Here is a 230,686-nt window from a genome sequence, read left to right as displayed (position 1 = left end):
CGAAGCGATGAAGGAGCTGAAGAACGCCGAGGAGCGCTTCGATGTGGTCATCACCGACCCACCGGCGTTCATCAAGCGCAAGAAGGACATCAAGAACGGGGAAGGTGCTTACCGCCGCCTCAATGAAGCCGCCATGCGTCTACTGAACAAGGACGGCATTCTGGTCAGCGCCAGCTGCTCGATGCACCTGGAAGAAGACAACTTGCAGAACATCCTGCTCGGCAGCGCGCGTCATCTGGACCGCAACATCCAACTGCTCGAACGCGGAAGCCAGGGCCCGGACCATCCAGTTCACCCCGCTATCCCGGAGACCCGGTATATCAAGAGCATTACCTGCCGGATCCTTCCCAACAGCTGATAACCACGGCAGACGAACCCCCACACCACTCCGCGTGCGGGGGTTCGGTGCAACGCTTACTCGATGCCCTTGCGCTGCTCGGTCCACAAGGTGCTGCTACACAAGCCGCAGAAGCGACCATAGAAGGTGCCGCGAGCCGTCTGATCCTCCATCAGGTGGTACCGGAACCAGGCTGTGGACGGTCCGCGATAGGCCCCGCCGTCACCGACAGGCTCGAAGTGGCTGACGAAGCGTCGCTCACCCCAGAACACCGGCACGTTGGCTCGCGAATAGACCGGTTGTGCGTTGAGGTAAGGGATGGCGATTGTGTCGCCCCCGCCTGACATCAAAAACATCGGCCCTTTCTGATTTCTTTGGGAGGCCGAATTGTGGCCCAGGCCAATGGTGTAGGGCTGTATCGGCGCAGTAACTCTCACGCGATCATCCTGCCCGGCCATGATCGAACCGCCGCCGCCCTGGGAATGCCCGGACGTGCCGACCCTGCCCGTATTGAGCACGCCCACGTAGGTGCCGAAGGTACGGTTGCTTTCCTGTACCAGATAGTCGAGGCACGCCAGCATGTCCCGACCGGTCCCGGCGTTGGATGTCTCCGCTGCCGCAACGACAAAGCCGTGGCTCGCCCAGTGCGACAACAGGCCGGAATAGGCGGTCGGCCCCGTTCCGGTTCCGTTACCCCAGAGAATTACAGGATGCCGGACGCCGTTCTGACCCAGGTTACTGGGACGATAGACGCGGCAGTTGGGGCCTTCGCTGCGGCTGGTGGTGGCATAGGGGCCGGAGCGCTCGAAGTTCGACACGCCTGGAAATGGCGTGCCGGGTGTGTCCGGCAGTGGTGCAGCCATGGCAGATCCGCAAATCGCCAAGCTCAGCGCAGCGGCGATGCCGCCGAGTTTGATGTCCAGCATGTGCATTCCTCTTGTTGTTCTGATCATATGTATGGACGTTCGCGCCAGCCCGTCATGCGAGTCGAGCGCACTGCACCTTCTATGTCGCCCGCCTGTCAGTAACGCGGGTGGCCAGTCGGCCCGAATCAACCCTAGCCAGCTGAAACCACAGCGCCACTGGAAGCGCGCCTGCAGCGGACGAACGGCCGCGCTTCGCCCCGGCTGAATAATTCATCATTAGCTTGGGTGTTGATGCACCTGACTCAATGTAGGATGAGCGCCAGTAATCGTGCCGTTTGGCTCGCCAGAGAGAACGCGCGTAGAATCGGCTCATTCCTCGCCACCATCCCCCGGCGGGCCATGAGCCCAGGCCGCCCGAGCGATACCCCGCCTCGAGCCGGCCCCTCCGCACGCACGGTCACCTGCCGTTGCACGCGGCACAGGTGACGCTCACCATAAGCACTATTCGAACCGCTGATTAGCCGCAGGAACCGTCATGCCCGATTACCGCTCGAAAACCTCCACGCATGGCCGCAACATGGCCGGCGCCCGCGCGCTGTGGCGCGCCACCGGCATGAAGGACGAAGACTTCAAGAAGCCGATCATCGCCATCGCCAACTCGTTCACCCAGTTCGTGCCCGGTCACGTGCACCTCAAGGACCTCGGTCAGCTGGTCGCCCGTGAGATCGAAAAACACGGCGGCGTCGCCAAGGAGTTCAACACCATCGCGGTCGATGACGGCATCGCCATGGGCCACGACGGGATGCTCTATTCGCTGCCGTCGCGCGAAATCATCGCCGACTCGGTGGAGTACATGGTCAACGCGCATTGCGCCGACGCCATCGTCTGCATCTCCAACTGCGACAAGATCACCCCCGGCATGCTGATGGCCGCGCTGCGCCTGAACATTCCGGTAGTGTTCGTCTCCGGCGGCCCGATGGAAGCCGGCAAGACCAAGCTGGCCAGCCACGGCCTGGATCTGGTCGACGCCATGGTCATCGCTGCCGATGAAAGCGCGTCTGACGAAAAAGTCGCCGAATACGAGCGTAGCGCCTGCCCGACGTGCGGCAGTTGCTCCGGTATGTTCACCGCCAACTCGATGAACTGCCTGGCCGAAGCCTTGGGGCTAGCCCTGCCCGGCAATGGCTCGACCCTGGCGACCCACAGCGACCGTGAGCAGCTGTTCCTGCGCGCCGGCCGCACCGTCGTCGAGCTTTGCCAGCGCTATTACGGCGAAGGCGACGAATCGGTCCTGCCGCGCAACATCGCCAGCCGCCGTGCGTTCGAGAACGCCATGACGCTCGATATCGCCATGGGTGGTTCGACCAACACCATCCTGCATCTCTTGGCAGCGGCTCAGGAAGCCGAGGTCGATTTCGACCTGCGCGCCATCGACGCGCTGTCGCGCAAGGTGCCGCAGCTGTGCAAGGTCGCGCCGAACATCCAGAAATACCACATGGAAGACGTGCACCGTGCCGGCGGGATCTTCTCCATTCTGGGTGAACTGGCCCGTGGCGGCCTGTTGCACACCGACGTGCCCACCGTGCATAGCCGCACCCTGGCTGAAGGCATCGCGCAGTGGGACATCACCCAGACCCAGGATGAAGCGGTACACACCTTCTTCAAGGCCGGCCCGGCCGGCATTCCAACGCAGACGGCATTCAGCCAGTCGACCCGCTGGGACAGCCTGGATGACGACCGCGAAAACGGCTGCATCCGCAGCGTCGAGCACGCCTACTCGCAGGAAGGCGGCCTCGCCGTGCTGTACGGCAACATCGCACTGGATGGCTGCGTGGTGAAAACCGCAGGCGTGGACGAATCCATCCATGTGTTCGAAGGCACGGCAAAGATCTTCGAAAGCCAGGACAGCGCCGTGAAGGGCATCCTCAATGACGAAGTGAAGGCTGGCGACATCGTCATCATTCGCTACGAAGGCCCGAAAGGCGGCCCGGGCATGCAGGAAATGCTTTACCCGACCTCGTACCTGAAGTCCAAAGGACTGGGCAAGGATTGCGCGCTGCTCACCGATGGCCGCTTCTCCGGCGGTACTTCGGGCCTGTCCATCGGCCACGCATCGCCGGAAGCGGCTGCCGGTGGCGCCATCGGCCTGGTGCAGGACGGCGACAAGGTGCTGATCGACATTCCTAACCGCAGCATCCAGCTGCAGGTCAGCGATGAAGAACTGTCCCACCGCCGCATAGAGCAAGATAAGAAAGGTTGGAAGCCCGTAGCCCCGCGCCCGCGCAAGGTGACCACGGCGCTAAAGGCTTACGCTCTGCTCGCCACCAGTGCCGACAAGGGCGCGGTGCGTAACAAGGCGATGCTGGACGGCTGATCGTTCGGGTTACTGCGGCAAAGAAAGCCCGACCATCGCGTCGGGCTTTTCATTGGTCGATGGCCGGTTCCAGGCGAACGCCATCGATCTCGATCGCATCGAATCGTGGCGCGACCAATTCGAACTCTCTGCGCTGCAAGAGCTCGCTGAGTACGTCGCCGTCCGGGAGCACGCCTGCAGTGATGCGTAGCTGGCCAATCCTCTGCCAGCCCCCCGCAGCAGCCTGGCCGAACACAGGCACCGCCCATGGCTCTGCCCGAAGTAACAGCACCTCGGGTTGGCCGTCCCGGTCCAGATCTACAGCGAACAAGCGGCACTTGTCTAAGCACCCCAGATAATTGACCGCACGCGCCAGTGATCCGTCGTCATCCGCCACTGGCTCCCCAATCCAGGGCACTGGCGGCGCGGCAGCCACTTCCTGCTCGCGCTTCCAGGCCCAGTAGTGCTCTGCGCCATCCAGTCGCTGCAGATCGTCCTGCAGTCGCATGCGCAGCGCTTCGTCCCCCCAAGGCTCGACCAGCGCCTTACGCAGCGCTTGCAGATATCGCCGCCCCGGCTCACCCAGTTGAAAGCGCAGCGCGCCGAGATCAGTGCGTTCAGCAGACAGTGTCGAATCGAGCAGCCGCTGGTACTGATTGGCCGCGCTCAGTTGCAATGGGCTCAGCATAGGTACATGCATCAATATCAGCAGAAATGCGGCGAACAGCGCCAGAGGCGGGTTGCTCTGCCTAAGCCCGCTCAGCCAGGCGGGATCACGCCGGAGCACCGCCCTCACCAGCGCAAGACCGTGGATCAGCGCAACCAGCGCCAAGAGCGCAGCCAACACGCGATCCGGTGTCAGTCCGTACTGGTCGATACGCAGCCATAGCGCATGCATCGCGAGCCCGGCCAGCAGCGGCAGGCACAGCGAGCTGGCATCCGCCAGCAGTCGCAGAAGCCGGGGGTAATGGGCGGTCTGCAGGCCGTCCTGTACGACCCCATTGAGCAATGCGATATGCGCGAACACCAGCGCCAGCAGAATCGGCGTCGCGTGACGTGTCGCCCAGAGCGGGGTCAGGCCAGTGAACGGCAGGAAGACCACGAACAGCAGCAGGATCACCACCGTCAACGGCAGTAAGAATCGGCACATGGCTTGTAGCACGTTGCGAAGCGCATCGATGACTTGGCCACGCTCCAACCCGATCCGCAGCCCGGCGGCAATTACGGTAGCGCTGGCAACCCAGATGAAGCCGGGCGAATCGAAGAACCGCTTGAACTGATCGATCCCAAGCATGCTGAACAGGCCCGACCAGAGCCAGATCAGCAACCAGAAAACCCCGAGCATCACCAATGCCATGAACAGCAGCAATCCGTTGTTCCAGGCGTGACGGTAGAGCGCGCTGTAGTCGAAGCGCCACCGATACGCTGGGTTCTGCGCCTGGATAAATGGCGTGAGGATGTAGGCCAGTGCCAACTGACTCCACAGCAGCAGCGTGCCGGTCGCTTCATCGAAGTGATACCAGCGGGGCTGATCGAACTGCACCGCAAGCCACGCCGCCAGCGCCGCGGGCAACAGAATTGCCGGGAGTAGCAGCTTCCAGCGACCCGCCTCGCGCAACTGCCCCCACAGCATCTGCAGCTGCCAGCCGCCCACTACGACCAGGACGATAAGGGCCGAGCAAAGGGATCTCCAGACCGTTCCCTGCGGCCAAACCTCACTCGCCATCCACAGCGTCAGGCCCTGCAACAGCCCCACCGCCAGATAAACCGCCAGGGGTCGCTGCTCAGTCACTGGTTGCATGGTTGCTCCTTCAGGAAGTCATGACAGCGGTGTTGGGCGCAGATGATGCGGTTGGAGCATCTGAATCTCAACATGCCGCGCTGCGACCTTGAGGCTGGCAGCTAATTCAGCCGTGGGCGAGCGACCGTCTCGCTCTTCGTAGGAGCGAGCTTGCTCGATATCAAGCGCTGAAATTCGTGCTGCGGGAGAGCCCGGATCGCCAGCAAGCTTGCTCCTACAGGGCTGGCGATCTGAGTACAGCCGTTGGCGACCGGCCGTCCCGCTTTTCGTAGGATCGAGTTCGCTCGCGATCAGCGCCCCACGGGTTCGGCTGTGCGTCATCGTCGACGCGACGTAGAATCGCGCTCTTTTTTCTGGAGCATGCCATGAGCGCGCAGAAGTCCTCTCCTGATGAGCTTCGTAACGACCTGGTCTACGCACTCGATGACCGGCCCCGGCCATGGATTGCCTTTCTCGCCGCGCTGCAGCACCTGCTCGCGATCATCGTTCCGATCGTCACGCCTGGGTTGCTGATCTGTCAGGCGATCGGCGTAACGCCACGCGACACCAATATCATCGTGTCCATGTCATTGGTGATCTCCGGCATCGCCACCTTTGTCCAGTGCAAGCGCTTCGGCCCGCTCGGTGCGGGGCTGCTGATCGTGCAGGGCACGAGCTTCAACTTCGTCGGCCCGCTGATCGCGGGCGGCGTATTGATGGTAGGGCAAGGCACGCCGGTGGAATCGGTTATGGCGGCGATCTTCGGCGTGGTCATTGCCGGTTCCTTCATCGAGATGGGCGTCTCACGCGTGCTGCCGTTCATCAAACGGCTGATCACGCCGCTGGTGACCGGCATCGTCGTGCTGATGATTGGCCTGACGCTGATCAAGGTCGGACTTATCAGCATGGGCGGCGGTTACGCGGCCATGGGTGACGGCACCTTCGCCAGCCGCGAAAACCTCTTGCTGTCGGGCGTGGTGCTGGCCGCTATCGTCGTACTCAACCGGCTGCCGGTGCAGTGGATGCGTAGCTGCGCGATCATCATCGCGCTTGCCATCGGCTATGCACTGTCCGCCTACCTGGGCCGACTGGACTTCACGGGCATGCGCGAAGCCGAACTGTTCGAGGTGCCCTTGCCGTTGCACTTCGGCCTTGGCTTTTCCTGGAGCCTGTTCATTCCCATGGTGGTGATCTACCTGGTCACCTCGCTCGAAGCCATCGGCGATATCACCGCCACCAGCAAGCTTTCACGCCAACCTGTCGAAGGCCCGACGTGGATGCAGCGCATCAAGGGCGGTGTATTGGTCAATGGCGCCAACTCACTGCTGGCGGGTTTCTTCAATACTTTCCCCAGTTCGGTGTTCGCACAGAACAACGGCATCATCCAGCTCACCGGAATCGCCAGTCGCTATGTCGGCATGTGGATCGCCGTCATGCTGGTGATTCTCGGTCTGTTCCCGGCGGTCGCCGGCGTTCTGCAGGCCGTACCGGAGCCGGTTCTTGGCGGGGCCGCGCTGGTGATGTTCGGCGCGGTGGCTGCCGCAGGCATCAACATTCTCGCCGGCGTTCAGCTGGATCGTCGCGCGCTGCTGATCATCTCCGTCTCGCTGGCACTGGGCCTGGGCTTTTCCCAAGTGCCGGAGTTTCTCGCCAACCTGCCGGTCGAACTGCGCAACGTGCTTGAATCAGGCGTGGCAACCGGCGGCATCTGCGCATTGGTGATGAATTGGTTCCTGCCGGAATCGCCAGCCGCTGCGAAGCAGGACCCGCTCTGATCGGACCGTTCAAGCACTCTTGGCGAGCCGCTGACGGACCTCATCGGCAATCGCCAGGGCCGCGGTCAATCCAGGCGATTCGATGCCGAACAGGTTCACCAGCCCAGCGATGCCGTGCTCGGCTGGCCCATCGATGCGAAAGTCCGCTGCCGCCTCGCCGGGCCCGCTGATTTTCGGGCGGATGCCGGTATAGGCCGGCCGCAGCGCATCGTCGGGCAGTGCCGGCCAGTAACGCCGGATCGCGGCGTAGAAACGGTCAGCGCGGCTTTCGTCCATTGTGTAATCGAGCTTGTCGACCCACTCCACGTCCGGGCCGAAACGCGCCTGACCGCCGAGATCCAGCGTCAGATGCACGCCAAGGCCACCGGGCTCGGGAAGCGGATAGACCAGATGGCGGAACGGCGTCGCAGCCGCCAGGCTGAAGTAGCTGCCCTTGGCAAAAAACCGGGAAGGTACGGAACCGACGGGCAGGCCCGCCGTTCGCGCGGCAAGTTCTGGCGCGACGTGTCCAGCACAGTTGATGACGCTGCGTGCCAGCAGTGTCATGGGCGTTTGACCCACCACCTCGACACGCAGCCCCGCATGGGTCACCGCAATGGACGCAACCGGCGCATGCAACGCCAGCAGCGCACCCGCGGCCTCGGCATCGCCTTGCAACGCCAGCATCAGCCCATGGCTATCGACGATACCGGTGCTCGGGGATAGCAATCCGGCGACGGCATTGAGTTGCGGCTCCAGTTTCTTAACTTCATCGCCAGCGAGCCGCTGCAGATCGTCGACGCCATTGGCCCGGGCGTGTGCCTGTAGCGCGTCGAGCCCCGCCAACTGGGATTCATCGGTGGCGACGACCAGCTTGCCGCAACGTCTATAAGCCACGCCGTGACTGTCACAGAACGCATAGAGCGCATCCCGTCCGGCCACGCACAACCGTGCCTTCAACGAGCCTTGCGGATAGTAGATGCCGGCATGAATGACCTCGCTGTTGCGCGAACTGGTGCCCGTCCCAATGGCCGCGTCGGCTTCCAAAATCAACACCTCACGGCCGGCCAGCGCGAGTGCGCGCGCGACCGCAAGCCCCACCACACCCGCACCGATCACGACGCAATCGACCTGCTCCATTTCGTTCCCCATCAGATAAGGCTGGCGTCAGACTGCCGCAAGATCGAACCGCGGCCAAGTCTCGCTTGCCCAATGTTCAGGCACTCGGCAAACACAGGAGCGCACCATGCGCATCGGCATCATCTCCGACACCCACGGCTTGCTGCGCCCTGAAGCGCTCGCCGCGCTGCAGGGTTGCGAGCGGCTCATCCATGCCGGCGACATCGGCAAACCCCAGGTGCTGGAAGCGCTAGAGGAACTGGCGACGCTGGACGCCATTCGCGGCAACGTCGACAGCGGCGACTGGGCCGTCGCAATCCCCGAGACCCTTGACCTGAGGATCGGCGGGCTTCGCGTATACATCATTCATGACGTCAAGACGATGGAGATCGACCCGGTCGCCGAGGGCATCGACGTGGTGATTTCCGGGCACTCGCATCAGCCCAAGATCGAACAGGTCAACGACGTGCTCTACCTCAACCCTGGCAGCGCCGGTCGTCGCCGGTTCAAGCTACCTATAAGCCTTGCACTGCTGGATATCGAGGATGGGCAACCGCGGGCGCAGCTGGTGACGCTGGGCTGAGGTTTAGCTGACGCCCATGTAGCGGTCACTGCGGTGATTGATCGCCAGGACGAGGTTCAGCGCTACCGCGCCAAGTACTGAAAGTGCAACCTTATCCAGCGGCACGATGAACACCGCCGCCAGCACGATCAGCGCGTCGATACCCATCTGAAAGGTCCCGGCGCGCACACCGAAGCGCTCCTGCAGGAACAGCGCGAGGATGTTCACGCCACCTAGGCTGGCGCGGTGGCGGAACAGCATCAACAGCCCGACGCCCATGGCGAAACCGCCGAATAGCGCGGCGTAGTAGATATTCAGCTCAGCGAAACGGATCCAGCTGGGTGTCAGCTCTGCCAGCAGCGACACCAATCCCACTGCGATGACGGTGCGCAGCGTGAAGCTCCAGCCCATGCGCCAGATGGCCAACGCGTAGAAGGGGATATTCAGGGTGAAGAACACCAGCCCGAACGGCCAGCCGGCGAAGTACTTGAGCAAGAACGCCAAGCCCACCGTGCCACCGGTCAATAGCCCTGCGTGGCTGTAGAATGCAATGCCCAGCGCCACCATGGCTGTGCCCAGCAACAACGCCAGTGCATCCTCCCAGAGTGGATGGCGAACGAATATCGCGGCGATGGTTTCCGCCTGCTCGGCATCCGCACGCTCGACGCCAGTTTGCTCGTTTTGCATGTAAGCGGTCTCGGGGAGAAGGGAAGCAAAGCATAAGACCAGACGCCAGATAGCGACTTGGCGTCGGTCAAGGAAGGCGCATCGCGGAGAGTTCAGCGCCGCAGCCAGGTCTCGAAGCGGTAGCCGGGCGTCTGACCTTCAGCGGGGTGCGCCTGGGCATCGGTGCGCTGCCACTCGGACTCGTCGAAGGCTGGAAAGAACGCATCGCCCTCAGGTGCCGCATCGATTCGGGTGAGATACAGACGCTGCGCTTGCGGCAAGGCCTGGGCATAGAGTTGCGCGCCACCAATCAGCATCAGCTCGTCGACACCTTGTTCGCGCGCCCACTGTTCAGCGCGAACCAGCGCAGCGTCGAGCGTTTTGAAGGTCTCGGCACCTTCGAGCTGCAGCTCAGGTTGACGGCTGACCACCAGATTCAATCGGCCCGGCAATGGGCGGCCAAGCGAATCCCAGGTCTTGCGGCCCATGATGATCGGCTTGCCCAAGGTCATGGCCTTGAAGTGTTTCAGGTCGGCTGGCAGGTGCCAGGGCATGGCGTTATCGAGTCCGATGACGCGGTTGTCGGCGAGCGCCGCAATCATGGCGAGGGGAAGAGAGGTCTGATTCATGGCGGCGAGGATAGCAGAGCGCCAAGAGCGCAGTCAGCGGCGGCGAATACACGTCAGCATCATCAAACGGTCATATCTGATTTACCAAAGCGTCAAGCCGCCGTCATTGATAGGCTTCAGGCTAATCGCTCCCCTTCCCCGGAGATGCCCATGATGGCCCGCCATAGCCGCCCAACCCTGCGCCACTTGTTCACCGCCTGCAGCCTGCTGCTGCCGATCGCTGCATTTGCCGCTGCGCCCGACGCCTCGATTGCGGCCAAGAACGGCCGAGACGAGCCCAGCCCGCTGGTCATCGCCCACCGTGGCGCCAGCGGTTATGTGCCCGAGCACACCCTTGCGGCCTACGCACTGGCAATCTTGCAAGGTGCCGACTATGTCGAGCCGGACCTGGTCATGACCCGCGATGGCCAGCTGGTCGCCCGCCATGACAATGAGCTGGGACTGACCACCGACGTGTCACAGCACCCGGAATTCGCCGACCGCAAGCGCACGCAGACGGTCGATGGCGTGAAGCTGACCGGCTGGTTCAGCGAAGACTTCACCCTGGCCGAACTGAAGACCCTGCGTGCCATCGAGCGCATCCCGGCGATTCGCCCCGGTAACGCGCGCATGGACGGCAGCCTGGAAATCCCGACACTGCAGGAGATCATCGATCTGGTGAAAACCATGCAGCTGAGCGAACGTCGTCGCATCGGCCTTTACCCGGAAACCAAGCACCCCACTCATTTCCAGCAGCTCGGCCTGGCAATGGAAAAGCCGCTGGTGCAGGTCCTCCACCGCAACGGCTACGCCGGCCGCAACGCGCCGGTGTATATCCAGTCGTTCGAAGTCGAGAACCTGAAAACCCTGAGCCGAATGACTGAAGTGCGCCTGGTGCAGTTGTTCAGCGGCGGCCAGCCGTACGACCAGAAGGTTCGCGGCAGTGAGCTGACCTACGCGCAGATGGCCACCGCCGAAGGCCTGAAGGCTATCTCGCGCTACGCCGCCGGCGTTGGCCCTGAAAAAAGCTACATCATTCCGCGTGACGCCAATGGCAACCTGGGCCAGCCCACCGACTTTGTGCCGAACGCTCACGCCGCAGGCCTGAAAGTGCACCCGTACACTTTCCGCGCCGAGAACGCTTTCCTGCCGACCAACTTGCGCAAAGGCACATCCCCTGCTGATCGTGGCGATATCGAGGCAGATATTCGCGCGTATCTCGCCACCGGCATCGACGGCCTATTTATCGATCAGCCCGATATTGCGGTGAAGGTTCGCGCCCAGAAGTAATAACCGCTCCCCGGCCGAAGGCGAAAGCCCAAGGAAAGAAAGCCAGCCGGTGTCAGAGGATGACACCGGCTTCGCGTAGAGAAGCCAGCTCTGCTTCATCCTTACCGAGCACTCGTCCGAGCACCTCATCGGTGTGCTGGCCATGCAGCGGCGGCGCCTTAGCCGCAACCGTTGGCGTTCGCGAGAAACGCAGCGGGCTACGCACCATCCGCACCTCCCCCGCAACCGGATGCTCGACACTCATCACCAGCTGGCGATAGCGAGCAGTCTCCGACTCCAATGCTTGCGCCACATCCTTCACCTCACCCACCGGAATCGCCTGGGCACGTAGCGCATCGATCAAGGCATCGCTGGGCCACGCCCGGAAGACCGCCTGCAACAAAGGAATCAGCAACGTGCGATGCTCGGTGCGGCTTTTGTTCTGTGTGAAGCGCGGGTCGTTATAAAGGTCCGGCCGTTCAAGCACATCCAGGCACAGCCGCCGGTACTGCTCGTCGTTACCCACGGCCAGGGCGATGCTGCCGTCTGCGGTGTCGAACAGCTGATAGGGGACGATGCTGGCGTGGGCATTGCCGTAGCGTTGCGGCACCTTGCCGGTGTTGAGATAGCCCGAAGCGATATTGGCCAGGAAATGCAGGGCGCTGTCGGACAGCGCGATGTCGATGGACTGGCCGAGCCCGGACTTCTCCCGTTCGAACAGAGCAGCGAGGATGCCCTGCACCGCATTCATTCCAGTGACCAGATCGATGAAGGCCACGCCCAGCCGCATGGGCTCGCCATCCTTCTCTCCCGTGATCGACATGAAGCCGCTTTCGGCCTGAATGATGAAATCGTACCCCGGCCGGTTCTCCATTGGGTTGCCGCGCCCGTAACCGGTGATCGAGCAGTGGATGAGTCGTGGATTGACGGCTGACAACGCCTCGTAGTCGAGCCCCAGGCGCTTGAGGCTGGCGGGCAGGAAGTTCTCCACCACCACGTCGGCCTGGGCGGCGAGATCCAGAATGAGTTGGCGCCCTTCCGGCTTGCGCAGGTCAACCGCCAGGCTCTGCTTGCTGCGATTGGCACTGAGGTAGTAGGTGGAGATCCCCGCCGTGGCGGGCGGCATCCAGCTGCGGGTGTCGTCACCCTCCAGGCTCTCGATCTTCCAGACTTCGGCACCGAGATCAGCCAGGGCCATGGTCGACCAGGGCCCTGCCATGATGCGAGTCAGGTCCAGGACCTTGATGCCACTTAGAGCGCTCATCACGAGCTCCTTCTTGTTATTGCAAATGGGCGGTGTAATCGAACTTGACCCAAGCGCGCTCAAATCACAACCGTAGCCACATGTACAACCGTTCGATTATCGAACGCTTTTTTAGGCGCCACTGGTCCCGGTACAGAAACCATCGTTAAGGTGACTACGTCTGTTTCTAGAGCGAATCAACCGAAGCGCCCGTACGGGCTTTCGTTCGCTGATCGGCCCCTACAACAACTACAACGGGAAGCTCCTATGACACCTATTCTCAAGCGCGCCGTGCGCCTGTGCATGCTGAGTATTGCCCTGCCACTTTTCTCCGTCTCTGCCAACGCGGCCGACTGGCCCACCGATACCGTTCGCCTGGTGGTGCCTTACGCACCCGGCGGGACGACGGATGTGCTTTCGCGCAAGGTCGCCGACCTGTTGCAGAAGGAAATCGGCACGGTGGTGGTCGAGAACCGTCCGGGCGCCGGATCGACCATGGCCACCGGGCAGCTGGCTCGAGGAGGCCGCGGCGCCGATCACAACATCCTGATGGCTTCGCCTGGCCACACCATTGGCCCGGTGCTGTACAAAAAGCTGCCGTACGATCCGGTGAAGGACTTTCGCTTCATCCGCAACGTGATCGAGATTCCCAACGTCATGGTGGTGCCGGCGAACAGCCCCTATCAGAACGTCGAGGAATTCATCAAAGCTGCAAAGGACAAGGAGATGACCTTCAGCTCCGCCGGTGTGGGCAGCTCGATCCATATGTCCGGCGAGCTGTTCAAGACCATGACCGGCACCAAGATGACCCATGTGCCCTTCCGCGGTAGCGGCGAAGCCTTGCCTGCTCTGCTGAGCGGTGACGTCGACGTGTCCTTCGAAAACATGCCGACCGTTCTGTCTCACATCAAGTCCGGCAAGTTGCGAGCGTTGGCGGTCACCTCAGCTGAACCTTCACCCTACCTGCCAGGTGTCGAGCCGCTCTCCAAACTCGGAGCCGATCTGGGTCTCGCTGACTTCGTCACCACTGCCTGGTTCGGCCTGATCGCCGACGACAGCATGCCGGATGCGGCCGTGGAGCGACTGCAAAGCGCGCTGGACAAGGTCATTGGCGATCAGGGTTTCCAGGATTTCGTCGCGCAGATCGGTGGCGAAGTTGCCAGCCAGGAAGGCGACGCTTTCCGCGATTATGTCGTGGCAGACGTGGAGCGCTGGCAGGGCGTCGCCGGTCAGGCCGAACTTCAGTAAGGGGTCGCCATGACGCATCCGGAGCGACGCCAGCGGTGGGCCAACGTCAACACGATGCTCGGCGCTTTCTGGCTGCTCGCGGCACTGGTTTTTCTGTTCTATCTGGTGCCGAACCATATCGACGAGGCACCGATGGTCGAGAACCCAATGCAGTCGCCACGCTGGCTGCCGACGGTAGCCGGTTGGCTTATCGCCGCGCTGTCGCTGGCGCTGATTCTTGAAGGATATTTTCGCCCACCGGCGAGACAGGGGACCACCGCCGCGCGCGCTCCGGCACGGCGATGGATACTGATGCTGGCCGGGCTCGCCGCGTATTGGCTGCTGTTCGAGCCGCTGGGTGCAATCCTGGCGGGCATCCTCGGCACGCTGTTGATGTTTGTCGCGCACCCGGTCCGCAAACCCTGGCTTTACCTCCTCGCCATTGGCCTGCCATGGCTGGTGAGCGTTCTCTTCATCCATGTGCTGAACGTCCCGCTGCCCTCGGGCACGCTCTGGGACTGATCACCCCTCATCCGCGAGTGACCGAATGGAAGGTTTTTCCGAAGTTCTGAACCTGTTCCTGAGCGTCGACAACTTCATCGCGATCGGCATTGGGGTATTGATCGGCGTCGTGGTTGGCGCCATTCCCGGGCTGACCGCCACCATGGCGGTAGCTCTGGCGCTTCCCTTCACGTTCAGCCTTGCACCGATAACGGCCATCCTGCTGCTGGTGGGGATCTACAAGGGGGGCATGTACGGCGGCTCGATCACGGCCATTCTGATTCACACACCAGGTTCACCTGCATCGGCGTGCACACTGCTCGACGGGTATCCGCTGACCCAGCAGGGTAAAGGCAAGAAGGCGCTGCAGATGGCCCTGTATTCGTCATGCATCGCCGATGTGCTGTCGAATCTGGCGTTGATCCTGTTCGCGTCATACCTGGCGAAGATCGCTCTCAATTTCGGCCCGCCAGAGTTCTTCTGGCTGATCTGCTTTTCGCTCACCGTAATCGTCTCGATCGCGGGTGACTCGGCCATCAAGGGCCTGATCGCAGCCAGCCTCGGGGTGATCGTCTCGTCCATCGGCATGGATGTGGTGTACGGCAGTCAGCGACTGACCTTCGATAACTACAACCTGATGGACAGGATCTCCTTCGTGCCGCTGCTGATCGGCCTGTTCGCTATACCGGAGGTGCTCGACTTCTACCTGAAAAAGGCCGAGCCGCACATACGCGCGGCCACCAGCGGCGCTGGCCTGACCTTCAAGGAGCTCAAAACCAGCTTGAAGACCATCGTTCGTGGCTCGGTAATTGGCGTGATTATTGGAGCTATTCCCGGTACGGGAGCCACCGCAGCGACCTTCATCTCCTACGGCGAGGCCAAGCGGCGTTCGCCGAATGGGGCCAACTTCGGCAAGGGCGAACTTGAAGGCGTTGCGGCCGCCGAATCGGGCAACAACGGTGTCGCGGGCGCCACGCTGATTCCTCTGTTGTCGCTCGGTATTCCCGGCGACGTGATCACCGCGATCATTCTCGGCGCTTTCATGATCCACGGGCTGACGCCAGGCCCGGTGCTGTTTCAGGAAAACCTCACGCTGATCTATGCGCTGTTCTGCGGAATCATGCTGAGTTCGGCAGTGCTGCTGGTGGTTGGGCAAGGCGTGATCAAGTATTTCTCGCTGGTGGCCGACATCCCGAAGGCGATTCTGCTGCCCATCGTGCTGATGTTCTGCGTTTACGGCGCGTTTGCGGTGAACAACAGCGTGTTCGACATTGGCCTGATGCTGTTCTTCGGTGTGGTGGGTTACGTGTTCAATCGCACTGGATTCGCCACTGCGCCCTTCCTGCTCGGCTTCATCCTCGGACCAATGTTCGAGGACAACCTGCGGCGCACCCTGCTGATCGGCCGCGGCGATCCAATGATCTTTTTCCGCGGGCCGATCACCTGGATCTTCATTGTGCTTACCGCGCTTTCGCTGTTCTTCGCAATTCGGCGCTACTGGCAGGAGCGCATCAAGGTCAATTGAGTTGCGCGGATCAGACCGAACAGCGCGGGACAACGGGCGACAGCGCGCCGCCCTGGCCAATCACTGACGGTTGGCGATTTTCTGCAGGTTCTCATTGATCTTGAACAGCACGATCAGCAGCTCGCACCAGATTCGCGTGCCGATCAGGCCGAACACCAGGATGCCAAGCCCTGACCAGAACCCGCCATACCCGCTGAACATGGAGCCGAGCGCGCCAATGATCACGCTGATCAAGCCTAGCCAGTAAATGAAGATAATGATCTTCGGCGTCAGCATGGAGTCGAAGAAAAAGATGTCTTTCATTGCAAAGTCCTTTTGAGGTGCGCAGGGCAGCGGAAAAGCGCTGCTTGGCGAGTCGGCCTGTCCCTGGCGGATGATGCGGCGAACCGCGGAACGATCAGCTGATCGGCCGCGGATACTAGCAAAATCGGCTCTGTGCGAGCGCACGCGGTTCACCGTTCCGGCCGACACCAGTTATCCTCAGGACCAAGCCCTTCTACGAGAAACCGTGTGTCCGCGCCCCCCAACCCATCACCGAACAATGCCCTTGACCGCCTCTGGCTGACCGAAGCCGTGCGCCTGCGCGAAGAACACGCCGGGCCCCTGGATGATGCCGAAGCCAATCGCCAGGCGCGTGCGCAGGGTGGCGAACTCGCTCAGCTGATCGAACATCGGGCGCTGTGGTTGGCGCGCCGTGACGGGTTGATCGAAGCGCTGCGTCACTGGCGCCAGGGCGCGCGTTTGGCCGGGTTCGCCCTGGTACTGATCGCATTGCTGACCGGTACCGGGCTGGCACTGGCAGCACTGGGCGATGGCGTCAGGCCGGTGAATGTGTTCTGGGCACTGGGCAGCCTGCTCGGCCTGAACCTGTTGACGCTCCTGGGCTGGCTGTTGGGGTTCTTCTTCGCGGGCGATGCCGGCGGTGCGCTGGGGCGGCTGTGGCTCTGGCTCAGTGAAAAGCTCGCCCGGGATGCGCGCGCCGTGCAGTTGGCGCCTGCGCTACTCGCGGTACTCGAGCAACGCCGCCTCGGACGCTGGCTGCTGGGGCTGGGCGTGCACGGCTTATGGCTGGTGGCGATGAGCAGCGCGCTGTTGACCCTGCTGGCGCTGCTCGCAACGCGGCGCTACGGCTTTGTATGGGAAACCACCATTCTTGGCGAAAGCACCTTCATCAGCCTGACCCAGTCGCTCGGCGTGCTGCCGTCGCTGCTGGGCTTCAGCGTGCCGGACATCGAGCAGATCCGCTCCAGCGGGGATCTGGCAAATGGCGTAGAAAGCGCTCGCCAAAGCTGGGCTGGTTGGCTGGTGGGCGTAGTGCTGGTCTACGGGCTGCTGCCACGCTTGCTGCTGGCTTTGTTCTGCTACTTGCGTTGGCAACGCGGACGGGCGCAGCTACGCCTCGATCTTCAACTACCCGCCTACCGCCTGCTACGCGAACGTCTGCAGCCGCCCAGTGAACGCCTCGGCATCAGTGACGCGGCACCGGAACGGCTCCATGCGCCAAGCGCCGGCGCTCAATTGGACGGCAGCGAGGGCGCGGTTCTGGTTGGCATCGAGCTGGACCAGAGTCACCCCTGGCCGCCGAAAGTGCCGAAGGCCGTCGCTGATGCAGGTGTGCTGGACGATCGCGAGCAGCGCCGCCGCCTGTTGGAACAGCTGACCCGTTTTCCGCCGCAGCGCCTGGCAATCGCTTGTGATCCGCGCCGGTCGCCGGACCGCGGTACTTTGGCGTTGATCGGCGAGCTGAGCCGGTGCGCCACTGCAACCCGCGTCTGGCTGCTGCAGCCAACGGCCGGCGAGCCACTGGACAGTTACCGCTTGCAGGACTGGAAGCAGGCACTGGACAGCCTTGGCCTGCTCCACTCCACCAGCGCCCCGCTGACCTGGCTGGAGACCGGCCATGACTGATACGTGCTCTTTATTTCCCGCACGAGCCAACTTGCCGGCGATCAATTCAGCGCGCTTCCACGGCGGATGGCCAGCAAGCTGGCTCCTATACGGCGGACACAGCGGAGAAATAAGCCATGAGCGCGCCCATGAGCTCGCCTTGGTCGGCCACGCCAATGTCGCCAAGACTTCGCTGCTGCGCGCACCTGCTCGGGATGGCTGGCATGACTGAGCACAGGACCTTGCCGGTAGGAGCCAGCTTGCTGGCGATCAAAACCAATGCTTCGCAGCGGGCATCGCCTGCAGGAACTAAGCGTTCCCCTGACTCCAACAAAAAGCAGGTGTTGCTCGCGAGCAACCTGCAGTGCGCCCTGAACCTCGCTAGTCCCCAGACGGAGTCTCGGCAATGAGCGCCCCCCTCAAACTCGCCTTGGTCGGCCACACCAACGTCGGCAAGACCTCGCTTCTACGCACCCTGACCCGGGATGTCAGCTTTGGCGAGGTCTCGCACCGGCCGAGCACTACCCGCCATGTCGAAGGCGCGCGGCTTTCGGTGGACGGCGAACCGCTCCTGGAACTCTACGACACACCCGGCCTGGAGGACGCCATCGCCCTGCTCGATCATCTCGAGCGGATCGAACGGCCCGGCGAGCGCCTTGACGGCCCAGCCCGCACCACCCGCTTTCTCGAAGGCAGCGAGGCGCGACAGCGTTTCGAGCAGGAAGCCAAGGTGCTGCGCCAGCTGCTGGCCAGTGACGCCGGGCTTTATGTGATCGATGCGCGCGAGCCAGTGTTGGCCAAATACAAGGATGAGCTGGCGGTGCTGGCCGGCTGTGGAAAACCATTGCTGCCGGTACTCAACTTCGTCGCCCAGCCAGGCCATCGCGAAGAACAGTGGCGTGAAGCCCTTGCACGCCTCGGCCTGCACGCGTTGGTGCGTTTCGACAGTGTGGCGCCACCGATCGATGGCGAGCGCCGTCTGTATGAAAGCTTGGCGCTGCTGCTGGAACAGTCGCGCCCCAAACTGCAACGTCTGATCGACGATCATGAAGCCCAAGCCTTGGCCCGGCTCAGCGAAGGCAATCGTTTGATCGCCGAACTGCTGGTGGATGTAGCGGCCTGTCGGCGTAGCGTCGCCGCTCAGCCGGAGCTGGAGCGCGGCGCCATTCGTGAACTGCACGACGCCGTCCGTGCCCGTGAGCAGGGCTGTGTCGAAGCCATGCTTCGCGTCTACGGCTTCCGCCCGCAGGACGCCGCTGCTGCCGATTTACCATTGCTCAACGGCCGCTGGGGCGACGACCTGTTCAATCCTGAAACGCTCAAGGAGCTAGGTGTGAAGATCGGCGGCGGGATGGCCGCCGGGGCAGCGGCAGGTGCTGGTGTTGATCTGATGGTCGGCGGTATTACCCTGGGCGCCGCGGCATTGCTCGGCGCCATTGCCGGAGGCGGCGCGCAGACCGCTCGCCACTACGGCAACCGTTTGCTCGGGAAGCTCAAAGGCCAACGGGAACTGACTGTGGATGACGCCGTGCTGCGCTTGCTCGCCGTGCGCCAGCGACAACTGCTGATCGCATTGGCCGCGCGCGGGCACGCCGCGATGGAAGCGATCCGTCTGGATGCGCCCGATGACAAGGCTTGGCGCGAAGGCAAACTGCCTGAAGCACTGCACCGTTGCCGCGCGCATCCTGAATGGTCCTCCTTGAACCCCGGCTCGCGCCTGGAGCAGGCCGAACGGCACCAGCAACTGGCCGAGCTGGTGGCAAGCCTGCAGCGCAGCTAAGCCGTTGCACAGGCGTGACGTACGGAGGGGTGTCGGAACTATCTGGTGGACTCACGCCCACCCTAGCGCTACCGCAAAGTGTTTCCTCCCCTAATTCACGGACGCGCCTGGATGGGCGGTCTGCGCTCTGCTCTCGCCCACGGTCGGCGCCATCGCCCGGCCGAAACGCAAGGTGCCCAGCGTCGCCACCACTATCAACAGGCCGCCGGACCATTGCGTCAGCGTCAATCGCTCCTCCAGCCAGAGCCCGGCGATAAGCGCGCCGAAAAGCGGCTCGGAACCCATCAATAAAGACACCCGCGTTGCGCTGGTGCGGCCGAGCGCCAGATTTTGCACGTAGAGCGCGAACAAGGTCGCGAAGCCCACCAGATAAAGCGCTGCAGCCCAGAACGCCGGACTCTGCGGCAAGGCCGGTAAGCCGCCCGGCAGCGAGAGGCCCAGTACCAGACAACCAGCCGCCACCACCCCACTCTGCACCGCCGTCAGTGCCAATGGTGGAACCTCGCGATCGGCTGTCAGCCGCCGCGTCAGGCAGACCAGAATGGCACGCAGCACTGCTGCGACAATCATCAGCCCGTCGCCGAGGTTGAGTGATATGGCCATCCCACCTGTCAGCAACCAGACGCCAGCAAGCGACATCAAGCATGCGGCGAACAACAGATTGCTCGGGCGCTGGCGCAACATGGCCCACTCCACGAAAGGCGTGAACACTACGCAGAGGCTGATGAGAAAGGCAGCATTGCTGGCCGTCGTGAGCATCACGCCCCAGGTCTCGCAGAGAAAGATGCACAACATCACCAGCCCCAGTGGCAAACCGGGTCGAATCGCCCGCCGCCCATCTCCTCGCAGCTGCGGCACGAGCAGGACGAAGGTCAGGCCAAATCGAATCGCCAGAAAGCCCAGCACCGGATAGAACCATAGCGCCTGCTTGGCCACCGCATAACTGCTACCCCATATGATCGCCACCATCAACAGCATGGCATCGGCCAGCCAGAGGTTGCGTTGTGCCGCATCGCGCCAGTTCTGCATACCTATCACCAACTCGTTAGAGAGCTGATTGTCCGTTGATACCTTGAGGTTGATAATCCGCTGATTAGGCAAAGGACTTGTTCGCTATGAGAACAAATGAAAAGCTCGCCTTGCTGCCTGGCATGGCGGTATTCGTACGCGTAGTGGAGGCTGGAAGTTTTTCCGCCGCCGCCCGGCAGCTCGGTACTACCGCGTCGGCGGTAAGCCGCCAGGTGGCGAGGCTGGAGCAGGAGCTGTCGTTACGCCTGCTGGAGCGCACCACGCGGCAGCTGCGCCTGAACGAAGCCGGCAGTGAGTTCTACGACCATTGCCGAACAATGCTCGATGCGGCCGATCAAGCGCTGGCCATTGGCGAACGTCTGATGAGCCGACCGAGCGGCCTGGTTCGCCTGAGCGTGCCCAAGGCCTATGGCAAGTTCGTCATCAGTCCGCTGATACCGGATTTCCTGCGCCGTTATGCCGATGTCGACGTGCAACTGCACATCAGCGATCAGAGCCCTGACCTGATAGAGGATGGCTTCGACCTGCTGGTGAAGGTCACCGATCAACCGCCTGAAGGCCTCGCCGGCAAACCGCTTGGGCCGGTACGCCAGCTGCTCTGCGCGAGCCCCCAATATCTGCAACAGCACGGCATGCCGCAGCACCCGCAGGAATTGCTTAGGCACAGCTGCATCTTTCTGGGTGAACACAGTGGCGACAACCGCTGGCATTTCAGCAACGGTGATCAGCACGAAGTAGTGACGGTGCGCGGTCGCTATATCTGCAACCACAGCGAAGCGCGACTGGAAGCGGCGCTGGGGGATGTCGGTATCACGGTGCTGCCGCAATTCACCTCGGCGCAAGCGCTGGCGGAGGGACGCTTGCGCGAAGTGCTGCCGCAGTGGCGCTACACCGGCTCGTATCAGGGTGCGGCCTGGCTGTTGTGGCGACAGAACCAGCACCTGCCGCCCAAGAAGCGGGTGCTGATCGATTACCTCAGCGAGGCGTTGCCAACGAGCTAAGCGCCACGCGTCCTGGGAAGACTAATGCGGCGTTCAGCCTCTAGCGGTACGGTAAGCAGAGCGCCGAGCAGCGATTAATGGTGGGCTTCAGCCCACCAAGGGCAGTATCAGGACCCACCGTTTCCGCAAGAACGATCAGTCGCGCTTGGCGACTTCTTCAGCCATGCGCTTGAGGCCGAGGTGGCGTACGTCGGTCCCGCGCACCAGGTAGATCACCATTTCGGCGATATTGCGTGCGTGATCACCGATACGCTCCAGCGAACGCAGCACCCAGATCACGCTCAGGACGCGGGAAATAGAGCGAGGGTCTTCCATCATGTAGGTAACCAGCTCGCGCAGAGCGGTCTTGTACTCGCGGTCCACGGTCTTGTCGTACTGCGCCACCGACAATGCCAGATCGGCGTCGAAGCGAGCAAAGGCGTCGAGCGCCTCCTGCACCATGCGGCGCACCTGATCACCGATATGACGAACCTCGACGTAGCCGCGTGGCGACTCGCCGTCCTCGCACAGCTCGATGGCACGGCGGGCGATCTTGGTCGCCTCATCACCGATGCGCTCCAGGTCGATGACCGACTTGGAGATGCTGATGATCAAGCGCAAGTCTGATGCAGCCGGCTGACGGCGCGCGAGGATGCGGATGCACTCCTCGTCGATATCGCGCTCCATGTGGTTGATCTGGTCATCCACGTCTCGCACTTGCTGCGCCAGTCCTGAATCGGCCTCGATCAGCGCGGTGACCGCATCGTTGACCTGCTTCTCCACCAGGCCGCCCATGGCCAGGAGGTGACTGCGTACCTCTTCCAGCTCGGCGTTGAACTGTTGAGAGATGTGTTGGGTATGGCTGTCTTTGCTGATCATCGTGTTCGCTCCGAGGAGACTGCCGCTACGCGGCACTGGTGCGCAGCGCACCTGAAAAAAATGGATACCACGCCAACCCGTCTGGGCTTGGGCAGAGTGTGCCAGGCAAGGAGGCGGAACGCAGACAGTACGATTTGTACGGCAAGTTCCGCCGACGCCGCCTGGCGCGCTCTGACATGGCCAGACTAGCCGTAGCGGCCGGTGATGTAGTCTTCCGTCTGCTTCTTGTCCGGATTGGTGAACAGCGTATCGGTATCGCCATACTCGATAAGCTTGCCCATGTACATGAACGCGGTGTAATCGGACACGCGCGCGGCCTGCTGCATGTTGTGGGTCACGATGACGATGGTGTACTTGGCCTTGAGCTCGTAGATCAGCTCCTCGACCTTGAGGGAAGAAATCGGGTCGAGAGCCGAGCTGGGTTCATCGAGCAGCAGAACTTCAGGCTGCACGGCGATGGTCCGGGCGATTACCAGGCGCTGCTGCTGACCACCGGAAAGACCCAGTGCCGACTCGTGCAGACGATCCTTCACTTCCTCCCACAGTGCCGCACCCTTGAGTGCCCATTCGACGGTCTCATCGAGCACGCGCTTTTGCTTGATTCCCTGTATGCGCAGACCGTAAACCACGTTTTCGTAGATGCTCTTTGGAAACGGGTTGGGCTTCTGGAACACCATGCCAACACGACGGCGCAGGTCGGCAACATCCTCGCCCTTGCGGTAGATGTTGGTGCCGTCGAGGTTGATGGCACCTTCGATGCGGCAGCCGTCCACCAGGTCGTTCATGCGGTTGAAGCAGCGCAGCAGGGTCGACTTGCCGCAGCCGGACGGGCCGATGAATGCAGTCACGCGCTGGCGCGGGATGTTCATGCTGACGTTGTAAAGCGCCTGTTTCTCGCCGTAGTAAAGGCTCAGGTCGGGTACTTCGATGGCGACGGGTTCGTTAGCCAGGTTCAGCGCGCGTTTGTCACGACCCAGCGCCGAAATGTCGATGGTATGCGTCTTTGCTTGTGACATGAGATGTCTCCGTATCGCTGGAGGCTAGAAGCCCGGGCTGCGATGGGCTGCCCCGGCCTCCAACGGTGTCTGTCGGCTATTAGTGGTCGAGCGCTTTGTATTTTTCGCGCAGATGGTTACGAATGACGACTGCACTGAGGTTGAGTGTCGCGATGACGATCACCAGCAGCAAAGCGGTCGCATAGACCAGCGGCCGCGCCGCCTCGACGTTGGGGCTCTGGAAGCCGACGTCGAAGATGTGAAAGCCAAGGTGCATGATCTTCTGATCCAGGTGCAGGTAAGGATAGTTACCGTTGAGCGGCAGGCTCGGTGCCAGCTTGACCACGCCGACCAGCATCAGCGGTGCTACTTCGCCAGCGGCCCGTGCCACGGCCAGGATCAGGCCGGTCATCATGGCTGGGCTGGCCATGGGCAATACCACTTTCCACAACGTCTCGGACTTGGTCGCACCGAGCGCCAGCGAACCTTCACGCAGAATCCGCGGAATCCGCGCCAGACCTTCCTCGGTGGCGACGATGACCACCGGCAGGGTCAGAATGGCTAGAGTCAACGATGCCCACATCAGGCCCGGTGTACCGAATACCGGCGCTGGCGCCGCTTCAGGATAAAAGATGCGGTCGAGCGAGCCACCCAGCACGTAGACGAAGAAGCCCAGGCCGAACACACCGTAGACGATCGAGGGGACGCCAGCGAGGTTGTTGACGGCAATGCGGATGATGCGGGTGAGCACGCCCTGTTTGGCGTATTCGCGCAGGTATACCGCCGCAATGACGCCAAACGGGGTGACGATGATCGCCATGATGATGGTCATCAAGACGGTACCGAAGATCGCCGGAAAAATACCGCCTTCGGTATTCGCCTCACGCGGCTCGTCGCTGACGAACTCCCATACCTTGGCGAAATAAAAGCCCATCTTGTCCATTGTCGACATGGCATTAGGACGGTAGGCACGCACGATCTTGCCGAGGGTGATTTCCTTTTCCTGGCCATCCATGGTGCGCATGGTGATGCTGTCGCGATTGACGCTTTGATAAAGCGACGTCAGCTCGCCCTCCAGCGCCTTGTATTCGGCGTCCCACTGGGCACGCTCGGCGTCCAGATCGGCCTGAGCTGCGGCATCGAGCTGGTCGTTCAGTTCCAGTTTGCGAGTCTTCAAACGCAACCGTTCGAGACCATGGTTGATCCGGCCAATGTCGACCTTTTCCAAGCGCGACAGCTGTGCATGCAATTGGTCGATACGGCTGATTCGTTTCTGCAGTTCATCCCAGGCAGCATCACCCTCGGCGACCAGTTGCCCGTTTTCCTTGACGTTCAGCAGCTCGCCATAGAAGTTGCCCCACTCGCGACGCTCCAGCGCGACCAGATCAACCGGCCTGCGAGGGTTGCTCAGCCATTCGCCGATCACCCAGGAGAAGTCCGCGCCATAGACCTCGCGGTTACCCACCTTGAGCAGCTCGCGGGTCATGAACTCGCCGCCTTCGACGTCCACCGGCAACCCACTGGCTGCCAGACGCGCACGCGGCACCTCTTCGGCTTGCACGATCTCGCCAGCCATCACCCGCGGCTCGGCACCGGGAATCCGGTAGTCGCTGACGATCACATCAGCCGGCCAGAAGTGTTCGAGGCCGCGTACGGCGATCACCGCCAGCAGGCCGAGGGTCATGATGACGGCGATGGACACGGCGCCGGCGTTCATCCAGATCCAGGGTGTGCCGCTCTTGATCCAGGTTTTCAGCGAATCCTTTTTCACGGATCGATACCTTTGTCGAAATCTTTCTTAGCCACAATCGGCTGCGTCGGTGCCCTAAGGCGTGGCTCGTGTTACAGGCTGGCGTACTTGCGACGCAGGCGCTGGCGGATCAGCTCGGCCAGGGTGTTCATGACGAAGGTGAATATCAGTAGCACCATCGCCGCCAGGAACAGGACGCGGTAGTGCGTGCTGCCCACTTCTGACTCAGGCATTTCAACCGCTACGTTGGCCGCCAGGGTGCGCATGCCTTCGAAGATGTTGGCTTCCATGATCGGCGTGTTACCGGTGGCCATCAGCACGATCATGGTCTCGCCCACGGCGCGGCCCATGCCGATCATCAGCGCGGAGAAAATGCCCGGACTGGCCGTCAGCAGCACCACGCGCGTCAGCGTCTGCCATGGCGTAGCACCAAGGGCAAGCGAACCCAGTGTCAGGCTGCGCGGCACGCTGAATACGGCGTCTTCTGCAATCGAGTAGATGGTCGGGATCACGGCGAAGCCCATCGCCAGCCCGATGACCAGGGCATTGCGCTGATCGAAGGGGATACCCATTTCATTGGATAGCCACAGACGCATGTCGCCGCCAAAGAACCAGTTCTCCAGGTAGCCGCTGACTGCCAGCGAGCCCCAGCCCACGAACAGGATCACAGGGATCAGCAACACCGCTTCCCAGCCATCCGGGACGCTCAGGCGCAAACCTTCGGGCAGTCGGCTCCAGATCCAGCTGGCCAGCAGAATGCCTACCGGCATCAGCAGCAAGAGGCTGAAAATGCCCGGCAGGTGGTTCTCCAGATAAGGAGCGAGGAACAGTCCGGCGAAGAAGCCCAGGATTACCGTCGGCAGGGCTTCCATCAGTTCGATGACCGGTTTGACCTTGCGGCGCAGCGCCGGAGCCATGAAATACGCGGTGTAGAACGCAGCGCAGATGGCCAGCGGGGCCGCCAGCAGCATCGCGTAGAAGGCGGCTTTCAGCGTACCGAACGCCAGTGGCGAAAGGCTCAGCTTGGGTTCGAAGTCACCGGTCGCAGAAGTCGACTGCCAGATGTAGTCAGGCTCTGGATAGCTTTCGTACCAGACCTTGCCCCAGAGTGCGCTCCAGGAAATCTCCGGGTGCGGGTTGTCGATGACGAAGCGTTGCAGCTGATCGCCCGCTTCAACCAGCAGACGGGTCGCTCGCGGCGACATGGCGGCGACCGCCGCGCCCTCTGCGACCTGCTCGGTCAGCAGTGTGCGATGCGCGGTGCTGTGGAAAATGCCCAAGGTGCCGGCGCTATCGAGGGCGAGAAAGCCCTTGCGACGCTCTTCCGGAATGATCTGGCTGATCGCTTGGCCGTCGAGCTTGAAGTTACGCACATTTTTCAGCTCGGCCTGGCCGTCGTTGCCGCGAACCATGAACCACTGGCCAATGCCGCCGGCCGAGTCGCCGACCATCAGCGAGATGCCGCCAAGCAACGAGGCAACCGTGGTGATTTCGCCTTTGCCTGCGAGCAGTTTGTAGCGACCGTTGAGCTGCTTGCGACGCAGGTCGAAGACATCGACGCTGGCACGGCCACTCACCGCGAACATCCACATGTGGCGTGGATCGATGCGCAGCGCCTTGATCGGCTCGGAGAGCTGCGGAAGCTCCATGCGCTCCTCTTCCAGAGTGACTTCGCCGGTCAGCAGGTTCTCGCTCGACGCGATCTTCAAGGCATGCAGCGCGCCGTCGGTTGCGCCGGCGACCATCAGGGTCTTGCCGTTGAGGCTGATGGCTGCGTGCTGAACGGGACGCCCTTGCGGGTCCAGGTTCAGCGGCTGTTCGCCGAACGGGTAGTCCAGCTGCGGCGTGATGGTTTTCTTGCCTTCGGGGTAGGTGACCTTGTAGTTGTGCTCCAGGACCATAACCTGGCCATTGTCCAGGCCGATAACGATTCTGCGGTTGCCGGGCGTGTCCTGCCCCACCGATACGATGCGGCTATCGGCCGGCAATGGCAGCTCTACGGTGCGCAGAGACTCTCCCGTCCTGAGGCTGAAGAAGCGAACCATGCCGTCATCGCCGAGGCGCAAGGCGACTTGGTTCTGCTCTTCCACCGCTAGTAACAGCGGCTCACCGGAAGTGGCTAACCAGGCTGGCTGCTGGGCTTCACGCGCTTCCAGTTCGGCGCCCTGGAACATGGGCGTAACGACTTGGGCGAGATAGAAGAAAATCAGGCAGATCGCGCCTAGCACGGCGAGGCCGCCGATGGAGACGTACCAACGCGCCAGGTTGTCTTTCAGCGCGCGGATGCGGCGCTTGCGTTGCAGCGCCGGGGTATTGAAGTCCAGCCGTTGCACATCGGAATTCGCGCTCATGGTCTCGATATCGTTCATGCGAAGGTCCTGGCCGCTCAGGCCGTTTAAAACCGAACTGCTGCGCCGTAGTGGCGCGAGTCGTTTCCAGGCTTGATGGCCGGTCGGGCGCCTAATTTAATGCAGCTGTGTGACAGAAAAATTACAGAGGGGTGACACGACGACGCCCACCAGCGCGCATGGCGTGGCGGGCGTCTCTAGTCAGCTCGCGGCAGGCGCCGCGAGGCTGCCATTAAGGTCTTAGTTCAGACCCAGCTCTTGCATGGTCTTGTCGACCACTTTCTTCGGCAGCGGGATGTAGCCGTCCTTGACCACGACTTCCTGACCCTGCTTGGAAAGCACCAGCTTCATGAACTCGGCGTCGATGGGGCTCAGCGGCTTGTTCGGCGCCTTGTTGACGTAGACGTAGAAGAAGCGCGACAGCGGGAACTTGCCAGCCAGAGCGTTCTCTTCGTTGGCTTCGAAGGCTTCGCCGCCTTTCGACAGAGGAACGGCGCGTACGCTGGAAGTCTTGTAACCGATACCCGAGTAACCGATAGCGTTCAGGGTGCTGGAGATCGACTGCACCACCGACGCGGAGCCTGGCTGCTCGTTCACGTTGGACTTGAAGTCACCTTTACACAGGGCTTCTTCCTTGAAGTAACCGTAGGTGCCGGACACCGAGTTACGACCGAACAGCTGAATCGGCTTGCCAGCCCACTCGCCAGTCAGACCAACGTCACCCCAGGTCTTGATGTCCTGCTCGCCGCCACACAGACGGGTGCTGGAGAAGATTGCGTCAACCTGTTCGATGTCCAGGCTCTTGATCGGGTTGTCCTTGTGCACGAACACGGCCAGGGCGTCGATGGCAACCGGGACCGCAGTCGGCTTATAGCCATACTTTTCTTCGAAGGCCTGGATTTCGTTGTCCTTCATCGGGCGGCTCATTGGGCCCATGTTGGACGTGCCTTCAGTCAGAGCCGGCGGTGCGGTCGAAGAACCGGCTGCCTGGATCTGAATATTGACGTTGGGGTAGCTACGCTTGAAGTCTTCGGCCCACAGGGTCATCAGGTTGGCCAGGGAGTCGGAACCGACACTGGACAGGTTGCCGGAAACGCCGGAGGTCTTCTCATAGCTCGGCAGAGCCGGGTCAACCGCGGCAACTGCGTTAGCAGCGCCAACACCAGCGGCAACAAAGGTCAGGGCCGCCATCAAACGATTCAGTTTCATTCCATGCTCCTAGCAAGGGGTGTGTCAGTGTTTGGAACGGGGGCCATTGTCTGCAGGCCGTGTGAATACTCTATGAAGGGAATATGACAATAAGGTGACGATGCTGACTTTAGGCCAGCTTTGTCGCTGACAGCCCATACAGCCGCTATACTCGGCCCGCCCCGCACTACTGCGGGCTTTTCGCGCCAAAACAACAAACGCGCCGCGGGTCCAACCAATGAAAGAATTTGAACAGGAAGATCCAATCCCCCAGGGCGACCTGGCTTTGCAGCTGACCGCGCTGCCGCGCGAGACCAACGGTTTCGGCGACATTTTCGGGGGTTGGCTGGTCTCGCAGATGGATTTGGCTGGCACTGCTATGGCCAGTCGTGTGGCTGCCGGTCGAGTCGCTACCGTGTCCATCGATCGAATGGCCTTCATGGTCCCGGTGCCGGTGGGGGCGCAGCTTTCCTTCTATACGCAGACATTGGATGTCGGGCGCAGCTCGATCCGGATGCTGGTAGAAGTGTGGAGCGATGAGCCATTGACCAGTGAGTGGCGAAAGGTCACCGAAGCAGTGTTCGTCTTCGTCGCCATCGACGGCAGCGGTCGCACACGCCCGGTGACGCCTCGCCGCTAGGAGTGGCCCTGCTGCGCCGAATCAGCTCATCAGATAGCGATTCTTGCCAGCCTGCTTGGCGCCGTACAAGGCAGCATCAGCGGCTTGATATAGCTGCTCTGCAGTCTGTCCTGGCTTCCAGACCGCAATACCAATACTCGTTGTGGCGAACGCACCCTGGGGAGACGCTGGATGCGGCATGGCTCGCTCGGCCAGCGCCGACAAGATCTGCCCCGCTATCGCCTGCGCCGACCTGGCATCGCAGTTATGCAATAGCAAGGCGAACTCCTCTCCGCCAACGCGCGCAGCCAGATCCATCGGCCGCCGGGAAAAGCTGCCCAGCAAGTCGCTGAAATTGCGGATCAGTGCATCGCCAGCCGGGTGGCCAAGGTTGTCGTTGTAAGCCTTGAAGTTGTCGAGATCGAGCAACAAAAGAGCCAGCGGCTGATGGTCCCGACGCGCCTGCAACATGACCTGTTTCAGCGCGGTGTCGAAGCTGCGCCGGTTGGCCAGCCCCGTCATCGAGTCGTGCTGCGCAACCCAACCGAGTAGCTTGCGCACAAGGAACTGCTCGCGTTGCGAGTATTCATGGATGTAGCGACTGATCGCTCCGATAACCAGCAACAGCACGTAGTAGCTGACCGAAATCCAGTGAACCTGCATTTCATTGGAAGGCAGGATCAAAGCGGCCATCATAACGTCGAAGAGCACGATCGCCGCCGCGCTCGCCAGCGCTCGCCAGAAGGTTATCCCGAGAAAAAAGAACGAGCATACGATCAACAGCCCGGCGCCGTAGCGGAAGGCCAGTTCCGGCTGCAGGATCTCGTATTGGATGTCTATCCGCGCTGCGATGGTCCCCACCAGCACCAGTAAGACTGGAAACAACCGGTTGGCGATCAGCCGGATCCGGCGGTGAAAGAGCGTCATGATCAGTATTGCGACGCCTGGGGCCATCTGCAGCACGCGCAATAGCGTCAATTCACGCAGCCACTGCGGCTCGGAGTGGGCGAACAGCCGGCGTTCAACGTACAGATAGCCACCGACCACTAGCAACAGCAGGCATGCGCCCATCAACTGCGCCAGCCTTGCCTGATAACCCAGATAGCGCCGAAACTCGCGCTCCAGCTCAGGGGCAAAGAGCAATCGGCGAAACCCCGCGAGCAGCTGCCTGCCATAGGGCGTGTCCCGAAAATCTTCGGCAGACTGGTGTTCTAGGGAAAGCATCGCAATAGCTCATGTTCGGGCGGGACGATGATATCACTTGGACATCATTGCGCTTGACTTCCCGATGAACGTGCTCTTCCCATCCGCGCCAAGCTAAATAGGCAACCTGCAACCCTTGCCGCCGTCGATTGGACGCTCCACTATCTGAAAACCTGCACTGTTGGATGTATCCGCGTGACTGCCCTTCTTCTTGCCCTGTGGCCGCTGTTCGCACTCATTGTCGCGGGTTACTTCCTGCGCCTGCGCGCTTTTCCCAGCGAGGAATTCTGGCCGGGCGCAGAACGCATCAACTATTTCGTGTTGTTTCCGGCACTGCTGTTCAGCAGTCTCGCTACCGCACCGCTGGACAATCCAGCCCTCCCCCGCCTGGCTGCCGCGGTGATGATGGGGCTCGGCGTCGCCTGGGGCGTGTTGTTGATCATGAAGCGGCTACGCGGCTGGCCTGCCGCCCGTTTTGGCGCCTTCGCCCAAGGCGGGCTGCGGTTCAACACCTATCTGGGGCTCGCTGCGGTTGGCAGCCTGTTCGGCAAGGAGGGATTGGCGCTGGCTGCACTGATGCTCGCGTTGATGGTGCCCACGGTTAATGTGATGTCCGTATGGGCGCTGACAGCCGAGCGCGGCGTCAGCGTACGCTCTTTGCTACTGCCGATATTGAAGAACCCTCTGATCCTCGCGTGCCTGACCGGCGCCCTGGTCAATTTCTCGGGTCTGGGTCTGCCCGGCGGTACGGATCGCCTGTTGAACCTGCTCGCGGCTGCGAGCCTGCCGCTGGGCCTGCTCTGTGTCGGCGCCGCGTTGAAGCCAAAGCAGCTCGGTGGAGAAATCCCTGCACTCGGCTGGAACAGCGCGCTGCGCCTGCTGGCGGTTCCGCTACTGGCCTATGCGGTGGCTCGACTGCTCCACTTGCCGTCGATGGAAACGACCATCATCGTGCTGTTCTTCGCCCTGCCCACCGCGCCCACTGCTTATGTGCTGACCCGTCAGCTCGGCGGCGACAGCCATCTCATGGCCGGCATCATCACCCTGCAAACACTGCTCGCCGCCGCCAGCCTGCCGCTGGTACTCACGCTGCTCAACGGCTGATCAGCGCGCGACCTGACCGCGAAGCAGGCGCAGCAGCACAACGGCCATACCCAGTCCGAACGCGCCAAGCGCCAACAGTGGGCCGAGGTATCCAATGGCATCCTGCAGCCATCCGAGCACCTGTTGCAGCACAGCGGTACGTCGTGAGGTCTGGGCTGCAACGTAAGCGCCGCGCACCCAGACCTCGTAGGCTGAATGCAGCGGGATCAATGTCATCGGCAGCAGGATGAGACAAAGCCAGTAACCTGCCCGACGATACGACCCAAGCAACCCCCACGGCATATAGGCAGCAAGGATGAGCTTGAAAAAGCAAAAGCTGTAATACCCGGCCATCCCTAGCGCGAAAACGCTGGCGAATGAGGGGTCGACCCACAGCTCACGCAGTACGAGGCCAATCAGCAACAGGCTCAGCAGGGCCCAGCTCACCAGAAAGGTTTTCTTCATCACGTGTTCCGTATCGCCTCGACGAGCGATCATCGGACCAGAAAACCGCCGCTCGTACATGCAACCGCGTCACGAAACACCCCGTGATGAGCCGCGATCATGTCGGCTTCGCGCAGCAGTGCACGATCAGAACAAGCTGAGCTGATCACCCGCCGGCTCGCTCGCCGGCTTTGGCATGGTGCGGACTTCGACGCTGCCCTTTGCTTCGTCCGCGCCCAGCCGCTCGGCCAGCCCAGCCGCCCGTTCGGCACGAGTAACGACCGCCTCGGCCAGCCGCGCCGGCAAAGCCCATATCTCGACCTTGCGCTTGGCGCGGGTGATGCCGGTATAGAACAGCGAGCGCGTCAACAGGGGGCTGGGCTGTTCGGGGAGCGCCAGCAGCACCTCGGTGAATTCCGAGCCCTGGCTCTTGTGCACAGTCATGGCGAAGGCGCTGTCGTGGCTCGGCAATCGCGCCGGTGCGAAGCCGCGATAACCGTCGTCGCCCTCGAAGAACACGCGCAGTCCCTGCTCGGTTTTCAGGCACAGGCCGATGTCACCGTTGAACAGGCCCAGCGCGTAGTCATTCTGCCGGACCATCACCGCGCGGCCGGGATACCAGCGCTCGCGGGCCGGCACGCCGAGGCGGCGCTTGAAACGTGCCTCCAGCGCTTCGTTGATGCCGGTGAGCCCAAAGGCGCCTTCGCGCTGGGCAGTCAGCGCGCGAAAGCCGTTGAAAGCCTCGAAGGCAGCGGATGGATCAGCCTGGCGTGCGGCCTGCAGATAGGGCGAATAGCCCTGCTCCAGTCGCTCGATCAGTGCGGCGGGGCTGGGCGTCTCATTCCAGGCGAGATCCGCACGGCCTTCCTGCAGCAACGCGACGGTGCCCTTGGCATCGCCGGCGTTGATCCGCCGCGCCAGCTCGCCGATGCCGCTGTCACCGGCGAATCGGTGGCTGTGGGTCAGGAGCACCACCGCATCACCCAGGCGCGAACGGGGCGTCTCGACCGGTACATGCTGCCCGGTAATGCGTTGCAGATCGGCCGCTGCCTGGGTATCGAAACCGCGACCCTCACAAAGCTCGGCGAAGACCGCTCCTGCTTCAACCGCCGCCAATTGGTCCTTGTCGCCTAGCAGAATCAACCTCGCCTTCGGCGGCAGCGCTGCGACCAGCTTGGCCATCAACGCCAAATCGACCATCGACGCCTCGTCTACCACCAGCACGTCCAGCGCCAGGGGTTTGGCTGCATCGTGGCGCACCTTGGGACTGTCGCCGCGACTGCCAAGCAGGCGGTGCAGTGTGCGCGCCTCGTCGGGCAGGGCTGCTTTTACTGCATCGCTGACCGGCAGCTCGGCCTTGGCGTTGCGGATCGCTTCGGCCATGCGCGCGGCGGCCTTGCCGGTGGGCGCGGCGAGGCCGATGGCCAGGCGCTCGCCGCCTGGCTGTTCCAGCAGCGCTGCCAGCAGGCGCACCACGGTGGTGGTTTTACCGGTACCGGGGCCGCCGGAAATCACCGCCAGGCGCCGGCGTACCGCCTGCGCGGCGGCCAACCGCTGCCAATCGGGGCTTTGCCGGTTGAAAGCGAATAGCCGGGCCAGGCTGTCGCTCAATTGTCTTTCGTCCACGGCTGGCGCATCCGCCGCGCGCGCAAGCAGCTGTTCGGCCAGCTGCTCTTCGTACGCCTGGTATCGGGCGAGGTAGAGCCGGTCGCCATCCAGGATCAAGGGTGCGTATTCGCCGCGTGCGCCGATCAGGGGCGACGCCTCCAGTTGTGCGCGCCAGGTTGCGAGCGCTGGCAGGCTGAGGTCGACCTCAGCCCAGGGGCGCTTGCCGGCCAGGCGTTCGAGCGGCAGACAGACGTCTCCGGACGCCAGGGCTTCACAGCAAAGCGCGGCGGCCAGCAGGACCATATCAGGCGTCTCAGGCTCGAGGCGCTGCAGGCTGGCGATGAAGGCACGCTCCAGTGGCCCTAACGGAAGCTCGAATAGATCCGTCATAGTTGCGACCTCGATCCAGCAGAAACCCGCTTGCTGGCAGTACTTATTCCGGCGCCCTGGATCGCCAGCATGCTGGCTCCTATAAGAGCAGCAGGTCGCAGCGAATGAACTGGCAGAAGCGCTGGCGACTGCCTCTGAAGATATGGCGACAACACTTGTACGGCCGTAGGAGCCAGCTTGCTGGCGATGCTTTTATAACGCGCCCGGATCGCCAGCAAGCTGACTCCTACACAAGCGGGTAATCGCCCTTCGCGAGATAGGGCTCCTGCAAATATGAGGCGCATCATCGTTCCTCCTCGAACAACCGATCCAGCGCATCGAGAAGCGCGTCGCGCGGGCGGGCGAAGTAGACGCCGGCGTCGGGCATGCCTCGCAGGAACAGGTAGAAGGCGCCGCCCAGCTGATCGTCGCGGAAATCAGCCAGACGCTGACGCAGAAAGCGGCGCAGCGCTACCAGATAGATCAGGTATTGCAGGTAATAGTGCTCGCCCGCCAATGCTTGCAGCAGCCGCTCACCGCCGTAGTAGCTCGCATCAGGCCCTAGCCAATTGGACTTGTAGTCCGCGATGTACCAACGGCCATCGTGCTCGAAGGTCAGGTCGATAAAACCCTTGAGAAAGCCCTTGAGGCTGTCGAATTCAAGCCGCGACGCTGCCTCGCGCAGCGGAGCGGCGAGGCCGTAGTCAGGGTCTGTCAGCAGAGTACGCAACCGCGTCACATCGAGTTCCTGCACCGGGAAGGTGAAGCCCAGCTCGGGCAGCCGCCGTGCAGATTGCAGGCGGGCAAGCGTCAGGCCGGCGCCGTCCAGGTCAGTCTCCAGCACGCCCTGTAAATGGGTCGTGGCGATGTCCTTCCATTCCAGCGGCAAGCCATAAGCCTGCAGTGCCGGCTCGACCAGCTCCGGCAGATCGCCTTTTCCCCGTGCCCAATCTTCAAGAATCGCGTGCAGGCAAGTTCCGGCCCGTGCGCCGCGGGGAAAGGCGAAGAACCCGCTGCCCGGCTCGCCGGCATCGGGGATCGCCAGAGCGTCACGGTCCGGCGCCTCCATGTGCATGCCGGCGGCGAGCCCCGAAAAGCTGCCGATTCGCCAGGCGCTGTAAAGGGTTCGATTGAGCTGTGACAATGATCCCGGCGGCGCCGCGCGACCGGGTCCCTGAGCGTTGGCTTCGCGGGTCTCCAGCGGCAGGCAGGCGATGCTCCCCTTGCCTTCCTCGACCAGACGCTCGACGGCAAGGCGCAGGCTTGCGCCATTGAGGTCAGCCAGATGATTGCCCAGTTCGGTAAGCGGTTGCTCGCCTGGAAGTCCACGACCGTGCAGCAGCCAGGCCAGGGCGCTGCTGTGCAGGCCTTCATCGGCCAGACTGCCATCTTTCTTTGGTTTGCACAGATTGACCGGCCCCCAGTGCAGCCAGAGCCGGTCACGTGCGCGGGTCAGTGCGACGTAGGCCAGGCGCAGTTGCTCGGCGAAAACTTCCTCCCGGGCGCGTTCGAGGTTGTCTTGCAGCGCGTCGCTGCCCAGGTCCAGCAGCGGCTGGCCATCGGCGTCGTGGCAACGGGCGCTGTCGCGGTTCTTGCCGAGCAGTTTGCCGTCCCACAGGAAGGGGCAGAACACCAGCGGATATTCCAGGCCCTTGCTGGTGTGGATGGTGACGATCTGCACCCGTTCGGCATCGCTTTCCAGGCGCAGCAGCGCTTCCTCGCCCGCGCCTTCGCTGCCGCGCTGGGCATTGAACCAGGCCAGCAGCGGCTCCAGCCCCGGGCGCAGCAGGCTTTCAGCTTGCAGCAATTCGCCAAGGTGCAGCAGATTGGTCAGCCGACGCTCCCCGTCGACACGCGCCAGCAGCCGCTCGGCTACGGCCTGCTCGTCTAGCCAGGCACGGAATACACGCATGAAGCCCTGCTGCTGCCAGAGTTGGTGATAGCGCTCTGCGGCTTCGCGCTCGGCATCCCACTGCTGCTGATCGTCCTGACAGCGGGCAAGATCGGCGGCGCTGCGGCCCAGCAGGCGCGTGGCCAGGGCGTAACGCAGCAGCCCTTCGCGCCCCGGCTCGGCGTAGGCGGCGAGCACCGCCGCGAGCTCCGTGGCCTCCTCGCTGCGCCATACACTGTCGCGCCCACGGCGAACGCTGGGCACGCCGCGGGCAGACAGCTCATCAGCGATCATTCCGGCCTGGCGATGGTTGGCCACCAGCACGGCGATATCGCCACCTTTCAGCGCGGTAAACGCGCCGTCCTTGTCGAAGCCTGCACGCCCTTCACCGGCGCCCGCCAGTTGCAGGGCAATGCGCCGTGCGGTGTCGCTCACCGCCAGCTGCGCGGCCTCGCCTTTGCCCAGCGGATCGTCGCCCAGCCACACGAGCGACAGTGGCGCGGCTTCGCCCTCCTCCACCAGGCGCAGCTTGGCCCGCGGCTTCTCGGCGGCGCCCACCGGCGGGTACTGCAGATCGCGTTGCGCAAACGGCTGCGGATGCTTGAACAGCTGGTTGAGCGCGGCGATCAGCTCAGGCGTGGAGCGGTAGTTGGTCGGCAGGTTGAAGGGTTCGCGATCAGCCTGCTGCTTGGCGGTCATGTAGGTCGCCAAATCCGCGCCACGGAAGGCATAGATCGCCTGCTTGGGGTCACCTACGAAGCACAGCGAAGCCTCGCTTGTCTTGGCATAGATGCGGTTGAAGATGGCGTACTGGATCGGGTCGGTGTCCTGAAACTCGTCGATCAGCGCCAGCGGATAGGTCGCGCGCAACGAGGCCGCCAGGTCATCGCCGACTGGGCCCTGCAAAGCCAGATCCAGGCGATTGAGCAGATCGTCGAAGGCAAGCAGCCGCTGCGCCGCCTTGCGCTCCGGCAGCTCGCGGTTGAGCCTCTCGAGCAGCGCCACCTGAAGGGCGATCAGCCGCTGCTTGCCGGCGGGCAGTGCGTCGGCCACCTGATCGGCCAGCTCGTCCAGTGCATGGGCCAGCTCGCACACGGGCGCGTCGAAGCCTTTTTTGCAAGCCTTGCTCAGGGCGCGCACGCCGAACTTGGCCGCACCCTCGGGCAGGTCGAACATCACCGCCGGGTCGGCAAAGTAGGCGTCCAGTTCAACCTGCCATGGTGTGAACTTGATGCCCTTGTGAGTGCTCTGGTTCAGCCCGCCATGGGCTACCAGCTCAGCGACCCAGGCCTTGCCGGCCTCTTGCCAGAGCGCCGCGGCGCGCTGCCAGGCTGCCTCGACAGAGCGCAGGTCCGTTGGCACCGGCAAGTCCTGAGGTTCCACGCGCAAGTAAGGCTTGCCCAAGTGACTGCGCAACCGCTGGCGCAGCCACACCGGCGTGATCCGGCTCTTGGCGAGGAAACGCGCCCAGGCCGGATCGGCATCGGCCAGTTCGCTGCGCCAGGCATCAGCAAGCAGCGCGTCGATGATCTCGCGGTCATCGGCGGTCAGCTCGCTGTCGAAGTCGCCGCCGGCCTCGAAGGCCGCGTCCTGCAGGGCACGCTGGCAGAAGCCGTGGATGGTGAAGATCGCCGCCTCGTCGAACCCGTGCACCGCCAGCAACAGGCGCCGCCGCGAGGCGTCGTCCGGATAGCGGGCGTGCAGGCGATTGAGGAAGTCATCGCTGCTCGGCGTGCCCTCATAAACCGCCAGCAGATCGGCCAGCCGCGCGCGGATGCGCTCGCGCAGCTCGGCGGTGGCGGCGGTGGTGTAGGTGACCACCAGAATCTGCCCCACCGAGAGCTGGCGCTCCAGCAGCAGACGCGCATAGAGCGCGGTGAGCGTCCAGGTCTTGCCGGTGCCGGCGCTGGCTTCGATCAGCGAGCGGCCGTCGAAGGGGGAGTCGAGGAGGTCGAGTTTCATTCTTCCTGCTCCTCATCGGCCAGGGCATCCAGGGCCGGGCCGATCAGCTGTTCCGCCAGAATTTCGAACCGCTCGTCCAGCGGATCGCGATCACGGAAGGCCAAGGCGTTCCAGGGGTCTTCAGCTTCGGCGGCAATGGGGCTGAACTCGGCACCAAGCCAAGCTTCGCGGGCACGCTTGCGGGCGCAGTCGAGCGGCTCGCTACCACGGGCCGGCTTGCGGTAGCCCTTGGCAAACGCATGGCTGCTACGCGGCAACAACGGCAGCGGCTCCCGAATCGCACAGCGATAGGCCGCCAGCCAGGGCTCCAGCAGCTCGGCGGCGTTGGCCAGCGGTCCAAGCTGCCAGTCGCCGGCTGGCGAAAGCATCAGGCTGTTGCGCTCGATTCCGGGCGTGGCGGACAGATTGAGCAGCAGATGGCGCAGCCAGAACGGCGGCAGGTCCCACTCCCCCAAGCGGCCGAGCTTCCAGCCGAACAGGCCGGCCGGGGTCACGCCGTCGAGCCAGCCATGCACGCGTACACCGGCCAGGGTGATATCCACCGGCAGCGGCTCGGGCACCGCGTCCGGGCGCAGTTCGAACAGGCGCGGCGCAAAGGCACGGACCGGGCCGCGCAACTTGCCCCACAGCGCCTGGCCCAGCTCACCGGTGGGGAGCCAACCCGCTGCACAGGCCATGCGGCGCTCTTCTTCGTCACTCCAGCCATGTTCCATGGCCTGCAGCGACAGGCGGCGCAGGCCGTTCCAGGCCGGCATCTCCAGATCGAACGGCTCGTCACTGGCGAGCGTTTCCTGATCATCGGCCAGCCGCAGGCCCAGGCGCTGTTCAAGCAGGAAGCGCGCCGGGTGCCGGAAGCATTGCAATAGCTGCGAGGGCTCAATGGTCAGCCAGGCCTCGTCGGGTTCGGCGAGCAGGCTTGCGAAGGGTTGCGCCTGTGTATGGGGTGGCTCGGCGAGGCGCTGGGCGGCGCGGAACCAGGGCAGCGAAAAGCCGGCGCAGGGCGCTTCGCCGAAATTACGCGGCGAGAACGGCTGCAGCGGGTGGGCAATGAGGATCTTCTGGCTGACCGGCCGCGCGCCATCGGCCAGCACGGCGGTCATGTCCACCGCCTCGAGCACCTCGCTGAGCAGCACCGACGGTGGCAGCACGGCATTGTCCCGCGGGTCGCGGCCGACATAGGACAGGTACAACGCCTCGCGCGCAGAGAGCAGCGTCTCCAGCAGCAGGTAGCGGTCGTCGAGGCGCCGCGCACGGTCGCCACGGCGCGGGTGGCGGCCGATCAGATCGAAGCCCGACGGCGGTGTGCGCCGCGGGAAGGCGCCATCGTCCAGCCCTAGCAGACAGACCACTCGGAACGGCAGGCTGCGCATCGGCACCATGGTGCAGAAGGTCACCGCACCGGTGAGAAAGCCCGAGGCGCCGCTGCCCTGCTGCAGCGCGGCGCTGAGCTGCTGGTGCACCAGCTCCAGCTCGATGGGGCGGGTGAGATCGGCGGCCTGGGCCTGATCGCGCAGCGAGGCACAGGCCTGGGAGAGCAGTAGCAGCGTCTCGCCGGCCTCGCGCTCGTCGAACAGCGTATCGATCAGCACTTGCAGGTCGTCCGCCCATTCGCCCAACGGACGCGGCCGCGCCAGCTGGTCGGCCAGTGTGCCGAGACGTTCGACGAACTCCACAAGTCGTCCCAGCAATTGCCCACGGGCCCCTTCCAGAGCATCCAGAGGCCAGTAGTCGCCGAGCAGCGGCGCGTTGTCCCCGGCCAACTGCGGCGGTGCAGCAAACCCCAGCATCAGCCGATCCAGCCCCTGGCGCCAGGTAAAGGCCGATTCGTCCGGCAGCCCCAGGCGAACGCGCTGGCTACCGTCGCGCCCCCAACGCACGCCGGCCTCGCGCAGCCAGTCGCGTAGCAGCGGCAGGTCTTCGCTTTCGATACCGGCGCGACGGGCGATAGCTGGCTGCTCCAGCCAGGCGAGGATTTCCTCGGCGGCGAAACGGCTCTGCGCCAACATCAGCAACTCAAGGAAAGCCTCGATCAATGGCATTTCGGCCCGCAGGCTGCGGTCTGCGAGGCTGTAGGGAATCCGCGGGCTGCCCTCGCGCTGGGCGAACACCGCCTCGATGAAGGGCGCGTAACGTTCGATGTCGGGTGTCAGCACCACCACCTGATCGGGCGACAGCGCCGGATTAGCAGCGAAGCGCGCCAGCAGCTGATCGTGGAGGATTTCCACCTCGCGCAGCGGCGAATGGGCGATGTGCACTTCCAGAGAACGGTCGCCCTCGGCCAGCGTGATGCGCTCATCGGGTAGCCGCGTGCGCAGGCGCAGGATGTCGTTCTGCAGGGCGTGCAGGAGGCTGTCGTCGCTGAGGTCGTCATCTTCGGAATACAGGCCGAACTCCTGGCTGCCTTCGCTGGCGGTGAGGCTGAACAGGGAATCGAAGAAATCGCGACCCTGCTTGCCGAGACTTGCCAGCAGCGGATGGCCCACGTCCAGATACCAGTCATCGATACCGCTCTCCGGTTGCCTGGCCAGCTCGCGGATATCGCGAATCTCCCCCCAGGCTTCGCGGCTCGGGTTGAGCGCGCAGACCACCACGTCGATATGCCGCGACAGCCCGTCGAGCACGCGCAGGTGGTGTGGCGGCAGGCTGCTGATGCCGAACACCAGCAGCCGCTCGGGCAGGCCCGGCAAGGGCTCGTCGCTGTAGAGGCGCTGCAGCAGGTCGCCAAGCAGCCGTGCGCGGTGCGGGTGGCCGTCTTTTGTCAGCTCGCGCCAGAGCAGCGCCTGCCAGGCTTCGTCAGGACCCAGTTCCTGCATTTCGCCCCGCTCCCACGCCGCCAGCCAGTCGTCGCGATAGAGCAGGTACTGGTCGAAAACGTCTGCGATCTTCGCGGCAAGCGACAATCGACGGCGCTCGTCACCACCGTCAAGGTACTGCGCCAGGCGCGGCGCGAGTTCGAGATTGGCCGGCTCGCAGAGCCAACCGTAGAGGCGCCAGGTCAGGGTCGTCGGGGAGAACGCCGACTGCTCGGGCAGGCTGCCCAGAACGGTGCGGCTCAGGTCCCAGACGAACTTGGCCGGCAGCTGCATCTCCAGCTGCATGGCGATACCTTGCTTGCGCGCCAGCTCCAGGGTCAGCCAGCGGCCCATGCCCTGGCTCGGCACCACCACTAATGCCGGGGCGAAGGGGTCGCTGAGCGGCTGGGCAAGCAGGCGTGTAGCCAGTTCGCCAAGGGTTTCGAGGTCGGGAGCGTGGTAAAGGCTGAGCATGGTGGCGGCTTCGACTGGATCAGCGGGCAAGGGTAGCAAGTTCCGGTTGCGCAGCGGTGGTGCGAAGGTATACCCAGTTGGTCGGCGAGGCGCTCTGTTTTGCAGTGCCGTTTAGGCGGCGCTGGAGTCGTAGCCCAGGCCCGCAGCCGTGAGGGCCGTAAAGCGAATCGCGAAGTTAGGCAACGGCGCAATACCCGGGACGGACGCTTGGCCTGGACAGGCAAGCTTCATGTCATCAAACAAAAAGCCCCGGCGGTGCGAGGCACCGTCGGGGCTTTGGTCAGGCTGGAGGATCAGTTATCTACGCGGCGACGTCGCTGCATCCAGTAGATCAGACCGAACAGCAGGAAGCCGGGAATCCACATGTATTCCTTCGGCCAGCGATCGGTGGGCGCGCGGACCGTCAAGATCTCCTGATCGAACTCCAGACCTGCTTCGGCGGCTGGGCTGCCGAAGGTCACGCTGTCAACCAGGAGCTTGCCGCCATCCTCGAATGTAACCAAGCCGATTTTGTCGAGCTTTTCCTGGCCTGTTGCTCCGTCAGGGATGGCCAGTAGCACCACGAATTCGCGTGGGTCACCGACGTCGTTTTCACCCATGACGCGCAAGCGCAACTGGCTGTCTTCCTCGACATCATCGAGGGCCTGGACCAACTCGGACGGCGCGATATCACGATACGGGTCGTGAATCATGTCCATCCAGAAACCCGGCCGGAACAACGTGAAGGCCACCAGCAGCAGCAGCAGGCTCTCGTACCAGCGGCTGCGCACCAGGAAATAGCCTTGAGTGCCCGCCGCGAACACCAACATGGCGATGGTCGCCACTATGAAGATCAGAACCCCATGCCAGAAGTCGACGTTGATCAGCAGCAGGTCGGTATTGAAGATGAACAGGAAAGGCAGCGCCGCTGTTCGAAGGCTGTAGTAGAACGCCGTGATACCGGTCTTGATCGGATCGCCCTTGGACACCGCAGCAGCAGCGAAAGAAGCCAGGCCCACAGGCGGCGTGACGTCAGCCATGATGCCGAAGTAGAAGACAAACAGGTGCACTGCGATCAACGGCACGATCAGGCCGTTCTGCTGGCCCAGCGCAACCACCACCGGCGCCAGCAGGCTGGAGACGACGATGTAGTTGGCAGTCGTCGGCAGGCCCATCCCCAGGATGAGGCTGAGGAATGCTGTGAGCAGCAGCATCAGCAGCAGATTGCCCATCGACAGCAGCTCGACCAGGTCCGCAAGCACCAGGCCAACACCCGTCTGTGAAACTGCACCGACGATGATGCCCGCAGCCGCCGTGGCGATGCCGATGCCGATCATGTTGCGCGCGCCGGCGATCAGGCCTTCACGCAAGTCGATAACGCCATCCATGAAGCTGCCGTGCTGATGAGTACCGTCCTTGCGCAGCATCGACAGCAACGGACGCTGCGTAAGCAGGATGATGACCAGCATCACCGAGCCCCAGAAAGCGGACAGGCCGGGCGACAGGCGCTCGATCATCAGGCACCAGACCAGCACCACCACAGGCAGAAGGAAATGCAGGCCCGACAGCAGCACCGGGCGCGTTTCCGGCAATTTTTCCAGCGGCGCATCAGGGTCTTCGTGCGGCAACGGTGGATTGCTTGCGGCGATCTTCAGCAAGCCCAGATAGACCAGTGCCAGCAACGCGCCGATGACCCACAGCGCGGCATCACCGAGCACCGGTTTCAGCCAGCCAAGCCCGTAATAGACACCCAGCGAGAGGCCGGAAATCAGCGCAGCACCGAATGCGAAGCCGATCAGCCTCTGCATCCAGGGTTTGGCAACGTTAGCGCGCGGCAACGCGGTCAGGCCCAGTTTGAGCGACTCAAGGTGAACGATATAGACCAGCGCGATGTAGGAGATCAGCGCTGGAAGAAAGGCGTGCTTGATTACTTCGACGTAGGGAATCCCCACGTACTCGACCATCAGAAACGCCGCTGCGCCCATCACGGGGGGCATGATCTGTCCGTTGACCGACGAGGCGACTTCCACGGCTCCAGCCTTTTCCGCGGAAAACCCGGTGCGCTTCATCATGGGGATGGTGAATGTGCCGGTGGTCACAACGTTGGCAATCGACGAACCGGAAATCAGGCCGGTCATCCCCGATGCCACGACCGCCGCCTTGGCAGGGCCGCCGCGGAAATGGCCGAGCATGCTGAAGGCCAGCTGAATGAAATAGTGCCCGGCACCTGCGCGCTCAAGCAGCGCACCGAACAGAACAAACAGGAAAACGAAGCTGGTGGAGACACCCAGCGCAATGCCGAATACGCCCTCAGTAGTGATCCACTGGTGGTTCGCCAACGCGGTGAAACTGACGCCACGGTGTGCCAGCAGCCCAGGCATCCAGGGGCCGGCAACGCTGTACACCAGGAAAACCAGAGCAATGATTGCCAGTGGCGGGCCCAACGCGCGACGCGTGGCCTCGAGCAGCAGCGGAATACCGATACAGGCGGTAACCAGATCCATGGTGGTCAGGTTGCCGGGACGCTGTGCCAGTTGTTCATAGGCGATAAATAGATAGGCCGCCGTGGCAGCAGCGACCAGACCCAGGGCGATATCGACCAGGGGGACGCGGTCTCGCGGCGATTTCTTGAACGCCGGGTAAGCCAGAAACGCCAGCAGCAGCGCAAAAGCCAGGTGAATCGAGCGAGTCTCGGTGTCATTTAGTACGCCAAAACCCAATACGAAAGGCAGCGGCGAGGCGATCCACAGCTGAAACAGCGACCAGAGCAGCGCGAGTCCGGCAATCACCGCGGACATAAGCCCGACGGGCGAGCGTGCGCCGACGTCCTGGGCGATCAGCTCTTCAGTGGACAGTTCTTTGTCTTGCATGAAATGGGGCCTGTTTTTTCAGGTATCGGAAACCGCGAAAACCCGTGGCACGAAGCGCACGGGTTTTCAGACGAGAGCCGCGGACGGCAAGCCTGCCGATGCAGACAGCAGGCTAGCGGACCGTTACATCCAGCCGCGTTCCTTGTAGTAACGCTCGGCACCTTCATGCAGGGGAGCGGACAGGCCGACCTTGATCATGTCTTCCGGCTTCAGGTCCTTGAATGCCGGGTGCAGACGCTGGAAGCGCTCGATGTTCTCGAACACCGACTTGACCAGCTGATAAACCACTTCGGCGTCGACCTTGGAAGTGGTAGAGAGCACCGCCTTGCCGCCGATGGACTGAGTGGCGCTGTCATTGCCCTTGTAGATACCGCCTGGGATTTCAGCTTTCGTGTAGTAGCTCTTGTCAGCCAGCAGCTTGTCGATTTCAGGTCCGGTGATCGGCACCAGTACGGCATCAACAGTGGTAGTGGCTTCCTGGATCGCGCCATTGGGATGACCGACGAAGTAGGTCATGGCATCGATGTTGTTGTCGCCCAGAGCGCTGGCCTGCTCGGCCGGCTTGAGCTCAGCGGCGAGGCTGAAGGCTGATTTGTCCCAGCCCTTTTCCTTCATGATCTCTTCAAGGGTGTCGCGCTGACCGGAACCTGGGTTGCCGATGTTGACGCGCTTGCCTTTCAGATCGTCGAGACCTTTGATGTTGGCGTCACGACGTGCCAGTACGGTGAAGACTTCGCTCTGCAGCGAGAAGACGGCACGGATGTCGTCCATCTTGCCTTCACTCTCGAATGGCGCCACACCTTCCATCGCCTTGTACTGATGGTCGGACTGCATGATGCCGAAGTTGAACTCGCCGCTACGCAGACCGTTCACGTTTGCCACGCCGCCACCGCTGGCCGGAGCGTTGCATTTGAGGTTTTCGGCATTACGGTTGACGAAACGGCAGATCGACTGGCCAGCCACGTAATAGACGCCAGTCTGACCACCGGTACCGATGGTCACGAATTTCTCTTGCGCCTGAGCCACTCCACTCAGACCGGTCCCCGCCAACGCGGCGGAAAATATCCATGCCAAGGATTTGCCTTTCATGGATTCACTCCTTTATTGGTTGTTTTGGAATTTGCCCCGCCGACCTCGTGAGCCTGGCGAGAAGTCCGGAGTCTAGCAGGCCACTGCGTCGGTAACAGCACGACCGCCATCCGAAATCCTATCTTCATCTCCCGACTCCCTGAATGGGACCCACCAACTGACTCAGGGTTGCTCGCATTTGAGCAATAAACAACGATACCTATACAAATATCTGTACAGGTAAATTTATCCGTATAAGATACATGCATGTCATAGCGCCATTACCCGACCAATGGGGTGGGACATTGCCGGAGCTACTCGATAGACTCAGCGATATCAATATGACATCACGCAAAGCAAAGGCGGCTGCCTAACAAACACAGCGATGTGCGAGCTAAAGCGCCAACAGTGGCTATCCAAAGGATGGATCAATGCTGGCGCTTTTTTGTGTGCGCTTGCCAAGGCAAAGAAGACAGGAACCGTTTGGTAGTCCGGGGAACTCACCGAAAGGTGGAGATGGCAGGGAATGCGCGATGCGCCAGTCTGGGTATCGATCAAGACGACTGTGGCGGAACATTTAAGCAGACCCGAGAATTCCACCATGCGCTTGAACCTCCCGATTACCGGACGCGACGTATCATTCAGTGAGACGGCCAACATCCTGTCCACTACCGACCTCAACGGCGACATCACCTACGTAAACCCCGACTTCATACAAATCAGCGGTTTCGATGAAGACGAAGTGCTCGGCCAGCACCACAACATAGTCCGACACCCAGACATGCCGCCCGAAGCGTTCAGCGACCTGTGGTCCAGCGTTCGGGCTGGCAAGTCGTGGATGGGCATGGTTAAAAACCGCTGCAAGAATGGCGATCACTATTGGGTCAGCGCCTTTGTCACGCCCATTAGCCGCAATGGAAAGGTCGTCGAATATCAATCGGTGCGGACCAAGCCACAGGCTGCCCAGGTAGCAGCGGCCGAAAAGTTGTACGCACAACTGCGCGACAAGCGTGCCCCGGCTGCGTTGCGACGAGCTCCTCTGAGTGTGCGCTGCCGCGTGGCGCTGCTGGCGGCGCTCGGTACCGTGCCTTTTGTGATTGGAGGCTCGCTGCTGGGTGGCGCACATATGGTGGCCGCGATAGCGACTACTGCGGCAGCCGCTTTAAGCGCCGGTAGCCTGGCGTGGATGGCGCTGGCGCCATTGCAGCGTCTTGCGGAACAAGCTCGCGCAGTGGGAGACAACGCGGTCGGTCAACTGGTCTACACGGGCCGCCGCGATGAATTCGGGCAGATCAGCTTTGCGATGAAACTGCTCGAAACCGAAGCGGGCGCCATGGTCGGACGAATCGGTGACGCCTCTCGCCAGCTGAGCCAGCATGCCCGCGAGCTTGTAGGAGCAATGGATAGCAGCGCGCAGAGCGCATCCCGGCAGCAGAGCGAAACCGATCAGGTAGCCACGGCAATCAATCAGATGGCGATGAGCGTGCAGGAAGTCGCCAACAACGCCCAGCGTACTGCCGAGGCGGCGAGCCGAGCCAATAGCGAAGCGGCGACTGGCACTGATGTAGTCAACCGAACTGGCGCGGCTATCGGCCGCCTGGCTCAGGACATCCAGCAGGCCGGCGATGTCATTCACGAGCTGGAAGCGCACAGCAATGACATCACCAAGGTGCTGGATGTGATTCGCGGCATCGCCGAGCAGACCAACCTGCTGGCGCTCAACGCCGCCATTGAAGCGGCTCGTGCCGGCGAACAAGGCCGTGGTTTCGCCGTGGTCGCCGATGAAGTTCGCAGCCTGGCCTCGCGGACCCAGCACTCTACCCAGGAAATCAACACCATGATCGCGGCCCTCCAGGGCGGTGCACGGCAAGCGGTGCAAGTAATGCAGCGCAGCCGCGAACAGGCGATGGAAAGTGTCGAGCAGGCCGAGCAAGCGGCACGTTCACTTCAAGGTATCAACAATCGGGTAAATGAGATCAGCGACATGAGCATGCAGATTGCCTCGGCAGTCGAGGAGCAGAGTGCTGTAAGCGAGAACATCAATCAGAACATCGTCAGCATCCGCAGCGGCTCGGACCAGCATGTAGCGAGCGGCCTGCGTAGCCGGGAAACCGCTTCGGGCGTCGCTCAATTGGCGGACAGCATGGAAATGCTGGTCCAGCAGTTCTGGACACGTCGACGCGGATAGGCGGGCTATAGTTCTTGCGTCCGTTCCGATAGGTGGACAAGCCTTTGGCAGGTCCGGCGGTGGTATCAAAGCGACATTAGCCGTATCTTTTGAAGGCCATTACCACTGCTAGACCCTCACGCCCGCCTAGCGTAGCGGCGGGGTCGCAAAATGAGACTTTGCGCTTGATGCGATCACGCCTGCTCCTGCTCTTTTGCCTGCTCAGCGCACTTATCGTCTCGATCTCCAATCAGGCGATCGCGGCAATCTCGCCCGGCGTGGTCCATGAGGGACGCGCAGCCCTCAAGGCTGGCACCATCGAATGGGTGCCCGGCCACCGTGACGCCGATTTCGAGACGGCGCACTACGCCAACTGGTCATGGCAACCCTTGCAAAAACCGAATCTGGGAAAGCAGAAGGAAGGCGTGTGGTTGCGCTTCGCTGTCGATCGCGATAGCGATAGCGCCAGTGATGAACGCTGGTTCCTGAGCCTGAAGTGGCCTGTCCTTGACGAGGTGCAGGTACGACTGTTCTTCCCTGCCGAGAATGAATGGGGGCCATTGATGCGCGCCGGAGATCACGTGCCGATGCGTGAACAGCCCGTAGCGGATCTGAATCTGGTGTTCCCGCTGGAGGTGAAGGCTGGCGAACACGCAGTGGTGTACATGCACCTGCAGACCTGGGGCATGATGGCGGTGCCGCTGGTCATATCCGACGAACCAGGCTTCGTTGCCGGCAAGATCAAGGATGTGGCGATGATCAGCCTGTTCTTCGGCGGCATGCTGGTGATCCTGCTCTATAACAGCAGCCTCTTCGTTTTTACCCGCGACCTGAGCTATCTGCTCTACGTTGTCTATCTACTCAGCGCCCTGTTTTATGTTGTGGCGATCACCGGGTTCGGCCAGTTGTTCTTGTGGCCGGAGACACCCATCGCCCGGCGCTTCTATGGCCTTTCCGCGGCGCTGTGCTTCTTCACGCCGCTGGTGTTCGCAACACGCTTCCTGAGCATCCGTCGTTATGGTGGCTGGGTCTGGCTGGTGACCTGGGTGCTGATGGTGTACTGGGCGACGGCGATCATGCTCATCCTGCTCGCCCCGACACTCACGCGTTATCTTGCCAGCGAAGCGATGGCGCTGGTTCATTGCGTTCTGACCATGGCGGCGGTCATCAGCCTGTGGATAAGGGGCAACCCCTCGGCGCGCTTGTTCGCTATCGCCTGGTCGACGCTGCTGATCGCAACCATCGCACATCTGCTTGCACTTGAAGGCGTGCTGCCGCTCAATACCTTGACTTTGTATGGCCAGCTGATTGGCATGTTTGCCGAGTTCGTGCTGCTTTCCATGGCGCTGGCCCAGCGCATCAACGTGGAGCGCGAACGCCGCATCCTCGCGCAGCAAAGCGTGCTGCACGCCTCCGAGGCGTTAGCCATCGAACGTGAGTCGCGACTGCAGGCGCAGCAGCAGGCCCTCGATGTGCAGATGCGGGCCAATGAGGCGCTCGAAGCGCGCGTGTACGAACGCACCCGGGCGCTGGAGGATGCCAAGCGAGGGCTGGAGATGGTCAATGAGCAGCTCACCCGCCTCAGCATTACCGACGCCCTGACCCAGCTGTCGAACCGGGGCCATTTCGACGTGATGATCGATGAGGAGATCCGCCGCGCACGGCGCATCGAGATGCCGCTGTCGGTGCTGTTGCTGGACATCGATCACTTCAAGCGCGTCAACGACACCTACGGCCATCCGTTCGGCGACGAATGCCTGCGGCTAGTCGCCGATACCCTCAAGCAACACGGCCAGCGCGCCGGTGATGTGGTGGCCCGCTACGGCGGTGAAGAATTCGTCATCGCGCTGCCGGGGATGGACGCTACCCAGGCCGCAGAACAGGCCGAGCGCATTCGCGCTGCAGTGGCGGCCCTTGAACCGCGCTGTGGTGAAGACCGGCTTCAGCTGACCATCAGCATCGGGGTGGCAACGCTTGACCCTGCGGCGCAAAGCACACCGGCGCAGCTACTGGCGGCTGCCGACGCGGCGCTTTACCGCGCCAAACATAACGGACGCAATCAGGTGGTGGTTGCCGAGCCGCTCCAGGTGATCGAGCGGTCAGACGATTGAGTTTGCAGCTGGTGCCGGAAAGCGCACCTTGACCAGCAGGCCGCCCGACGCCCCCTGATCCAGCTCGATGGCGGCTCGGTGGGCACGGCTGATTTCACCGACGATGGCCAGGCCGAGCCCCGCGCCCTGCCCCTGTTGCTGTACCCGATAGAAGCGCGCAAAGACTCTTTCACGTTCCTCAGGCGCGATGCCCGGCCCGTCGTCTTCGACTTCCAGCACGCCCTCCTGCTTCACCCTGAGCACCACGTTGCCGCCACTTGGGGTGTGAGCCAGTGCATTGTCCAGCAGGTTACTCAGCAGCTCACTGAGCAAGGTCGGCTCGCCGTCGATCCACACCGGGTCGTCTGCCTCCAGCGCCAGCGCAACGCCGCGTTTATGAGCCAGTGCCGCCATCGCCAGGCCCAGCTCCCGGGCCAGCTGGCTGAGATCCAGGCGCTGCGCACCGCCTTCGGCAATGGACTGCGCGCCGCTTTCGATACGGGCCAGGGACAACAACTGGTTGGCAAGATGGATCACCCGATCGGTATGGGCCTCGGCCTCCTCAAGGGTCTCCTGCCAGCGCTGCGGTTGTTGCTCGCGTCTCCCCAGCTCGATTCGAGCCTTGAGCGCTGCCAAGGGGGTTCGCAACTCGTGCGCGGCGTCGGCGATGAATTGCGCCTGACGCTCGAACTGCACGCGCAATCGCTCGGTGAAATGGTTGAGCGCCGCCACCAGCGGCCTGAGTTCGCGCTGCACGGCGACCAGAGGCAGCGGGCGTAGATCGTCAGGCTGGCGCAGTTCGACCGCCTCGCTGAGCTTGCCCAGCGGCCGCAGTGCGGCGCTGACTGCCAGCCACACCAGAACCAGCGCAGCAATTGCCAGCAGACCGACCCGCCACAGCGTATCCACCAGCAGACTGCGCGCCATGCGTTCGCGCGCCCCCAGAGTTTCAGCCACGCGGATTTCGGCAATGCCGGTGAGCTCCGGCTCGCTGACCGGCTGCAGCAGACTGACCAGCCGCACGCCCTCTCCCTTGAACTGCCCGTCATAGAAACGTGCCAGTGCCGGGTAGTCGTCGGTACGCCGGACCTTGGGCCCAGGCGCCGGCAGATTCTCATAGCCACTGGCCAGGCGCCCTTCGGTGTCGAGCACCTGATAATAGATACGCCCTGCGCTGTCATAGGCAAAGGTGTCCAGCGCCACATAGGGCACGTTAGCGCGCAGCTGGCCGTCATTGGCGACCAGCCCATCGGCAATGGCCCGCGCAGAGGCCAGCAAGGTGCGGTCGTAGGCGGTATCAGCGGCGGCCCGCCCGTTCCAGTAGGCGCTCCAACCGCTGAACAGAAGTAGCAGCGCCAGCAGGACGGCTAGCCGGCGCAGCAGCCCGGCGCGCAGACTTCCGGCACGCGCCACCGCATCAGGCATCCATGCTCTCCAGCAGATAACCGAGCCCGCGGAAGGTCACGATACGCACCGCGCGGCCTTCGAGCTTCTTGCGCAGCCGATGCACGTAGATCTCGATGGCGTCGGCACTCGCGTCCTCGTCCAGTCCGAACACCTGCGCTGCCAGCTGATCCTTGCTCATGACCCGCCCGGGCCGCGTGATAAGCGCCTCGAGCACGGCCTGCTCGCGGGAGGTCAGACTCAGGGGCTGGCGATCGAGACTGAACCGCCGTGCGTCCAGGTCATAAACCAGCGGGCCGCAGCTCTGCTGGCGCTCGCCCGCCGCCACGCTGCGCCGCAGCAATGCCTTGACCCGCGCCTCCAGCTCGGAGAGTTCGAAAGGTTTTGCCAGGTAGTCATCCGCGCCCAAATTCAGGCCATGTACCCGATCCGTGACATCGCTGCGGGCGGTGAGCATGAGTACCGGCAGCGTCTTGCCTCGTTCGCGCAGCCGCGCCAGCACCTGAAAGCCGTCGAGCCTGGGCAACCCCACATCGAGGATTGCCAGCGCGTAGTCCTCGGTTGAGAGTGCCAGATCGGCCGCGATGCCATCACCGAGCAGGTCCACGGTCCAGCCGCCAGCGCGCAACGCTTGCGCCACGCTTTCGGCTAACTGGGGGTGGTCCTCGACAAGAAGAATCCGCATTGCTGTCCTCTGCCACACACGGAACGGGCCGCCAGTGTAGCGGCAAGGCACGCCATACGCTGCTTTCACGCCTGAAAGCCTGCTGAAAGTTTCGCCGCCTAGGATCGGTTCAGGTGGCTAGATCCACCATTCGGCCCATGGCCGTCACAACAAGAACAATAGTGGAGATTCAAGGATGCTGACTGCCGTCAGAACCAAACCCGCGCGTGCCCGCCTTGCACTCGCCGTCGCAGTTGCCTCGCTGGTGCCAATGGCCCAAGCGGACTTCATTGAAGACAGCCGCGCGACCCTGCAAACCCAGAACATCTATCTCAATCGCGATTTCCGCGAAGGCACCGGCCAGTCCAAGCGCGAAGAGTGGTCCCAGGGCTTCTTGCTCAATATCGAATCAGGCTTCACCGAAGGCACTGTTGGCTTCGGTGTAGACGCCATGGGCATGCTTGGCATCAAGCTCGACTCCGGTGGCGGCCGCGCTGGCACTGACCTGCTGCCGGTACAGGATGACGGCGGCACGCCCGATGAGTTCAGCCGTCTCGGGCTGACCGCCAAAGCCAGACTCTCCGAAACCGAGCTACGCTACGGTAGCCACATCCCTGAAACGCCCGTGGTCAAGGCCAGCGACAGCCGCACCCTGCCACAGGTTTTCGAAGGCGCCATGCTGGTATCCCAGGACGTAACGGGGCTGACCTTGAGCGGTGGACGTCTGAACAAGGTCATCGACCGCGCCTCGACCAACTCCCAGGAGCTGCAGCTGAACAACAAGAACAGCCGCTTCTCCAGCGCCGCCGAAGCCGATCATCTGACGTTCGCGGGTGCCCGGTACGACTTCAGCGAAACGTTCACTGGCACTTACTACGCGGCCGAGCTCGATGACATCTATCGCCAGCATTTCTTCAACCTGCAGGTGGTGCGCCCGCTTGGTGAAGACGCGGCACTGACTGCCGATCTGCGGCTGATGATCAGCGACGACACCGGTGCGGCGAACGCTGGCAAGATCGACAACCAGGCCTGGAACGGCACGGTGGGCTACAGCCTTGGCGGGCATAAGGTCAGCCTCGCCTTTCAGCAAATGAACGGCGACACCGGTTACGCCTACATCGATGGCGGCGACCCCTACCTGGTCAACTTCGTCCAGATCAACGATTTCGCCAACGCCGATGAGCGCTCCTGGCAAGCCCGTTACGACTACAACTTCGCCTCCATCGGGGTCCCTGGGCTGACCTTTCTGACCCGCTACGTTTCCGGCGACAACGCTGAGTACGCCGGTGGCAGCAACGGCAGCGAGTGGGAGCGCGATATCGAACTCAAATATGTGGTGCAGACCGGCCCGCTGAAGAACGTTGCCGTGCGCATGCGCAACGCCATGTTCCGCTCCGACTTCGCCCGCGATGCCGATGAAAATCGCCTGATCGTCAGTTACAGCCTGCCGATCTGGTAAAGCCGTCAACAACAAGAAACAGAAGGAGACACTCATGAAAACTGCAATGCGTCGTTTCGCCCTGCTCTCGTCCTGCCTGGTACTTTCGACCCAGCTGATGGCCGAGCCCAAGCGCCCTGAATGTATAGCCCCCGCCAAGCCCGGCGGCGGCTTCGACCTGACCTGCAAACTGGCCCAGAGCGGGCTGAAGGACGGCGGCCTGCTCAAGTCGCCCATGCGCGTCACTTACATGCCCGGCGGCGTGGGTGCGGTGGCCTACAACGCGGTGATCGCGCAACGCGCGTCGGACCCTGCGACCATTACTGCGTTCTCCAGCGGATCGCTATTGAACCTGGCCCAAGGCAAGTTCGGCCGCTATGACGAAACCAACGTGCGCTGGCTGGCAGGAATCGGCACCGATTACGGCGCCATTTCTGTCCGAGCCGATGCGCCCTATCAGGACCTCGACGACCTGATCGACGCAGTCAAGAAGGACCCAAGCAGTGTGGTATTCGGTGCCGGCGCCACCATCGGCGGCCAGGACTGGATGCAGACTGCACTGATCGCGCGCGCCGCTGGCGTGGACCCGCAGAAGCTCCGCTATGTCGCCTTCGAAGGCGGCGGCGAAACCCTCACCGCCATGCTCGGCGGCCACGTACAGGTCACCAGCAGCGGTCTGGGCGAAGTCGCTCCACAGCTTGAAGCCGGCAAGATCCGCATTCTGGCTGTGCTGTCCGATGAGCGGCTGCCAGGCAAGATGTCTGAAGTGCCGACCGCCAAGGAGCAGGGCTATGACATCAGTTGGCCGGTGATCCGCGGCTTCTACATGGGCCCGGAAGTCAGCGATGAAGACTTCAACTGGTGGAAGACCCAGTTCGACACGCTGCTGGCCGATGACGATTTCGCCAAGCTGCGTGAGCAACGCGACCTCTTCCCGTTGTCGATGACGGGCGACGAGCTCAAGGCATTCGTCAATCAGCAAGTCGCAGACTACAAGGAACTCGCAGCCGAGTTCGGCCTGGTCAAGTAACACCCTGTCCGCTGCGGCTCGCTTGAGTGAGCCACAGCGGGCCTCCTTCCGAGGTAACCACCATGTACGTTCGTGTCTTTGCCGCGGCTTGGCTGCTCGCGTGCGCCGGCCTCGCACTGCTCGCCTGGGGTTTCGAGGCACCGTTTGCCTACGACCCGGTCGGCCCGCGTGCCTATCCGCTTCTGCTGTTGTTTCTCATGGCCTGCGGTTCGCTCTGGCTGTTGTGCAAACCGCACGGCGATCCAACTCCTGCTTTCGACTGGGCGATCGCCCGCCGCGCCGCGCTCTGCGTATTGGTACTGCTGGCTTACTCGCTGCTGTTCGAGGTGCTCGGCTTCGTGATCACCACCGCGCTGGCCACGTTTGCCCTGGGCCTGTTGTTCAACGGACGCCTGCTGCCCTGCCTCATCAGTGGCGTATTGATGGGGGTGCTGCTCTACGGCCTGTTTGACCTGTCGCTCGACGTACCACTGCCACTCGGCGTGCTGCGCTTGCTGGAGAGCTGAAAATGGAAACCTTGAATTTCTTGTGGCAGGGCTTCGATGTCGCAACGCGACCGACCAACCTGCTGGTGGCGCTGTTCGGCGCATTCGTCGGCACCATCGTCGGCTTGCTGCCGGGCCTGGGGCCAATCAACGGCGTAGCCCTGCTGCTGCCGCTTGCCTTCGCTCTTGGTCTGCCGCCGGAAACCGCGCTGATCCTTCTGGCTGCGGTCTATCTGGGCTGCGAGTACGGCGGGCGTATCTCGGCAATCCTGCTCAACGTACCCGGCGATGCGGCAGCGGTCATGACGACGCTGGACGGCTACCCGCTGGCGCGTCAGGGCAAGGCGGGCATCGCCCTGTCGCTGTCTGCAGTCAGCTCTTTCATGGGCAGCATCATCGCTACCTGTGGAGTGGTGCTATTCGCCCCGCTGCTGGCGAAATGGGCAGTGGCGTTCGGCCCAGCGGAATATTTCGTCTTGATGATTTTCGCCATCGCCTGCCTTGGAGGGATGGTCGGCGATAAGCCAGTCAAAACCCTGATGGCGGCACTTATCGGCCTTGGCCTCGCGACTGTGGGCGTGGACTCGACCACTGGCGTCTACCGCTTCACCTTTGGCAGCGTGAGCCTGTCCGATGGCATTCAGTTCGTGATCGTGGTGATTGGTTTCTTCAGCGTCAGCGAGGTCCTGCTGATGCTGGAGAAGACTCACAGCGGGCAGAAAGCGGTCAAGGCCAGCGGGCGTCTGCTGTTCAACTTCAAGGAGTTCTGCTTCACCTTCTGGACCATGGTGCGCAGTGCCCTGGCCGGCTTCGTCATCGGCACCCTGCCGGGTGCGGGTGCGACCATCGCCAGCGCCATGACCTACATGAGCGAGAAGCGCATGGCTGGCGAAAGCGGCAAGTTCGGCGAGGGCGACCTGCGCGGCCTGGCCGCGCCTGAAGCTGCCAACAATGCTTCCGCCTGCGGCTCGCTGATCCCCATGCTGACGCTCGGCGTGCCGGGCTCTGGCACTACCGCAGTGATGATCGGGGCGCTGACGCTCTACAACATCACGCCGGGCCCGCTGTTGTTCGAACAGCAGCCGGACGTGGTCTGGGGCCTGATCGCCTCGCTGTTCATCGGCAACGTCATCCTGCTGGTCATGAATATCCCGCTGGTCGGGCTGTTCTCCAAGATGCTCAGCGTGCCCAACTGGGTGCTGGTGCCGGCGATTACCGCGATCAGCGTGGTCGGCGTGTACTCGGTTCACAGCACGACGTTCGATCTGGTGCTGATGGTGGGCCTCGGAGTGTTCGGGTATCTGCTGCGCAAGCTGGAGTTTCCCCTCTCCTCGCTGATTCTCGGCTTCGTGCTGGGCGAGATGATGGAAGACAACCTGCGTCGTGCCCTTTCGATCTCTGCGGGAGAGCTAGGCATTCTCTGGGGAAGCCCGATCACGCTGGTCCTCTGGGCGATGGCTGCCCTGATGCTGGCGATGCCTGGGCTGCGCTGGTGGCGTCAGCGCCGTCGCGCCAAGCTGAACGAAGCCCAGGTCTGATATGCCACGCGAGCTGCCGGGATGGTGGGCGACTCCGCTGGTGGGAGCGCTCGGCGGCTGGCTGGCAAGCCTGGCGAACTGGCCGCTGCCCTGGATGGTCGGTTCGCTCTTGGCGGTGATTGCGGTGCGCTGCAGCGGCTGGCTGGTCAAGGAGGTCCCCCGAGGGCGCCAAACAGGCCAGTGGTTGATCGCCAGCGCCATCGGCCTGCACTTCACGACTGAGGTGATGCAACAGGTACTCGAGCATTTCGGCGTGATTCTCGCCGGTGCGCTGGGTACCCTGCTGCTGAGCCTGATCGGTATCTTCATTCTGCTGCGCAGTGGCACTGACCGCGCCACTGCGTTCTTCTCCAGCATGCCCGGCGGTGCCAGCGAGATGGTCAACCTGGCCAAACGTCATGACGCGCAACCGGCGATGGTGGCTGCAGCCCATAGCATGCGCCTGCTGCTGGTGGTGCTGATCATCCCAGCCGTGTTCACCTGGAGCCTGCCTCCGGTAAGCCCTCCGCCCCCCGCGCCAGTCAGCTGGCCATGGCTTGCGTTCTTGCTCCCCGCCGGTGCTCTGCTGGCGATGCTCTGGAAGAAGCTTGGCCAGCCTAACCCCTGGATGCTCGGACCGCTGACAGTATGCGCCGCCGCCAGTGCCCTGTTCGATCTCCACCTGGGCATGCCTCAGGGCATCGGCCAGCTCGGCCAGTGGTTGATTGGCTGCTCGCTGGGCTGCCACTTTGATCGCGCCTTCTTTCGCAGCGCGCCGCGGTTCATGCTGCGAATTCTGCTGTTCACCTTGTTGGCAATGCTCGCCGCAGCCGGCCTTGCGGAGATCCTGGGATGGGCAGCCACGCTGAACCAGACCTCCTTGATGCTGGGCATGATGCCAGGAGGCATCACAGAGCTTTGCCTGACGGCCGAAGCGCTGCAGCTGTCGGTGGCACTGGTGACCGCACTGCAGGTGCTTCGGCTGTTCATGGTGATGTTTCTCGCTGAGCCGATATATCGACTCTGGCAACGAGCCACGCTTTAACCCGCCGCTTCGCTTTATCCGAAGAACCAGTAGCACACCAGAATTGCCGCGACGATTCCGGCAAAGTCTGCCGCCAGAGCGCATCCAACTGCGTGCCGTGCTCTCTGAATTCCCACCGCGCCGAAATAAACGGCCAGCACATAGAAGGTGGTTTCAGTGCTGCCTTGCACTGTCGCGGCAATCAATGCCGGAAAACTGTCCACGCCCTGGCTTTGCATGGTCTCGATCAGCATCGCGCGCGCCGCGCTTCCCGAAAACGGCTTGACCAATGCCGTTGGTAGCGCGTCGACGAATCGGGTGTCCAACCCTAGCGTATCGACCAGCCAGCGGATGCCATCCAGACCGAAGTCCAGCGCGCCGGAGGCGCGGAATACACCGATGGCGCAGAGCATGGCGATCAGGTAAGGCAGCAGACTCTTGGCTACGTCAAAGCCCTCCTGAGCACCTTCGACGAAGCTTTCATACACCGGCACCTTGCGCAGCGCCCCGACGACCAGAAAAGTGATAATCAGGCCGAACAGCGTGAGATTGCCAAGTAATGATGACAGCGATGAAAGGGCGGTGGCCGACAGCCCTGCGAGCAATGCCATGAAACCACCCAGAAGCAGCGCACCGGGTATCAGATAAGCAAGGACCACCGGATCCCAAAGACGCAGGCGTTGCACCAGCGCCACGGCAAGCAGCCCCGCAAGCGATGACGCACTGGTCGCCAGCAAGATCGGTAGGAACACCAGGGTTGGATCATCGGCGCCTTGTTGCACCCTGTACATGAAGATCGAAACGGGCAGCAGCGTCAACGATGACGTATTGAGCACCAGGAACAGAATCTGGGCATTGCTGGCGATATGCGGCGTGGGATTAAGCTCTTGCAGCGCCCTCATCGCACGTAGACCGATCGGCGTGGCGGCATTGTCCAGGCCCAGTCCGTTGGCTGCGAAATTGAGAGTAATCAGGCCCAGCGCCGGATGCCCGGCGGGCACCTCAGGCATCAGGCGGCTGAACAACGGTCCCAACAGGCGCGCCAGTTTTTCGATCATCCCTGCTTTTTCAGCTATGCGTAGGAAGCCGAGCCACAGGGTAAGCGTGCCGAACAGCACGATCATGATTTCCACGGCGAGCTTGGCCATGGCAAATAGGCTCTCGACCAGCGCGGCGAACACCGCGGGATCGCCACCCAGCAACCAACGCGCCAGCGCAGCTACCGCCGCAACCAGGAAAAAGCCTAGCCAAAGGCCGTTAAGCATGTGTGTCTCCAACTAAAGTCTGCGGCGCGATGATAACGGCGCAGTTGGAGGACGGCCACGAACAGACAGTGGTGATTGTAGGTAGAGGAAACTAATCAGACCGGCGACAGCTTATAAGCAAGAGGCGAAGCTTCGCCGCAGGAGAAAGTGCATTTTCAAGAAGAGTGAGGGCTGAGAGTAACCCTGAATGAAGACCGCATACCGAAGGTGGGAATCCCCACCTTCGGTTGCCTTTCGCCGAACCCGGTCCTTGACGGAGGTACTCCGATGTACCCCTAGGTCGCTCCGTACATCAGAGCATCCCGACCCCTTGGTTCCCCCGCTGCTGGGGGCTGATGAGTACTCGTAGGAAACGAATCATCCCAGTCCTGCATGCCTCCGCCGAGTGGGCGTAGGCTTCGAATAATGGCGTCCAGTCCGTGTTACTTCCGTGGGTGTTGCAGCCGCCCTCGCGGGCGGCACCACTTGCGTCAAACGCGCGGACCGCGGCCTCGCCCAAAGATCAGCGATGCAACGAACAGCACCAGGAACACAACGAACAGGATCTTCGCGATACCGGTCGCAGTGCCAGCAATTCCACCGAAGCCCAATACAGCAGCGATGATGGCAATGATCAGGAATGTAATAGCCCAACTCAGCATGGTGTAACTCCTCTTCGGTTCAAGACATCTTCAGCGGGACCGATGGCTGCATCAGCTCGCGGATATACCACTAGAAAACCCAACGTTGCTCAGACCGCACCTGCACGTAATCAATCGTCTTCGGGGTAGGTCCGGTTTGCACGATCCCTACTGGTTGAGCGTCATACATGCGGATTCGTTCCGCTGACTCGTGTTGTGTTTGGCTGAGCGGCTCCGACATCGGCTGCTCGGCACCCACAATCAGCGTTACTACAGCGGCTGTAAGAAACCCTTTGCCAACCAGTGAGAAACGTGTCTGACGATTCATCCTCAACTCCTTCTAAGCATGCAGTGCATGTCTGTCTTGCAAGTAATATTGCAGGCCCCGTGCCAGCCTTTGATAATTCATTTTTCCTTTATTTATCAATTACTTATTAAACACAGCCAACGTTCCGCCAATTTATATTGCACGATGCCTGCAATTGCGCCGGGCGATTTGCACGACCAACTAATCCCCGCGCTTGGCGCCCCCGTGATTCAGCTTGTGAATACGCTCATGGCAGGCTCGTATTTTCGGCAATTCAATCGCCAGCAAAGCCCTGACATCCGGCTCTGCCGTACTCAGCGCATCTTCGAATGCAGCCAGGATGCGCTCCTCGGTCTGGTCCAACTGATCGATATAAACTGCGTCGGCATTACCTAGCCGGGCTTTGATGTCGGCATAAACCTCACGCAGCTTGCCGGTCGCAGTGCCGCCCTGCGCTGGCTGCTCCTGATTGGCTGCAACCTTCACCGAAAGCGCCTGAATGATGTGGGTCTTGGACTGCGCCATATCTCTGAACAGATGCTGCAGCTCAACGTCCTTCACAACCTCAAGCGCATGCTGATAAAAATGCTGACCGTCGCGGGTGATCTCGATGAGCTCGTTGAGATGAGTCACTTTCTGATTCATGGGTCCTCCGAAAAAGCAGATGCGATGCGCCGTGAGCGGCGGATCGCGCGTTTGGCCCTCATACATTCGCAAGCCCCATGCCAGCCCCCGGATCTGTCTCATACCTTATCTTTCAATCACTTGCAGGGCCGTTACGCTTGACGTGTGATTGCATGGTGCGCGAATGCCTTTCACAGACCGTGCAACTTGCATGGGTTTGCGTAGACTAATGCAGGCGCTGCCGCTTACTGACCGAGGCGTAGCGCACTGAAACAACTCTCGATTCACTCGCCATACACTTAAAACGCCTTTGCCTGATGGAGCCTTCATGGATCAAACGACCGACACCGGTGGCCGCATTCTCCTGGTGGATGACGAGGCCGCGATCCTGCGAACCTTCCGCTACTGCCTCGAAGACCGCGGCTATACGGTAGTCACCGCGGCCAGCGCCTCGCAGGCCGAAGCGATCCTGCAGCGCCAGGTATTCGATCTGTGTTTTCTCGACTTGCGTCTAGGCGAAGACAACGGCCTCGATGTATTGCAACAGATGCGCGTGCTGGCCCCTTGGATGCGCGTCGTGATCGTCACCGCACACTCGGCAGTGGATACGGCAGTAGATGCAATGCAGGCGGGAGCGGCGGATTATCTCGTCAAGCCTTGCAGCCCTGAGCAGCTGCGCCTGTCGGCGGCCAAGCAACTTGAAGTGCGCCAGATGGCCGCCCGACTTGAAGCATTGGAAGGCGAAGTCCAGAAGCGCAGCGATGCCCTCGGCTCCCATAGCCCGGCCATGATGAACGTCCTCGAGACTGCACGGCAGGTAGCCGATACCGATGCCAATATCCTGATCCTCGGCGAGTCGGGCACCGGTAAGGGCGAGTTGTCTCGGGCGATTCACAACTGGAGCCGTCGCGCGAAGAAGGCGTTCATCACCATTAACTGTCCTTCGCTGTCAGCAGACCTGATGGAAAGCGAGCTCTTCGGTCACAACCGTGGTGCCTTCACCGGGGCCACCGAAAGCACCCTGGGCCGCGTCAACCAAGCAGATGGCGGCACGCTGTTTCTTGACGAGATTGGCGATTTCCCCATGGCTTTGCAGCCAAAGTTGCTCCGTTTCATTCAGGACAAGGAATACGAACGCGTCGGCGATCCGGTCACGCGCCGCGCCGATGTGCGCATTCTTGCCGCAACCAACCTGAATCTCGAAGAGATGGTTCGGGAAGGCAAATTCCGCGAAGACCTGCTCTACCGCCTTAACGTCATCACTCTCAACCTGCCACCGATGCGTGAGCGCCCGGAAGACGTGCTGACCCTCGCCGAGCGCTTCCTTGCGTTCTTCGTAAAAAGCTATGGTCGCCCGGCGCGCGGTTTCAGTGATAACGCCATCGCTGCGCTGAAAGCCTACCGCTGGCCTGGCAACGTGCGTGAGCTGCGCAACGTTGTGGAGCGCGCCAGCATCATCTGTCCACAGCCGATGATCGAGGTGACCCACTTGGGCCTTGCCGATCACAGCATCAGTAACGCGCCTCGCATAGGCGAGGCCCTGAGCCTGGAAGAGTTGGAAAAAGTGCATATTTCCGGCGTGTTGAGCACAAGCGATACCCTTGAGCAGGCCGCCAGAATCCTCGGCATCGACGCCTCGACGCTCTACCGAAAACGTAAGCAATACGGCCTATGAAACTGCAAATGAAGCTGAGAACCCGCCTATTTCTTGGCTTCTCGGCCCTGATGACCGTAGCGCTGCTTGGCCTGTTACTGGCACTGGTCAGCGTGGTGCAGATGGCCAAGAGTCAGGAAAAACTCATTCGCGATAACTTCGGCGTCATCGAGGTCAACCAGCAACTGCGGCATGCGCTCAATAATCATCTTCTACTGCTGGTACGGAACCAGAATGACCCCGCAGGCTTCGCCAAGAACCGCGACGCCTTCCAGGACGCACTGGCTAGAGGGATGGCGCAGGCACCACGCCCGACAGACCGCGACGCCTATCAGGTGATCGCCGACGCTTATTCAGAGTTTCTGACTGAGCTGGAAACGCCTACCACCGACAACTCCACACTGCTGGAAGACAATCCCCTTGGTCAGTCTTTCAGCCGTGTACGCGAGCTCATGGTCGAGATGCAACAGAGCGCCTACGACCAGATTCGCGATACCGAAATCCGTAGCCGTGAACGCGCCCAATTGTTGGCTGGATTGCTCGGTCTGACGGGGATTGCAGTCCTGTTGATCGGCTTTGTCACCGCACACAGTTTTGCCCGGCGTTTCGGTGATCCAATCGAACAGCTTTCCAGCGTCGCTGATCAGATAGGCCGAGGCGACTTCAACATCAACCTGCCCTCATCGCCCATTGCCGAGCTGTCGTCGCTGATACACCGCTTCGGCCTGATGGCGCAGGCGCTGCATGACTTCAAGCAAACCAATGTCGAGGCGCTGGTCGACGGCCAACAGCGCCTGCAGGCCTTGCTCGACAGCATCGACGATGGTCTTCTGATCGTCGACCGGCAGGGCCGCCTGGAGCATGCGAACCCCGTTGCGCAGCGCCAGCTGGCCTGGGAAACCGAGCATCTTGGCTCGACCCTTGGCCAAGCGCTCGGCTATCCGGAACTGGACGAAGCAGCGCAACAGGTACTGGATGACAAGTCGTTGTCCGGCCCGCCAGAAGACCTGGTCATCGAAGCAGACGGTGAACGCCGACTTCTGTCATGGCGAATGAGCCCAGTAAACCATCACGATGGACGTATCAGCGGCGCTGTTATGGTGCTCCACGACGTCACCGATCAGCGCACCTTCGAGCGCGTGCGCAATGAATTCGTCCTGCGCGCTTCCCACGAGCTGCGCACGCCTGTTACCGGAATGCAGATGGCATTCAGTCTGCTGCGCGAGCGCACCAAGTACCCCGACAACAGCCGCGAGGCGGACCTGTTCAACACCGTTCACGAAGAAATGCAGCGTCTGGTCACCCTGATCAACGACCTGCTCAACTTCTCGCGCTACCAGAGCGGCCAACAGAAACTCGAACGCGAGCCGTGCGATCCGTCGCAGCTGCTGGAGCAGGCCCGGCAGCGTTTCCAGGCGGCTGCGATGCAGAACGACATCGACATCAAGCTGGAATTGCAGACACCGCTGCCTAACTTGTTGCTGGACCGGCAACAGATGGAGCGGGTGCTGGACAACCTGCTCAGCAATGCCCTACGTCACACCCCCGATGGCGGCGAGATACGCCTGCTCGCGCGGCATCACGGCGAGCGGGTCATCCTCAGCGTCGAAGACAATGGCGAAGGCATTCCCTATAGCCAGCAGGCCAGGATATTCGAGCCATTCGTACAGATCGGCCGGCGCCGCGGCGGCGCCGGACTGGGCCTGGCCTTATGCAAGGAAATCGCCCAGCTGCATGGTGGTCGTATCGGCGTGCATTCACGGATCGGCCACGGCACCATCTTCTACATCGCCCTGCCAATCTGAGCCTGGCAGGGCTGGAAGAACAAAGGAGCCGCCATGCCCAGCCTCAATCCAAGCGCCGATCAGCTTAAAAGGTTCGCCGAGCATATGCCTGCTGGCGAGCCGATCGTCATGCTCAACTTGCTGCGTTTCAATGCCGATGCCGTCTATCCAGCCGGGAGCGGCGAGCAACCATGCTCGGGCAAAGAGGCGTATGCGCGTTACAGCCGCACGGCTCTGCTCAAGGTACGCACGGCCGGAGGCGCCGTGGAAAGCATGGCTCAAGCGCGAGTGGCATTGATCGCACCGGACCAGGAGAGCTGGGACGAAGTGCTTCTTGTCCGCTATCCATCACCCCAGGCGTTCCTGACAATGTTGAGTGATGCGGAGTATCAGGCCGCCGCGATACACCGCACCGCCGCCCTGGCTGACTCGAGGTTGATTGCATGCACGCCGCGCAGCTGACGCAGTTTTTCAACCAGCAGCATTGAGCACTGCCAGCAGCGCCGCGGTTTCGACGTCCGGCTCACCGTCAAAACGGCCCGGCCGATATTTCATCTGAAACGCAGCGATGACGTTACGTGTTTCAAGATCAAGATACCCATGCTCCGGGACCTTGTAGCCCTGACGGGCCAGCTGCGCCTGGAACCAGCCCACGTCCGGCATAGCGGTCGCAAGCAGATCGCGCTGCCGGGCTACCGCTGTAGCGTCAGGCCAGGGTACCAGACCCGCGTCGGCCAGGCGCTTCCATGGAAAAAGCGGGCCCGGATCGACCTTGCGCTGCGGAGCGATGTCGCTGTGGCCGACGATGGCTCCAGGCTTCAACCCATTGCGCTGCATGATGTCCTTGAGCAGCACGATCAACGCGTCGATCTGCTCCTCGGAATAGGGATACCACAACCGACCCTGCGCACCCTCGACGTAACCACGGTTGACCAGCTCGATGCCAATGGAGCTGGAGTTGAGCCAAGTGCGACCATTCCATTGGCTATCGCCGGCATGCCAGGCGCGGCGGTTCTCGTCCACCAGTCGGTAGATGGTCGCGGGCGACTCTCCGATCAGATAATGGCTGCTGACATCGTTGCCCTTGAGAATGTCGAGCGAACGCTGCAAGTCGCTGGAGGTGTAGTGGATGACGATGAACTGGGCTCGACTGTCCTGGCCCAGAGACGTGTAACTGGTATCGATACGCGGGCCACTGGAGCAACCAGCGAGCAACAACAGGATCGCAGCGGAAATCAGGGCTTTCATTCGGCACCTCTGGTCGACAACAAGATGACGCAGACTTTGCGCAGTTGAATCGGGCGAGCCGCCCGGACGGCCACGTCTGGAGCGCGGCGCAGGTGTTGAAGGTCGGATTATAGCGAGGCGGCCAGCATGCTCCCAGAGCGACTGGTCAGCCCGTCTCTATCCGATTGCGCCCGGCCCCTTTGGCCCGGTAGAGCGCCTGATCGGCGCGCTCGAAAACCTTCTCCGCCACATCCTTCTCTGCGAAGTTGGCGAGACCGCCGGACAGCGTGACTTCGATACGCTCTCCCTTGAAGTGGAAAGGGCATTCCTGGATACCCGAGCGCAGGCCATCGAGAAGTTTCAAGCCGGCGTCGGCGGGTGTCTCCGGCAGCAGCAGTGCGAACTCTTCTCCCCCGAAACGGGCGATGAAATCAGTTTTGCGCAGCCGTCTGCGCAATTCACCGGCGATGATCTTCAGCACCCGATCACCGGCCAGATGACCGAAACTGTCATTGATCCGCTTGAAGTAATCGACATCAAGCACGGCCAGCAGCAACTGTCCGCCGTAGCGCTGCTGGCGCGCCACTTCCAACTCCAGCCGCTCATTCCACGCAGCTCGGTTCGGCAAACCGGTAAGCGGGTCCTGCAGTGCTTTCTGGCGTTGTTCTTCGAGATGCTCGCGCATTCCTGTCGCTGCCTGCTCCAGGCTGGCGACACGCTCGACCAGAGTACTCAGACGCTCGCTCAGCTGCTGCTCCTGCTCACCGCGCTGACGCTGGTAGGCGTCGACGGTTTCCAGCAGTCCGTCGAGACGCACCTGCACCGCCTGCTTCAGCGTTGGCAGGTCCTTGGCTCCGAGCATGCTGTCCTGCAAACCACCCACTTGCTGGCGCAGCTCTTCGTCCAGCGCCTGCGCAGACTCCTGGCTCTGCACGTGTCCCTCACGAGCAGCACTGAGGCTGTCCTGCATGGTGGCCAGCCGCTCGTTGAGAAGCTTCAGGTAGCTTTCAAACTCTCGCTGCCCCAGATCGGCGACGGAGATCAGTAACTGAGCTAGATCATCCAAAACAGGGACCAGCTCATACCAGTTCAGGCCATGCTGAATTCGTTCACGCAACGCCTGCGCCTGCGGCTGTTGGTGCTCGGGCAGCTGTAGGTCATCGAGAAGTGCGAAGAGCGTTGACTCGACTCGCTCGGCAATTGCGCTGTAGGCCTGCTCCGGCGAAGGCGGTAACTGATAGGGGTCAGCTTTAGTCGTTTCAGACGTAACAAGGACAGGGGAGGCTTCGCTGGCGGGCACCAGAAAAGCCGCGTCAGCGGATACGTGTGGTGGCTCCGGCTGAACTGGGGCAGAAACTGATTCGTCGGCAGGCGCTGCCTGTTCCGCCGGTTCGCTCCCGCGCCCCGTTGGCTGCACTGCGGGTTGATCCGCCGGATTAGCCTGTGGCGGCGGCTCCGTTTGCGAAGCCGTCAACATCTCAGCAGGCCGGTCGCGCTGACCGAACAAACGACCTAGCAAACCAACCGAGTTCGAGCCACCCGCCTGCTGAGCAGAAAGCGCCTGACTTTGAAACTCACCGAGTTCGCTCAACAGGCCCGGCAATTCACGTGACTGGGCGGCACGCTCGCCGAGTCCCCGGGTGAATTTCTTCAAGGGTTTGCGAATTTCGCTGGGCAGCGGCAGGTCGAGCAGTTGTGACGCCAGTCGATCAAGCGCCTCAGTCAGGCGCTGGAGACGCTCCTGCTTGCTGCGCTCGGTATCCAGAACCGCTCGCTCAAGGCGCGGTACAAGCGCACCCAGGCGGTCATCCTGGACGTCGTCGCGGAGCACATCGCGAAGTTCGCGCATGCACTGCTCGACAGCCGGATCAGCGCCATCGACGGCAAAGCTGCTGCGAACCAGGCTGCGGCGCAGCAGGTCCAGGCGCGTATTCCAGCGCCCTTCCAGCTGCTCGTGCTGCTCCAGCGAATGCAGGTATTTCTCTTTCCAGCGTTGCGCGTCGTCGCTCATCAGATCCCATCCATAGGTACAGGCAATGCGCTGGTATGCAGCGCGTCGGGCAAACGGATCTCGACACCCACTGGAAGGTGGTCCGAGCTGGCTTGGCCCAACACGTCGACACGCTCGAGCGTGAGACTCGGGCTCAACAGAATATGGTCAAGACAGCGTTGTGGACGCCAGCTAGGAAAAGTCGCCTCGATCTGCGGCGCCTGAAGGCCGAGGTCACGTAACGGGGAGTGCTCCAGTAGGTCGCTGGCATGGGTATTCATGTCCCCCATCAGGATCTGATGCCGGTAGCCGCCGATCAGCTCGCGGATATACGCCAGTTGGCGAGTACGCGTGCCGCCGCCGAGCGCCAGATGCATCACCACTACTATCAGCGCATCATCGCCTTCACCGAAGCGCAGCAGAATCGCGCCGCGGCCCGATGGGCCAGGTAGTGGATGATCCTCCAGCCCATGCGGCTCCAATCTGCTGAGCACGCCATTGCTGTGTTGGGCGAAGCGGCCGAGGTTGCGGTTTAGCTGCTGATACCAGTAGGGAAATGCACCGAGCTGAGCGAGATGTTCGACTTGATTGACATAGCCCGAGCGCATGCTACCGCCGTCCGCCTCCTGCAATGCCACCAGGTCATAGTTCTCGAGCAGCTCGCCGATGCGCTGCAGATTTCGGGCGCGGCCGGGATGCGGCAGCAAATGCTGCCAGCTCCGCGTTAGATAGTGGTGATAGCGTTCAGTACTGATGCCAACCTGAATATTGAAACTCAGCAGGCGCAAGCGGCCGTTACAAGGAAGGCCGCTAGCGTCCAGGCATTGCGGGTTGACCCTGGTTTGCCCAGGGCCTGCCAAGCGAGGCGAACTCCAGCGGCGAAGCATCCGCGCTTACCGGGCGGCGCGTTCTTTTTCGATCAGGAAGTCGGCCACTTCCAGTGCTCGCTCCGGACCGCCAGCTGAACCGATGTCAAAGCGATATTTGCCATTGACGACCATTACCGGCACGCCTGTGATCTGATAAGCCATCCCCAGCTTCTTCGCCTGCTCGGCACGGCTTTTCACGCCGAAAGAGTTATAGGCTTTCAGAAAGGCCGCTTTATCCACGCCATGGCCTTCTACAAGCTCAGCCATCTTTTCCGGGGTCTCGAGCTTATTGCCGTCGCGGTGATAGGCATTGAACACAGCGTCATGAACGTCCTGCTCGACGTTCATGGACTCAAGGGCGAGAAACATCTGCCCGTGAACATTCCAGGCGCCGCCAAACATGGCCGGTACGCGCTTGAAGTCGACATCATCCGGCAGCTGCTTGACCCATGGATTGATGATCGGCTCGAACTGGTAGCAATGCGGGCAGCCATACCAGAATAGCTCCACCACCTCGATCTTCTCCGGCTCTGCTACAGGGACAGGATTCTTGAGCTCGACATACTCTTTGCCGGCCTGGAATTCAGCCGCGTGAGCTGCCATACCGAACAGGCTGGCGGTAGCGAGGACGGCGCTAAGAACGAGTTTACGCATGGTGACTCCCTTGTGAGGTACGGCTGAGCGTTAGCGCCACAGGCTGCAACAAATAATGCGTGCTCGCCAGCGCTTTCCAACGCTTTTCAATATCTTGACAATCATTATAGCGACGCCATAAACAAAAAAAGGGCGTTCAGGCTAACGCCATGAACGCCCTCATTCAGGCTGACCGCTCAGGCGATCAGTGCAGGCCCTGGATGTAGCTCGACAGGGCTTCGATGTCCTTGTTGGTCAGCTTCGACGCAATGGTGCGCATGATCATCGTGTCACCGTCATTGGTACGGTTGCCTTCGCGGAAGTCGGTCAACTGCTTGGCCGTGTAGGCTGCATGCTGGCCTCCCAGATGAGGGAACCCCGCCAGCTCGTTACCGACACCATTGGGTGCGTGGCAACCCGTGCAGGCTGGCATTCCTTCTTCAACCTTGCCGCCACGGAACAGTTTTTCGCCCTGAGCAACCAGCGCCGGGTCAGCCATACCGATAGTGGTCTTCTGACTGGCGAAATACGCCGCGATATCGGCCAGGTCCTGATCGCTGTACGGATCGAGCATGCCGGTCATTTCCAACACCTTGCGCCCTTCGCCTTCCGGTGCGCCCGGCTTGCTGCCGACCTTGATGTCCTGCAACTGCTTGAACAGATAGTTCTCGCCTTGACCTGCCAGTTTGGGGAAGTTTGGTGCGGCACTGTTGCCATCGGCACCGTGGCATGCACCACAGACTGCAACCTTTTCCTGACCGGCTTCGGCGTTTCCAGCCGCGTGGGCGATACCGGTGATGCCAAGGGTCAACAGCAGACTCACGAGTACTTTGTTCATCAGCTCATCCAACTACGGCTAAGGGTTAAAAAGGAATCTCTTATTCGGCAGCCATGCCCGCTGGGACAGTGACAATGCTCGTTAGAAGGCGACGTTTGGCCTGCCGTACCAACGGTGAGAACGACCGCTTTGGCAGCCATTGAAACCGTTTCAGGCGGCTCGTTGAAGACCAAAGCGCACACAAAATCTGCGGCATTATATACTGGCGCTACTGAAACGGAAATGAACCATTGCCGCACCCCGCGCACTCACCGGAAAGCCCATGCTCCCCAAAAACCCGATTCTCGGCCTCTGCCAGCAAGCCACCTTCATGACCAGCGCCGCCAAGGTCGATCAATGCCCGGCAGACGAGGGACTCGAAGTCGCGTTTGCCGGCCGGTCGAATGCGGGAAAATCCAGCGCGATGAACACCCTGACTCACGCCAGTCTCGCGCGCACATCCAAGACACCGGGTCGCACCCAGCTGCTCAATTTCTTTCGTCTGGATGACAACCATCGCCTGGTGGACCTGCCCGGTTACGGCTATGCGAAGGTGCCCATCCCGCTCAAACAGCATTGGCAGCGTCACCTGGAAGCCTATCTGAGCAGCAGAGAAAGCTTGGCTGGGGTATTTCTGATGATGGACATTCGTCATCCGCTGACCGAGTTCGACCGGATGATGCTCGACTGGTCCAATGCCAGCGAGATGCCGCTGCACATCCTGCTTACCAAGTCGGACAAACTGGCCTTTGGCGCGGCAAAAAACGCGTTGCTGGCGATCCAGCGCGACATCCGCAAAGGCTGGGGAGATGGCGTCAGCGTGCAGCTGTTCTCTGCCCCGAAACGTCAGGGTGTCGAAGAAGCACAGCTGGTACTGGCGCAACTGCTGGGAATGATTGGCGACGACGAAGACGCCAGAGAGCAGTCTGAGGGTTAGCCCGCGCTAGCGAAAAGGCCCGCTCTGCCATCAGGCGCAGAGCGGGCCTTTTTTTTACTCGCGATAATCGTCGACCGGCACGCACGCGCAGAACAGGTTGCGGTCGCCAAAGACGTTATCGACCCGATTCACCGCCGGCCAGTATTTATGGGCCTGGGTGTGAGCACTGGGCGTTACGCCTTCGGCAATGCTGTAAGGGCGATCCCAGGCATGCGTTACATCGGCCAGGGTGTGCGGCGCACGGACCAACGGGTTGTCTTCTGCCGGCCAACCGCCGTCCTGCACCTTGGCGATCTCGGCACGAATGCTCAGCATCGCCTCGACGAATCGGTCCAGCTCAGCTTTCGATTCGCTTTCGGTTGGTTCGATCATCAGCGTACCGGGCACTGGAAACGACATGGTTGGCGCGTGGAAGCCGTAGTCGATCAGGCGCTTGGCGACGTCCTCTTCTGTTATCCCTGTCTGCGCCTTCAATGGACGCAAATCGATGATGCACTCGTGAGCGACGCGTCCGTTGCGGCCGCTGTAGAGAACCGGGAAGGCACCGTCCAGACGCATCGCCAGGTAGTTTGCACTGAGGATCGCAACCTCGGTGGCGTCACGCAGCTGCGGGCCCATCATCGCGATGTACATCCAGCTGATCGGCAGGATGCTGGCGCTACCCCAAGGCGCAGCACTGACCGCACCGTTTTCTGGGTTCGGCCCTTGCAGCTCAATCACCGGATGGTTGGCGACGAACGGCGCCAGATGCGCCTTGATACCGATCGGCCCCATGCCTGGACCACCGCCGCCGTGCGGTATGCAGAAGGTCTTGTGCAAGTTCATGTGTGAGACATCGGCGCCGATGTCAGCCGGGCGCGCCAGCCCCACCTGGGCATTGAGGTTGGCGCCGTCCATATAAACCTGGCCGCCCTGAGCATGAATGGCCTCGCAGATCTCGCGAATCCCTTCCTCGTATACGCCGTGGGTCGACGGATAGGTGATCATCAGGCAAGACAGCTTGTTGCCCGCTTCAGCAGCCTTGCGCTTGAGATCTTCCAGATCGACATTGCCGGCCTTGTCGCACTCGACGATGACGACACGCATGCTGACCATCTGTGCCGATGCCGGGTTGGTACCGTGTGCCGAGGACGGAATCAGACAGATATCGCGCTGACCCTCACCGCGGCTTTCGTGGTATTTGCGAATCGCGACCAGGCCTGCGTACTCGCCCTGCGCACCGGAATTGGGCTGCATGGAGATCGCGTCGAAGCCCGTGATCGCGCAGAGCCAGGCTTCCAGCTCCTCGATCATCAACTTGTATCCCTGCGCCTGTTCCTGCGGTGCAAAAGGATGCAGATTGGCGAATTCCGGCCAGGTGATAGGAATCATTTCACTGGTAGCGTTGAGCTTCATGGTGCATGAGCCAAGGGGAATCATTGCCTGGTTCAATGCCAGGTCCTTGTTCTCCAGCTGCTTGAGGTAGCGCAGCATCTCGGTCTCGCTGTGGTGAGTGTTGAACACCGGATGAGTGAGATAGCCGCTGCTGCGCTGCAGCTCAGCAGGGATGCCGCTAGCGATCTCGCCAGCATCGAGCGTGGCGATATCGAGACCATTGTCTGCACCGAGGAACACTGCCAGCAGCTGCTCGACCGTTGCCTCGTTGCAGGTCTCATCAAGGCTGACGCCCAGTTTGCCCCGACCGAGGATACGCAGATTGATACGCGCCGCCCGGGCGCTTTCCAGAATGGCCGTCTGCGCACCGCCGACGTCGAGCGTCAGGGTGTCGAAGAAATTCCGGTTGATGCGCTTGATGCCACGTTGCTCGAGCGCGGTTGCCAGGATCGCTGTCAGCCGGTGCGTGCGCTGCGCGATGCGCTTGAGCCCTTCGGGACCGTGGTAGACCGCGTAGCAGCTGGCGATATTTGCCAGCAGGACCTGCGCCGTGCAGATGTTGGAGTTGGCCTTTTCGCGACGGATATGTTGCTCACGGGTCTGCAGCGCCATACGCAGCGCAGTGTTGCCGCGAGCATCCTTTGAAACGCCGATGATGCGGCCTGGCATTGCCCGCTTATAGGCATCGCGTGTCGCGAAATAGGCAGCATGGGGGCCGCCGTAGCCCATCGGCACGCCAAATCGCTGAGTGGAGCCAAGTACCACATCCGCACCCAGCTCGCCAGGCGGGGTCAGCAGCAGCAGGCTGAGCAGGTCGGCGGCAACGCAAGCAAGCGCCTGTTTTCCATGCAGCGCCTCGATGACCGGGCGCAGGTCCCGAATTTCGCCATGGGTGTCGGGGTATTGCAGCAACGCACCGAAGACATCCTGAGACGCTGCATCTTCCAGCGTGCCTAAGACCAGCTCGAAGCCGAACGCTTCAGCACGGGTCTGCACGACCGACAGTGTCTGCGGATGGCAGTTTTCATCAACGAAGAAGCGGTTGCTTTTGCTCTTCGCCATGCGCCGCGCCAGCGTCATGGCCTCTGCAGCTGCGGTTGCCTCATCGAGCAGCGAGGCGTTGGCTAGATCAAGGCCCGTGAGATCGATGGTCAACTGCTGGAAGTTGAGCAGCGCTTCGAGGCGACCCTGGGCAATTTCAGGCTGATAGGGTGTGTAGGCGGTATACCAGCCCGGGTTTTCCAACACGTTGCGCAGGATCACCGGCGGCGTGATGGTACCGTGGTATCCCATGCCGATCAGGCTGGTCCAGAGCTGATTCTGTTCAGCGTAACCGCGCAGTCGAGCGAGCGCTCCCTGCTCATCCAGCGCAGGCGGCAACTCGAGCGGCCCTTGCAGACGGATCGCTGGCGGCACGGTCTGCTCGACCAGCTGCTCGCGACTGGATAGCCCCAGCGCGTCAAGCATGGCTTGCTGTTCAGCCGCATCTGGGCCGAGGTGACGACGCAAGAATGCGTCAGGCTGCTGAAGCTGGGAAAGGCGCGGTACCTGTGACATCACTGCTCTCTCGCGAAAGGAAAAAGCCCTGGAACACAGGGCGGATAAAACGAGCACATCGTTTTTCCGCGTCCTGCATTACAGGGCTTTCAAGATGGAAAATGCTTAGGCGTCGGCGTCGCAGGAGGCTTTGTAGCCTTCTGCGTCAAGCAACTTGTCGAGCTCAGAGGCATCGTTCGGCTGAATACGGAAGAACCAGCTTCCGTAAGGCTCGCCGTTGACCATCTCAGGCGAGTCGGTGAGCTGCTCGTTGATCGCGACAACCTCGCCGGAAATCGGCGCGTAGATATCCGAAGCAGCCTTGACCGACTCCACAACACCGGCCTGCTGCCCGGCCGTGAGCTGTTGCCCGACCTCGGGCAGCTCCACGAACACCACGTCACCCAGGGCTTCCTGTGCGTGATCGGAGATACCGACGGTCACACTGCCGTCCGTTTCGAGGCGGGCCCACTCGTGGCTGGCGGCGTAACGCAGATCGCTGGGGATGTCGCTCATCAGTAAGTCCTCAAAAAGCTGTCAGTTTGCGCACAAGCGGGCTAGGCCACCCGCTGACGTGAAGCAGTCGGCCGAATTTACACCAGTACTTTGCCGTGACGCACGAAAGTCGGCTGCACCACGCGCACGGGATACCATTTGCCACGGATCTCCACTTCGGCGCGGTCGCCGGTACTCGCCGGGACCCGCGCGAGCGCAATGGCTTTGCCAAGGGTAGGCGAAAAACTGCCGCTGGTGATCTCGCCATCGCCGACGCCATTGACGCGTACGGGCTGGTGAGCACGCAGCACACCGCGCTCTTCGAGTACCAAACCTACCAGCTTGGGCAGATCGCTCTGAGCCTTTTGCGCTTCCAGAGCGGTGCGGCCGACGAAATCGCGCTCGGCTGGATCCCAAGCAACAGTCCAACCCATGTTCGCCTGCAGCGGCGACACATCTTCGTTCATGTCCTGGCCGTAGAGATTGAGCCCGGCCTCCAGGCGCAGCGTGTCACGCGCCCCCAGCCCGATCGGAGGAATACCTGCACCGACCAGCTCGCTGAGAAAATCGGGAGCCTGCTCGGCCGGCAGGATGATCTCCAGGCCATCTTCGCCGGTATAGCCGGTGCGACCGATGAACCAATCTCCTGCCGCCCGCCCGTTGAATGGTTTCAATTCCTGGATGAGTGCGGCGCGCCCCTGATCCACCAGCTCGGCGGTCTTGGCGCGCGCATGCGGCCCCTGAATGGCAAGCATGGCCAGCTCAGGGCGCTCCTTAACTTCGACGGTGAAGCCTTCGGTCAACGCCTGCATCCAGGCAATGTCCTTGTCTCGAGTGCTGGCGTTGACGACCAGTCGATAGCCCCACTCGGTGAGATAGACGATCAGGTCGTCCACCACGCCGCCCCGCTCATTGAGCATTGCCGTATAGAGCGCTTTGCCCACCTGCACCAGCCGGCTCACGTCATTGGCCAGAAGGCGTTGGAGATAGGCGGTGGCGTCCGGGCCCGCCACGTCGACGACCGTCATGTGGGATACGTCGAACACCCCACAATCACGCCGCACCTGGTGATGTTCTTCTACCTGAGAGCCGTAATGCAGCGGCATGTCCCAGCCACCGAAGTCGACCATCTTGGCGCCAAGTGCGAGGTGCTGATCATAAAGGGGAGTACGCTGACCCATGGGTTTCTCCTTCCGGGCAGGTCGCCGAAGCGGCGGGGGCAAAGCTTATTAGAGTCGAGCGGCTGGCCCGACGATTTTTGGATGGCGCGCATTGTAGCCCCAAGGTTGTGACAGGTCACGGTGAGACGATGGAGCGTATTTAACCGACCCGTCTTGCCGAACGGCGGATAAGCAGAATGACAGGCAACAGCCCTACCAGCACCAGCGTCAACGCGGGCAGCGCGGCACGCGCCCACTCGCCCTCACTGGTCATCTCGAAGATCCGCACCGACAGCGTGTCCCAACCGAACGGGCGCATCAGCAGCGTGGCCGGCATCTCTTTCAGTACGTCGACGAATACCAGCAACGCGGCACTCAGCGTGCCCGGCAGCAACAGCGGCAGGTAGACGCGGAAGAACAGCGCAGCACCTCCGACACCGAGGCTTCGCGAAGCCTGCGGCAGCGACGGCCGAATCCGCGCCAGGGCACTCTCCAGCGGACCGAACGCCACTGCCATGAAGCGAATCAGGTAGGCCAGCAGCAACGCACCCAGGCTGCCGAGCAAAATCGGCTTGGCGCTGCCGCCAAGCCAGGCCGATAGCGGAATGACCAGTTCGCGGTCGAGATAGCTGAACGCAAGCATGATCGAAACCGCCAGGACCGAACCCGGTAGCGCATAGCCCAGATTCGACAAGCCGACCGCCGCCTTGACCGAGCGCACGGGCGCCTGACGCCGGGCGAAAGCCAATAGCAAGGCAACCGCAACGGTGATGAACGCAGCCATGCCGCCCAGATAGAGGGTGTGCAGGATAAGCCCGGCGTAGCGTTCGTCGAGGTCGAACCGCCCGCGTTGCCAGAGCCACACCAACAACTGCAACATCGGTATCACGAAAGCGCAGAGAAATACCAGACCACACCAACCGCTAGCCGCCAGAGCCTTGAGTCCGGTCAGCCGATACAGCGCCCCCGAGCGTGCCCGGTCGTTGGCAGGCCTCGCTGCACCGCGCGCGCGACGCTCGCCATAGAGCACCAGCATCACCGCGAGCAACAACAGACTGGCCAGCTGGGTTGCGCTGGTCAGGCTGAAAAAGCCGTACCAGGTCTTGTAGATCGCAGTGGTGAAGGTATCGAAATTGAACACCGCCACGGCACCGAAATCGGCCAGCGTCTCCATCAGCGCAAGCGCCAGCCCTGCACCGATCGCCGGCCGCGCCATCGGCAGCGCGACACTCCAGAATGCCTTCCAAGGCGAATGGCCGAGCACCCGCGCAGCTTCCATCAGCCCTTTGCCCTGAGCAAGGAATGCAGAGCGGGCTAGCAGGTAGACGTAGGGATAGAACACCAGCACCAGCACGGTAATCACCCCGCCAGTGGAACGCACCCGAGGGAAGCGCACACCGCTGCCGAACCACTCCCGCGCAAGGGTTTGCACCGGCCCTGAGAAATCCAGCAGGCCGATGAACACGAACGCCAGGACATAGGCAGGAATCGCGAACGGCAGCATGAGCGCCCAGTCCAGCCAGCGCCGACCTGGGAATTCGCACAGAGCCGTCAACCAGGCCAGGCTGACGCCCAACACCGTTACGCCCACCGACACCCCCACGACCAGCGTCAGAGTGTTGCTCAGCAAGCGCGGCATCTGGGTTTGCCAGAGGTGCGACCAGATGCTGGTGTCGACGTCACCCCAACTGAAAAGCAGGACACTCAGCGGCAGCAATACCAGCGCGGCAACTGCAAAGGTGATGGGGTACCAGCGGCGCTCAACGGGGTGGGACACGCAAGCCTCGGAAGCAGAAAGACAACGCCCCCGGCAGGCCGGGGGCGTCGAGTATAACGGCAGTGCAGCCTATCGACTGCAGGCGGCTGTCAATTCCAGCCAGCACGGTCCATCAGCATGATGGCTTCAGCCTGGCGCTTACCAGCGACCTCGACAGGAATGGTGTCCGCCTTGAAATCACCCCATGCAGCGACTTCCGAAGAAGGCTCGACATTCGGATTGGCCGGGAACTCCATGTTGATGTCAGCGAAGATCTTCTGCGCTTCCGGCGTGGTCATCCACTCGACCAGCTTCAGCGCCGCTTCGCGATTGGGCGCATGCTTGGTCAGACCGATGCCTGAAAGATTGACGTGAACGCCGCGGTCATTCTGGTTCGGCCAGAAGAGCTTGGCTTTAAGATCCGGATTCTGCGCATGCAGCCGGCCGAAGTAGTAGGTATTGACGATTCCAACGTCGCACTGCCCGGCATCGACCGCCTGGACCAGCGCAGTGTCGTCGGCGAAGACGTCGGTTGCGAGATTGTTGACCCAGCCCTTGATGATCTCTTCGGTCTTCTTGGCACCGTGGGTCTCGATCATGGTGGCAGTCAGCGACTGGTTATAGACCTTCTTGCTGGTACGCAGGCACAGACGGCCTTCCCAGTTCTTGTCCGCAAGCGCCTCGTAGGTCGACATTTCGTTCTGCTCGACACGGTCGGGCGAATAGACAATCGTCCGGGCGCGCAAGGACAGACCCGTCCAGGCATCGGCGGAAGAGCGGTACTGTGCAGGAATGTTGTCCTTGACCACCTGGGAATTCAGCGGCTGGAGGATGCCCATTTCCTCGGCTTGCCAGAGGTTGCCACCATCTACGGTCAACAGCAGGTCGGCAGGGGTGTTCGCGCCTTCGGCCTTGATGCGGGCCATCAGCGGGGCTTCTTTATCGGTAATGAACTTGACGTTGACACCGGTCTTGGCTTTATACGCATCGAAGACCGGCTTGATCAGCTCATCGATTCGCGAGGAGTAAACCACTACTTCATCGGCAGCTTGTACAGCGCTCGACAGCGCGGAGAGCGCCAGAGCGGCGAGTAAACCTTTGCTTGCCTGCATGGATCAGCCTCTTATCAGTTCGTGAAAGATGCTGAATAGTAGTGAATGTCATTTACTTTCTCAACGCGACAATTCGCGCTGGCTGACTGCTGAACGATCAGACTTTCGCCAGCCCTGGCAGGTCGCCGCTCAGGCCCAACGCCTGCCGGACGAACAGAGCCTTGGCTTCGGGCAGCGCCTGAATGCCTTTCAGGCCAGCATTACGCAACCAGCGCAACGGCAATGGGTCTGCCTGGAACAGACGTTCGAAGCCCTCCATAGCCGCCATCATGGCCAGGTTATGCGGCATCCGGCGGCGCTCGAATCGACTTAGCACACGCGGGTCGCCAAGTTGCTCCCCCCTCGCGATTGCAGCGATCAGAACCTCCGCAAGCACCGCGGCATCCAGCAGACCGAGATTGACGCCTTGCCCCGCCAAAGGGTGAATGGTGTGTGCCGCATCGCCAATCAGCGCCAGGCCGTGCTGGACGTAACGCTTGGCATGTCGCTGGCGCAGCGGGATGCAGAGCCTAGGGTCAGCGTCCAACACATCACCCAGACGAAACTCGAACGCCCGCCCCAGCGCGTGACGAAAGGCCGCGTCATCCAACGCCATCAGACGCTGCGCTTCGGTCTCTGTAACGGACCAGACGATCGAGCACCAGTGCGAATCGCCTTCTTTCTGCAGCGGTAGAAACGCCAACGGCCCCTCATCCGTGAACCGCTGCCAGGCGGTCTGCTGGTTGGAATTGGCACAACGCACGCTGGTCACGATGGCCTGATGCAGGTAATCCCATTCGCGCGTCTCGCAACCGGCCAGGCGCCGCACGGCTGAATTGGCACCGTCGGCTGCCACCACCAGCGTGGCCTCCACCTGTTTGCCGTCGGAGAGGGTCAAGCTCCAGCCCCGCTCGCTACGTTGCAGTTGCTCCAGGCGTGCATTGGGCAGCAGTTCAACGGAGCCGTCATCTTTCAGCACATCCAACAGAGAATCCTGCACTACGCGGTTCTCGACGATATGACCGAGGACGTCGGCATGCACGGAGGCTGCAGAGAAATGAATCTGCCCGGTACCGGAGCCATCCCAGACGTGCATGTCGGTGTACGGGCTGGCGCGACGATGGGTGATCCCGGCCCACGCACCGACGCGCTCGAGAATCCGCTGACTGGCAGCAGACAGCGCACTGACACGTGGCTCGAATGTATCGGACGGCGCGCAGGGCTGAATCTCCAACGGACCTGCATCAATCAACTTGATGCTGAGACCGGCATCCCTGAGCGCGAGCGCCAAGGTGCTGCCAACCATCCCGGCTCCGACAATGATGAGGTCCGTTTGCATCTGTGCTCTCCTGCACGCCGAGCTCCGGCGTGCCTAATAGGGTCTGCTTGCCCGCACCAGCGTGTGCGTGGCGTGTGTCGCTGGTTTCAGCTTGCTGGATCAGCCATTTGCTCGCATGCAGAGTCGATGGAGCTGTCCGGTCAACGCTCGCGCACGCCGAGCCCCATGGCCTGCCTGGCAAACCATGTCTTGGCAGGTGGCAACAGATCCAGCCCAATCAACCCCAGGTTCCGAGCAGCAGCCGACAGCCGCGAGGTATCGCTGAAGAGCTGCGTCAGCTGGTCAGAAAATCCAACCGTCAGCCACTGGTCTGCGCGCTGGCGCCGATGGTAGTTCTGTAGCACCGCAAGATCGCCAATTCCTGACGAGCTGCTCAACAACGCAGCCGCAAGGGCCTCGGTATCTCTCAGTGACAGGTTGTAGCCCTGCCCTGCGATCGGGTGCAAGCTGTGCGCCGCATTACCGAGCACCACAAGACCGGAGCGAACCTGCTCCTCGGCCTCGATCAGTACGAGCGGATAGAGGTGCCGCGCGCCAACTTGCTGAAATCCACCTAGGCGGTAACCGAAAGCCTGCTGCAACTCTCTGAGGAAATCGGCCTCAGGCAGCGCCGCCAGCCGCGCGGCATCCTTATCGGGTCGGGTCCAGACCAGTGCACAACGATTCTCCGCCAACGGCAGCAAAGCCATCGGGCCTTCATCGGTGAAGCGCTCGAACGCCTGCCCACCGTGCGGCTTGCCAGGCGTGACATTGGCGATAAGGGCAGTCTGATCGTAAGGCGTGCGCTTGATGCCTATACCGAGCTGTTCACGCAATGCCGAGCGCCCTCCATCGGCCAGCACCGCAAGTTCACAGCCCAGAGAGTCGCCGTTGGTCAGGGTCAGCCGATAGCCGTCGGCATGCGGCTGCATGCGCTCGACTTCGGCAGGGCAATGGCGGGTAACGACTCGGTCATCCAGAGCCTGCCACAGACAATGCCCGATCCAGGCGTTCTCCACTACATAGCCCAGCGCCGGTACTTTCTGGTTTTCGGCATCGAGTCGAGTGGCGCCGGCACGCCCGCGATCAGATACATGAATACGAGTGATCGGCTGAGCTCGCTGCGCAATCTGCTCCCACACGCCAAGGCGCTGATAGATCAGCCGGGTTCCATAGGACAGTGCGGTGGAACGTGCGTCGTAGCTTGGCTGATACTCGTTGCCCGGCTCGAACGGCTCGATCAGCTCAATCTTCCAGCCACGCGCCCAGGCGCCTTCTTGCAGTGCCAGAGCCAGGCTTGCACCGACCAGCCCACCGCCCACAATGGCCAGGCTGCTCATGCTTATGCGCCCTCGGCCGTAGCCGCCATCAGCGCTTCGATTTCCTCAACGGATTTGGGTACGCCGCCGGTCAGGATCTCGCAGCCTGTCTTGGTCACTACAACGTCGTCTTCGATGCGGACACCGATACCGCGCCACTTCTTAGGCACATCCTGATTGTCTGCCGCAATGTAGATACCCGGTTCGACTGTCATCGACATGCCAGGCTCAAGCACCCGCCACTCTCCGCCTACCTTGTAGTCACCGACATCATGGACATCCATGCCAAGCCAGTGGCCGGCGCGATGCATATAGAAGGGCTTGTAGGCTTCGGCTGCGATCAGTTCTTGCACGTCACCCTGAAGCAGTCCGAGCTCGACCAGCCCTGTGGTGATGACCTGCACGGTCGCCTCGTGAGCTTCGTTCCAGTGTTTGCCAGGCGCGATGTGGCTGAACGCTTCTTCGTTTGCCTTCAGTACCAGTTCGTAGATGGATTTCTGCTCGGGCGAGAAGCGCCCATTGACAGGAAATGTGCGCGTGATGTCGCTGGCGTAGCAATCGATTTCACAGCCCGCATCGATCAGCACCAGATCACCATCCCGGAGCACCGCATCGTTCTCCCGATAATGCAGGATGCAGGCATTCTTGCCTGCTGCAACGATAGAACCGTAGGCCGGCATCTTCGAACCGGCCTTGCGGAACTCGTAGTCCAGCTCCGCTTCGAGGTGGTACTCGTAAAGCCCAGCGCGGCTGGCTTGCATGGCACGGATGTGGGCACGCGCGGATATCTCCGCCGCGTGCTTCATCACCTTTACTTCATTGGCCGACTTGTAAAGGCGCAGGTCGTGCAGGAGATGGTCGAGGGCGACGAACTCATTCGGCGGCTGCGCGCCCTGGCGAGCCTTGGAGCGGATCGTATTGATCCACTCCATCAGGCGATGATCGAACTCCTGATTGCTGCCGATGGCATAATAGACACGCGAACGCCCCTCGATCAGCCCGGGAAGAATGTCGTCGATATCCCCGACGGGGAACGCGTCGTCGGCGCCATATTCGGCGATGGCACCGTCCTGCCCGGCGCGCAGCCCGTCCCACAATTCACGTGCGGGATCACGCTCACGGCAGAACAGCACGTACTCCCCATGCTCGCGGCCAGGGATCAGAGCAATCACCGCTTCGGGCTCCGGAAAACCCGACAGGTATTGGAAATCGCTGTCCTGACGGTAGATATGCTCGACGTCGCGGTTACGGATGTACATCGGCGCCGCCGGAAGGATGGCGATGCTGTTGGGCTCCATCTCTGCCATCAGCGCCTTGCGCCTACGGGCGTATTCCGATCTGGGAATTCGAGTCATGGGCTGACGGTCCTCAATGCAAGGAGGGCTTCGGCGTCGCCGCTACCGGCTTGGCGCACTCGGTGAACAACAACAGCGGCGCAACTCGCAAGTATTCCATGACTTCCATGTAGTCGTTCTCGCCGTCTTCGGATTCTTCCAGCGAATCCTGTATCTGCGCGATTGCTGCAAGGTCTTGCAGGACCTCCACGGCCTCACCGCTTAGCGCTCGATCACCTGCAATCAGACCAAAACCGGTCAGGAAACTCTGGCACCACTGGCCCAGCGCCTGGGCGCGCTCGGTAAGCGGCGCATCATCGGAGGGAAGCAGCAGAACGATGGCGATATCTTCTCCGGCGAGCTCGCCCTTGACCATCTCCTGAAGACCCAGAAGTGCCTGGCGTACTGACTCTTCGGGCTCGGCGCCGAGCAACTCGACGGCATCGATGAGCCACGATTCGGCATCGAAACCAGCCCCGGCGCAGCTTCGCCCGAGCAATAGCCCATGCAGCTCGGCGGGGGTGACAGGTTGGGCACTGTTGGCTAGCAAGGTGGCAAAGGCGGCATACGGCGAGTTTTGAATGGGCATTGGCAGCTAGGCGCACGAAGGCGCTAATGTCTAGAATGAAGGCCTTGTATCCTAGCATCGGCATACGAGCCAAGACCATCGAAGCCGGACTAGCCAACGCTCGCGCCATTACCCGGGAATCCCATGGAAGACGCCGACTTGCAGCTGCTGACCACCAAACTGGAACAGCTGATACAACGCATCGAGCAACTTAAGGTGCAGAATTGTCTGTTGCTCAACAGTGAGAAGAGCTGGCGCGAGGAACGCGCTCATCTGATCGAAAAGAACGAAATGGCACGGGTGAAGGTCGAATCAATGATTTCGCGCCTGAAAGCCCTGGAGCAGGACTCATGACCCAGCCGAACACCGTCACCGTGCACATCATGGACAAGGAATATTGTATTTCCTGTCCACCCGAAGAACGCAGCAACCTCGAAGGCGCCGCTCATTATCTTGACCGCAAGATGCGTGAGATCCGTAGCAGCGGCAAAGTCATCGGCGCAGATCGAGTCGCGGTGATGGCCGCACTGAACATTACCCATGAGCTGTTGCACAAGCATGACCGTCTTGATGCAGAAGCCAACAGCGCTCGTGAACACGTGCGTACTTTGCTGGAGCGAGTGGACAGCGCTCTGGCCGCCGATCCAAACCCAACCGGCAACTGATGAACGGCAGACAGATTGCGTTATAATCCCGCCCACTCCCTGGCATGTTCGCCAGTCGGCGATGACCCTCTCCCGATAAGCAACACCATGGAGGCTACACGTAGTGCCGGTGTGCATGTCCGCCTGACGGAAAGCCTTAAGGTACTCTGTAGTCGCCACCTTGAACTCTCGGGTTCAAGGGCCTACGCGGGCAGCGGCATGCTGGGGAGCCTCAATTCATGATCGCAGCCGAAGGACTTTCGCGTCCGGCGCTGCGACGGCAATTGCGTCAAGCACGCCGCAAAATGTCTCCCGCCCAACAGCGCCAAGCAGCCAAGCTGCTCTATCGGCAGCTGGCGCAACACCCGCTGTTCCGCAGAAGTCGCCACGTCGCCCTCTATTTGCCCAATGACGGTGAAATCGACCCGCGCCCGCTGCTCCATGAGGCCCAACGGCGAGGAAAGGCAACCTATCTTCCGGTCCTGAACGCCTGGCCCCGTACGCGCATGGTGTTCCAACGGATCAAACCCAACGAAAGACTGAAGCCAAACCGCTTCGGCATCGCCGAGCCAGCATTTCGCCCCGGCCAGCAGAGACGCATGTGGGCGCTTGACCTGGTATTGATGCCTTTGGTGGGATTCGATGAGCGCGGCGGCCGACTGGGCATGGGCGGAGGCTTCTATGACCGAAGCCTGGCCTATCGCAAAAGGCGCAAAAATGGTCACAAACCGACACTTTTAGGTCTAGCTCATGAATGTCAGAAGGTCGACCTTATTCCCGTCGCAAGCTGGGATGTGAGCTTGCAGGCAACGGTGACTGATCGCGGATGGTATGGAAAATAGGGAAAGCCAGGTGTTCAGCCGCGTCCATGCGGCGCTTCAGGCTAGCGCTGAAGTTGCTGCGAGTGGCTGATAGGAACCATGGACGAGGAATTGTCCGACGCTTCCCATAGCCCTTGGGTATAGCCCGTCGTCACTACACCGAGACCGAAAATCAGTACCAGGACCCAAAGAATATCTGGCTTACGTTTCATAGTTTTTCGCCTCCCCCTGCCAGGCGAATAGTCTTACGACGAGTCAATATCGTTTTGGTTTTGGAGACTCGACACCACCTACCTCAAGCGCGGCATTCTCCGCCATGCCTCGGTGCAGCGCAAACCAGCGTAGCAACCGACTGTCGGGGACTTCGCATCTGAGACTCTTAAAGCAAAAGAAAGAGAGCAAAGACCATGCCGTGCTGGCTGATGAAGTCTGAACCGGACGAATTTTCCATTCGGAATCTAGAGGAACTCGGGTACAGCCGCTGGGACGGTGTACGCAATTATCAGGCTCGAAACTTTCTGCGAGCGATGGCAGAGGGCGACTTGTTCTTTTTCTATCATTCAAGTTGCGCGACACCCGGTATCGCCGGGATCGGCCGCATTACGCGCGCCGCCTATCCTGACCCAACCGCAATCGACCCGAACTCTGCTTACTTCGATATGAAGGCTAAGGCCGAGAAAAACCCGTGGAGCGCGGTCGACGTCGGGTTCGTGGAGCGCTTTGACACCGTATTGACGCTGCCGCAGCTGAAAAGCCATCCAGCGCTGTCGCAGCTGCCCCTCGTCCAGAAAGGCAGCCGGCTCTCGGTGATGCCCGTGGGTGAAGCCGAGTGGCACGTGATCTTGGCGATGCGCTGAACCCGCTTTAGTCAGAATGACCGCAGCTACTGGACGATGAGATTGTTGAACAGCAAATCGTCGACCAGGGGGGCACCCTCCTCCTGGGTCAACACCGCCTGCACCTGCTTGAGCGCTTCCTGCCTGAGCGCCTCCTTGGCCTGGACGGTGCCTATGGTGGCGTCCGTCTGCTGGGAGAAAAGCGTCACCAACTGATTGCGGATCAAAGGCTCGTGGTGTTTCACCTTTGCCTCCGCTTCGGCGCCGCTTACCCGTAACGCGATGTCCGCCTTGTAGTACTTGAGCTTGCCATCGGAACCATAGTTGCCAACCAGCGCGGGCACTAGCGCGTAATAGATGGCCTTCGGCGCAGCCGCATCGCCTTCCGCGCTCTCAGCGAGCGCTGCCTGTGCCACACAAAGAGCAAACAGAAAAACAAGAATACGGTTCACGGCGATACTCCGGGGGATATGCAGATCAGCATAACCAGTGACGGCCGCAGACCCAAGCCCGGCCTTATGTGTCGCCATCAGGCCAGACCATGCTCGTTGCGCCAACGGAGCAGGCTTCTAGACTGACCCGATCCCTACCCGGTCATAGCCTCATCTCAAACGATAAAAGGAATCCTGATGAAAGCTGTCCTGTGCAAAGAGTTCGGCCCGGCAGAAAAGCTGGTAATAGAAGAGATCGACGGGCCCCAGATCAAGAAGGGCGAGGTATTACTCGACGTTCATGCCGCCGGCGTGAATTTCCCGGATACGCTCATGATCGAAGGCAAATATCAGTTCAAGCCACCGTTCCCTTTCTCTCCAGGCGGTGAAGCAGCTGGCGTCGTGGCTGCAGTAGGCGAAAAAGTCACCCATTTGAAGGTGGGCGATCGCGTGATGGGGTTGACTGGCTGGGGCAGCTTTGCCGAACAGGTAGCTGTGCCTGGAGATAACGTGCTGCCGATACCGCCAGCCATGGATTTTTCGACGGCCGCCGCGTTCAGCATGACCTACGGAACCTCGATGCATGCGCTGAAACAGCGCGCCAACCTTCAACCTGGAGAAACCTTGCTGGTACTTGGCGCCTCCGGCGGCGTAGGTCTGGCCGCGGTTGAAATCGGCAAAGCAATGGGCGCCAAGGTCATAGCTGCCGCATCGACGGCTGAAAAGCTTGAAGTTGCCAAGAATGCAGGCGCTGATGAGCTGATCAACTACACCGAAACCAGCCTCAAGGAACGCTTGAAAGAACTCACTGGCGGCGAGGGCGTAGACGTGATCTATGATCCGGTCGGCGGGAAACTGTTCGAAGAAGCCTTTCGCAGCATCGCCTGGAACGGCCGGATGCTGGTGGTCGGCTTCGCAGCGGGAGATATCCCGTCACTGCCGGCCAATCTCCCGCTGCTCAAGGGCGCCTCGCTGATCGGGGTGTTCTGGGGCAGCTTCGCTCGGCGTCAGCCACATGACAACGCGGCGAACTTCAAGCAACTGTTCGCCTGGCATGCCGAGGGCAAGCTCAAGCCTTTGGTGTCACAAACTTTCGCGCTGGAGCAGACGGCTGAGGCGATCAATACCCTGGCCCAGCGTAGAGCGGTCGGCAAGCTGGTCGTCAAGGTACGTTGAAATCTGAGTCGCTACCGCAGAGCGCTTGGCGCCCTGCGGCAGGCTTGAAGCGAGGAGTAATCAGTGAGCGGTAGCAGGCGCTTCGCCGCCCTGCTGCATGCGCGCCATTTCCTGGGCATAAAGCGCATCGAAATTCACCGGTGCCAGCATAAGCGCGGGGAACGACCCACGGGTGACCAGGCTGTCGAGGGCTTCACGCGCATAAGGGAAAAGAATATTCGGGCAAAACGCGCCGAGCGTATGGCTCATTGCCTGCGGCTCAAGCCCCTTGATCAGGAAGATGCCGGCCTGCTGAACTTCAGCGATGAAGGCTACTTCCTCGCCTGTCTTGACTGTCACTGAAAGCGTCAGAACCACTTCGTGGAAATCGCCCTCTAGCGACTTCTGCTTCGTGTTCAAGTCCAGCGCGACGCTTGGATTCCACTCCTGACGGAAGATCTCCGGGCTTTTAGGAGCCTCGAAAGAGACGTCACGTACGTAGATGCGCTGCAGGGAGAACTGTGCACCTTGCTCTTCCTGAGCAGCGGCGCCGTTGTTTGCTTGTTCAGTCATGTGAAGCCTTCTTGTTGTGCATGTCGTATTTGATTGCCCTGCCAGCACCAGCATTTAGCCAACTGCAGACAGGCCGCTTGTTAGGGTTACGCCGAGAGCATCGCATCCAGCTTGCCAGCCCGCTCGAGTGCATGCAGCTCATCGCATCCGCCGACGTGCTCGTCACCGATCCATATCTGGGGGACAGAAGTACGTCCTGCCTTTGTCGCCATTTCCGAGCGCAACGCAGGCTTCCCATCGACGGGAATCTCCTCATAGCTGACGCCTTTGCGATCGAGCAGGCTCTTGGCCCGAATGCAGAACGGGCACCAGGCGGTGGTGTACATGACGACTTTTGACATAGTTATTTGACCACTGGCAGATTTTCGCCGCGCCAGCTGGAAATCCCTCCGGACAGCTTCGCGGCTGTGAAGCCCGCCTTCTGCAACTCACGGCAGGCCGTTCCGGCGTGCTGGCCCATGGCGTCGACGACGACGATCATCTTGGCCTTGTGCTTCTCCAGCTCACCTAGTCGGCTGACCAGCTTTTCGTGTGGAATGTTCAACGCGTCGACGATGTGACCGGCGTCGAACTCCTTCTTCGCACGCACGTCCAACACCACGCCTTCGTCGCGGTTGACCAAGTTGGTCAACTCGCGGTTGCTCAGGCTTTTTCCGCCCTTGCGCGCCTCGGTGACGGCGAGAAGAACCAGCAACACCAAAAAGATGCTGACCAGCAGATAGTGGTTAGAGACAAATTCAATCAGGTTAGCGACCATCAAAAGGGTACCCGGGGGATAAAATGCGGGCCAGTATACACAGCCCCCCCACCAGGCTGAACCCTGCGAATCGTGACGCCCAACCGGCCAACATTTAGACTGGCCGCCATTTATTTCGCGACCTCGTGCAAGGAGCCAGACACATGCCCGCCGCGCCAAAACCCCTGGTACTGATAATCCTCGACGGCTTCGGACACAGTGACAGTCCTGAATTCAATGCCATTCATGCCGCCCACAAGCCAGTTCTTGACCGGCTTCTGGCCAGCCAGCCGCATGGGCTGATCTCCGGAAGCGGAATGGACGTCGGTCTTCCGGACGGGCAGATGGGCAACTCCGAGGTGGGGCACATGAATCTTGGTGCCGGTCGCGTGGTGTACCAGGACTTTACCCGGGTGACCAAGTCCATCCGCGATGGCGACTTCTTCGAGAACCCCACCATCTGTGCTGCAGTGGACAAGGCCGCCGGTGCAGGCAAGGCCGTGCATATTCTCGGGCTGCTCTCGGATGGCGGTGTGCACAGCCATCAGGATCATCTGGTCGCCATGGCTGAACTGGCCGCAAAGCGCGGCGCCGAGAAGATCTACCTGCACGCATTCCTGGACGGTCGCGACACCCCGCCCAAGAGCGCACAGCACTCCATTGAACTGATGCAAGCCACCTTTACCCGCCTTGGCAAGGGGCGCGTCGCCAGCCTGATCGGTCGCTACTTCGCCATGGACCGCGACAACCGCTGGGACCGCGTCGAGCAGGCGTACAGCCTGATCGTCGAGGGCAAGGCCGAGCACCAAGCAGAGTACGCGGTGGACGGCCTCATCGCGGCTTACGAGCGCGGGGAAAGTGACGAGTTCGTCAAGGCCACCAGTATCGGCGAACCGGTTCGTGTGGAAGACGGCGACGCAGTTGTGTTCATGAATTTCCGCGCTGACCGCGCCCGCGAGCTGACGCGCTGTTTCGTCGAGCCGGGCTTCAACGAGTTCGAGCGCGCTCGTGTACCGCAATTGGCCGGCTTCGTCATGTTGACTCAGTATGCAGCGAGCATTCCAGCACCCAGCGCCTACGCCCCTGAGGCGCTGACCAATGTGCTGGGCGAATACCTGGCTAACAACGGCAAGACCCAGCTACGCATCGCCGAGACTGAAAAATATGCCCATGTGACCTTCTTCTTTTCAGGCGGCCGCGAAGAGCCTTTCGCCGGCGAAGAGCGCATCCTGATTCCGTCACCGCAAGTGGCGACCTACGACATGCAGCCGGAAATGAGCGCACCCGAGGTGACGGATCGCATCGTCGATGCCATCGAGAATCAGCGATTCGACGTGATCATCGTGAATTACGCCAACGGCGACATGGTCGGTCACACCGGCGTATTCGACGCAGCCGTAAAAGCTGTTGAATGCCTGGACAAATGCGTAGGCCGAATCGTTGAAGCCTTGGAGAAGGTCGGCGGTGAAGCGCTGGTGACGGCTGACCATGGCAACGTCGAGCAAATGGAGGACGCCATGACCGGGCAGGCTCATACCGCTCACACCTGTGAGCCGGTGCCATTCATTTATGTCGGCAAGCGCAACCTGACCATCCGCGAAGGTGGCGTGCTTGCCGATGTGGCTCCGACCATGCTGACGATGCTCGGCATGCCAGTACCCGTCGAGATGACCGGACGCTCCATCGTCGAGCTGAAATAAAAGGCTAAAAAGTCAGGTCTGCACGCTATAGAGCCGGTGCGCCCGTACGGACGCACCGGTGATCGCAACTCGCACTCGCGAGGGACGGGATGCAGCTTGACGATGCTTTTTTAGGCATACTACGGCCGTCGTTGAACTCTCGGTTACGCCCTCCCATGCCCCGTTTACCTCTCATCCTGATGCTGTTCTGTCTGTTCGGCCCTGCAGTCGCTGACGAGCGCACCGATGCGCGCAAGCAGATCGAAGCTGCACGTAAGGATGTCGCCGAGCTTCAGAAACTGCTCAAACAGATCGAGCAGGAGAAGTCCGCAGTCCAGAAACAGCTGCAGACCACCGAAAGCGAGATGGGCCAGCTTGAAAAGCAGGTTGACTCCTTGCAGCAGGAAATCGACCGCAGCGAGTCGGAGCTGGACCGCCTCAATGACGAAAAAACCACGTTGGAAGGGGCTCGACTCGAACAGCAGCGCTTGATCGGAATCCAGGCGCGAGCCGCCTACCAGAGCGGGCGCCAGGAATACCTTAAACTGCTGCTCAATCAGCAGAATCCCGAAAAATTCAGCCGCACCCTGACCTACTACGATTACCTCAGCAGGGCTCGTTTCGAGCAAGTCTCAGATTTCAATGAAACGCTCACGCAGCTCGCCAATGTCGAGGCTGGCATCCAGGCGCAGCAGGAAGAGCTCGCCCAGCAGCAGGACGGGCTTCAGGCGCGACGCGCTCAATTGGCCGAAGTCCGCAAGGAACGGCAGCTGGCCCTGGCCAAGCTCGATAAGGATCTATCCAGCCGCGATCAGAAGCTAAAGGCTCGAAAACAGGAGCAGGCTCAGCTTGAGCGCGTTCTCAAGACCATCGAGGAAACACTTGCGCGCCAAGCCCGCGAAGCTGAGCAGGAGCGCCAGCGAGCATTGGCCTTGGCGCGAGCAGAACAGGTACGCCAGCAACAGGCCGGACGCGAGCCCGCGGCACCAGCACCGGCAGGCCCCACAGTTTCCAGTGCCGGCGGGAATTTCGGCGGCCCCTTCGCCAACGCCAAAGGTAAGCTGCCCTGGCCTGTTGATGGAAGATTGGTCGCACGCTACGGCACTCCGCGCGGCGGTGATGCTCGAACCAAGTGGGACGGCGTGTTGATCGGTGCCAATGTAGGCACTCAGGTACGCGCTGTTCACGGCGGCCGAGTAGTATTCGCCGACTGGCTTCGAGGCGCCGGTTTGCTGGTAATACTCGACCATGGCAATGGCTATCTGAGCCTGTACGGGCACAACCAGAGCCTGCTGCGCGACGCCGGTGATATCGTCAAGGCCGGCGATCCGATCGCCACCGTAGGAACCAGTGGCGGGCAGGAAGCTGCCGCACTGTATTTCGCCATTCGCCAACAGGGTCGCCCGAGCGATCCGGCACAATGGTGTCGTGCGCAAGGATAGGCCAGCTCGGCTGAAGCGCCCCTCATAACTGGAGTCAGACATGCTGCACCTGCGCCGTTTCGCCCAACCCTCCACCCTGGCCCTGACCATCATGCTGGGGATGTACGGTAGCGCCTGGGCGCAGCAACCGCCCCCGGAAATCGCGACGGAGTCGATCCAGCTGGACCCGGCTGCCCGCAAGGCACCGCTGCCGCTGGACGAGCTGCGCACCTTTGCCGAGGTGCTGGACCGAATCAAGGCGGCTTATGTCGAGCCGGTGGACGACAAGACGCTGCTGGAAAATGCCATCAAGGGCATGCTGAGCAACCTCGACCCCCACTCGGCCTATCTTGAGCCAGAAGCATTTGCCGAGTTGCAGGAAAGCACCAGCGGCGAGTTCGGCGGTCTCGGAATCGAAGTCGGCATCGAAGACGGCTTCATCAAGGTGGTTTCGCCCATCGACGACACGCCAGCGTCAAAGGCGGGCATCGAGGCGGGTGACCTTATCGTCAAGATCGACGGCAAGCCCACCAAGGGCATGTCCATGATGGATGCCGTGGGAATGATGCGCGGCAAGCCGGGCAGCGACATTTCACTGTCGCTGGTACGTGAGGGTGGCAAGCCTTTTTCAGTGAAACTCACTCGGGCGGTGATCAAGGTAACCAGCGTCAAGAGCCAGATGCTCGAACCCGGTTACGGCTATCTGCGCGTAACGCAGTTCCAGATAAATACCGGCGAAGAAGTCGGTAAGGCGCTGGCAAAAATGCGCAAGGAAAACGGCAAGAAGCTCAATGGCCTTGTACTCGACCTGCGCAACAATCCGGGCGGCGTACTGCAGGCTGCGGTCGAAGTTTCCGATCATTTCCTCACTGACGGTTTGATCGTTTACACCAAAGGGCGTATTCCCAACTCCGAGCTTCGCTTCAATGCCGACGCGGCCGATGCCAGCGAAGGCGTTCAGCTGGTAGTGCTGATCAACGGTGGCAGCGCCTCTGCCTCTGAAATCGTTGCCGGCGCCCTGCAAGACCAGAAGCGCGGCGTTGTGATGGGCACCGACAGCTTCGGCAAGGGTTCGGTGCAGACGGTATTGCCGCTGAACAACGACAGAGCGTTGAAGCTCACCACCGCGCTCTACTACACGCCAAATGGTCGCTCGATCCAGGCTCAGGGCATTGAGCCGGACATCACCGTGACCCGCGCCAAACTTACCCGCGAACAGGCAGCCGAAGGCGTGCGCGAAGCTGATCTTGCCGGGCATCTTGGCAATGGCAACGGTGGCCCGGAACGCCCGACCATGGCGCCGATTGCAAGCGACTCGCCTCGCCCCCAGGATGATGACTATCAGCTTGGCCAGGCGCTTAACCTTCTCAAGGGGTTGAACCTTACCCGCGGCAAGTAGCAATGCGCAGGCGCTGGCTTCTGCTATTGGGTGTAGTCGCGCCGTTGTTGGGGATTGGCGCGCCGGACACAGGTGCTGATACCGGGAACCCGGCACAGCACCTGGCTGCTGTTTCGCAGATGCCGAAGCTGGCGCTGGTGATCGATGATCTGGGCCAGAACGCCTCGCGTGACGGTCGGGTTCTGGCGCTACCCGGCCCTGTCGCAATGGCTATCCTGCCGGACACCCGATACGCCACAGCCCTGTCACAGCGGGCGCAAGCGGCAGGCAAAACGGTCATGCTACACCTGCCCATGGCGCCAGCAGGCGGCCCATATGCCTGGCAACCGCAGCTGCCTCCCGAAGAATTGACCAACAGACTGGAACGCGCACTGAAAAAGGTGCCGCACGCCAGCGGTGTGAACAACCATATGGGCAGTCAGATGACCGACCGGCAACCGCCCATGGTTGCTCTGATGAGCGAGCTGCAGCGGCGCCATTTGTTCTTTCTCGACAGCCGCACCAACGCCAGAACCGTCGCCGCCGCGACCGCCCAACGGATCGGGCTGGCCAGCCTTTCACGCGACATCTTTCTCGACGATGACCCGTCGCCGGAGGCTGTTGCAGTGCAGTTTCGACAGGCTCTACAGCTGGCGCGAAAGCAGGGTTCGGTCGTGATCATTGGGCACCCGCATCAAAGCACGCTGGCCCTGCTGGAAAGGGAATTGCCGAAGCTGCGCGAACAGGGCATCGACTGGGTGGACATCGGGCAGATGATCGCTACCCGCAGCAATCGCGCCATGCTCGCCCATGGAGCGAAGGGAATCTATCGCTGACCACTGGGCTCATAGGTAGCGGCGCAGGATCGCATCGATGGCGCCGTCACTCTTCATCTCGTTGAGAGCGTTCTGCAGCTTGTTCACAACCTCATCTGGTGTCTGCTTGTTCAGCGCCAGGAACAGTTGAGCATCATTGAAACGCAGCACCGTAGTCAGGCCGCTCACTCCTTCCTGCTTGGCCAGATAAGGGCCGACTGGATCGGTCGTGGCCCAGAGATCGATCTGGCCCTTGAGCAGCTTGGCGACGTTCTCTTGGTCACGCAGTGAATTGACCGGCTCGAAGCCCTTGCTTTCGAGGTGCTGGCTTACCGCATCGTTCTTGTAAGCACCGACCCGGTACTGCTTTGCTTGCTCAAGCGAGGTCAAACGCACGGTGCTATCGGGCTTGGCCAGCAGCACCCAGCCAGTGCTTGCGAGGGGGCCGACCCACTTGAACAGGGGCTCGCGCTCCGGAGTGTAAGTGGTGGAAAAGAGACCCTGATTCGGCTGTTCCAGAACCTGGTTATAGATACGTTCCCACGGGAAGCGCAGCGTCAGGCTGTAACTGACTCCAGCACGCTTGAACATTTCGCGAACGATGTCGGCGTTGATGCCGCTGATGTTGTGGTCCGCCGCATAATTCTTGCTGTCCGCCGCCATGTTGAAGGGCGGGAAATTTTCGGTCAGCAATACCACCTTGTAGTCGTCAGGCAATGCGGCTCTGGTCGATACGGCCAGCATCATCAGCAGCCCAACTGCAATCAATCGCTTCATGACATTCCCCTGCTTGCTAAAACCCAAGCGGCAACCGTCAGCGACTTCTCGTGAGTGCCATAGGTGTGCCGCTTGCTAGGTTTAGCAACTTGCGAACCACGCATATGAATTGCAGAAGGGAAATGAGACCAATCGCACAAGAAAATATGCCAAATGGCCATCTATCCATGGCTATGCATTGCTCATGCTCGTCGCGCATGGATTCGCGAAGCGGCACGCGCACCCAAACGGTGCGCTGGCGGGCTGAGATCAATTGGCTCGCGCGATTTTGAAGCAGCTGGATCGAATCAGAGGTAACGGGCGTTGATGGTCTCGATAGTGCCATCAGCACGCATTTGCTCGAGGGCATCCTGTAACTTGCTGAGCGTTTCGTCCGATGTCTGCTTGTTCAACGCCAGGTAAAGCTCGGCACTGTCGAAGCGCAGGACCCGCTTGAAGCCCGTAATACCTTCCTGTTTGGCCAGGAAGCGTCCCGCCGGATCGCCCGTTGCCCATAGATCGATGGAGCCATTCTGGAGCTTTTCCACATTGGCTTGATCGCGAAGCGCCAATGACGGCTCGAGCCCCTGAGCCAGTAGATGTTCACCGATGGCGTCACCCTTGTACGCCCCGATACGGTACTGCCTGGCATCATCCAGACTGCTGACCTCAATGGAGCTGTCACCTCGCGCCAGCAATACCCAATCATCCGGGCCGATAGGACCGACCCACTTGAACAATTCTTCGCGCTCTGGCAACCGCGCGGTCACGAACACCCCATACCCGGGGTTTTCGAGGGCCATCTTGTAAATTCGCTCCCACGGAAAGCGCAGTGTCAGGGAGTAATCCACTCCGGCGCGCTTGAACATCTCGCGGATGATGTCGGTGGCGATCCCATGGATATTTTCATCGCGCGCGAAGTTCTTCCCGTCGACAGCCATGTTGTACGGCGGGAAATTCTCGGTGAGCAGCTCGATCCTTTCAGGCGCCGCCTGGGCGGTAACTGTTCCGAGCATCAGACTGGTCGTCAGGGCCAGAAGCGTGGACTTGAACATTGCTAGAGCTCCTTGAAACTGGACGCAAACCGCCCGACTACTTCCTTGAATGTACTGCTGCGCAATCAATGTTCAACGCATCACGATGCCGCAGCTGGCCATGTATGCCTTGGCTTCTGGCACGGTGTATTCGCCGAAGTGGAAGATGCTCGCCGCAAGTACCGCATCGGCCTTGCCTTCGAGAATTCCATCAGCCAGATGCTGAAGATTGCCTACCCCACCCGAAGCAATCACCGGGATGTTCACAGCTTCGCTGATGGCGCGCGTCACGCCGAGGTCGTAGCCGCTTTTCACGCCGTCCTGGTCCATGCTGGTCAGTAGTATTTCGCCAGCGCCCAAGGCTTCCATCTTCTGTGCCCAGAGCACGGCATCCAAACCGGTGGGCTTGCGGCCACCATGGGTGAATATTTCCCAGCGCGGGGTTTCGCCTGGCTTGGATACCCGCTTGGCGTCGATGGCTACGACGATGCATTGCGAGCCGAACCGATCAGCCGCCTCGCCGACGAATTCAGGGGTGAAAACCGCAGCGGTGTTGATCGACACCTTGTCGGCCCCGGCGTTGAGCAGGTTGCGGATGTCCTGCACGCTGCGCACGCCGCCGCCCACGGTCAGTGGGATGAACACCTGGCTGGCCATGCGTTCCACGGTGTGCAGGGTGGTATCGCGGTTGTCGACGCTCGCGGTGATGTCGAGAAAGGTGATCTCGTCAGCGCCTTGCTCATCGTAGCGACGGGCGATTTCCACAGGATCACCGGCGTCACGGATGTTCTCGAACTGGACGCCCTTGACCACGCGGCCATTGTCCACGTCGAGGCAGGGGATGATACGTTTGGCCAATGCCATGGGGCTCTCTCCGGAAGCAGCTCGAGGCTGCGCACAAACCGATCGGCGCGAATCGAGCGGGCTACCTTGCTGCAGCCCACACGTATCAGCGATTCACTCGTCCTTGAACTTCAGGTCGCAGAGCGCCTGGGCCTCGGCGACATCAAGGGTGCCTTCGTAGATCGCGCGACCGGTAATGGCGCCGACGATTCCACGGGCGTTGGTGTCGAGCAACTTCTGAATATCGCCAATATTGTGGATGCCGCCGGAGGCGATTACCGGGATGCGGCTGGCATTGGCCAGTGCCACGGTCGCCTCGACGTTGCAGCCCTGCATCATGCCGTCCTTGGCGATATCGGTGTAGACGATTGCCGAGACGCCATCGGCCTCGAAGCGGCGAGCCAGATCCACGGCTTGCACGCTGCTGACCTCGGCCCAGCCATCGGTCGCGACAAAGCCATCCTTAGCGTCCAGGCCAACGATGACCTTGCCCGGAAAGGCGCGGCAGGCTTCGCCGACGAACTCCGGCTGCTTGACCGCTTTGGTGCCGATGATCACGTAGCTGACGCCAGCGCGAACGTAATGCTCTATGGTTTCCAGTGAGCGGATGCCGCCACCGATCTGGATCGGCAGCTCCGGGTAGCGCTTGGCGATGGCGGTGACCACTTCACCGTTGACCGGCTGCCCCTCGAATGCGCCGTTGAGGTCGACAAGGTGCAGACGACGGCAGCCAGCCTCGACCCACTTGGCGGCCATGGCCACCGGGTCATCGGAAAACACCGTGGCGTCTTCCATCAGCCCCTGACGCAGACGCACGCAGGCGCCGTCCTTGAGATCGATCGCGGGAATAATCAGCATGGCTTGAACCTGTCTAAATCAAATTGGATGAGGTCAGCTCTTTTCGAGTGCCCATAAATCGCTTTCGATGCTCTCGAACCGTTCCTTCAAGTGCGTCTGCACGTCGAAAATCGCTTTGTTGTAGTAGAGCGGAGCAATTTCGCGAGCGAAAAGATCAAGCACTTCCTGCGCCTCGAACGAGCCCAGCTCCAGCTCGAAGCGATCTTCCAGAAAGCGCTTGATGACCTGCTGCGCGGCCTGTTCCTGAGAGGAGTCAAGCGTCAGGACGGGTGCCTTTAGCTTCGCCCGGCTCATTACCACCGGCCATCCCAGGCGGCGAAGTTCTGCAGCAACTGCAGGCCGTGGGTGTGGCTCTTCTCGGGGTGGAACTGCACCGCGAAGCGCGAGCCATCGGCCAGCGCCGCCGCGAAGTCCCGACCATAATGGCCGCGACCGACGACCTGACGGGGGTTGCCCGCTTCGATGTAATAGCTGTGCACGAAGTAGAATCGGCCGTCAGCGGGAATGTTGTGCCAAAGCGGATGGCTTACGGCCTGCTCCACATGGTTCCAACCCATGTGCGGCACCTTGAGGCGCTCACCGTCTTCCTCCAGATCCTTGCCGAAGAAGCGAACCTGACCAGGAAACAGGCCAATGCAGTCGACGCCGCCGTTTTCTTCGCTGCGCTCCATCAGTGCCTGCATGCCAACGCAAACACCTAGAAATGGTCGATCAACGCTGACCTCACGCACCAGCTCGTCGAAGCCCAAACGGCGAATCTCGGCCATGCAATCGCGGATCGCACCTACGCCTGGGAACACTACACGATCAGCTTCGCGTATGACCTGCGCGTCACTGGTGATCAGTACCCGACCGGCACCGACGTGCTCGAGCGCCTTGGCTACCGAATGCAGGTTGCCCATGCCGTAATCGATGACTGCAACGGTCTGCATTACAGGCAACCCTTGGTCGAGGGCATCTGGCCGGCCATGCGCTCGTCCAGCGTCACCGCCATGCGCAGCGCGCGGCCGAAGGCCTTGAATACGGTTTCGATCTGATGATGGGTGTTGTGCCCGCGCAGGTTGTCGATGTGCAGGGTAACCAAGGCGTGGTTGACGAAGCCCTGGAAGAATTCCTGGAACAGATCCACATCGAAGCCACCGACGGTGGCGCGGGTGTAAGGGACATGCATCTGCAGACCCGGACGCCCCGAAAAGTCGATCACGACACGCGATAACGCTTCGTCCAGTGGCACGTAGGAATGCCCGTAGCGGGTCATGCCCTTTTTGTCGCCAACGGCCTTGGCAAAGGCCTGACCGAGGGTAATGCCGACGTCCTCCACAGTGTGGTGATCGTCGATATGCAGATCGCCCTGGCATTCGATGTCCAGATCGATCAGGCCATGACGGGCAATCTGGTCAAGCATGTGCTCAAGAAAAGGCACACCAATGGCGAAGCGGCTCTTGCCGGTGCCATCCAGGTTGATGGTGACCTTCACCTGGGTTTCCAGGGTATTGCGCTCTACGTAAGCCGTACGTTCGGACATCAACAGCTCCGCTGATCGTGGGGCGAAAAAGAGCCGCATTATAGGCCAAACCCGCAGGTCGGGATACGCGGAGCATGCTCGAACCTGCGCCGTACGCCCGAGGATCCGAGCGTGTCGCCGCCCTCGCTGCATTTGTCGTGCAGACCAGCGGCTTCCCCGCCGCAGTCCGAGCGCCACCGGCTACCGCTGATACAGCGGCCTTTGGCCTACCGTGCGCATGCACGCCTGCACGGTTATGCTTGAACCATTACCACCCAGCACGCCAGGTCAGCATGCCCGTATTCGTCGAAACCGTAACCGACCCAAGCCAGCAGGATCGAATCGATCTGGCGAAGATATTCGCCGATGCCCCGGCATGGCTATTGGCACCGCACGCCGATGCAGCAGCGTTGATCGAGGCGGGACTGGCCGATCACAGCCTGATCGCCGGGCGCTTCAATGATCGCCTGCTGGGCGCAGGGCTTCTGCAACGGGGTGAACCGCATTGGCGCCTTTCACATCTGTGCGTGCGCAAAATCACCCGCCGTCGCGGCGTCGGCAAGCGCATTCTCGAGGAGAGCCTGCGTCTGGCTGGCGAAGCCGGGAAGGAGCTGCATCTTGCCGCGCCACGCGATCACCTCGAAGCACAGGCGCTGGCGGCCCGGACGCATCTACCGCTCGATTCACTCTAGGGCCGCCGTCTCAACACGCCGGATAGGTCAGCGCTGCCGGTCATCCCGGAACCCGGGCGCAGGCAACCACTCCAACATGCGCTGCGACTAAAGCCACCTGCTTGGGGCGCTATACTCGCTGCCTTTGAAAACGCCAAACACAAAGGACCTGTTCATGAAAGCGCTCGGCAAAATCCTGGGCCTGGTAATCCTCGGGTTGCTGCTGCTCATCGTCGCACTGGGCTTTGCCCTGACCCATCTGTTCGACCCCAACGACTACAAGGACGAGATTCGCGCCCTGGCCCGCGACAAGGCCGGCCTTGAACTCAATATTGCCGGCGACATCGGCTGGAGCCTGTTCCCCTGGCTTGGCCTGGAACTCCACGACACCACCCTGGCCAGCGTGCGCACACCGCAGCAGCCTTTCGCCGATCTACGCATGCTGGGCCTGTCTGTTCGCGTCATGCCGCTGCTCAATCGTGAGGTGCAAATGAGCGACATAACGCTCAACGGCCTCAACCTGATGCTGGCACGTGACGAGAACGGTAAAGGCAATTGGGAAGGTGTCGGCCAGCCGGAGACCAATGAAGCGCAGCCCGAGCAGTCGCAGTCAGCGGATCAGACCCAGACGCCAGCCGATGAGCAGGCAGCCGAGAAACCCAGACGCCCTCTGCAGCTCGATATCGACAGCCTGACCGTCAGCGATGCGCGCGTCACCTACCACGACGCAAAAACCGGCCAGCAATTCAGCGCCGAGGGCATCGAGCTGACCACGGGCGCCATCCGCGAAGCCACGTCGATCCCGCTCAAGCTCAACGCCTTTTTTGGCAGCAACAAACCTGTGATGCGTGCCCGTACCGAGCTACAGGGGGCGCTGCGTTTCGATACCAAACTGCAGCGCTACCAACTCGAGGACCTGCGCCTGAGTGGCGAAGCGTCCGGTGAGCCGCTGCAGGGCAAGACTCTTTCCTTCAGCGCGCAGGGACAACTGCTGGCTGACCTGGCCGCCGACGTTGCCGAATGGACAAGCCTGAAATTCACCGCCAACCAATTGCGCGGCCTTGGTGAGCTGAAGCTGCGTAACCTGCAGAATCAGCCGAAAGTCGCTGGCACCCTGTCCATCGCCGAATTCAATCTGCGTGAATTCCTCGACAGCGCCGGGCAGCAACTACCGCCCATGGCTGACAGCACCGCCCTGACCAAGGCCGAGCTGGTCACCCGCCTTGCCGGTACCGCGACGAGCCTGACCTTCGAAGAACTCAATCTGAAACTGGATGGCAGCACCTTTACCGGAAACGTCGGTGTCAGCGATTTCGCCAAGCAGGCACTGCGAGTGGATCTCAAGGGCGATCGGCTGAATCTTGACCGCTATCTGCCGCCGCCGGAAAAGGAAAACGCCGCCGGGGCCGCGCGCCGATCCGAGGTCGACGCCACTGAAGCTGCCGTGATCGGTAGCGGCACCACACCTCTGCCAGATAAGCCGACCCAGCACGCCTGGAGCGAAGAATCGGTCCTTCCGATCAGCACCCTGCGCATCCTGGACACCCGCATCAAGCTGGACATCGGCAGCTTTACAGCCATTCAGCTGCCACTCGAAAACTTCGCCCTTAGGGCACGCACCGCAGGTGGGCTGCTGACCCTAGAAGAGCTGCGCAGTGGCCTCTATAACGGGCGCCTCGAAGCTTCAGCGAGCGTTGACGTGCGCCCAGAGGCACCGTTGATGACGGCACAGACGCGCCTGGTGCGCGTCCCGGTTGAGCGCCTGATGCGAAGCCAGGGCGAAAAGGAAGTAATCAAGGGCCTGATTAATCTGGACAGCGACATCCAGACTCGGGGCAACAGCCAGAAGGCCTGGATCGACAACCTCAACGGCAAGATCGGCTTCATCATCGACAATGGCATCCTCGTCGATGCAAACCTTGAGCAGCAGCTATGCCGGGCCATTTCGACGCTCAACCGCAAACCGCTGGCCAGCGAGCCGCGTGGCAAGGACACACCTTTCCGCGAACTCAAAGGCAACCTGACCCTGCGTAACGGCGTCGCCAGTAACCCGGACCTGAAAGCGAGTATTCCGGGCCTTACCGTCAACGGCGAAGGCGACGTCGATCTGCGCGTTTTGGGCATGGATTATCGCGTCGGCATCTTGGTCGAGGGCGACAAGGGTGAAATGCCCGACCCGGCCTGCGAGGTCAATGAGCGTTACGTCGGCATCGAATGGCCGCTGCGCTGTCGCGGTCCGTTGGAGCTGGGTGCGAAGGCATGCCGCTTCGATAACGACCGCCTCGGCAAGATCGCCGCCAGGCTGGCCGGTGAAAAGCTCAACAAGACCATCGAAGAGAAGCTCGGAGACAAGGTCAGCCCCGAACTCAAGGACGCCCTCAAAGGCTTGTTCAATCGATGATCGCCGAGCCCATGAGCCCCGAGCAGTTCGGGGCTGCCGTGCTGGACTGGTATGACCGTCACGGTCGCAAGGATCTGCCGTGGCAGCAGCGCATTACTCCGTACCGGGTCTGGGTGTCGGAGATCATGCTGCAGCAGACGCAGGTCAGCACAGTTCTCGGATACTTTGACCGGTTCATGGAAGCACTTCCCACCGTGGAAGCCCTGGCCAGTGCCGACGAGGACGAGGTGCTGCACCTTTGGACCGGCCTCGGCTACTACAGCCGCGCCCGCAATCTGCACAAGACCGCCAAACGGATAGTTGCCGACCACGGCGGCGAGTTTCCACGTTGCGTCGAGCAGCTCGCCGAGCTTCCCGGAATTGGTCGCTCCACCGCGGGGGCCATTGCCAGCCTGAGCATGGGCCTGCGCGCGCCGATCCTCGATGGCAACGTGAAGCGCGTCCTTGCGCGCTATGTGGCACAGCAGGGTTATCCCGGCGAGCCGAAGGTGGCCAAGCAATTGTGGGAAGCTGCCGAGCGCTTCACGCCGCAGCAACGCGTCAATCATTACACCCAGGCGATGATGGACCTGGGCGCCACGCTCTGCACCCGCAGCAAGCCCACCTGCCTGCTCTGTCCGTTGCGCTCGGGCTGTCGTGCTCATCTGCTGGGTCGCGAAACGGAATTCCCCGTGCCGAAACCCCGCAAAGCGCTGCCACAGAAGCGCACCCTGATGCCGCTGCTGGCTAACCCGGAGGGCGCAATCCTGCTCTATCGCCGCCCTTCGACGGGGCTATGGGGCGGCCTCTGGAGCCTTCCGGAACTAGAAGATCTTGCGGCGCTGGATATCCTCGCCCAGCGCCATTCTCTGCAGATGCAGGATCGTCGTGAGCTGCCCGGCCTGACCCACACCTTCAGTCACTTCCAGCTCGCCATCGAGCCCTGGCTCATCAGAGTGCGGACCCCCGCCGGGGTCGTGGCCGAGGCTGACTGGCTCTGGTATAACCTCGCCACCCCGCCGCGACTGGGGCTCGCCGCCCCGGTGAAGACGCTGCTCAAGCGCGCCGCTGCCGAATTGAACGCAGGAGAGATGCCATGACCCGCACCGTGAATTGCCGCAAGTACAAAGAAGAACTTCCTGGCCTGGAGCGCCCGCCATATCCGGGAGCCAAGGGTGAGGACATCTACAACAACGTATCGAAGAGAGCCTGGGACGACTGGCAAAAGCACCAGACCATGCTGATCAACGAGCGGCGGTTGAACATGATGAATGCCGAAGATCGCAAATTCCTCCAGACAGAGATGGACAAGTTCCTCTCCGGCGAGGAGTACGCACAGGCTGAAGGCTACGTTCCGCCAAGCGAGTAAATGATGGGCTGGCGGTGCTGCTCCGGCCGCCCTGACGGCTTCGATTACGCTAAACGCCCGTTCTGGCTAAATATTTTCCTGAGCGCGCTTGACAGGCAAAAGCCAAATCCGTCTAATAGCGCCCCGTTGCCCAGGTAGCTCAGTCGGTAGAGCAGGGGATTGAAAATCCCCGTGTCGGCGGTTCGATTCCGTCCCTGGGCACCATCTATTAATTTCAGGTGGTGCGAAAACCACCCGAAAGCACAAGAAGCCCGCCCAGTGCGGGCTTTTTGTTGTTCGCGGTTTCTTCCCTTGGATGAGCTGGCAGATCCCGCGCCTAGGCGCCCATATCAGTTCACGGTTTGCTATTACAGGGCAAATCCGGCTTTACCCATGAGACCTGGCGCCGGTTCGGCGGCTAAACAGCCTGTTAATCTCGCCGCCCAGATTCTGCATGGAAGCCTTCATGTTGCGCGCTCTAGCCACCTTCTTGCTCATCTTTACCCTTCCTGCATCTGCCGAGTCGCTCGACTGTCGGGTGACCGGTATCGCAGACGGCGACAGCTTCAGCTGCGTTGGTGCTACAGGTGAGCAAATCCGGGTCAGATTAGCGGAGATCGATAGCCCCGAACTTCGGCAGCCCTATGGCAGCCAGGCGAGACAGGCACTTGCCAGCAACATTTTCGGCAAAACGGTGACCTTGACAATAAAGGGCCGCGACGGCCGTGGACGGACATTGGCGCAGGTCAAGCTTGGCGACCGCGACATCAATTCAGAGCTGGTGCGGACCGGATGCGCATGGGCCAATCGCGGCCATTTGGACGATCGCACCCTTCTCAATATGGAAGCAGTAGCACGCGAGCTTGGTCGTGGCTTGTGGTCATTACCCAAAGCCGATCAGCAACCACCGTGGGAGTGGCGTCAGCAGCAACGCGGCAGCCGCTAGGCGACTCCTATCCGTTCGCAGCCAGCGGTGTTGGCCAGTGAACGGGAGCCCGTAGCAAAATCTTAATGAAAGTAATTTTCATTTAGTTTACTTTCTCGCTCCCACAAAAAAGTCCAACACTGGGAGCCTCGCGTGTTTCGCAAAACCTGTCTGTGCCTTTCCGTATCCCTCGCTACCCTCTCGCTTACCTCCATGCCGACCCAGGCTGATGAAGCGACCGAACTTGAAGCCGTTACCATCAGTGCGACACGAGCCAGAAGCGAAGCGGGCAAAACACCGCAGAAGATCACAGTGATCAGTCGTGAGCAGATCGAACAGCAACTGTCGATCACTTCAGATCACGGTGCGGTGCTGAGCAATCTGATCCCGTCCTACTCGCCAAGCCGGCAGAAGATGAGCAGTGCAGGTGAGACCTTTCGCGGTCGTTCCGCGCTGATTCTCATCGATGGCGTGCCACAATCCACGCCTTTGCGAGATAGCCAGCGCGACGGGTACGTGATTGATCTGTCGATGGTCGAGCGCATCGAGGTGATCCATGGCGCCAGTGCCGAGCACGGCTTGGGTGCCACGGGCGGCATCATCAATTACGTCACCCGCCGTCCAGAAAGCGGGACGCTGCGTCAGCACGCTGGGATTAGCTTCACCGCTCCCACCGATTACGAGTCCGAAGGGCTTGGCTACAAGCTGGACTACAGAGTCGAAGGTACTCAAGGCAACTTCGACTACCTGGTCGGCACCAGCTGGCAGACTCAGGGCATGTTCTATGACGCCAAGGGCAACCTGATCGGTGTCGATGACACCCAGGGCGATGTCATGGACTCAACCAGCACTGATCTGCTGCTCAAGCTCGGTTACTGGCTGGACGACAATCAGAACATCGGTCTGATGGTCAATCGTTACCAGGTCGAGGGCGAGCACGAATACGTCAACGTACCCGGCGATGCGGATGCCGACATCCCGGCGACCTCACGCAAAGGCGACCCACTGGGCAAAGCGCCCCAAAACGAAGTGTTGGCGACGAGCCTGTCCTACAAACACGCAGACCTGTACGGCAACGAGCTGGGGCTGCAGCTCTACACTCAGCGCTTCCGCGGGCGATTCGGTGGCGGCAATAACGGGACATTTCAGGATGCGGGCATTGCACCAGTCGGCACGTTGTTCGATCAATCGCAGAACGAGTCGGACAAGATAGGTGGCAAGCTGACCCTCAGCCGTGACGGCATGTTCAATGACCGTCTGATGCTGACCGGCGGTCTCGACGTGTTGCAGGACACAACCAGCCAACAGTTGATCCTCACTGACCGCGAGTGGGTGCCGGAAACCGTGTTCCGAAACTATGCGCCTTTTCTCCAGGCCGAAATCCGCGCGCTTGAGGACCTGACGCTCTTCGTCGGCGCACGACACGAGTTCGCCGATTTGAACGTTGACGGCTTCAGGACCATCGCCTCGACCAATCCTGCGCTAGGCGGTGTCGACGTCGAGGGTGGCAACCCAAACTTCGAAGAAACGCTCTACAACGCCGGACTAGTCTGGCAGATGACCGACTGGATACAACTGTTCGCCAATTACTCCGAAGGGTTCGGCATGCCTGATGTGGGCCGCGTACTGCGGGGCATCGGGACGCCCGGTACTAGTGTCGACAACTTCCTGGACTTGCAGCCAGTGGTCACCGAGAACCGGGAGATCGGTTTTCGTCTGAACCATGGCCCATTCGATGCGGAGATCAGCTATTACGAGTCCGATGCTGATCTGGGATCGCGCCTGGACAGCGTGGGCGGCGTTTACCAGATCCGCCGTGAACGCACGGAGATCGATGGGGTGGAGTTCACCGGCGGCTGGAAAGTTAATGACATGCACCGGTTGAAGCTGATGTATGCGCAGGTCAATGGCCGCTCCGACACAGACGGCGACGGCAAGGTGGATACCGACTTGAACGGCGCGAACATCTCGCCGGATCGCTACGGTGTCAGCTGGCAGGCGAACTGGAGCGATAACCTGCACAGTCTGCTGCAGGCCAATCATTATGCCAGCCGGGATTTCGACACCCCCGGTCTGGAGTTCGATGGCTATACGCTGGTGGATGCTTTTGTGGGTTATCGCCTGCCAGTTGGCGAAGTGAGCGTTGGGATCGAGAACTTGATGAACAAGGACTACCTGACCTATTACTCGCAAGCCGCCAACACCGGAACGAAACTCACGCGAGACGGCCGGGTATTCAACGGTCGAGGACGCACGCTGATGCTGGGATATCAGGTGAGTTTCTGATCGATACTGCAGCCGCGATCCAGGGTACGGCATCTTAAGTCTCGGATAGTTTTAGCCGCTCTGACTTAATTCTGGGCTAGGCTGGTAGCAGCTAGACGAAGCCGCATCGGGCAGCGTCTGGCTGCGTCATGTCGCCATGGAATGCAGCCAACACCCAAGGAGCCAAGCAGTGCAGTGGGTAACTACCATCCTGATGATCGGATTGATCTCTGCTGCCGCTCAGGCCAATGCGCAACAGTGGCATTTCGTAACCGAGGATTTTCCACCCTTCACCTACCCCGCCGATCCCACCTTTGATACCACGCCGAGTGCCGGCGTCAGCGCGGGCGGCCCATTGGTGGAAGTGGTGCAGGCGATTTGCGCGCGCCTGCATCAACCCTGCACGATTACGCTGTATCCGTGGCGTCGGTCCCTGCAAATGGCAGAGCAGGGCCTCGCCGATGGCATCTTCACCCTTGTCCGTTCTCCGCAGCGCGAAGAAATCTTCCACATCAGCCGAATGCTGGTCACTACGCGCTACAGCGTCTTCGCTCGAACCGACAGCACCTTTGTCTTCAACAAACCGAGCGACCTCGCTGGCCGACTGATTGGCGTGTACGGCCCATCCGGAACGTCCTACATACTGTCCGAACGCCTCAAGTCGGTGCCCGACGTACGCCTGCACCTGACGGCTGACAATCGTCGCCTGTTGCGCATGCTGCACTCCGGCCGGTTCGGCAAGGAAGGGTTGGCCGTGCTCAACCAGGACGTCGCCTGGCATCTGATCGACGAGGAAGGCATCGCGGGCCTTCGGGAAGCAGGTGAAATGGGCCCTATCACCTATGGCATAGGGCTGTCCCGCAAGACCGTGAGCGAGGCACAGTTCGAGGCATTCCAGCAGGCGATGGACCAGGCCATTGCCGACGGTACAGTGCCGGCGATCCTGCGTCGTCATCAGCTCGAAGCAGCCTACTGAGCACGAACTTTCCGCGAGCTGGAGGGGCGTACCGGGCCTTCAACCCGAACATCGATGACAATTCTGGGGAGTAATCCGCGGCGAAACACCGTCTACCCTTCCGATAGCACTTTCACTTCGGGAGCCACCGCGCGTTTTCCGTCCCACTCTCCAACCAGAGACCAGAACGACATATGGAAGCAGAAAAGAAGCTACCCAAGGCCGTGATCCTCTTCCCAGTATTCATACCCGCCGTAGTCGTCACCCTGCTTCTGGTAGTTGGCACCATCAGTAACCCTGAGCTGGCTGGAGAGGTCTTCAGTTCGACGCTGGCCTTTATCACCACCAATTTCGGCTGGTTCTACATGCTGTCGGTGGCGTTCTTCCTGGTCTTCATCGTCGGTATCGCGATGACGCCGTGGGGCAGCATCAAGCTGGGGCCGGACCACGCCGAGCCTCAGTACAGTTTTCCTGCGTGGTTTGCCATGCTCTTCTCGGCCGGTTATGGCATCGCACTGCTGTTCTTCGGAGTGGCCGAACCTGTCCTGCATTATGCCGCGCCCCCCGCAGGCGCCGCGGAAACTGTCGATGCCGCGAAGCAAGCAATGCAGATCGCCTTTTTCCACTGGGGCTTCCACATCTGGGCCATCTACGGCCTGACCGGTCTGGTGCTGGCTTACTTCTCGTTCCGACACGGCCTACCGCTGTCCATGCGCTCGGCGCTCTACCCGATCATCGGCGAGCGCATATACGGACCCATCGGGCATGTGGTGGACATCTTCGCCATTCTCGGCACGTTGTTCGGTATCGCGACGACGCTTGGCCTATCTGTCACCCAGATCAATGCCGGGATCAACTACCTGTGGCCGTCGATCCCGATCAGCATAAACGTGCAACTGATCGCGATCGCCATCATTACGGGCCTGGCAATCTGTTCGGTAGTCGCCGGCCTCGACAAGGGCGTGAAGAATCTTTCGCTGCTGAACATGGTTCTGGCGATCGGCCTGATGGTTTTCGTGTTTCTGGTCGGCCCGACGATTTTCATTCTCGAAACCTTTCTGCAGAACACGGGCAGCTACCTGAACAACATCATCGAGCGAACCTTCAATCTCCAGGCTTACAGTCGCAGTGACTGGATCGGCAACTGGACACTGTTCATCTTCGGCTGGACCATTGCCTGGTCGCCCTTCGTCGGTCTGTTCATTGCCAAGATCAGCCGCGGCAGGACCATTCGCCAATTCGTCTTCGGCGTCATGTTCGTGCCCACCATCTTTACTTTTCTCTGGTTCTCGGTATTCGGCGACACGGCCCTGCATCTGATCATGGTCGAGGGCTACACCTCGCTGATCTCCGATGTTCAGGCGGACAACGCCATCGCGCTGTTCAAGCTGTTCGAACTGCTACCAATGACGTCCATCGCCTCGTTTCTCGCGGTAGTGCTGATCATCACCTTCTTCGTGACCTCGTCGGACTCCGGCTCACTGGTGATCGACTCGCTTGCCGCAGGTGGCGCCCTCCGCACACCGGTCTGGCAACGGGTTTTCTGGGCCAGCATCGAAGGATTAGTCGCCGGAACGTTACTCCTGGCTGGCGGCCTCAGCGCCCTGCAAACCATGACCATCGCCAGCGCCCTGCCCTTCGCCATCATCATGATGATCGCCGCGCTGGGCATGTGGCGCGCGCTGGTCATCGAAGGCCACCACGAAACCAGCCTGCAGAGCCATATGCAAGGCAGCCGCCTGGCGAGCAATGCAGGTCCCGGGTTGTGGAAGAAACGCCTCGCGGGCATGGTCAGTTTCCCAAGCAGGGAAGACGTGGACGGATTCATGAGCAGCACGGTGCTGAAAGCCATGCGCCGGGTGCAGCGCGAACTCAGCGGCCAGGAATGGAACGCCGAGGTGCACACGGATGAGGCCCATTCACGGCTCTATCTGGAAGTAATCAAAGAGGACCAGGTCGATTTCATCTACGAGATCCGCGCAGTGGGTTACGCCATGCCGGCATTCGCACTGTCCGACGGGCCGGAGGCCGATGAACAGTACTATCGCGCTGAAGTCTTCCTGCGCCGGGGCGGGCAGCATTACGACATCTACGGGTATGACCAGGCCGACATCATCAGCGACATACTCGACCAGTTCGAGAAATACCTGCACTTCCTGCACATCTCGCCGGGAAGCCTGCCGTGGAAAATGGCAGAGCATGACGAGATGCTTACGGACGACCCGGAATTGCCCAAGACCAACCCGTCGTCCTGAAAACAAACAGCAGGCGGGCGACATGCGGTCTGGCCTGCTTTACTTCCTGTCTGGAGGTAACTCTATAGGTCAGGGCCCGGCAAGGGTGACCGAGCGGTCACGTCGCTCTGCGCCGCATCGCGCTTGGCGCATGCCCCCGCCCATGCTAGGTTTGCGCCTCGCCAGGATGGCGAGCAGTTGGCCGGAGCGCAATTTACATAGAAACGGAGCAGGAACAGCCCCCTGTTCCGAGAAGAGGAAGCTCAATGGCCGAGGCCATACCCGCACTGGAAATCCGCAATCTGCACAAGCGCTACGGCGATCTGGAAGTTCTCAAAGGCATCTCGCTGACCGCTCGCGATGGTGACGTGATTTCCATCCTCGGCTCTTCAGGGTCCGGAAAATCCACATTTCTGCGCTGCATCAACCTGCTGGAAAACCCCAACGAGGGCGAAATCCTCGTGGCCGGCGAGCAGCTGCGACTCAAGCGCGCCAAAGACGGCGACCTGGTTGCCGCGGACGCCAAGCAGATCAACCTGATGCGCAGCAAACTGGGCTTCGTGTTCCAGAACTTCAATCTCTGGCCGCACATGAGCGTGCTCGACAACATCATCGAGGCGCCTCGTCGCGTGCTGGGCCAGAGCAAAGCCGAGGCGACAGAGATAGCGGAGGCGTTGCTCGCCAAAGTCGGTATCGCCGACAAGCGCCACGTTTATCCGAACCAGCTATCGGGTGGCCAGCAGCAACGCGCCGCGATTGCGCGCACCCTGGCCATGCAGCCCAAGGTGATCCTGTTCGACGAGCCGACCTCGGCTCTCGACCCGGAAATGGTACAAGAAGTGCTTACGGTGATCAGGTCGCTGGCCGATGAGGGTCGCACCATGCTGCTGGTCACTCATGAAATGAACTTCGCCAAGCAGGTTTCCAGTGAGGTGGTCTTCCTCCACCAGGGCCTGGTCGAAGAGCAGGGAACGCCGGAGCAGGTGTTCGACAATCCCCAATCGGCACGCTGTAAACAGTTCATGTCCAGCCATCGCTAATGGAGCAACACCGCATGAAAAGCTATAAGAAGATTCTGCTGACTGCCGCCGCCACTCTGATGCTCGGCGCCAATGCCTTTGCCGCTGACAAGTTGCGCATCGGTACCGAAGGCGCGTACCCACCCTTCAACCTCATCGATGCCAGCGGCCAAGTCGTCGGCTTCGATCTGGACGTCGCGCACGCCCTCTGCGCCAAGATGGAAGTCGAGTGTGAAGTGGTAACGTCCGACTGGGACGGCATCATTCCCGCGCTGAACGCCGGCAAGTTCGACTTCCTCGCCGCCTCGATGTCGGTCACCGAAGAGCGCAAGAACGCTGTCGACTTCACCGATCATTACTACACCAACAAATTGCAGTTCGTGGCGCCCAAATCGGTCGACTTCAAGACTGACGAGAGCTATCTGAAAGGCAAGACCATCGGCGCCCAGCGGGCAACGATTGCCGGGACGTGGCTCGAGGACAACATGGACAAGGTCGTGGACATCAAGCTCTACGACACCCAGGAAAACGCCTACCTCGACCTGGCCTCGGGCCGGGTTGATGGCATCCTTGCCGACTCCTTCGTACAGTGGGAATGGCTCAAGAGCGATGCAGGCAAGAACTTCGAGTTCAAGGGCGAGCCGGTGTTCGACAACGACAAGATCGCCATTGCGGTGCGCAAGGGTAATGACGAGTTGCGCCAGAAGCTGAACAAGGCCCTGGCGGAAATCAGAGCCGATGGCACTTACGAGAAACTGAACGCCAAGTACTTCCCTTTCGACATTTACTGATCCGTCTGAATCAAAGCCCGGCCGCCAATAATGGTAGGCCGGGCTTTGGTGTTTGAGCCCTTATGATTCCTGACCTTCATGGATTCGGTCCGGCGTTGCTCGCCGGCACCTGGATGACCATTCAACTGGCTGTCGCGGCCCTCGCTCTGGGCTTGGTGCTCGGGCTGCTGGGTGCGCTGGCCAAAACTTCGCCATACGCAGCTCTGCGCTGGGTCGGCGGCACCTATTCGACCATCGTCCGTGGCGTGCCCGAATTGCTCTGGGTACTGCTGATCTATTTCGGCACCATCAGCCTGGTGCGCGGAGTTGGCGAAGTGTTCGGCATCGCCAATCTGGCGCTCAGCCCCTTCGTCGCGGGCACCATCGCCCTCGGGCTGTGCTTCGGAGCCTATGCGACCGAAGTGTTTCGTGGCGCGCTGCTGGCCATCCCCAAGGGCCATCGTGAAGCCGGTCTCGCACTGGGGCTGGGCAAGCGGCGGATCTTTCTCAAGTTGATCCTCCCACAGATGTGGCGCCTGGCGCTGCCAGGTCTGGGCAACCTGTTCATGATCCTGATGAAGGACACCGCGCTGGTCTCGGTGATCGGCCTGGAAGAGATCATGCGCAGCTCGCAAATCGCCGTGACGGCCAGCAAAGAGCCGTTCACCTTCTTCGTCGTTGCCGCCCTCATCTATTTGGGCCTGACGGTAATCGCGATGACCGGTATGCACTTTCTTGAAAAACGCGCTGGCCGCGGCTTCGTCAGGAGTGCCGCATGAGCTGGGAATTGTTCATCAAGTGGCTACCAAGCTTTCTAGAGGGCGCCTGGCTGACGTTGCAACTGGTCGGCGTTTCGGTGGTTGCAGGGTTGATCCTTGCGCTGCCGCTGGGCATTGCGCGTTCCTCGCGCCTGCTTGCGGTGCGTGCATTGCCCTATGGCTACATCTTCTTTTTCCGCGGCACGCCGTTGCTGGTCCAGCTGTTCCTTGTCTACTACGGCATGGCCCAGTTCGAGGTGGTTCGCCAGAGCTGGATGTGGCCATTCCTGCGCGATCCGTACTGGTGCGCCATCATCACCATGACATTGCACACGGCCGCTTACATCGCCGAGATCCTGCGCGGCGCGATCCAGAACGTGCCCGCCGGTGAAGTCGAAGCGGCCCGCGCGCTGGGCATGTCCCGTTCCCAGGCGCTGCGACACATCATCCTGCCGCGCGCCACGCGAATCGGCCTGCCGGCCTACAGTAACGAAGTGATTCTGATGCTCAAGGCCAGCGCCCTGGCGAGCACCATCACCCTGCTGGAGCTGACCGGCATGGCACGCAAGATCGCGGCGCGCACGTACCAGCACGAGGAAATGTTCCTCACTGCCGGCCTGATCTACCTGATCATCGCGTTCGTCCTGATGCAGGGGTTCAAACTGCTGGAACGCTGGCTGCGCGTGGACGCCTGTCAGGGCCGCTAGCCACCGAGCAGCAGCAATGAAGGGCCGCGCCTGATGCCGGCCCTTTTTTACGCCTGCCAGTTTTACCGCCGCGGCGTTGACCTCGGAATCCTGCAGCGACCTAGCAGTCAGACGCTCTACTCACCCACGACCAAGAGACCGCCCATGCCCGTCGATATCCAGCGCATCGAAATGGACCAACTCGCCTGCTGGCGCATCCGCCACGACGACGCCGAGCTGGTGGTCGCCGAACAGGGTGCACAGGTTCTCAGCTACACCCGCGGGCCAGGCCTGCCGATCATCTGGCTGAGCGAAGAAGCCTCGTTCGTCCGTGGCCAGCCGGTACGTGGTGGCGTTCCGGTCTGCTGGCCATGGTTCGGCGACCTCGCGCGCAATCCTCAGGCCATACAGGATGGTTTCGAGGGCAGCCAGCCGCCCGCCCATGGCCTGGTGCGGGGCATCGACTGGACGCTTAAGAATTCCTACAGCGACGTCGATGGGGGAACACTGGAATTCGTCTGTGCGGACCCGAACGCCTTGCCCGATTGGCCGCATGCCGTCGAGCCTACCCTGACAATTCGACTCGATCAGCGGCTGCACCTGTCGCTTGCCAGTCATAACAGAGGCGACACGCCGGTGGCGTTGTCACAGGCGCTGCATAGCTACTTCGCCATCAGCGACATTCATCAGGTCACGGTCGAGGGCCTCGATGGTCGTCCGTACATCGAGACACTCGAGGGCTGGGAACAGCGCAAACAGGAAGGGAACCTGCTGTTTACAGGCGAGACCGACCGCATCTATTTGGACCTGCCGCCTACGCTGTCCCTCTGCGATACGGGCGCAGGTCGGCGCATCACTCTCGAAACTCGCGGCTCGCAATCCGCAGTGCTTTGGAATCCCTGGATCGAGAAGGCGAAGCGGCTATCCCAATTCGCCGACGACGCCTGGCAGCGCATGCTTTGCATCGAAACCGCGAACGTGATGAGCGATATGGTTTGCCTTGAGCCGGGGGCAAGCCACACGCTCAGCGTCTCGATAGGGGTCGAGCCGCTATAGGGGAGCAGGATCAGCACCTGCAACACGAACACCGTGAAGAGCTGGCTGCCGCGCAGCGTCTATACTGGCGACAACACCTTGCCGTAGCGCGGCGCGCCTGTCCGGTGCGCCGTCCGGAGGTGGACCGTAACGCTCGAAGGACGCTTGCCATGGATGCAGCCCAGCTGTTTGGTAGTTTGCGTACGCCCGTCTCCAGCCGCATCAGCCTTTTTCTGATGCACCATGAACACTGACTTCGATCTGCTCCTTGCCGGCGCCGGACACAGTCACCTCGGCGTGATTCGACAGTGGGCCAGCCGTGACCGCCCCATGGGCCGGATCGGGCTTGTGTCGGCAGAGCCTCATGCCTGGTATTCCGGAATGATGCCCGGCGTGGTAGCCGAACGTTATCAACCTCGTCAGTGCCGCGTGGCGCTGCCCAAGCTATGCGCGGCGGCTGACGTGGAGTTCGTCCAGGGCACCATCGTCGCGCTGCAACCCGAAACACCCGAACTGTTGCTGGCAACGGGCGTCAGCCTGCGCAGCACCTGGCTGTCGCTCAACCTCGGATCGTTGCCTTGGGTACCAGAGCAGACCGGTGACGGCATGGAGATGCTCTCGGTAAAGCCCTTCGCAGATTTCATCCGTCGCTGGCAGCAGTGGGAAGAAGCGCCTGAACCGGTCGCCGTTCTTGGCGGCGGGGCGGCAGGTGTCGAGCTGGCGCTGGCCATGTCGGGGCGCGTACCCGCAATCAGCCTGTTCACCGCGGGCGAGCTGCTGATCGACCATGCGCCGCGCCTTCGCCGCCTGGCGCTGCGCCATCTCGGCGCAGCTGGCGTCACGGTCAGCGAACATACGCCAATCCATAGTGTGGACGGCAACACGCTGATCGGGAACGGTGAACAGTGCTGGCGCGGCCGACGGCTGGTCGTCGCAACCGGACCCAGTCCATTGGAATGGCTGCGCGAATCAGGTTTGCGGCTCGATGGGCAGGGATTCGTCGAGGTTTCACCTTCGCTGCAGAGCCGTTCACATCCCCATGTATTCGCCAGCGGCGACTGCGCGAGTATGCCCGGCGTTGCGCGGAACGGTGTGCATGCCGTACGCCAGGCACGGGTGCTGGCAACCAACCTCTCTCTGGTTGCCATCGGCCAACCGCTGCGCCGCTATCACCCGCAGGCACACACCCTCGCTCTGCTGGCTGATGGCCAAGGAGGTGCGATGTTGAGCTGGGCTGGGCTGGCAGCCGAAGGCGACGTGTTTGGCGTCTGGAAGAACCATCTCGATCTGAGTTTCATGCGCCGTCACGGCGCCGATATTTGAAGTTATCGGCCAAGCAGCTGTTGCAGTCGCGCTTCCAGCAGTGCCGGAAAGCGCTTGAACCAGATCACGTTGAGCGGTGAGGGATGTGGCAGCGGATGCAGACGAAACTGACGCGAACTGCCTTGTTCTGAAGCCAGTTCGATATCGCAGTGAGCGGAGAAGCGGTCGTCTCGTTGCCAGAATCCTTCGAGCCGCTGCCTTTCCACCCGTGGCTGGTCCAGCCCAAACCAGAGGAAGGCTTCACGCCCCAGCGTGACGATGTCGCGACCGTGCCAGTTGTCGATTAACAGCTGGCGCATCAATGGATGGAAGCGGCGCTTGACCGCCATCGACCAGGCGCGATTGCCGACCGGCTTGTAGGGCACGGTGTTGATCCAGAAGTAGCCATCACCCACCGACCGGCTCGCCTCGAAGTCGGGCATGTCCGCGCCATACAAGTGTCGATACAGGCCACGTCGCACCAGTTGGCCGCCGCTGCCGATGAAGGGCTCCGCGTAGCGAACCTCCTCGCGACCGGGATCGCGCCCGAAAAAAGCGAGGGGCGCGTCAGCCGGCCCGAGCCCGATGATCGGCTCCAGCGGATCTTTTCCCAGCGCCTGATACACCGCCTGGTCGATCCCCTCGGTGTGGGATGCCAACTCTCGAAACGCTCGGCGCTGAGATGCTGCAAGTCGCATGGGAGCGCTCACTAGAAATCGCTTTCGTCCACAAGAATCACTTCAGCGTCGGAAATAGCGTAGGCCGCTTCAGCCAGATCGTTGTTGACCGGTTCGATCTTCAGCGTTCCGTCCACCCAAAGCGGCGCATAGATGTCGTCCAGCATGACGCCGGCCGGATAGCGAACCATGACGATCTGATTAGGCGGCGGTGGCGGAACATGGATGCAGGCCCCTGGATAAGGGACAAGGAAGAACTCCGTACTGCGGCCTTTGTTGTCGGTTTCCAGCGGAACTGGATAACCGCCCAGGCGGATACGCTTGCCGTCCAGCGCCGATACGGTCTTGGCCGAATACATCACCTCCGGCAAACCGGCGCCTTGCTTGAGCCCGCCCTGATCACTGAAACCATCCGATTCGGGTGAATCATGTTCGATTTCAGGCATTTCCTCCAAAGCCTTGCGGTCTTCGGGAGGCATCAGTTCAAGCCAATCGAGCTCGGCTGGAGCCGCGTAAGCAAAGGAATGTATGAGAAGCAGGAGGGAAAGGGCTATCTGGCGCATGGCAACCAAGCGGTGGTAGAACGGGGCCGCAGGGCGCGGCCCTGGGCGTATCAGTGTTTACGGCCGCTAACCATGCCGTAGATTACCAGCAGGATGATCGCACCGACCACTGCGCCGATAAAGCCCGCACCTTCACCCGCCTCATAAAGACCCAGCGCTTGACCGCCATAGGTGGCCAGCAGCGAACCGCCGATACCCAGCAGGATGGTCATGATCCAGCCCATGCTGTCGTTACCCGGCTTCAGGAAGCGTGCGATGAGACCTACGATCAGGCCGATGATGATAGTTCCGATGATGCCCATTGGCAGTCTCCTTAAGGTCCGAGAATTTACGTCACGTACTCTCGGACATGAGGAGCGCTTGCCAGTTCGCCGGAGGATGAAACAAGCCAGACGGCCGGAGGGCTAGTCCCGGGCGATCAACGACTCGACAGCGGTGATCTGGCGGTCAAGTGTGGCTCGGTCCGGGCAGCGCAGCGTGGCGTGCCCGACCTTGCGCCCGACCTTGAACGCCTTGCCGTAATGGTGCAAATGGCAGTCTTCGACGGCGATGACTTTTGCCACGTCAGGCACTTCGCCGATGAAGTTGAGCATGGCGCTCTCGCCCAGCTTCGCCGTCGATCCCAGCGGCAGACCGCTAACGGCACGCAGATGATTTTCGAACTGGCTGCACTCGGCGCCCTCGATGGTCCAGTGACCTGAATTGTGCACACGGGGCGCAATTTCATTGGCTTTGAGCCCGCCGTCGACCTCAAAGAATTCGAAGGCCAGCACACCGACATAATTCAGCTCGTTCAGCACTCGCCCGACGTAATCTTCAGCCAAGATCTGCAGAGGGTGATTGCTGCTGGCAACCGACAACCGCAGGATCCCCTCTTCATGGGTGTTGTGAACCAGCGGGTAGAAACAGGTTTCGCCGTCACGCCCACGCACGGCAATCAGCGACACCTCACCGGTGAAAGGCACGAAACCTTCGAGAATGCAGGGCACGCTGCCAAGCTCGGCAAAGGCGCCGGTGACGTCAGCGGGCTTGCGCAGCACCTTCTGGCCTTTGCCGTCGTAGCCGAGCGTACGGGTCTTGAGCACGGCTGGCAGACCGATGTTGGCCGCGGCAGCATCGAGATCGGCCTGGGACTGGATATCGGCAAACTCGGGCGTGGGAATACCGAGGTCCTTGAACATCGACTTCTCGAACCAACGATCGCGGGCGATGCGCAGCGCCTCGGCGCTTGGATAAACTGGTACGAACTGCGAGAGAAATGCGACCGTTTCAGCCGGCACGCTCTCGAACTCGAAGGTCACCAGGTCGACTTCGTCAGCCAGCTGGCGCAGATGGTCCTGATCGCCATAATCGGCGCGAAGATGCTCCCCCAGGGCCGCCGCACAAGCGTCCGGCGCAGGATCGAGGAATGCGAAATTCATACCCAGCGGAGTTCCTGCCAGGGCCAGCATGCGACCGAGCTGGCCGCCACCGATCACGCCAATTTTCATTACGCGTTCCTCGGATCCGGATTGTCGAGCACGGTTTGAGTCTGTTCGTCGCGAAACGTCTTCAGCGCGGCGTGATATTCGGGAAACTCATGGCCAATGATGCTGGCTGACAACAGCGCGGCGTTGATCGCCCCTGCCTTGCCGATTGCCAAAGTGGCAACCGGTACGCCGGCAGGCATCTGCACGATCGACAACAGCGAATCCACTCCCGAGAGCATCGAGGACTGCACCGGCACGCCGAGCACCGGCAGATGAGTCTTGGCTGCGCACATGCCCGGCAGATGCGCAGCACCGCCTGCGCCGGCGATGATCACACGTAACCCACGTGACTCGGCCTGTTCGGCATATTGGAACAGCAGATCGGGCGTGCGGTGCGCAGACACCACGGTGACTTCGTGCGGAATGCCGAGCTTTTCCAGCATATCTGCGGTGTGGCTCAAGGTGGACCAGTCGGACTTGGAGCCCATGATCACGCCTACCAGTGCGGTCATCGTCGTGCCTCGCTTCGGCGCCCTAAGGCGCATCAGGAACAACGGCCGCGCTGATAGCAGCGCGGCCGTGCAGGTACAGGGTCGGAAACCGTCCGACCAAAAGGCCGCGCAGTATATCGCAAGCCCAGACCGCCCGGCACCCGTGACCGCGCGTCTGGCAAAGCAGTGAATGAGCGCTAACCTTGCCTGAGGTCAATGTTGGCTTGGATCAGACATGGAGACTGCCAGTTCCGACGCACAGGAGACGCATCATGAACCAGACGATGAAAGCCGCCGTGGCGCATACCTACGGTGAACCGCTGCGTATCGAAGAGGTGAAAGTCCCATTGCCCGGCCCGGGCCAGATACTGGTCAAGATCGAAGCCTGTGGCGTCTGCCATACAGACCTGCATGCCGTGGAGGGCGATTGGCCCGTGCGCCCGCCGCTGCCCTTCATTCCCGGCCACGAAGGCGTAGGTTACGTTGCCGCGGTAGGTGGCGGTGTCAGCCGGGTCAAGGAAGGTGACCGCGTCGGAGTGCCCTGGCTGTACAGCGCCTGCGGCTGCTGCGAACACTGCCTGACTGGCTGGGAAACGCTCTGTGCCGAGCAGCAAAATACCGGCTATTCGGTGAATGGCGGTTATGCGGAGTACGTCCTGGCTGACCCCAATTACGTCGGCATCCTGCCCAAAGAAGTCGCCTTCGACGAGATCGCTCCGATCCTCTGCGCCGGCGTGACGGTGTACAAGGGCCTGAAGGTAACCAACGCCCGACCCGGCCAGTGGGTGGTCATCTCAGGCGTCGGCGGACTGGGTCATGTGGCCGTGCAATACGCCAAGGCAATGGGCCTGCACGTAGCGGCGGTGGACGTCGACGATGCCAAGCTGGAACTGGCGAAAAAGCTCGGTGCCAGCCTGACCATCAATGCGCGCAAGGAGGATCCGGTCGAAGTCATTCAACGCGATATAGGCGGTGCGCATGGGGTGCTGGTCACGGCGGTGTCCAACAGCGCCTTCGGCCAGGCCATCGGCATGGCACGACGGCACGGCACGGTGGCCCTGGTCGGGCTGCCACCGGGAGATTTCCCGACACCGATATTCGATGTCGTGCTCAAGGCAATCAGCATTACCGGCTCCATTGTCGGCACCCGCGCAGATTTGCAGGAAGCGCTGGACTTCGCCGCAGAGGGTCTGGTCAAGGCCACCATCCACAGCGGCAAGCTTGACGACATCAATCAGATATTCGACCAGATGCGCGCCGGGACCATCGAAGGCCGGATCGTGATGAGCATGTAACAACGCGCTAGGCCCGCACGGCCCTAGCACCAGCCTGTAGGAGCCCAGCTTGCTGGCGATCGGTGCAACCGGGCCGACAGCAAGCAAGCTGCGTAGTCGCCGCAACCATGACGCTGCCAGCGGACGGCGGCTCACTCCACCAATAACCCCTCTACGCCCTGCCCCGCTCCCGCTTCCAGCTTGCGCCAAAGCAAGCGCACCGGCGCCTTGCGTACCAGTGCGCAGCGGTACAGGCGAATCTCCAGCGGCACCCGCCAGTGCTCGCCACCACAAACTACCAGCTCGCCGCGCTCCAGCTCGGCAGTTACGCTCAGCCGAGGCACCCAGGCCAGGCCCAGGCGCTGCATCGCCATGCTTTTCAAGCTGTCGGCCATGGCTGTCTCGTAGACCGTCGATGAACGCAGACCGCGCTGGCGCAGGAGCAGGTTGACCGAACGCCCCAGCGAAGCGCCGGCGCTATAGGCCAACAATGGGACGGTCTGGCCGCTGTCCGGATCGAATAGAGGCTCGCCCGCTGCATCGACTCCGCAGACGGGCACGATTTCGGTACGCCCAAGCGAGAGTGACGGGAATAGCTCCGGGTCCATTTGCAGCGCAGCGTCCGGGTCGTAGTAAGCGAGGATCAGGTCGCAGGTGCCCTCACGCAACGAATGCACGGCCTCTCCGACGTTGGTCGCCACCAGCCGGCTGTTCACCGGCACGCCGTCCTGACGCAGTCTCGCCAGCCATTCGGGAAAGAAGCCCAGCGCCAACGAGTGGGCGGCGGCGATCTGCAACACCTCACCACGCTGTCCTTCGAGATTGTGCAGGTAGTGCACCACCTCGCCGAGCTGGTCGATCATGTTGCGCGCCGTGACCAGGAACAGCTGGCCGGCCTCGGTCAGCTCGATCGGGGTCTTGGCGCGGTTCACCAGGGTCAAACCGAGACAATTTTCCAGGCTGCGGATACGCCGGCTGAAGGCGGGCTGGGTCACGAAGCGCCGCTCAGCCGCCTGGGAAAAACTGCGGGTCGAGGCCAGCGCGATCAGGTCTTCCAACCATTTGGTTTCGATGTTCAAAAAAGCGACTCCGGCGGATCGGAAACGGAATGCCAAGTGCAGCAATAACGCTTGTCAGCGAAACGGCGTCACATGGGTTCTATGCCGATTGTGCATGACCCAGCGTTTAACGGCATTGGCAGGGAAATGGGCTCAAGCCCTATGTTAGCGGCCCTCGCGGCATGTGCCGCTTATCTCTCGGATGAGAACCCTCATGTCCTCCGCTGCATCATTCCGCCTCGAAAAAGATCTGCTTGGCTCTTTGGAAGTTCCCGCTGACGCTTATTACGGCATCCAGACTCTGCGTGCTGTGCGCAATTTTCACCTCTCCGGTGTGCCGCTCTCGCACTTTCCGAAGCTGGTAGTAGCCCTAGCCATGGTCAAGCAGGCGGCAGCGGACGCCAATCGCGAACTGGGACACCTCAGCGACGCCAAGCACATGGCGATCAGTCAGGCCTGCGCCCATCTCGTTCGTGGCGAGCACCACGATCAGTTCGTCGTCGACATGATCCAGGGGGGCGCCGGCACCTCGACGAACATGAACGCCAACGAAGTGATCGCCAATCTGGCGCTGGAGTACATGGGCCACCCCAAGGGTGAGTACCAGCATTTGCATCCGAACAACGATGTGAACATGGCCCAGTCCACCAACGATGCCTACCCCACCGCCATTCGCCTCGGCCTGCTGCTCGGCCATGACACCTTGCTGGCCAGCCTCGACAGCCTGGTCCAGGCGTTCGCTGGCAAGTCCGCGGAGTTTGCGCACATTCTCAAGATGGGACGCACCCAGTTGCAAGACGCGGTGCCCATGACCCTGGGCCAGGAATTCCGCGCGTTCGCCACCACCCTGGGAGAGGACCTGGAGCACCTGCGCCTTATAGCGCCGCAATTGTTGGTCGAGGTGAACCTCGGCGGCACGGCCATCGGCACCGGCATCAATGCCGATCCGAGTTACCAGAACCTGGCCGTGCAACGTCTGGCAACCATCAGCGGCCATCCGCTCAAGCCCGCTGCGGACCTGATCGAGGCCACTTCGGACATGGGCGCCTTCGTTACCTTCTCCAGCATGCTCAAGCGCCTGGCGGTGAAGCTTTCGAAGATCTGCAACGATCTACGCCTGCTCTCCAGCGGACCGCGCACCGGTATCAATGAAATCAACCTGCCGGCGCGGCAACCCGGAAGCTCGATCATGCCGGGCAAGGTCAACCCGGTGATTCCCGAAGCGGTCAATCAGGTCGCCTTCGAGGTGATCGGCAACGACCTGGCGCTGACCATGGCCGCCGAAGCCGGGCAGTTGCAGCTCAACGTCATGGAGCCATTGATTGCCTTCAAGCTGTTCGACTCGATTCGCCTGCTGCAGCGCGCCATGGACATGCTGCGTGAGCATTGCATCGTCGGCATCACCGCCAACGAGGATCGCTGCCGTCAGCTGATGGAAAGCTCCATCGGGCTGATCACCGCGCTGAATCCCTACATCGGCTACGAGAATGCCACACGGATCGCGGGCCAGGCGCTGCTCACCGGTCGAGGCGTGCTGGAGCTGGTGCGTGAAGAGCGGCTGCTGGACGACGCCACGCTCGACGACATCCTGCGCCCGGAAAACATGATCGCGCCGCGACTGGTGCCGCTTAAAGCCTGACACCAGGCGACGCTACAGCGCCCGATATATCGGGCGCGTTTCAACCGGGCCGCATCCGACGGTCCGTTTCAATAAGAACAACAAACAGGTACCCGCATGAACCAGAGCACCACCCTTCGTACACCCTTTCGCCTGCTCGGGCGCCTCGCCCTGTGGCAGCAGATTCTGATAGGCCTGGCACTCGGCATTGCCACCGGCCTGCTGTTCAAAGAAAAGGCGCTGATTCTGGCGCCGATTGGCACACTGTTTCTCAATGCCATCAAGATGCTGATCGTGCCGTTGGTGTTCGTCTCGCTGGTCGCGGGTATCACCTCCATGCAAGACAGCGCCAAGCTCGGCCGCATCAGCATCAAGACCATAGTTATCTATCTGATAACCACCGCCTTCGCGGTCAGTATCGGCCTGCTGTTCGGTGCTCTGTTCAGTCCCGGAGAGGGGATGAACATGGTTGCTAGCACCACTACCGAGGCCAAACAGGCGCCTTCTCTGGTGAGCATCCTGGTCGGTCTGGTGCCGAGCAACCCGGTCACGGCCTTTGCCGAGGGCAATATCCTGCAGATCATCGTCTTTGCCATTGCGCTAGGCGTGAGCATGAACCTGGTGGGCGAGCGCGCAGCGCCGGCCGTGCGCCTTTTCGATGGCCTGGCCGAGACCTTCTACAAGCTTACCGATCTGGTGATGCGCGTTGCGCCTTTCGGTGTTTTCGCACTTACCGCGGGAGTGGTCGGCAGCCATGGTGCGGAGGTGCTGCTGCCCTTGGCCGGCGTCATCGGCGTGATCTACATGGCCAGCATCGCGCATGTGCTGCTGGTCTACGGCGGCCTGCTGGGGCTGGTGGGCCGGCTCAGCCCCTTGCGCTTTCTGCAGGGCATCGCACCCGCTCTGGCAGTTGCTTTCAGCACCTCGAGCAGCTCAGGAACCTTACCGGTGTCGATCGAGTGCGCGCGCAAGAACCTCGGGATATCCGAAGGCGTAGCGGGCTTCGTGCTGCCAGTGGGTGCGACGATCAATATGGACGGTACGGCGATCTACCAGGGCGTTCTGGCGCTTTTTATCGCCCAGGCGTTCGGAATCGACCTCAGCGCGGGCCAATACCTGATGATCATCCTCACCGCGACCTTGGCCTCGATCGGAACGGCCGGTATTCCGGGAGCCGGATTGATCATGCTCGGGCTGGTCCTGACCGCAGCCGGCCTGCCGCTTGAAGGCGTGGCACTGATCGCCGGGATCGACCGAATCCTCGATATGGCCCGCACCACCGTAAACGTTGCCGGTGACCTGATGACTACCACGCTGGTCGGGCGCAGCGAGAACGAACTGGACCGCGACATCTACGACAGCGTCAATAAGAAGTAAGTCTGAGAGGCGGTGCCTGCGAGCGAGGCGCCGCTTGCGACTTCAAGTCAGCGCCCTGCAACGCCTGCAAACCGACGGATCGAGGCGTAGCAGGGCAAACGGCCTGAGATGCCTGCCCAGGCTGAAAGTTTCAGCCCCACCTTCCTGTTCAGCTCCGCAATGCCTAAACCGTGCACTGATCCGCACTCCAAAACCGTGACCCGGCACAAGTCCTGAATTTTGCACCGTGCGTAGAATCCGCCGATTCCTCGGAGGCCCCATGCGCAAATTATTCGCCATCACCTTGTTGTTCAGCTCGATTATCGGCGCGCCGCTCGCTCAGGCGGAGCTTCCGAAGGGCTACGAAATGGTCCTGCAGACCGAAAACTTCCCGCCTTTCAACATGGCTGATGGCGGCAAGAACTTCGCCCGCGAGGAAAATATAGAGGGCATCAGCGCAACCACCGTGCGCGAAATGTTCAAGCGCGCCGACATTCCCTATTCGATGACCCTGCGTTTCCCATGGGATCGCATCTACCAATCGACGCTGGATCTACCCAATCACGGCCTTTTCTCGACGTCCATGACCGATGCGCGCCGCCCACTGTTCAAGTGGGTCGGCCCGATCGCGCAGTACGAAAGCGTACTGCTCTCGGCTCCAGGTTCCAGCCTGAAGCTGACCAGCCTGGAACAGGCCAAGGGCTACACCATCGGCGCCTACAAGAGCAGCGCAGTCAGCCAGCGTGTCGAAGCGCAGGGCCTGACGCCCGTCAACTCGCTACGCGATCAGGAAAACCTGCAAAAACTGCTCACCGGCAAGATCGACCTCTGGGCGACCTCCGATCCGGTCTGGCGCTACTACGCCAAGCAGGAGGGCGTCGCCGGCCTGAACACAGTGCTGGTATTCAACTCAGCGCCGCTGTACCTGGCATTGAATCTGGACACCCCCGATGAAGTCGTCACCCGTCTGCAGAAGGCGCTGGACGATATGAAGACCGAGGGCTACGGCACCTGCACCAAACACCCAGAACTCTGCTGATTCGCCTGAAACGCTCGATGGCGCACACGTCGCCATCGAGACGAAAATCCGCCACACATCTCCCGCCTCTCTTCTGCGCCTAGCAATGCAGCAACAGCCGTCCGACACTCGCGGCGAGCTGGTTCATTCGATCTCGAACAGCCCATCACGCATGGATGCCGCCGCCAGGCGCTCGCGGATTTCGGGATCAATGCGCGTGTCATCGAGGGCGTAGAGCATCACCTGCCGATACGCATTGACCCGGTTGATCTCCGTACCCAGATATTCCCACACCACGCGTGTGCAGGCCGGCGTACGCCGGTCGCCGCTGGATACGCCGGTCTTCAGGCCATTGAGCCGACTAATGCGGCTCTTGAAGCTGGGAATCAGGATGGTCTGGCTCATCTCGTTGCCGGTCAGTGACTCGTAGTCGATGAGAAACAGCCGATCCTGCAGGTAAAAGGCTGCACCTAGATAGCGACAGCGCACTACCCCGTCTTCCTGTTTGGGATTGTCCGGGCGCGACTGCTCCTGTCGTTCCTGACGCTCGAAAACAAAGCTGCCGCGATCCTCACGCAAATGTACCAGCGACAGCAGGATCTGCCCCGGCACCGACATGCAGTTGGCGTATTCGAAGTAATAACCGCAATAGCGGGCCAGGCTGTTGGCGTTGTCGCGCATCGGCTGGAACAGCTCGAGCAGCGGATCACTGGCAGCGATGCGCTCCTGATCGTGCCGCCGCAGGCCGATCAGTTGGGCGAATTGCTCGCCAGGCAGGCTCAGCTCGTAACCCTCGACCCCGAAGAAATCGCAGATGCGCTTGAGGTTGTGTGCAGTCGGGCGGCTCTGGCCGTTCAGGTACTTGTTGAACTGCGCCCGGTTGATCGAGAGCTTGCGGCATACCTCGGCAATCGAACGGTAATGGCTGCAGAGCAGCTTGAGATTGGCGCCGAGATGGTCTTGCATGGTCGATCCCTGTGATGCGAGCGACGCGATTCTAGCATCAACTCGCGCCAGATCGCCGCGACCCGCGCAATTGCATGGCATATCGCCTCTGGCCAACCATTCCCGCCCTGCGTCACCCCTCATTCGTCAAAACAACAAGAGAGACCCTCCGCCATGCTCGATCTTCTCAACGATCTCATCTGGAGCAAGTTGCTCATCGTGATGCTGATAGGCCTCGGCCTGTACTTCACCATCGCCTCGCGATTCGTCCAGTTTCGCTATTTCGGCAGCATGTTTCGCATCTTCGGCGAAGCCTTCAAACGTCAACCAGGCCAGCTCAGTTCGTTCCAGGCGCTGATGCTCAGCGTCGCCGGGCGCGTCGGTGCCGGCAATATCGCCGGCGTGTCGGTCGCCATCATGCTTGGTGGCCCGGGCGCGATCTTCTGGATGTGGATCGTCGCGCTGGTCGGCATGGCCACCAGCTATTTCGAATGCTCCCTGGCTCAGCTGTACAAGCGCCGCGAAGCCGACGGCGGCTACCGCGGCGGCCCGGCGTTCTATATCCAGCACGGCCTGGGCCAGCGCTGGTTGGGCATCGTGGTTTCGCTGTTGCTGCTGGTGACCTTTGGCTTCGGTTTCAACGCCGTGCAGTCCTACACGGTCGCCAGCTCGATGAACGACACCTTTGGTGTGCCGACCTTCGTCAGCGGCATCGTGCTGATGGTGGTGATCGGTCTGATCATCTTTGGCGGCATCAAGCGCATCGCCAAGTTTGCCGACGTACTGGTACCGGTCATGGCGTTCGCCTACATCGGCATGGCCATCTTCGTCATTGGCAGCAATGCAGGCGCCATTCCTGAAGCGTTCGGCACCATCTTCCGCAGCGCCTTCGGTCTCGAGCCGGCATTCGCCGGGGGCATTGGCGCGGCGATCATCATGGGCGTCAAGCGCGGCCTGTTCTCCAACGAAGCCGGCCTGGGCAGCGCGCCCAACGTGGCGGCAGTCGCCGAGGTCAAGCACCCGGTCGCGCAGGGCATCGTCCAGTCGCTGAGCGTATTCATCGACACCATCGTGCTGTGCAGCTGCACCGCGCTGATCATCATTCTCTCAGGTGTGTTCGAGCCGGGCAGCGACATGGCCGGCGTCGTTCTGACCCAGACCGCCGTTGCCGCTGTCGTCGGCGAATGGGGCCGGGTGTTCATCAGCGTCGCGCTGCTGCTGTTCGTGTTCACCACGCTGATCTACAACTATTACCTGGGCGAGAACGCACTGAGCTTCTTCACGGGCAAGCGCTGGCCAGTGCTGCTCTACCGGGTGATGGTCATCGGCCTGGTGATGTGGGGATCGGTCCAGGATCTGGGCACGGTATTCGGCTTCGCCGATGTCACCATGGGACTGCTCGCCATCTGCAACCTGATCGCGCTGGCGTTGCTGTTCAAGGTCGGTCTGCGCCTGATGCGCGATTACGACAACCAGCGCAAAGCCGGAATCGAGACGCCGGTATTCGATCCGAAGCAGTTCGCCGACCTGGATTTGGACCCAAGCGTCTGGCCTGCAAAGGTGAGTGGCCACGGGGCGTCTGGAGCAACGATCAACCCGACCACAGTGGCGCCCCGCTAACGGTTGGCAGAGACGTTGCATGACAGGGGCCTTTCAGGCCGTGTGAAACGAAGCACGCGTGAGCGCACGCAACCGTTCTCCGCGGTCTGGCAAGGCCCCTGTTTCATAAAGGAGATCCCCATGCCGGCATCCAGAAATATCCTGGTGCTGTACACCGGCGGCACCATCGGCATGCAGCAAAGCAGCGAAGGCCTGATGCCCGCCTCTGGCTTTGCCGAACGCCTAGGCGCTCAGCAGGCGCAGCTGCCCTCGCTACAGCTGCCAGACTGGCAATTCCGCGAGCTGCTGCCGCCGATAGACAGTGCCAACATGAATCAGCGCAACTGGCTGGCGATGGCCGAGGCGATTCGCAACGGCGTAGAGCAGGATGGTTGCGATGGCGTATTGGTGCTGCATGGCACGGACACGCTGGCTTACAGCGCTGCAGCGCTGAGTTTTTTGTTACTCGGGCTGGAAGTCCCGGTAGTGCTGACTGGTTCGATGCTGCCCGCGGGTGTATCCGGTAGTGATGCCTGGGACAATCTGTTCGGCGCCATGCAGGCACTTTCCAACGGTGTCGAGACGGGCGTTCAGCTGTTCTTCAGCGGCAAGCTGATGCCGGGCGTGCGGGCCAGCAAACTCGGTACGGCCAGCCTCGAGGCATTTGGTGTGTTGCCGAGGATGCGCACAGGTCAGCACGTGCCGGTGCCCGGCTCGCTCGATTTCCGGCAGACGCGCCGACCGGTCCCGCTTGCAGTGTTGCCGCTGTATCCCGGGATCACCGCGGCGCAACTCAATGGCGTGCTGGAAAGTGGCGTGAAGGGCTTGGTACTGGAGTGCTACGGCAGCGGCACCGGGCCGTCCGACGATGCGCAACTGCTGGATGCGCTGTCGAAAGCACATCGGCGCGGTGTCGTGCTTGTCGCCATCAGTCAGTGCCCGCAGGGGCATGTCGACTTCGACATCTACGCCGCGGGTGGCAAGCTTGCTGCTACAGGCCTGATCTCCGGCGGTGGCATGACTCGCGAAGCGGCGCTGGGCAAGCTTTTCTCGCTGCTTGGTGCGGGCCTACCGCAATCCGAGGTCGAGCATTGGTTCGCCGTCGACCTTTGCAGCGAGCGCGCCGAGTGAGGCAGCGGGTCAGTTCGGACTCAGATCCAGCGCCTGCAGGCAGTCACGCACCCGCCGGCGCAGCGCCTCCAGATCAAGGGGTTTGCTCAACCAGCCCTGACAGTCGATCTCGTCCTTTCGCACACTGGCTGCGCTGAGGACGATGACCGGCAGCCGCCGCGTCTCCGGCGACTGTCTCAGCAGATGCAGCAAGCGCTCGCCGTCCAGCTCAGGCAGGTTGAGATCGAGTAGTAACAGCTCCGGCGGATCGTCCAGCACTTGCTCGAGCGCCTGTCGACCATTGCCGATCACCACAACCTCGCCCAGTTCCGCCAGGGCCTTGCGCACCAGTAACTGACTGGCCGGATCATCCTCGGCATAGACAATCCGGGGCCGTTCGCGAGTCAGAGGCAGGCGCTTCGGGTCGAGCGGCGACAAGGCTATCCAGAATCGACTCCCCGCGCCTGGCGCACTCTTCACGCCGATACTGCCCCCCATCAACTTGGCGTACTCCAGGCACAGGGACAGGCCGATGCCGGCGCCCTGAATGTTCGAGCTTTCCCGGCCGAGCCGCTGGAATGGTTCGAACATCCTGGCTTGCAAGGTCTCGTCGATACCCATCCCGGTATCCTCGACCTGCAGCCGCACCTGGCCTGCGACCATTTCGATACTGAGCCGGATCGCCCCTGCAGGGCTGTTGTATTTGATGGCGTTGGACAACAGGTTGAGCAACACCTGACGCAAACGCCGCGGCTCGGCGCGCACGTCGATGGGAGCGGACGGCACGTCGAAATCCAGCCGCAGGCCGTGGCGCTGGACATCGAGGGCTACCAGCTCTGCGCACTCACGCATCAGCGCCGTGACTTCAACACGCTCGAGCGCCAGCCGAGGCCGCTCAGCCTGCAGACTGGACCAGTCGAGGATGTCGCCGAGAAGCTGATTCAGATGACGGCTGGCCAGCAGGATTTCATCCAGATAGTCGGCGGCCTCGGGATCGGCATCCGGCGAGCAGTCCATGCGCATCAGCTGAGCGAAGCCAAGAATGGCATTGAGCGGAGTGCGCAGTTCGTGGCTGATGCTGGAGATCAGGTGCGTTTTTGCCTGATTGGCGGCCTGGGCTTGCTGGGTGGCCAGGCGCAGGTTTTCCTCGCCACGCTTGATTGCATCGATATCCACATGAGTGCCCGCGATCAGTGTCGCCTGGCCCGTCTGAGGATCACGTTCGAGCACCCGGCCCCGGCTTAGCAGCCAGTGGTAATCGCCAAGCGCATCGGCGAACCGGAACTCGCTTTCGTAGTGCAGGGTATGGCCACGGTGCATGCGCTCCACCTCGGCTTTCACGTGCGCAAGGTCCTGTGGATGGACGCGCTGCAGAAACTGCGATTCGCTGAGCTGCGCCGCGGGCAGGCCGAAGCGCGCCGGCAGACGGCCACGCAACTGCAGGGTGTCGCTACGCGTGTCGAATTCCCAGAGGCTGTCCGTTGCGCTCTCCAGAACCAGCTCGAGTCGCTCCTGGGCCTGGGTGCGCTGAGACTCACTATGCTCCAGCTGAGCGCCGATCGCCTGGGTGTGCTGCGCCAGATCATCGAGCTCGCGGATATCCGAAGCGACACGCTGCGGCCGCAGTCGACCCAGTCCGATCTGCCCCATCATCGTGGATATCTGAAAAATAGGCGTCAGCAGCGACTCGCTCAGTCGGCGCGCACGCAGCCACATGTAGGCAAAGAACGCCAGGTAGAACAGCACCAGACCGGCAATCATGAGATAGCCGATGTGCTGAAAGCGATTGGCAAGGGCGTTGGTCTGGCTAAAGACCTCGGCTTCATCGACCACCGCCAGCAGGTGCCAGCCGGTCTGCCGTACCGTTGTCCAGGCGACCAGCCTTTGCTCGCCGCCCAATTCGAGACGCATCACCCCCTCATTCTGGGCGGCCAGCGCCTGGGCCAGCTTGCGTGTCTGCCCACGACGATCAAGACGGAAGTCCTCGGGTTTGAATATTTCGCGGCGTACCGCCTCGTCGTAGGAGTGTTTGGTCAGTTCGTCCAGGCCGAACTCGCGCTCACCCGCTTCGGGCAACGCCATGATGCTCAGATCACGGCTGACCAACACGGCGTAGCCGTTCCACGGCACGCGCAGGGTGCCGATCTGCTCGAGGATGCCCCCCACCGTGACATCTACACCCACGACGCCTTCGAGAAAATCGCCACGGTATACCGGAGCGATGGCCGACATCATCCAACCGTGGCCGGCCGGATCGAGGTACACATCGGTCCAGACCACCTTGCGGGCGGGGTTATGCCAGGCGTTGGCCAGGTAATAGAAGTTGTAGTCCGGGATGTTCATGTCCGGCGGATACTGCTGCGCCGTGTCGAACCATGGATAGATGTGGTTGTAACTGTCCCAGCTGTTGAAGTAGAGACTGGCGATCAATGGATTGCCGGCCTGCAGCTCCATCAGCAGGGGATTGAGCCGGTGCAGCCTGGCGACCTTCTGCAAATCCTGGTGCTCCGGTGGCGTCGCCCCTGAGTAGAAGCTGGCAGCACCACCATCATTCTCGGGGCTGTAGCGCACCCCGTCTTCGGTGAAGCTCAAGGCCCGCGGAGCTACAGGCTCATCTTCGGCCAGCGCGCGTGCCGTGAAGTTGCGCAGCAGCCGGGTCGAGCGCGCTACCTGCTGAAGTTGCTCGTCGATTATCCGTGTCTCCAGTGCTGCCGCGGCCTGCAGCTCGGCTAGCGCCGTCTCGCGCAGGTGTTCGATCTGCGCGTCGCGGATGGCGCTGTTGGATAACAGATAGGTAGCGACCAGCACGACCTCGACCAGCACCAGTGGAATCAGCGCAGTCTGGACGAAGGCGCGCCAGATCCATTGGCGTATACCGGTAGGGGTTTTCGACACAACGACGCTCCGCTTGGCTTGGCCAGGGTGCGAGTTCCTGGCATGGCTGCTGTCCGGGCCAGTCCGATCCGGTGGTGGGCGGCCGTAACGGCGTTCGTCTAGCGGTTCGCCAGCCCGATCAGCTCGTCGCGCCACTCGGCATTGCGAGGCAGCGCCAGAAACGATGGGTTGAGGTAGCTTTCGCGCGCCTCGTAAGTCAATACAGCCCCGGCGACATCGAGCACCTCGCCCCCCGCCCCCTCGAGCACGCCCTGGGCAGCAGCCGTATCCCATTGCGAGGTTGGCGCCAGACGCGGGTAGCAATCGGCAGCGCCTTCGGCCAGCAGGCAGAGCTTCAATGAACTGCCAACGTTAGCCAATACCAGCTCTCCGAAGCGCTGGCGCAATCCGTCGAGCAAATGCTCTTGCGCCGGGCTCGAATGCCGGCGGCTGGCTACCACGGTGAAACCCTCCGCAGGATGCTGTCGCACCCGCAGCGGTTGCGCAGCGCCGTCCGCCTCGGCGCGCCAGGCGCCGAAATCCGCGCCGCCGTAATAGCAGCGGCCGTTGGCAGGGATGCCGACCACGCCGAATAGCACGCGGCCCTGTTCGATCAGCGCCACGTTGACGGTGAATTCTTCACTGCCGGCGATGAACTCCTTGGTGCCGTCCAGCGGGTCGACCAGCCACCAGCGCGTCCAGGCGCTGCGTTCGCCCAGGCCGAGTTCGCAATCTTCCTCCGAGAGGACAGGAATAGCGGCGTCCAGCCCACGCAGCCCGTCAGCCAGGAGGTGATGGGCGGCCATATCGGCAGCAGTCACCGGCGATGCATCGGCCTTTTCGTGCACCTGCACATCGGTGCGCCAATGCGGAAGGATGGCTTGACCGGCTTTGCGAACCAGATCGATAACCGGTGCCAGATAGGGATGACTCACAGGACGAATTCCCCTCGTTGGGTCAGCAGATCACGCGCCAGGTACAAGGCCGCCAGCGCGCGACCTTCAGTGAACTGCGGGTTTTGGATGAGGCTGGAGAGTTCGCGTAGATCCACGCGATCGACACGCATCGGCTCCGGCTCGTCACCGGGCAGCTGTTCGGGATAAAGGTCGCGAGCGAGCACCACCTGAATCTTCTGGCTCATGTAACCGGGCGAGAGCGACAGCTCGGTCAGCAACTCGAGACTCCGCGCTCCAAATCCGGCCTCTTCCTTCAACTCACGATTGGCGGCGTCGAGCACATCTTCGCCCGGCTCGATCAGGCCTTTGGGCAGCGACAGTTCGTAGGTATCGGTGCCGCCGCAATACTCCTCAATCAGCAGTGCTCGGCCATCGGCTTCCAGCGCGACGATCATCACCGCCCCATAGCCGACGCCCTTGCCGACCAGCCGTTCGTAAGTACGCTCGACACCGTTTGAGAACCGCAGCTGCAGTTCCTCGACGCGGAACAGACGGCTGGTGGCAACGATCTCTCGGGCAAGCACGGTAGGTTTCTGGCGCATGGGAGCTATCCTTTAAACGCGAACCACAATCATAACCCGGCTTTTTGCGCTGACCGTGAACGCTTTGCATCGAATCAACCGCTGTCGCACCATTACTCACTCGCCAAACGAAGAGCCAACCATGATCACCTCGCTGCCCTGGTCCGAGATCGACACCGTCCTGCTGGACATGGACGGCACGCTTCTGGACCTGCATTTCGATAACCATTTCTGGCTCGAATTCCTGCCCCAGCGCTATGCAGAGCTGCATGGCATCAGCCGCGCCATGGCGGAAATGGAACTAGCGCCGCTGTTCAACGAGCACGAGGGAAAACTCACCTGGTACTGTCTGGATTTCTGGACCCGGGAGCTGAACCTGCCAATCCGCGAGATGAAGCGCGAAATCGCCGAGCTGATCGCCCTGCGGCCTGCAGCCGACGAATTCCTCGCAGCGTTGCGCCAGTCCGGCAAGCAGGTAGTGCTGATCACCAACGCCCACCGTGACTCGCTGTCGCTCAAGCTTGAGCGCATCGAGCTGGCGCCCTGGTTCGACCGCCTGATCAGCTCCCATGACTATGGGTTTCCCAAAGAGCAGGCGCAGTTCTGGTATGCCTTGAAGGCGGATCTTGATTTCGATCCGGTCACTTCTCTTTTCATCGACGACAGCCTGCCGGTCCTGCGTAGCGCTCGCGCATTCGGCATCGCCCATCTGCTGGCGATCAGCGAGCCGGACAGCCGCCGCGGGCCTAAAAACACCGAGGAGTTCACCGCCGTCGACGATTATCTGGAGCTGATTCGCAATCTTCAGGGCAATGCGACCTGAACGAAGCACCGCCGTCGTGCTTAACTTCGATTTCCAGCGAGCCCCGCGTCACAAGGGCAATCGCATGCATGACGTACACAGATGGGCAGGCATGCGCCGAACCGCACCAGGCAAGTGAATGCCGCCACACGTGAGGTCGTCGATCGACCGCCGCACCTTGATGGAAGACTTATGGCAGTAGATCCGGGGCTCTGGCCGCATGACGGTAGCGAAATGGGGCGACGCATCAGGGACCATGACTGGAGCGCTACAGCGCTGGGCCCGCTCGATGACTGGCCTGTCGCGCTGCGGGTGCTGCTAGACATATTGCTCGATGCCCCACTGCCCATGTGCGCGCTCTGGGGCGAAGCCGGCGTGCAACTGTACAACGATGCCCATGCCGAACTGATCGGCCGTAAGCATCCCACCGCGCTGGGGCAGCCGGTCTCGAATACCTGGGCCACAGTCTGGCCAGGACTGCTCGACGCACGAGCGAGCGCTGCGCAGGGCAACGCTATCCAGCTGCACCATCAGTGTTTTTCCAACGGCGTCGAAACAGGCGGGAGCGTTTGGGTCGACCTGTCGCTGAGCCCGGTCCGCGATGGCGCGTCGATTGGCGGGCAACTCCTGTGCATGCGCCACAGCGCAGAAGAAGCGCTGCGCCACCGGGAAAGCGAAATGAAGATGATCGTCGATGCGCTGCCAGTGTTGATCGGCTACGTCGACAAGGAGCAGCGCTACCGCTACAACAACCGCTACTACGAAGAATGGTTCGGCCATTCACCTGCCTGGCTTTACGGCAAAAGCCTGGTCGAGGTGGTCGGCGAGCGAGCCATCAGCGTGCGCGCGAACGAAATCGCCCGGACGCTGGCCGGCGAGGACGTGGTCTTCGAAGCGCACCTGCCGCACAAGGATGGGCACCCGCGCCAGTCGCTGATGCATTACCTGCCACGCCGCGATGAGCACGGTGAAGTGCTGGGCTTCTTCGTGCTGGCGCAGGATGTAACCGAGCGCTGGCAAGCCGAACAGTCGTTGCGCGAGCTTAATGAGACCCTTGAAAGCCGCGTCCAGGAACGCACCAATGCACTGGCGGAGGTCTACGAGCGGCTGCTCACGGAAATGGCCAGCCGCGAGCAGGCGCAGGAAGCCCTGCGCCAGGCCCAGAAGATGGAAGCAGTCGGCCAACTCACCGGTGGCATTGCCCACGACTTCAACAACATGCTCACCGGGATCATAGGCGGCCTGGATCTGATCCAGCGCTATAACGAGTCCGGGCGCCATACCGAAACCCAACGCTTTATAGATGCCGCCACGACCTCGGCAAATCGCGCCGCGGCGCTGACTCACCGGCTGCTGGCCTTTGCCCGGCGTCAGCCATTGAATCTCAAATGCGTCGACCTCAACTCGCTGGTGGAGTCCATGCGCGATCTCATGGTGCGCACACTGGGCAGCCACATCCTTGTCGACGCTCAGCTTGAACCCGAACTCTGGCCAGCCAACAGCGACGAGAATCAGCTGGAGAGCGCTCTTCTGAATCTGGTTATCAACGCGCGGGATGCCATGCCCAAGGGTGGCAGTCTCTACATCACCACCGCCAATGTGCTTCTGGCGAACCAGTCCGAAGTCGGCGAGCTGCCGCCGGGACGTTATGTAAGTCTGAGCGTTCTGGACAGCGGATGCGGGATGACGCCAAAGGTACTGGCTGCGGCCTTCGAGCCTTTCTTCACCACCAAACCCATTGGCCAGGGCACCGGCCTCGGACTGTCGATGATCTACGGCTTCACACGGCAGGCCGGCGGCCACGTGCATATCTGCAGCGAGCCCGACAAAGGCACCGAGGTAACTCTTTATCTGCCGGCCCATCATGATATGGCCGTACTGGCCGAGACGGCCAAGCAATTGGAGCAGACGCCTCAGGCGCTGGAAGGCGAGACCGTGCTGGTGGTCGAAGATGATCCAGCCGTGCGCCTGCTGGTGGTCGACGTCCTTAGCATGCTCGGCTATGCGGCGCTTGAAGCTGCCGAGGCTAACGCGGCGGTGAAGATTCTAGAAACCGGCGCGCGCATCGACCTGCTTGTCTCGGACGTCGGCTTGCCAGGAATGAACGGGCGCCAGCTCGCCGATATAGCCCGCCAGCATCGCCCCGGCTTGCGTGTTCTATTCATGACCGGTTATGCCGAGCAAGCGGCAAGCAGCGGCTTTCTCGACACCGATATGGATATGATCAGCAAACCATTCGCCGTCGAAAAATTTGCGACACGAGTTCGAAACATGCTGGCACGCGGGCAGTAACCGCTATTACGCGCCAGCTCCGGGGCTATAGACCCGCGGCGCGTTGTGATGCGGCAGGTGGATCAGATTGAGGTGGTGCTGGCGCGCCCAGCGCACGCAAAGGTCGGTCGGCGCCGAGAGGCTGACCAGGGTCGAAAGCCCCGCACGCACGGCCTTGTGAATCAACTCGAGACTGCATCGGCTGGTGACCACGGCGAAGCCATGACGGCCGTCACGGCCCTCCCGTCTCAGCGCGCCAATCAGCTTGTCCAGCGCGTTGTGGCGGCCAATGTCTTCACGGCACAGCACGATCTCGCCCTGCTCGTCGACAAACAGCGCGGCGTGCAGAGCACCGCTTTGCCGTGCCAGGCGCTGCACATCGTTGATGCGCGCGCGCAAATCGTGCAGATGCGCGGCCGGGGGCAACGGGCTGGGCGCCAGAGCGGTCAATTGCGGCAGCGCCTGTTCGATCGCCTCCACGCCGCAAAGCCCGCAGCCGCTGGTGCCGGCCAGATTGCGCCGCTGCTCCTTGAGCGCCCAGAACGCCCTGTTGCCGATCTGCACTTCGGCGCTGAATGCGTCACCGCGACGATTGAGCTGGATGTCGTGTATGTCGTCGATGCCGCCGACCACCTCGCCGCTCAGGCTGAAGCCAACCACGAAGTCTTCCAGCGCACTGGGCGAGACCATCATCACCGCATGGCTGATGCCGTTATACGCGATGGCCAGCGCGCATTCTTCGGCCAGTACAGCGCTACCCGAACCTGCCGCGTCATCCAGCTCGGCATAGGTATAAGCGTCCGGCGCTGAATTGCCGTCGGACATGGTGGTACTAAGGGGCGCAGGACGAGGCATGAGGGTGTTCCTTGCAGTCGAGCTGTAAGGATATTCGACTCAGGCGTGTACCTGCGGTTCTATCTGCTCGCGTATCCCGCCCAGAGCCTGCAGCACGAACGGGTTCAACCCTTCGCCTGCAGTGGCATCCAGATGAGCGAATAGTGCCGTGCGCATCTGCGGGTCCCATTGGCGCTTGAGATGCAGCGCGAAGTCCGTGCGAGCCTGCTCGGCATCGGGCTGGGAGGCGAAAAAGGCGCCAATCTGATTGGCCATCCTGATCAATTGCGTGGCATTCATGCCCATGAACGTGCTCCGCTGATTGAGCTGAAAACCGCACCGGCCGGGTGCGAAGCGCTGCGCGGGGGCGCAATGCGCACCCCGCGAGCGGTCGCTGCGATAGGACTCACAGCTGCACCACGGGCAGCAGGTTCACCTGCTCGCGGGTGAAAGCGTCGAACTCCTGCTGCCACTTCGAGGGGACCTCCACCTTGCGCACCTGCACCGCGGTGACCTTATATTCGGGGCAATTGGTAGCCCAGTCCGAGTTGTCCGTGGTGATCACGTTGGCACCGGACTCGGGATGGTGGAAGGTGGTGTACACCACGCCGGGCTGCATGCGTTGGGTGACCTTTGCGCGCATCACCGTCTCACCCGCGCGGCTGTTGATACCGACCCAGTCACCGTCGTTGATGCCACGGTCTTCGGCATCAACCGGGTGCAGCTCAAGGATGTCCTCGGCGTGCCAGGCCTTGTTGGCGGTACGGCGTGTCTGCGCCCCGACGTTGTACTGCGAAAGGATACGCCCGGTGGTCAGCACCAGCGGCCGCTTGCGCGAGGTGCGCTCATCAGTGGCGATGAACTCGGTGATCACGAAGCGCCCCTTGCCGCGCACGAATGCGTCCTCATGCATGATCGGCGTGCCTTCCGGCGCCTCGTCGTTGCATGGCCACTGAATGCTGCCCATGCGATCGAGCTTGGCGTAGCTGACGCCGGTGAATGTCGGGGTCAGGCTGGCGATCTCGTCCATGATCTGCGACGGATGGGTGTAATTCATTGGATAGCCGAGGGCGTTGGACAGCGCCACCGTCACTTCCCAGTCTTCCTTGCCAGCCAGCGCCGGCATCACTTTGCGCACCGGCGAAATGCGCCGCTCGGCGTTGGTGAAGGTGCCGTTCTTCTCAAGGAAGGAGGCGCCAGGCAGGAACACGTGGGCAAACTTGGCGGTTTCGTTGAGGAACAGGTCCTGCACCACAACACATTCCATGGCCTTGAGCGCATCGGTGACGTGCTGGGTATCGGGATCCGACTGCGCCGGGTCCTCGCCCTGGATATACAGCCCTTTGAAAGTCCCGGCGTGCGCCGCCGCCAGCATGTTCGGGATGCGCAAGCCCGGCTCGTCGAGCAGCTTGACGCCCCAGGCGTCTTCGAACAGTGGCCGCGCCACCGGATCGGAAACGTGACGATAACCCGGCAGCTCGTGCGGAAAAGAGCCCATGTCACAGGAACCTTGCACGTTGTTCTGCCCGCGCAACGGGTTCACGCCCACGCCCGGTCTGCCGATATTGCCGGTGGCCATGGCCAGGTTGGCGATTGCCATGACGGTGGACGAACCCTGGCTGTGCTCGGTGACACCGAGGCCGTAGTAGATAGCGGCATTGCCGCCGGTGGCGTACAGACGCGCCGCGGCGCGCACTGTGGCGGCCGGCACGCCGGTCAGCTCCTGCATGGTTTCGGGGCTGTTGCGCTGCTCACCGACAAATGCGCGCCACTGTTCGAATGCCTCGGCTTCGCAGCGCTCGGCGACAAAGGCCTCGTCCACCAGGTTCTCCGTGACGATCACGTGCGCCAGGCTATTGAGCAGGGCGACATTGCTGCCAGGGCGCAGTTGCAGATGGTGGTCGGCCTTGACGTGCGGACCGCGTACCAGATCTATGCCGCGTGGGTCGGCAACGATCAGCCGGGCGCCCTCGCGCAGCCGACGCTTGAGTTGTGAACCGAAGACGGGGTGCCCGTCGGTGGGGTTGGCGCCGATCACCAGCACCACGTCGGCCGACAACACCGAGTCGAAGTCCTGAGTACCGGCGGATTCGCCAAGCGTAACCTTCAGGCCGTAGCCGGTGGGCGAATGGCAAACCCTCGCACAGGTGTCGACGTTGTTGTTGCCGAAGGCGGCGCGTACCAACTTCTGAACCAGATAGGTTTCCTCATTGGTGCAACGCGAGGACGTCAGCCCGCCCACCGAATTCTGGCCGTACTGCGCCTGGATTTCCTTGAAGCGCCGGGCGGCGTAGCCAATCGCCTCGTCCCAGCTCACCGGACGCCAGGGCTCGTTGATACTGTCGCGGATCATCGGCGTCTTGATACGGTCGGGGTGGGTGGCATAACCCCAGGCGAAGCGGCCCTTCACGCAGGAGTGGCCATGGTTGGCGTGGCCATCCTTGTTCGGCACCATGCGCACTACTTCGTTGCCCTTGACCTCGGCCTTGAACGAGCAGCCTACGCCGCAGTAGGCGCAGGTAGTGGTAACGCTGCGCTCGGCCTGACCCATCTCGATCACCGTCTTTTCCATCAGCGTCGCAGTCGGGCAGGCCTGCACACAGGCGCCGCAGGAAACGCACTCGGAATCGAGAAAATCCTCGGCCTGGCCGGCGGCGATACGCGAATCGAAGCCGCGCCCGTCGATGGTCAGCGCAAAGGTGCCCTGCACTTCTTCGCAAGCCCGCACACAACGGTTGCAGACGATGCACTTGGCTGGGTCATAGCTGAAATAGGGATTGGACTCGTCCTTGGCTTCGGCAAGGTGGGTTTGCACCGGGTCGTAACGCACTTCGCGCAGGCCAACCACGCCGGCCATGTCCTGCAGTTCGCAGTTGCCATTCGCCGAGCAGGTCAGACAGTCCAACGGGTGGTCCGAGATGTACAGCTCCATGGTGCCACGGCGCAGTTCTGCGAGCTTGGGGCTCTGGGTGCGTACCTTCATGCCTGGCTCGACAGGCGTAGTACAGGAAGCCGGAAAGCCGCGCCGGCCTTCGATCTCCACCGTACACAGCCGGCAAGAGCCGAACGGCTCAAGGCTGTCGCTGGCGCACAGCTTGGGCACCGAAATTCCGGCTTCCTGAGCGGCGCGCATCACCGAGGTGCCCGCGGGCACGCTGATTGCCGTGCCGTCGATTTCCACCGTTACCGGAGCGCCGGTGCGGGCCGGGGTGCCATAGTCGAGTTCACGATACAGGGCCATATTTGTGCCTCCGGATCAGCGGGCTTCGGCGGTGTCGCCGAAATCCTCGGGAAAATGATTGAGTGCACTCATCACAGGGTAGGGAGTCATCCCGCCGAGGGCGCAGAGCGAAGCGCCGAGCATGGTGTCGCACAGGCTTTTGAGCAGCTCGATACGGCCCGGCTGCGGACCTTCCGAGCGAGCAACGATGATTTGCTCGAGCAACTCTTCGCCCCGGGTGGAACCGATCCGGCAGGGCGTGCACTTGCCGCAGGACTCCACCGCGCAGAATTCCATGGCGTAACGCGCCATGTCGGCCATGTCCACGGTGTCGTCGAACACCACGATGCCGCCGTGGCCAAGCACCGCTCCAAGTGCTGCGAAGGCTTCGTAATCCAGAGGGGTGTCGAACTGAGATTCCGGCAGATAAGCGCCAAGTGGGCCACCGACCTGTACCGCGCGGATCGGCCGGCCACTGGCCGATCCGCCGCCGTATTCGTAGAGCAGCTCGCGCAGAGTGATGCCAAAGGCCCTCTCGATCAGGCCGCCGCGAGCAATGTTGCCGGTCAGCTGAATGGGTAAGGTGCCGAGCGATCGACCCATGCCGAAGTCACGGTAATAGGCGCCACCCTTGTCGAGGATGATGGGCACCGAGGCGAGCGAAATCACGTTGTTGATCACCGTCGGCATGCCGAACAGACCCTCGATGGCCGGCAGCGGTGGCTTCGGCCGCACAGTGCCGCGCTTGCCTTCGACGCTCTCCAGCAGGGCTGTTTCCTCGCCGCAGATATAGGCGCCTGCTCCGCGGCGAAGCTCCAGGTGGAAACGCTTGCCGCTACCAAGCAGGTCATCGCCCAGATAGCCGGCGGCGTATGCGCGGGCGATGGCAGCATTCAGGGTGGCCTCGGCGTGCGGGTACTCCGAACGCAGGTAGATGTAGCCCATGGTGGCACCCACGGCCAAGCCGGCGATGGTCATGCCTTCGATCAGAACGAAGGGGTCGTCTTCCATCACCATGCGATCGGAGAAGGTGCCAGAGTCGCCCTCATCGGCGTTGCAGACGATGTACTTCTGCGCGGCTTCGCAGCCGAGCACGGTGCGCCACTTGATGCCCGTGGGGAAGGCCGCACCGCCACGGCCGCGCAGGCCTGATTCGGTGACCTCGGCAACGATGGCGTCGGGAGTCATGCCGAGGGCGCGCCTGAGACCGCGATAACCGTCGTGAGCGATGTAGTCGTCCAGCGACAGCGGATCGGTAATTCCGGCTCGGGCAAAGGTCAGACGCTCCTGGCGCTTGAGGTACTCGATCTCCTCGGTCAGCCCATGACCCAGCGGATGCGCCCCGCCTTCAAGAAAATCGGCGTCGAACAGGCCGGCAACATCTCTGGCCTTGACCGGACCGTAGGCGACGCGCCCTGCGCTGGTCGCCACCTCCACCAGCGGCTCGAGCCAGAACAGTCCGCGCGAACCATTGCGTACCAGATTCAGTTCGATACCGCGCGCCGCAGCCTCCATAACGAGGGCCTTGGCCACCTTGTCGGCGCCAAGGCTTAGGGCTGTGACGTCGCGCGGCACATAAACGGTGATGGGCTGATTCATGCGCGGGACTCCTGCTCAGCCAGCAGCGCCAGCAGCTCCTGCGCATCGACGCGGCCATGCAACTCGCCATTGAGCATCGCGTTCGGCGCGCAGGCGCAGTTACCCAGGCAATACACCGCCTCGAAGCTCAGACTGCCATCCTCGAGGGTCTCACCAAGCGGCAGGCCCAGCTTTTGCTCCATCTCGGCAGTCAGCGCTTTTACGCCCATCGACTGGCAGGCCTCTGCCTGGCAGAGTTTGAGCACATGCCGACCCGGTGGGCTGGCGCGAAAATCGTGATAGAAACTGACCACGCCATGCACCTCGGCGCGCGACAGGCACAGCTCCTCGGCAATCATCGGCAAAAGGTCGGGCGGTACCGCACCAAGGCGATCCTGAATATCGTGAAGGATTGGCAGCAAGGCGCCAGGCTGGCCGCGGCGGGCGGCCAGCACCTCGCGGGCGACAGCCTGACACTGCTCGGGAGCGAAGCGCTGGGAAAGAATGGCCATGTTCGAAGCTCCAGCCGGCGGCTATGACCGGTACTGTCGGGAGACAAGCGCCTCAGTCACGGTTACCGAGGGCTAATCTCTGGCGTCGCCAATAAAGCGACCCACATATGAAATGAAGTTCTTATTATCCAGCCGCTACAGGCCGGTAAATGCAAGTTAACATGGTCATATTCATCAACAAATATGAAGCCTAGATCATATGATTCGAATCGAGATCCAGCCGCGATGGAGGTTTCACCAGAGCGACGGCAGCAGCCTGGACCCTCAAGGACTGGCATTGCTGCAGGCGGTGCACGACACCGGCAAGTTGACTGAAGCCGCCGCACGCGTGGGGTATTCCTACCGCCACGCGTGGAATCTGCTGGGCAAGTGGCAGGCATTCTTCGGCAGCCCGCTGATCGAGCTGGAACGAGGCAAGGGCGCGCGCCTGGCGCCGCTGGGAGAGAAACTGTTGTGGGCCGATCAGCGTATTCGCGCCCGGCTGTCACCACAGCTGGACAATCTGGCCAGCGAATTGGAGCTGGAACTGAACCGAGTGTTGCAGGCAAGCAATCCCGGCCTGCGCATCCATGCCAGCCATGGCTTCGCCGTCGCAGCCTTGCGCCAGTGGCTGGAGAGAGATCCGAGTTGGCAGTGGGAGGTGCAGTTTCGCGGCGGCAACGAGGCGATCATTGCGCTGCACCGTCACGACTGTGAAGTCGCCGGCCTGCACGTGCCGGCAGGGCCGCTCGGCGAACTGAGCATGAGCCGCATTCAGCCATGGATGCGTCCGGACCAGCGCGCGATCACCTTCGTGGTGCGCACACAGGGGCTGATGCTGGCTCCTGGAAATCCGCACGGTGTGAAGGGGCTGGCCGATCTGAGACGAAGCGAGCTGCGCTTCGTCAATCGCGAGCAGGGATCCGGCACACGCATGCTGCTCGAAGACCTGCTGCGCCGTGATGAGCTGGACAGCATGAAGATTACCGGCTTTCACAACGAGGAATTCACGCATGCAGCGGTGGCTGCGTACGTTGCCAGCGGCATGGCCGACGTGGGCTTCGGAGTCGAGGCAGCTGCGCGCCAGTTCGGCCTGGAATTCATTCCTATGGCGCGCGAGCACTACTGCCTGCTATGCCGTGAAGACAGCCTCGACCTTCCGGCGATGGGTGCGCTACTGAAAGTGCTGCAGGACCCGGAGTTCCAGACATGCATAGCTCGTCTGCCGGGTTACGCCCTGAGTCGCCCTGGCGAAGTGCTGCCGCTGCCTCAGGCGCTGGAACAATGGGGTCGTGAGAGCCTGCTCTAGGCGGCCATTCAAAGTGCTGATCAAGAACGTGAACCGCGTCGAAAATCTGGAAACACCGTCGGAGCAGCCGGAACCGGACAGGGAAACGATCAGTCTATGGGCCAAATCTCGCCGCAGAGCGGCGCTGTCATAGAGGTGTCCATGAAGTCATTGAAGTTGCTCATCCTCTCTCTCGGCTTGGCCAGCAGCGGCCTGGCCATGGCAGGCAACACCGAAGCCGCAGTGGGCGGCGCACTCGGAGGAGCCCTTGGGTCGGTAGTGGGCGAACACCTGGGCGGCTCGACAGGCGCGACCATTGGTGCCGGCGTAGGCGGCGCGGCTGGCGGCATGGTCGGTGCAGATAAGCGCAGCCGCACCGAAGCGGCCATCGGTGGCGGCCTGGGCGCAGCGGGCGGCAATGTCATTGGTCAGCGGGTCGGGGGCAGCAACGGTGGGCTGATCGGTGCAGCGGTAGGCGGCGGAGCAGGCGGCGCTATCGGCAATGCTTACGGCGATGATGATGACTATCGCGGCAACCGCCGCTACCGAGACGACCGCCGTTACTACGGTCACCCCGGCAAAGCCAAAGGGCACTACAAGCACAAACACAAACATCACCGCTGATACTGCTGACCTTGCCGCGCGAACTGGCGCGGCAAGAGCACCGCTGCATGGCCCGCAATCCCGGCCATGCAGTGCAGCTAAACCCCGCTCCTCTTCTACCCCACATTCCTCCTCACACCAGCAATGCTTCCAACGCCTGACGCAAGCCAGCGGGAATCGGGGTTGGTCGGTTGCTGACGCGTTCCACGAAGACGTGGACGAAGCGCCCCGCCGCACAGGCCTGAGCCTCACCAGCCTTGAAGATCGCCAGTTCATACTGCACTGAGCTGTTGCCCAATTTTCCGACTCGCAAGCCAACTTCCAGAGCGTCCGGAAAGGCGATGGACGAAAAGTAATCGCACGCGGAGCTGACCACGAAGCCCACCACCTCGCCGTCGTGAATATCCAGACCGCCGCGTTCGATCAGATAGGTATTCACTGCGCTATCGAAATAGCTGTAGTAGACGACGTTGTTCACGTGGCCGTAGATGTCGTTGTCATGCCAGCGCGTGGTAATGGGCTGGAAGTGGCGATAGTCGGTACGCAGGTGCTGCGGTTGTTCGGCCATGCGGTAATCCTTCGGGGTAACAGACGCTGCGCCACGTGAACGCGACGCAACGTGGGGTCAGTAAGCCGCTCGGTAGATCGCCAGGGCGTCAGCTTCGGTCACTTCCCGCGGGTTGTTGACCAAGAGGCGCTGCTGCAGCATCGCTTCCTTGGCCAGTTGCGGCAGCATGTCCTCGGGGACACCGGCATCACGCAGCCGGGTCGGCAGGCCAACGCGTGCGCTCATCTGCTCAAATTCCACAATCAGCTGCTCGGCATAAGTCGAAGGGTCATCGGTGCGCAGTCGATCACCGAGAATGATCGGCGCCAGCTCGCCGTAATGCGTGGTCGCCGCGCTGACGTTGAAGCGCAACACCTGCGGCAACACCAGAGCGTTGGAAAGGCCGTGAGGAATATGGAAATTGCCCCCCAGCGGATAGGCCAGCGCGTGCACCGCGGCGACCGGCGCATTGGCGAACGCCTGCCCGGCCAGGCAGGCGCCCAGCAGCATGGCCTGGCGCGCCTCACGGTTGCTGCCGTTATGCACCGCCTCGTCCAGATTGGCCGCCAAGAGGCGCAGCGCCTCACGGGCCAACAGGTCGGACATCGGGTTCTTCTTCAAAGCACTGGTATAGGCCTCGATGGCATGCACCATGGCATCGATGCCCGTGGCCGCTGTCACCGCTGGTGGCAGGCCGAGGGTGAGATCGGCATCCAGCAACGCCAGATCCGGCAGCAACAGCGTGGAGACCACGCCCATTTTGGTCGTCTCGCCGGTGGTGATGATGGCGATCTGCGTGACTTCGGAGCCGGTGCCCGCCGTGGTCGGCACCTGTATCAGCGGCAGGCGCTGACCCTTGGCGTTGCCGACCCCATAGATGTCCTGCAGCGATTGACTGCAGTCAGGATGCGCCAGCAATGCCACCAGCTTGGCTACGTCCATGGAGCTGCCGCCGCCGAAGCCGATGACCAGATCGGCACCGCACGCTTTCGCCTGCTCGACCGCAGCCATCACGATATTTTCTGGCGGATCAGCGATGACCTGATCGTACACAGCGACTTGCAGCCCTTCCGCCTCGAAGCCCGGCAGCACTTCATTGAGCAGGCCGAAACGGGTGATGCCGGGGTCGGTCACCACCAGCACCGAGCGTGCCCCGCGCTCCTTGCAGAGGCTGGCCAGCCGGCGCGACGAGCCGGGCTCGCAGATCAATTGAGCGGTTGTGGCAAAGCTGAACGGATGCATCGGTGCCTCCTGTGATCGATTAGCTCAAAACGCGAAGTCGCTTTCCGGCAGCGCCATCAAACATTCGGCCCCACCCTGAATGGCTTCCCGATGTGCACTGGCCCTTGGCAGGACACGGCGCAGATAGAAATCCGCGCTGGCCAGCTTGGCCTGATAGAACGCTTCTTCACCGCTGCCTTGCTCCATCGCATCCTGGGCGCGCGCCGCGGCCTGCAGCCACAAGCCCGCCAACAGGACATACGCCGAGTACTGCAGGAAATCCACCGACACCGCGCCAATTTCCTGCGGATCGCGGCCGGTCGCAGCAATGATCTCGGCAGTCAGCTCGCGCCATTCGCCAATGCGTGCCTGCACCTTGCTGGCCATGTCGTGCAATGCCGGCCGGTCGATCTGGCGGTCACAGACCTCGCTGAATTCCGCCTGCAACGCAGATAGCTCCGCGCCGCCATCGCCGAGCAGCTTGCGGCGGATGTAATCCAGCGCCTGGATACCGTTGGTGCCCTCGTAGAGCTGGGTGATGCGGCTGTCGCGCATCAGCTGCTCCATGCCCCACTCGCGGATATACCCGTGGCCACCGTAGACCTGCACGCCGAGGCTTGCGACTTCCTGGCCCATGTCGGTGAAGAACGCCTTGACGATGGGGATCAGCAACGCAGCGCGCTTGCTTGCGGCCTTGCGGTAGCTCGGCTCGGGGTGGCCGTGTTCGAGATCCAGCTGCCGGGCGCAGTAGGCGGCCAGCATGCGGCTGCCTTCGACCAGCGTCTTTTGCGTTAGCAGCATGCGCCGCACGTCCGGATGCACGATGATCGGGTCGGCGACCTTGTCCGGGTGCTGCGCGCCAGCCAGTCCTCGCGATTGCAGACGCTCACGAGCATAGGCCAGCGAGCCCTGATAAGCCTGTTCGGCAATGCCAAGCCCCTGCAAGCCGACCTGGAAGCGCGCGTCGTTCATCATGGTGAACATGCAGGCAAGGCCCTGGTTCGGCTCGCCGACAACCCAGCCGGTGGCACCGTCGAAATTCATCACGCAGGTGGCCGCGCCCTTGATGCCCATCTTGTGCTCGATGGCGCCGCAGCTCAGCGCGTTGCGCTCGCCCGGCGTGCCGTCGGCATTGGCGATGAACTTGGGCACCAGCAGCAGGCTGATGCCTTTCACCCCAGCCGGCGCATCCGGCAGGCGCGCCAGCACCAGGTGCACGATGTTCTCGCTCATGTCGTGCTCGCCGCCGGAGATGAAAATCTTGCTGCCGCTGACCTTGTAGCTACCGTCCGCCTGGGGCTCGGCCCGGGTGCGCAGCAGGGCGAGGTCGGTGCCGGCCTGCGGCTCGGTGAGGCACATGGTGCCGCTCCAGCTCCCGCTGACCAGCTTCTCCAGATAGGCATTCTTCAGCTCGTCGCTGCCGTGCTTGTACAGCGCCAGCACCGCGCCCTCGGTGAGGCCCGAGTAGATGCGGAAGGACAGGGACGCGCCCATCAGCATCTCGTGGAAGTTGCAGGCCACCAGCTGCGGAAAGCCTTGACCACCGTACTCGGTCGGCCCGGTCATGCTCGCCCAGCCGTTGTCGACGTACTGCTTGTAGGCTTCGACGAAGCCCTGCGGCGTGCGCACTTCGCCGTTTTCCAGGGTCACGCCTTCTTCGTCGCTGTTGCGATTGAGCGGCGCGATCTCGCCGCCGGTGTAGCGCGCGGCTTCTTCCAGCACGCCGTCGATCAACTCGCGGTCCAGGCCGTTGCCGAGCAATTCGCAATGACCGGTGGCATCGAACAGCTCGTGCAGCACGAAGCGCATGTCACGCAGGGGTGCCTTGTATTCCATGCTCACGCCTCCTTCTTGTGGTCGGCGAAACGACCGCCAAGGGTGGCCAGGCTGTCGATCAGCCCCGCAGGCTGCCAGTGCTCGCCGTGGCGCTCGGCCAATGCGTTGAGGCGATCACGAATGGCCGGCAGGCCCTGACGATCGGCCCAGGTCATCGGCCCACCGACTTCAGCTGGGAAGCCGTAACCATAGAGGTAGACGGTGTCGATGTCGGCGCAGGACTCAGCCATGCCTTCCTCGAGAATCTTCGCGCCCTCATTGACCAACGCAAGCAGGCAGCGCTCGAGGATTTCTTCGCTGCCGATCTCGCGGCGCTCATAGCCGAGGCGCTCGGACTCGCGCTGCACCAAGGCGTCCACTTCCGGATCGTGCTCGGCCTGACGGCTGCCCTCGGCGTAGCGGTAGTAGCCCATGCGCGACTTCTGACCGAAGCGGCCCAGCTCACAGAGACGGTTATCCACCTGCACCTCGGATTCATCCTGGCCCTTGCCGGCCAGTTCGCGGGCGCGCCATTCCAGGTCGATACCGACCACGTCATACATACGGAATGGGCCCATGGCGAAGCCGAAGCCCTGCAGCGCGGCGTCCACCTGATGGGGATAGGCGCCTTCGAGCAGCATCATCCGCGCCTCGCTCACGTAGGTGGCGAGCATGCGATTGCCGATGAAGCCCGGGCAGTTGCCGGCGATTACACTGACCTTGCCCATGCGCTTGCCCAGTTCGGTGGAGGCGTCGAGCACGGCTTTGGAGGTCTTCGCGCCGCGGACGATTTCCAGCAGCTTCATGATGTGCGCCGGGCTGAAGAAGTGCAGGCCCACGACCTGCTCCGGGCGCCCGGTGACGGCGGCGATGGCGTCGATATCCAGCGCCGAGGTGTTGCTGGCAAGAATGCCGGTCGGCTTCACGATGCCGTCCAGCTCGCGGAAGATCTTCTGCTTGAGCTCGAGGTTTTCGTAGACCGCCTCGATCACCAGATCGACATCGGCCAGCGCCTGGTAATCAGCCGCCTTGCTGATGCAGGCCCGTCGCGCAGCCGCTTGAGTCTCGTCGATCCGGCCCTGCCGCACGTTGTGCGCGTAGGTGTCGGCCACCGCGCCCAGCGCCTGTTCCAGCATCTCGGGATTGTTGTCCAGCCAGCGCACCTGCACGCCGGCGTTGGCCAGGCTCATGACGATACCGCGGCCCATGGTGCCCGCGCCGATCACGGCAGCGGTCTGGATATCGAAACGGGTTTGGCTCATTGCAGCTGTCCTCGTCGCAAAGGCAGAAAAATCAGAAGACCTACCTTAGATGAAGACGGTACTATTTTTGAAATTTAGTCTTGTGATGATTCAGATTCATTAGATGAATATCTACAGCTTCGATCTCAACCTGCTCCGCGTCCTAGACGCGCTGCTGCGCGAACGCAACGTCTCGCGCGCCGCCGAGCGCCTGTCGCTCAGCCAACCGGCGGTCAGCAATGCGCTCAATCGCTTGCGTGAACTGCTCGATGACCCGCTGCTGGTGCGAGTCGGCCGCGCCATGCAACCCACTCCGCGAGCACTGAGCCTGGAAGCGCCTATCCGCGATGCCTTGCAGCAGATCGAGCACACGCTCAATGCGGGTGACTTCTTTGACCCAGCCACCAGCCGCCAGCGCTTCGTCATCGCGGTGACTGACTACGTTGAGTTGATTTGCATGCCACCGCTGATGGCCCATCTGGCGAAAGTGGCCCCAGGCGTTCAGCTGGGAATTGAGCACTTGACCCCTTCCCTGCCAGCCGCAGCACTGGATAACGGTGAAATCGATCTGGCGGTCGGGCGGTTCCTTGATGTGCCGACCCGCTTCCATAGCCGTCGCTGGGCCAGCGAAACGCTGCAGGTCGCGCTGCGCAAACAACACCCGTTGATCGACGGGGAGCTCGATCTGACTACATTTCTGCGGCTGCGCCATCTGTGGGTTCATGGTGGCCAGACGCGGGGCATGGTCGACCAGTGGCTGGAAGATCACGACTTGGCGCGGGGCGTGGTCTACACCACCCCCAACTACCTGCAGGCCGCCCACATCGTAGCCAGCAGTGACCTCGCCGCCGTACTCCCGACGGGGCTGGCTCGGCATTTCGCAGGGTTGCTACCGCTGCAGCTCTTCGACCTGCCATTCGACCTTGGCACCTTCCAGCTGGACATCGTGAGCGTGGCACAACGCGAGCGGGATGCAGCTTTGCAATGGCTCATCGGTGAAATCATGGCCATTCAAAGCCAGGGCAGCCGCGGGGTGTGACGTCTCCATTGCAACATGCGCGCGTGTCAGAACCCCAAGGCGATGAACCAATCCTCTGCATCCAGGAAGCCCAGCGCGGCAAGCGACCCCGGCGCTTCGGTCGCTGAGAAGAACAAGGACGTGCCGTAATCAGGTGTATCGCTGTCGTAGCCCAGTGCTTGTTCGAACTTGGCGATACAGCTGCTATGGGTTACCAGCACCAGATTCCTGCCCGGCATCTTGCTCTTCAGGGCATCGGCCAACATGGTTTCGCGGCAGCGATACAACCACTCCTGGTCTTTGCCGACATCTTTGAAGACGATCTGCTCTGTCTGGGCCGTTCGGCTCAAAGGGCTGTTGTAGATGTCGCTTTTGCTGAGACCAAGCTGGAAGAAGTCCTCGCCGAGTTCGCGCCCAACTCCCACTGAACGGGATGTAATGCCATCGGAGCCCTCCCAACATGGGAAGTCCTCCTTATCGCAACGCTCCAGGTGACGCACCAACACCACTAAGTCGCCCCGTGCCCACTGCGCTTTGAGGTTAGGTAGCTGGTATCGATTTTCTTCGGATAAATCAGCTAGCTCAGGCGGCTGCAGCATCATCAGCGCTAGAAATCCCGCCCCGCACACGGCCGTCACGGCCGTCACGGCTACCAGGGTGCGTTTCTTATTTAGGGCCGCGACTGCAGTCCAGCGCTGGAAAAGATTCATCAGACTCTGCCGCACGGGTGGATCCTTGGGTATAGAAATGGATGACCACCGGACCATCACCTGCGGCATAAGTGCAGTCCTGGTCGCTACTGTCGCAGAAGGTATTTGTGCAGGAGGGGGGAATACGGGTCATCGCGTCAGATAAGGCTGCAGCGAGACGACAATGCGGGAGCGCTTCGTTTGCGAGCCGTTCAGCCAGCACTGGATGGCGGCACATATGACTTTTCAGACAGCAAAAAACCCGCCGAAGCGGGTTTTTCTGACCATCCGAATCCTTCCGGCTGCCGTCCTGGCGATGGTCGATCTTCCTTGATCCTCAGCGCGTCCTGCGCTTCAGAGATGGGTATAGATTAGGCCTCCCATGGGTCCGGCAAAATAGCTGATGACTGCGATTCTTGTAAGCCTTTGGCTATAGGTGAAACAAACGCAGCGTTCTGCTGTCCAGCGAACCCTCCTGCTGCGCCCTGAAAGCACAACGGCTAATGCGATCAGCCCCGCTTGCGGGGGCTGATCGGAAGCTCACTACTTCTCGAGGAAATCCAGCAGATCCTGGTTCAGGCGGTCCTTGTGAGTGTCTGCCAACCCGTGCGGCGCCCCCGGATATACGATCAGTTTTGCGTCCTTGACGATGGCAGCCGAGGCGCGGGCGGAGGTGTCGATAGGTACGATCTGGTCATCGTCGCCGTGAATCACCAGCGTCGGCACATCGAACTTCTCCAGGTCTTCGCGAAAATCGGTAGCCGAGAAAGCAGCGATCGAGTCATACGTATTTTTGTGGCCCGCTTGCATGCCTTGCGCCCAGAATGATTGGATCAGCCCCTGTGACGGTGTTGCGCCTGGCCGGTTGTAGCCGAAGAACGGCCCGGAGGCGATGTCCAGATAAAGCTGCGATCTGTTCTCAAGCGAAGCCTGACGCAGCCCGTCGAACACCTCCAGCGGAACGCCGTTTGGATTGCTATCAGTCTTGAGCATCTGTGGCGGGACCGACGCAACCAGCACGGCCTTTTTCACCCGGCCAGTGCCATGTCGACCGATGTAACGCGCCACCTCACCGCCGCCGGTCGAGAAGCCGATCAGCGTCGCGTCCTTCAGATCCAAGGCTTCAAGAATTGCTGAGAGGTCATCGGCGTAATGGTCCATATCGTTGCCTTCCCACGGCTGACTGGAGCGACCATGACCGCGGCGATCATGGGCAACGACGCGATAGCCCTTGGATGCCAGAAACATCATTTGCGACTCCCAGCTATCCGAGCTGAGAGGCCAGCCGTGGCTGAATGTAACGACCTGACCGTCACGAGGCCCCCAGTCCTTGTAGTAGAGGCTTACACCGTCCTTAGTGGTGACGTAGCTTTCAGACCGCTCGCTGCCGAGCACAGCAGCCGTGCTTGCACCGGCAATCTGGGATGCTTGTGCTGTGACAGCGGCCGCCAGGGTAAGGGTGGCGAGAGTCAGTGCGCGATTCAGTGTGCTCATGATCAGTTCCTCGATAGGTAGATGGCTTAGCGGCTGGAGGTGTTTGCCAGCCGGTGAAGCTATGTTGCCTATCGAGCGGTGGCGTATGGACGCATAACGTCCACAAAATAATGCAGATCGTCTAAGCGATCGTTCAGTGTTTTAGATAGCGCAGACTCACCACCGGCGGAGCTCGGACCGCGCAGATAAACAAGTCTTCGCTTCCCGCTGATCGCGAGTTTTGGCTCTCGTCAGCAAACAAACGGGCCGTAGATCCCTTAGATGTTTGGGGAGTCATAGTCCTGAGCCTTTTTATAGAAACGCTCAAAACTACAAATATAATTCCAACAAAAACTAATTTTGGATTCGCTCAATTAACGCGATATCAATAATCGCAGACAGCTACGTCTAGCCAAATACAGGAATCATAAGGACCAATAAGATCAAATCAGGTCCGCCAATATTTGGCTGACCAAACTAAAGCTGTACTTATAATTTTATCCGCGTATATTCGGGATCACTGCTTCGCAATTAACACTTCGACACCCGGCATGATGTTTCTCTGTTTCATCTCCTCGGTTCGTTTTGCTTCTCGCTTCTCAGTCTCGGCGCCGAACGGTTCTGCGCTGCAGCCTTAAAACACCTGGGAGATACTCATGTCTACTCGTCAAAATGGCACTGTAAAATGGTTCAACGATGAAAAAGGTTTCGGCTTCATCACGCCGACCGACGGCAGCGAAGACCTGTTCGTTCATTATCGTTCGATCGAAAGCGCTGGCTTCAAAAGCCTGAGCGAAGGCCAAGCTGTTTCTTTCATGGCTACTAAAGGCCAGAAAGGAATGCAGGCCGATCAGGTTCAAGTCTCTTAAGACGCCTGATAGAAAAAGCCTCGCTTCGGCGGGGCTTTTTTTCGTCTTGAATTTGAATACTTGAAATAAGCCGTCGCGACGAGGGGGAAGATAATTGCTACCTGCATCTTTCGCCAACGGCTGGAATTGATAAACATCACGCCAGCGATCCCGGATATTATTTCTCAGAAAAGCAAAAACCCGCCGAAGCGGGTTTTTTCTGACCTTGTCGAAGTCCCTTCGATTGCCGTCCTGGCGATGGTCGATCTTCCTGATCCTGAGCGCGTCCTGCGCTTCAGAGTGGGTGCAGATTAAGCATTTCAGGTGGTGAGTAGAATCGCCGAACGCCGCGACGTCTTGTAAGCCTTTGGCTATAGCAGCGTCGGCGGCGCAGTCTAGCGGTCTCGACTACGCCTTCAGGCATCGAGTCACCTGAATAACGAATCAGTTCTCGAGATCAACCAATGGCTTTTCTATGACCTCAGTTTTGCGATCGCCTTGGATCGCTTCGATGCGCGAGCGAGCATCCGCTACAGCGGCCTTGTTGACCAGCAAGTCGTAGCTGACATGAAAGTGCTTCTGCTCACCCGGCTCGATGGCCGGCACCAATCCCAGCGGGCGCTGATAAGCCCGGTTATAGGAATAGCTGGTGCCTGGTTCCAGGCCGGTCACGTAGCCTTGCTTTTCGGTGTCGGTGTTCTTCCAGAGTGAGAAGACCGGCAGTTCGCGGGTATTGAAGCCGACCGTCACACCAAGCTCAGCGCTGCGGTTGTGCAGCATCGTCAATGTCTCGCCTTGCTCATCGGCAAAAGGCACCACATTGAATACGGTCTCGTCGTAGTCCGCCGTCGGGCCACGATAGGTCTGCCAATCACTCAGTTCCTTGCCAGCTTTGGCGTTGAACGGTGACACCTGCTTGACCGGCGCAACGAAGCGAGCGCCCTGCTCGAGCAAGGGTGTGCCGAAATTGGTGTGGTACAGGGCCTGGTATTCCTTGGCGTAGTCACCCTCATTGGTCAGGGTGTCGTGCAAAGAAAATCCGCGACGACCGGGTTCGGTACTCAATTCGGTCATGATCGAGAAGTCGACCTTCTTGAACGCCTTCTCCTTGAGCTCGCCACGCAGGCGGATGACGTAGGGGGGCTTTTCATCGATCTGCAGCACAACCCGGGACGCCGGGATATTGGCTGCGCGGCCATGCAGGGTCAGTAGCTCCCCATTGTCTTCCCCAGGATGCCCGACCCACTCGTATCCGCAGCGGGTTACCAGCTCATTGAAGCCTTCCAGCCAGCCAAGCCCTTCGCGGCCGTTGAGTTCGATAAAAGACGGATTTACCACTTCGTCCACCGGTGAGTCCCAGCCCAGGCGTACGTCACCTGCCACTGCCTCGAGAACATTCATCCCGCGGTTCGGGACGATGGTCATCCGCATCACGCCGTTGTCGATTTCGATCAGGCTGACACCCTCCTGTCGACCACCGTGGAGGGTGCGCATGCTGACCTTGAACGGCCGCTCGGCCTGGATACCGAGCTCTTCACTGGTCACTTGCCAGTTCCTGGCTGGGGTATTGGGGTCGATCAGAACCTGTTCCCAGGCCATGGCCTGGTTAGCCAGGCAAAAGCCGAGGCCGCAGAGAAGGGACAAACGGGTCATAGCGCTTCCTTTGTTGTTATGCATCTCCCATCACGTTAGCTGAAACGTTTCAGCTTGCAAACCAGAGCGGTCTGCTGCGCAATCAGTTTTGCTTAGGAAGGGAGCACATGCACGGAAAGCGCAGCCCGAAGGTATTCGAGCGGGCTGGTAAGCGTTCAGGGTGACTTATGGTAACGACTGGGGTGCCAATAGCCGGACAGCAGAGGCATTGCCGGCCCCCTCCACCCACGTCGACGCAGCTCAGTAGCAATCAGTGCATTCATGATCTTGTGGCCCATCAGCAGGACGCTTCCATGGGCTTCGGCCAGCTCGATGAGTTTGTCAGCCGCGGCGCTCGCGCGCCGTCTGGACTCCTTGACCGGCTCGGTATTGCTCGCAAAGCCAAAAAACCAGGCCGTACGAAAAGCGAGACGCCAGAACCGCGACGGCATCAAGGGGAACCTCCAGTCAGGGTGCGGGAGGTGGGCTTCCTTGAATAGCGGATCAGGCTCACTCGAGCACTCGCAATGCAGGTGATCACGCGATTCCACGCAACGCAGCAGCGAGCTGCAGACCACCATCTCAGCGGACGCCGCTAGTTGCTTCAGGGCCTCCGGACGTTCGTGGCCGACGACGTTGGCCGCGTTATATCGCTCCACCCAGGTTTTCATGCCCGCAGGGGTGCTCCAGGACGCTCCGCCGTGATCAGGCCGCCCGTGACGCACCAGAATGATTTGCATGAAGTCGTTACCGAACAGGGATAAGCCCATTCGAGACGAGCCATCGGCGACAGGTTCCGAGCGGGGTATAGATTCGCGTCAGGCCCGTTTCTTGAACCGTGACGGAAAAGCCCCGATGGATCACCGGGGCTGATCATATTACTTGTCGAGCGCTTCCTGCTTTTCCAGGAATTCCTCTTCGAGCATGGCGTCCTTTACCGCCTGGGGCTGCTCGTCGAGCAGTGGATCGTTGATCTCACCACCTGAAAGCACCTTGGTGTCCAGCTTGCCCATCAGATGCTCCAGGGCGTTACGCATCTTGTCTGCAGCACCATCAACGGCCAGCTGCACCGATTCGGCCTTGTGGGTTACCGATACGGCCTGATGGCCCTTCGGACGCGCTTCGATCTGGCAGCGCTTGTCGTCTGCGCCTGCCTTTTGAGCATTTTCGTCGCCGATGTGGACCTCGATACGGGTGAGGAAATCGTCGAACCGCTCCAGCCGCTCCTCAATTGTCGAACCTACCCATTCATGCAGTTCGACACTGCCGGGGATGTGATGGCTGTTGACTTGAACATGCATACGACTACTCCTGATTGATGACGTACCTACTAGGTTCGAGGCGCCGAAACCGCCGAGGTTCAGGTGCTTCGTCTGACTCAATTGTCTCCAGACGTTGACCGAGGCCGGCTGATCCAGGTCAGTGAAGTGATACAGCTGATAGCGCAACGCCACAGGACAAGCCTGCGCGCGTCACTTACCGCGCTCATGCTTTGCGCTGGCCCGATCGGCGCGTACGCCGAGTGACCAGCCCACAACGCCCCAGATCGCCGCACATATCGCGCCCACAAGAGCCACGAGCCATGCCCCATGCCCGAGGCTGTCCAGCAGGCTCTTGGTCCACCCGCTCACGGCATCGCCGCCGCGATAGACCACGGTATCGATGAAGTTCTTGGCTTTGTACTTGCTCTCGGCATCCAGTGGGGCGAAGAGCATTTCGCGCCCCGGCCGGACGAATGCGTACTCGCCAATGCGCCGCACAATCATCACCGCGGCCAGTACGGCGAAGGTGGGTGCAAGGGCCAGGCCGATGAAACCCAGAAAAACCAGTGCCGGCACGGCAGTGAGCAGCACTCTCACGCCGAGCCGCTGTGCGATGCGTCCGGTGATGAATAGTTGCGAGAGCAGTGCACCGGCCTGCACGACGAAATCGATAGCCCCGAAGACCCTTACCTGTTCCGCTCGATCGGGAAACAGTTCGGCCACCAGCCGCGCCTGTTCGAAATAGAGGAACGTACTGGCCGTGGTCAGCAGCAGAACGAAGACCGCGATGCTCAGCAGATAGCCTGATCCCAGCACACGAGTGAGCCCGCTGAACGGATTGCCTGCAACAGGTCGACGAGGGCTCTCTGAGTGTTCGGCGCCCGGTCGGCCAGCGCCCTGCACCTCTCTCCAGGTCATCAGGTAATGCTTGATCGCGACCGCCGTGGCCAACAGAAGGGCTGCCAACAACATCAAGCCAAACTCCCCGAGCCTCCCCACCAGCAGTGCGCTCATGGCGGGCCCGACAAGACCACCAACGCTGGCGCCGGCAGCAATGAAGGCGAAAAGGCGCCGCGCCTGGGGGGCGTCGAACACGTCAGCCATCAGGCTCCAGGCCACCGATACGACAAACAGGTTGTAGACCGAGATCCAGACGTAGAACACGCGCGCCAGCCAGATGCTGTCGCGCAGCAGGAAGAACAGCCCGGCGAAAAGCAGGAGATTGAGGCAGAAGAAGCCGTAGACCCAGTCGATGTAGTGAATGCGCGCCACACGCGAGTTGAGCCAGGCGAACAACGGAACTGCCAGCAGCATGGCGAAGAATGTCGCGGTGAAAAGCCATTGCAGATTATCGACGCCCCCCTGTATTCCCATCGACTCTCGTATCGGGCGCAACATGAAATAGCCGGAAAACAGGCAAAAGAACAACGCGAAACCCGCCGCTGCGGCACGCAATTCGCCAGGGCGGGCATTGATCAGCGCGGCCGCGCGCGTGGCGAACGTGCTCACCGGTCAGTCTCCGCGGGTACGCGGTGCACGGGCACTCAACCGAATGCTTCGACGATCAGCTGCCTCTGGCGGGCATCCGGCAACCGTCCTTGCCCGGCAAGAATGTTGTCGGCCATGTACCGCGGGTTGGATGTGGCGGGGATTACCGCCGTAACTGCCGGCTCCGCCAGGATGAACTTGAGTAGCAGTTGCGCCCAGGAGCTGGCATCAATCTCGGCAGCCCAGTCCGGAAGCGGCTTGTCCTTGACCCGAGAGAGCAGGTTGCCGCGGGTGAAGGGGCGATTGATCAAGGTCGCGATGCCGTTATCGGCGCAGTAGGGCAAAAGCTGCTTCTCGGCGTTGCGCTCGCTGACGGAATAGTTGAATTGAACGAAGTCCACGGGCTCCTGTTTGAGCACCTCGAGGAGCCGGTCATGGGCAGACTCGACGTAATGCGTCACCCCGACGTAGCGAATGCGACCCTGCTCCTTGAGCTCGCGCAGCAGGCCGAGCTGAGTGCTGGTGTCCTGAAGGTTGTGCACCTGGATCAGGTCGATCGTGTCGGTCTGCAGCGCCTTGAAGCTCTCTTCGATCTGCGCCATGCCGCGGGCACTGCCAGTGGATGACACCTTTGTCGCCAGGAAGACACGCTCCCGCGCATTCTGCCGCTGCACCAGTTCACCCACCACACGGTCGGCATTGCCATAGCTCGGCGCGGTGTCGATCAGCTGTGCGCCGCCCTCCACAAGGACCCGAAGTACTTCGAGCAGCTGCTGCATCTCCGCGCTATCCAGGCTCACATTGTGCGTTATCGACGTACCCAACCCGATCACCGGCAACATCTCGCCCGATGCCGGGATCTTGCGTGTGGCCAGCAGCTGAGCGGCGCTGCCCATGGAAGGCCATAACGATCCAAGCGCGGCGAATGAGGCTAACAAGGCTGATCGATGAAGCAGCTGGCGGCGCGTCTGCATGTGTAGTCTCCGGACGAGGCGATTCGGCAGGTCGACGGTTGAGTATGGTCGACTAGCCATGAAGCACCGGAAGATCGGCCGAGAAGAGCTTTTCCGTTTATTACAGGGGTCGAAGTGACTGCCCAACGCCTTGCGCTAGACACACTTCGATCGGTGCGCGCACGCCGTAGTGGCATTATGACTTCTTTTCCGGTCTACTTTGCCGCCCTGACCCGCCGCAGCGGCTGAGCCCGCTCTATCGAGACAACGATGCACCCGAATCACGCCTTGCCTGATGGCCCCCCGCCCGGCCCATCGTCAACGACACGCCGGCCAGTCAAGCAGCGATGGCTGAGCCTGTTCTACATCCTCGGCCTGGTGCTGGTGTTTTTGCTCAGCCTCCTGCTGCTGCCGACCGATGCCGGCATTGGCCGGCTGCTGTGGGGCGCGCTCGCTGCCCGCTGAAGGAGCCCGCATTTAGACCTGGAAGCGCCCGACCAACGTCGCCAACGTCTGTGACAGCGATGAAAGCTGCTGACTGGCTTGCATGCTGCTGGCTGAGTTGGCTGCCGCATCGTTGGAGAGATCACGGATGTCGCTGATGTTGCGCGCGATCTCCTCGGTGACGCTGCTTTGCTCCTCGCAGGCAGTCGCGATCTGCGCAGCCATGTCGTTGATGCGCTGCACCGAATGAGTGGTCTCGGCCAGAACCTGGTCTACTCCGGCAGCCCGCTCCACGCTGTCGCGCGCTTTGCTGCTGCCGCTTTGCATGGCCAGTACGGCCTTGCCAACCCCCCCCTGCAAACGCTCGATTCGCACTTGAATGTCCTTGGTCGAGTCCTGGGTGCGCCCGGCCAGCGCCCGCACTTCGTCCGCCACCACGGCAAATCCCCGCCCCTGTTCACCTGCCCGGGCCGCTTCGATGGCGGCGTTCAACGCGAGCAGATTGGTCTGCTCGGCGATGCCGCGAATCACTTCGAGCACAGCGCCGATGCTGTTGGTCTCTTCGGCCAACGCGCCGATGGTCAGCGAGGTACTTTCCACCTCCTGAGCCAACTGGCGGATCGACTGAACCGTGTCATTGACCACCGCGGCGCCCTGGCGAGATTGAGTCTGCGCGGCGTGCGCCGCATCCGAGGCGCCCTGCGCATTCTGCGCAACTTCATGCACCGCAGCGCTCATCTGCGTGGCCGCCGTGCTGACCTGGTCGACCGCAGCGTGTTCGCTGCTGATCAGCTGATCATTGGTGGTCGCCATTCTCGCCATGTCACGCGCAGCGGCGTCAACTTCGCCAGTCACCCGCCCAACCTCGGCGATCAAAGGTTGTAGTTTGTCGAGGAAGCGATTGAAGGCATTGCCCAGTTGCCCAAGCTCGTCGGCTGAGCGAACCTCAAGCCGCACGCGCAGGTCGCCATCACCTTCTGCAATCTGTTGAACGCGCTCCAACAGACGACGCATCGGCCGCAAAACCACCAATGGAAGGCAGATGACCAGCAGCACGCAACCGAGCAGGCCGACCACCAGCACCGCAAGCTGCTGCTTGGCCGTGGTTACGCCGTCAGCTACGGCCGCTTCACCTTCGCTGTTTGCAGCGGCATCTTCCAGATCGCCCAGCTTGTCGATGGCGTCCCGCATGGCGTCGAAGCGCGCCTCGCTGTCTCCAAAGCTCAGCGCACTTGCCGCCTGAGGGTCCAGATCGATCAGGCTCAGCACCCGCCGGGAGACTTCGGACCACTGCTGAAATTCACGATTGAACTGCTCGACCAGCGCCATCGCCTCGGCGCTGGGCTGCATGGCTGCATACTTCTGAACCCGGTCGTAGGCCTGCTTGACGTTCTCGGCATGGCTGTCCCGCAACGACTGCACGTGATCTCCGGCATCGCTGTCGAGCAGGCTGCGCTCAGCCACAAACGCCTGGTAAAGATCTCGATCGGCGTTGAGCAGCAGACCGATCGCAGGCAAACGACGATCCGCCAGTTGTTTTGTGGACTCGGTAACGCGCTCGATACCACGCATACCAAAGACACCCATCAGTATCAGCAGCAGGGCCAATGCGCCGATGGGGAGGGTTATTTTCCAGCGGAATCCGAGATCATTGAGAAAGCGAGACATGGCTTCGCTCCTAGAGGGCTTGTGTGTTCTATCGGCAGCGACAAGCGACCCAGCAGGCCACTGGTCGTTTTTTGCACAACTACTGAAAGCCCCCTTGCTGGTACTCAACTCGGGCGTTCACTAGGTGCCCCGGGCTCGGGACCCGCTAAAGCGCTCTATCTCCAGCAAACCCTGCTAGCGGCGCTGGCCTAGACAAAGCGACAGCGCACCAACTGGAAATCCTGGCTGATCCACAGCCGCGCCCGATCAACCCGAGCTCAGGCCAGCAGACGCGCACGCACATCGGCATATGGGTAGGCTTCGAGCGAGGCGAAACCTGGAATCTGGCGGGCTTTGAGCTTGGTGAACACCGGCACGCTGATGCCGCAGAGGAAGCGTGTCAGGCATTCGGAACTGGGCTGCGCGCCCTTGAGCTGCCGATAACGCTCGCTGAAGTCTGCACAGCGGGCGCTCAAGTCCATCTCTTCCAGGGGCGCCAGCGCCGGCGGGTCGGGCAATCGCGCAACCCGCCCACGGCAGACCGAACAATGCCCACAGCGCTGCGGGGCCTGATCATCGCCAAAGTACACCGCCAGCCGACGACTCAAGCACTCGGCGGATTCGAACAGTGCCAGCATGTTGTCGATACGGGTAATTTCGCTCGCTTCATGCTGCTTGAAGTAAGAATGCAGCTCGGCGCACAGGGCTTCGAGATCGAAAGATGAATCGAGCAGCGCATAGACGTCTGTCATCTGCTTGCTCTCCAGCTCGATCCATCCCTTCTCCTGGAAATACTCCAACGCCTTGACCACACGCCCACGGTCGGCGCCGTGCTGCTGGTAGAGCATGTCGAAGTCCAGGGTGCACCAGGTCCGAGCACGAGCCGAGGTATGCACGATGGCCTCGACGAACTGCCGCCGCTCGCCTTCGAACCTGGTGACCAGCACTTCGGGTTCGAGCAGGTACTTGAAACGATATTCGGCAAAGTAGGCGAAGCGTGGCGCGATGATGCCGCGCAGTTCGAGTTGCACCAGCAGCGTCTTCAGCGGCAGCTGGCGGATATTGCTCTGGTCCGAGAGCTGGTTGAGCATCAGTTCCCATTGCCCGCCGGCGCCTGCCTGACGCAATTCATCGAGCACGCAGCGGATACCGTCGTGCTCCGGCGTGTCGCCGTAGACGAAGTTCTGCAGCACGCTGAGGCTGTCGCGATTGGCCAGCACCAGACAGTCGGACGGCTGCCCATCACGGCCCGCACGCCCGATTTCCTGGCTGTAGTTCTCCACCGACTTGGGTAGGTCGTAGTGCACCACATTGCGAATATCCGCCTTGTCGATGCCCATGCCGAAAGCGATGGTGGCGACGATGCAGTTCAGCTCGCCCTCCATGAAGCGTCGCTGGATGGATTCGCGCAGCTCGTGCGCCATCCCAGCGTGATAAGCGCTGGCCGGAAAGCCCCGTTGCGCCAGGTGTTCGGCGACCTGCTCGGCGGTCTTCTGCTGGGTAACATAGACGATGGTCGGCTGGCCGCCCTTGTCCGCCAGCCAGTCCACCAGCCGGCGCTGCTTGTTGAAACCACTGACCGGCTCCACCAACAGGTTGAGATTGGGCCGGTAAAAACCGGTGGTTACCACGTCGTCCGCGGCAATCGAGAATTTGGCCTGCATGTCGGCGATCACCGGCGGCGTCGCCGTCGCCGTCAGCAGCAGCACCTGAGGGATGTTGAACTGGTGCTGATAGTCAGGAAGCTTCAGATAATCCGGGCGGAAGTTGTGGCCCCATTCGGAGATGCAGTGTGCTTCGTCGACCACCAGCAACGAGATCGGCACCTGACTGATGAAGTTGCGGAAGCGCTCGTTCTTCAGCCGCTCCACCGAAATCATCAGGATCTTCAATTCACCAGACTTGGCGCGCGCCATGGTTTCGCTCGCCTGCTCGCGGCTCTGCGCCGAATCGATGCTTGCCGCCGCGATGCCGTGCCGATGCAGGAACGCCAGCTGATCCTGCATCAATGCCAGTAGCGGCGAGACGACCAAGGTGAGATGCGGCAACAGCAGCGCCGGCAACTGATAACACAGGGACTTGCCCGACCCGGTGGGAAAGATTGCCGCCGCCGAGCGCCCGGCTACCACGGCGCGAATCGCCTGGTCTTGCCCTGGACGAAAGCGGTCGTAGCCGAAAGTCTGCTTGAGGGTCTGTTCGATCATGCTGAGTCACTCCTTTGACTGGAGGCCGGAGGGTAGCAAAAGGAGAGAGACGGTACTGCAAAGCGGGTAGGCGGTGAGGGTCAGCCGTCCGGAAAGCGCGAGAGTGGCGCCGGGCGGGCGTATCGAGGACAGCCAACAAGCGAAACGGCCAGGCATTTCGATCAATCGACTGGATTGGAATCGGCAATTATCGTTAGCAAGCTAGCAACTTCTAGGATTGCGGGGCTCCTGAAAACAAGCATAAGCGTCGCCGGATCAGGTGGTCCGCGCCGCGAACAGGAACGGGACCTACGAATCAGAAACAGGAATTCCTGACATGCGCGTTACCCTTGCTACTGCTGCCCTGCTCCTTTCAGCCACCTCCCTCGTCCACGCCAATAGCGCCGAAACCGAGACGTACAGCTACGGGACTCAACTGGATATCGCCTCAGTAATGTCCGTAAAGATCGAGCCGACGCCTTACTGCAAAGTGACCGACGCGGTCATGACGTACCGGGACTCTTCAGGCGAAGTCCGCAAGCTCGCTTATCGCACGCTGGCCGATAGCTGCAAGAACCAGAACTGATCGCCTCAGTGCGAACAGGCAGGCGCCGACCCTTTCAAGGCAGGATCGGCGCGCTTTAGTCGCTGACTTCTTCGCGGGACGATCAGAAGCGATCGCGGATGATGACTTCTTCGAACGGCAGCTTGCCGATGCGCGGCTTCGGCTCGGCAGCCCGCTTGCCTACCGCGACCATCATGGCGATGACATGGTTGTCCGGCAGATTGATCAGCTTGGCCACGGCATCGAAATCGAAACCGTCCATGGGGCAGGAGTCCAACCCCTTCCCACGAGCCGCCAGCATCAACGTTTGCGCCATCAGGGCGCAGCTGCGCATGGCTTCGTCACGCTGCACCTGGGGCTTGCCGCGGTAGTAGTTGTCGATGGCACCCGCCATGTAGTCCTGCACCTCGTTCGGTGCGCCTTCCCAGACACGGCGGACATTCTTCTCCCAGCTGTCGACCTGGGCGCAGACCACCACAAGCATCGATGCATCGGTCATCTGTGCCTGATTCCAACCTACCTCGCGAATCTGCGCGCGAAGCTCTGGATCGCTGACTTCGACGAAACGTACGTGTTGCAGATTGAAGGCGGACGGCGCGAGTAGCGCTAGCTGCAGCAGTTCGTCTTTTTCGTCGCGGCTGAGTTGAAAGCTGGCGTCGTAGGCTTTGACAGCGCGGCGGGTCTGGATGGCTTCTTCGATCTGCATGGTGTAGCTCCGATAGGGGGTGTGAACATGGCCGCTATGCTATGCCCAGGCATCCATCGAATCCATCCGCCTCGGCTGATGGAATCTATCGGATCACCCGATTTATCACAGCATCAACAGTCATGGATACGGGGACGTTGGGCGGGCTGCCTAACCCTGGTCACTATGCCGGTAGCGCCGGACCCACCGCCTGCCAGTTCCGTCGCGTCTCAAGTGAACGCCCACAAAAAAAGCCGCCCGTGGGCGGCTTCAATGGGCGTCAGTGCTACAGCTTAGAGCTGCGGACCGGCCGCCTTGATGGCGTCGGAGACGTCGAACTTCTTGAAGTTCTCGATGAACTTGTTCGCCAGCTCCTTTGCCGCTTCGTCGTAGGCGTTGCCATCCGACCATGTGTTGCGCGGGTTGAGCAGCTGGGTATCGACACCGGCAACGGCTTTCGGCACGTCCAGGTTGATAATCGGCAGGTGCTCGGTCTCGGCACCGATCAGAGCGCCGCTCTGGATCGCTGCAATCACCGCACGGGTGGTCGGGATGTTGAAACGCTTGCCGACACCGTAGCCGCCGCCAGTCCAGCCAGTGTTGACCAGATAGACTTTGGAACCGAACGCCTGGATGCGCTTGATCAGCAGCTCGGCGTAAACACCGGCCGGACGCGGAAAGAATGGCGCGCCGAAGCAGGTGGAGAAGGTGGACTTGATGCCACTGCCCGAGCCCATTTCGGTGGAACCGACCAGAGCTGTGTAGCCGGAAAGGAAGTGGTAGGCAGCCTGCTCTTCGTTGAGGATCGAGACGGGCGGTAGAACGCCGGTCAGGTCGCAGGTCAGGAAGATCACCGCATTGGGCTCACCACCCAGGTTCTTCTCGGAGCGCTTCTCAACGAACTCCAGCGGGTAGGCGGCGCGGCTGTTCTGGGTCAGGCTGTCGTCGGTGTAATCAGCTACGCGCTCGTCGTTGAGGACGACGTTTTCCAGCACGGTGCCGAACTGGATGGCTTTCCAGATCACCGGCTCGTTCTTCTCGGACAGGTCGATGCACTTGGCGTAGCAGCCGCCTTCGATGTTGAACACCACGCCGGTGCCCCAGCCGTGTTCGTCATCGCCGATCAGGTAGCGCGATTCGTCGGCCGAGAGGGTGGTCTTGCCGGTACCGGACAGGCCGAAGAACAGGGTGACGTCGCCGTCTTCGCCGATGTTCGCAGCGCAGTGCATCGGCAGCACATCGGCTTCCGGCAGCAGATAGTTCTGCACGGAGAACATCGCTTTCTTCATTTCACCGGCGTAACGCATGCCCGCGATCAGGACCTTCTTCTGGGCGAAATTGATGATCACGCAACCGTCGGAATTGGTGCCGTCACGCTCAGGGGAACATTCGAAGTTGGCGACGTTAAGCACTTGCCATTCGTTTTTCCCGGCTGGGTTGTACTGCTCGGGATTGATGAACAGCTGGCGACCGAAGAGGTTCTGCCACGCCGTTGCAGTGGACATCTTGACCGGCAGGTAGTGACCTTCGGAAGAGCCTACATGAACATGGGAAACGAAATGGTCCTGGGCCTTGTTGAAGGCCTCGACGCGTTCCCACAGGGCATCGAACTTGTCGGCAGGGAACGGACGGTTGATCGGGCCCCAGGCGATGGAATCCTTGGTGCTGGGCTCTTCAACGATAAAGCGATCAGCTGGCGAACGACCGGTCCGATGGCCGGTTTTCACGACGAGCGCGCCATTGGCGGCCAATTCACCCTCACCGCGCTGGATGGCTTCTTCAATCAGTTGAGCGGTGCTGATATCGATGTACACGGCGTTAGTGGCTTGCGTCATGAGTTTCCCGTCGGCCCTGGGCCGAATCCTCCATGCTGTTGTAGCCCACGGAACAGTGGACTACACCGAAAAAAAGTGCGCGCGATTATGACAGAAATGACGCTGCGCTGGGTATGAGGGCGTAATGGCGAAAAGGTTCTACGCCCCCTCCCTTTTAATGTCGGGTGCCGGAAGGGCCTTCCGTTCCAGCACCGGCGAACAGCTGGGCGATGTCGGCTGCATCGAAGCGATAGCTATGGTTGCAGAACTGACAATCGATAGTGATGGCCCCGCCCTGCTCGGCCAGCAACTGCTCGGCATCCTGCTGGCCGAGGCTGATCACCGCGTTGGCCGAGCGCTCGCGCGAGCAGCTGCAACGGAACACGATCGAGCGCGGCTCGAACAGGCGAACCTGCTCTTCGTGATAGAGGCGATGCAGTACCGTCTGTGTGTCGAGGCCGAGTAATTCTTCGGCAGACAGCGTATCGGCCAGGGTGCGCAGATGCTGCCAGCTGGCTTCACGCTCTTCGCTGTCGCGGATGCGATCGGCCGGCAGCTGTTGCAGCAACATGCCGCAGGCACGACGGCCATCGGCGGCGAGCCAGAAGCGCGTCGGCAATTGCTCGGAGGAAGCGAAATAGTTGGAGAGGCTGTCCGCGAGCGTCACGCCGTCCAGCGCGACGATGCCCTGATAGCGCTGCCCGTTGGTTGGGTCGATGGTCATCGCCAGGACGCCGTCGGGCATCAGCTCTGACAGGGTCGCGCCTGGGGCCAGCAGCGACTCGTCATAGCGGGCGATACCTCGCACTTCGCGATCACTGGAGCATTCCACCATCAGCAGCGGGACCGCACCGGTCGATCGGGCCTGCAGAACCATCAGACCGTCGAATTTCAGAGTGCCGACCAGCAACGCCGCTGCCGCCAGCAATTCGCCCAGTAACTGAGCGACCGGCTCAGGGTAGCTGTGCTTGGCCAGCACCTCGGCATAGCTGCGTTCAAGCCCGACCCACTCGCCGCGCACGTCGGTGTCATCAAAAAGGAAACGCTGGGTGTAATCGGAATCGAGCATGAGCATGACCAGAGCAGGTTGGCGATCAGGACGGTTGGAAGACGGGAGAAGCTGCGAGCCTCTGCGTATCAGCCGGTGCCTGAGAGAAGGGACCGCATTCTAGGGTGAAAGTGGCGACCGTCCAACCGCCACCCTCACCCGGCGTCGGAGCGAAAGCGCTGCAATGCACGGCGCTGCTTCTTGCTTGGCTTGCCGTCGGTTTCGACGCCCAGCGTGCCGGCCTTGCGCATGGCCGCCGCATTTTCCCGCCGGGACAGGCTTTCGGCGGTTTCTGCATAGAGCAGCTGTGCTTCCGGCGCGCCCTTGCGTACCGCCGACAGCGCCTGGATAACCACGGTGCGCTCATCGAAACCGGCCCGAATGACCAGCTCTTCGCCAATCTTGGGCTCCTTGCCCGGCTTGCACCGCTCGCCGCGACAATGCACCTTGCCGCCCTCGATGGCCGCCTTCGCCAACGCCCGCGTCTTGAAGAAGCGCGCGGCCCATAACCACTTGTCCAACCTGACTTTGCCGTCGTCTTTCTCGCTCATCATTCAACTCTGTTTATCGTTACGTTGTCATAGGGTCATAAGACGGGTGCGGTTGTCATTCGCCCTGTCTAGAATGCGCGCAAATCTACCGGGTACGCTTTTTGAACAATTCCGACCTCCAGACAATCATCGGTTTGCGCGAATGGATCGCCTTGCCCGAGCTCGGCGTGGTCGGTCTTCGCGCGAAAATCGACACCGGCGCCAGCACGTCGGCTCTGCACGCGACGGACATCAGTGAATTCGAGCGCGGCGGCAAGCGCTGGGTTCGATTCACTGCGCATCTGGGCACTCTGGTGCAGCGCCGCCATCGCTGCGAAGCGCCACTGGTCACACGCAAAACAATAAAGAGCTCCAACGGGCACGTGCAGACTCGCTACGTGGTCCGAACGCTGCTCGCGCTGGGCGATCATCTTTGGCCCGTGGAATTTACCCTTACCTGCCGCAAGACCATGCGCTATCGCCTCCTGCTCGGGTCAAAAGCCCTGATGGACGGCAAATGGCTGGTCGACCCTGCACGCACTTACGTGCAGGAAAAACCCCAGACCCTTACCTCTCCCGGTGCCCAATGAAAATCGCCGTGCTGTCGCGCAACCCTCGTTTATATTCGACCCGCCGTCTGGTGGAGGCCGGCCAGCAACGCGGCCATGAGGTCGTGGTAATCGATACCCTGCGCGCGTACATGAACATCGCCAGCCACAAGCCTCAAATTCACTACCGCGGTCGCCCACTCGAGGGGTTTGACGCGGTGATCCCGCGAATCGGCGCCTCGGTCACCTTTTACGGCTGCGCCGTGCTGCGCCAGTTCGAGATGCAGGGTGTTTTCCCGCTCAACGAATCGGTGGCGATCGCTCGCTCACGTGACAAGTTGCGCTCGCTGCAGCTTCTGTCTCGCCGTGGCATCGGCCTGCCGGTGACCGGCTTTGCTCACTCGCCGGACGACATTGCCGACCTGATCCAGATGGTCAACGGTGCACCACTGGTAATCAAGGTGCTGGAAGGCACCCAGGGAATCGGCGTGGTCATGTGCGAAACAGCAACAGCTGCCGAATCGGTAATCGAGGCATTCATGGGCCTCAAGCAGGACATCATGGTGCAGGAGTACATCAAGGAAGCCGGCGGCGCGGACATCCGCTGCTTTGTCGTCGGTGACAAGGTCATCGCCGCCATGAAGCGCCAGGCCAAGCCAGGCGAATTCCGCTCCAACCTGCACCGCGGCGGCACCGCCAGCCTGATCAAGATAACCCCGGAAGAACGCATGACTGCCATCCGCGCTGCCAAGGTGATGGGCCTGAGCGTTGCCGGAGTCGATATCTTGCGCTCCAACCACGGTCCGCTGGTGATGGAAGTGAATTCCTCGCCGGGCTTGGCAGGCATCGAGGAAACCACCGGCAAGGATGTTGCCGGGCTGATCATCCAGTATCTGGAGAAAAACGCCGGCCCTCACCTGACCAGGACCAAGGGCAAGGGCTGACCGCCTGGCCGTCCTGTGATTGGCCAAGAGCGCAGCGCCTCTTTCAGTTTTTGGTGCCGTTCTGCTGCATCGCTGCACGCGGCAGCAGAAGTCCCAGCGGCAGACTGACCCTGGCCTCCAGCCCGCCGCCATCGCGATTTCGCAGTTCGACCGCCCCGCCGTGCTGCGAAGCGATACGTTTGACGATCGCCAGCCCCAGACCAGTACCCTGCCCGCCGCGAGCGCGATCGCCGCGAATGAACGGATTGAATATCTCCCCCAGCTCACTCGGATCGATCCCCGCACCGCGGTCAAGCACACTCAGCGCTACATAGGGTGCGCTGCTGTCACCGGATACATAGGCCGCAACTTCAACGCCATGCCCGCCATAGCGCAGCGCATTCTCGATCAGATTGACCAGCAGACGCTTGATAGACACCCGGCGCAGCGCCAGTTGCGGCATTGGTTCAACGCACAGCCGGACGCTTTCACCGTACTGGTTGTAGGGCGCCACCACTTCACGGACCAGCTCGCCCAGGTCTACGCTCTCCACCGGCTCGTCGCTGCCGTCGCGAACAAAGGCGAGAAACTGATCGAGGATAGCGTTCATGTCCTCGATGTCACGAACCATGTCTTCGGTGAGCTCGGCATCGCTGGACATCAGTTCGAGCGACAACCGCAGACGCGTCAGTGGCGTGCGCAGGTCGTGGGACACGCCTGCCAGCATCAACTCACGTTCGCGCCCCGCCTGTTCGACATCCTCGGCCATCTGGTTGAAGGCACGGTAGACCTCGGTCATCTCGCTCGGCGTGTCGCTGATGGGAAGCCGCACGCTACGACCTTTGCCGATCTGCCGCGCCGCATAGACCAAACGCTTGAGCGGCAGGTTGAGCTGACTGACAAAGATCCACGCCGCCGCCGTGGAAAGAAGGCCAATGCCGAGAAACCAGCCGAGCACGCTCCAGATCCGCTGGCCACGCAGCGGGTAGGCATACAATGGCACCTGCAACCAGTCAGGCCCGAGGCTCGGCGCGCGGACCCAGATCGCCGTATCAGGCTGGATACGAACCCGCACCTCCGTACCTTCACCGAGTTCCGTCTGCATCTGCCGCTGGAAGATCTCCGTGTAAGGCCAGTGATATTCGCTCGGCGGCACATCCTCCGCGCTCACGCGCTGCACCCCGGCAGCCTTGGCGATACGCTCGCGATTCTGCTCGTCCGCTGCCCAGTAGGCTCGCAGGGTAAGGGCCGCGCCGTGGCTGTACTGACGATCGACCATGACGTCCTCGTTCATCATCAGGTAGACCAGCATCAGTACCTTGGAGAACAAGACGACGATCAGCACCATCCAGAGGGTGCGGGCGAAGAAGCTTTGCGGAAACCAGAGCGGGGCTTTCATAGAGCAGCCACGGCGAGAATGCCGATTATCGAGCGGCCCAGGTCACGGACCGATTAGTGAAAAGGGCGAACGGCAAGCCGTCCGCCACGAAGCAGCGGCGGGTTACTTGTTGCCGTCCGGTACGAACACATAGCCAACACCCCAGACGGTCTGGATATAGCGGGGCTTGGACGGGTCCGGCTCGATCAGACGGCGCAGGCGGGAAATCTGCACGTCAATGGAACGCTCCAGCGCGTCCCACTCGCGCCCACGGGCCAGATTCATCAGCTTGTCTCGGGTGAGCGGCTCGCGTGCGTGCTGCACCAGCGCCTTGAGCACGGCGAACTCACCCGTGGTGAGCATGTGCACCTGATCGCCCTTCTTCAGCTCCCGGGTGCCGAGGAACAGCTCGTAGTCACCGAAGCTGACGGTCTCGTCTTCGCTGCCCGGCGCACCCGGCACCTGCGGGGCCTGGCGGCGCAGGACCGCACGAATACGCGCCAGCAACTCGCGCGGGTTGAAGGGTTTGGCCAGATAATCATCGGCGCCCTGCTCCAGCCCGTGGATGCGGCTAGCCTCGTCACCCTTGGCAGTAAGCATGATGATCGGTATCTGATTACCGCCGGTGCGCAGCCGGTTACAGGCGGAAAGGCCATCCTCGCCAGGCATCATCAGGTCCAGCACCACCAGATGAAACAGCTCGCGGCTCAGCAGGCGGTCCATCTGTTCGGCACTTTCCACAGTCCGGACGCGGTAGCCCTGCTCATCGAGAAACCGCTCGAGCAAGCGCCGCAAACGGGCGTCATCGTCAACAATCAGGATCTTTTCGCCTTCGTTGGCAGGTGCGGTGCTGCTCATGAGAACTCCCGGAATGATCGACGGCGCATTATGCGCGCAGTGAAGTAAAGGCAACTGACAGCCATTGTTAGCAGATTTTGCGGTGCCAAGCCGAGGGCCGAAAGAATGAGTCGGTGCGACAGGCTCGGGTTTTTCGTCCGGCTTGCGGTCTCAAGTGCTCTGCTGCCCTTATAATCGCGCCCTTTCGCGCAGGCACGGCCTGCATGGTTTGACTGACCCAGGTAGGTTCATGGACAGCATCAACTCCCGCATCGCCGCCGAATTGGGCGTGCGCCCGCAACAGGTTGCCGCCACAGTGGCGCTGCTCGACGAAGGCTCCACCGTTCCCTTCATCGCCCGTTACCGCAAGGAAGTCACTGGTAGCCTTGATGACACCCAGCTGCGTCTGCTCGAAGAGCGTCTGCGCTACATGCGCGAGCTGGACGACCGCCGCGCCTCGATCCTTTCCAGCATCGAGGAACAGGGCAAGCTCACACCCGAGCTGAAGCGCGAGATCGACCTCGCCGATACCAAGACCCGTCTCGAAGACCTCTACCTGCCCTATAAGCAGAAGCGCCGCACCAAGGGCCAGATCGCCCTGGAAGCCGGCCTTGGCGAGCTGGCTGACGCGATCTTTGCCGATCCCGAGCTCAACCCAGAAAGCGAGGCCGCGCGTTTTGTCGATGCCGAAAAGGGCTTCGCCGACGTCAAGGCGGTGCTCGAGGGCGCCAAGTACATCCTCATGGAGCGCTTCGCCGAAGACGCCAACCTGCTGGCCAAGCTGCGCGACTTCCTCAGCCAGAACGCGACCCTGAGTGCGCGCGTAGTACCGGGCAAGGAGAATGAAGGCGCCAAGTTCAGCGATTACTTCGAGCACGACGAACCGTTCAGGAATGCGCCTTCTCACCGTGCGCTGGCGATCTTCCGCGGGCGCAACGAAGGCGTGCTCAGTGTCAGCCTGAAAGTGGGAGACGAAGCGCCCGGCACCATGCACCCAGGCGAAGTGATGATCGGCGAGCGCTTCGGTATTTCCAACCGCGGTCGTGCAGCGGACAAGTGGCTGAGCGAAGTGGTGCGCTGGACCTGGAAAGTCAAGCTCTACACCCATCTGGAGACCGATCTGCTCGGTGAGCTGCGTGAAAAAGCCGAGGACGATGCGATCGGTGTATTCGCGCGTAACATGCATGACCTGCTGCTGGCCGCTCCGGCCGGCCCGCGTGCCACTCTGGGCCTGGACCCGGGGCTGCGTACCGGTTGCAAAGTCGCGGTGGTCGATGCCACCGGCAAACTGCTGGACACCGCCACGGTATATCCGCACGCACCGCGTAACGACTGGGACGGCACCCTGGCAGTGCTGGCAAAGCTCTGCGCCAAACATGCCGTTGACCTGATCGCCATCGGCAATGGCACCGCCAGCCGCGAGACAGACAAGCTCGCCGCCGATCTGATCAAGCAGGTGCCGGGGCTCAAGCTGACCAAGGTGATGGTGTCCGAAGCCGGCGCATCCGTGTACTCGGCCTCGGAGCTGGCAGCCAAGGAATTCCCGGATCTGGACGTATCGATCCGTGGCGCGGTGTCCATCGCCCGCCGCCTGCAGGACCCACTGGCCGAACTGGTGAAGATCGAGCCCAAGGCCATCGGTGTCGGCCAGTACCAGCACGATGTTTCCCAGCTGAAACTGGCGCGCTCGCTGGATGCGGTGGTCGAGGACTGCGTGAACGCCGTTGGCGTCGACGTCAATACCGCCTCGGTCGCACTGCTGGCGCGCATTTCCGGTTTGAACACCACGCTGGCGCAGAACATCGTCACCTACCGCGACGCCAACGGCGCGTTCAAGACGCGTAACGAGTTGAAGAAGGTGCCGCGCCTGGGCGACAAGACCTTCGAGCAGGCCGCTGGCTTCCTTCGCGTGATGAATGGCGATAACCCGCTGGACGCCTCGGCGGTGCACCCTGAGACCTATCCGCTGGTCAAGCGCATCGCCCAGGACACCGGCCGCGATATCCGCTCGCTGATCGGCGATTCCGCCTTTCTCAAGCGCCTGGACCCCAAGCAATTCACCGATGAGGGCTTCGGCCTGGTCACCGTCAGCGACATCCTGCAGGAGCTGGAAAAGCCCGGACGCGACCCACGCCCCGAATTCAAGACGGCCGAGTTCCAGGACGGCGTGGAGAAACTCAGTGACCTGACCCCCGGCATGGTGCTCGAAGGCGTGGTGACCAACGTCACCAACTTCGGTGCCTTCGTCGATATCGGCGTGCATCAGGACGGCCTGGTGCATATCTCGGCGCTGTCGGAGAAATTCGTCAAGGATCCCTACGAGGTGGTCAAGGCAGGCGACATCGTCAAGGTCAAGGTCATGGAAGTGGACATACCGCGCAAGCGCGTTGGCCTGTCCATGCGCATGAGCGACACACCCGGCGAAAAGGCGGAGAGCATGCGCGGTGGCGGCAACAACCGCAGCGGCCAGGGCCGCGGCGAGCGCACTCCGGCCAAGCCCGAAACCAAGCCGGCACCCGCCAACAACGCCATGGCCGCGCTGTTTGCCAACGCCAAGAACCTGAGGAAATAAGGTGCGCGAAGCCGAATCAGTGGGAAGCAGCAGCGCCTTCGGGCGCTTGCTGGGCCTTGAGATTCTCAAGGCCGAGAATGGCGAAGCGCTGCTGCGTCTCGAGATGCACGACGGCTTGCGCAACCTGCACGGCAAGCTTCACGGCGGCGCGCTGTTTTCGCTGATCGATACCGCAATGGGCCAGGCCAGCCACAGCCTCAACGGCGGCGAGCCCAACAGCGTGACCCTCGAGTGCAAGGTCAACTACATTCGACCGGTCACCGAAGGCGAGCTGACCTGCCGCGCCTGGGTGGTGCACGGCGGTCGACGCACCCAGGTGCTCGAAGCCGAAGTCCACCAGGGCGAAAAGCTGGTCGCCAAAGCCCAGGCGACCTTCTCGGTCATGTGAGTCATCTGGCCGCAGGTGGGGGCTCGCTGGAAACGCTCCGCAGCGGTGCGCGGTCCAACGCTGACGGCCTCTTGTAGAGCGTTCGATCCACCCCCATATTGTGCCGATTGATGCGTGAAGGAATTCCCAATTGAGCGATCTTCTCTCCCACCGCCTGGCGTTGCTGGCCGAGCACCACAACCTGTCGCTGCTCTCGCAATGCCTGCATGGGATCGAGCGCGAGTGCCTGCGTGTCGACAACGATGGTCGACTGGCCATGACGCCGCACCCGCGGGCGCTGGGCTCGGCGTTGACTCATCCGAAGATCACCACCGATTATTCCGAAGCGCTGCTGGAGTTCATCACTGGCACCGAAACCGATCCCACCAAGACACTGGCCGAGCTCGACGCCATCCACCGTTACACCTACAGCAAGCTGGGCGATGAATATCTCTGGAGCCCGTCGATGCCTGGTGAGCTGCCGGAAGAGCCGCAGATCCCGATCGCCGAATACGGCAGCTCCAACATCGGCCGACTCAAGTATGTTTATCGCCAGGGACTTGCCCTGCGCTACGGCAAGACGATGCAGTGCATTGCCGGCATCCATTACAACTTCTCGTTGCCCGAGGCACTGTGGGCCACATTGCAGGCAGACGAAGGCGACCAGCGGTCGGCACAGGACTTCCAGTCCTCGCGCTACATTGCGCTGATCCGCAACTTCCGCCGCTACAGCTGGCTGTTGATGTATCTGTTCGGCGCCTCGCCCGCCCTGGACGCGAGCTTCATGCGCGGCCGTTCGCACCAGCTCGAACAGCTCGACGACGACACCCTTTACCTGCCCTACGCCACCAGCCTGCGCATGAGCGATCTGGGCTACCAGAGCAACGCACAGGCCGGGCTCACCCCGTGCTATGACGATCTGGCGAGTTACACCACCAGCCTGCACAAGGCGGTGTCCACGCCTTACCCCGAGTATGCGGCGCTAGGCACCAAGGACGCCGACGGCAACTGGCAACAACTCAACACCAACGTGCTGCAGATCGAGAACGAGTACTACTCGAACATCCGCCCCAAGCGCGTCACTGGAACCGGAGAACGACCGCTGCACGCCCTGCGCGCGCGCGGCATCCAGTACATCGAAGTGCGTTGTCTGGACATCAATCCCTTCCTGCCGCTGGGTATCGACCTTCAGGAAGCTCGCTTCCTCGATGCCTTCCTGCTGTTCTGTACCTTGCAGGACAGTCCTTGCCTGGTCGACGGCGAATGCCGCGCCAGCAATGAAAACTTCCTCAAGGTGGTCAAGGAGGGCCGCAAGCCTGGTCTGGAATTACGGCGCGGTGGTGAGGCCATCAGTCTTCAGGAATGGGCAGGCCAGCTGCTCGCGGAAATAGGCACTATCGCCGCGCTACTCGACCGCAGTCAGGGCGGCGAGGCGCATGCTCAGGCGCTAGCGGCACAACAGGCGAAAGTGGCCGACAGCAGCCTGACGCCGTCTGCGCAGGTGCTTGAAACGCTTCGTCGCAACGGCGAAAGTTTCAGCCAGTTCGCGCTGCGCCAGACGCATCTGCATGCCGAGCATTTCCGCGACCAACCTTTGCCCACAGCGGATATGACCTGGTTCGATCAGACCGCCCAGCAATCCCTGGCGCAGCAAGCCGCCATGGAAGCCGAAGACACGCTGGATTTCGACAGTTTCGTCGAAGACTATCAGCGCAGCCTGACTACCCTCACCCCCGTCTAGCTCACCTCTCAACCCTATGATGGCTGCGCATGGGCGGCCATCATGCGGCCGCATCCGGACACAGGCGCGTTCCACGGCCCCCGCCCCGCTGGCTGAATCAACCGCTCGTTGTCTCTCGCTGCGCTGCATGAAGGGAAGACCGTAGGTAGCCTTTAGCCCACCGCTTGCCTCTCAATCGCCCTATGCCTCGTCTGTCCACCCCTGCGCTCACCCTTGGTGGGCTGAAGCCCACCCTACCGTTCGCCATAGCTGCCGCTTGCAGCCATGGGGAACACAAAAACGAGCCCACGCACCAGGACAGCTAAAGCGCCTTCTCGAAAATTTTCGAATTGCGCTGGAAGTTGTACAGCGATGCCCGGGCGGCGGGCAGTCGTTCTACGCCGCTGGGCTCGAACCCACGCTCTCGGAACCAGTGCGCCGTACGGGTGGTGAGCACGAACAGGGTTTTCAAACCCAGCTTGCGTGCCCGCGCCTCGATACGCTCGAGCAACTCGTCGCCACGGCCACCGTGGCGGTATTCCGGATTCACCGCCAGACAGGCCAGCTCACCGGAATCGGAATCCGCGATGGGATACAGCGCGGCGCAGGCGATGATCAGGCCGTCGCGCTCGACGATGCTGAATTGCTCCACTTCCCGCTCCAGCACTTCGCGCGAGCGGCGTACCAGAATCCCCTGCTCTTCCAACGGAGTGATCAGATCGATCAGGCCGCCGACGTCCTCAATGGTCGCCTCGCGCAGCTGCTCGAACTGCTCCTGGGTCACCAGGGTGCCGTCGCCGCCGTCGCGAGTGAAGAGTTCGTTGAGCAGCGAGCCATCCTCTGCATAGCTGATCACATGGCTGCGCCGCACGCCGCCCTTGCAGGCCTGCGCGGCGGCGTCGAGCAGTTCCGCCTGGTAAGTGCCGACGAGGCGTTCAAGGTAGGCCGGCACCTGTGGCGGACGCAGCTCGCGCACCAGTTTGCCGGCCTCGTCGCGCAAGCCGCGCTCGGCGCCGTAGAGCACCAGCTTGTCAGCCTGCAGGTCGATTGCAGCGCGGGTGGCGATGTCTTCACAGGCGATGTTGAAGATCTCGCCAGTGGGCGAGTAACCCAGCGGCGAAAGCAGCACGATGGTGCGTTCATCCAGCAGCCGGCCAATGCCTTTTCGGTCGACACGACGCACCTCGCCAGTGTGGTGGTAGTCAACGCCATCAAGCACGCCGATTGGCCGGGCAGTGACGAAGTTGCCGCTGGCCACGCGCAGCCGGGCACCCTGCATTGGTGATGCCGCCATGTCCATGGACAGCCGCGCCTCCAGCGCGATGCGCATGTGACCGACGGCATCGATCACGCACTCGAGCGTCGCCGAATCGGTGATGCGCAGGTCACGATAGAAACGCGGTTCGATACCGCGCGCGGCCAGCCGCTCCTCAATCTGCGGGCGCGAGCCGAACGCCAGCACCAGTCGCACGCCTAGGCTGTGCAGCAGCACCAAGTCGTGGACGATATTGGCGAAGTTGGGGTGTTCCAGCCCGTCGCCAGGCAGCATGACCACGAAGGTGCGGTCACGATGAGAATTGATGTAGGGGGATGAATCGCGCAGCCAGGTGACATAGTTGTGCATTGCAGAAGCCTTCAGGTGACAGCTTTTCAGACCGGAAGCCGGGTCGATGATAGGGATGCAGGGAGCAGGTTCGCGATGTGATCGGATCGCCAGCCTGCTCCTATCCTCGGCCCGGTTGCAGGCAATAGTGTTCGATCATTCCGCGCAGCAGCCTCACGGTAGGTTCGATTCGATCGAGGTCCAGGTATTCGTCCGGCTGGTGGGCGCAGGCGATATCACCCGGACCGAGTACCAGCGTCTCGCAGCCAAGCTGTTGAAGATAAGGCGCTTCGGTGGCGAAGGCCACCGCCTCGGCAACGTGTCCGGTAAGCCGCTCGGCGAGCTTTACCAGTTCGCTATCCGCGCCCTGGTCGAAGGCCGGCACGCTGGGAAACAGTGGCGCCAGATCAATCTTCACCTGATGCTTTTCGGCAACCGGCCGCAAGCGTCCGGCTATTGCTTCGCGAAGCTGCGCCGGGTCCATTCCGGGCAGCGGGCGCAGGTCATATTCCAACGAGCATTGGCCACAGATCCGGTTGGGGTTATCACCGCCATGGATGCAGCCGAGGTTCAGGGTCGGCTTCGGCACGTCGAACAGCGGGTTGTTGTAGATGCCCTGCCATTCACGACGCAGCGTTATCAGTTCGCCCATGACATCATGCATCGCCTCCAGCGCACTGTGACCGTAGGCCGGGTTGGAGGAGTGGCCGCTCTGACCGTGAATCTCGATGCCCTCCATCATGATGCCCTTGTGCAAACGCACCGGCCGAAGCCCTGTGGGCTCGCCGATGACCGCCGCACGGCCCAAAGGCCGCCCGGCATCGGCCAGTGCGCGGGCGCCCGACATGGAGCTTTCCTCGTCGCAAGTGGCGAGGATCAACAGCGGCTGGCGGAACGGCTGGTCGAGAAGCGGCAGCACAGCTTCGATGATCAGCGCGAAAAAACCCTTCATGTCACACACGCCCAGGCCGTACCAACGGTCGTCGGCTTCGCGAAGTTGCAGCGGCTCGGCCGTCCACAGCTCGGCATCGAAGGGCACCGTATCGCTGTGCCCGGCAAGCACCAGGCCGCCAGGACCGCTGCCGTAGCTGGCCAGAAGGTTGAACTTGCCAGGCGTGATTTCCTGCACCTCACAGGCGAAACCGAGATCACCCAGCCAACCGGCGAGCAGCTCGATCACTGGCCGATTGGTCTGATCCCAATGTGCTTGTGTGCAACTCACCGAAGGCGCGGCAATCAGCGCGGCAAACTGGTCTTTGAGCGAGGGGATGGGCACCGACAACCTCCTGAAAGACGGGGTAGAAGGCCCTCAGTGAAACATGAAACGCGCCGCCGCAGCCTTACCGCCTGGGTAAAAACTGCGGCAACGGGTGATGTCAGACGAAAATCGCCTGCAAAATGGTGAAGAAAATGATCGACAGCAGAGCGCCAGCGGGCAGTGTGATCAGCCACGACATGAAGATCGACCCGACCACCCCCAGATTCAGGGCGCCGATACCACGGGCGATGCCGATACCCAGAACTGCCCCGACCAGCGTATGGGTCGTCGATACCGGCAAGCCGATGGCCGAAGCGCCCACCACGGTCGTTGCGGTCGCAAGTTCGGCGGCGAAACCGCGACTCGGCGTCAGCTCGGTGATTTCCTTGCCGATGGTTGCAATCACCTTGTAACCGTAAGTCGCCAGGCCGATGACGATACCCACAGCGCCCAGCAGCAACACCCAGCCCGGCACCGCTGACTTCGCAGCGATCGCACCGGCGCCCTCAGACTGGATGACACCGACCACGGCAGCCAAAGGGCCCACCGCATTGGCTACGTCATTGGCGCCATGGGCGAAGGCCATGGAGCAGGCCGTGAAAATCATCAGGACAGCGAAGACCTTTTCCACGCTCGCGTAGTGAAAGGTGCGATCAGCCTCGACGTCGATTTTGATCCGCGACAGCAGCCCGATTCCGATCAGCATCACCAGAACGCCGATGGCGAACGCCAGGAGGATGCCCTGGCTGCTGCTCAAGGTCAGTCCGACATGCTTGAGGCCCTTGGTGACGGTCATCAGCGCGACCATGAATCCGGTTAGGAACATGTAAAGCGGCACGAAGCGCTTGGCGTTCAGAAAGGGATCATCAGTGTTGATGATCAGCTTCTGCACACTCATGAACAGCCCGAACGCGACGATGCCCGAGAGGACCGGTGTCACCACCCAGCTCGCCACGATGGGCCCGATGGCATCCCAGTGAACCGCATCGGTGGATACTCCCACCGCGGCAAAGCCGATCACCGCACCGATGATCGAATGCGTGGTGGATACCGGCCAACCTTTCATGGTGGCGATCATCAGCCAGGTGCCGGCTGCCAGCAGCGCCGACATCATGCCCAGAACCATCAGGTCCGGCGAGATGATCTCCGCGTCGACGATGCCGTTCTTGATGGTCTCGGTGACCTCTCCACCGGCCAGATAGGCGCCGCAGAATTCGAAAATCATGGCCACCACGATGGCCTGTTTGATGGTCAGCGCCCGAGAACCGACCGAAGTACCCATGGCATTGGCCACGTCGTTGGCGCCCACACCCCAGGCCATGAAGAAACCGAATGCGCAGGCAAGCACCAGGAGTACGAAGCCGTATTCCGCGATAAAGGACATAAGGAATTACCTGTTGAACCTAGAAAGGATGCTGGCGCCTCAGCGCGCCAGCAGTTGTTCCAGACGGTTGCCGACGCGCTCGGCACGGTCAGCTACGTCACCGATCCATTCAATGATCTTGTAGAGAAACATCACGTCTACTGGCGGCAATTCCTTTTCCAGCTTGAACAGCGCACGGCGCACCGTGATCTGCATACGGTCGGTTTCACGCTCGATTTCTTCGAGCTCTTCGACCATCTTTTCCACCAGAGTCGCTTCCCGACCGGCAAAGCCGGTTTCCAGCAGCGAATCGAGTTCCTTGAGCGCTTTGAGTGCCTGGCAACTGGCATCGACGCTACGCTGCACGAACGCGAGCATTTCAGGCTGCAAAGCAGGCGGAATGGTCATGCAGCGACCTAGCATCAACCCCGCGATGTCCTTGGCGCGGTTGGCAATTTTGTCCTGTACACTCAACAGCTCCAGCAGATCCGAACGCGGCACCGGCAGAAACAGGCTTTTTGGCAGATGTTGACGGACACTCTTCTTGAGTTTGTCGGCCTCGTTTTCCAGTCGGGCCATCTCTTTCTGGATCTGCTCGACCCGTTCCCAGTCTTCTGTCGTGATGGCCTGGAACAGCGGAACCAGATTGGCCGCACACTCGTGGGACTTGGCCATGTGCTGTTGCATCGGCCCGATGGGCGAGCGTCCGAACAGGCTGACGAAAGGATTGATTGGCATAGGGAACACCCCGGCTTCAGAAGGCGGCAAGTATACGGACGGCCCCAGGCGGCCGCTACCGCACGTCATCAAGCTGAAATATATTTACTATAGGCATCCTCCGGGCACATGCAGAAAGAAACCGAAATCAAGCTGCGCGCCAGTCGCGAAACCCTGACGGCACTACGCGATCATCCGCTGCTGAAAAAGCGCAACAAGAGCGGCTGGGAACGGCACGAACTCTTCAACCAGTATTTCGACACGCCCGAGCGCGAGCTTGCTCAGGCCAAGGTCGCGCTGCGCCTGCGTCGCGACGGTGACCAGTTCATCCAGACGCTCAAGAGCCGAGGCCAGAGCGTCGCTGGCCTATCCGAGCGCAACGAATGGGACTGGTATCTGGACAAGGCCAAGCTGGACACCAAGAAGCTCGACGATGAGTGCTGGCCCGCCAGTCTTGCCGAGCTGGACAAGAAAACCCTGAAGCCGATCTTCACCACTGATTTCGTTCGCGAGAAAGCCGAAATCGCCTGGGGCCGCGGCAAAGCCAAAGTCGTCATCGAAGCGGCACTGGACATGGGCAAAGTCGTGGTGGGCAAGCAGAGCGAAGAAATCTGCGAGCTTGAGTTGGAGCTGCGCCATGGAGAGCCCGAGGCACTGCTGGAGCTGGCCGCTGAGCTCGCCGCTGACCTGGCGCTGATGCCCTGCGACATCAGCAAGGCCGAGCGCGGTTATCGCCTGTATGACGCTGAAAGCTACTCGCTGAGCCTGCCAGCACCCCAACTCGATGCAACGATGCCACTGGATGATGCCTTCGCCGCGCTGGCTTGGCAGCTGCTCGGCAACAGCCAGCGACTGGCTGAGCAGTACCGCTTCAACGGCCACTGGAAATTGCTCGAAGAGTGGCTGCAACAGTTGGTGGAACTGCGCGCCCTGCTCGGCAGCCTTGGACAGGCAGCACCGCGTGCCAGCAGCCGCGAGCTACGTGAGCAGTTGGACGCACTGATTCAGGCCTGGCGCCCGCGCATCGAAACTGGCCAGGACGACGAAGGCACCCGTAAGAGCGCACCCGATGCTTTCGCTACTGAATTGGGCAAGCCCCGCTGGGGCCTGTTCTCCTTGAAAGCTTCGCTATGGCTGCTGCAACGGGGCTGGACCGCCGAGCGCAACAACCGTGGCAACCGTCAGGGCGCTGCCGAGCTGGGCAATTGGTTGCCACGCCAGCTAGGCGAGGAAGCCGAAGCGCTACAGCTGCAGCGTTATCAACAACAACCCGAAGACCTCGCCGAACAGCGGCCGCGCATGGAGCGCCTGCTGGTCTGGCTGCACCTGGCTCGGGCTACGCTGGACCTCCCTGAAGTGGATCGCCTCTACGGCGAGCTGGCCAAGCTCTACGAACTCGCCGGCCAGCCTCTTGATGACGAGCAGCTCCAGGCGCGGGTGGACCAGGCGCACACGGTCTGGACGCTCAAGCCGTGGAAGCTGCTGACCAAATAGCTCAGGTCGCATTGGCGGAACGTAGCGTGGGCAGGGCGGCGCTCCGCTTCAGCCTACCGTTTGCGGCAAACCCGAAGCTGTCCAGTCATGCCAGGCCGACGCCTGCCCCTACTCGCAGGTGGGCTGAAGCCCACCCTACAGGGGCTGGCGCATCACGGGCCGGTTACGGCGAGGCGTGCCGTCTCATTCGACAGTTACGGACGGTCCCACAAAGTTGAACCGCTCAGGCAGACAGCGTGCGGATTTAGCGGCAAGCTTGTCCTTCGTCTCCGCCATGTCCCAAAGGCCCCATACCCGTGTTGAATTCGCCTGCCCAGGACCGCTTTCTCGATCTCAACGACCTGTTGCGCGACCTTGTCGCGCAGGGCCGGCTGCAGCAGGAAACTGCCGAGCAGTGCCTGACGCAGCGCCGCAGCGCGGCAAACAGTCAGCAGCACCCGCTTGAGTTCCTGGGCGCGCAGCAGCTCGATGATCTGGCGCGGCCAGGCAAGAAGCTGGATCTCGAAACCCTGACCGTCTGGCTCGCAGAGCAGGCCGGGCAACCCTACCTGCGCATCGACCCACTGAAGATCAACGTTGCCGCAGTCACGCCGCTGATGTCCTACGCGTTCGCCCAGCGACACAAGATTCTTGCCGTGGCGGTGGACAATTCCGCGGTCACCATCGCCAGCAGCCAGCCCTTCGTGAAGAGCTGGGAAGCCAACCTCACTCACGTACTCAAGCGACCGATCAAGCGTGTGGTAGCCAACCCGGTCGACCTGCAGCGTTTCACCGTGGAGTTCTATCGGCTGGCCAAGTCGGTCAGCGGCGCCACTGCCAATGATCAGAAGATCAGTGGCACCGGCAACTTCGAGCAGTTGCTCAACCTCGGCGCGAGCGATCAGGAGCCAGACGCCAACGACGCCCACGTGGTGAACATCGTTGACTGGCTGTTCCAGTACGCCTTCGACCAGCGCGCCAGTGACATCCACATTGAACCGCGGCGCGAGCAAGGAACCGTGCGGTTCCGCATCGACGGCGTGCTGCACAACGTCTATCAATTCCCACCTCAGGTGGCGATGGCCGTGGTTAGCCGTCTCAAGTCGCTGGGGCGAATGAACGTCGCCGAGAAGCGCAAACCGCAGGACGGCCGGGTCAAGACCAAGACCCCCGATGGCGGTGAAGTGGAGTTGCGGCTTTCGACCCTGCCGACGGCGTTCGGCGAAAAGATGGTGATGCGAATCTTCGACCCCGAGGTGCTGCTCAAGGGCTTCGATCAGCTGGGCTTCTCCGCCGAGGACCTGCGTCGCTGGCAGACCATGACGGGCCAGCCCAACGGCATCATCCTGGTTACAGGCCCGACGGGTTCGGGCAAGACCACCACGCTCTACACAACGCTCAAACAGCTGGCTACCCCAGAAGTGAACGTCTGCACCATCGAGGACCCCATCGAGATGATCGAGGGCGCCTTCAACCAGATGCAGGTCCAGCACAATATCGACCTGAGCTTTGCCAGCGGTGTGCGTGCGTTGATGCGCCAGGACCCGGACATCATCATGGTTGGCGAGATTCGCGATCTGGAAACCGCCGAAATGGCGATTCAGGCAGCGCTGACCGGCCACCTGGTGCTTTCGACCTTGCACACCAACGACGCGCCGAGCGCCATCACTCGCTTGCTGGAGCTCGGCGTTCCGCACTACCTGCTGCGCGCAACTCTGCTCGGCGTGATGGCCCAGCGCCTGGTGCGCACACTGTGCCCGCACTGCAAGGCGCCGATAAAACTCGATGCCGATGACTGGCAGGCGCTGACCAAACCCTGGAATGCTCCGCTGCCGGGCAACGCCCATCAGGCAGTGGGCTGTATCGAATGCCGCGACACCGGCTATCGCGGGCGCGCGGGCGTCTACGAGATCATGCTGCTCAACGACGCCATCAAACCGCTTATTGCTGCCGACACCGATCTCATCGCGCTACGCCGCCAAGCCTTCAAGGACGGCATGCACAGCCTGCGACTTTCAGGTGCGCAGAAGATCGCCGCAGGGCTGACCACGCTGGAAGAAGTATTGCGGGTAACGCCTCAAAGCGAGCAGAAGTAGCAGAGACACAGGGTGGATCGCTTTTTAGCATCCACCTTTAGGCCTGCAAAAGACGAAACGCATTTTTCTGCCTGCTTAACCGGAGGGCGAGCCCATCGCCCTCGGCCTGCCAGCTGCCTCTCGAAGATTTCTAACCGCCAGATTTGGCCGCGACCAGGGTGGCCACCAGGTTCGGCTCACAATTCAGGTAGGCCGACGATTGCAGCCATTGCTGGTCCGGGTACCAGGAAAACATGAACTGGCCGCCCTTGAGGCTATCGACCACCATGCGCGCCACCTCCGGGCGAACCGCAGGGCAGCCCTGGCTGCGGCCGATGCGGCCCTGGGTCGCGATCCAGTCCGGGTTCACGTAGTCGGCCGGATGGATGACGATAGCCCGCTCACGGGCCAAGTCGTTCACGCCTGGCTCGAGTCCGTCCATGCGCAATGAGTAGCCATGCTTGCCACTGTAGCTTTCGGCCGTGCGGAACAAACCGATGCTCGACTGATGGCTGCCCAGAACGTTGGAAAAACGAGTGGCTAGGTTTTCCCCCGAGTTCATCCCGTGAGCAACGAACTCCTTGAGCAACAATCGGCGCTGCTGAAGGTCGAAGATCCAGAGTCGACGTTCCGAAGACGGCAACGAGAAATCGATCACCGCGAGTCGTTGTGCGGGAGTTGCGCCGTTGTTGACCGCACATTGCATCGCCGCCACCGCATGGGTGAGCACCTGAACGTTCAGCGTAGGGGCAACACGAGAAAGCGACGCCACAACTGGCTGATAGTCGGCGCTGGCTGCCATCAGCGGAGAACACAGCAGCATACCCGCCGCAATACAAAGACTACGAAGCGAACTCATCATTCTCAAAACACCTCGACGGCGCCATTACCGCTCATCCCTGTCGGTTGGCGACCCAGTTCGCTACCTGGCTTACGCAATGATTTAAAGTAGCGAAAGTTGGATCAGACGGGACCTGTACGGCTCCCACATCGTCTGATCGATCATGATTCGATGGCCTGATAGAGCCTGGTTTTCCAGACGTCGCGGCCCTTTGAGCGGCGGAGTCTAGCAGTCGGCTGGTTTGCCAGGAGTGAAGCGTTGTACAAAAAACATACATTCTGTGTACTCCTTGTTCTGCTCTCCAGTCCCTGGCTGGCGATGGCTGAGTCAGAACCTGCGCTGCCGAGCCCGATGGAACAGGTGCTGCAGGACCTACGGAAGGCCTGCGGCAAAGTCTGGGAAGATGTTGATGAAACCGCTCTAGGCCGACTATCAGCGCTGTATCAGCGCCACCATTTCGAGCGGCTTTGGACATCATATGAGCAGGTCGACGAATTACTCATTCAACTCGACACGCTGGTCGATGATGGCCTCGATCCTGCCCGTTACCAGCCCGATGCCATTCGTCGGGTGATGCAGACCGCAACGCCGCACCCGAAAGACCTGGAATGCAGCGATATCTTCGTCAGCCACGCCTATCTGTCCGCGCTGGGCCATCTGGCGCAGGGCAGATTGCCGCAAGAGCGCATCGAACCGGTTTGGCGCAGCCCTGATTCGAGCTCACAGAAGCAGGCCGAGGCACGTCTGCTGGTGATCGCCTCCGAGGGTTTGAGCCAGCTGGAACACGCTTTCAACAAAGCGCGCCCGGCGCTGGAACAATACCAAAATCTGCGCAAAGCCTACGCCCGCTTACGCAGCGAGCCCTTGCCCGAGCACCCGCAGATTCCCGCCGGCAAAACGTTGCGCCCCGGAATGTCCGACCCGCGCGTGCCATCGCTGCGGGAACGTCTGAGCGCCGACGGGTATCTGCAGGACGAAATCGTCGTGCCAGACGCAGCCGAAAACCAGTACACCCCCTCACTCGAAACCGCCCTCAAGGCGTTTCAGCGCCGCCACTCATTGCAGGATGATGGCGTCCTGGGCAGCTGCACCCTCGCCGCGCTGAACGCGACACCACATGACCGGCTGGAACAGCTGCGGGTGAATCTGGAACGCTTCCGCTGGCTCGCTGCGGATATCGAGCCACGCTCGTTGCTCGTGGATATCGCGGGCGGCAAGGTGATTTTCTTTCGTAACAACAGCCCGCAATGGGAAGCTCGCGGCCAGGTAGGCAGGGATACGCGTCAGACTCCTTCGATCAAGTCGAGCGTCACCCGCCTTACGCTCAATCCGACCTGGACAGTGCCGCCCACCATCCTGCGTGAGGACAAGCTGCCGCGGATCCGCGAAAACCTGGACTACCTGGCAGAACACAAGCTGCAGGTTCTGGACTATCAGGGTGCGGTGCTCAACCCCGCAGCCGTCGACTGGGACAACCCGGGCAGGATCCTCCTGCGCCAAGCCGCAGGGCCGGACAACCCCCTAGGCCGGGTGGTGATCCGCTTCGCCAACCCCTACTCGATCTATTTGCACGACACCCCGAGCCAGGGGCTTTTCGCGCGCTCACAGCGCGCCTTCAGCTCGGGCTGCGTGCGGGTCGAGTCAGTGATGCAATTGATAAATCTGCTGCTCACCGAAGCAGAACGCGAGCGAGTGGCCCGCTTGCTCGAAGCAGGTAAGACATACGAATTCCGCCCCGCTGAACCAACGCCGATCCTATTGGCTTATTGGACAGCCGAAGCCGACAATACCGGCGAGCCGCGCTATCGTCCGGACGTCTATCATCGCGACCCGTCGCTACTGGCGGCTCTGCAAGCAGCTGATCGCGGTCCTAAGCTACCAGCCCTTCCGCTTAGCAAGCCGCAGTAAAGCGAACGCCATCGAAAGAGTTGCGACCGACCACCCAGGACCGGACCGGCGGCTCTGGCAGATTGCCCGTATACCGAGGTCTACTTGCCTCGCAAACATGCACCGGTAACGTGCGAACCGCCTAGACTCTGCAATTGACGACAGCATCCGCCTGCTCAGGGGGACCGTCACTCACACTTGAACACCGCGATTTTTTTGCCGCCACGGATAGCCGAGCAGAAGTTTTGAACGACATAAATACAGTCAACACATGGAATGAAGCTGACAGGCTGGCCGCGCTGGCCCGATACCGAATTCTGGATACCCCAGCCGAGGCGGCCTTCGACGATCTGGTACTCCTCGCAGCCGAACTGTGCGCCAGCCCAAGTGCTGCCATCGTCTTCATCGACAAGGAGCGCCAGTGGGTAAAGGCCTCGGTGAATGTCGACAACGGTAATCGCCCCCGCGACGAAGCGCTCTGCGCTCGAGCCATCACTCATTCCGAACAGCGGGTAATCGAAGATCTCTCCGGCGAGCCCCTCGCCAAAGGCTCAACCGGTTTCTACGCCGCGGCGGTATTGCGCACGCCCGAGGGTTTTCCGCTTGGCACGCTATGCGTGATGGACAACGAGCCGCGTCGGCTGTCGGAGCGCCAGAGCGCCCATTTACAGGCGCTGGGCCGACAGGTGATGGCGCTGCTGGAACTACGACGCAGCCGCGAAGCCAACGAGCGCAACCGGCAGATCATTGACAGTGCGGTGGATTACGCGATCCTCACGACCGACATCCATGGTCAGGTCACCACTTGGAACCAGGGCGCCGAGCGCATTCTCGGGTGGCGCCCGGACGAGATCATCGGCACGCCCGCTTCACGCCTGTTCATCGAGCAAGACGTAGCCCGCGGCGTGCCCGGCGCCGAGATGGCGACCGCAGCGCGTGAAGGCTCTGCGATCAATGAACGCTGGCATCGGCGCAAGGACGGCACTCACTTCTGGGCAAGCGGTGTGCAGATGCCGCTCAAGGATGATCGCGGCCATCACCTGGGTTTCGTACAGATCCTGCGTGACCTGACCGAACGTCTTCACGAGCAGGCGGCCATTCGCGAGGCCGATGAGCGATACCGCGCGTTGGTAGACCTCAGCCCGCAGGTGATCTGGCAGTGCGATGCGAGCGGACATCTGATTTTCTGCAACCGCTACTGGTGCGACTTCACTGGCATGAGCGCCGAAACCTCGGCCGGCATGGGTTGGATTGCCGCCGTGGCACCGGATCACCGCGACGCCGTGCTGCAGCAATGGCGAGGTGCGCTGAAGTCGGGGCAAGCCGGTAACTTCGAAGTCCCATTGCTCGCCGCGGATGGCAGCCAGCGCTGGTTCCAGGGCAGCGGTGCACCTGTCTACGATTGCGACAGTCGCCTGCTCCACTGGGTCCTGGTGGCACAGGACATTCACGAGCGCCGGCTGGCAGAGATCAAGCGCCTGGAGAGCGAGGCGTTCACCCGTAGCCTGCTGGATGCTGCCAGCGAAGGCTTCTACTCCATCGATACCGGCGGACTGGTTACGCTCTGCAACGAGGCATTCGTCAAACTGCTCGGATTCACCAGCAAGAACGAAGTGATCGGCCGTCAGTTGCATAATCTGATCCACCATAGCCACCCGGACGGTTCGCCTTATCCAGTCGAGGAGTGCCCGATCCAGCGCACCGCCAAGACCGGCGAACCGGCGCATGTCGAGTACGAGTTGTTCTTTCGACTGGATGGCACCAGCCTTCCGGTGGAATACCGTGTCGCCCCGCTCTACCGCGATGATGTGCTGCATGGCGCCATCTGCACCTTCACGGATATCAGCGAGCGAGCCCGCGGCGACGCGCAGCAATCCTACCTGTTAGAACTCAGCGACCGCCTGCAGGACAGTGGCAGCCGCATCGGTCTGGCCGACATGATGGCCGAGCGGCTCGCTCATCTGATGGGAGCAGACTGCATCTGCGAAGGGCATCTCGACGAGCGCGACGGCCTGATCATCGATGAGCACTGGCCTGAGGCGGCTGCCAAATCGCGCGCCGAGCCCTATGTGCTTGGCGGGTGCGCACATACGTTGCGCCTGCGCTTGACGCAAGGGCTGGTGGTGCCATTCGAAGACCTGCTCGACGAAGCCGACTGCCATGGAAACTGCGGCGCCCTGCATGACCATCTTGGCTACCGCAGCTTGTTGCTGGCACCTCTGTTGGAGCAATCCTCGAATGGTGCATTCCTGCTATTTGCCAGCCGCCAACCACGCAGCTGGAGCCAGACCGACATATCACTGGTACGCGAAGTGGCCGAGCGTATCCGCGCCGCGGCAGACCGTGCGCGCGCCCGCAAAGCCCTGCTCGAAGCCGAACAGCGCGTCAGCCTGGCCAACGAGATTGCTGCCATCGGCGTCTGGGACTATGACTTCGAGCACAACTCGGTGCATTGGGATGCCCAGCTCAAAGGCTTGGCAGGCCTGGAACCCAATGAAACGGAACTGTCGGTCGACGAGTTCCTTGCGCGCGTTCACGCCGATGACCGCCGTGCGTTGATAACTGCGTTCCGCAACGCGCTGGACGGAGTTGGCGGAGGCGAGCTGAATCTGGACTACCGCGTCTACGACGAGCGCAGCGGCCAGTTTCGCTGGTTGACCAACCGCGGCCGCCGCCTGCTGGATGCCGACGGCAAGGTTCGCCTGCTCGGCACCGCCCGGGAAATCACCGCCGAGCGCAACGCAGCCTTAAAGCTGCTGCGCATGAATGCCCTGCTCGAAGAGCAGATCCAGGAACGTCAGGTCACCGAGCAGCGCCAGTCCGTACTGATGGAGTTGGGCGACCTCCTGCGTGGGCAGCCCGACAGCGTCACCATCGTAACCGCTGCCGTACGGGCCCTGGGGATGACGCTCAAGGTGACCCGCGCTGCCTTCCTGGCCATCGAGCCCGGCGGGCAGTACGCCTCAGTGGAACGCTATTGGAGCGACGGTGCGCTGGGCGATTATACCGAACGCATGTGCTTCGCCGATTACGGTGACTTCATCTACGATCTGCAGAACGATGAGCTGGTTGTGGTCGACGACGTTCTGCATGACCCGCGAACAGCCGCTCAGGCGGCAAGCCTGCGCCTGCGGCGCATACAAAGCCTGGTCTGCGTGCCGCTGCAGGAGCAGGGCGTTCTCCGGGCAGCCCTGATCCTGCTACAGGATCGGCCGCGCCAGTGGGCAGAAGAAGACATTTCCTTCGTACGTGAAGTCGCAGACCGCGCCTGGACCGCCGATGAGCGGATGCGCGCCGAAAGCGCGTTGCGCGCCAGTGAAGAACAGTTCCGGACCCTGGCGGACAACATGAGCCAGTTCGCCTGGATGGCGGATCCGGCCGGTCGCATCTACTGGTACAACAAGCGTTGGTACGACTACACCGGCACCACGCTGGAAGCCATGCGCGCACTTGGGTGGCGCTCCGTTCACCATCCCGACCATCACGTACGCGTCAGCGCGTCGATGAAGCGGGCCGTAGCGATTGGCTCTATCTGGGAAGAAACCTTCCCACTGCGCGGCAAGGACGGAAAATACCGCTGGTTCCTCGCCAGAGCGCTACCGATTCGCGATGACTTCGGACAGGTGACCCACTGGTTCGGTACAAATACCGACATCACTGCCCAGGTGACTGCCGAAGAGGCCTTGCGCGAGTTGAATGACAACCTCGAGCGGCGCGTGGCCGAACGTACCCGCGAGTTGGCCGAGATCAACCACCTGCTGCATCTGGAAATGGGCGAACGCGAGCGTGCCGAAGAAACGCTACGCCACGCTCAGAAAATGGAAGCCATCGGGCAACTGACCGGCGGCCTCGCCCATGACTTCAACAACATGCTGACCGGCGTGCTGGGCGCGCTTGATTTCATTCAACGTCGAGTCGCCAGCGGCCGAGTAGACGATCTCAGCCGCTACGTCGATGCAGCAGCGAGTTCAGCCAACCGCGCCGCGGCGCTGACCCATAGACTGCTGGCGTTCGCCAGGCGGCAGTCGCTGGACCCGCAACCAGTGGACGTCAATCAGCTCGTCGAATCCATGGAAGACATGCTGCGGCGCACCATGGCCGAACATATCGAATTCGACACGCGCCTTCAGATCGACCCCTGGCTGGCCTACACCGATGCGCACCAGCTCGAAAACGCGCTACTGAATCTGGTGATCAACGCCCGTGATGCGATGAGCGAAGGCGGTCGACTGGTCATCCAGACCGGCGCCGTGCAGATCAAGAGCGCTGAGCGCGACGGCCCTGAGCCAGGTGATTACGTCACCCTCAGCGTTGCCGACAATGGCTCGGGCATGCCGCCTGAAGTGGTTGCCAAGGCATTCGACCCTTTCTTCACGACCAAGCCTATCGGCCAGGGGACCGGCCTTGGGCTGTCGATGGTCTATGGCTTCGTCAAGCAGACCGGCGGCCACGTGCGTATCGACAGCACGCCGGGTCATGGCACGCTGATCACCCTGTTTTTGCCGCGCAATCGGAGCCGGGCGGAGCCTGTGGAAGAGCATCGGGATACGCCGGTAGCTGTCCAGGGCGCTCTGACCGACGAAACCGTGCTGGTCGTGGAGGACGAAGCGGCCGTACGCATGCTGGTGGTCGAGGTGCTCCAGGAGCTTGGCTACCAAGTGCTCGAAGCCGTGGATGGCAACACTGCGCAGCCTTATCTTAAAGGCGATCAGCGTATCGACCTGCTTGTCAGCGATATCGGCCTGCCCGGCATAAATGGCCGGCAACTGGCCGAAATCGCCCGTCAGCATCGCCCCGAGCTGCGGGTGCTGTTCATCACCGGCTACGCACCTAACGCCGAAGTGCGCGGTGAGTTCCTCGGCCCCGGGATGGACATGCTGGCCAAGCCGTTCAGCATCGAGGTGCTCGCCGCCAAGGTCCGCCAGTTGATCGAGCGCAGCGGGTAGCGCTGCAAGGAACTCTGCCGTGGGCCATGCACTCTTTAGTGAAGGACCAAGCAGAGGTAGTGATCATGCGTAAAACGATACTGGCGGCAATCACCTTGACTTGCGTGCCCTTCGGCGCGGCCATGGCGGACAGCGGTTTCGTCCGGCAGATCCTGTCGTCGGGCGCGACCACCGCGTCTACTTACATGACCTTCCGTGACGACAAGCTGGTCGCAGCTGCACAAGAGGACGCGGGTAGTTTCGTCGCCAGCGATGGCGCCATTCGGGGTCCTTATCTCGAAGCGATGCTGGTGAAGGTGCGCGCCGAGCAACCGCAGCTGCAGGCAAGTGACATGCAGCTGGCGAATGCCATCCTCGCTGCCGAACAGCAGTAATCCCGAATGGTCGGCCGTTTAGCTCGATCTGGTGGCTCGCCCGCACCGAAGATCATCCATTCGCAGCATTGGAGGAATCATGAAAAAAACCGCATCCGCCGTCTGGCAAGGTGATCTGAAAAGTGGCAAAGGCACAATCAGCACTCAGAGCGGCGCGCTGAAGGACAACCCCTATGGCTTCAATACCCGCTTCGAAGACACGCCAGGCACCAATCCGGAAGAGCTGATCGGTGCCGCGCACGCAGGGTGTTTCTCCATGGCGCTGTCAATGATGCTCGGCCAGGCCGGTCTTACCGCCGAACGCATCGAGACCAAGGCGGAGGTCACGCTGGACAAGGACGGCGAAGGCTTCTCCATCACCGCCATCGCGCTGACACTGAATGCGAAGATTCCTGGAGCAGAAGAAAGTCAATTCCAGCAAATCGCCAATAAGGCGAAGGAAGGCTGCCCGGTATCCAAGGTGCTGAACGCCCAGATCAGCCTGAGCGCCACCCTGGAAAGTTGATTCGGCAGAAAAAAAACGCCGCCCAATGAGGCGGCGTTTTCGTTCGCGGAGAGGCTATCAACCGCGGATGTTGTAGATGTCCTTTTCGTTCAGCTCGGCATATTCGTACAAACGCTTGAGGTAGGCGCTCTGCTGCTCCCAAACCTTTGCCGCAACCGGGTCCGCTGCAGCAGAGGCATCAACCACTTCGGCAGCCACTTCCTTCAGGCGGGCCAGCACTTCGTCCGGTAGGCGCCGCACTTCGACGCCCTGCTCGCGCAGCTGCTCCAGAGCCTCCATGTTCTTGGCGTTGTAATCGTCGAGCATGTCACCGTTGACGGCACGGGCGGCGGCGCGAACGATAGCTTTCAGGTCGTCCGGAAGGGTATCCCAGGCCTTGAGGTTCACATCCAGCTCGAAGGTAACGTTAGGCTCCTGCCAGCCCGGCGTGTAGTAGTACTTCGAGGCCTTGTGCAGGCCCAGCGCCAGATCGTTGTACGGGCCGATCCACTCGGTGGCGTCGATAGCGCCAGTCTGCAGGGCGGTGAAGATTTCACCAGCCGGCATGTTGACCACGGTTCCGCCCATCTTGGTCAGCACTTCACCGCCCAGACCTGGAGTCCGCATCTTCAGGCCCTGGAAATCCTTGACGGAATTGATTTCCTTGTTGAACCAGCCCGCCGTTTGCACGCCGGTGGCACCACAGGCCATCGGCAATACGCCGTAGGGTTTGTACACTTCTTCCCACAGCTCCATGCCGCCACCACGATGCAGCCACGCGTTCATTTCCTGAGCGTTAGGGCCGAACGGAAGTGCGCAGAAGAACTGTGCTGCAGGCACTTTGCCCTTCCAATAATAAGGGGCGCCGTGACCCATTTCGGCGGTACCACGGGATACTGCATCGAACACTTCAAGCGCCGGAACCAGCTCGCCCGCTGCGTAGACCTTGACCGTCAGGCGGCCATTGCTCATCTCGTTGACCAGCTTGGCGAAGTTCTCCGCGCCAACGCCCACGCCCGGGAAGTTCTTTGGCCAAGAGGTGACCATTTTCCAGTTGAATTTCTCGGTGCTTGCGGTGCCCTCGGGCTTGCTCGCGGTATCGGCTTCCTTGTTGCAACCGGCCAGTGCGGTCGCGGCCAGACCAACGCCTGCGGCGGCCAGAATTTGACGACGTTTCATGTGTCACTCCTTGTTTTTGTAATGCTGAATTTCGGAACCCCGAAATCAGGTAGTTCTAGCTATCATATGGCTATCCCTCGCTCAAGCGCCGTGACTACGTATGCGCACTACGTACGTAGTACTGCCGGTTGCGGCACGTTCACACAGCCGCCTAGAATCGCCGGCCGTGTGGCCATAACAATAAAGGATCTGCCATGTCGAACCATGCCCCTCCATTGCTCGGTCTCGCCAGAGTGATCGATGCGGTGAACGCCCGCTTCGGACAGGCCTGCGCCTGGCTGACCATGTTTCTTGTGCTAGGAACCGCCGTGGTCGTGGTGTTGCGCTACGGGTTCGGAATTGGCGCAACTGCCCTGCAGGAAGCAGTTCTTTACGCGCACGCACTGGTGTTCATGGGCGCCGCCGCCTGGGTACTGCAGCGCAACGGCCACGTTCGCGTCGACATCTTCTACCAGCGGCTCAGCCCTCGCCACCAGGCCTTCGTCGAAGTGATTGGAACCCTGCTTTTCCTTATACCCGTCTGCCTGTTTCTCGGCTGGGCGAGCTGGGATTACGTCAGCAATTCGTGGTCGACGCTGGAAGGGTCAAGCGAATCGGGCGGTCTCAAATTCGTATTCCTACAGAAGAGCATCATCCTCATTCTGGTTGCGTGCCTGCTGTTGCAAGGGGTTTCCGAGATCATCAAGGGGGCCTACACCATCGCTGGTCGCCTGCCTGCGCCGGAGGTGAAGCATGGCTGAGTTGATGGCGATACTGCTGTTCGTCAGCATCTGCGCAGCCTTGATGGCCGGCTACCCGGTAGCGTTCACGCTTGGTGGTGTTTCACTGCTGTTCGCCGGTCTCGGCATTGTCACTGGCACCTTCGATGGCGGGTACCTGAACGCCTTGCCGAACCGCCTGTTCGGCATCATGAACAACCAGACCATGCTCGCCGTGCCGCTGTTCGTGTTCATGGGGGTGATGCTGGAAAAAAGTCGGGTGGCCGAAGATCTGCTCGAATCCATGTCCCGCCTGTTCGGCACGCTACGCGGCGGTCTGGCCATTTCGGTATGTGTCGTGGGTGCGTTGCTCGCGGCCAGCACGGGAATCGTAGGCGCCACGGTCGTGACCATGGGCTTGCTGGCACTGCCTACCATGCTGCGCCGCGGGTATGACCCCGCCATTTCCACCGGAACGCTCGCTGCTACCGGCACCCTCGGTCAAATCATTCCGCCTTCCATCGTGCTGGTACTGCTGGGTGACGTGATGTCCAGCGCCTATCAGCAGGCGCAGCTGAAAATGGGCATCTTCTCGCCCAAGACCGTATCGGTCGGCGATCTTTTCGTCGGCGCATTGCTGCCCGGATTGCTGCTGGTCGGCTTGTACATCGTCTACATTGTGGCCGTTGCGATCCTGCAACCGAAAAAGCTGCCTGCCCTTCCGCAAGAAGAACTCGGTCCAATCGAGTGGGGCAAGCTGATCAATGCGCTGGTGCCACCGCTGCTTCTCATCAGCGCCGTGCTCGGTTCGATTCTCGCCGGTTATGCCACTCCTACCGAGGCCGCAGCGCTGGGCGCCCTGGGTGCAATGATCCTGGCCTTCTACAAGGGCAAGCTGAACTTCGGTCAGTTGCGAGAAGTGGCATACGGCACCACCGAAATCAGTGCCATGGTGTTCCTGATCCTGATTGGGGCGTCGCTTTTCTCGCTGGTCTTCCGCGGGTTTGGCGGCGAAGCGCTGATCGAGGACGTCTTCGCACAATTGCCAGGAGGCGTACTCGGAGCCTTCTTCTTGGTAATGGTGGTGATTTTCCTGCTGGGCTTCATCCTGGACTTCATCGAAATCACCTTCGTGGTGGTGCCCATCGTCGGCCCGGTTCTATTGGCCATGGGCCTGGACCCAGTGTGGCTCGGCGTAATGATTGCGCTCAACCTGCAAACCTCGTTCCTCACACCGCCCTTCGGATTCGCGTTGTTCTATCTGCGCGGCGTTACACCCAAGTCGGTACCTACCAGCACTATTTATAAAGGCGTATTGCCGTTCATTCTGATCCAGATCATGTTGCTGGTGATTGCCTACCAGTTCCCCGGACTGGTGACCTGGCTCCCAGAGCAGGTGTACGGCAAATAGACCCCAGCAGACGCCCGTTTCGACGGGCGTCTCGCTTTTCGGCAGAGCCTTTTACAGCGACCATGTCGGCAAACCTTCTTTCCTGCCAGCCAATGCCAACTGACCTGACCCGCCACGCCATGCTTGCCGAGCGCTTTCAACAGCTCGACTCCTTCCTGTTGAAGCACCAGGCGTTGTGGCGACCACGGCCCTTTACCCACCTCCAGCTCGACTGGGAATTGGCTCATCCCGAGCTGGCTCTTTGGCTGCGCAATCGCTCGCTTGACGATGCCGAGGCCGTGCATAACTGCCCCGAAACGCTCAGGGCGCCCGCCCCTTTTCCTGCACTGGCGGCACAGGCGAGTGAACTGGGGTTGGTGGATGAGCTCCCCCACGCGCTCACTGAAGCGCCCGACGCTCGCCATTCGGTCGACATTCCCGGCCGCAAATGGCAACAGATCCAGGCGTTCGACTCGGCCTTGACGTTTCAGGAATCTCCCCTGCACTGGCTTGACTGGTGTGCAGGCAAGGGCCATCTGGGCCGCCATCTCGTACGCCGCAGCGGCACCCTGACATGCCTTGAGTGGGACCCGGCACTGGTAGCGTCCGGCGCTCATCTGAGCCGACGCCTTGGCATAGATGCCGGGCACCGGCAACAGGACGTCATGAGTGACGAGGTGACTGAGCTACTCGGCCCGAACATCACGCCAGTAGCGCTGCATGCGTGCGGCGATCTGCACGCGCGATTGATAAAGCTAAGCATCGAGCGCCGCTGTGCACAGCTGGCTATCGCGCCCTGTTGCTACAACCGCATCCAGACCGAGCGCTATGTACCCCTGTCCAACACAGCTGCGGCCTCGGCCCTGAAATTATCCCGCGACGACCTCGGCCTGCCGTTGAGCGAAACGGTTACAGCTGGTGCACGTGAACGCCGCTTGCGAGACCAGTCGATGGCCTGGCGTCTCGGTTTTGATCTGCTTCAACGCGACTTGCGTGGAAAAGACGAATATCTACCCACACCCTCACTACCTGGCAGTTGGCTGAAAAAAACCTTCGAGGCCTACTGCCGTGACCTGGCAGCAAAGAAAGAACTACGCGAGCCGCCAGCTCGGGATTGGCACGCCCTTGAACGAGATGGCTGGCAGCGCCTTGCCGAGGTACGCAATCTGGAACTGGTGCGCGGCCTGTTCCGGCGGCCACTGGAGCTGTGGCTGTTGCTCGACCGCGCATTGTTGCTCGCCGAAAACGGTTATGCCATCCAGCTTGGCACCTTCTGTCCAGCCAGCCTGACCCCACGCAATCTGATGATCATTGCCGAGCTCGACGCCCCTCGCGCAACTACTTGAGAGAAGTCATGCAAACAACTGGCAACAAACAGTTTACTCGCCGCGAACTATGGCTATAATGGCGCCCATCTTTTAGCCGGTATAGCTCAGCTGGTAGAGCAACTGACTTGTAATCAGTAGGTCCCGAGTTCGACTCTTGGTGCCGGCACCATACGAAACACGAAGAAGGCTCACCGCAAGGTGGGCCTTTTTCGTTTCTGACTGTTGCTCCTGCAGTCTCGTAATGTCGTAGCCAGTAACGTGGTAATGATTTAGCAACGCAAACAAAAAAGCCCCGCATCAAACGATGCGGGGCTTTTCTGTTTGGGCTGAGTCCTGTCCTTTTTCGCCGCTCCAAGCAGCATTCCTAAACGCCGACCCTGACGCTTGCGAGATCCTTCGCGGCAGCCATACCACAACCCAAACGTCTCGGGCTGGGCGCCGTGCTAGGCGATCCATGACGCGGCGGGGCGGGTCAGGGAGCGGCCAGCATCGGCAGCATGGGTATGAACTGCCATGATGGCAAAAGTTCAACTTTTGCAATGAAAAGGCCACCACGGATTAAGCACCCAGCTTTCAGGTCACCTCCTCTTCACTTCAGATCGGCAGACTCACCGAGGCCGGCAGTTGAGCTAAGTGCTCATTGGTTTGATGGCCCGGCGGTTTTCTCCAGATAGAGGTTATTTAAGGCAAAACCTGCGCAACGCGCGGTCTAGACGCAAATAGCCAATAGCCATACGTGGCTCTTGGTAACCGTTTCGATACGTTTTAGATCGGATCTATCCGGAACATGAGGGACATCGCGCGGTCAGCTATGCGTCGCCACACTCCAGCGCAAAAAGATTAGGCAATTGACTGCCATTACGGAGCCAGCAGCCTTCAGGAGCCAGGCCACTTGATGACCGCGATCAAATCCCTCTTCGATAAACTCAAGCTTTACCTTTTCAACGCCTCCTGGATGATGGCCGAACGGCTGCTGAACATCGGCGTGGGATTTGTCACGGCTGTACTCCTTGCGCGGTATCTGGGACCCGAGCAATTCGGCATTCTTGCTTACGCCATTTCCATGACTGCCATTTTCGCTTCGGCAGGCCATATGGGCCTGGCAGGTCTGGTGGTCCGTGAGGTGGTCAAGAAACCGGACATGGTGTCGGAAACCCTTGGCACCACCTTTATGTTGAAGCTCTCCGGCATGGCCATTGGCTATGCGCTGATCCTCATCTACACGCTCGTGTTCGAGGAAATAGGCAGCACGGAATTCTGGATGCTGCTGATCGTGGCGTCCGCCATCTTTTTCCAGACCTTCGATGTGGTGGAGTATTGGTTCCAGTCGCAGGTCCAGGCCAAGTACCCGGCCATCGCAAAGTCGACCTCCCTTGTAATTGCGGCCGGCATCAAGGTGGCGCTGGTACTCAGCGGCGCAGGTGTTGTGGCTTTCGCGTTCGCCCACACGGCGCAGTTCATGCTCGCCGCGTTGATCCTGGCGCTGCTTTACAAAGGCACTACAGCGGTCTCGCTGACGACCTGGAAGGCCAGTTTCGCCAAGGCCAAGGAGCTGCTCAGCCAAGGCTGGATCATTTACCTCGGGTCTATATTCGCGGTCGTCTACATGAAGATCGATCAGGTCATGCTCAAGTGGATGATAGGTGCGGAGGAAGTGGGCGTTTATGCCGTCGCCGCGCAGCTGTCCGAAGCCTGGTACTTCCTGCCTACTGCAATCGTCGCATCGTTCTTTCCCAAGCTGATCAAGTTGCATGAGGCCGATCCGGCTCGCTTCAACCAGCGCTTCCAGCAGCTGTTCGATGTGCTCTTCATCCTCGCCATATTCGTGGCTGTACTGGTGTCACTCGTCGCCGGACCTCTGATTGCACTGCTATTCGGCAATGAATACCAGAACTCCGCCTCCATCCTCACCATCCATATCTGGGCGGGCGTGTTCATTTTCATGCGCGCGGCCTTCAGTCGCTGGATCCTGATCGAGGGTGCGCTGATGTTCTCGCTGATCACCCAGGGCCTCGGGGCATTGGCGAATATTGGCCTGAACATGCTGCTGATCCCGCGTTACGGCGGCGAGGGTGCAGCAATGGCGACCCTCATCTCGTATGCCATCGCCTCGTACGCCGCATTACTGGTGCACAAGAAGACCCGGCCGGTGTTTTACATGATGACCAAGTCGATCTTCAGTCCAGTCCGTTATGCAATCAACGCTGTAGGAGTCACCCGATGAGTTTGAAGTCCCTCGTTCGCATATTGCCGGAGCCGGTCAAAGACGTGCTCAAGGCCGCCCGGGACAATACTCGCCTGGGCATGGTCAGAATGTTCTCCAGCAACGGGTTTATGGCCTCGCTTTACTACTGCCTGATCAGCCGGGAATTCGATCGCGAGCACCGTGCGGTGCTGCTGGGCCGTCTGCAATTTGCCCGGCTGATGCAGAGCAAGGGCGAGAACGATGCCTTCTTGCGCCGCAACGTACACCGTCTGGAAAAGGGCTTGATCATGCGCCCGCGGCGCAGCACCTTTGCCGAGGATTACATCGGTCCGACCGTGCGCTGCTTTGCCGACGCGACCCATGCAGGCGTCGTGACAGGGCAGCAGCGCTGGGCGAACGACGTACTCACCGATTACTTCTCGGCAGTTCAAAGCACCCCGCGGATCGATTCGGCCCGACGTGAGTTTTCCGGCACCCAGCGCGCCGATGACCCAAACCGCTGCGTGCCCTACCCGCACAGCGACCTGCCTGAATGCCCGGTCAGCTACGAGCAGCTGATGGTGCTGTTCCGTCGCCGCCGCTCGGTGCGCTGGTATCAGGATAAACCCGTCAGCAACGAACTGATCGAACAGGCAGTGCGCGCCGCTACGCTCGCCCCTTCGGCGTGCAACCGCCAGCCGTTTCGCTTTTATGTCAGCAACGACGCTGCGAAGGCAGCCGACATCGCTCAGTGCGCCGGTGGGACCGGTGGCTTCCACGACAATCTGCCGTGCGTGATCGCGGTGGTGGGCGACCTCGGCGCCTATCCCGAAGCACGCGACCGGCACGTCATTTATATCGACGGGTCACTGGCAGCCATGCAGCTGATGCTGGCCTTCGAAAGCCTCGGGCTCTCCACCTGTCCGATCAACTGGCCGGACATCGAGGAGGCCGAGCGCCGCCTGGCGAAGAAACTGGAACTGGCCTACCACGAGCGCACAGTGATGCTGCTCGCGGTGGGCTACGCCGATCCAACGGGAGGGATACCGTTTTCGGACAAGAAAACCGAGCAAGACTTGATTGTTTTTAAGTGAGGTAAGCGATGATTATCGAGATCAGAAAGGCAGGATTCGTCAATAAAGGCGCCGAGCTGATGTTGCATGCAGCACTGCAGAAGCTGAAAACCCGGTATCCAGACGCTACCTTCGTCATGGCTCCAACCACCGAGAAATCCGATCACCCGTTCCGCAAGCTGGTGCAACTGGGCTTCTATCCCAAGGCTTCCCTGTGGCGCTACGGTATCCAGTGGGGCAACCTCGCCAATTTCGCACCACGGCCGCTGCGTGAAATGTACGGTGTGGTGCTCGATAAGGAAGTCGATGTGGTCATCGACGCGGCCGGCTTCGCCTACAGCGACCAATGGGGAGACGAGCCAAGCGTCGAGCTTGCGCAGTCGGCAAAGACCTGGAAGAAGAATGGCACCCGCGTGATCCTGTTGCCGCAGGCCCTGGGGCCGTTCACTACCGACAAGATCCAGGCGGCCATGAAGACCGTAGTGGAGAATGTCGACCTGGTCTTCCCGCGCGAGCGAGTGTCCTACGAGCATCTGACCGCATTGACCGGCGAGCAGGCGAAGATCAAGCAGGCGCCAGACTTTACCAACTTGATCAGCGGCGTGATTCCGGCTGATTTCGACGTCGAACAGAATCGCTTCTGTATCGTTCCCAATTGCCGGATGCTCGACAAGACAGATCAGCAGACGCGTGATGCCTACCTGCCCTTCCTGATCACCTGCACCCGCTACCTGCTGGAAAAAGGCGCCAAGCCATTCGTGCTGGTGCACGAAGGCAAAGGTGATCTGGCCCTCGCCGAGAAGCTTTCAGCGGCAGTCGGCGGCATTCCGATCGTTCGTGAGAGTGGTCCGCTGGAGATCAAAGGCATCCTCGGTGCCTGCAGTGGCACCCTGGGCAGCCGCTTCCACGGCCTGGTCAGCGCACTGTCTCAAGGTGTACCGGCGTTGGCCACGGGCTGGAGCCACAAGTACCAGATGCTGTTCGAGGATTACGGCTTCCCTGAAGGCTTGGTGCAGGTCACAGGCGATGAAGCAGAGATCAAGCGCAAGCTCGACCTGGTCACTGACGACAGCGCGAGGATCGCCGCGCTGATTCAGACTCGTACCGCCCAGCTCAAGGAGCAATCCGAGCAGATGTGGCAGCAGGTCTTCGAGGTGATCGATCAGTGCCAGCGTAGCCGCCCGTCAGCGGGCGCAGCCTGACGGTTCAGGCGTCACCGGAACGGGTGACGCTTTCTCTCCACGCTCCAAAGCGTCATACCCGCGTGCAGCGGTCGCGGCGCGGCAACCGAGCGCAAGCCGGATGGCTATTGAGCTGACTCCTGCGAAAAACCCTGGATCGCCTGTCCAGGGCAATATGACAGTGTCACCGATCACCCATTCAGGTGTTGCGAATAGACGTCTCTGTGTTCGCTACAACGATGCGGCGCCGCTTCGGGGCCGGCTCGATGTTAGCCCGCGGTAACCGTCTCGCTTTTATCTCGCAGCAGACCGGCCAACAGGCAGAGCCCGCCAAGCAGGTAGGCGGTGCCGCCGAATATCAGCATGATCACGCCACCCATCTGCTGGTCTTCGAGAGGGCTCAACCCAGCCAGTGCCGAACCGGTATGTTCGAAGAGCACTTTGCCGGACATTGCCAGCAATACACCGAGCAACGTCATGTGCATGGATGTCAGAAGCAGTCCGGCGATACCGGCAAGCGGGCGCTGATGCCGGACGCTGCCGAACGCTGCAAGCCAGACCAGCAAACCGACCACCAGATAGCTGGCCTGCTCCAGAACCTGAGCTGCCAGGGAAGTCCGTGCCGTATGGTGCAGCGCTGGAACGTGCCAAGCCCATACCACGAAGAGTTCGACCACCGAAGCCAGGATTGGTGAGAAGAGCACTGGGATACGGCTGGATACATCCATTCGACCACCCGCAATGCCGATGGCCAGCAACGGTGCCGCAACCGCGACGACCATCACATGCATCACCATGTGGCAAACGAAAAGCTGATCAGCCATCGCAGGCAGAGGCCCCAGCCATACCGCCGCCAGCGTGGCCAGGCCCAGCATCAATGACAGTGGGCGCCAGATCATTCGCAGCTCCGTCGAGGGTCCAGTTGGTGTGACCCGCAACCAGACCAAAAAGTTGGTGACGGAGATTGACCGCCGACAGCTGTGCACTTATCGACAACACGCAGGTGCTCGATAGCCAGCGCTCGATGGCTAACGAAGCGAGCTAGCGGCATCGGCAGCGTTCAGGGCCGAGCGGAACTCCCTAAACGCTCGCCAGATTCGGTCGTTTCAGGAGCGGTGGTTACACCGATGCGCCGTAGATACCAGATGTATGCCAGATGCGAGCAGCCCCAGCCCAGCAGCACGCCTGCAGCATTGGCCACCATGTCGCCCATCGATGCCTGACGATTGGGGAGCAGGCTCTGACCCAGCTCGATCAGCGTGGCGGCGCCAAGGCTCAACGCAATGCACCAGAATACGCGCCACTGCGGAAAGGCCAGCCGCAGGGTAAAGATCAGCGCGGCAAAGCCGAGCATGTGATGCAACTTGTCCTGTTGGTCGAAAACTTGAGGCACCGGCTCGGGGCGCAAGCCGCTGAACAGAATTACTGCCAGAACGACGAGGAACGGCAGTACACGCAAATAATTGATAGGCAAACGCAAAATCTCGCAGCGATGGAAAAGGAACGGATCGGCAGGGCCCGAACGGGCTGAGTATCAAGAAGCGCCGGTAATCAGCGGCCTAGGATATCGACCGCGACGCGTGCATACCGGAATCGTTTGCCCGGCTCGCACGCCTATGGAGGCCGTCTGGCAATGATAGTTCGCGCCCGCCTGTAACAAATTACTTAGGGATGGGTCGTTCCTCACATCTTGCCCGACACTTCGGCAGGGTAAACCGAAGCGCGATCATAGGGTCGGACCTGATAGGATCTGCCTAAAGCTGCCACAACAGGCCATTCGCCATCCGCTCCGCCTGCAACATGGGATACAACCTTGACGCACCCCACTTCGCCGCCAGGCAGTTTGCAGCGGCAACCCAACAGCGACTCACAGGCCACCCTGACGGTCGGCGGTGACTGGACGCTTGCGCACTACGCCGCCCTGCGCCGTGAAGTCGAGCGTACTCGTCGCCAAGTCACCGAATCCGACCAGGTCGATCTCGACGCCATCGGTGAGCTGGACACCGCGGGTGCCGGCCTGCTGGTAGAGCTGCTCGGGCCGAATCGAGTGGCACGTTTGAATGATTGGGCGCCGCATTTGCCAGCGGAGCGCCAGGCACTGCTGAAAACGGTCGCAGCAGCACTGGACAAGCCGGAAGCCGCACAGGCGCCCGAAACCAACGGGCTGGCCGATGTGCTGGCCCATGTCGGCCGCACCGTCTCTGGCGTCTGGAACCAGCAACGCACCCTGCTCGGTTTCATCGGGCTCACACTGCAGACGATGTTTGCAGTCATGTTCAACCCACGGCGCTGGCGCGTGACCTCTCTGGTTTCGCATATCGAAGCGACCGGACTAGACGCGATCCCCATCGTGGCCCTGCTGACCTTTCTGGTCGGCGCGGTGGTGGCATTCCTCGGCGCCACGGTGCTGGCCGATTTCGGCGCGACTATCTATACGGTCAATCTCGTTGCCTTCTCCTTTCTGCGCGAATTTGGCGTTTTGCTGGCGGCGATTCTGCTCGCCGGGCGCACCGCCAGCGCCTTCGCTGCACAGATCGGAGCGATGAAATCCAATGAAGAAATCGACGCCATCCGCACGCTCGGCCTGAGCCCCATCGAACTGTTGGTATTGCCGCGAGTACTGGCGATGCTGATTACGCTGCCGATCCTGACCTTCATCGGCATCCTCAGCGGCATCGTTGGCGGATTGGTGGTCTGCTCACTGGCGCTGGATATTTCGCCGGCGATGTTCTTCACCATCCTTCAACGCGACATACCGCTCAATCACTTTCTCGTCGGCATCGGCAAAGCGCCTGTATTTGCCTTTCTGATCGCGGTGATCGGCTGCCTGGAAGGCTTCAAAGCCAGCGGCAGCGCCCAGTCGGTAGGTGAGCACACCACTTCCAGCGTGGTGCAATCGATCTTCATGGTGATCCTGCTCGATGCGGTTGCAGCCTTGTTCTTCATGGAGATGGGATGGTGAGGACAGACGAACCCGTTATTCAGGTCAGCGGCCTGGTCAATCGCTTTGGCAAGCAGGCCGTGCACGTCAATCTGGACTTGGATATTCATCGCGGCGAAATCCTCGGTGTGGTGGGAGGCTCGGGCACCGGCAAGTCGGTTTTGCTGCGCAGCATCGTTGGGCTGCGCCGGCCCAATGCCGGCAGCGTGAAGGTGTTTGGCGAGAACCTGCTCAAGCTCTCTACCCAGCGCCGCTCGGAAGTGGAGCGGCGTTTTGGCGTACTGTTCCAGCGCGGCGCCCTGTTCACCTCGCTCAACCTGCAGGAGAATGTCGCGCTGCCGTTGATCGAACACGCCGGCCTCAAACGCGCCGATGCCGAGCACCTGGCGAGGCAGAAACTGGCACTGGCCGGGCTGCCACCGGAGGCGGCCTGCAAGTTTCCTGACGAGTTATCCGGCGGTATGGTCAAGCGTGCAGCCCTGGCTCGTGCACTGGCCCTGGACCCTGAAGTGCTGTTTCTCGACGAGCCCACTGCGGGCCTCGACCCGATCGGCGCGGCAGCCTTCGATCAGCTGATCCTGACCCTGCGCGATGCGCTGGGGTTCAGCGTATTTCTAGTCACCCACGACCTCGATACGCTCTACACCATCTGCGATCGCGTCGCCGTTCTGGCGCAGAAACGCGTGCTGGTGGTCGATACCCTTGAGAAGGTCGCGGCCACTGACGATGAATGGATTCGCGAATATTTTCACGGCCCTCGTGGCCGCGCTGCGCACGATGCCGCGCTTATGCTGGAGACACCCTGATAATGGAAACCCGTGCCCATCATGTATTGATCGGACTGTTTACCGTGGTAGCCGTTGGCTGCGCCCTGCTCTTCGCCCTGTGGCTGGGCAAGTCCAGCATGGATCGGGAATACAGCTACTACGACATCGGTTTCAGTCAGGCAGTAAGCGGACTGTCCAGCGGCAGCTCGGTGGAGTACAGCGGTATCAAGGTCGGTGATGTGACGGAGTTGTGGCTGGAGCCGGACGACCCGCGCAAAGTCCGGGCCCGCGTCCGCGTCTACGGTGGCACGCCGATCAAGACCGATACCCAGGCGCGCCTGGCACTGGCGAATATCACCGGCAGCATGGTCATCCAGCTACATGGCGGCACCCCGGAAGCCCCGCGGCTGGAGGGCGACCGCGATGAGCCACCATTGATCGTGGCCGATCCATCATCGCTCAGCGCGCTGTTGGAAAACGGCGAGGACCTGATGAGTAACATCAACAACCTGCTGCTGAGCGCCAATCAGATCTTTTCCGAAGAAAACACCTCCCGGCTGAGCCGCACCCTGGAGCACCTGGAACAGGCCACCAGCGTGCTTTCCGAGCAGCGTGGCGACCTAGCCCAGACGCTGCAGCAGTTCAATCAACTGAGCCAGCAGGCGAACACCGTAATGGGCGAGCTGTCGAGTCTGGCGCGCAATGCCAACGGCCTGCTGGACGACCAGGGTCGTAGCGTCCTGACCAGCGCAGCGCAGTCAATGAACACCTTGGACGAGGCCACTGCTCGACTGGACAAGCTGCTCGAGGAGAACGAAGGCGCGCTGAACAACGGCATGCAGGGTTTCAACGAACTTGGCCCGGCCATCAACGAGCTGCGCTCCACCCTTGGCGCACTGCGCCGCGTCACCCAACGCCTTGAAGACAACCCGAGTGGCTTCCTGCTCGGCCGCGACAAACTGCAGGAGTTCAACCCATGAGCCTTCGCCAATCCCTGTCCCGCCTCGCCCTGATGGGGCTGCTTTCGGCAGTTTCGGCGTGTTCGGTTCTCCCGGAGTCCGAGACCCTGCGGATCTTCCTGCTGCCTACCGCTCCCACGCCGCAGCAAAGTAGCGAGCCGACCCTCCAGCACGCGCTGCGCATCAATACGCCGCAAGCCAGCCGAATTCTTTCCAGCCAACGTATCGCAGTGGTGCCCCACGGCAACGAGATCAGCGCTTACGGCGGCGCGCGCTGGAGTGACGCCGCGCCAGCCCTGCTGCGCGATCGCCTGATCGAGGCGTTCCAGCGTGACGGCCGGATGCCCTCGGTCAGCAATGAGGATGTCAATCTCTATGCCGACCTGAGTCTGCACAGCGACCTGCGGGCTTTCCAGAGCGAGTATGTGGATGGCAAACCGGTAGTGCTGATCGTGCTCGATAGCCGCCTGGTCAACCGCAATAATCAGCACACTCTGGCCAACCGCCGCTTCGAAGTTCGCCAGCCCAGCGCCGGCGCCGACGTCGAGCAGGTGGTGGATGCGTTCGGCAAGGCCAGCGACCGACTCAGCGCCGAGGTGCTGGAGTGGACGCTGAGCCACGCACGTAAGCTGCCTGAATAAAACAACGGCGACTAATCGCACCGGTATTGATCCAGATACACATAAAGTGCGTGTTAGAGCGCCTAAGATGGCTCCGGACTACACAACAGCCGGAGCAGATTCATGAGTCAGCCACGCACTCGAACCGCTTTCAAGGCCCTGGGGATCGTCGCCGTGATCACCGTGATCGGCGTGCTGCTTTGGACCGAGCTGCGTCCTGGCGGCCTGGGCGATGGCTTTGCCAGCGGTAACGGCCGGATCGAAGCCACCGAGATCGATGTTGCGACCAAGAGCCCGGGCCGTGTGCTGGAAATCCTCGTGGACGAAGGTGATTTCGTCCAGCCCGGCCAGGTGCTCGCGCGCATGGACACCGAAGTGCTACAGGCGCAGCTCAACCAGGCGCGTGCGCAGGTTCGCCAGGGCGAGAATGCGATGCTCACCGCACAGGCCATGGTTGCTCAGCGTGAGAGCGAAAGAGCTACCGCCGAGGCCGTCGTTACCCAGCGCCGCGCCGAGCTGACCGCTACCCAGAAGCGCCATCAGCGCACCGAAACCCTGGTAGCACGCAATGCGATGGCCCGGCAGCAACTCGATGATGATCTGGCGGCGATGCAGAGCGCCCAGGCAGCACTGGCCGCCGCGCGCTCGCAGGTGATTTCCGCAGACGCAGGCATTGCCGCCGCCCGATCTCAGGTAATCGAAGCCCAATCGTCGGTCGAGGCGGCCCAGGCCGGTGTCGAGCGACTGCAGGCCGACATCCGCGACAGCGAGCTGAAAAGTGATCGCGTCGCACGCGTTCAATACCGTGTGGCGCAGGCAGGCGAGGTGCTAAGTGCTGGCGGCAAGCTGCTCAATCTGGTGGACCTCGCCGATGTCTACATGACTTTCTTTTTGCCTGAGCGGCAGGCGGGCCGCGTTGCCATTGGCTCCGAGGTTCGTATCGTGATCGACGCGGCGCCACAATATGTGATCCCCGCGAAGGTCAGCTTTGTCGCCAGCGTCGCTCAGTTCACTCCGAAAACGGTGGAGACCGAGAGCGAGCGCGAAAAGCTCATGTTCCGGGTCAAGGCCCGAATCGACCCCGAGCTGCTCAAGCGCCACATGGAGCAGGTCAAGACCGGTTTACCGGGCATGGCTTATCTGAAACTCGACCCTGACGCCGAGTGGCCCGCACATCTTCAGATCAATGTTTCGCCATGAAGGAGCTGCCAGAACCAGTGGTGCAGGTTGATGGAGTCAGCCTGCGCTACGGCAAGACACAAGCGCTGGACGACCTGACTCTAAGCCTTCCTGGTCAGTGCATGGTCGGCCTGATCGGGCCCGATGGAGTGGGTAAATCCAGCTTACTGGCTCTGATATCAGGAGCGCGCGAGCTGCAACAGGGTGGGATACGGGTGCTGGGCGGTGATATCGGCGATGCCGGTCATCGCCGCAAGGTGTGCCCACGCATCGCCTATATGCCGCAGGGGCTGGGCAAGAACCTGTATCCGACCCTGACGGTGGCGGAGAACCTCGAGTTCTTTGCTCGTTTGTTCGGCCAGGACGCCGAGGAGCGAAATTGGCGCATAGCCGAACTGACCCGCAGCACGGGCCTGGCATCCTTCGTCGAGCGGCCGGCCGGCAAGCTGTCCGGAGGCATGAAGCAGAAGCTTGGGCTGTGCTGCGCGCTGATCCACGATCCAGACCTGTTGATCCTCGACGAGCCCACCACCGGTGTTGATCCACTGTCCCGCGCGCAGTTCTGGGAGCTGATCGAGCGCATCCGTACCGAGCGGCCGCAGATGAGCGTGTTGGTGGCCACTGCCTACATGGACGAAGCCCAACGCTTCAATCATCTGGTGGCCATGGACGCCGGTAAAGTACTGGCTACTGGTAGCGCGGCGGAACTGCTGTCCCGCACTGGTAGTGACTCGCTGGAACAGGCGTTCATCCGCCTGCTGCCAGAACAAAAGCGTAGCCAGCACCACGAGCTGATCATTCCACCGCAGCAGCAAAGCGACAGCATCGCCATCGAGGCTCATGGCCTGACCATGCGTTTTGGTGATTTCGTGGCAGTGGACCAAGTCAATTTTCGCATCGCCCGCGGCGAAATCTTCGGTTTTCTCGGCTCCAATGGGTGCGGCAAGACCACCACGATGAAGATGCTTACCGGCCTCCTGCCTGCCAGCGACGGCCAGGCGCTGCTGTTCGGCAAGCCGGTGAACCCCCACGACATGCAGACCCGTCAGCGGGTCGGTTACATGTCGCAGGCGTTCTCGCTGTACAGCGAGCTGACGGTGCGCCAGAACCTCGATCTGCATGCTCGGCTATTCCATTTGCCAGCAGACCGTCGCGCGCCACGCGTGCACGAAATGCTTGAGCGCTTCAGCCTCACCGATGAGGCAGACAGCCTGCCCGGCAACCTGCCACTGGGTGTGCGTCAGCGGCTTTCGCTGGCGGTGGCGGTGATCCACAACCCGGAGATCCTCATTCTCGACGAGCCCACCTCGGGCGTTGACCCGGTGGCCCGCGACGGGTTCTGGGAGCTGCTGGTGCAGCTATCGCGCGAAGACGGCGTGACCATCTTCATTTCCACCCACTTCATGAACGAAGCGCTGCGCTGCGACCGAATTTCGCTCATGCACGCCGGACGGGTACTCGACAGCGATACGCCACAAGCCCTGATGGAGAAACGCGGGCTGCCTACGCTGGAGGCAACCTTCATTGCCTACCTCGAGGAGGCTGCCGCCGCAAAAAAAGCGCCGAACAAACCAGCAGAAGACACAGCTAAGAACCGACGGCCTGTGCAACCTGCGACCAATGTGCGGCAAGCACGGTTCAGCCTGCGTCGTTTATTCAGCTACACCCGCCGCGAGGCGATGGAGCTACGACGTGACCCGATTCGCGCCACTCTGGCGATGCTCGGCAGCGTGATCCTGATGTTCATCATGGGCTACGGCGTCAGCTTCGACGTCGAGAACCTGAGCTACGCGGTCCTTGACGGTGACCAGACCACCACCAGCCAGCACTACCTGCTCAACATAGCCGGCTCTCGCTACTTCGACGAGATGCCGCCCCTGTCCAGCCACGCCGACCTCGACGCCCGCTTGCGCAGCGGCGACATCAGCCTGGCGGTAGAGATACCCCCGGGCTTCGGTCGCGACCTCAAGCGTGGTGCGGTCCCGCAGGTCGCGTTCTGGATCGATGGCGCCATGCCCATGCGCGCCGACACCATCAAAGGTTATGTCCAGGGCATTCATCTGACCTACCTGCAGCAGCTGGCCCGCGAGGCAGGCGTAAGCGGACAGCTGTCACCCGCAGACGTGGCCATCCGCTATCGCTACAACCCCGACGTTCAAAGCCTCCCGGCAATGGCGCCGGCCATGATTCCGCTGCTGTTGATGATGATTCCGGCGATGCTCACCGCCCTTGGGGTGGTGCGTGAGAAGGAGCTGGGTTCGATCACCAATTTCTATGTCACCCCGACCACCCGCCTGGAGTTTCTGCTTGGCAAGCAGCTGCCATATATCGCCTTGGGCATGTTCAACTTCGCGACGCTGGCCCTGTTGGCGGTTTTCGTCTTCGGTATTCCGATCAAGGGCAGCATCCTCACGCTCTGCCTAGGGGCACTGCTCTACATCGCCTGCGCAACGGGGCTCGGTCTGTTGATGTCGTCGATTCTCAACAGCCAGATCGCGGCGATTTTCGGCACGACCATCGTCACCTTGCTACCGGCCATCCAGTTCAGTGGGCTGATCCATCCAACTTCGGCAATGGAAGGCTTCGGGGCCTTCATCGGCAAGCTCTATCCGACCACGCACTTCCTCATCATCAGTCGCGGGGTCTTTTCCAAGGCGCTGGGGTTTGCAGAGCTGTACCCCTATTTCATTCCCATGTTGCTGGCCATTCCGCTGTTGACCCTGCTCAGCATCGCCGGCTTGCGCAAGCAGGAGAAATGAGATGGGGAGCCTGAGCCGCAAACTAGGCAACATTTTCCAGCTCGGCCTGAAGGAGCTGCGCAGCCTTTATCGTGACCCCGCCATGCTCGTGCTCATCCTGTATTCGTTCACCCTGGCCATCTATCAAGGCGCGACCGCGGTTCCAGAAACCCCCCACCGCGCAAGCATCGCCGTCGTCGACGAAGATCGGTCGCAGGCGTCGCTGCGCATCATCAATGCGTTCCAGCTGCCTTATTTCATCGAACCCACCGCCATCAACCTGCAGCAGATGGACGGCGGAATGGACGCAGGCCTCTATACCTTCACCCTGAACATTCCGCCGCGCTTTCAGGAAGACCTGCTGGCGGGCCGCCAGCCGACCATCCAACTGAACGTCGATGCCACCCAGGTCAGCCAGGCGTTTACTGGCGCAGCCCACATCCAGCAGATCATTTCCAGCGAGACAGCCGAGTTCCTCAAGCGCTACCGCTCAGCAGATGCGCTCCCCGTCGAAGCCGTCGTGCGCATGGCCTTCAACCCCAATCTGAGTCGAGCCTGGTTCGGTGCGGTGAACGAGGTGATCAACCAGATCACCATGCTGGCAATCATCCTGACCGGGGCCGCCCTGATTCGGGAACGTGAGCACGGGACTATCGAGCACCTTCTGGTGATGCCAGTGACGCCGTTCGAGATCATGGTCGGAAAGGTCTGGGCTATGGGGCTGGTGGTGCTGTCGGCCGCTGCGTTAGCCCTGCGCTTTGTCGTTGAAGGTTGGCTCGACATACCCATCCAGGGTTCGCTGCTGCTGTTTACGGGTGGCGCCGCCCTGCACCTTTTCGCTGCCACCTCGATGGGGATCTTCTTCGGCACGGTGGCGCGTTCGATGCCGCAGCTGGGGCTGCTGGTCATCCTCACGCTTATACCGCTGCAGATCCTTTCCGGCGGTGTGACCCCGCGCGAGAGCATGCCGGAGCTGGTTCAGAACATCATGCTGGTGGCGCCTACCACGCACTTCGTCGAACTGGCTCAGGCCGTCCTGTTTCGTGGCGCTGGCGCCACGGTCGTGTGGCCGCAACTAGTGGCCTTGCTGGTAATCGGCACAGTATTTTTCCTTGGGGCGCTGTCTCGGCTGCGCCAATCATTGCGCTAGCAATCGCGAGAAGTGCCTGAGCGCCTCACCCTGGCGGATGGTCGACAGGGCCGGCAGCGCCAATCGCTTGGCAAGCGGCCTCTGCTTCGAGCTGACGATCAAACGCCGAGCGAATGGCGGCAATTCGCGCAACCATTCGCCGGCTGGCGATACGCACAGCCGGATCATCGCTGGCCATGAGTTCCAAGGAAAACGCTGTAAGCGCCTCGGTCAACTGAGCTACGCAATGCGAGGAGGTACTAAGCAGCTCAGCGAGTTGGGGATTTCGGCTAGGCATTCCATTGCTACCGGTGATAATGGCGAGGCGATACTACTCGATAGCACCGCGCTGATCTTGTGCCCTTCGTCAGAGATTTTAAGTCCTGCTAAACAAGTGAAACGCTCTAGGCCATTGTTTTGGCCACCGCAGCTGGACAAACTTCGCGGGTGCCTTAACACCTCACGCCAGCGTTGGGAATTTTTATATTTTCGGCGGGTCTATGCTGCCGACATGCCAAGAGCCTTCAGCTCTATTAGCGCGCCAAGGAAGCCCTATCATCATGCGCATTCTCGTAACCGGCGGAGCCGGATTCATCGGCTCTGCTCTGATCCGTCATCTTATCCAAGACACCGAGCACAACGTCCTCAACCTCGACAAGCTGACCTATGCCGGCAATCTCGAGTCGTTGGCCGAGGTCGAAAGCAGCGATCGCTATCAGTTTCTCCAGGCCGACATCGCTGACCGCGAGCGCGTGAGCGAAGCGCTGCTGGAGTTTCAGCCTGATGCCATCATGCATCTGGCCGCCGAATCCCATGTCGATCGCTCGATCGACGGGCCGGCCGAATTCATTCAGACCAACATCGTAGGCACCTACCAGCTGCTGGAAGCGACTCGCTCGTACTGGCAGTCGCTGCCGACCGAGCGCCGGGAGGCGTTCCGCTTCCACCATATTTCCACTGATGAGGTGTACGGCGATCTGCATGGTGTCGATGACCTGTTCACCGAAACCACGCCTTACGCGCCCAGCTCTCCCTACTCGGCGAGCAAAGCCTCATCGGATCATCTGGTCCGTGCCTGGCAGCGCACCTATGGCCTGCCGGTACTGATCACCAACTGCTCGAACAACTATGGGCCGTACCACTTCCCTGAGAAGCTGATCCCCCTGGTGATCCTGAACGCGCTGGATGGTAAACCGCTGCCCGTCTACGGCAACGGTACCCAGGTGCGGGACTGGCTGTTCGTAGAGGACCACGCGCGCGCGCTGTTCAAGGTGGTCAGCGAAGGCAAGGTCGGCGAGACCTATAACATCGGCGGGCACAACGAGCAGAAGAACATCGACGTAGTGCGCGGCATCTGCGCGTTGCTCGAAGAGCTGGCGCCGCAAAAGCCTGCTGGTGTAGAGCGCTTCGAGGACCTGATCACCTTCGTCAAGGACCGTCCAGGCCACGACCTGCGTTACGCCATCGACGCCAGCAAGATCGAGCGCGAACTCGGCTGGGTCCCGCAGGAAACCTTCGAGACCGGCCTGCGCAAGACCGTTCAGTGGTATCTAAACAATCTGGAGTGGTGCCGTCGCGTTCAGGACGGCAGCTATCAACGTGAGCGCCTAGGCGCGCTGGAGCAAAACGCATGAAAGGAATCATTCTTGCCGGGGGCTCCGGCACCCGCTTGCACCCCATCACCCTTGGCGTATCCAAGCAGCTTCTGCCGATCTACGACAAGCCGATGGCCTACTACCCGATCTCGGTGCTGATGCTGGCCGGGATTCGCGACATCCTGCTGATCTCCACGCCGCAGGATCTGCCGCAGTACAGGAACCTGCTTGGAGACGGCAGCCAGTTCGGCGTGAACTTCTCCTACGCCGAACAGCCGTCCCCGGACGGCCTGGCCCAGGCCTTCCTGATTGGCGAAGACTTCATCGGCGACGACTCGGTGTGCCTGATCCTCGGCGACAACATCTTTCATGGCCAGCATTTTTCAGAAATGCTCCAACGTGCCTCGGCGCAAGAGAAAGGCGCTACCGTCTTCGGCTACTGGGTCAAGGATCCGGAGCGCTTCGGCGTGATCGATTTCGACGAAACAGGCAAGGCACTGTCGATCGAAGAGAAACCGGCCAAGCCGAAATCCAGCTATGCCGTCACCGGTCTCTATTTCTACGACAACGATGTGATCGAGATTGCCAAGTCGATCAAGCCGTCGCCTCGTGGCGAGCTGGAAATCACTGACGTCAACAACGCTTACCTCAAGCGCGGCGACCTGAACGTCCAGCGCTTTGGCCGCGGCTTCGCCTGGCTCGATACCGGCACCCACGACAGCCTGCTCGAGGCCTCGCAGTACGTACAGACCATCGAGCACCGCCAGGGGCTTAAAGTCGCATGCCTGGAAGAGATCGCCTATCAGCACAAGTGGATCGACCGCGAGCAGTTGCTGCGCCGCGCTGAAGCTCTTGGCAAGACCGGCTACGGCCAGTACCTGTTCAAGTTGGCCGGTGAAGACGCATGAAAGTCATCGCGACCGATATCCCTGACGTGCTGATCATCGAGCCGAAGGTATTCGGCGATGAGCGCGGCTTTTTCTACGAAAGCTTCAACGCCGCGGCCTTCGAAGCCGCGACGGGGGTCAAGCGCAGCTTCGTACAGGACAATCACTCCAAATCCCAGCGCGGCGTGCTGCGCGGGCTGCACTATCAGATCCAGCAACCCCAGGGGAAGTTGGTGCGGGTGGTCGCCGGTGAAGTGTTCGACGTCGCCGTCGACCTTCGCCGCAGCTCGGCAACGTTCGGACGCTGGGTCGGCGTGCACCTGAGCGCGCAAAACCAGCGCCAGTTGTGGATTCCGGAAGGCTTCGCGCACGGTTTCGTGGTGCTTAGCGAGAGCGCCGAGTTCCTCTACAAGACCACCGATTACTATGCCCCGGAGCATGAGCGATCATTACTCTGGAATGATCCGCAGATCGGCATTGAATGGCCATTCGAAGAGCTACCGCAGCTGTCGCAGAAAGATATTGCAGGCAAGATCCTCAGTGAAGCGGAGCTGTTTGCATGAAAATCCTCATCACCGGCAGCACGGGGCAATTGTCTCGCGAGCTGCAACTAGCGCTTGCCGGTGAAGGGAAAGTGCTCGCGCTGGGACACAAGGTGCTGGATCTCGCCGAGCCGGGCCAGATTCGCCAGCAGGTCCGCCTGCTGCGCCCCGACCTGATCATCAATGCGGCCGCATATACGGCGGTCGACGTGGCGCAGGGTGAACGTGACCGGGCTTTCGCGGTGAACGCCATTGGCCCGGGCGTGCTGGCGGAAGAAGCGGCGTTACTCGGTGTGCCGCTGATTCACTATTCCACTGATTACGTATTCAACGGTCGCAAAGCCGAGCCTTACGGCGAGGATGACCAGCCCGCGCCATTGAGCGTGTACGGGGAGAGCAAGCTGGCCGGCGAGCAGGCGATACAGGCTGTCGGTGGCGAGCATCTGGTGCTGCGCACCAGCTGGGTCTACTCCACGCACGGCCATAACTTCCTGTTGACCATGCAGCGCCTGCTGCAGGAACGCGATTCGTTATCAGTGGTTGAGGATGAAATAGGCGCTCCAACCTGGGCCGGCACACTTGCAATGGTGACTGCCGACATGGTCCGCAAATGGCGCGGTGGCAACGGCGGCCCCAGTGGCTTGTATCACCTGACGGCCAGCGGCGAAACGTCATGGTACGGCTTTGCCAGTGCTATCGCCGAGCACCTGCAGCGTCAGGGTTTGTTGCGGGCCAAGATCGAGCCAATCCGGTCCGCCGATTACCCTACCGCTGCCCAGCGCCCCCTCAACTCGCGCCTCAGTTGTGCCCGCTTGCAGCGCGACTGGCAGGTCGAACTGCCTGCCTGGGAAGCCGCACTGAAACAATGTCTGGGCAATTCTGGCGATGTTCGGATGGATCGCAGCGCGTAATCACCCGAGCCTCCGTCTCGATCAAATGCCTTGCTGATCGAAGCCGAAAAACGCCGTGATCAAGCCGCGGCGAGATGCGATGAAGGTCGAACGTGCATAATGACGCCCGAATCACAGGCGCATCCGCATGACATCTCCCGAATCTCCACGGCGTCCTCGCTGGCGTAATCTCGCACTTCTCACGCTGATGCTGGCGCCGCTGCTATGGCCGCTGCAACAGCTGGCCGAACGTTATTACAGCAACGAGCTGGTCGAGCAGAACCGACAGACGCTTGATCTTTACGTGGCTAACCTTCTTGGTTCGCTGCGCCGTTATGAAGTGCTGCCACGCATCCTCGGTGATCTGCCGACCTTGCGCGCGGCGCTGCGCCAACCCGACAACGCTTCAGCCAAGGACCAGGCCAACCGTCTGCTGGATCAACTGCGCAAGGAAACCGGGGCCGACGTGATCTATCTGATGGCGCCGGATGGCAACACGCTGGCGGCTTCCAACTGGAACGAGGAAGACAGCTTTGTCAGCCGGAATTTCGCCTTCCGCCCCTACTTCCGTGAAGCCATGGCCGGCAATCTGGGCCGCTTTTTCGGCCTTGGAACCACGTCTGGCAAGCGCGGCTATTACTTCGGTGCCGCAGTTCGCGACGGCGACTCGGTGCTCGGCGTGCTGGTGGTCAAGGTCGACCTGGACCACACCGAGACGCTATGGGGCAACACGCCCGAGCAACTCATGGTGACTGACAACTTTGGGGTGGTGATCCTCACGTCGAGACCCGAATGGCGGTTTCGCGCAAGCCGGGCGCTGGACATCGAGGAGCGGGAGCAGATCGCTCAGGAGCGCCCTTACCCGACGATAAAACCGCAGGACCTGACGCTGGACATCAACGCCTGGTTGATCCAGAGCCGGGAACTCAAGGAGACCGGCTGGACGGTGCGCATCCTGGCGCCGATCAATCTCGTCGAGCGCCCTGTTCAGACGGTCGTCGCCATCGGCGCAGCTACCCTTGCCGCCCTTTTGCTGCTGCTGGGCTTGCTCATGCAGCGCCGTCGCCACTATCTGGAGCGAATCGCCCTGGATGCCAAGGCGAGGCAGCAGTTGGAGCGTCGCGTGCAGGAGCGGACCCAGGACCTCGAAGCGCTGAACAGCCGCCTCAAGCAAGAAGTACTCGAACGCGAGCAGGCACAGCAGGAACTGGTACGCGCCCAGGATGAGTTGCTGCAAGCGGGCAAGCTGTCGGCGTTGGGCACCATGTCGGCCAGCATCAGCCATGAGCTCAATCAGCCGCTGGGTGCGATTCGCAGTTACGCGGACAACGCAGGCGTCCTGCTCGACCAGCAGCGCAACGATGAGGCACGCGACAACCTCAGGCTGATCAGCGAGCTGACGGCACGTATGGCCTCGATCATCGCTCACCTGCGCGCATTCGCCCGGCGCGATCGTCATGCGCCGGAGCGGGTCGCCCTGCAACCGGCGCTGGACGACGCCCTGGCCCTGCTGGCCAAGCGCCGACAGGCAATGGGAGTCGAGCTGATTCGCGACCTTCCCGACGCGACGCTATGGGTGCAGGCAGGTGAAACGCGCTTACGGCAGATCCTCTCCAACCTCCTGGCCAACGCCCTCGACGCGCTCAACGAGCGCGCACCCACCAGGCGTATCTGGCTGCGCGCCGAACGCCAGGGCGACGGTGTGCTGCTGACCCTTCGCGACAATGGCCCGGGCTTTTCCCCCGCCGCGCTGGAGCGCGCCCGAGAGCCCTTCTTCACGACCAAGACCAGTGCTCAGGGGCTAGGCCTCGGTCTGGCCATTTGCGATACGCTGACGCGCGCACTTGGCGGCGAGCTGACGATAGCCAATCATCCCGACGGAGGTGCGCAACTCAGTCTCTACCTGCGATCTGCCGACCCCGGCATCGCCTTTCCGCGTGAGGACTAACATGACCAGCCAGATCGACCCGCAGTTTCAGGTAGTCCTGGTCGATGACGATCCGCACCTGCGCAAGGCGCTGAGCCAGACGCTTGATCTTGCCGGGCTCAAGGTCCTGAGTCTTGGCGATGCGCGCGGCCTGGCTGCGATGTTGCCGGTGGACTGGCCAGGCGTCGTTGTCAGCGACATTCGCATGCCCGGCCTGGATGGCCTGGAGTTGCAGCAACAGCTGCAGGCCCTCGACCGTGATCTTCCGGTCCTGCTGATTACTGGTCATGGCGATATCCAATTGGCAGTGCAGGCGATGCGGGCCGGCGCCTATGACTTCCTCGAAAAACCTTTTCCCAGCGAAGCGCTGCTCGACGGTGTGCGCCGAGCACTGGCGCTGCGGCAGCTGGTACTCGACAACCGCAGCCTTCGCCTGGCCCTGGCCGATCGCCAACAGCTGTCGACGCGCCTGCTTGGCCAGTCGCCCGCCATGCAGCGCCTGCGTGAGCAGATCGGTGCGCTTGCTGGAACCCACGCCGACGTGCTGATCCTCGGAGAAACCGGCGCAGGCAAGGAAGTGGTCGCGCGCGCGCTGCACGATCTATCCAGCCGACGTGGCGGACCATTCGTGGCGATCAACGCCGGCGCACTGGCCGAGTCGGTGGTCGAAAGCGAACTGTTCGGCCATGAGGCCGGAGCCTTTACCGGCGCGCAGAAGCGACGCATCGGCAAGTTTGAATTCGCTAACGGCGGCACCTTGTTTCTCGATGAGATCGAGAGCATGAGCCTGGATGTGCAGGTCAAACTACTGCGCATGCTGCAAGAGCGCGTGGTCGAGCGGCTTGGCGGCAACCAGTCTATTGCCCTGAACATCCGCGTGATTGCAGCTACCAAGGAAGATCTGCGTCATGCTGCTGACCAGGGGCGATTCCGTGCCGACCTCTACTATCGGCTGAACGTGGCACCACTGCGCATCCCGCCACTTCGCGAACGCAGTGAGGACTTGCTGTTCCTGTTCCAGCATTTCGCTGAAACCGCTGCCAATCGCCATGCCCTGCCAATTCGAGAATTGCGCCCTGAGCAGCGTGCCCAGCTGCTGCGCCATGCCTGGCCGGGGAACGTCCGGGAATTGCAGAACACCGCGGAGCGTTTTGCGTTGGGCCTGGAGCTGGGCCTCGATGACTCAGCATCCACCTCCGACGGTATGGCGGTCGCACCCGGGGGAGGCCTCAACGAACAGGTCGATGCTTACGAGCGCGCCCTGATCGCCGCCGAACTGGCGCGCCCGCATGGCTCGTTGCGCAGTGTCGCAGAAGCCCTCGGTCTGCCACGCAAAACCCTGCATGACAAATTGCGCAAGCACGGCTTGATGTTCAGTGATGCTGGCGGAAGCTCGCCGGATGAAAGCGAATAGCTGGCGGATTTCCGCCACGAAAATGAGGCCTGGTTCTCACTTTTTGCCGCTGCGGCTTTTAGCCACATCACTGCAACAATCCTCGGGCTAGCTAACTCGCGCGTAGCAGGCCAATTGGCGTCTACGTAAAACCGCAGGCTAGACGCTCCCGCTGAGAAATATTCGGCAGCATTCTGCCATTACACCGGTAAACTCCCGCGCAACGGAAGCAGGTCTGTGCGTGATGGCACAGCACTTGCTCCCGCTAACCCCATGAGTTGGCAGGATGGATCAACAGCTGGCGTCGCGACTTTTCTTCGATGACGCCTAGACTTGTTCTGCTGGCTACAGCCGAGCGACTGCTCAGATGCAGTGGCTCAATTCACAACAAGAGGAAAACAACAATGTTCAAACTGACCGCCACGGCGCTTGCCTGCGCTCTGTCCCTGGGTATCGCAGGCTTGGCCCAGGCTGCCGATCCAATCCTGATCAAGTTCTCCCACGTGGTTGCTGACAACACGCCGAAAGGCCAAGGCGCCAACCTGTTCAAGAAGCTGGTGGAAGAGCGTCTCGCTGGCAAGGTCCAAGTTCAGGTCTACCCGAACTCCTCCCTGTTTGGCGACGGCAAGGAAATGGAAGCGCTGCTGCTGGGCGATGTGCAGCTGATCGCACCTTCGCTGGCCAAGTTCGAGCACTACTCCAAGGGCGTACAGGTATTCGACCTGCCGTTCCTGTTTGACGATATCGCGGCAGTTGACCGCTTCCAGCAGAGCGAAGCCGGCCAGAGCCTGCTGAGCTCGATGGAAGACAAGAACATCACCGGCCTGGGCTACTGGCACAACGGTATGAAGCAACTGTCCGCCAACAAGGAACTGCGTGAGCCGAAAGACGCACGCGGTCTGAAGTTCCGCGTACAGGCATCGGCCGTACTGGACGAGCAGTTCAAGGCACTGCGTGCCAACCCGCGCAAGATGAGCTTCGCCGAGGTCTACCAAGGCCTGCAGACCGGCGTAGTCAACGGTGCCGAGAATCCCTACTCGAACATCTACTCGCAGAAGATGCACGAAGTGCAGAAGCACATCACCGAGTCCGACCACGGTCTGCTCGACTACATGCTGATCACCAACACCAAGTTCTGGAAAGGCCTGCCTGACGACGTTCGTGGCGAGCTGGAAAAGATCGTGGATGAGGTCACTGTCGAGGTGAACAAGCAGGCCGACGAGCTGAACCAGAAGGCCAAAGCTGACATCCTGGCAGCTGGCACCACTGAAATTCTTGTACTGACGCCGGAAGAGCGTGCCAAGTGGCGCGAAGCCATGAAGCCGGTCTGGCAGAAGTTCGAGAGCGAAATCGGTGCTGACCTGATCAAGGCTGCTGAAGCGTCCAACGCTCAGTAAGTACTGACGGGAAGTGAGCGGGCTTTGCCCGCTCACTTCTTTCAGGCAAAGGCAGTACCGACAGCGCAGCGAAAAACAAAACGACCTCGCGAACCAGGGTAGCCGAACAGGCACCTTTCGCCTTGTCCAGAACAAGCCTTTTCACTGCTCTGTCATCCGGTTACCAGACCGGTTCATGGCGCACGCTCCGTACGCCCATCGAAACAATCCAATCCATCGGGAGATGTCATCCATGAACGCCCTCTGGCGCGTCTGGGACCATTTCGAGGAAGGCTTTATCGCCTTTCTACTGGCCGCCATGACGCTCGTAACCTTCGTCTATGTGGTTCTGAACAACCTCTACACCGTTTTCTACAGCCTGGCGGACAGCTTTCCAGCGGCTGAAGAGTTTTTCTTCTCCGTGGGTGATGCCGTCATCGGCATGGCTCAGTCAATGACCTGGAGCACTGCGCTGACCAAGGCGCTGTTTGCCTGGCTGATTTTCTCGGGCCTAGCGTATGGCGTACGTACAGCTGGCCATATCGGTGTCGATGCGCTGGTCAAGCTGGCGCCAAGACACATCCAACGCGTCATCGGCATCATCGCCTGCCTCTTCTGCCTTGGGTACTCGGCGCTGTTGACCGTTGCCAGCTTCGAATGGATCCAGGCGCTGCTCACCGCCAACATCGGTGCTGAAGACCTCGGTCACTTCGGCGTCAAGCAATGGCACATCGGCATGATCGTACCGATCGGCTTTGCCATGGTGTTCATTCGTTTCGCAGAGATTTTCGTGCGCATCCTGCGCAACGAGCAGGCCGGACTTGGACTGGCTGACGAAGCCGCCGAAGCCGCCAAGCTCGGTGATGAGGAGCCGAAGTAATGACTATCCTGTTCCTCTTCCTGGCGCTTTTCGCGCTGATGTTCATCGGCGTGCCGGTGGCCATTTCGCTTGGTCTTGCCGGATCTCTGACGATCTTCTTCTTCAGTCCCGACTCGGTTCGCTCGCTGGCGATCAAGCTGTTCGAGACCTCCGAGCACTACACGCTGCTGGCGATCCCCTTCTTCCTGCTCGCTGGCGCCTTCATGACTACCGGCGGCGTGGCCAAGCGTCTGATCGACTTTGCCAACGCTACGGTAGGTCACATCCGTGGCGGCCTCGCGATCGGCGCGGTCATGGCGTGCATGCTGTTCGCCGCCCTCTCCGGCTCTTCACCGGCTACCGTGGCGGCCGTTGGCTCCATCGCCATTGCCGGCATGGTCCGCTCCGGTTACCCGCAGGCCTTTGGCGCAGGTATCGTCTGTAATGCCGGTACTCTGGGCATTCTGATACCGCCTTCCATCGTCATGGTGGTCTACGCCGCCGCCACCGAAACATCGGTCGGCAAGCTGTTCATGGCCGGTGTTGTGCCGGGCTTGATGCTGGGCGTTGGCTTGATGGTGGCGATCTATATCGTCGCGGTGAAAAAGAACCTCCCGGCGATGCCGCGCGCGAGCTTCCGCGAGTGGCTGTCCTCGGCCCGTAAGGCGCTGTGGGGCCTGCTACTGATGGTGATCATCCTGGGCGGCATCTACTCGGGCATGTTCACACCCACCGAGGCAGCAGCCGTAGCGGCGGTGTATTCGGCATTCATCGCGCTGTTCGTCTACAAGGACATCACGATTCGCGACTGCCCGAAGGTGCTCTTGGAGTCGGGCAAGCTGACCATCATGCTGATGTTCATCATTGCCAACGCCATGCTCTTCGCCCATGTGCTGACGACCGAACAGATCCCTCAGCAGATTACGGCCATGGTGCTCGAAGCCGGACTACAGCCCTGGATGTTCTTGCTGGTGGTCAACATCGTGCTGCTGGTAGCCGGTGCCTTCATGGAGCCGTCAGCCATCATCCTGATCCTGGCGCCGATTCTGTTCCCGATCGCGGTGCAGCTGGGTATCGATCCAATTCACCTGGGCATCATCATGGTGGTGAACATGGAGATCGGACTGATCACACCGCCGGTGGGGCTAAACCTGTTCGTCGCTTCAGCTGTGACCAAGATGCCGGTGACCGACGTGATCCGCGCGGTCATGCCGTGGTTGGCGCTGATGCTGGTGTTCCTGGCGCTGATCACCTATGTGCCGATGATTTCCCTCGGGTTGCCGAATCTGTTGGGCATGTAACGGCACCGAGTATTCGCTTCCCTTTTAGCCCGGCCATCGTGCCGGGCTTTTTTATGCGCTCAATTCAAAGCGCCAGGACATCGGCAGGACGTCGGCGGAACCAGCCCGTCAGAGATAGCCGTTCGGTCCGGGTGACCAATACCTCATGGGGGAAATCACCGGACAGAAATACCAGTAGATCACCCGACAGCGGCGGGACATCCAGATTCGATCCATCGGCGAAGTGCATTCGCAGTTCCCCACCATCTGCCGGCTGCCAGTCAGGATTCAGATACAGCACCGCGCTAACGCAGCGGCTGTCGTCATCCCGGAAACGATCCAGATGCGTCTGATAGAAGGCGCCCGGTGGATAGAAGGCGAAGTGGCATTCGAATTCTTCCAAGCCAAGAAACAGCTCGCGGTTGAGCGTCCGTCTCAGCTCGTCCATCAGCGCCAGATAGGCGTCGCAGACCTCTGCCTGCCCCGCTTCCAGCCAGTGGATATGGTCGCCGCGAATGCCTTCGCGCACCGCCTGCTCCTCGCCACGACCTACGCTGGCTGGCGCCAACGTACCCTCGGCATGGCGTCTGCGGCACTCGTCGGCCAGCTTATGGGTCACATCACTGGGAAGGAAGGAACTCTGCAACGACCAGCCGCGCGCGGCGAGGTCATCGACGATGGTAGAGAACGGCAAGGAAAAGTGACTCCGATGGGTCAATGACAGCTCCTCGCGGCCTCGGTGGGCCCGCGCGGACACACGGCTGAGTCTAGCAGTAGCGATAGCGCTCCTCGACAAGCCCAGGTCGTGGCGCTGAAAATAAACCGCCCGCCACAGAGGAGCTTCCATGCGCGCCCTTATTGCTTGTGTATTACTCGCTTTCAGCCTGAACACCTGGGCCGACAGCTACGATGAACTTTACGAGGCAGCTGGCTGGAGCGAACAACGCGCCAACTTTTCCGATGCCCTGACCGCCGCCCAACAGCGTTACAAGAGCAGCCTGCCACCGGCGGTTTTCCAGGCCCTGGTCACCAACAGCAACCGCCGCTTCGCGGTCGACGCCATCGACCGGCGCGCCAAGCAGGCATTTCGGAAGAACCTGTCTGATCCCAAACCAGCACTGGCGTTCTTCCAGTCGACACTGGGCCACAAGGTCGTAGCTGCTGAGACCCTGGCAGGTCGCCGTGAACAACTGGCGCGCTACGAAAACGGGCTGCCACGCGTGGAGGCTGGGAGTAATCGCCAATTGCTGATCCGCCATCTGGCGCAGGCCATTCCTGCCTCCGAAGCGGGTGCGGAGGTCAGCCTGGCACTGGCGGGCGTCGCGGCCGACAGCCTCAGCCAGATGATTCCCGGACTACTCGGCGGCGGTCAGGCGCAGGGGATGCTGGATAGCCAGCGGGAGCGCCTGCAGCAGCAGGTGGAGAGCGATCTCGACAACACCCTCTTGTTCATCTATCGCGACTTGTCCGACGCTGAGCTCGAAGAGTTCGTCGAATTCGCTCAATCGAAAGCCGGCAAGGACTATTACCAGGCGGCACTGCAAGCGCTACGCGCCGGCCTTGCGGCTGATGCGCGCGAAAGCGGGACGCAGGCTCAGTATCGTTCAGGCGCGTCGTGGGCTAGCTGAGCCGCTCTCGGAGAAAGTCCAGATATTCGCGGCGTATCGACTCCCGCTCGTTGACCAGATGATGGCGCGCCTCGGGGAGCCGGAGTATTTCGGGCGCCGCGAACTTACGTTGAAGGACTGGCAGATTGTGTTGCCAGTCGACGGTCATGTCCGACTCGCCCTGCACGATCAGTGGGCTATGGGTAGTGGCTGCGGCGCCTTCGACTCTCGGGATCCACCGTGCCAGCGCGCCAACCCAGGCAGTCGGAAGGATGTCCGGCTGCAGCGGATCATTGGACTGGATGAAAGAGAGAAATTCCGGGTCTCCGGAATTCTCGCTGAAGGTCCTGGGAATCTGGGTTACGAAGCGGCGCATCACTTCATAGCTCAAGCGTGACCAGCCCCAGGCGCGCGGCCGAACCAAGGGTGCCAGCAGAACGCTGCGCCCAAGCGCCGGATGCTCGGGCTGATTGAGCAGATAATCCAGCACGATGGCCGCCCCGGTGCTCTGACCCAACAAGTGCCACGGCTGGGGCAACCCCAGCGTCGCAGCCTCTTGCAAAAGACCCTTTAGCACGGCTTGGTACTCATCGAACTCATTGATACTCGCGCGCGGGCCGCTGGACAGGCCATGGCCCGGCAGATCGCAGGCGAGCACTGCGAAGCCCATCTGCAGCCCCCAGTCCACCACGTGCCGGTAGAGCCCCATGTGGTCGTAGTAACCATGCAGGATCAGCAGCGTAGCAACGGGCTGATCCGGCAGCCATGCCTGTGCAACCACCTCATACCCATCCACAGTGAATCGCCCCAAGCGCCGATTCACATGGCGATGCTGAGGTAGATCCAGTCCGTAGTAAGCCTGATAGAAGCGCGCATCCTCAGTGAGGTCGCAGGCATGGATGAAGGGGCTTAGCTGCTCTCGCAGGGTGTCAGGGTGTATTCGCGAAGGCATGAGGGGTTTTTCTGACTTGGTTGGCTTGGGATATACAGCTCTGAGCCGCTACGTGGCAAGCTGGCGCATCTATTGAAGATGCCCACCATGCCCGTACGCAGAAAATATCTGATCGCAGCACTCATCGCATTAATCTGGGGCGGCGCGATGCTGACCGCTTTCTGGTGGTTCGAAGCGCGCTACCTGCGCACCTTCGATGGCGAACGTGCCGAGATCTTCTCAGGCGACAACCTGGCCCTGCCCAGCGCATTGAGCGGGCCTGGGCCGGTTCGCCTGGTGCACTTCTGGGACCCCGCGTGCCCGTGCAACGCAGGCAATCAACAACACCTGGCAGAGCTGCTGAAGCGCTTCGGCAATCGAGGTGTCAGTTTTTACGCGCTGCAAAAGCCTGGAACCCGCGGACAGCTACCAAATCAGCTGTCCGGCTTGCAGGCACTGGAAGCCCTGCCCGGCGCTACCTCTCTGCCAGCCAGCCCGGCGGTGGGTATCTGGGATTCGAGCGGTCGGTTGGTCTATATCGGCCCATACAGCGAAGGCGCTGTGTGCAACTCCAGCAACAGCTTCATCGAACCGATTCTTGAAGCCGTGGTGGCTGGCCGACAGGTCAACGCCACGCACTCGCTGGCGGTGGGGTGCTTCTGCGACTGGGCCGAGCCTACCCCGGCGGAGGGCTGAACGGGCGGCGAGCGCCGCCCGGGGTGCATTAGCTGTGCGCTGAAGGTGGAGTCGCCACTGTTTTCTCTACCGCAGGAGCCCAGCTCTGGTTGGTGTCATCCATGGCCTGGCGCATCGCCCTGACGCGGCGTTTTTCGGCACGACGGCTGATGTACCAGGCGATAAAGGTCGCCAGCGATACCACCAGCAGAATCAGGCTCGCCACCGCATTGATCTCCGGTTTCACACCCAGCCTGACGGCAGAAAAGATCTCCATAGGCAGCGTGGTCGAACCTGGACCTGAGACAAAGCTGGCCAGTACCAGATCATCCAGCGACAGCGCGAAGGAAAGCATGCCGCCTGCAGCCAGCGACGGAGCGATCATCGGCATGGTGATCAGGAAAAACACCTTCCACGGCCTTGCGCCAAGGTCCATCGCCGCTTCCTCGATAGACTGGTCGAGTTCACGCAGGCGCGCCATCACCACCACCGCGACGTAAGCCGAGCAGAAGGTAGTGTGAGCGATCCAGATGGTCGTGATACCCCGCTGCGCCGGCCAACCGATGAGCTGCGCCATGGCGACGAACAGCAGCAACAGCGACAAACCGGTGATGACTTCGGGCATGACCAGTGGCGCCGTTACTAGCCCACCGAACAGGGTACGCCCGCGGAAGTTCGGTATCCGTGTCAGCACGAACGCCGCCATGGTGCCCAGCGCAACGGCGGATACCGCCGTGTAGAGGGCAATCTCCAGGGAGCGCATCACCGCACCCATCAGCTGACTGTTATCCAACAGGCCGGCGTACCACTTCAGCGACCAGCCGCCCCACACCGTCACCAGCCGCGAGGCGTTGAACGAGTAGATAACCAGCAACACCATGGGTAGGTAGATGAACAGCAACCCAAACACCAGGATTACATTGGAGAAACTGTAGCGCTTCATAGCTTGCCCTCCAGTTCCTTGGTTTGGTTACGGTTGAACAAGATGATGGGTATCAACAGGATGACCAGCATCACAACCGCCAGTGCGGAGGCTACAGGCCAGTCGCGATTATTGAAGAACTCCTGCCAGAGCACCTTGCCAATCATCAGCGTTTCCGGCCCGCCGAGCAGCTCGGGAATCACGAACTCGCCTACCACCGGGATGAACACCAGCATGCAGCCGGCGATGATGCCGTTCTTCGACAGTGGCACGGTAATCTTCCAGAACGCGCTGAGGTTGCTGGCGCCAAGATCGGACGCCGCCTCGAGGAGGCTCAGATCGTGTTTCACCAGGTTGGCGTAGAGCGGCAGGATCATGAATGGCAGATAGGAATAGACCACGCCGATGTAGACCGCCAGATCAGTGTTGAGAATCTGCAATGGCGAGTCGATCAATCCCAGGCCCTGCAATAGCCCGTTGAGAATGCCGTTGCTGCTGAGAATGCCCATCCAGGCATAAACGCGGATCAGGATCGCCGTCCAGGTCGGCATCATGATCAACAGCAGGAGCACCGTTTGCAGATCCTTGCGCGCCCGTGCAATGGCATACGCCATGGGATAGCCAACAAGCAGGCACATGATTGTGCTGAAGAAGGCGATCTTCAACGAGCCGGCGTAGGCGGCCCAATACAGATCATCTTCGCTGAGGAAGATGTAGTTCCCGAGATTGATCAGCACCTGCAACTGCTGGTCCGCGTAGGCGAAGATGTCCGTGTAGGGCGGAATCGCCACATCGGCTTCGGAGAAGCTGATCTTCAGCACGATGGCGAATGGCAGCAGGAAGAACAGCATCAGCCATATGAAGGGCACGCCGATGACCAGTCGACGGCCGGTATTCAAGGGCGAGCGCCTCATGCCTGCAGCACCACGCCGCTGTCGTCCCACCAGTAGACGTAAACCTCCTCTTCCCACGTTGGCAGTTTCACATGACGTTCCGCGTTAGCCATGAAGGCCTGGAGCACACCACCGGAGGGGAGTTTGATGTAGTACACCGAATGCCCGCCGAGGTAAGCGATGTCGTGTACTACGCCTTTGGCCCAGTTGTAGCCGGGCCGCTCGAGTTCCGGCAGCTGGGTGCCGATCAGCAGCTTTTCCGGGCGAATGGCATAGGTAATCTGCTTGTCCTGCGCGCGGGTGCTGATGCCATGACCTACGTAGATCGGGTTCTCCAGGCCAGGCGAGGCGATGACGGCATGGTCACCCATATCTTCAATCAGCTCACCGTCGAACAGGTTGACGTTGCCGATGAACTCGCAAACCAGTCGGCTCGCCGGCGTCTCGTAAATATCCATAGGGCTGCCGACCTGGGCAATCCAGCCCAGATGCATGATTGCGATGCGTTCGGCCATGGTCATGGCCTCTTCCTGGTCATGGGTCACCATCACGCAGGTCACACCGACGCGCTCGATGATCTGCACCAGCTCCAGCTGCATCTGCGAGCGCAACTTCTTGTCCAGCGCGCCCATGGGCTCGTCGAGCAACAGCAGCTTCGGCCGCTTGGCCAGCGACCGCGCCAGGGCCACACGCTGACGCTGGCCGCCGGAGAGCTGGTGAGGCTTGCGCTTGGCGTACTGGCTCATCTGCACCAGGCCGAGCATCTCGTTCACACGTGCCTGTACTTCATCCTTAGGCAGGCCGTCCTGCTTGAGGCCGAAGGCGATGTTCTGCTCCACGGTCATGTGCGGGAACAGCGCGTATGACTGGAACATCATGTTGATCGGCCGCTCGTAGGGCGGCATATCGGTGATGTCCTGCCCATCGAGAAAGATACGCCCCTCGGTAGGCCGCTCGAACCCAGCCAGCATACGCAGCAAGGTCGATTTGCCAGAGCCGGAGCCCCCCAGCAGCGCGAAGATCTCGCCCTGGTGGATGCTCAGCGAAACATCATCGACCGCCACCGTTTCGTCGAACTTCTTGGTGACGCGGTCGATCTTCAGCAGCACCTGCTTGCTTTGGCTCTCACCGGTGAGGGCCTTTTTGTAGGCGCTGGAGGCAACGGCCATGCGCGAACTCCCGATTCAAATAAAGGACCCGGACGATGCCGGGGAACGTCAGCGATAGAAGGGACGAGGCGGCATGCAACGACGCCCACCTCATCCGATGAAGCTATTGACCCGACTTGATTTTGGTCCAGCTGCGGGTCATCAGGCGCATGATCTTTTGCGGCAACTCTGCCGACACATACAAACGATCCAGCACGGCCTGAGGCGGATAGATAGAAGGATCATTACGCACCTCTTGATCCATCAACGTGTCGGCCTTGGTGTTGGGGTTTGCATACCCGACATAGTCACTGACCGAGGCGATTACCTGCGGTTCGAGCAGATAGTTGATGAAGGCATGCGCCTCATCGACATTTTGCGAATCGGTCGGGATGGCCAGCATATCGAACCAGAGGTTGCCGCCTTCCTTTGGAATCGAATACGCGATCTCGACGCCCTTCCCAGCCTCGTCGGCGCGCGCAGCGGCCTGGAACACGTCACCGGAGAACCCGGCGGCTATGCAGATATTGCCGTTGGCAAGGTCAGAGACATATTTGGACGAATGGAAATAACGCACATAAGGGCGTATTTCCAGCAGCTTCGCCTCGGCTTTGGCGTAGTCGTCGGGGTCGGTGCTATTAGGGTCCAGGCCAAGGTAATTGAGCGCGGCCGGAATCATTTCGTCAGCCGAGTCGAGGAAGGCAATGCCGCATCCGGCAAGCTTCTTGGCGTTTTCAGGTTCGAACAGCACAGCCCACGAATCGACCTTCTCGATCCCCAGCGCAGCGGTTACCTGCTCGACGTTGTAGCCGATGCCATTGGTGCCCCAGAGGTACGGAGCGGCATAAACGTTGCCCGGATCGTTCTTCTCCAGCTGCTTGAGCAATGCCGGATCCAGATTTTCCCAGTTGGGCAGCTTGCTCTTGTCCAGCTTCTGGAACGCACCGGCGCGGATCTGCTTACCGAGGAAATGATTGGAGGGTACTACCACGTCGTAGCCGGTGCGGCCCGCGAGCAGTTTGCCTTCAAGGGTTTCGTTCGAGTCGAACACGTCGTAGACAGGCTTGATGCCGGTTTCTTTCTGAAACTCTTCCAACGTGGTTTCGCCGATGTAATCGGACCAGTTGTAGATGTGCACCGTGGCAGCCTGAGCGGATGCAGCGCCGCCAACCGCAGCGGCGACGAGAAGCGACTTCAATGTCGAAGGCATGGGAGTGTCCTCTTTGTGCAGGCCGCTCGATCAGCGGGCGAAAGGCGGGCTGTTTATTGGAAAAACCTCTAAAAATCAACTGGCACAATGCAACGAACGGTACGGTCACTGTCCGAGAGGGCCACTACAGACGGATCGCATGTCATCAACTCATGCCCGCACACGGCGCCCTCACGGCCGTGCAAGCCGGCACGAGCAGGCCCCGTAGCGGGACTGTCGAGCCGGCCTGGCACGATCAACGGCCGGATTTGATCTTGGTCCAGCTGCGAGTCATGGTCCGCTGGGTCTTGGAGTCCAGGTCCGGGAAGGTGTAGAGCTTCTGCAGCACCGCCTGGCTCGGGTAGATGCCCGGGTCGGTACGGATCGCTTCATCCACCAGCGGCGTTGCGGCCGCGTTGCCGTTGGGGAACTGCACATAGTCGGTGATGGCAGCCATCACGTCCGGCTTCATCAGATAGTTGAGGAACACGTGGGCGTTCTCGACGTTCTTCGCATCGGCTGGCACCGCCAGCATGTCGAAGAAGGTACCCGCACCTTCCTTGGGAATGTTGTAGCTGACCTTGACCTTGCCGCCGGCTTCCTCAGCGCGCGCCTTGGCCTGGTAGATGTCACCGGAGTAACCGATAGCGACGCAAACGTTGCCGTTGGCCAGATCCGAGATGTATTTCGAAGAATGGAAGTACGCCACGTTCGGGCGAATCTTCATGAACAGCTCTTCGGCCTTTTTCAGCTCGTCGGGCTTGGTGGAGTCCGGCTTGTGTCCGAGGTAATGCAGCGCAGCCGGGAGGATTTCGGTTGGCGAGTCAAGGAAGGAAACGCCGCATGACTTCAGCTTTTCCATGTTTTCAGGCTTGAATACCAGATCCCAGGAATCCACCGGGGCGTCTTCGCCAAGCGCGGCCTTGACCTTCTCTGCGTTGTAGCCGATGCCAATCGTGCCCCACATGTAAGGCACCGCGTACTGGTTGTCCGGGTCGCTGGGCTGCAGCGCCTTGAGCAGATCGTTATCGAGATTCTCCCAGTTCGGCAGCTTGCTCTTGTCGAGCTTCTGGAACACGCCCGCTTTGATCTGCTTGGCCAGGAAGGGGTTCGATGGCACCACGACGTCATAGCCGGAACTGCCGGCGAGCAGCTTGGCTTCCAGCACCTCGTTACTATCGAACACGTCGTAGACGACCTTGATGCCGGTTTCCTTGGTGAAATTGTCCAGGGTGTCTTCGGCGATGTAGTCGGACCAGTTGAATACGTGCAGCACTTTCTCTTGCGCCTGCGCCGCGCCAGCAAACGCGCCGGCCAGCGTCACCGCAAGTAGTGTCTTGGCAAAGGGTTTCATCCGTGCAGCTCCTGTTGTCATCGGTATCGGGGCTCGGAACAGGTCAGAAATAGCGGCGATTTCTGCCTGAATCCTTCATAGCAACTAAGGCTGTGCCGGCATCGACACACCCCTCGGTAGGTCTGGCCAAAGCACGCGCGCAGTCTGGCAAGGTCGACCTCTGTTTTTCAACAACCCAAACGCGTTGAACATCCGTTACTTGCACTCGCGCGTCGGCCGCGAAGGCCCGGCATGGCCTGCTTCAGCCCGCGTCCTTCGCAGTGGCGTCCAGGCACAGACGAACCTTGCCGATCAGCTCGTCGATCTGTTCCTCATTGATGACCAGCGGCGGCGAAATGATCATTGTGTCTCCGACGGCCCTCATCACCAGACCGTTACGGAAGCAGTGTTCGCGGCAAAGCATGCCCACACCCGGGTCGGCGAAACGCTCACGGGTTTTCTTGTTCTTCACCAGCTCCAGCGCGCCGAGCATGCCCACACCGCGTGCTTCACCGACCAGCGGGTGCTCGACCAGCTCACGCCAGCGAGATTGCAAATAGGGTGCCGTCTTGGTCTTGACCCGCTCGACGATTTTCTCTTCACGCAGAATGCGAATGTTCTCCAGCGCCACCGCTGCCGCCACTGGGTGCCCGGAATAGGTGAAGCCGTGATAGAACTCGCCGCCCTCGTTAAGGGTGTGCACCACTTCGTCGCGCACTACCACGCCACCCATCGGCAGATAGCCGGAGGTGAGACCCTTCGCAATGGGCATCAGATCAGGTGCATTGCCGTAGTAATCGCTGCCGAACCATTCACCAGTGCGCCCGAAGCCACATATGACCTCGTCGGCTATGAACAGAATGTCGTAGCGAGCGAGGATTTCACGGATCTTCGGCCAGTAACTGTCGGGCGGAATGATCACGCCACCGGCGCCCTGAATGGGTTCGGCGATGAAGGCGGCCACCTTGTCTTCACCGACTTCGAGGATCTTCTGTTCCAACTGCTCGGCGACACGTACACCGAACTCTTCCGGGTCCAGATCACCGCCCTCGCCGAACCAGTAGGGCTGGTCGATGTGCTCGATGCCTGGAATAGGGCCGTCACCCTGTTCATGCATAGCCTTCATGCCGCCAAGGCTGGCGCCGGCGATAGTCGAGCCGTGGTAGCCGTTCCAGCGGCCAATCACTACCTTTTTCTGCGGTTGGCCCTTGATCGCCCAGTAGTGCCGCACCATGCGCAACACGGTGTCGTTGGCCTCTGAGCCGGAACCGGTGAAGAACACATGGTTCATGCCTTCCGGGGCAATCTCGGCAATCGCCTTGGCTAGAGCCAGCGCCGGAGGATGAGCGGTCTGGAAGAAAAGGTTGTAATACGGCAGCTCGCGCATCTGCTTCGTGGCCGCCTCGACCAGCTCTTCGCGTCCATATCCCAGGTTGACGCACCAGAGCCC

Annotated in this window: 200 protein-coding genes, 2 tRNA genes and 1 other RNA gene (2 of these 203 running past the window's edge); 100 read left to right on the top strand and 103 right to left on the bottom strand. The window is 61.3% G+C overall.

The features are described from left to right. Positions 1-358 carry the end of a class I SAM-dependent rRNA methyltransferase gene (locus tag EA797_RS01535; protein ID WP_122163433.1) on the top strand. 839 nt of this gene lie to the left of the window's left edge, so the window shows 358 of its 1,197 coding nt (coding positions 840-1,197); its start codon lies beyond the left edge, outside the window; its stop codon occupies positions 356-358. 56 nt (positions 359-414) lie between these two features. Here the strand turns inward: EA797_RS01535 and EA797_RS01530 are convergent, their stop codons facing one another. Continuing rightward, positions 415-1,263 carry a poly(ethylene terephthalate) hydrolase family protein gene (locus EA797_RS01530; protein WP_122163432.1) on the bottom strand — a complete coding sequence of 283 codons (849 nt, stop codon included), beginning with the start codon at positions 1,261-1,263 and terminating at the stop codon, positions 415-417. 475 nt (positions 1,264-1,738) lie between these two features. Between EA797_RS01530 and ilvD the strand changes: the two genes are divergently transcribed. Next, on the top strand, positions 1,739-3,577 hold the full coding sequence (gene ilvD, locus EA797_RS01525) for a dihydroxy-acid dehydratase (RefSeq protein WP_122163431.1): 1,839 nt from the start codon (positions 1,739-1,741) through the stop codon (positions 3,575-3,577). 49 nt (positions 3,578-3,626) lie between these two features. Here ilvD and EA797_RS01520 read toward each other — a convergent pair whose 3' ends face one another. Next, on the bottom strand, positions 3,627-5,357 hold the full coding sequence (locus tag EA797_RS01520) for a DUF4153 domain-containing protein (protein ID WP_122163430.1): 1,731 nt from the start codon (positions 5,355-5,357) through the stop codon (positions 3,627-3,629). A gap of 365 nt (positions 5,358-5,722) precedes the next feature. On the opposite strand from EA797_RS01520, the gene EA797_RS01515 reads away from it, so the two are divergent. Further along, positions 5,723-7,111 carry a uracil-xanthine permease family protein gene (locus tag EA797_RS01515; protein ID WP_122163429.1) on the top strand — a complete coding sequence of 463 codons (1,389 nt, stop codon included), beginning with the start codon at positions 5,723-5,725 and terminating at the stop codon, positions 7,109-7,111. A gap of 9 nt (positions 7,112-7,120) precedes the next feature. Here the strand turns inward: EA797_RS01515 and EA797_RS01510 are convergent, their stop codons facing one another. After that, complete coding sequence (locus tag EA797_RS01510) at positions 7,121-8,230, bottom strand: NAD(P)/FAD-dependent oxidoreductase (protein WP_122163428.1); 1,110 nt, start codon at positions 8,228-8,230, stop codon at positions 7,121-7,123. Between the two features lie 106 nt (positions 8,231-8,336). Here EA797_RS01510 and EA797_RS01505 point away from each other — a divergent pair, with 106 nt between their 5' ends. Beyond that, positions 8,337-8,792: a metallophosphoesterase family protein gene (locus tag EA797_RS01505; protein ID WP_122163427.1), complete on the top strand. Its 456-nt coding sequence runs from the start codon at positions 8,337-8,339 to the stop codon at positions 8,790-8,792. Positions 8,793-8,795: 3 nt separating this feature from the next. Here EA797_RS01505 and EA797_RS01500 read toward each other — a convergent pair whose 3' ends face one another. Both EA797_RS01500 and EA797_RS01495 read right to left on the bottom strand, forming a co-directional pair. Further along, entirely contained in the window at positions 8,796-9,458 is a 663-nt protein-coding gene (locus EA797_RS01500; protein ID WP_122163426.1) for a YitT family protein, read from the bottom strand. Positions 9,459-9,550: 92 nt separating this feature from the next. Beyond that, positions 9,551-10,066, bottom strand: a complete 516-nt coding sequence (locus tag EA797_RS01495; RefSeq protein WP_122163425.1) for a dihydrofolate reductase — start codon at positions 10,064-10,066, stop codon at positions 9,551-9,553. A gap of 153 nt (positions 10,067-10,219) precedes the next feature. Between EA797_RS01495 and EA797_RS01490 the strand changes: the two genes are divergently transcribed. Continuing rightward, on the top strand, positions 10,220-11,335 hold the full coding sequence (locus tag EA797_RS01490) for a glycerophosphodiester phosphodiesterase (RefSeq protein WP_122164643.1): 1,116 nt from the start codon (positions 10,220-10,222) through the stop codon (positions 11,333-11,335). Between the two features lie 52 nt (positions 11,336-11,387). On the opposite strand, the gene EA797_RS01485 is transcribed toward EA797_RS01490, so the two are convergent. Then, the gene (locus tag EA797_RS01485; RefSeq protein WP_122163424.1) at positions 11,388-12,578 is read right to left on the bottom strand and encodes a CaiB/BaiF CoA transferase family protein; all 1,191 of its coding nucleotides are present in this window, start codon (positions 12,576-12,578) and stop codon (positions 11,388-11,390) included. Between the two features lie 246 nt (positions 12,579-12,824). Between EA797_RS01485 and EA797_RS01480 the strand changes: the two genes are divergently transcribed. Genes EA797_RS01480 through EA797_RS01470 form a run of 3 tightly spaced genes read left to right on the top strand, consistent with a single transcriptional unit; the run spans position 12,825 to position 15,810 of the window. Further along, a complete protein-coding gene (locus EA797_RS01480) occupies positions 12,825-13,805 on the top strand; it encodes a Bug family tripartite tricarboxylate transporter substrate binding protein (protein ID WP_122163423.1) in 981 nt (326 codons plus the stop codon). A gap of 9 nt (positions 13,806-13,814) precedes the next feature. Further along, on the top strand, positions 13,815-14,306 hold the full coding sequence (locus tag EA797_RS01475; protein WP_122163422.1) for a tripartite tricarboxylate transporter TctB family protein: 492 nt from the start codon (positions 13,815-13,817) through the stop codon (positions 14,304-14,306). 25 nt (positions 14,307-14,331) lie between these two features. Continuing rightward, a complete protein-coding gene (locus EA797_RS01470) occupies positions 14,332-15,810 on the top strand; it encodes a tripartite tricarboxylate transporter permease (RefSeq protein WP_122163421.1) in 1,479 nt (492 codons plus the stop codon). 60 nt (positions 15,811-15,870) lie between these two features. Here EA797_RS01470 and EA797_RS01465 read toward each other — a convergent pair whose 3' ends face one another. After that, complete coding sequence (locus tag EA797_RS01465) at positions 15,871-16,113, bottom strand: DUF4282 domain-containing protein (RefSeq protein WP_122163420.1); 243 nt, start codon at positions 16,111-16,113, stop codon at positions 15,871-15,873. 207 nt (positions 16,114-16,320) lie between these two features. Between EA797_RS01465 and EA797_RS01460 the strand changes: the two genes are divergently transcribed. The 3 genes from EA797_RS01460 to EA797_RS01450 all read left to right on the top strand — a co-directional run bounded on the left by EA797_RS01460 (position 16,321) and on the right by EA797_RS01450 (position 19,477). Continuing rightward, entirely contained in the window at positions 16,321-17,718 is a 1,398-nt protein-coding gene (locus EA797_RS01460) for a DUF2868 domain-containing protein (protein WP_122163419.1), read from the top strand. Continuing rightward, positions 17,711-17,929, top strand: a complete 219-nt coding sequence (locus EA797_RS21650; protein ID WP_147456798.1) for a hypothetical protein — start codon at positions 17,711-17,713, stop codon at positions 17,927-17,929. Before EA797_RS01460 ends, EA797_RS21650 begins: the two co-directional genes overlap by 8 nt. A gap of 174 nt (positions 17,930-18,103) precedes the next feature. Beyond that, positions 18,104-19,477, top strand: coding sequence for a GTPase/DUF3482 domain-containing protein (locus EA797_RS01450; protein WP_122163417.1), 1,374 nt, complete (start codon positions 18,104-18,106; stop codon positions 19,475-19,477). A gap of 90 nt (positions 19,478-19,567) precedes the next feature. On the opposite strand, the gene EA797_RS01445 is transcribed toward EA797_RS01450, so the two are convergent. After that, positions 19,568-20,506: a DMT family transporter gene (locus EA797_RS01445; protein WP_122163416.1), complete on the bottom strand. Its 939-nt coding sequence runs from the start codon at positions 20,504-20,506 to the stop codon at positions 19,568-19,570. Between the two features lie 86 nt (positions 20,507-20,592). On the opposite strand from EA797_RS01445, the gene EA797_RS01440 reads away from it, so the two are divergent. After that, positions 20,593-21,507 carry a LysR family transcriptional regulator gene (locus EA797_RS01440; RefSeq protein WP_122163415.1) on the top strand — a complete coding sequence of 305 codons (915 nt, stop codon included), beginning with the start codon at positions 20,593-20,595 and terminating at the stop codon, positions 21,505-21,507. 135 nt (positions 21,508-21,642) lie between these two features. Here the strand turns inward: EA797_RS01440 and phoU are convergent, their stop codons facing one another. The 5 genes from phoU to EA797_RS01415 form a co-directional block, all read right to left on the bottom strand. Next, positions 21,643-22,365 carry a phosphate signaling complex protein PhoU gene (gene phoU / locus EA797_RS01435; protein WP_122163414.1) on the bottom strand — a complete coding sequence of 241 codons (723 nt, stop codon included), beginning with the start codon at positions 22,363-22,365 and terminating at the stop codon, positions 21,643-21,645. 185 nt (positions 22,366-22,550) lie between these two features. Further along, a complete protein-coding gene (gene pstB, locus EA797_RS01430) occupies positions 22,551-23,381 on the bottom strand; it encodes a phosphate ABC transporter ATP-binding protein PstB (RefSeq protein ID WP_122163413.1) in 831 nt (276 codons plus the stop codon). Between the two features lie 79 nt (positions 23,382-23,460). Next, positions 23,461-25,131 (bottom strand): phosphate ABC transporter permease PstA, encoded by a 1,671-nt coding sequence (gene pstA / locus EA797_RS01425; RefSeq protein ID WP_122163412.1) that lies wholly within the window; start codon positions 25,129-25,131, stop codon positions 23,461-23,463. Between the two features lie 71 nt (positions 25,132-25,202). Next, positions 25,203-27,479, bottom strand: a complete 2,277-nt coding sequence (locus EA797_RS01420) for an ABC transporter permease subunit (RefSeq protein WP_122163411.1) — start codon at positions 27,477-27,479, stop codon at positions 25,203-25,205. 219 nt (positions 27,480-27,698) lie between these two features. Next, a complete protein-coding gene (locus tag EA797_RS01415; protein WP_122163410.1) occupies positions 27,699-28,667 on the bottom strand; it encodes a PstS family phosphate ABC transporter substrate-binding protein in 969 nt (322 codons plus the stop codon). A 217-nt stretch (positions 28,668-28,884) separates the two neighbouring features. On the opposite strand from EA797_RS01415, the gene EA797_RS01410 reads away from it, so the two are divergent. Then, positions 28,885-29,286, top strand: coding sequence for an acyl-CoA thioesterase (locus EA797_RS01410; protein WP_122163409.1), 402 nt, complete (start codon positions 28,885-28,887; stop codon positions 29,284-29,286). Positions 29,287-29,307: 21 nt separating this feature from the next. Here the strand turns inward: EA797_RS01410 and EA797_RS01405 are convergent, their stop codons facing one another. Next, complete coding sequence (locus tag EA797_RS01405) at positions 29,308-30,489, bottom strand: GGDEF domain-containing protein (RefSeq protein ID WP_122163408.1); 1,182 nt, start codon at positions 30,487-30,489, stop codon at positions 29,308-29,310. A 174-nt stretch (positions 30,490-30,663) separates the two neighbouring features. Here EA797_RS01405 and EA797_RS01400 point away from each other — a divergent pair, with 174 nt between their 5' ends. Then, entirely contained in the window at positions 30,664-31,572 is a 909-nt protein-coding gene (locus EA797_RS01400) for an AEC family transporter (RefSeq protein ID WP_122163407.1), read from the top strand. Here the strand turns inward: EA797_RS01400 and EA797_RS01395 are convergent, their stop codons facing one another. From EA797_RS01395 to EA797_RS01370, 6 genes are all read right to left on the bottom strand, one after another. Continuing rightward, positions 31,573-32,016, bottom strand: a complete 444-nt coding sequence (locus EA797_RS01395; RefSeq protein WP_122163406.1) for a hypothetical protein — start codon at positions 32,014-32,016, stop codon at positions 31,573-31,575. Positions 32,017-32,142: 126 nt separating this feature from the next. Beyond that, positions 32,143-33,993: an exodeoxyribonuclease V subunit alpha gene (recD, locus tag EA797_RS01390; protein WP_122163405.1), complete on the bottom strand. Its 1,851-nt coding sequence runs from the start codon at positions 33,991-33,993 to the stop codon at positions 32,143-32,145. Between the two features lie 283 nt (positions 33,994-34,276). Continuing rightward, positions 34,277-37,825, bottom strand: a complete 3,549-nt coding sequence (gene recB, locus EA797_RS01385) for an exodeoxyribonuclease V subunit beta (RefSeq protein WP_122163404.1) — start codon at positions 37,823-37,825, stop codon at positions 34,277-34,279. Continuing rightward, positions 37,822-41,091 (bottom strand): exodeoxyribonuclease V subunit gamma, encoded by a 3,270-nt coding sequence (gene recC / locus EA797_RS01380; RefSeq protein WP_122164642.1) that lies wholly within the window; start codon positions 41,089-41,091, stop codon positions 37,822-37,824. The genes recB and recC overlap by 4 nt, the downstream gene beginning before the upstream one ends. 293 nt (positions 41,092-41,384) lie before the next feature. After that, a complete protein-coding gene (locus EA797_RS01375) occupies positions 41,385-43,940 on the bottom strand; it encodes a TRAP transporter permease (RefSeq protein WP_122163403.1) in 2,556 nt (851 codons plus the stop codon). 123 nt (positions 43,941-44,063) lie between these two features. Further along, positions 44,064-45,029 carry a TAXI family TRAP transporter solute-binding subunit gene (locus EA797_RS01370; protein WP_122163402.1) on the bottom strand — a complete coding sequence of 322 codons (966 nt, stop codon included), beginning with the start codon at positions 45,027-45,029 and terminating at the stop codon, positions 44,064-44,066. Between the two features lie 580 nt (positions 45,030-45,609). On the opposite strand from EA797_RS01370, the gene EA797_RS01365 reads away from it, so the two are divergent. Beyond that, positions 45,610-47,196 (top strand): methyl-accepting chemotaxis protein, encoded by a 1,587-nt coding sequence (locus EA797_RS01365; protein ID WP_122164641.1) that lies wholly within the window; start codon positions 45,610-45,612, stop codon positions 47,194-47,196. Between the two features lie 167 nt (positions 47,197-47,363). Then, the gene (locus tag EA797_RS01360) at positions 47,364-49,286 is read left to right on the top strand and encodes a sensor domain-containing diguanylate cyclase (protein ID WP_122163401.1); all 1,923 of its coding nucleotides are present in this window, start codon (positions 47,364-47,366) and stop codon (positions 49,284-49,286) included. Here EA797_RS01360 and EA797_RS01355 read toward each other — a convergent pair. Both EA797_RS01355 and EA797_RS01350 read right to left on the bottom strand, forming a co-directional pair. Then, the gene (locus EA797_RS01355; RefSeq protein ID WP_122163400.1) at positions 49,275-50,690 is read right to left on the bottom strand and encodes a sensor histidine kinase; all 1,416 of its coding nucleotides are present in this window, start codon (positions 50,688-50,690) and stop codon (positions 49,275-49,277) included. The genes EA797_RS01360 and EA797_RS01355 overlap by 12 nt on opposite strands. After that, a complete protein-coding gene (locus tag EA797_RS01350; protein WP_122163399.1) occupies positions 50,683-51,354 on the bottom strand; it encodes a response regulator in 672 nt (223 codons plus the stop codon). Before EA797_RS01350 ends, EA797_RS01355 begins: the two co-directional genes overlap by 8 nt. Positions 51,355-51,529: 175 nt before the next feature. On the opposite strand from EA797_RS01350, the gene EA797_RS01345 reads away from it, so the two are divergent. The 5 genes from EA797_RS01345 (at position 51,530) to EA797_RS01325 (ending at position 56,848) form a co-directional block, all read left to right on the top strand. Then, positions 51,530-52,792, top strand: a complete 1,263-nt coding sequence (locus tag EA797_RS01345; RefSeq protein WP_122163398.1) for an OprD family porin — start codon at positions 51,530-51,532, stop codon at positions 52,790-52,792. Positions 52,793-52,826: 34 nt separating this feature from the next. Continuing rightward, positions 52,827-53,801: a Bug family tripartite tricarboxylate transporter substrate binding protein gene (locus tag EA797_RS01340; RefSeq protein WP_122163397.1), complete on the top strand. Its 975-nt coding sequence runs from the start codon at positions 52,827-52,829 to the stop codon at positions 53,799-53,801. Positions 53,802-53,863: 62 nt separating this feature from the next. Next, positions 53,864-54,307 carry a tripartite tricarboxylate transporter TctB family protein gene (locus tag EA797_RS01335; RefSeq protein ID WP_122163396.1) on the top strand — a complete coding sequence of 148 codons (444 nt, stop codon included), beginning with the start codon at positions 53,864-53,866 and terminating at the stop codon, positions 54,305-54,307. A gap of 2 nt (positions 54,308-54,309) precedes the next feature. After that, entirely contained in the window at positions 54,310-55,824 is a 1,515-nt protein-coding gene (locus EA797_RS01330; RefSeq protein WP_122163395.1) for a tripartite tricarboxylate transporter permease, read from the top strand. Between the two features lies 1 nt (position 55,825). Further along, positions 55,826-56,848, top strand: coding sequence for an AbrB family transcriptional regulator (locus tag EA797_RS01325; protein ID WP_122163394.1), 1,023 nt, complete (start codon positions 55,826-55,828; stop codon positions 56,846-56,848). 14 nt (positions 56,849-56,862) lie between these two features. Here the strand turns inward: EA797_RS01325 and EA797_RS01320 are convergent, their stop codons facing one another. From EA797_RS01320 to EA797_RS01305, 4 genes are all read right to left on the bottom strand, one after another. Further along, complete coding sequence (locus tag EA797_RS01320) at positions 56,863-58,092, bottom strand: nucleoside recognition domain-containing protein (protein ID WP_122163393.1); 1,230 nt, start codon at positions 58,090-58,092, stop codon at positions 56,863-56,865. A gap of 470 nt (positions 58,093-58,562) precedes the next feature. Continuing rightward, positions 58,563-58,733, bottom strand: coding sequence for a DUF1328 domain-containing protein (locus EA797_RS01315; RefSeq protein WP_003282841.1), 171 nt, complete (start codon positions 58,731-58,733; stop codon positions 58,563-58,565). A gap of 70 nt (positions 58,734-58,803) precedes the next feature. Further along, positions 58,804-59,040, bottom strand: a complete 237-nt coding sequence (locus tag EA797_RS01310; RefSeq protein WP_122163392.1) for a hypothetical protein — start codon at positions 59,038-59,040, stop codon at positions 58,804-58,806. Positions 59,041-59,220: 180 nt separating this feature from the next. Further along, entirely contained in the window at positions 59,221-59,664 is a 444-nt protein-coding gene (locus EA797_RS01305; RefSeq protein ID WP_122164640.1) for a ferritin-like domain-containing protein, read from the bottom strand. A gap of 307 nt (positions 59,665-59,971) precedes the next feature. Between EA797_RS01305 and algB the strand changes: the two genes are divergently transcribed. From algB to EA797_RS01290, 3 genes are read left to right on the top strand one after another with little or no spacing between them, the layout of a single operon-like run. Further along, complete coding sequence (gene algB / locus EA797_RS01300; protein ID WP_122163391.1) at positions 59,972-61,318, top strand: sigma-54-dependent response regulator transcription factor AlgB; 1,347 nt, start codon at positions 59,972-59,974, stop codon at positions 61,316-61,318. Next, a complete protein-coding gene (locus tag EA797_RS01295; protein WP_122163390.1) occupies positions 61,315-63,102 on the top strand; it encodes a KinB sensor domain-containing domain in 1,788 nt (595 codons plus the stop codon). Before algB ends, EA797_RS01295 begins: the two co-directional genes overlap by 4 nt. A 33-nt stretch (positions 63,103-63,135) precedes the next feature. Then, a complete protein-coding gene (locus tag EA797_RS01290) occupies positions 63,136-63,543 on the top strand; it encodes a DUF1330 domain-containing protein (protein WP_122163389.1) in 408 nt (135 codons plus the stop codon). Positions 63,544-63,552: 9 nt separating this feature from the next. Here the strand turns inward: EA797_RS01290 and EA797_RS01285 are convergent, their stop codons facing one another. From EA797_RS01285 to EA797_RS01265, 5 genes are all read right to left on the bottom strand, one after another. Then, positions 63,553-64,329 carry an N-acetylmuramoyl-L-alanine amidase gene (locus EA797_RS01285; RefSeq protein ID WP_122163388.1) on the bottom strand — a complete coding sequence of 259 codons (777 nt, stop codon included), beginning with the start codon at positions 64,327-64,329 and terminating at the stop codon, positions 63,553-63,555. 145 nt (positions 64,330-64,474) lie between these two features. Then, complete coding sequence (locus EA797_RS01280) at positions 64,475-66,319, bottom strand: diguanylate cyclase (RefSeq protein WP_122163387.1); 1,845 nt, start codon at positions 66,317-66,319, stop codon at positions 64,475-64,477. Continuing rightward, positions 66,319-67,185: an endonuclease/exonuclease/phosphatase family protein gene (locus EA797_RS01275; RefSeq protein ID WP_122163386.1), complete on the bottom strand. Its 867-nt coding sequence runs from the start codon at positions 67,183-67,185 to the stop codon at positions 66,319-66,321. The genes EA797_RS01280 and EA797_RS01275 overlap by 1 nt, the downstream gene beginning before the upstream one ends. Positions 67,186-67,191: 6 nt before the next feature. Further along, positions 67,192-67,821 carry a thiol:disulfide interchange protein DsbA/DsbL gene (locus EA797_RS01270; protein ID WP_122163385.1) on the bottom strand — a complete coding sequence of 210 codons (630 nt, stop codon included), beginning with the start codon at positions 67,819-67,821 and terminating at the stop codon, positions 67,192-67,194. 184 nt (positions 67,822-68,005) lie between these two features. Then, positions 68,006-68,638 carry a c-type cytochrome gene (locus EA797_RS01265; RefSeq protein WP_122163384.1) on the bottom strand — a complete coding sequence of 211 codons (633 nt, stop codon included), beginning with the start codon at positions 68,636-68,638 and terminating at the stop codon, positions 68,006-68,008. 262 nt (positions 68,639-68,900) lie between these two features. Between EA797_RS01265 and yihA the strand changes: the two genes are divergently transcribed. After that, on the top strand, positions 68,901-69,554 hold the full coding sequence (yihA, locus tag EA797_RS01260; protein ID WP_122163383.1) for a ribosome biogenesis GTP-binding protein YihA/YsxC: 654 nt from the start codon (positions 68,901-68,903) through the stop codon (positions 69,552-69,554). A gap of 54 nt (positions 69,555-69,608) precedes the next feature. Here the strand turns inward: yihA and gcvP are convergent, their stop codons facing one another. The 9 genes from gcvP to EA797_RS01215 form a co-directional block, all read right to left on the bottom strand. Then, the gene (gene gcvP / locus EA797_RS01255) at positions 69,609-72,485 is read right to left on the bottom strand and encodes an aminomethyl-transferring glycine dehydrogenase (RefSeq protein ID WP_122163382.1); all 2,877 of its coding nucleotides are present in this window, start codon (positions 72,483-72,485) and stop codon (positions 69,609-69,611) included. Positions 72,486-72,590: 105 nt separating this feature from the next. Then, positions 72,591-72,980, bottom strand: a complete 390-nt coding sequence (gene gcvH / locus EA797_RS01250; RefSeq protein WP_122163381.1) for a glycine cleavage system protein GcvH — start codon at positions 72,978-72,980, stop codon at positions 72,591-72,593. Between the two features lie 77 nt (positions 72,981-73,057). Next, positions 73,058-74,140 carry a glycine cleavage system aminomethyltransferase GcvT gene (gcvT, locus tag EA797_RS01245; RefSeq protein ID WP_122163380.1) on the bottom strand — a complete coding sequence of 361 codons (1,083 nt, stop codon included), beginning with the start codon at positions 74,138-74,140 and terminating at the stop codon, positions 73,058-73,060. Between the two features lie 139 nt (positions 74,141-74,279). Further along, positions 74,280-75,896: an ABC transporter permease gene (locus EA797_RS01240; protein ID WP_122163379.1), complete on the bottom strand. Its 1,617-nt coding sequence runs from the start codon at positions 75,894-75,896 to the stop codon at positions 74,280-74,282. A gap of 89 nt (positions 75,897-75,985) precedes the next feature. Next, complete coding sequence (locus EA797_RS01235; protein WP_122163378.1) at positions 75,986-76,987, bottom strand: extracellular solute-binding protein; 1,002 nt, start codon at positions 76,985-76,987, stop codon at positions 75,986-75,988. A gap of 97 nt (positions 76,988-77,084) precedes the next feature. Further along, on the bottom strand, positions 77,085-78,305 hold the full coding sequence (locus EA797_RS01230) for a 2-octaprenyl-3-methyl-6-methoxy-1,4-benzoquinol hydroxylase (protein ID WP_122163377.1): 1,221 nt from the start codon (positions 78,303-78,305) through the stop codon (positions 77,085-77,087). Between the two features lie 140 nt (positions 78,306-78,445). After that, entirely contained in the window at positions 78,446-79,624 is a 1,179-nt protein-coding gene (ubiH, locus tag EA797_RS01225) for a 2-octaprenyl-6-methoxyphenyl hydroxylase (RefSeq protein ID WP_122163376.1), read from the bottom strand. A gap of 2 nt (positions 79,625-79,626) precedes the next feature. After that, positions 79,627-80,958 carry a Xaa-Pro aminopeptidase gene (pepP, locus tag EA797_RS01220; protein ID WP_122163375.1) on the bottom strand — a complete coding sequence of 444 codons (1,332 nt, stop codon included), beginning with the start codon at positions 80,956-80,958 and terminating at the stop codon, positions 79,627-79,629. A gap of 13 nt (positions 80,959-80,971) precedes the next feature. After that, the gene (locus tag EA797_RS01215) at positions 80,972-81,526 is read right to left on the bottom strand and encodes a YecA/YgfB family protein (RefSeq protein ID WP_122163374.1); all 555 of its coding nucleotides are present in this window, start codon (positions 81,524-81,526) and stop codon (positions 80,972-80,974) included. Positions 81,527-81,649: 123 nt separating this feature from the next. On the opposite strand from EA797_RS01215, the gene EA797_RS01210 reads away from it, so the two are divergent. The 4 genes from EA797_RS01210 to EA797_RS01195 all read left to right on the top strand — a co-directional run bounded on the left by EA797_RS01210 (position 81,650) and on the right by EA797_RS01195 (position 82,991). After that, positions 81,650-81,859 carry a TIGR02449 family protein gene (locus EA797_RS01210; protein ID WP_122163373.1) on the top strand — a complete coding sequence of 70 codons (210 nt, stop codon included), beginning with the start codon at positions 81,650-81,652 and terminating at the stop codon, positions 81,857-81,859. Then, positions 81,856-82,170 carry a cell division protein ZapA gene (locus EA797_RS01205; protein WP_122163372.1) on the top strand — a complete coding sequence of 105 codons (315 nt, stop codon included), beginning with the start codon at positions 81,856-81,858 and terminating at the stop codon, positions 82,168-82,170. The genes EA797_RS01210 and EA797_RS01205 overlap by 4 nt, the downstream gene beginning before the upstream one ends. A gap of 33 nt (positions 82,171-82,203) precedes the next feature. After that, positions 82,204-82,382: non-coding RNA, 6S RNA (gene ssrS / locus EA797_RS01200), on the top strand. A 6-nt stretch (positions 82,383-82,388) separates the two neighbouring features. Continuing rightward, positions 82,389-82,991 carry a 5-formyltetrahydrofolate cyclo-ligase gene (locus EA797_RS01195; protein WP_122164639.1) on the top strand — a complete coding sequence of 201 codons (603 nt, stop codon included), beginning with the start codon at positions 82,389-82,391 and terminating at the stop codon, positions 82,989-82,991. A gap of 41 nt (positions 82,992-83,032) precedes the next feature. Here EA797_RS01195 and EA797_RS21750 read toward each other — a convergent pair whose 3' ends face one another. Beyond that, positions 83,033-83,182: a hypothetical protein gene (locus tag EA797_RS21750; protein ID WP_167468757.1), complete on the bottom strand. Its 150-nt coding sequence runs from the start codon at positions 83,180-83,182 to the stop codon at positions 83,033-83,035. A gap of 195 nt (positions 83,183-83,377) precedes the next feature. On the opposite strand from EA797_RS21750, the gene EA797_RS01190 reads away from it, so the two are divergent. Further along, positions 83,378-83,827, top strand: a complete 450-nt coding sequence (locus tag EA797_RS01190; protein WP_122163371.1) for an EVE domain-containing protein — start codon at positions 83,378-83,380, stop codon at positions 83,825-83,827. A 26-nt stretch (positions 83,828-83,853) separates the two neighbouring features. Here EA797_RS01190 and EA797_RS01185 read toward each other — a convergent pair whose 3' ends face one another. Then, on the bottom strand, positions 83,854-84,258 hold the full coding sequence (locus tag EA797_RS01185) for a flagellar basal body-associated protein FliL (RefSeq protein ID WP_415846051.1): 405 nt from the start codon (positions 84,256-84,258) through the stop codon (positions 83,854-83,856). Between the two features lie 177 nt (positions 84,259-84,435). Between EA797_RS01185 and EA797_RS01180 the strand changes: the two genes are divergently transcribed. Then, positions 84,436-85,413 (top strand): NADPH:quinone oxidoreductase family protein, encoded by a 978-nt coding sequence (locus EA797_RS01180; RefSeq protein ID WP_122163369.1) that lies wholly within the window; start codon positions 84,436-84,438, stop codon positions 85,411-85,413. A gap of 60 nt (positions 85,414-85,473) precedes the next feature. Here the strand turns inward: EA797_RS01180 and secB are convergent, their stop codons facing one another. The 3 genes from secB to EA797_RS01165 form a co-directional block, all read right to left on the bottom strand. Then, positions 85,474-85,965, bottom strand: coding sequence for a protein-export chaperone SecB (secB, locus tag EA797_RS01175; protein ID WP_122163368.1), 492 nt, complete (start codon positions 85,963-85,965; stop codon positions 85,474-85,476). Between the two features lie 86 nt (positions 85,966-86,051). Continuing rightward, positions 86,052-86,306 carry a glutaredoxin 3 gene (grxC, locus tag EA797_RS01170; protein ID WP_122163367.1) on the bottom strand — a complete coding sequence of 85 codons (255 nt, stop codon included), beginning with the start codon at positions 86,304-86,306 and terminating at the stop codon, positions 86,052-86,054. 2 nt (positions 86,307-86,308) lie between these two features. Then, on the bottom strand, positions 86,309-86,722 hold the full coding sequence (locus EA797_RS01165; RefSeq protein ID WP_122163366.1) for a rhodanese-like domain-containing protein: 414 nt from the start codon (positions 86,720-86,722) through the stop codon (positions 86,309-86,311). A gap of 143 nt (positions 86,723-86,865) precedes the next feature. On the opposite strand from EA797_RS01165, the gene gpmI reads away from it, so the two are divergent. The 4 genes from gpmI to EA797_RS01145 all read left to right on the top strand — a co-directional run bounded on the left by gpmI (position 86,866) and on the right by EA797_RS01145 (position 92,015). After that, the gene (gene gpmI, locus EA797_RS01160; RefSeq protein WP_122163365.1) at positions 86,866-88,401 is read left to right on the top strand and encodes a 2,3-bisphosphoglycerate-independent phosphoglycerate mutase; all 1,536 of its coding nucleotides are present in this window, start codon (positions 86,866-86,868) and stop codon (positions 88,399-88,401) included. A 155-nt stretch (positions 88,402-88,556) separates the two neighbouring features. Beyond that, entirely contained in the window at positions 88,557-89,822 is a 1,266-nt protein-coding gene (locus EA797_RS01155; protein ID WP_122163364.1) for a murein hydrolase activator EnvC family protein, read from the top strand. Between the two features lie 40 nt (positions 89,823-89,862). Then, positions 89,863-91,200: a S41 family peptidase gene (locus tag EA797_RS01150; RefSeq protein WP_122163363.1), complete on the top strand. Its 1,338-nt coding sequence runs from the start codon at positions 89,863-89,865 to the stop codon at positions 91,198-91,200. Between the two features lie 2 nt (positions 91,201-91,202). Then, on the top strand, positions 91,203-92,015 hold the full coding sequence (locus EA797_RS01145) for a divergent polysaccharide deacetylase family protein (protein WP_122163362.1): 813 nt from the start codon (positions 91,203-91,205) through the stop codon (positions 92,013-92,015). Positions 92,016-92,024: 9 nt separating this feature from the next. On the opposite strand, the gene EA797_RS01140 is transcribed toward EA797_RS01145, so the two are convergent. The 7 genes from EA797_RS01140 to hisB all read right to left on the bottom strand — a co-directional run bounded on the left by EA797_RS01140 (position 92,025) and on the right by hisB (position 97,010). Beyond that, positions 92,025-92,771 carry a substrate-binding periplasmic protein gene (locus tag EA797_RS01140; protein ID WP_122163361.1) on the bottom strand — a complete coding sequence of 249 codons (747 nt, stop codon included), beginning with the start codon at positions 92,769-92,771 and terminating at the stop codon, positions 92,025-92,027. A gap of 287 nt (positions 92,772-93,058) precedes the next feature. After that, positions 93,059-93,805: a substrate-binding periplasmic protein gene (locus tag EA797_RS01135; protein ID WP_122163360.1), complete on the bottom strand. Its 747-nt coding sequence runs from the start codon at positions 93,803-93,805 to the stop codon at positions 93,059-93,061. A gap of 72 nt (positions 93,806-93,877) precedes the next feature. Then, positions 93,878-94,648, bottom strand: coding sequence for an imidazole glycerol phosphate synthase subunit HisF (hisF, locus tag EA797_RS01130; RefSeq protein WP_122163359.1), 771 nt, complete (start codon positions 94,646-94,648; stop codon positions 93,878-93,880). Between the two features lie 93 nt (positions 94,649-94,741). Beyond that, positions 94,742-95,485 carry a 1-(5-phosphoribosyl)-5-[(5-phosphoribosylamino)methylideneamino]imidazole-4-carboxamide isomerase gene (gene hisA, locus EA797_RS01125; RefSeq protein WP_122163358.1) on the bottom strand — a complete coding sequence of 248 codons (744 nt, stop codon included), beginning with the start codon at positions 95,483-95,485 and terminating at the stop codon, positions 94,742-94,744. A gap of 33 nt (positions 95,486-95,518) precedes the next feature. Beyond that, on the bottom strand, positions 95,519-95,779 hold the full coding sequence (locus EA797_RS01120) for a DUF2164 domain-containing protein (protein WP_122163357.1): 261 nt from the start codon (positions 95,777-95,779) through the stop codon (positions 95,519-95,521). Beyond that, positions 95,779-96,417, bottom strand: a complete 639-nt coding sequence (gene hisH / locus EA797_RS01115) for an imidazole glycerol phosphate synthase subunit HisH (RefSeq protein WP_122163356.1) — start codon at positions 96,415-96,417, stop codon at positions 95,779-95,781. Before hisH ends, EA797_RS01120 begins: the two co-directional genes overlap by 1 nt. Beyond that, positions 96,417-97,010, bottom strand: coding sequence for an imidazoleglycerol-phosphate dehydratase HisB (hisB, locus tag EA797_RS01110; protein WP_122163355.1), 594 nt, complete (start codon positions 97,008-97,010; stop codon positions 96,417-96,419). Before hisB ends, hisH begins: the two co-directional genes overlap by 1 nt. A gap of 272 nt (positions 97,011-97,282) precedes the next feature. On the opposite strand from hisB, the gene panM reads away from it, so the two are divergent. From panM to EA797_RS01035, 15 genes are all read left to right on the top strand, one after another. Then, positions 97,283-97,681: an aspartate 1-decarboxylase autocleavage activator PanM gene (gene panM / locus EA797_RS01105; RefSeq protein WP_122163354.1), complete on the top strand. Its 399-nt coding sequence runs from the start codon at positions 97,283-97,285 to the stop codon at positions 97,679-97,681. 154 nt (positions 97,682-97,835) lie between these two features. Beyond that, on the top strand, positions 97,836-100,061 hold the full coding sequence (locus EA797_RS01100) for an AsmA family protein (RefSeq protein ID WP_122163353.1): 2,226 nt from the start codon (positions 97,836-97,838) through the stop codon (positions 100,059-100,061). Positions 100,062-100,072: 11 nt separating this feature from the next. Then, positions 100,073-101,140, top strand: a complete 1,068-nt coding sequence (mutY, locus tag EA797_RS01095; protein ID WP_122164638.1) for an A/G-specific adenine glycosylase — start codon at positions 100,073-100,075, stop codon at positions 101,138-101,140. Then, positions 101,137-101,409, top strand: coding sequence for an oxidative damage protection protein (locus EA797_RS01090; RefSeq protein WP_122163352.1), 273 nt, complete (start codon positions 101,137-101,139; stop codon positions 101,407-101,409). Before mutY ends, EA797_RS01090 begins: the two co-directional genes overlap by 4 nt. 128 nt (positions 101,410-101,537) lie before the next feature. Beyond that, positions 101,538-101,613: transfer RNA gene (locus EA797_RS01085), tRNA-Phe, on the top strand. Between the two features lie 241 nt (positions 101,614-101,854). Beyond that, positions 101,855-102,334, top strand: coding sequence for a thermonuclease family protein (locus tag EA797_RS01080; RefSeq protein WP_122163351.1), 480 nt, complete (start codon positions 101,855-101,857; stop codon positions 102,332-102,334). Between the two features lie 132 nt (positions 102,335-102,466). Continuing rightward, on the top strand, positions 102,467-104,599 hold the full coding sequence (locus EA797_RS01075) for a TonB-dependent receptor (RefSeq protein ID WP_122163350.1): 2,133 nt from the start codon (positions 102,467-102,469) through the stop codon (positions 104,597-104,599). A gap of 193 nt (positions 104,600-104,792) precedes the next feature. Continuing rightward, positions 104,793-105,554: a substrate-binding periplasmic protein gene (locus EA797_RS01070; protein WP_122164637.1), complete on the top strand. Its 762-nt coding sequence runs from the start codon at positions 104,793-104,795 to the stop codon at positions 105,552-105,554. Positions 105,555-105,727: 173 nt separating this feature from the next. Then, positions 105,728-107,788 carry a BCCT family transporter gene (locus EA797_RS01065; RefSeq protein WP_122163349.1) on the top strand — a complete coding sequence of 687 codons (2,061 nt, stop codon included), beginning with the start codon at positions 105,728-105,730 and terminating at the stop codon, positions 107,786-107,788. Between the two features lie 245 nt (positions 107,789-108,033). After that, positions 108,034-108,807 carry an ABC transporter ATP-binding protein gene (locus tag EA797_RS01060; RefSeq protein ID WP_122163348.1) on the top strand — a complete coding sequence of 258 codons (774 nt, stop codon included), beginning with the start codon at positions 108,034-108,036 and terminating at the stop codon, positions 108,805-108,807. A 14-nt stretch (positions 108,808-108,821) separates the two neighbouring features. Beyond that, complete coding sequence (locus tag EA797_RS01055; protein ID WP_122163347.1) at positions 108,822-109,577, top strand: ABC transporter substrate-binding protein; 756 nt, start codon at positions 108,822-108,824, stop codon at positions 109,575-109,577. A gap of 62 nt (positions 109,578-109,639) precedes the next feature. Then, complete coding sequence (locus tag EA797_RS01050; protein ID WP_122163346.1) at positions 109,640-110,335, top strand: ABC transporter permease; 696 nt, start codon at positions 109,640-109,642, stop codon at positions 110,333-110,335. Continuing rightward, positions 110,332-111,021 carry an ABC transporter permease gene (locus tag EA797_RS01045; RefSeq protein ID WP_122163345.1) on the top strand — a complete coding sequence of 230 codons (690 nt, stop codon included), beginning with the start codon at positions 110,332-110,334 and terminating at the stop codon, positions 111,019-111,021. The genes EA797_RS01050 and EA797_RS01045 overlap by 4 nt, the downstream gene beginning before the upstream one ends. Positions 111,022-111,165: 144 nt before the next feature. After that, on the top strand, positions 111,166-112,056 hold the full coding sequence (locus tag EA797_RS01040; RefSeq protein WP_122163344.1) for a D-hexose-6-phosphate mutarotase: 891 nt from the start codon (positions 111,166-111,168) through the stop codon (positions 112,054-112,056). Between the two features lie 222 nt (positions 112,057-112,278). Next, positions 112,279-113,358, top strand: coding sequence for an FAD-dependent oxidoreductase (locus EA797_RS01035; RefSeq protein WP_122163343.1), 1,080 nt, complete (start codon positions 112,279-112,281; stop codon positions 113,356-113,358). 2 nt (positions 113,359-113,360) lie between these two features. Here the strand turns inward: EA797_RS01035 and EA797_RS01030 are convergent, their stop codons facing one another. From EA797_RS01030 to purE, 5 genes are all read right to left on the bottom strand, one after another. Continuing rightward, positions 113,361-114,035, bottom strand: a complete 675-nt coding sequence (locus tag EA797_RS01030) for a uracil-DNA glycosylase family protein (protein ID WP_122163342.1) — start codon at positions 114,033-114,035, stop codon at positions 113,361-113,363. A gap of 11 nt (positions 114,036-114,046) precedes the next feature. Beyond that, positions 114,047-114,577 carry a DUF3299 domain-containing protein gene (locus tag EA797_RS01025; protein ID WP_122163341.1) on the bottom strand — a complete coding sequence of 177 codons (531 nt, stop codon included), beginning with the start codon at positions 114,575-114,577 and terminating at the stop codon, positions 114,047-114,049. A 50-nt stretch (positions 114,578-114,627) separates the two neighbouring features. Continuing rightward, complete coding sequence (locus tag EA797_RS01020) at positions 114,628-114,879, bottom strand: GlsB/YeaQ/YmgE family stress response membrane protein (RefSeq protein ID WP_122163340.1); 252 nt, start codon at positions 114,877-114,879, stop codon at positions 114,628-114,630. Positions 114,880-114,981: 102 nt separating this feature from the next. Then, positions 114,982-116,067, bottom strand: a complete 1,086-nt coding sequence (locus EA797_RS01015; protein ID WP_122163339.1) for a 5-(carboxyamino)imidazole ribonucleotide synthase — start codon at positions 116,065-116,067, stop codon at positions 114,982-114,984. Next, the gene (gene purE / locus EA797_RS01010) at positions 116,067-116,558 is read right to left on the bottom strand and encodes a 5-(carboxyamino)imidazole ribonucleotide mutase (RefSeq protein ID WP_122163338.1); all 492 of its coding nucleotides are present in this window, start codon (positions 116,556-116,558) and stop codon (positions 116,067-116,069) included. The genes EA797_RS01015 and purE overlap by 1 nt, the downstream gene beginning before the upstream one ends. Positions 116,559-116,809: 251 nt before the next feature. Here purE and adhP point away from each other — a divergent pair, with 251 nt between their 5' ends. Then, positions 116,810-117,832, top strand: a complete 1,023-nt coding sequence (gene adhP / locus EA797_RS01000; protein ID WP_122163336.1) for an alcohol dehydrogenase AdhP — start codon at positions 116,810-116,812, stop codon at positions 117,830-117,832. Positions 117,833-117,963: 131 nt separating this feature from the next. Here adhP and EA797_RS00995 read toward each other — a convergent pair whose 3' ends face one another. Then, complete coding sequence (locus tag EA797_RS00995) at positions 117,964-118,890, bottom strand: LysR substrate-binding domain-containing protein (protein ID WP_122163335.1); 927 nt, start codon at positions 118,888-118,890, stop codon at positions 117,964-117,966. Between the two features lie 193 nt (positions 118,891-119,083). On the opposite strand from EA797_RS00995, the gene aspA reads away from it, so the two are divergent. The 3 genes from aspA (at position 119,084) to EA797_RS00980 (ending at position 122,882) form a co-directional block, all read left to right on the top strand. Further along, positions 119,084-120,508, top strand: coding sequence for an aspartate ammonia-lyase (gene aspA, locus EA797_RS00990; protein ID WP_122163334.1), 1,425 nt, complete (start codon positions 119,084-119,086; stop codon positions 120,506-120,508). A gap of 96 nt (positions 120,509-120,604) precedes the next feature. Next, positions 120,605-121,864 (top strand): dicarboxylate/amino acid:cation symporter, encoded by a 1,260-nt coding sequence (locus tag EA797_RS00985; protein WP_122163333.1) that lies wholly within the window; start codon positions 120,605-120,607, stop codon positions 121,862-121,864. A gap of 259 nt (positions 121,865-122,123) precedes the next feature. Then, entirely contained in the window at positions 122,124-122,882 is a 759-nt protein-coding gene (locus EA797_RS00980; protein ID WP_122163332.1) for a substrate-binding periplasmic protein, read from the top strand. A 123-nt stretch (positions 122,883-123,005) separates the two neighbouring features. Here EA797_RS00980 and EA797_RS00975 read toward each other — a convergent pair whose 3' ends face one another. Next, positions 123,006-123,827: a helix-turn-helix domain-containing protein gene (locus tag EA797_RS00975; RefSeq protein ID WP_122163331.1), complete on the bottom strand. Its 822-nt coding sequence runs from the start codon at positions 123,825-123,827 to the stop codon at positions 123,006-123,008. Between the two features lie 153 nt (positions 123,828-123,980). On the opposite strand from EA797_RS00975, the gene EA797_RS00970 reads away from it, so the two are divergent. Next, a complete protein-coding gene (locus EA797_RS00970) occupies positions 123,981-125,426 on the top strand; it encodes an alanine/glycine:cation symporter family protein (protein WP_122163330.1) in 1,446 nt (481 codons plus the stop codon). 120 nt (positions 125,427-125,546) lie between these two features. Beyond that, a complete protein-coding gene (locus tag EA797_RS00965) occupies positions 125,547-126,536 on the top strand; it encodes an asparaginase (RefSeq protein ID WP_122163329.1) in 990 nt (329 codons plus the stop codon). 9 nt (positions 126,537-126,545) lie between these two features. Here the strand turns inward: EA797_RS00965 and EA797_RS00960 are convergent, their stop codons facing one another. The 3 genes from EA797_RS00960 to nudE form a co-directional block, all read right to left on the bottom strand. Further along, the gene (locus EA797_RS00960) at positions 126,546-129,410 is read right to left on the bottom strand and encodes an ATP-binding protein (RefSeq protein ID WP_122163328.1); all 2,865 of its coding nucleotides are present in this window, start codon (positions 129,408-129,410) and stop codon (positions 126,546-126,548) included. Between the two features lie 98 nt (positions 129,411-129,508). After that, a complete protein-coding gene (cysQ, locus tag EA797_RS00955; protein WP_122163327.1) occupies positions 129,509-130,324 on the bottom strand; it encodes a 3'(2'),5'-bisphosphate nucleotidase CysQ in 816 nt (271 codons plus the stop codon). Then, complete coding sequence (gene nudE, locus EA797_RS00950; RefSeq protein WP_122163326.1) at positions 130,321-130,887, bottom strand: ADP compounds hydrolase NudE; 567 nt, start codon at positions 130,885-130,887, stop codon at positions 130,321-130,323. Before nudE ends, cysQ begins: the two co-directional genes overlap by 4 nt. Positions 130,888-131,008: 121 nt before the next feature. On the opposite strand from nudE, the gene yrfG reads away from it, so the two are divergent. Together yrfG and EA797_RS00940 are read left to right on the top strand one after the other, a co-directional pair. After that, positions 131,009-131,689, top strand: a complete 681-nt coding sequence (gene yrfG, locus EA797_RS00945; RefSeq protein WP_122163325.1) for a GMP/IMP nucleotidase — start codon at positions 131,009-131,011, stop codon at positions 131,687-131,689. 171 nt (positions 131,690-131,860) lie between these two features. Next, positions 131,861-133,960: a hybrid sensor histidine kinase/response regulator gene (locus EA797_RS00940; protein WP_122163324.1), complete on the top strand. Its 2,100-nt coding sequence runs from the start codon at positions 131,861-131,863 to the stop codon at positions 133,958-133,960. 6 nt (positions 133,961-133,966) lie between these two features. Here EA797_RS00940 and fdhD read toward each other — a convergent pair whose 3' ends face one another. The 5 genes from fdhD to EA797_RS00915 form a co-directional block, all read right to left on the bottom strand. Next, positions 133,967-134,794 carry a formate dehydrogenase accessory sulfurtransferase FdhD gene (gene fdhD / locus EA797_RS00935; RefSeq protein WP_122163323.1) on the bottom strand — a complete coding sequence of 276 codons (828 nt, stop codon included), beginning with the start codon at positions 134,792-134,794 and terminating at the stop codon, positions 133,967-133,969. A 39-nt stretch (positions 134,795-134,833) separates the two neighbouring features. Then, positions 134,834-135,079, bottom strand: a complete 246-nt coding sequence (locus EA797_RS00930; protein WP_122163322.1) for a formate dehydrogenase subunit delta — start codon at positions 135,077-135,079, stop codon at positions 134,834-134,836. A gap of 100 nt (positions 135,080-135,179) precedes the next feature. Continuing rightward, positions 135,180-138,014, bottom strand: a complete 2,835-nt coding sequence (gene fdhF, locus EA797_RS00925; protein WP_122163321.1) for a formate dehydrogenase subunit alpha — start codon at positions 138,012-138,014, stop codon at positions 135,180-135,182. 15 nt (positions 138,015-138,029) lie between these two features. Then, entirely contained in the window at positions 138,030-139,592 is a 1,563-nt protein-coding gene (locus tag EA797_RS00920) for a formate dehydrogenase beta subunit (protein ID WP_122163320.1), read from the bottom strand. Then, positions 139,589-140,083: a formate dehydrogenase subunit gamma gene (locus EA797_RS00915; protein ID WP_122163319.1), complete on the bottom strand. Its 495-nt coding sequence runs from the start codon at positions 140,081-140,083 to the stop codon at positions 139,589-139,591. Before EA797_RS00915 ends, EA797_RS00920 begins: the two co-directional genes overlap by 4 nt. Positions 140,084-140,282: 199 nt before the next feature. Here EA797_RS00915 and EA797_RS00910 point away from each other — a divergent pair, with 199 nt between their 5' ends. Together EA797_RS00910 and EA797_RS00905 are read left to right on the top strand one after the other, a co-directional pair. Beyond that, positions 140,283-141,371, top strand: coding sequence for a substrate-binding domain-containing protein (locus tag EA797_RS00910; protein WP_122163318.1), 1,089 nt, complete (start codon positions 140,283-140,285; stop codon positions 141,369-141,371). A 198-nt stretch (positions 141,372-141,569) separates the two neighbouring features. Continuing rightward, positions 141,570-141,974: a YMGG-like glycine zipper-containing protein gene (locus tag EA797_RS00905; protein WP_425275565.1), complete on the top strand. Its 405-nt coding sequence runs from the start codon at positions 141,570-141,572 to the stop codon at positions 141,972-141,974. 112 nt (positions 141,975-142,086) lie between these two features. Here the strand turns inward: EA797_RS00905 and EA797_RS00900 are convergent, their stop codons facing one another. Genes EA797_RS00900 through EA797_RS00885 form a run of 4 tightly spaced genes read right to left on the bottom strand, consistent with a single transcriptional unit; the run spans position 142,087 to position 146,798 of the window. Next, positions 142,087-142,521, bottom strand: coding sequence for an acyl-CoA thioesterase (locus EA797_RS00900; protein WP_122163317.1), 435 nt, complete (start codon positions 142,519-142,521; stop codon positions 142,087-142,089). A 57-nt stretch (positions 142,522-142,578) separates the two neighbouring features. Then, positions 142,579-143,742 carry an iron-containing alcohol dehydrogenase gene (locus EA797_RS00895; RefSeq protein ID WP_003281120.1) on the bottom strand — a complete coding sequence of 388 codons (1,164 nt, stop codon included), beginning with the start codon at positions 143,740-143,742 and terminating at the stop codon, positions 142,579-142,581. Between the two features lie 24 nt (positions 143,743-143,766). After that, positions 143,767-145,557 carry an acyl-CoA dehydrogenase C-terminal domain-containing protein gene (locus EA797_RS00890; protein ID WP_122163316.1) on the bottom strand — a complete coding sequence of 597 codons (1,791 nt, stop codon included), beginning with the start codon at positions 145,555-145,557 and terminating at the stop codon, positions 143,767-143,769. 2 nt (positions 145,558-145,559) lie between these two features. Next, positions 145,560-146,798, bottom strand: coding sequence for a 3-hydroxyacyl-CoA dehydrogenase (locus tag EA797_RS00885; RefSeq protein WP_122163315.1), 1,239 nt, complete (start codon positions 146,796-146,798; stop codon positions 145,560-145,562). Positions 146,799-146,901: 103 nt separating this feature from the next. On the opposite strand from EA797_RS00885, the gene EA797_RS00880 reads away from it, so the two are divergent. Next, positions 146,902-147,816: a LysR substrate-binding domain-containing protein gene (locus EA797_RS00880; RefSeq protein ID WP_122163314.1), complete on the top strand. Its 915-nt coding sequence runs from the start codon at positions 146,902-146,904 to the stop codon at positions 147,814-147,816. A 26-nt stretch (positions 147,817-147,842) separates the two neighbouring features. On the opposite strand, the gene pmrG is transcribed toward EA797_RS00880, so the two are convergent. Both pmrG and EA797_RS00870 read right to left on the bottom strand, forming a co-directional pair. Continuing rightward, the gene (gene pmrG, locus EA797_RS00875) at positions 147,843-148,574 is read right to left on the bottom strand and encodes a lipopolysaccharide core heptose(II)-phosphate phosphatase PmrG (RefSeq protein WP_147456797.1); all 732 of its coding nucleotides are present in this window, start codon (positions 148,572-148,574) and stop codon (positions 147,843-147,845) included. A 453-nt stretch (positions 148,575-149,027) separates the two neighbouring features. Then, a complete protein-coding gene (locus EA797_RS00870) occupies positions 149,028-149,978 on the bottom strand; it encodes an alpha/beta fold hydrolase (protein ID WP_122163312.1) in 951 nt (316 codons plus the stop codon). A gap of 635 nt (positions 149,979-150,613) precedes the next feature. Between EA797_RS00870 and EA797_RS00865 the strand changes: the two genes are divergently transcribed. Beyond that, the gene (locus tag EA797_RS00865) at positions 150,614-150,826 is read left to right on the top strand and encodes a cold-shock protein (RefSeq protein ID WP_003281102.1); all 213 of its coding nucleotides are present in this window, start codon (positions 150,614-150,616) and stop codon (positions 150,824-150,826) included. A gap of 423 nt (positions 150,827-151,249) precedes the next feature. Here EA797_RS00865 and EA797_RS00860 read toward each other — a convergent pair whose 3' ends face one another. From EA797_RS00860 to EA797_RS00840, 5 genes are all read right to left on the bottom strand, one after another. Beyond that, complete coding sequence (locus EA797_RS00860) at positions 151,250-152,458, bottom strand: aldose 1-epimerase family protein (protein WP_122163311.1); 1,209 nt, start codon at positions 152,456-152,458, stop codon at positions 151,250-151,252. A gap of 155 nt (positions 152,459-152,613) precedes the next feature. Beyond that, the gene (locus tag EA797_RS00855; protein WP_122164635.1) at positions 152,614-153,177 is read right to left on the bottom strand and encodes a histidine phosphatase family protein; all 564 of its coding nucleotides are present in this window, start codon (positions 153,175-153,177) and stop codon (positions 152,614-152,616) included. Between the two features lie 138 nt (positions 153,178-153,315). After that, complete coding sequence (locus EA797_RS00850) at positions 153,316-153,738, bottom strand: HPF/RaiA family ribosome-associated protein (protein ID WP_122163310.1); 423 nt, start codon at positions 153,736-153,738, stop codon at positions 153,316-153,318. A gap of 171 nt (positions 153,739-153,909) precedes the next feature. Beyond that, positions 153,910-155,208 (bottom strand): NTP/NDP exchange transporter, encoded by a 1,299-nt coding sequence (locus EA797_RS00845; RefSeq protein ID WP_122163309.1) that lies wholly within the window; start codon positions 155,206-155,208, stop codon positions 153,910-153,912. Between the two features lie 35 nt (positions 155,209-155,243). Next, entirely contained in the window at positions 155,244-156,161 is a 918-nt protein-coding gene (locus EA797_RS00840) for an aldo/keto reductase (RefSeq protein WP_122163308.1), read from the bottom strand. 249 nt (positions 156,162-156,410) lie between these two features. On the opposite strand from EA797_RS00840, the gene EA797_RS00835 reads away from it, so the two are divergent. Beyond that, a complete protein-coding gene (locus tag EA797_RS00835) occupies positions 156,411-156,605 on the top strand; it encodes a hypothetical protein (protein ID WP_122163307.1) in 195 nt (64 codons plus the stop codon). A 12-nt stretch (positions 156,606-156,617) separates the two neighbouring features. Here the strand turns inward: EA797_RS00835 and EA797_RS00830 are convergent, their stop codons facing one another. Both EA797_RS00830 and EA797_RS00825 read right to left on the bottom strand, forming a co-directional pair. Next, the gene (locus EA797_RS00830) at positions 156,618-158,252 is read right to left on the bottom strand and encodes a methyl-accepting chemotaxis protein (protein WP_122163306.1); all 1,635 of its coding nucleotides are present in this window, start codon (positions 158,250-158,252) and stop codon (positions 156,618-156,620) included. Between the two features lie 257 nt (positions 158,253-158,509). Further along, positions 158,510-160,435: a RecQ family ATP-dependent DNA helicase gene (locus tag EA797_RS00825; RefSeq protein WP_122163305.1), complete on the bottom strand. Its 1,926-nt coding sequence runs from the start codon at positions 160,433-160,435 to the stop codon at positions 158,510-158,512. Positions 160,436-160,751: 316 nt separating this feature from the next. Between EA797_RS00825 and EA797_RS00820 the strand changes: the two genes are divergently transcribed. Further along, the gene (locus tag EA797_RS00820) at positions 160,752-161,000 is read left to right on the top strand and encodes a DUF2790 domain-containing protein (RefSeq protein WP_122163304.1); all 249 of its coding nucleotides are present in this window, start codon (positions 160,752-160,754) and stop codon (positions 160,998-161,000) included. A gap of 82 nt (positions 161,001-161,082) precedes the next feature. On the opposite strand, the gene EA797_RS00815 is transcribed toward EA797_RS00820, so the two are convergent. From EA797_RS00815 to EA797_RS00800, 4 genes are all read right to left on the bottom strand, one after another. Then, positions 161,083-161,685 (bottom strand): nitroreductase family protein, encoded by a 603-nt coding sequence (locus tag EA797_RS00815; RefSeq protein WP_122163303.1) that lies wholly within the window; start codon positions 161,683-161,685, stop codon positions 161,083-161,085. Between the two features lie 272 nt (positions 161,686-161,957). Beyond that, a complete protein-coding gene (locus EA797_RS00810; protein ID WP_122163302.1) occupies positions 161,958-163,499 on the bottom strand; it encodes a phosphoenolpyruvate carboxykinase in 1,542 nt (513 codons plus the stop codon). A 154-nt stretch (positions 163,500-163,653) separates the two neighbouring features. Further along, a complete protein-coding gene (gene hslO, locus EA797_RS00805) occupies positions 163,654-164,547 on the bottom strand; it encodes an Hsp33 family molecular chaperone HslO (protein WP_122164634.1) in 894 nt (297 codons plus the stop codon). A 134-nt stretch (positions 164,548-164,681) separates the two neighbouring features. Then, entirely contained in the window at positions 164,682-165,077 is a 396-nt protein-coding gene (locus EA797_RS00800; RefSeq protein ID WP_122163301.1) for an RNA-binding S4 domain-containing protein, read from the bottom strand. 101 nt (positions 165,078-165,178) lie between these two features. Here EA797_RS00800 and rimB point away from each other — a divergent pair, with 101 nt between their 5' ends. Together rimB and rimK are read left to right on the top strand one after the other, a co-directional pair. Then, positions 165,179-165,646 carry a retropepsin-like aspartic endopeptidase RimB gene (rimB, locus tag EA797_RS00795; RefSeq protein WP_122163300.1) on the top strand — a complete coding sequence of 156 codons (468 nt, stop codon included), beginning with the start codon at positions 165,179-165,181 and terminating at the stop codon, positions 165,644-165,646. Beyond that, entirely contained in the window at positions 165,643-166,548 is a 906-nt protein-coding gene (rimK, locus tag EA797_RS00790) for a 30S ribosomal protein S6--L-glutamate ligase (RefSeq protein WP_019340871.1), read from the top strand. The genes rimB and rimK overlap by 4 nt, the downstream gene beginning before the upstream one ends. A 43-nt stretch (positions 166,549-166,591) precedes the next feature. On the opposite strand, the gene EA797_RS00785 is transcribed toward rimK, so the two are convergent. Together EA797_RS00785 and ompR are read right to left on the bottom strand one after the other, a co-directional pair. Continuing rightward, positions 166,592-167,926: an ATP-binding protein gene (locus EA797_RS00785; protein ID WP_122163299.1), complete on the bottom strand. Its 1,335-nt coding sequence runs from the start codon at positions 167,924-167,926 to the stop codon at positions 166,592-166,594. A gap of 102 nt (positions 167,927-168,028) precedes the next feature. Beyond that, positions 168,029-168,763, bottom strand: coding sequence for an osmolarity response regulator transcription factor OmpR (gene ompR, locus EA797_RS00780; RefSeq protein WP_122163298.1), 735 nt, complete (start codon positions 168,761-168,763; stop codon positions 168,029-168,031). 229 nt (positions 168,764-168,992) lie between these two features. On the opposite strand from ompR, the gene EA797_RS00775 reads away from it, so the two are divergent. From EA797_RS00775 to gshA, 3 genes are all read left to right on the top strand, one after another. Further along, positions 168,993-171,314 carry a Tex family protein gene (locus tag EA797_RS00775; RefSeq protein ID WP_122163297.1) on the top strand — a complete coding sequence of 774 codons (2,322 nt, stop codon included), beginning with the start codon at positions 168,993-168,995 and terminating at the stop codon, positions 171,312-171,314. A 1-nt stretch (position 171,315) separates the two neighbouring features. Then, positions 171,316-171,702, top strand: a complete 387-nt coding sequence (locus tag EA797_RS00770; RefSeq protein ID WP_122163296.1) for a PaaI family thioesterase — start codon at positions 171,316-171,318, stop codon at positions 171,700-171,702. 130 nt (positions 171,703-171,832) lie between these two features. Further along, the gene (gene gshA / locus EA797_RS00765) at positions 171,833-173,422 is read left to right on the top strand and encodes a glutamate--cysteine ligase (protein ID WP_122163295.1); all 1,590 of its coding nucleotides are present in this window, start codon (positions 171,833-171,835) and stop codon (positions 173,420-173,422) included. Between the two features lie 301 nt (positions 173,423-173,723). Here the strand turns inward: gshA and argA are convergent, their stop codons facing one another. The 4 genes from argA to EA797_RS00745 all read right to left on the bottom strand — a co-directional run bounded on the left by argA (position 173,724) and on the right by EA797_RS00745 (position 178,363). Further along, entirely contained in the window at positions 173,724-175,025 is a 1,302-nt protein-coding gene (gene argA / locus EA797_RS00760; protein ID WP_122163293.1) for an amino-acid N-acetyltransferase, read from the bottom strand. Positions 175,026-175,125: 100 nt separating this feature from the next. Further along, complete coding sequence (gene argE / locus EA797_RS00755; RefSeq protein ID WP_122163291.1) at positions 175,126-176,280, bottom strand: acetylornithine deacetylase; 1,155 nt, start codon at positions 176,278-176,280, stop codon at positions 175,126-175,128. Positions 176,281-176,380: 100 nt separating this feature from the next. After that, complete coding sequence (locus EA797_RS00750) at positions 176,381-177,646, bottom strand: inorganic phosphate transporter (protein ID WP_122163289.1); 1,266 nt, start codon at positions 177,644-177,646, stop codon at positions 176,381-176,383. 39 nt (positions 177,647-177,685) lie between these two features. Continuing rightward, positions 177,686-178,363, bottom strand: a complete 678-nt coding sequence (locus EA797_RS00745; RefSeq protein WP_122163287.1) for a TIGR00153 family protein — start codon at positions 178,361-178,363, stop codon at positions 177,686-177,688. Between the two features lie 108 nt (positions 178,364-178,471). Here EA797_RS00745 and EA797_RS00740 point away from each other — a divergent pair, with 108 nt between their 5' ends. Together EA797_RS00740 and tfpB are read left to right on the top strand one after the other, a co-directional pair. Continuing rightward, positions 178,472-179,836, top strand: a complete 1,365-nt coding sequence (locus EA797_RS00740) for a CYTH domain-containing protein (RefSeq protein ID WP_122163285.1) — start codon at positions 178,472-178,474, stop codon at positions 179,834-179,836. A 290-nt stretch (positions 179,837-180,126) separates the two neighbouring features. Beyond that, positions 180,127-181,911: a type IV pilus assembly ATPase TfpB gene (tfpB, locus tag EA797_RS00735; RefSeq protein WP_122163283.1), complete on the top strand. Its 1,785-nt coding sequence runs from the start codon at positions 180,127-180,129 to the stop codon at positions 181,909-181,911. A gap of 130 nt (positions 181,912-182,041) precedes the next feature. Here the strand turns inward: tfpB and EA797_RS00730 are convergent, their stop codons facing one another. Further along, on the bottom strand, positions 182,042-182,752 hold the full coding sequence (locus EA797_RS00730; protein WP_122163281.1) for a murein L,D-transpeptidase catalytic domain family protein: 711 nt from the start codon (positions 182,750-182,752) through the stop codon (positions 182,042-182,044). A gap of 237 nt (positions 182,753-182,989) precedes the next feature. Here EA797_RS00730 and EA797_RS00725 point away from each other — a divergent pair, with 237 nt between their 5' ends. From EA797_RS00725 to EA797_RS00710, 4 genes are all read left to right on the top strand, one after another. Next, on the top strand, positions 182,990-184,639 hold the full coding sequence (locus tag EA797_RS00725) for a L,D-transpeptidase family protein (RefSeq protein ID WP_244214046.1): 1,650 nt from the start codon (positions 182,990-182,992) through the stop codon (positions 184,637-184,639). Positions 184,640-184,863: 224 nt separating this feature from the next. Continuing rightward, positions 184,864-189,564: a PAS domain S-box protein gene (locus EA797_RS00720; protein WP_122163279.1), complete on the top strand. Its 4,701-nt coding sequence runs from the start codon at positions 184,864-184,866 to the stop codon at positions 189,562-189,564. A gap of 65 nt (positions 189,565-189,629) precedes the next feature. Further along, on the top strand, positions 189,630-189,938 hold the full coding sequence (locus EA797_RS00715) for a DUF2388 domain-containing protein (protein ID WP_122164632.1): 309 nt from the start codon (positions 189,630-189,632) through the stop codon (positions 189,936-189,938). A gap of 79 nt (positions 189,939-190,017) precedes the next feature. Continuing rightward, complete coding sequence (locus EA797_RS00710; protein ID WP_122163277.1) at positions 190,018-190,443, top strand: OsmC family protein; 426 nt, start codon at positions 190,018-190,020, stop codon at positions 190,441-190,443. Positions 190,444-190,500: 57 nt separating this feature from the next. Here EA797_RS00710 and EA797_RS00705 read toward each other — a convergent pair whose 3' ends face one another. Next, positions 190,501-191,601, bottom strand: coding sequence for a TRAP transporter substrate-binding protein (locus tag EA797_RS00705; RefSeq protein ID WP_122163275.1), 1,101 nt, complete (start codon positions 191,599-191,601; stop codon positions 190,501-190,503). A gap of 194 nt (positions 191,602-191,795) precedes the next feature. Between EA797_RS00705 and EA797_RS00700 the strand changes: the two genes are divergently transcribed. The 7 genes from EA797_RS00700 (at position 191,796) to EA797_RS00670 (ending at position 199,477) form a co-directional block, all read left to right on the top strand. Then, the gene (locus tag EA797_RS00700) at positions 191,796-192,341 is read left to right on the top strand and encodes a TRAP transporter small permease subunit (RefSeq protein ID WP_122163273.1); all 546 of its coding nucleotides are present in this window, start codon (positions 191,796-191,798) and stop codon (positions 192,339-192,341) included. Then, complete coding sequence (locus EA797_RS00695) at positions 192,334-193,710, top strand: TRAP transporter large permease (protein WP_122163271.1); 1,377 nt, start codon at positions 192,334-192,336, stop codon at positions 193,708-193,710. Before EA797_RS00700 ends, EA797_RS00695 begins: the two co-directional genes overlap by 8 nt. A 62-nt stretch (positions 193,711-193,772) precedes the next feature. After that, on the top strand, positions 193,773-195,035 hold the full coding sequence (locus EA797_RS00690) for a methyltransferase (protein WP_425275558.1): 1,263 nt from the start codon (positions 193,773-193,775) through the stop codon (positions 195,033-195,035). 75 nt (positions 195,036-195,110) lie between these two features. After that, positions 195,111-195,186 (top strand) — tRNA-Thr (locus EA797_RS00685). 726 nt (positions 195,187-195,912) lie between these two features. Next, a complete protein-coding gene (locus EA797_RS00680; protein WP_122163269.1) occupies positions 195,913-197,241 on the top strand; it encodes a flippase in 1,329 nt (442 codons plus the stop codon). Positions 197,242-197,285: 44 nt separating this feature from the next. Further along, positions 197,286-198,296, top strand: a complete 1,011-nt coding sequence (locus EA797_RS00675) for a nitroreductase family protein (RefSeq protein WP_244214045.1) — start codon at positions 197,286-197,288, stop codon at positions 198,294-198,296. Between the two features lie 8 nt (positions 198,297-198,304). Beyond that, a complete protein-coding gene (locus EA797_RS00670) occupies positions 198,305-199,477 on the top strand; it encodes a polysaccharide pyruvyl transferase family protein (RefSeq protein WP_122163265.1) in 1,173 nt (390 codons plus the stop codon). A gap of 248 nt (positions 199,478-199,725) precedes the next feature. Here the strand turns inward: EA797_RS00670 and EA797_RS00665 are convergent, their stop codons facing one another. Continuing rightward, positions 199,726-200,355, bottom strand: coding sequence for a cytochrome c oxidase assembly protein (locus EA797_RS00665; protein WP_208644398.1), 630 nt, complete (start codon positions 200,353-200,355; stop codon positions 199,726-199,728). A gap of 161 nt (positions 200,356-200,516) precedes the next feature. Further along, positions 200,517-200,924, bottom strand: coding sequence for a VanZ family protein (locus tag EA797_RS00660; RefSeq protein WP_122164629.1), 408 nt, complete (start codon positions 200,922-200,924; stop codon positions 200,517-200,519). Positions 200,925-201,299: 375 nt separating this feature from the next. On the opposite strand from EA797_RS00660, the gene EA797_RS00655 reads away from it, so the two are divergent. The 7 genes from EA797_RS00655 (at position 201,300) to EA797_RS00625 (ending at position 209,810) form a co-directional block, all read left to right on the top strand. Beyond that, entirely contained in the window at positions 201,300-202,418 is a 1,119-nt protein-coding gene (locus EA797_RS00655) for an MlaE family ABC transporter permease (RefSeq protein WP_122163263.1), read from the top strand. Further along, positions 202,412-203,203, top strand: coding sequence for an ABC transporter ATP-binding protein (locus EA797_RS00650; protein ID WP_167468756.1), 792 nt, complete (start codon positions 202,412-202,414; stop codon positions 203,201-203,203). Before EA797_RS00655 ends, EA797_RS00650 begins: the two co-directional genes overlap by 7 nt. Positions 203,204-203,205: 2 nt before the next feature. Then, positions 203,206-204,144: an MlaD family protein gene (locus tag EA797_RS00645; protein WP_122163262.1), complete on the top strand. Its 939-nt coding sequence runs from the start codon at positions 203,206-203,208 to the stop codon at positions 204,142-204,144. Next, positions 204,141-204,764, top strand: a complete 624-nt coding sequence (locus EA797_RS00640) for an ABC-type transport auxiliary lipoprotein family protein (protein WP_122163260.1) — start codon at positions 204,141-204,143, stop codon at positions 204,762-204,764. The genes EA797_RS00645 and EA797_RS00640 overlap by 4 nt, the downstream gene beginning before the upstream one ends. Before the next feature lie 102 nt (positions 204,765-204,866). Continuing rightward, positions 204,867-205,943 (top strand): HlyD family secretion protein, encoded by a 1,077-nt coding sequence (locus EA797_RS00635; RefSeq protein ID WP_122163258.1) that lies wholly within the window; start codon positions 204,867-204,869, stop codon positions 205,941-205,943. Next, complete coding sequence (rbbA, locus tag EA797_RS00630; RefSeq protein WP_122163256.1) at positions 205,940-208,681, top strand: ribosome-associated ATPase/putative transporter RbbA; 2,742 nt, start codon at positions 205,940-205,942, stop codon at positions 208,679-208,681. The genes EA797_RS00635 and rbbA overlap by 4 nt, the downstream gene beginning before the upstream one ends. A gap of 1 nt (position 208,682) precedes the next feature. After that, on the top strand, positions 208,683-209,810 hold the full coding sequence (locus tag EA797_RS00625) for an ABC transporter permease (protein WP_122163254.1): 1,128 nt from the start codon (positions 208,683-208,685) through the stop codon (positions 209,808-209,810). Positions 209,811-209,835: 25 nt separating this feature from the next. Here EA797_RS00625 and EA797_RS21645 read toward each other — a convergent pair whose 3' ends face one another. After that, entirely contained in the window at positions 209,836-210,087 is a 252-nt protein-coding gene (locus EA797_RS21645; protein ID WP_147456796.1) for a hypothetical protein, read from the bottom strand. A 262-nt stretch (positions 210,088-210,349) separates the two neighbouring features. Here EA797_RS21645 and rfbB point away from each other — a divergent pair, with 262 nt between their 5' ends. The 9 genes from rfbB to dctM all read left to right on the top strand — a co-directional run bounded on the left by rfbB (position 210,350) and on the right by dctM (position 220,559). After that, on the top strand, positions 210,350-211,423 hold the full coding sequence (gene rfbB / locus EA797_RS00615) for a dTDP-glucose 4,6-dehydratase (protein ID WP_122163250.1): 1,074 nt from the start codon (positions 210,350-210,352) through the stop codon (positions 211,421-211,423). Next, positions 211,420-212,292 (top strand): glucose-1-phosphate thymidylyltransferase RfbA, encoded by an 873-nt coding sequence (rfbA, locus tag EA797_RS00610; RefSeq protein ID WP_122163248.1) that lies wholly within the window; start codon positions 211,420-211,422, stop codon positions 212,290-212,292. Before rfbB ends, rfbA begins: the two co-directional genes overlap by 4 nt. Then, the gene (gene rfbC, locus EA797_RS00605; protein ID WP_122163246.1) at positions 212,289-212,834 is read left to right on the top strand and encodes a dTDP-4-dehydrorhamnose 3,5-epimerase; all 546 of its coding nucleotides are present in this window, start codon (positions 212,289-212,291) and stop codon (positions 212,832-212,834) included. Before rfbA ends, rfbC begins: the two co-directional genes overlap by 4 nt. After that, complete coding sequence (rfbD, locus tag EA797_RS00600; protein WP_122163244.1) at positions 212,831-213,724, top strand: dTDP-4-dehydrorhamnose reductase; 894 nt, start codon at positions 212,831-212,833, stop codon at positions 213,722-213,724. The genes rfbC and rfbD overlap by 4 nt, the downstream gene beginning before the upstream one ends. Positions 213,725-213,851: 127 nt before the next feature. Then, positions 213,852-215,651, top strand: coding sequence for a sensor histidine kinase (locus EA797_RS00595; protein WP_122163242.1), 1,800 nt, complete (start codon positions 213,852-213,854; stop codon positions 215,649-215,651). Position 215,652: 1 nt separating this feature from the next. Next, on the top strand, positions 215,653-217,044 hold the full coding sequence (locus EA797_RS00590) for a sigma-54-dependent transcriptional regulator (RefSeq protein WP_122163240.1): 1,392 nt from the start codon (positions 215,653-215,655) through the stop codon (positions 217,042-217,044). 383 nt (positions 217,045-217,427) lie between these two features. Then, a complete protein-coding gene (dctP, locus tag EA797_RS00585) occupies positions 217,428-218,420 on the top strand; it encodes a C4-dicarboxylate TRAP substrate-binding protein DctP (protein WP_122163238.1) in 993 nt (330 codons plus the stop codon). Positions 218,421-218,652: 232 nt separating this feature from the next. Continuing rightward, the gene (locus tag EA797_RS00580) at positions 218,653-219,279 is read left to right on the top strand and encodes a TRAP transporter small permease (protein ID WP_122163236.1); all 627 of its coding nucleotides are present in this window, start codon (positions 218,653-218,655) and stop codon (positions 219,277-219,279) included. Then, positions 219,279-220,559, top strand: a complete 1,281-nt coding sequence (gene dctM, locus EA797_RS00575) for a C4-dicarboxylate TRAP transporter large permease protein DctM (protein ID WP_122163234.1) — start codon at positions 219,279-219,281, stop codon at positions 220,557-220,559. The genes EA797_RS00580 and dctM overlap by 1 nt, the downstream gene beginning before the upstream one ends. 64 nt (positions 220,560-220,623) lie before the next feature. Here dctM and EA797_RS00570 read toward each other — a convergent pair whose 3' ends face one another. After that, positions 220,624-221,232, bottom strand: coding sequence for a 2OG-Fe(II) oxygenase (locus tag EA797_RS00570; RefSeq protein WP_122163232.1), 609 nt, complete (start codon positions 221,230-221,232; stop codon positions 220,624-220,626). Between the two features lie 151 nt (positions 221,233-221,383). On the opposite strand from EA797_RS00570, the gene EA797_RS00565 reads away from it, so the two are divergent. Further along, complete coding sequence (locus EA797_RS00565; protein WP_244214044.1) at positions 221,384-222,166, top strand: hypothetical protein; 783 nt, start codon at positions 221,384-221,386, stop codon at positions 222,164-222,166. Here the strand turns inward: EA797_RS00565 and bipL are convergent. Next, positions 222,159-223,097 (bottom strand): phospholipase BipL, encoded by a 939-nt coding sequence (gene bipL / locus EA797_RS00560; RefSeq protein WP_122163230.1) that lies wholly within the window; start codon positions 223,095-223,097, stop codon positions 222,159-222,161. The genes EA797_RS00565 and bipL overlap by 8 nt on opposite strands. An 87-nt stretch (positions 223,098-223,184) precedes the next feature. Here bipL and EA797_RS00555 point away from each other — a divergent pair, with 87 nt between their 5' ends. Further along, positions 223,185-223,772 (top strand): DUF6436 domain-containing protein, encoded by a 588-nt coding sequence (locus tag EA797_RS00555; RefSeq protein WP_122163228.1) that lies wholly within the window; start codon positions 223,185-223,187, stop codon positions 223,770-223,772. A 28-nt stretch (positions 223,773-223,800) separates the two neighbouring features. On the opposite strand, the gene EA797_RS00550 is transcribed toward EA797_RS00555, so the two are convergent. The 6 genes from EA797_RS00550 to EA797_RS00525 form a co-directional block, all read right to left on the bottom strand. Next, on the bottom strand, positions 223,801-224,694 hold the full coding sequence (locus EA797_RS00550; RefSeq protein WP_122163226.1) for an ABC transporter permease subunit: 894 nt from the start codon (positions 224,692-224,694) through the stop codon (positions 223,801-223,803). Next, entirely contained in the window at positions 224,691-225,587 is an 897-nt protein-coding gene (locus EA797_RS00545) for an ABC transporter permease subunit (protein ID WP_122163224.1), read from the bottom strand. Before EA797_RS00545 ends, EA797_RS00550 begins: the two co-directional genes overlap by 4 nt. After that, positions 225,584-226,735, bottom strand: a complete 1,152-nt coding sequence (gene potA / locus EA797_RS00540; protein WP_122163222.1) for a polyamine ABC transporter ATP-binding protein — start codon at positions 226,733-226,735, stop codon at positions 225,584-225,586. The genes EA797_RS00545 and potA overlap by 4 nt, the downstream gene beginning before the upstream one ends. 103 nt (positions 226,736-226,838) lie before the next feature. Then, a complete protein-coding gene (locus EA797_RS00535; protein ID WP_122163220.1) occupies positions 226,839-227,924 on the bottom strand; it encodes a polyamine ABC transporter substrate-binding protein in 1,086 nt (361 codons plus the stop codon). A gap of 235 nt (positions 227,925-228,159) precedes the next feature. Next, positions 228,160-229,257, bottom strand: a complete 1,098-nt coding sequence (locus tag EA797_RS00530) for a polyamine ABC transporter substrate-binding protein (protein ID WP_122163218.1) — start codon at positions 229,255-229,257, stop codon at positions 228,160-228,162. A 241-nt stretch (positions 229,258-229,498) separates the two neighbouring features. Next, positions 229,499-230,686 carry the 3' portion of an aspartate aminotransferase family protein gene (locus tag EA797_RS00525; RefSeq protein ID WP_122163216.1) on the bottom strand. It continues 168 nt past the right edge of the window, so 1,188 of the gene's 1,356 nt are visible here — the last part of the coding sequence; its start codon lies off the right edge, out of view; it ends in the stop codon at positions 229,499-229,501.

The organism is Stutzerimonas zhaodongensis (assembly GCF_003696365.1).
Lineage (GTDB): Bacteria > Pseudomonadota > Gammaproteobacteria > Pseudomonadales > Pseudomonadaceae > Stutzerimonas > Stutzerimonas zhaodongensis.
The sequence above is the reverse complement of the archived record's forward strand: the minus strand, read 5'-3'. Positions and strand labels throughout refer to the sequence as shown.

Bases quoted from the DNA above. Each gene is read 5' to 3' on its own strand.
- EA797_RS01530 (WP_122163432.1), bottom strand. From the start codon at position 1,263: ATGCTGGACATCAAACTCGGCGGCATCGCCGCTGCGCTGAGCTTGGCG.
- ilvD (WP_122163431.1), top strand. From the start codon at position 1,739: ATGCCCGATTACCGCTCGAAAACCTCCACGCATGGCCGCAACATGGCC.
- EA797_RS01520 (WP_122163430.1), bottom strand. From the start codon at position 5,357: ATGCAACCAGTGACTGAGCAGCGACCCCTGGCGGTTTATCTGGCGGTG.
- EA797_RS01515 (WP_122163429.1), top strand. From the start codon at position 5,723: ATGAGCGCGCAGAAGTCCTCTCCTGATGAGCTTCGTAACGACCTGGTC.
- EA797_RS01510 (WP_122163428.1), bottom strand. From the start codon at position 8,230: ATGGAGCAGGTCGATTGCGTCGTGATCGGTGCGGGTGTGGTGGGGCTT.
- EA797_RS01505 (WP_122163427.1), top strand. From the start codon at position 8,337: ATGCGCATCGGCATCATCTCCGACACCCACGGCTTGCTGCGCCCTGAA.
- EA797_RS01500 (WP_122163426.1), bottom strand. From the start codon at position 9,458: ATGCAAAACGAGCAAACTGGCGTCGAGCGTGCGGATGCCGAGCAGGCG.
- EA797_RS01495 (WP_122163425.1), bottom strand. From the start codon at position 10,066: ATGAATCAGACCTCTCTTCCCCTCGCCATGATTGCGGCGCTCGCCGAC.
- EA797_RS01490 (WP_122164643.1), top strand. From the start codon at position 10,220: ATGGCCCGCCATAGCCGCCCAACCCTGCGCCACTTGTTCACCGCCTGC.
- EA797_RS01485 (WP_122163424.1), bottom strand. From the start codon at position 12,578: ATGAGCGCTCTAAGTGGCATCAAGGTCCTGGACCTGACTCGCATCATG.
- EA797_RS01480 (WP_122163423.1), top strand. From the start codon at position 12,825: ATGACACCTATTCTCAAGCGCGCCGTGCGCCTGTGCATGCTGAGTATT.
- EA797_RS01475 (WP_122163422.1), top strand. From the start codon at position 13,815: ATGACGCATCCGGAGCGACGCCAGCGGTGGGCCAACGTCAACACGATG.
- EA797_RS01470 (WP_122163421.1), top strand. From the start codon at position 14,332: ATGGAAGGTTTTTCCGAAGTTCTGAACCTGTTCCTGAGCGTCGACAAC.
- EA797_RS01465 (WP_122163420.1), bottom strand. From the start codon at position 16,113: ATGAAAGACATCTTTTTCTTCGACTCCATGCTGACGCCGAAGATCATT.
- EA797_RS21650 (WP_147456798.1), top strand. From the start codon at position 17,711: ATGACTGATACGTGCTCTTTATTTCCCGCACGAGCCAACTTGCCGGCG.
- EA797_RS01450 (WP_122163417.1), top strand. From the start codon at position 18,104: ATGAGCGCCCCCCTCAAACTCGCCTTGGTCGGCCACACCAACGTCGGC.
- EA797_RS01445 (WP_122163416.1), bottom strand. From the start codon at position 20,506: ATGCAGAACTGGCGCGATGCGGCACAACGCAACCTCTGGCTGGCCGAT.
- EA797_RS01440 (WP_122163415.1), top strand. From the start codon at position 20,593: ATGAGAACAAATGAAAAGCTCGCCTTGCTGCCTGGCATGGCGGTATTC.
- phoU (WP_122163414.1), bottom strand. From the start codon at position 22,365: ATGATCAGCAAAGACAGCCATACCCAACACATCTCTCAACAGTTCAAC.
- pstB (WP_122163413.1), bottom strand. From the start codon at position 23,381: ATGTCACAAGCAAAGACGCATACCATCGACATTTCGGCGCTGGGTCGT.
- EA797_RS01420 (WP_122163411.1), bottom strand. From the start codon at position 27,479: ATGAACGATATCGAGACCATGAGCGCGAATTCCGATGTGCAACGGCTG.
- EA797_RS01415 (WP_122163410.1), bottom strand. From the start codon at position 28,667: ATGAAACTGAATCGTTTGATGGCGGCCCTGACCTTTGTTGCCGCTGGT.
- EA797_RS01410 (WP_122163409.1), top strand. From the start codon at position 28,885: ATGAAAGAATTTGAACAGGAAGATCCAATCCCCCAGGGCGACCTGGCT.
- EA797_RS01405 (WP_122163408.1), bottom strand. From the start codon at position 30,489: ATGCTTTCCCTAGAACACCAGTCTGCCGAAGATTTTCGGGACACGCCC.
- EA797_RS01395 (WP_122163406.1), bottom strand. From the start codon at position 32,016: ATGAAGAAAACCTTTCTGGTGAGCTGGGCCCTGCTGAGCCTGTTGCTG.
- recD (WP_122163405.1), bottom strand. From the start codon at position 33,993: ATGACGGATCTATTCGAGCTTCCGTTAGGGCCACTGGAGCGTGCCTTC.
- recB (WP_122163404.1), bottom strand. From the start codon at position 37,825: ATGAAACTCGACCTCCTCGACTCCCCCTTCGACGGCCGCTCGCTGATC.
- recC (WP_122164642.1), bottom strand. From the start codon at position 41,091: ATGCTCAGCCTTTACCACGCTCCCGACCTCGAAACCCTTGGCGAACTG.
- EA797_RS01375 (WP_122163403.1), bottom strand. From the start codon at position 43,940: ATGCAAGACAAAGAACTGTCCACTGAAGAGCTGATCGCCCAGGACGTC.
- EA797_RS01370 (WP_122163402.1), bottom strand. From the start codon at position 45,029: ATGAAAGGCAAATCCTTGGCATGGATATTTTCCGCCGCGTTGGCGGGG.
- EA797_RS01365 (WP_122164641.1), top strand. From the start codon at position 45,610: ATGCGCTTGAACCTCCCGATTACCGGACGCGACGTATCATTCAGTGAG.
- EA797_RS01360 (WP_122163401.1), top strand. From the start codon at position 47,364: ATGCGATCACGCCTGCTCCTGCTCTTTTGCCTGCTCAGCGCACTTATC.
- EA797_RS01355 (WP_122163400.1), bottom strand. From the start codon at position 50,690: ATGCCTGATGCGGTGGCGCGTGCCGGAAGTCTGCGCGCCGGGCTGCTG.
- EA797_RS01350 (WP_122163399.1), bottom strand. From the start codon at position 51,354: ATGCGGATTCTTCTTGTCGAGGACCACCCCCAGTTAGCCGAAAGCGTG.
- EA797_RS01345 (WP_122163398.1), top strand. From the start codon at position 51,530: ATGCTGACTGCCGTCAGAACCAAACCCGCGCGTGCCCGCCTTGCACTC.
- EA797_RS01340 (WP_122163397.1), top strand. From the start codon at position 52,827: ATGAAAACTGCAATGCGTCGTTTCGCCCTGCTCTCGTCCTGCCTGGTA.
- EA797_RS01335 (WP_122163396.1), top strand. From the start codon at position 53,864: ATGTACGTTCGTGTCTTTGCCGCGGCTTGGCTGCTCGCGTGCGCCGGC.
- EA797_RS01330 (WP_122163395.1), top strand. From the start codon at position 54,310: ATGGAAACCTTGAATTTCTTGTGGCAGGGCTTCGATGTCGCAACGCGA.
- EA797_RS01325 (WP_122163394.1), top strand. From the start codon at position 55,826: ATGCCACGCGAGCTGCCGGGATGGTGGGCGACTCCGCTGGTGGGAGCG.
- EA797_RS01320 (WP_122163393.1), bottom strand. From the start codon at position 58,092: ATGCTTAACGGCCTTTGGCTAGGCTTTTTCCTGGTTGCGGCGGTAGCT.
- EA797_RS01315 (WP_003282841.1), bottom strand. From the start codon at position 58,733: ATGCTGAGTTGGGCTATTACATTCCTGATCATTGCCATCATCGCTGCT.
- EA797_RS01310 (WP_122163392.1), bottom strand. From the start codon at position 59,040: ATGAATCGTCAGACACGTTTCTCACTGGTTGGCAAAGGGTTTCTTACA.
- EA797_RS01305 (WP_122164640.1), bottom strand. From the start codon at position 59,664: ATGAATCAGAAAGTGACTCATCTCAACGAGCTCATCGAGATCACCCGC.
- algB (WP_122163391.1), top strand. From the start codon at position 59,972: ATGGATCAAACGACCGACACCGGTGGCCGCATTCTCCTGGTGGATGAC.
- EA797_RS01295 (WP_122163390.1), top strand. From the start codon at position 61,315: ATGAAACTGCAAATGAAGCTGAGAACCCGCCTATTTCTTGGCTTCTCG.
- EA797_RS01290 (WP_122163389.1), top strand. From the start codon at position 63,136: ATGCCCAGCCTCAATCCAAGCGCCGATCAGCTTAAAAGGTTCGCCGAG.
- EA797_RS01285 (WP_122163388.1), bottom strand. From the start codon at position 64,329: ATGAAAGCCCTGATTTCCGCTGCGATCCTGTTGTTGCTCGCTGGTTGC.
- EA797_RS01280 (WP_122163387.1), bottom strand. From the start codon at position 66,319: ATGAGCGACGACGCGCAACGCTGGAAAGAGAAATACCTGCATTCGCTG.
- EA797_RS01275 (WP_122163386.1), bottom strand. From the start codon at position 67,185: ATGCTTCGCCGCTGGAGTTCGCCTCGCTTGGCAGGCCCTGGGCAAACC.
- EA797_RS01270 (WP_122163385.1), bottom strand. From the start codon at position 67,821: ATGCGTAAACTCGTTCTTAGCGCCGTCCTCGCTACCGCCAGCCTGTTC.
- EA797_RS01265 (WP_122163384.1), bottom strand. From the start codon at position 68,638: ATGAACAAAGTACTCGTGAGTCTGCTGTTGACCCTTGGCATCACCGGT.
- yihA (WP_122163383.1), top strand. From the start codon at position 68,901: ATGCTCCCCAAAAACCCGATTCTCGGCCTCTGCCAGCAAGCCACCTTC.
- gcvP (WP_122163382.1), bottom strand. From the start codon at position 72,485: ATGTCACAGGTACCGCGCCTTTCCCAGCTTCAGCAGCCTGACGCATTC.
- gcvH (WP_122163381.1), bottom strand. From the start codon at position 72,980: ATGAGCGACATCCCCAGCGATCTGCGTTACGCCGCCAGCCACGAGTGG.
- gcvT (WP_122163380.1), bottom strand. From the start codon at position 74,140: ATGGGTCAGCGTACTCCCCTTTATGATCAGCACCTCGCACTTGGCGCC.
- EA797_RS01235 (WP_122163378.1), bottom strand. From the start codon at position 76,987: ATGCAGGCAAGCAAAGGTTTACTCGCCGCTCTGGCGCTCTCCGCGCTG.
- EA797_RS01230 (WP_122163377.1), bottom strand. From the start codon at position 78,305: ATGCAAACGGACCTCATCATTGTCGGAGCCGGGATGGTTGGCAGCACC.
- ubiH (WP_122163376.1), bottom strand. From the start codon at position 79,624: ATGAGCAGCCTGGCCATTGTGGGCGGTGGGCTGGTCGGTGCAAGCCTG.
- pepP (WP_122163375.1), bottom strand. From the start codon at position 80,958: ATGACTCGAATTCCCAGATCGGAATACGCCCGTAGGCGCAAGGCGCTG.
- EA797_RS01215 (WP_122163374.1), bottom strand. From the start codon at position 81,526: ATGCCCATTCAAAACTCGCCGTATGCCGCCTTTGCCACCTTGCTAGCC.
- EA797_RS01210 (WP_122163373.1), top strand. From the start codon at position 81,650: ATGGAAGACGCCGACTTGCAGCTGCTGACCACCAAACTGGAACAGCTG.
- EA797_RS01205 (WP_122163372.1), top strand. From the start codon at position 81,856: ATGACCCAGCCGAACACCGTCACCGTGCACATCATGGACAAGGAATAT.
- EA797_RS01195 (WP_122164639.1), top strand. From the start codon at position 82,389: ATGATCGCAGCCGAAGGACTTTCGCGTCCGGCGCTGCGACGGCAATTG.
- EA797_RS21750 (WP_167468757.1), bottom strand. From the start codon at position 83,182: ATGAAACGTAAGCCAGATATTCTTTGGGTCCTGGTACTGATTTTCGGT.
- EA797_RS01190 (WP_122163371.1), top strand. From the start codon at position 83,378: ATGCCGTGCTGGCTGATGAAGTCTGAACCGGACGAATTTTCCATTCGG.
- EA797_RS01180 (WP_122163369.1), top strand. From the start codon at position 84,436: ATGAAAGCTGTCCTGTGCAAAGAGTTCGGCCCGGCAGAAAAGCTGGTA.
- secB (WP_122163368.1), bottom strand. From the start codon at position 85,965: ATGACTGAACAAGCAAACAACGGCGCCGCTGCTCAGGAAGAGCAAGGT.
- grxC (WP_122163367.1), bottom strand. From the start codon at position 86,306: ATGTCAAAAGTCGTCATGTACACCACCGCCTGGTGCCCGTTCTGCATT.
- EA797_RS01165 (WP_122163366.1), bottom strand. From the start codon at position 86,722: ATGGTCGCTAACCTGATTGAATTTGTCTCTAACCACTATCTGCTGGTC.
- gpmI (WP_122163365.1), top strand. From the start codon at position 86,866: ATGCCCGCCGCGCCAAAACCCCTGGTACTGATAATCCTCGACGGCTTC.
- EA797_RS01155 (WP_122163364.1), top strand. From the start codon at position 88,557: ATGCCCCGTTTACCTCTCATCCTGATGCTGTTCTGTCTGTTCGGCCCT.
- EA797_RS01150 (WP_122163363.1), top strand. From the start codon at position 89,863: ATGCTGCACCTGCGCCGTTTCGCCCAACCCTCCACCCTGGCCCTGACC.
- EA797_RS01145 (WP_122163362.1), top strand. From the start codon at position 91,203: ATGCGCAGGCGCTGGCTTCTGCTATTGGGTGTAGTCGCGCCGTTGTTG.
- EA797_RS01140 (WP_122163361.1), bottom strand. From the start codon at position 92,771: ATGAAGCGATTGATTGCAGTTGGGCTGCTGATGATGCTGGCCGTATCG.
- EA797_RS01135 (WP_122163360.1), bottom strand. From the start codon at position 93,805: ATGTTCAAGTCCACGCTTCTGGCCCTGACGACCAGTCTGATGCTCGGA.
- hisF (WP_122163359.1), bottom strand. From the start codon at position 94,648: ATGGCATTGGCCAAACGTATCATCCCCTGCCTCGACGTGGACAATGGC.
- hisA (WP_122163358.1), bottom strand. From the start codon at position 95,485: ATGCTGATTATTCCCGCGATCGATCTCAAGGACGGCGCCTGCGTGCGT.
- EA797_RS01120 (WP_122163357.1), bottom strand. From the start codon at position 95,779: ATGAGCCGGGCGAAGCTAAAGGCACCCGTCCTGACGCTTGACTCCTCT.
- hisH (WP_122163356.1), bottom strand. From the start codon at position 96,417: ATGCAGACCGTTGCAGTCATCGATTACGGCATGGGCAACCTGCATTCG.
- hisB (WP_122163355.1), bottom strand. From the start codon at position 97,010: ATGTCCGAACGTACGGCTTACGTAGAGCGCAATACCCTGGAAACCCAG.
- panM (WP_122163354.1), top strand. From the start codon at position 97,283: ATGCCCGTATTCGTCGAAACCGTAACCGACCCAAGCCAGCAGGATCGA.
- EA797_RS01100 (WP_122163353.1), top strand. From the start codon at position 97,836: ATGAAAGCGCTCGGCAAAATCCTGGGCCTGGTAATCCTCGGGTTGCTG.
- mutY (WP_122164638.1), top strand. From the start codon at position 100,073: ATGAGCCCCGAGCAGTTCGGGGCTGCCGTGCTGGACTGGTATGACCGT.
- EA797_RS01090 (WP_122163352.1), top strand. From the start codon at position 101,137: ATGACCCGCACCGTGAATTGCCGCAAGTACAAAGAAGAACTTCCTGGC.
- EA797_RS01080 (WP_122163351.1), top strand. From the start codon at position 101,855: ATGTTGCGCGCTCTAGCCACCTTCTTGCTCATCTTTACCCTTCCTGCA.
- EA797_RS01070 (WP_122164637.1), top strand. From the start codon at position 104,793: ATGATCGGATTGATCTCTGCTGCCGCTCAGGCCAATGCGCAACAGTGG.
- EA797_RS01065 (WP_122163349.1), top strand. From the start codon at position 105,728: ATGGAAGCAGAAAAGAAGCTACCCAAGGCCGTGATCCTCTTCCCAGTA.
- EA797_RS01060 (WP_122163348.1), top strand. From the start codon at position 108,034: ATGGCCGAGGCCATACCCGCACTGGAAATCCGCAATCTGCACAAGCGC.
- EA797_RS01055 (WP_122163347.1), top strand. From the start codon at position 108,822: ATGAAAAGCTATAAGAAGATTCTGCTGACTGCCGCCGCCACTCTGATG.
- EA797_RS01050 (WP_122163346.1), top strand. From the start codon at position 109,640: ATGATTCCTGACCTTCATGGATTCGGTCCGGCGTTGCTCGCCGGCACC.
- EA797_RS01045 (WP_122163345.1), top strand. From the start codon at position 110,332: ATGAGCTGGGAATTGTTCATCAAGTGGCTACCAAGCTTTCTAGAGGGC.
- EA797_RS01040 (WP_122163344.1), top strand. From the start codon at position 111,166: ATGCCCGTCGATATCCAGCGCATCGAAATGGACCAACTCGCCTGCTGG.
- EA797_RS01035 (WP_122163343.1), top strand. From the start codon at position 112,279: ATGAACACTGACTTCGATCTGCTCCTTGCCGGCGCCGGACACAGTCAC.
- EA797_RS01030 (WP_122163342.1), bottom strand. From the start codon at position 114,035: ATGCGACTTGCAGCATCTCAGCGCCGAGCGTTTCGAGAGTTGGCATCC.
- EA797_RS01025 (WP_122163341.1), bottom strand. From the start codon at position 114,577: ATGCGCCAGATAGCCCTTTCCCTCCTGCTTCTCATACATTCCTTTGCT.
- EA797_RS01020 (WP_122163340.1), bottom strand. From the start codon at position 114,879: ATGGGCATCATCGGAACTATCATCATCGGCCTGATCGTAGGTCTCATC.
- EA797_RS01015 (WP_122163339.1), bottom strand. From the start codon at position 116,067: ATGAAAATTGGCGTGATCGGTGGCGGCCAGCTCGGTCGCATGCTGGCC.
- purE (WP_122163338.1), bottom strand. From the start codon at position 116,558: ATGACCGCACTGGTAGGCGTGATCATGGGCTCCAAGTCCGACTGGTCC.
- adhP (WP_122163336.1), top strand. From the start codon at position 116,810: ATGAACCAGACGATGAAAGCCGCCGTGGCGCATACCTACGGTGAACCG.
- aspA (WP_122163334.1), top strand. From the start codon at position 119,084: ATGTCCTCCGCTGCATCATTCCGCCTCGAAAAAGATCTGCTTGGCTCT.
- EA797_RS00985 (WP_122163333.1), top strand. From the start codon at position 120,605: ATGAACCAGAGCACCACCCTTCGTACACCCTTTCGCCTGCTCGGGCGC.
- EA797_RS00980 (WP_122163332.1), top strand. From the start codon at position 122,124: ATGCGCAAATTATTCGCCATCACCTTGTTGTTCAGCTCGATTATCGGC.
- EA797_RS00975 (WP_122163331.1), bottom strand. From the start codon at position 123,827: ATGCAAGACCATCTCGGCGCCAATCTCAAGCTGCTCTGCAGCCATTAC.
- EA797_RS00970 (WP_122163330.1), top strand. From the start codon at position 123,981: ATGCTCGATCTTCTCAACGATCTCATCTGGAGCAAGTTGCTCATCGTG.
- EA797_RS00965 (WP_122163329.1), top strand. From the start codon at position 125,547: ATGCCGGCATCCAGAAATATCCTGGTGCTGTACACCGGCGGCACCATC.
- nudE (WP_122163326.1), bottom strand. From the start codon at position 130,887: ATGCGCCAGAAACCTACCGTGCTTGCCCGAGAGATCGTTGCCACCAGC.
- yrfG (WP_122163325.1), top strand. From the start codon at position 131,009: ATGATCACCTCGCTGCCCTGGTCCGAGATCGACACCGTCCTGCTGGAC.
- EA797_RS00940 (WP_122163324.1), top strand. From the start codon at position 131,861: ATGGCAGTAGATCCGGGGCTCTGGCCGCATGACGGTAGCGAAATGGGG.
- fdhD (WP_122163323.1), bottom strand. From the start codon at position 134,794: ATGCCTCGTCCTGCGCCCCTTAGTACCACCATGTCCGACGGCAATTCA.
- EA797_RS00930 (WP_122163322.1), bottom strand. From the start codon at position 135,079: ATGGGCATGAATGCCACGCAATTGATCAGGATGGCCAATCAGATTGGC.
- fdhF (WP_122163321.1), bottom strand. From the start codon at position 138,014: ATGGCCCTGTATCGTGAACTCGACTATGGCACCCCGGCCCGCACCGGC.
- EA797_RS00920 (WP_122163320.1), bottom strand. From the start codon at position 139,592: ATGAATCAGCCCATCACCGTTTATGTGCCGCGCGACGTCACAGCCCTA.
- EA797_RS00915 (WP_122163319.1), bottom strand. From the start codon at position 140,083: ATGGCCATTCTTTCCCAGCGCTTCGCTCCCGAGCAGTGTCAGGCTGTC.
- EA797_RS00910 (WP_122163318.1), top strand. From the start codon at position 140,283: ATGATTCGAATCGAGATCCAGCCGCGATGGAGGTTTCACCAGAGCGAC.
- EA797_RS00905 (WP_425275565.1), top strand. From the start codon at position 141,570: ATGGCAGGCAACACCGAAGCCGCAGTGGGCGGCGCACTCGGAGGAGCC.
- EA797_RS00900 (WP_122163317.1), bottom strand. From the start codon at position 142,521: ATGGCCGAACAACCGCAGCACCTGCGTACCGACTATCGCCACTTCCAG.
- EA797_RS00895 (WP_003281120.1), bottom strand. From the start codon at position 143,742: ATGCATCCGTTCAGCTTTGCCACAACCGCTCAATTGATCTGCGAGCCC.
- EA797_RS00890 (WP_122163316.1), bottom strand. From the start codon at position 145,557: ATGGAATACAAGGCACCCCTGCGTGACATGCGCTTCGTGCTGCACGAG.
- EA797_RS00885 (WP_122163315.1), bottom strand. From the start codon at position 146,798: ATGAGCCAAACCCGTTTCGATATCCAGACCGCTGCCGTGATCGGCGCG.
- EA797_RS00880 (WP_122163314.1), top strand. From the start codon at position 146,902: ATGAATATCTACAGCTTCGATCTCAACCTGCTCCGCGTCCTAGACGCG.
- pmrG (WP_147456797.1), bottom strand. From the start codon at position 148,574: ATGCCGCAGGTGATGGTCCGGTGGTCATCCATTTCTATACCCAAGGAT.
- EA797_RS00870 (WP_122163312.1), bottom strand. From the start codon at position 149,978: ATGAGCACACTGAATCGCGCACTGACTCTCGCCACCCTTACCCTGGCG.
- EA797_RS00865 (WP_003281102.1), top strand. From the start codon at position 150,614: ATGTCTACTCGTCAAAATGGCACTGTAAAATGGTTCAACGATGAAAAA.
- EA797_RS00860 (WP_122163311.1), bottom strand. From the start codon at position 152,458: ATGACCCGTTTGTCCCTTCTCTGCGGCCTCGGCTTTTGCCTGGCTAAC.
- EA797_RS00855 (WP_122164635.1), bottom strand. From the start codon at position 153,177: ATGCAAATCATTCTGGTGCGTCACGGGCGGCCTGATCACGGCGGAGCG.
- EA797_RS00850 (WP_122163310.1), bottom strand. From the start codon at position 153,738: ATGCATGTTCAAGTCAACAGCCATCACATCCCCGGCAGTGTCGAACTG.
- EA797_RS00840 (WP_122163308.1), bottom strand. From the start codon at position 156,161: ATGCAGACGCGCCGCCAGCTGCTTCATCGATCAGCCTTGTTAGCCTCA.
- EA797_RS00835 (WP_122163307.1), top strand. From the start codon at position 156,411: ATGCACCCGAATCACGCCTTGCCTGATGGCCCCCCGCCCGGCCCATCG.
- EA797_RS00830 (WP_122163306.1), bottom strand. From the start codon at position 158,252: ATGTCTCGCTTTCTCAATGATCTCGGATTCCGCTGGAAAATAACCCTC.
- EA797_RS00825 (WP_122163305.1), bottom strand. From the start codon at position 160,435: ATGATCGAACAGACCCTCAAGCAGACTTTCGGCTACGACCGCTTTCGT.
- EA797_RS00820 (WP_122163304.1), top strand. From the start codon at position 160,752: ATGCGCGTTACCCTTGCTACTGCTGCCCTGCTCCTTTCAGCCACCTCC.
- EA797_RS00815 (WP_122163303.1), bottom strand. From the start codon at position 161,685: ATGCAGATCGAAGAAGCCATCCAGACCCGCCGCGCTGTCAAAGCCTAC.
- EA797_RS00810 (WP_122163302.1), bottom strand. From the start codon at position 163,499: ATGACGCAAGCCACTAACGCCGTGTACATCGATATCAGCACCGCTCAA.
- hslO (WP_122164634.1), bottom strand. From the start codon at position 164,547: ATGCTCGATTCCGATTACACCCAGCGTTTCCTTTTTGATGACACCGAC.
- EA797_RS00800 (WP_122163301.1), bottom strand. From the start codon at position 165,077: ATGAGCGAGAAAGACGACGGCAAAGTCAGGTTGGACAAGTGGTTATGG.
- rimK (WP_019340871.1), top strand. From the start codon at position 165,643: ATGAAAATCGCCGTGCTGTCGCGCAACCCTCGTTTATATTCGACCCGC.
- EA797_RS00785 (WP_122163299.1), bottom strand. From the start codon at position 167,926: ATGAAAGCCCCGCTCTGGTTTCCGCAAAGCTTCTTCGCCCGCACCCTC.
- ompR (WP_122163298.1), bottom strand. From the start codon at position 168,763: ATGAGCAGCACCGCACCTGCCAACGAAGGCGAAAAGATCCTGATTGTT.
- EA797_RS00775 (WP_122163297.1), top strand. From the start codon at position 168,993: ATGGACAGCATCAACTCCCGCATCGCCGCCGAATTGGGCGTGCGCCCG.
- argA (WP_122163293.1), bottom strand. From the start codon at position 175,025: ATGCACAACTATGTCACCTGGCTGCGCGATTCATCCCCCTACATCAAT.
- EA797_RS00750 (WP_122163289.1), bottom strand. From the start codon at position 177,646: ATGTCCTTTATCGCGGAATACGGCTTCGTACTCCTGGTGCTTGCCTGC.
- EA797_RS00745 (WP_122163287.1), bottom strand. From the start codon at position 178,363: ATGCCAATCAATCCTTTCGTCAGCCTGTTCGGACGCTCGCCCATCGGG.
- EA797_RS00740 (WP_122163285.1), top strand. From the start codon at position 178,472: ATGCAGAAAGAAACCGAAATCAAGCTGCGCGCCAGTCGCGAAACCCTG.
- EA797_RS00730 (WP_122163281.1), bottom strand. From the start codon at position 182,752: ATGATGAGTTCGCTTCGTAGTCTTTGTATTGCGGCGGGTATGCTGCTG.
- EA797_RS00715 (WP_122164632.1), top strand. From the start codon at position 189,630: ATGCGTAAAACGATACTGGCGGCAATCACCTTGACTTGCGTGCCCTTC.
- EA797_RS00710 (WP_122163277.1), top strand. From the start codon at position 190,018: ATGAAAAAAACCGCATCCGCCGTCTGGCAAGGTGATCTGAAAAGTGGC.
- EA797_RS00705 (WP_122163275.1), bottom strand. From the start codon at position 191,601: ATGAAACGTCGTCAAATTCTGGCCGCCGCAGGCGTTGGTCTGGCCGCG.
- EA797_RS00700 (WP_122163273.1), top strand. From the start codon at position 191,796: ATGTCGAACCATGCCCCTCCATTGCTCGGTCTCGCCAGAGTGATCGAT.
- EA797_RS00695 (WP_122163271.1), top strand. From the start codon at position 192,334: ATGGCTGAGTTGATGGCGATACTGCTGTTCGTCAGCATCTGCGCAGCC.
- EA797_RS00690 (WP_425275558.1), top strand. From the start codon at position 193,773: ATGTCGGCAAACCTTCTTTCCTGCCAGCCAATGCCAACTGACCTGACC.
- EA797_RS00680 (WP_122163269.1), top strand. From the start codon at position 195,913: ATGACCGCGATCAAATCCCTCTTCGATAAACTCAAGCTTTACCTTTTC.
- EA797_RS00670 (WP_122163265.1), top strand. From the start codon at position 198,305: ATGATTATCGAGATCAGAAAGGCAGGATTCGTCAATAAAGGCGCCGAG.
- EA797_RS00665 (WP_208644398.1), bottom strand. From the start codon at position 200,355: ATGATCTGGCGCCCACTGTCATTGATGCTGGGCCTGGCCACGCTGGCG.
- EA797_RS00650 (WP_167468756.1), top strand. From the start codon at position 202,412: ATGGTGAGGACAGACGAACCCGTTATTCAGGTCAGCGGCCTGGTCAAT.
- EA797_RS00645 (WP_122163262.1), top strand. From the start codon at position 203,206: ATGGAAACCCGTGCCCATCATGTATTGATCGGACTGTTTACCGTGGTA.
- EA797_RS00640 (WP_122163260.1), top strand. From the start codon at position 204,141: ATGAGCCTTCGCCAATCCCTGTCCCGCCTCGCCCTGATGGGGCTGCTT.
- EA797_RS00635 (WP_122163258.1), top strand. From the start codon at position 204,867: ATGAGTCAGCCACGCACTCGAACCGCTTTCAAGGCCCTGGGGATCGTC.
- rbbA (WP_122163256.1), top strand. From the start codon at position 205,940: ATGAAGGAGCTGCCAGAACCAGTGGTGCAGGTTGATGGAGTCAGCCTG.
- EA797_RS00625 (WP_122163254.1), top strand. From the start codon at position 208,683: ATGGGGAGCCTGAGCCGCAAACTAGGCAACATTTTCCAGCTCGGCCTG.
- EA797_RS21645 (WP_147456796.1), bottom strand. From the start codon at position 210,087: ATGCCTAGCCGAAATCCCCAACTCGCTGAGCTGCTTAGTACCTCCTCG.
- rfbB (WP_122163250.1), top strand. From the start codon at position 210,350: ATGCGCATTCTCGTAACCGGCGGAGCCGGATTCATCGGCTCTGCTCTG.
- rfbA (WP_122163248.1), top strand. From the start codon at position 211,420: ATGAAAGGAATCATTCTTGCCGGGGGCTCCGGCACCCGCTTGCACCCC.
- rfbC (WP_122163246.1), top strand. From the start codon at position 212,289: ATGAAAGTCATCGCGACCGATATCCCTGACGTGCTGATCATCGAGCCG.
- rfbD (WP_122163244.1), top strand. From the start codon at position 212,831: ATGAAAATCCTCATCACCGGCAGCACGGGGCAATTGTCTCGCGAGCTG.
- EA797_RS00595 (WP_122163242.1), top strand. From the start codon at position 213,852: ATGACATCTCCCGAATCTCCACGGCGTCCTCGCTGGCGTAATCTCGCA.
- EA797_RS00590 (WP_122163240.1), top strand. From the start codon at position 215,653: ATGACCAGCCAGATCGACCCGCAGTTTCAGGTAGTCCTGGTCGATGAC.
- dctP (WP_122163238.1), top strand. From the start codon at position 217,428: ATGTTCAAACTGACCGCCACGGCGCTTGCCTGCGCTCTGTCCCTGGGT.
- EA797_RS00580 (WP_122163236.1), top strand. From the start codon at position 218,653: ATGAACGCCCTCTGGCGCGTCTGGGACCATTTCGAGGAAGGCTTTATC.
- dctM (WP_122163234.1), top strand. From the start codon at position 219,279: ATGACTATCCTGTTCCTCTTCCTGGCGCTTTTCGCGCTGATGTTCATC.
- EA797_RS00565 (WP_244214044.1), top strand. From the start codon at position 221,384: ATGCGCGCCCTTATTGCTTGTGTATTACTCGCTTTCAGCCTGAACACC.
- bipL (WP_122163230.1), bottom strand. From the start codon at position 223,097: ATGCCTTCGCGAATACACCCTGACACCCTGCGAGAGCAGCTAAGCCCC.
- EA797_RS00555 (WP_122163228.1), top strand. From the start codon at position 223,185: ATGCCCGTACGCAGAAAATATCTGATCGCAGCACTCATCGCATTAATC.
- EA797_RS00550 (WP_122163226.1), bottom strand. From the start codon at position 224,694: ATGAAGCGCTACAGTTTCTCCAATGTAATCCTGGTGTTTGGGTTGCTG.
- EA797_RS00545 (WP_122163224.1), bottom strand. From the start codon at position 225,587: ATGAGGCGCTCGCCCTTGAATACCGGCCGTCGACTGGTCATCGGCGTG.
- potA (WP_122163222.1), bottom strand. From the start codon at position 226,735: ATGGCCGTTGCCTCCAGCGCCTACAAAAAGGCCCTCACCGGTGAGAGC.
- EA797_RS00535 (WP_122163220.1), bottom strand. From the start codon at position 227,924: ATGCCTTCGACATTGAAGTCGCTTCTCGTCGCCGCTGCGGTTGGCGGC.
- EA797_RS00530 (WP_122163218.1), bottom strand. From the start codon at position 229,257: ATGAAACCCTTTGCCAAGACACTACTTGCGGTGACGCTGGCCGGCGCG.